This window comes from Pseudomonas sp. Sample_21, from assembly GCF_004307525.1.
GTDB classification, from domain to species: Bacteria; Pseudomonadota; Gammaproteobacteria; order Pseudomonadales; family Pseudomonadaceae; genus Aquipseudomonas; species Aquipseudomonas atacamensis.
Map to the genome: position 1 here is coordinate 156,468 of NZ_RCNZ01000059.1, position 206,205 is coordinate 362,672.

177 protein-coding genes, 2 tRNA genes and 2 pseudogenes (1 of these 181 cut by a window edge) are annotated in these 206,205 nt (G+C 60.6%); 81 read left to right on the plus strand and 100 right to left on the minus strand.

Going from position 1 to position 206,205, the window contains the following annotated elements:
• The 8 genes from aguB to D8U71_RS08850 form a co-directional block, all read left to right on the plus strand.
• On the plus strand, window positions 1-542 hold the 3' portion of the coding sequence (aguB, locus tag D8U71_RS08815; protein WP_130887618.1) for an N-carbamoylputrescine amidase. 337 nt of this gene lie to the left of the window's left edge; 542 of the gene's 879 nt are visible here — the last part of the coding sequence; its start codon lies off the left edge, out of view; it ends in the stop codon at window positions 540-542.
• Window positions 542-1,648, plus strand: a complete 1,107-nt coding sequence (gene aguA, locus D8U71_RS08820) for an agmatine deiminase (protein WP_130887619.1) — start codon at window positions 542-544, stop codon at window positions 1,646-1,648. Before aguB ends, aguA begins: the two co-directional genes overlap by 1 nt.
• A gap of 245 nt (window positions 1,649-1,893) precedes the next feature.
• Window positions 1,894-2,106: a hypothetical protein gene (locus tag D8U71_RS08825; protein ID WP_016772156.1), complete on the plus strand. Its 213-nt coding sequence runs from the start codon at window positions 1,894-1,896 to the stop codon at window positions 2,104-2,106.
• 460 nt (window positions 2,107-2,566) lie between these two features.
• Complete coding sequence (locus tag D8U71_RS08830) at window positions 2,567-3,871, plus strand: OprD family porin (protein ID WP_056787155.1); 1,305 nt, start codon at window positions 2,567-2,569, stop codon at window positions 3,869-3,871.
• A gap of 231 nt (window positions 3,872-4,102) precedes the next feature.
• Window positions 4,103-4,849 (plus strand): 2OG-Fe dioxygenase family protein, encoded by a 747-nt coding sequence (locus D8U71_RS08835; protein ID WP_016772154.1) that lies wholly within the window; start codon window positions 4,103-4,105, stop codon window positions 4,847-4,849.
• A 79-nt stretch (window positions 4,850-4,928) separates the two neighbouring features.
• Window positions 4,929-5,306, plus strand: a complete 378-nt coding sequence (locus D8U71_RS08840) for a GNAT family N-acetyltransferase (protein ID WP_130887682.1) — start codon at window positions 4,929-4,931, stop codon at window positions 5,304-5,306.
• Entirely contained in the window at window positions 5,303-6,019 is a 717-nt protein-coding gene (locus tag D8U71_RS08845; RefSeq protein ID WP_016772152.1) for an AzlC family ABC transporter permease, read from the plus strand. Before D8U71_RS08840 ends, D8U71_RS08845 begins: the two co-directional genes overlap by 4 nt.
• Complete coding sequence (locus D8U71_RS08850; RefSeq protein ID WP_024011198.1) at window positions 5,998-6,315, plus strand: AzlD domain-containing protein; 318 nt, start codon at window positions 5,998-6,000, stop codon at window positions 6,313-6,315. Before D8U71_RS08845 ends, D8U71_RS08850 begins: the two co-directional genes overlap by 22 nt.
• Here the strand turns inward: D8U71_RS08850 and D8U71_RS08855 are convergent.
• A complete protein-coding gene (locus D8U71_RS08855) occupies window positions 6,232-7,158 on the minus strand; it encodes a LysR family transcriptional regulator (RefSeq protein WP_016772151.1) in 927 nt (308 codons plus the stop codon). The genes D8U71_RS08850 and D8U71_RS08855 overlap by 84 nt on opposite strands.
• A 468-nt stretch (window positions 7,159-7,626) precedes the next feature.
• Between D8U71_RS08855 and D8U71_RS08860 the strand changes: the two genes are divergently transcribed.
• The 4 genes from D8U71_RS08860 to D8U71_RS08875 all read left to right on the plus strand — a co-directional run bounded on the left by D8U71_RS08860 (window position 7,627) and on the right by D8U71_RS08875 (window position 9,418).
• On the plus strand, window positions 7,627-7,917 hold the full coding sequence (locus D8U71_RS08860; RefSeq protein ID WP_125917396.1) for a type II toxin-antitoxin system RelB/DinJ family antitoxin: 291 nt from the start codon (window positions 7,627-7,629) through the stop codon (window positions 7,915-7,917).
• Window positions 7,883-8,197: a type II toxin-antitoxin system YafQ family toxin gene (locus D8U71_RS08865; RefSeq protein ID WP_122611117.1), complete on the plus strand. Its 315-nt coding sequence runs from the start codon at window positions 7,883-7,885 to the stop codon at window positions 8,195-8,197. The genes D8U71_RS08860 and D8U71_RS08865 overlap by 35 nt, the downstream gene beginning before the upstream one ends.
• Before the next feature lie 136 nt (window positions 8,198-8,333).
• A complete protein-coding gene (locus D8U71_RS08870; protein ID WP_125925811.1) occupies window positions 8,334-8,741 on the plus strand; it encodes an MbcA/ParS/Xre antitoxin family protein in 408 nt (135 codons plus the stop codon).
• Window positions 8,738-9,418: an RES family NAD+ phosphorylase gene (locus tag D8U71_RS08875; protein ID WP_110644796.1), complete on the plus strand. Its 681-nt coding sequence runs from the start codon at window positions 8,738-8,740 to the stop codon at window positions 9,416-9,418. Before D8U71_RS08870 ends, D8U71_RS08875 begins: the two co-directional genes overlap by 4 nt.
• On the opposite strand, the gene D8U71_RS08880 is transcribed toward D8U71_RS08875, so the two are convergent.
• Window positions 9,409-10,203 carry a lipopolysaccharide biosynthesis protein gene (locus D8U71_RS08880; RefSeq protein ID WP_125925886.1) on the minus strand — a complete coding sequence of 265 codons (795 nt, stop codon included), beginning with the start codon at window positions 10,201-10,203 and terminating at the stop codon, window positions 9,409-9,411. The two genes, D8U71_RS08875 and D8U71_RS08880, sit on opposite strands and share 10 nt — an antisense overlap.
• Window positions 10,204-10,601: 398 nt before the next feature.
• On the opposite strand from D8U71_RS08880, the pseudogene D8U71_RS28600 reads away from it, so the two are divergent.
• A pseudogene (locus D8U71_RS28600) lies at window positions 10,602-10,715 on the plus strand (transcriptional regulator); the annotation flags it as partial.
• Window positions 10,716-10,788: 73 nt separating this feature from the next.
• Here the strand turns inward: D8U71_RS28600 and D8U71_RS08895 are convergent.
• The 6 genes from D8U71_RS08895 to D8U71_RS08920 form a co-directional block, all read right to left on the minus strand.
• Window positions 10,789-10,864: transfer RNA gene (locus D8U71_RS08895), tRNA-Thr, on the minus strand.
• A 427-nt stretch (window positions 10,865-11,291) separates the two neighbouring features.
• Complete coding sequence (locus D8U71_RS08900; RefSeq protein ID WP_130887620.1) at window positions 11,292-12,527, minus strand: methyltransferase; 1,236 nt, start codon at window positions 12,525-12,527, stop codon at window positions 11,292-11,294.
• Window positions 12,508-13,197: an ABC transporter permease gene (locus tag D8U71_RS08905; protein WP_016772145.1), complete on the minus strand. Its 690-nt coding sequence runs from the start codon at window positions 13,195-13,197 to the stop codon at window positions 12,508-12,510. The genes D8U71_RS08900 and D8U71_RS08905 overlap by 20 nt, the downstream gene beginning before the upstream one ends.
• A complete protein-coding gene (locus tag D8U71_RS08910; RefSeq protein WP_041477511.1) occupies window positions 13,194-13,889 on the minus strand; it encodes an ABC transporter permease in 696 nt (231 codons plus the stop codon). The genes D8U71_RS08905 and D8U71_RS08910 overlap by 4 nt, the downstream gene beginning before the upstream one ends.
• Before the next feature lie 77 nt (window positions 13,890-13,966).
• The gene (locus D8U71_RS08915) at window positions 13,967-14,719 is read right to left on the minus strand and encodes an ABC transporter substrate-binding protein (RefSeq protein WP_130887621.1); all 753 of its coding nucleotides are present in this window, start codon (window positions 14,717-14,719) and stop codon (window positions 13,967-13,969) included.
• 13 nt (window positions 14,720-14,732) lie between these two features.
• Window positions 14,733-15,506: an ABC transporter ATP-binding protein gene (locus D8U71_RS08920; protein WP_024011209.1), complete on the minus strand. Its 774-nt coding sequence runs from the start codon at window positions 15,504-15,506 to the stop codon at window positions 14,733-14,735.
• A 543-nt stretch (window positions 15,507-16,049) separates the two neighbouring features.
• Here D8U71_RS08920 and gabP point away from each other — a divergent pair.
• Entirely contained in the window at window positions 16,050-17,441 is a 1,392-nt protein-coding gene (gene gabP, locus D8U71_RS08925) for a GABA permease (protein ID WP_130887622.1), read from the plus strand.
• A 78-nt stretch (window positions 17,442-17,519) separates the two neighbouring features.
• Here the strand turns inward: gabP and vapC are convergent, their stop codons facing one another.
• The 20 genes and pseudogenes from vapC to D8U71_RS09020 all read right to left on the minus strand — a co-directional run.
• The gene (gene vapC / locus D8U71_RS08930) at window positions 17,520-17,918 is read right to left on the minus strand and encodes a tRNA(fMet)-specific endonuclease VapC (protein WP_016772140.1); all 399 of its coding nucleotides are present in this window, start codon (window positions 17,916-17,918) and stop codon (window positions 17,520-17,522) included.
• Window positions 17,918-18,148, minus strand: a complete 231-nt coding sequence (gene vapB / locus D8U71_RS08935) for a type II toxin-antitoxin system VapB family antitoxin (protein WP_071174095.1) — start codon at window positions 18,146-18,148, stop codon at window positions 17,918-17,920. Before vapB ends, vapC begins: the two co-directional genes overlap by 1 nt.
• 165 nt (window positions 18,149-18,313) lie before the next feature.
• A complete protein-coding gene (locus tag D8U71_RS08940; RefSeq protein ID WP_016772138.1) occupies window positions 18,314-18,766 on the minus strand; it encodes a hypothetical protein in 453 nt (150 codons plus the stop codon).
• 6 nt (window positions 18,767-18,772) lie between these two features.
• A complete protein-coding gene (locus D8U71_RS08945) occupies window positions 18,773-19,186 on the minus strand; it encodes a hypothetical protein (protein WP_125925799.1) in 414 nt (137 codons plus the stop codon).
• A 29-nt stretch (window positions 19,187-19,215) separates the two neighbouring features.
• Entirely contained in the window at window positions 19,216-20,190 is a 975-nt protein-coding gene (locus D8U71_RS08950) for an alpha/beta fold hydrolase (RefSeq protein ID WP_125925798.1), read from the minus strand.
• A gap of 67 nt (window positions 20,191-20,257) precedes the next feature.
• A complete protein-coding gene (locus D8U71_RS08955; RefSeq protein ID WP_130887623.1) occupies window positions 20,258-21,316 on the minus strand; it encodes a PDDEXK nuclease domain-containing protein in 1,059 nt (352 codons plus the stop codon).
• A gap of 279 nt (window positions 21,317-21,595) precedes the next feature.
• Window positions 21,596-21,940 (minus strand): hypothetical protein, encoded by a 345-nt coding sequence (locus tag D8U71_RS08960; protein WP_125925797.1) that lies wholly within the window; start codon window positions 21,938-21,940, stop codon window positions 21,596-21,598.
• A 22-nt stretch (window positions 21,941-21,962) separates the two neighbouring features.
• Window positions 21,963-23,441, minus strand: a complete 1,479-nt coding sequence (locus D8U71_RS08965; RefSeq protein ID WP_130887624.1) for a PLP-dependent aminotransferase family protein — start codon at window positions 23,439-23,441, stop codon at window positions 21,963-21,965.
• Window positions 23,442-23,468: 27 nt separating this feature from the next.
• Complete coding sequence (locus D8U71_RS08970) at window positions 23,469-24,893, minus strand: L-lactate permease (protein ID WP_130887625.1); 1,425 nt, start codon at window positions 24,891-24,893, stop codon at window positions 23,469-23,471.
• 15 nt (window positions 24,894-24,908) lie between these two features.
• Entirely contained in the window at window positions 24,909-25,523 is a 615-nt protein-coding gene (locus D8U71_RS08975; RefSeq protein ID WP_071174102.1) for a glutathione S-transferase, read from the minus strand.
• Window positions 25,520-27,301, minus strand: a complete 1,782-nt coding sequence (locus D8U71_RS08980; protein ID WP_130887626.1) for an FAD/NAD(P)-binding domain-containing protein — start codon at window positions 27,299-27,301, stop codon at window positions 25,520-25,522. The genes D8U71_RS08975 and D8U71_RS08980 overlap by 4 nt, the downstream gene beginning before the upstream one ends.
• A complete protein-coding gene (gene sbnB, locus D8U71_RS28800; RefSeq protein ID WP_241663650.1) occupies window positions 27,295-28,326 on the minus strand; it encodes a 2,3-diaminopropionate biosynthesis protein SbnB in 1,032 nt (343 codons plus the stop codon). Before sbnB ends, D8U71_RS08980 begins: the two co-directional genes overlap by 7 nt.
• 5 nt (window positions 28,327-28,331) lie before the next feature.
• On the minus strand, window positions 28,332-29,306 hold the full coding sequence (gene sbnA / locus D8U71_RS28805; RefSeq protein ID WP_083387082.1) for a 2,3-diaminopropionate biosynthesis protein SbnA: 975 nt from the start codon (window positions 29,304-29,306) through the stop codon (window positions 28,332-28,334).
• A 514-nt stretch (window positions 29,307-29,820) separates the two neighbouring features.
• On the minus strand, window positions 29,821-30,264 hold the full coding sequence (locus D8U71_RS08990) for a DUF4411 family protein (protein ID WP_241664216.1): 444 nt from the start codon (window positions 30,262-30,264) through the stop codon (window positions 29,821-29,823).
• A 53-nt stretch (window positions 30,265-30,317) separates the two neighbouring features.
• Complete coding sequence (locus D8U71_RS08995) at window positions 30,318-31,454, minus strand: ImmA/IrrE family metallo-endopeptidase (protein ID WP_130887627.1); 1,137 nt, start codon at window positions 31,452-31,454, stop codon at window positions 30,318-30,320.
• A 1,103-nt stretch (window positions 31,455-32,557) separates the two neighbouring features.
• Window positions 32,558-32,633: transfer RNA gene (locus tag D8U71_RS09000), tRNA-Phe, on the minus strand.
• 91 nt (window positions 32,634-32,724) lie between these two features.
• The gene (locus D8U71_RS09005) at window positions 32,725-32,997 is read right to left on the minus strand and encodes an oxidative damage protection protein (RefSeq protein WP_016772129.1); all 273 of its coding nucleotides are present in this window, start codon (window positions 32,995-32,997) and stop codon (window positions 32,725-32,727) included.
• On the minus strand, window positions 32,994-34,061 hold the full coding sequence (mutY, locus tag D8U71_RS09010; protein WP_039756580.1) for an A/G-specific adenine glycosylase: 1,068 nt from the start codon (window positions 34,059-34,061) through the stop codon (window positions 32,994-32,996). Before mutY ends, D8U71_RS09005 begins: the two co-directional genes overlap by 4 nt.
• Window positions 34,058-36,274, minus strand: a complete 2,217-nt coding sequence (locus tag D8U71_RS09015) for an AsmA family protein (RefSeq protein WP_130887628.1) — start codon at window positions 36,272-36,274, stop codon at window positions 34,058-34,060. Before D8U71_RS09015 ends, mutY begins: the two co-directional genes overlap by 4 nt.
• A 78-nt stretch (window positions 36,275-36,352) precedes the next feature.
• Window positions 36,353-36,567 (minus strand): annotated as a pseudogene (locus D8U71_RS09020) (acetyl-CoA sensor PanZ family protein); the annotation flags it as partial.
• A 231-nt stretch (window positions 36,568-36,798) separates the two neighbouring features.
• On the opposite strand from D8U71_RS09020, the gene D8U71_RS09025 reads away from it, so the two are divergent.
• The 7 genes from D8U71_RS09025 to D8U71_RS09060 all read left to right on the plus strand — a co-directional run bounded on the left by D8U71_RS09025 (window position 36,799) and on the right by D8U71_RS09060 (window position 42,679).
• On the plus strand, window positions 36,799-38,463 hold the full coding sequence (locus D8U71_RS09025) for an OFA family MFS transporter (protein ID WP_024011221.1): 1,665 nt from the start codon (window positions 36,799-36,801) through the stop codon (window positions 38,461-38,463).
• Window positions 38,464-38,736: 273 nt separating this feature from the next.
• The gene (gene hisB / locus D8U71_RS09035) at window positions 38,737-39,330 is read left to right on the plus strand and encodes an imidazoleglycerol-phosphate dehydratase HisB (protein ID WP_016772125.1); all 594 of its coding nucleotides are present in this window, start codon (window positions 38,737-38,739) and stop codon (window positions 39,328-39,330) included.
• On the plus strand, window positions 39,330-39,968 hold the full coding sequence (hisH, locus tag D8U71_RS09040) for an imidazole glycerol phosphate synthase subunit HisH (RefSeq protein ID WP_016772124.1): 639 nt from the start codon (window positions 39,330-39,332) through the stop codon (window positions 39,966-39,968). The genes hisB and hisH overlap by 1 nt, the downstream gene beginning before the upstream one ends.
• Window positions 39,969-40,229, plus strand: coding sequence for a DUF2164 domain-containing protein (locus tag D8U71_RS09045; protein WP_016772123.1), 261 nt, complete (start codon window positions 39,969-39,971; stop codon window positions 40,227-40,229).
• A gap of 103 nt (window positions 40,230-40,332) precedes the next feature.
• On the plus strand, window positions 40,333-41,070 hold the full coding sequence (gene hisA / locus D8U71_RS09050) for a 1-(5-phosphoribosyl)-5-[(5-phosphoribosylamino)methylideneamino]imidazole-4-carboxamide isomerase (protein WP_130887629.1): 738 nt from the start codon (window positions 40,333-40,335) through the stop codon (window positions 41,068-41,070).
• Between the two features lie 9 nt (window positions 41,071-41,079).
• The gene (gene hisF / locus D8U71_RS09055; protein WP_016772122.1) at window positions 41,080-41,850 is read left to right on the plus strand and encodes an imidazole glycerol phosphate synthase subunit HisF; all 771 of its coding nucleotides are present in this window, start codon (window positions 41,080-41,082) and stop codon (window positions 41,848-41,850) included.
• Between the two features lie 73 nt (window positions 41,851-41,923).
• Window positions 41,924-42,679: an ABC transporter substrate-binding protein gene (locus D8U71_RS09060; protein ID WP_125925791.1), complete on the plus strand. Its 756-nt coding sequence runs from the start codon at window positions 41,924-41,926 to the stop codon at window positions 42,677-42,679.
• Here D8U71_RS09060 and D8U71_RS09065 read toward each other — a convergent pair.
• The 5 genes from D8U71_RS09065 to gpmI all read right to left on the minus strand — a co-directional run bounded on the left by D8U71_RS09065 (window position 42,660) and on the right by gpmI (window position 49,413).
• Window positions 42,660-44,036 carry a Vps62-related protein gene (locus D8U71_RS09065; RefSeq protein WP_130887630.1) on the minus strand — a complete coding sequence of 459 codons (1,377 nt, stop codon included), beginning with the start codon at window positions 44,034-44,036 and terminating at the stop codon, window positions 42,660-42,662. The two genes, D8U71_RS09060 and D8U71_RS09065, sit on opposite strands and share 20 nt — an antisense overlap.
• Window positions 44,037-44,153: 117 nt before the next feature.
• Window positions 44,154-44,930: a divergent polysaccharide deacetylase family protein gene (locus D8U71_RS09070; protein ID WP_122601405.1), complete on the minus strand. Its 777-nt coding sequence runs from the start codon at window positions 44,928-44,930 to the stop codon at window positions 44,154-44,156.
• 2 nt (window positions 44,931-44,932) lie between these two features.
• Window positions 44,933-46,252 (minus strand): S41 family peptidase, encoded by a 1,320-nt coding sequence (locus tag D8U71_RS09075; RefSeq protein WP_039756590.1) that lies wholly within the window; start codon window positions 46,250-46,252, stop codon window positions 44,933-44,935.
• Between the two features lie 31 nt (window positions 46,253-46,283).
• A complete protein-coding gene (locus D8U71_RS09080; protein ID WP_122508467.1) occupies window positions 46,284-47,570 on the minus strand; it encodes a murein hydrolase activator EnvC in 1,287 nt (428 codons plus the stop codon).
• A gap of 313 nt (window positions 47,571-47,883) precedes the next feature.
• Window positions 47,884-49,413, minus strand: coding sequence for a 2,3-bisphosphoglycerate-independent phosphoglycerate mutase (gene gpmI, locus D8U71_RS09085; protein WP_130887631.1), 1,530 nt, complete (start codon window positions 49,411-49,413; stop codon window positions 47,884-47,886).
• A gap of 153 nt (window positions 49,414-49,566) precedes the next feature.
• Between gpmI and D8U71_RS09090 the strand changes: the two genes are divergently transcribed.
• The 3 genes from D8U71_RS09090 to secB are packed head-to-tail and all read left to right on the plus strand — an operon-like array spanning window position 49,567 to window position 50,779.
• Complete coding sequence (locus D8U71_RS09090; RefSeq protein ID WP_016772116.1) at window positions 49,567-49,980, plus strand: rhodanese-like domain-containing protein; 414 nt, start codon at window positions 49,567-49,569, stop codon at window positions 49,978-49,980.
• A gap of 1 nt (window position 49,981) precedes the next feature.
• The gene (grxC, locus tag D8U71_RS09095) at window positions 49,982-50,236 is read left to right on the plus strand and encodes a glutaredoxin 3 (protein ID WP_016772115.1); all 255 of its coding nucleotides are present in this window, start codon (window positions 49,982-49,984) and stop codon (window positions 50,234-50,236) included.
• 57 nt (window positions 50,237-50,293) lie between these two features.
• Complete coding sequence (gene secB / locus D8U71_RS09100; protein WP_016772114.1) at window positions 50,294-50,779, plus strand: protein-export chaperone SecB; 486 nt, start codon at window positions 50,294-50,296, stop codon at window positions 50,777-50,779.
• A gap of 96 nt (window positions 50,780-50,875) precedes the next feature.
• Here the strand turns inward: secB and D8U71_RS09105 are convergent, their stop codons facing one another.
• Window positions 50,876-51,331: a tRNA (cytidine(34)-2'-O)-methyltransferase gene (locus D8U71_RS09105; protein ID WP_016772113.1), complete on the minus strand. Its 456-nt coding sequence runs from the start codon at window positions 51,329-51,331 to the stop codon at window positions 50,876-50,878.
• Here D8U71_RS09105 and D8U71_RS09110 point away from each other — a divergent pair.
• Together D8U71_RS09110 and D8U71_RS09115 are read left to right on the plus strand one after the other, a co-directional pair.
• Window positions 51,330-51,770 (plus strand): hypothetical protein, encoded by a 441-nt coding sequence (locus D8U71_RS09110; RefSeq protein ID WP_024011226.1) that lies wholly within the window; start codon window positions 51,330-51,332, stop codon window positions 51,768-51,770. The two genes, D8U71_RS09105 and D8U71_RS09110, sit on opposite strands and share 2 nt — an antisense overlap.
• Before the next feature lie 187 nt (window positions 51,771-51,957).
• Window positions 51,958-53,949, plus strand: a complete 1,992-nt coding sequence (locus D8U71_RS09115; RefSeq protein ID WP_241664217.1) for a leucine-rich repeat domain-containing protein — start codon at window positions 51,958-51,960, stop codon at window positions 53,947-53,949.
• 622 nt (window positions 53,950-54,571) lie between these two features.
• Here D8U71_RS09115 and ntrC read toward each other — a convergent pair.
• The 5 genes from ntrC to glnA form a co-directional block, all read right to left on the minus strand.
• The gene (gene ntrC / locus D8U71_RS09120; RefSeq protein ID WP_016772108.1) at window positions 54,572-56,008 is read right to left on the minus strand and encodes a nitrogen regulation protein NR(I); all 1,437 of its coding nucleotides are present in this window, start codon (window positions 56,006-56,008) and stop codon (window positions 54,572-54,574) included.
• Window positions 56,005-57,090, minus strand: coding sequence for a nitrogen regulation protein NR(II) (gene glnL / locus D8U71_RS09125; RefSeq protein ID WP_016772107.1), 1,086 nt, complete (start codon window positions 57,088-57,090; stop codon window positions 56,005-56,007). Before glnL ends, ntrC begins: the two co-directional genes overlap by 4 nt.
• A 230-nt stretch (window positions 57,091-57,320) precedes the next feature.
• Window positions 57,321-57,908 (minus strand): DUF4124 domain-containing protein, encoded by a 588-nt coding sequence (locus tag D8U71_RS09130; RefSeq protein WP_177434890.1) that lies wholly within the window; start codon window positions 57,906-57,908, stop codon window positions 57,321-57,323.
• A gap of 32 nt (window positions 57,909-57,940) precedes the next feature.
• Window positions 57,941-58,453: a DUF4124 domain-containing protein gene (locus D8U71_RS09135; protein WP_125925785.1), complete on the minus strand. Its 513-nt coding sequence runs from the start codon at window positions 58,451-58,453 to the stop codon at window positions 57,941-57,943.
• A gap of 258 nt (window positions 58,454-58,711) precedes the next feature.
• Entirely contained in the window at window positions 58,712-60,118 is a 1,407-nt protein-coding gene (gene glnA, locus D8U71_RS09140; RefSeq protein WP_016772104.1) for a type I glutamate--ammonia ligase, read from the minus strand.
• A gap of 327 nt (window positions 60,119-60,445) precedes the next feature.
• Between glnA and thiI the strand changes: the two genes are divergently transcribed.
• The gene (gene thiI, locus D8U71_RS09150; protein ID WP_024011233.1) at window positions 60,446-61,900 is read left to right on the plus strand and encodes a tRNA uracil 4-sulfurtransferase ThiI; all 1,455 of its coding nucleotides are present in this window, start codon (window positions 60,446-60,448) and stop codon (window positions 61,898-61,900) included.
• 139 nt (window positions 61,901-62,039) lie between these two features.
• Window positions 62,040-63,860, plus strand: coding sequence for a translational GTPase TypA (gene typA / locus D8U71_RS09155; protein ID WP_016772102.1), 1,821 nt, complete (start codon window positions 62,040-62,042; stop codon window positions 63,858-63,860).
• A 255-nt stretch (window positions 63,861-64,115) separates the two neighbouring features.
• On the opposite strand, the gene D8U71_RS09160 is transcribed toward typA, so the two are convergent.
• A complete protein-coding gene (locus D8U71_RS09160) occupies window positions 64,116-64,553 on the minus strand; it encodes a YkgJ family cysteine cluster protein (RefSeq protein WP_130887632.1) in 438 nt (145 codons plus the stop codon).
• Window positions 64,554-64,812: 259 nt separating this feature from the next.
• Between D8U71_RS09160 and D8U71_RS09165 the strand changes: the two genes are divergently transcribed.
• The 5 genes from D8U71_RS09165 (at window position 64,813) to D8U71_RS09190 (ending at window position 74,365) form a co-directional block, all read left to right on the plus strand.
• The gene (locus D8U71_RS09165; protein ID WP_016772100.1) at window positions 64,813-67,263 is read left to right on the plus strand and encodes a glycogen/starch/alpha-glucan phosphorylase; all 2,451 of its coding nucleotides are present in this window, start codon (window positions 64,813-64,815) and stop codon (window positions 67,261-67,263) included.
• Window positions 67,264-67,514: 251 nt separating this feature from the next.
• The gene (locus D8U71_RS09175) at window positions 67,515-71,096 is read left to right on the plus strand and encodes a DUF2339 domain-containing protein (protein ID WP_130887634.1); all 3,582 of its coding nucleotides are present in this window, start codon (window positions 67,515-67,517) and stop codon (window positions 71,094-71,096) included.
• Entirely contained in the window at window positions 71,093-72,457 is a 1,365-nt protein-coding gene (locus D8U71_RS09180; RefSeq protein ID WP_130887635.1) for a DUF3999 domain-containing protein, read from the plus strand. The genes D8U71_RS09175 and D8U71_RS09180 overlap by 4 nt, the downstream gene beginning before the upstream one ends.
• 291 nt (window positions 72,458-72,748) lie before the next feature.
• Window positions 72,749-73,759 (plus strand): class 1 fructose-bisphosphatase, encoded by a 1,011-nt coding sequence (locus tag D8U71_RS09185; RefSeq protein WP_016772098.1) that lies wholly within the window; start codon window positions 72,749-72,751, stop codon window positions 73,757-73,759.
• 3 nt (window positions 73,760-73,762) lie between these two features.
• Entirely contained in the window at window positions 73,763-74,365 is a 603-nt protein-coding gene (locus D8U71_RS09190; RefSeq protein WP_130887636.1) for a DUF924 family protein, read from the plus strand.
• Between the two features lie 310 nt (window positions 74,366-74,675).
• Here D8U71_RS09190 and D8U71_RS09200 read toward each other — a convergent pair whose 3' ends face one another.
• A complete protein-coding gene (locus D8U71_RS09200; RefSeq protein ID WP_197047952.1) occupies window positions 74,676-76,568 on the minus strand; it encodes a methyl-accepting chemotaxis protein in 1,893 nt (630 codons plus the stop codon).
• A gap of 282 nt (window positions 76,569-76,850) precedes the next feature.
• Here D8U71_RS09200 and D8U71_RS09205 point away from each other — a divergent pair, with 282 nt between their 5' ends.
• Both D8U71_RS09205 and D8U71_RS09210 read left to right on the plus strand, forming a co-directional pair.
• Window positions 76,851-77,105, plus strand: a complete 255-nt coding sequence (locus D8U71_RS09205) for a hypothetical protein (RefSeq protein ID WP_016772095.1) — start codon at window positions 76,851-76,853, stop codon at window positions 77,103-77,105.
• A 29-nt stretch (window positions 77,106-77,134) separates the two neighbouring features.
• Window positions 77,135-77,704 (plus strand): lipocalin family protein, encoded by a 570-nt coding sequence (locus D8U71_RS09210; RefSeq protein ID WP_016772094.1) that lies wholly within the window; start codon window positions 77,135-77,137, stop codon window positions 77,702-77,704.
• Between the two features lie 121 nt (window positions 77,705-77,825).
• Here D8U71_RS09210 and D8U71_RS09215 read toward each other — a convergent pair whose 3' ends face one another.
• On the minus strand, window positions 77,826-79,190 hold the full coding sequence (locus D8U71_RS09215) for a formimidoylglutamate deiminase (protein WP_130887637.1): 1,365 nt from the start codon (window positions 79,188-79,190) through the stop codon (window positions 77,826-77,828).
• Between the two features lie 146 nt (window positions 79,191-79,336).
• Between D8U71_RS09215 and hutC the strand changes: the two genes are divergently transcribed.
• The 15 genes from hutC to mdoH all read left to right on the plus strand — a co-directional run bounded on the left by hutC (window position 79,337) and on the right by mdoH (window position 99,109).
• Entirely contained in the window at window positions 79,337-80,047 is a 711-nt protein-coding gene (hutC, locus tag D8U71_RS09220; RefSeq protein ID WP_162999786.1) for a histidine utilization repressor, read from the plus strand.
• A complete protein-coding gene (locus tag D8U71_RS09225) occupies window positions 80,044-80,616 on the plus strand; it encodes a HutD family protein (RefSeq protein ID WP_024011240.1) in 573 nt (190 codons plus the stop codon). Before hutC ends, D8U71_RS09225 begins: the two co-directional genes overlap by 4 nt.
• Before the next feature lie 475 nt (window positions 80,617-81,091).
• A complete protein-coding gene (gene hutU, locus D8U71_RS09230; RefSeq protein ID WP_016772090.1) occupies window positions 81,092-82,780 on the plus strand; it encodes a urocanate hydratase in 1,689 nt (562 codons plus the stop codon).
• 149 nt (window positions 82,781-82,929) lie between these two features.
• Window positions 82,930-84,402 carry a cytosine permease gene (locus tag D8U71_RS09235; protein WP_130887638.1) on the plus strand — a complete coding sequence of 491 codons (1,473 nt, stop codon included), beginning with the start codon at window positions 82,930-82,932 and terminating at the stop codon, window positions 84,400-84,402.
• A gap of 71 nt (window positions 84,403-84,473) precedes the next feature.
• On the plus strand, window positions 84,474-85,442 hold the full coding sequence (locus tag D8U71_RS09240; protein ID WP_130887639.1) for an ABC transporter substrate-binding protein: 969 nt from the start codon (window positions 84,474-84,476) through the stop codon (window positions 85,440-85,442).
• Between the two features lie 68 nt (window positions 85,443-85,510).
• Window positions 85,511-86,362, plus strand: a complete 852-nt coding sequence (locus D8U71_RS09245) for a proline/glycine betaine ABC transporter permease (RefSeq protein WP_016772087.1) — start codon at window positions 85,511-85,513, stop codon at window positions 86,360-86,362.
• Window positions 86,359-87,189 (plus strand): glycine betaine/L-proline ABC transporter ATP-binding protein, encoded by an 831-nt coding sequence (locus tag D8U71_RS09250; RefSeq protein WP_016772086.1) that lies wholly within the window; start codon window positions 86,359-86,361, stop codon window positions 87,187-87,189. Before D8U71_RS09245 ends, D8U71_RS09250 begins: the two co-directional genes overlap by 4 nt.
• Before the next feature lie 184 nt (window positions 87,190-87,373).
• Complete coding sequence (hutH, locus tag D8U71_RS09255; RefSeq protein WP_130887640.1) at window positions 87,374-88,897, plus strand: histidine ammonia-lyase; 1,524 nt, start codon at window positions 87,374-87,376, stop codon at window positions 88,895-88,897.
• 116 nt (window positions 88,898-89,013) lie between these two features.
• Window positions 89,014-90,546: a histidine ammonia-lyase gene (gene hutH, locus D8U71_RS09260; RefSeq protein ID WP_130887641.1), complete on the plus strand. Its 1,533-nt coding sequence runs from the start codon at window positions 89,014-89,016 to the stop codon at window positions 90,544-90,546.
• Window positions 90,547-90,790: 244 nt separating this feature from the next.
• Window positions 90,791-91,996 carry an imidazolonepropionase gene (gene hutI, locus D8U71_RS09265; protein ID WP_130887642.1) on the plus strand — a complete coding sequence of 402 codons (1,206 nt, stop codon included), beginning with the start codon at window positions 90,791-90,793 and terminating at the stop codon, window positions 91,994-91,996.
• 10 nt (window positions 91,997-92,006) lie between these two features.
• Window positions 92,007-92,810 (plus strand): N-formylglutamate deformylase, encoded by an 804-nt coding sequence (hutG, locus tag D8U71_RS09270; protein ID WP_110602561.1) that lies wholly within the window; start codon window positions 92,007-92,009, stop codon window positions 92,808-92,810.
• A 243-nt stretch (window positions 92,811-93,053) separates the two neighbouring features.
• Window positions 93,054-94,025 carry a prolyl aminopeptidase gene (gene pip / locus D8U71_RS09275; RefSeq protein ID WP_024011249.1) on the plus strand — a complete coding sequence of 324 codons (972 nt, stop codon included), beginning with the start codon at window positions 93,054-93,056 and terminating at the stop codon, window positions 94,023-94,025.
• Window positions 94,022-94,459: a D-aminoacyl-tRNA deacylase gene (gene dtd, locus D8U71_RS09280; RefSeq protein WP_016772080.1), complete on the plus strand. Its 438-nt coding sequence runs from the start codon at window positions 94,022-94,024 to the stop codon at window positions 94,457-94,459. Before pip ends, dtd begins: the two co-directional genes overlap by 4 nt.
• Before the next feature lie 305 nt (window positions 94,460-94,764).
• A complete protein-coding gene (locus tag D8U71_RS09285) occupies window positions 94,765-96,546 on the plus strand; it encodes a glucan biosynthesis protein G (RefSeq protein ID WP_177434891.1) in 1,782 nt (593 codons plus the stop codon).
• Window positions 96,539-99,109, plus strand: coding sequence for a glucans biosynthesis glucosyltransferase MdoH (gene mdoH / locus D8U71_RS09290; RefSeq protein WP_130887644.1), 2,571 nt, complete (start codon window positions 96,539-96,541; stop codon window positions 99,107-99,109). Before D8U71_RS09285 ends, mdoH begins: the two co-directional genes overlap by 8 nt.
• Window positions 99,110-99,357: 248 nt before the next feature.
• On the opposite strand, the gene D8U71_RS09295 is transcribed toward mdoH, so the two are convergent.
• From D8U71_RS09295 to ubiE, 10 genes are all read right to left on the minus strand, one after another.
• Window positions 99,358-101,274: a methyl-accepting chemotaxis protein gene (locus tag D8U71_RS09295; protein ID WP_125925770.1), complete on the minus strand. Its 1,917-nt coding sequence runs from the start codon at window positions 101,272-101,274 to the stop codon at window positions 99,358-99,360.
• Between the two features lie 95 nt (window positions 101,275-101,369).
• Complete coding sequence (locus D8U71_RS09300) at window positions 101,370-102,077, minus strand: 16S rRNA (uracil(1498)-N(3))-methyltransferase (RefSeq protein WP_016772076.1); 708 nt, start codon at window positions 102,075-102,077, stop codon at window positions 101,370-101,372.
• A complete protein-coding gene (tatC, locus tag D8U71_RS09305; RefSeq protein WP_016772075.1) occupies window positions 102,074-102,865 on the minus strand; it encodes a twin-arginine translocase subunit TatC in 792 nt (263 codons plus the stop codon). The genes D8U71_RS09300 and tatC overlap by 4 nt, the downstream gene beginning before the upstream one ends.
• Window positions 102,862-103,305 (minus strand): Sec-independent protein translocase protein TatB, encoded by a 444-nt coding sequence (gene tatB, locus D8U71_RS09310; RefSeq protein WP_123444023.1) that lies wholly within the window; start codon window positions 103,303-103,305, stop codon window positions 102,862-102,864. The genes tatC and tatB overlap by 4 nt, the downstream gene beginning before the upstream one ends.
• Before the next feature lie 10 nt (window positions 103,306-103,315).
• Complete coding sequence (locus D8U71_RS09315) at window positions 103,316-103,597, minus strand: twin-arginine translocase TatA/TatE family subunit (RefSeq protein WP_016772073.1); 282 nt, start codon at window positions 103,595-103,597, stop codon at window positions 103,316-103,318.
• A gap of 25 nt (window positions 103,598-103,622) precedes the next feature.
• Window positions 103,623-103,955 carry a phosphoribosyl-ATP diphosphatase gene (locus tag D8U71_RS09320; RefSeq protein WP_003220849.1) on the minus strand — a complete coding sequence of 111 codons (333 nt, stop codon included), beginning with the start codon at window positions 103,953-103,955 and terminating at the stop codon, window positions 103,623-103,625.
• Entirely contained in the window at window positions 103,948-104,349 is a 402-nt protein-coding gene (gene hisI / locus D8U71_RS09325; RefSeq protein ID WP_130887645.1) for a phosphoribosyl-AMP cyclohydrolase, read from the minus strand. Before hisI ends, D8U71_RS09320 begins: the two co-directional genes overlap by 8 nt.
• 120 nt (window positions 104,350-104,469) lie before the next feature.
• Window positions 104,470-106,074 (minus strand): ubiquinone biosynthesis regulatory protein kinase UbiB, encoded by a 1,605-nt coding sequence (gene ubiB / locus D8U71_RS09330; RefSeq protein WP_024011256.1) that lies wholly within the window; start codon window positions 106,072-106,074, stop codon window positions 104,470-104,472.
• Entirely contained in the window at window positions 106,071-106,694 is a 624-nt protein-coding gene (locus tag D8U71_RS09335; protein WP_016772070.1) for an SCP2 domain-containing protein, read from the minus strand. The genes ubiB and D8U71_RS09335 overlap by 4 nt, the downstream gene beginning before the upstream one ends.
• Window positions 106,694-107,464, minus strand: coding sequence for a bifunctional demethylmenaquinone methyltransferase/2-methoxy-6-polyprenyl-1,4-benzoquinol methylase UbiE (gene ubiE / locus D8U71_RS09340; RefSeq protein WP_016772069.1), 771 nt, complete (start codon window positions 107,462-107,464; stop codon window positions 106,694-106,696). Before ubiE ends, D8U71_RS09335 begins: the two co-directional genes overlap by 1 nt.
• A 154-nt stretch (window positions 107,465-107,618) precedes the next feature.
• Here ubiE and D8U71_RS09345 point away from each other — a divergent pair, with 154 nt between their 5' ends.
• The 3 genes from D8U71_RS09345 (at window position 107,619) to D8U71_RS09360 (ending at window position 109,462) form a co-directional block, all read left to right on the plus strand.
• The gene (locus D8U71_RS09345; protein WP_130887646.1) at window positions 107,619-107,894 is read left to right on the plus strand and encodes a polyhydroxyalkanoic acid system family protein; all 276 of its coding nucleotides are present in this window, start codon (window positions 107,619-107,621) and stop codon (window positions 107,892-107,894) included.
• 229 nt (window positions 107,895-108,123) lie between these two features.
• Complete coding sequence (locus D8U71_RS09355; RefSeq protein WP_016772067.1) at window positions 108,124-108,546, plus strand: phasin family protein; 423 nt, start codon at window positions 108,124-108,126, stop codon at window positions 108,544-108,546.
• Window positions 108,547-108,556: 10 nt separating this feature from the next.
• The gene (locus D8U71_RS09360) at window positions 108,557-109,462 is read left to right on the plus strand and encodes a phasin family protein (RefSeq protein ID WP_016772066.1); all 906 of its coding nucleotides are present in this window, start codon (window positions 108,557-108,559) and stop codon (window positions 109,460-109,462) included.
• Between the two features lie 254 nt (window positions 109,463-109,716).
• Here the strand turns inward: D8U71_RS09360 and D8U71_RS09365 are convergent, their stop codons facing one another.
• From D8U71_RS09365 to argS, 9 genes are all read right to left on the minus strand, one after another.
• A complete protein-coding gene (locus D8U71_RS09365; protein ID WP_024011259.1) occupies window positions 109,717-110,337 on the minus strand; it encodes a TetR/AcrR family transcriptional regulator in 621 nt (206 codons plus the stop codon).
• 30 nt (window positions 110,338-110,367) lie between these two features.
• Window positions 110,368-112,050, minus strand: coding sequence for a class II poly(R)-hydroxyalkanoic acid synthase (gene phaC / locus D8U71_RS09370; protein WP_056787316.1), 1,683 nt, complete (start codon window positions 112,048-112,050; stop codon window positions 110,368-110,370).
• 140 nt (window positions 112,051-112,190) lie between these two features.
• Complete coding sequence (phaZ, locus tag D8U71_RS09375) at window positions 112,191-113,045, minus strand: poly(3-hydroxyalkanoate) depolymerase (protein WP_016772063.1); 855 nt, start codon at window positions 113,043-113,045, stop codon at window positions 112,191-112,193.
• Between the two features lie 215 nt (window positions 113,046-113,260).
• On the minus strand, window positions 113,261-114,940 hold the full coding sequence (gene phaC, locus D8U71_RS09380; protein ID WP_130887647.1) for a class II poly(R)-hydroxyalkanoic acid synthase: 1,680 nt from the start codon (window positions 114,938-114,940) through the stop codon (window positions 113,261-113,263).
• 257 nt (window positions 114,941-115,197) lie between these two features.
• Entirely contained in the window at window positions 115,198-115,569 is a 372-nt protein-coding gene (locus D8U71_RS09385) for a DUF971 domain-containing protein (protein WP_016772061.1), read from the minus strand.
• A 77-nt stretch (window positions 115,570-115,646) separates the two neighbouring features.
• On the minus strand, window positions 115,647-116,984 hold the full coding sequence (gene hslU / locus D8U71_RS09390; RefSeq protein ID WP_016772060.1) for an ATP-dependent protease ATPase subunit HslU: 1,338 nt from the start codon (window positions 116,982-116,984) through the stop codon (window positions 115,647-115,649).
• Window positions 116,985-117,039: 55 nt separating this feature from the next.
• The gene (gene hslV / locus D8U71_RS09395; protein ID WP_007968352.1) at window positions 117,040-117,570 is read right to left on the minus strand and encodes an ATP-dependent protease subunit HslV; all 531 of its coding nucleotides are present in this window, start codon (window positions 117,568-117,570) and stop codon (window positions 117,040-117,042) included.
• Window positions 117,571-117,860: 290 nt separating this feature from the next.
• Window positions 117,861-118,571 carry an SPOR domain-containing protein gene (locus D8U71_RS09400; RefSeq protein ID WP_016772059.1) on the minus strand — a complete coding sequence of 237 codons (711 nt, stop codon included), beginning with the start codon at window positions 118,569-118,571 and terminating at the stop codon, window positions 117,861-117,863.
• Window position 118,572: 1 nt separating this feature from the next.
• Window positions 118,573-120,309, minus strand: a complete 1,737-nt coding sequence (argS, locus tag D8U71_RS09405) for an arginine--tRNA ligase (protein WP_041477563.1) — start codon at window positions 120,307-120,309, stop codon at window positions 118,573-118,575.
• On the opposite strand from argS, the gene D8U71_RS28755 reads away from it, so the two are divergent.
• The gene (locus D8U71_RS28755; protein WP_016772057.1) at window positions 120,308-120,430 is read left to right on the plus strand and encodes a hypothetical protein; all 123 of its coding nucleotides are present in this window, start codon (window positions 120,308-120,310) and stop codon (window positions 120,428-120,430) included. The two genes, argS and D8U71_RS28755, sit on opposite strands and share 2 nt — an antisense overlap.
• A gap of 118 nt (window positions 120,431-120,548) precedes the next feature.
• Here D8U71_RS28755 and D8U71_RS09410 read toward each other — a convergent pair whose 3' ends face one another.
• Complete coding sequence (locus D8U71_RS09410) at window positions 120,549-122,768, minus strand: primosomal protein N' (RefSeq protein ID WP_130887648.1); 2,220 nt, start codon at window positions 122,766-122,768, stop codon at window positions 120,549-120,551.
• A gap of 284 nt (window positions 122,769-123,052) precedes the next feature.
• Between D8U71_RS09410 and rpmE the strand changes: the two genes are divergently transcribed.
• The 3 genes from rpmE to D8U71_RS09425 all read left to right on the plus strand — a co-directional run bounded on the left by rpmE (window position 123,053) and on the right by D8U71_RS09425 (window position 125,551).
• Window positions 123,053-123,274 (plus strand): 50S ribosomal protein L31, encoded by a 222-nt coding sequence (rpmE, locus tag D8U71_RS09415; RefSeq protein ID WP_016772055.1) that lies wholly within the window; start codon window positions 123,053-123,055, stop codon window positions 123,272-123,274.
• 41 nt (window positions 123,275-123,315) lie between these two features.
• Window positions 123,316-124,098, plus strand: a complete 783-nt coding sequence (locus D8U71_RS09420) for a thermonuclease family protein (protein ID WP_130887684.1) — start codon at window positions 123,316-123,318, stop codon at window positions 124,096-124,098.
• A gap of 184 nt (window positions 124,099-124,282) precedes the next feature.
• Window positions 124,283-125,551, plus strand: coding sequence for a malic enzyme-like NAD(P)-binding protein (locus D8U71_RS09425; protein WP_016772053.1), 1,269 nt, complete (start codon window positions 124,283-124,285; stop codon window positions 125,549-125,551).
• Window positions 125,552-125,896: 345 nt separating this feature from the next.
• Here D8U71_RS09425 and D8U71_RS09430 read toward each other — a convergent pair whose 3' ends face one another.
• Window positions 125,897-128,344, minus strand: coding sequence for a penicillin-binding protein 1A (locus tag D8U71_RS09430; protein WP_130887649.1), 2,448 nt, complete (start codon window positions 128,342-128,344; stop codon window positions 125,897-125,899).
• Between the two features lie 216 nt (window positions 128,345-128,560).
• Here D8U71_RS09430 and D8U71_RS09435 point away from each other — a divergent pair, with 216 nt between their 5' ends.
• The 11 genes from D8U71_RS09435 (at window position 128,561) to hemE (ending at window position 144,630) form a co-directional block, all read left to right on the plus strand.
• Entirely contained in the window at window positions 128,561-129,625 is a 1,065-nt protein-coding gene (locus D8U71_RS09435; RefSeq protein WP_024011266.1) for a pilus assembly protein PilM, read from the plus strand.
• Window positions 129,625-130,191: a PilN domain-containing protein gene (locus D8U71_RS09440; protein WP_016772051.1), complete on the plus strand. Its 567-nt coding sequence runs from the start codon at window positions 129,625-129,627 to the stop codon at window positions 130,189-130,191. Before D8U71_RS09435 ends, D8U71_RS09440 begins: the two co-directional genes overlap by 1 nt.
• Complete coding sequence (gene pilO / locus D8U71_RS09445; protein ID WP_130887650.1) at window positions 130,188-130,811, plus strand: type 4a pilus biogenesis protein PilO; 624 nt, start codon at window positions 130,188-130,190, stop codon at window positions 130,809-130,811. Before D8U71_RS09440 ends, pilO begins: the two co-directional genes overlap by 4 nt.
• Window positions 130,808-131,332 (plus strand): pilus assembly protein PilP, encoded by a 525-nt coding sequence (locus D8U71_RS09450; protein ID WP_110602600.1) that lies wholly within the window; start codon window positions 130,808-130,810, stop codon window positions 131,330-131,332. Before pilO ends, D8U71_RS09450 begins: the two co-directional genes overlap by 4 nt.
• A 13-nt stretch (window positions 131,333-131,345) precedes the next feature.
• Window positions 131,346-133,424, plus strand: a complete 2,079-nt coding sequence (gene pilQ, locus D8U71_RS09455; protein WP_122611068.1) for a type IV pilus secretin PilQ — start codon at window positions 131,346-131,348, stop codon at window positions 133,422-133,424.
• A gap of 4 nt (window positions 133,425-133,428) precedes the next feature.
• On the plus strand, window positions 133,429-133,947 hold the full coding sequence (gene aroK / locus D8U71_RS09460) for a shikimate kinase AroK (RefSeq protein ID WP_024011270.1): 519 nt from the start codon (window positions 133,429-133,431) through the stop codon (window positions 133,945-133,947).
• A 152-nt stretch (window positions 133,948-134,099) separates the two neighbouring features.
• On the plus strand, window positions 134,100-135,200 hold the full coding sequence (gene aroB, locus D8U71_RS09465; RefSeq protein WP_041477573.1) for a 3-dehydroquinate synthase: 1,101 nt from the start codon (window positions 134,100-134,102) through the stop codon (window positions 135,198-135,200).
• A 10-nt stretch (window positions 135,201-135,210) separates the two neighbouring features.
• Window positions 135,211-136,797 carry an AAA family ATPase gene (locus tag D8U71_RS09470; protein ID WP_039756683.1) on the plus strand — a complete coding sequence of 529 codons (1,587 nt, stop codon included), beginning with the start codon at window positions 135,211-135,213 and terminating at the stop codon, window positions 136,795-136,797.
• A 614-nt stretch (window positions 136,798-137,411) separates the two neighbouring features.
• Complete coding sequence (gene gltB / locus D8U71_RS09485; RefSeq protein ID WP_130887651.1) at window positions 137,412-141,857, plus strand: glutamate synthase large subunit; 4,446 nt, start codon at window positions 137,412-137,414, stop codon at window positions 141,855-141,857.
• A 33-nt stretch (window positions 141,858-141,890) separates the two neighbouring features.
• Window positions 141,891-143,309 carry an FAD-dependent oxidoreductase gene (locus D8U71_RS09490; RefSeq protein ID WP_007909438.1) on the plus strand — a complete coding sequence of 473 codons (1,419 nt, stop codon included), beginning with the start codon at window positions 141,891-141,893 and terminating at the stop codon, window positions 143,307-143,309.
• A 253-nt stretch (window positions 143,310-143,562) separates the two neighbouring features.
• Entirely contained in the window at window positions 143,563-144,630 is a 1,068-nt protein-coding gene (gene hemE, locus D8U71_RS09495; protein WP_016772044.1) for a uroporphyrinogen decarboxylase, read from the plus strand.
• Window positions 144,631-144,807: 177 nt separating this feature from the next.
• Here hemE and D8U71_RS09500 read toward each other — a convergent pair whose 3' ends face one another.
• The gene (locus D8U71_RS09500) at window positions 144,808-146,082 is read right to left on the minus strand and encodes an MFS transporter (protein WP_130887652.1); all 1,275 of its coding nucleotides are present in this window, start codon (window positions 146,080-146,082) and stop codon (window positions 144,808-144,810) included.
• Window positions 146,083-146,200: 118 nt separating this feature from the next.
• Here D8U71_RS09500 and D8U71_RS09505 point away from each other — a divergent pair, with 118 nt between their 5' ends.
• Entirely contained in the window at window positions 146,201-147,103 is a 903-nt protein-coding gene (locus tag D8U71_RS09505) for a LysR family transcriptional regulator (RefSeq protein WP_024011277.1), read from the plus strand.
• Between the two features lie 103 nt (window positions 147,104-147,206).
• On the opposite strand, the gene D8U71_RS09510 is transcribed toward D8U71_RS09505, so the two are convergent.
• The 22 genes from D8U71_RS09510 to D8U71_RS09615 form a co-directional block, all read right to left on the minus strand.
• Window positions 147,207-147,644, minus strand: a complete 438-nt coding sequence (locus D8U71_RS09510) for an excinuclease (RefSeq protein WP_125925753.1) — start codon at window positions 147,642-147,644, stop codon at window positions 147,207-147,209.
• A 133-nt stretch (window positions 147,645-147,777) separates the two neighbouring features.
• Window positions 147,778-148,221: a hypothetical protein gene (locus tag D8U71_RS09515; protein WP_016772042.1), complete on the minus strand. Its 444-nt coding sequence runs from the start codon at window positions 148,219-148,221 to the stop codon at window positions 147,778-147,780.
• A 29-nt stretch (window positions 148,222-148,250) separates the two neighbouring features.
• Window positions 148,251-149,477, minus strand: coding sequence for a beta-ketoacyl-ACP synthase (locus D8U71_RS09520; RefSeq protein WP_130887653.1), 1,227 nt, complete (start codon window positions 149,475-149,477; stop codon window positions 148,251-148,253).
• Window positions 149,477-150,205, minus strand: a complete 729-nt coding sequence (gene fabG / locus D8U71_RS09525) for a 3-oxoacyl-ACP reductase FabG (protein WP_130887654.1) — start codon at window positions 150,203-150,205, stop codon at window positions 149,477-149,479. The genes D8U71_RS09520 and fabG overlap by 1 nt, the downstream gene beginning before the upstream one ends.
• The gene (locus D8U71_RS09530; RefSeq protein ID WP_073471610.1) at window positions 150,198-150,662 is read right to left on the minus strand and encodes a hotdog family protein; all 465 of its coding nucleotides are present in this window, start codon (window positions 150,660-150,662) and stop codon (window positions 150,198-150,200) included. Before D8U71_RS09530 ends, fabG begins: the two co-directional genes overlap by 8 nt.
• Window positions 150,659-151,855 carry a beta-ketoacyl-[acyl-carrier-protein] synthase family protein gene (locus D8U71_RS09535; RefSeq protein ID WP_130887655.1) on the minus strand — a complete coding sequence of 399 codons (1,197 nt, stop codon included), beginning with the start codon at window positions 151,853-151,855 and terminating at the stop codon, window positions 150,659-150,661. The genes D8U71_RS09530 and D8U71_RS09535 overlap by 4 nt, the downstream gene beginning before the upstream one ends.
• Window positions 151,852-152,325 (minus strand): hypothetical protein, encoded by a 474-nt coding sequence (locus tag D8U71_RS09540; RefSeq protein WP_130887656.1) that lies wholly within the window; start codon window positions 152,323-152,325, stop codon window positions 151,852-151,854. Before D8U71_RS09540 ends, D8U71_RS09535 begins: the two co-directional genes overlap by 4 nt.
• Window positions 152,326-152,462: 137 nt before the next feature.
• Complete coding sequence (locus D8U71_RS09545) at window positions 152,463-153,188, minus strand: class I SAM-dependent methyltransferase (protein WP_130887657.1); 726 nt, start codon at window positions 153,186-153,188, stop codon at window positions 152,463-152,465.
• Entirely contained in the window at window positions 153,185-154,432 is a 1,248-nt protein-coding gene (locus D8U71_RS09550; protein WP_130887658.1) for an NAD(P)/FAD-dependent oxidoreductase, read from the minus strand. The genes D8U71_RS09545 and D8U71_RS09550 overlap by 4 nt, the downstream gene beginning before the upstream one ends.
• Window positions 154,419-155,582 carry a hypothetical protein gene (locus D8U71_RS09555; protein WP_024011287.1) on the minus strand — a complete coding sequence of 388 codons (1,164 nt, stop codon included), beginning with the start codon at window positions 155,580-155,582 and terminating at the stop codon, window positions 154,419-154,421. The genes D8U71_RS09550 and D8U71_RS09555 overlap by 14 nt, the downstream gene beginning before the upstream one ends.
• Window positions 155,579-157,909: an MMPL family transporter gene (locus D8U71_RS09560; RefSeq protein WP_130887659.1), complete on the minus strand. Its 2,331-nt coding sequence runs from the start codon at window positions 157,907-157,909 to the stop codon at window positions 155,579-155,581. Before D8U71_RS09560 ends, D8U71_RS09555 begins: the two co-directional genes overlap by 4 nt.
• Window positions 157,893-158,495, minus strand: coding sequence for an outer membrane lipoprotein carrier protein LolA (locus D8U71_RS09565; protein WP_016772032.1), 603 nt, complete (start codon window positions 158,493-158,495; stop codon window positions 157,893-157,895). Before D8U71_RS09565 ends, D8U71_RS09560 begins: the two co-directional genes overlap by 17 nt.
• Entirely contained in the window at window positions 158,492-158,917 is a 426-nt protein-coding gene (locus tag D8U71_RS09570; RefSeq protein WP_016772031.1) for an acyl-CoA thioesterase, read from the minus strand. The genes D8U71_RS09565 and D8U71_RS09570 overlap by 4 nt, the downstream gene beginning before the upstream one ends.
• On the minus strand, window positions 158,910-160,454 hold the full coding sequence (locus D8U71_RS09575; protein ID WP_130887660.1) for an aromatic amino acid ammonia-lyase: 1,545 nt from the start codon (window positions 160,452-160,454) through the stop codon (window positions 158,910-158,912). The genes D8U71_RS09570 and D8U71_RS09575 overlap by 8 nt, the downstream gene beginning before the upstream one ends.
• Window positions 160,435-161,382, minus strand: coding sequence for a glycosyl transferase (locus D8U71_RS09580; protein ID WP_130887661.1), 948 nt, complete (start codon window positions 161,380-161,382; stop codon window positions 160,435-160,437). Before D8U71_RS09580 ends, D8U71_RS09575 begins: the two co-directional genes overlap by 20 nt.
• Entirely contained in the window at window positions 161,379-162,113 is a 735-nt protein-coding gene (locus tag D8U71_RS09585; RefSeq protein WP_130887662.1) for a glycosyltransferase family 2 protein, read from the minus strand. Before D8U71_RS09585 ends, D8U71_RS09580 begins: the two co-directional genes overlap by 4 nt.
• The gene (locus D8U71_RS09590) at window positions 162,106-163,785 is read right to left on the minus strand and encodes an acyl-CoA synthetase family protein (RefSeq protein ID WP_130887663.1); all 1,680 of its coding nucleotides are present in this window, start codon (window positions 163,783-163,785) and stop codon (window positions 162,106-162,108) included. Before D8U71_RS09590 ends, D8U71_RS09585 begins: the two co-directional genes overlap by 8 nt.
• Window positions 163,782-164,327, minus strand: a complete 546-nt coding sequence (locus D8U71_RS09595; protein ID WP_016772027.1) for a membrane protein — start codon at window positions 164,325-164,327, stop codon at window positions 163,782-163,784. The genes D8U71_RS09590 and D8U71_RS09595 overlap by 4 nt, the downstream gene beginning before the upstream one ends.
• Window positions 164,324-164,578 (minus strand): acyl carrier protein, encoded by a 255-nt coding sequence (locus D8U71_RS09600; protein ID WP_016772026.1) that lies wholly within the window; start codon window positions 164,576-164,578, stop codon window positions 164,324-164,326. Before D8U71_RS09600 ends, D8U71_RS09595 begins: the two co-directional genes overlap by 4 nt.
• 9 nt (window positions 164,579-164,587) lie before the next feature.
• Window positions 164,588-164,863, minus strand: a complete 276-nt coding sequence (locus D8U71_RS09605; RefSeq protein WP_016772025.1) for a phosphopantetheine-binding protein — start codon at window positions 164,861-164,863, stop codon at window positions 164,588-164,590.
• The gene (locus tag D8U71_RS09610; RefSeq protein ID WP_110602643.1) at window positions 164,841-165,653 is read right to left on the minus strand and encodes a lysophospholipid acyltransferase family protein; all 813 of its coding nucleotides are present in this window, start codon (window positions 165,651-165,653) and stop codon (window positions 164,841-164,843) included. The genes D8U71_RS09605 and D8U71_RS09610 overlap by 23 nt, the downstream gene beginning before the upstream one ends.
• On the minus strand, window positions 165,629-166,354 hold the full coding sequence (locus tag D8U71_RS09615) for a beta-ketoacyl synthase chain length factor (protein WP_125917460.1): 726 nt from the start codon (window positions 166,352-166,354) through the stop codon (window positions 165,629-165,631). Before D8U71_RS09615 ends, D8U71_RS09610 begins: the two co-directional genes overlap by 25 nt.
• A 356-nt stretch (window positions 166,355-166,710) precedes the next feature.
• Here D8U71_RS09615 and D8U71_RS09620 point away from each other — a divergent pair, with 356 nt between their 5' ends.
• Window positions 166,711-167,481: a ParA family protein gene (locus tag D8U71_RS09620; protein ID WP_024011296.1), complete on the plus strand. Its 771-nt coding sequence runs from the start codon at window positions 166,711-166,713 to the stop codon at window positions 167,479-167,481.
• 132 nt (window positions 167,482-167,613) lie between these two features.
• Here the strand turns inward: D8U71_RS09620 and trxC are convergent, their stop codons facing one another.
• Window positions 167,614-168,048, minus strand: coding sequence for a thioredoxin TrxC (gene trxC / locus D8U71_RS09630; protein WP_130887664.1), 435 nt, complete (start codon window positions 168,046-168,048; stop codon window positions 167,614-167,616).
• 236 nt (window positions 168,049-168,284) lie between these two features.
• On the opposite strand from trxC, the gene D8U71_RS09635 reads away from it, so the two are divergent.
• Together D8U71_RS09635 and D8U71_RS09640 are read left to right on the plus strand one after the other, a co-directional pair.
• Complete coding sequence (locus D8U71_RS09635) at window positions 168,285-168,554, plus strand: hypothetical protein (protein WP_008077592.1); 270 nt, start codon at window positions 168,285-168,287, stop codon at window positions 168,552-168,554.
• Window positions 168,554-168,916, plus strand: coding sequence for a type II toxin-antitoxin system PemK/MazF family toxin (locus tag D8U71_RS09640; protein WP_130887665.1), 363 nt, complete (start codon window positions 168,554-168,556; stop codon window positions 168,914-168,916). The genes D8U71_RS09635 and D8U71_RS09640 overlap by 1 nt, the downstream gene beginning before the upstream one ends.
• A gap of 5 nt (window positions 168,917-168,921) precedes the next feature.
• Here the strand turns inward: D8U71_RS09640 and selO are convergent, their stop codons facing one another.
• From selO to D8U71_RS09660, 4 genes are all read right to left on the minus strand, one after another.
• A complete protein-coding gene (selO, locus tag D8U71_RS09645) occupies window positions 168,922-170,385 on the minus strand; it encodes a protein adenylyltransferase SelO (protein WP_130887666.1) in 1,464 nt (487 codons plus the stop codon).
• A gap of 48 nt (window positions 170,386-170,433) precedes the next feature.
• Window positions 170,434-173,787, minus strand: coding sequence for a mechanosensitive channel MscK (gene mscK / locus D8U71_RS09650; RefSeq protein ID WP_076565278.1), 3,354 nt, complete (start codon window positions 173,785-173,787; stop codon window positions 170,434-170,436).
• 34 nt (window positions 173,788-173,821) lie between these two features.
• Window positions 173,822-175,564, minus strand: coding sequence for a potassium/proton antiporter (locus tag D8U71_RS09655; protein WP_024011302.1), 1,743 nt, complete (start codon window positions 175,562-175,564; stop codon window positions 173,822-173,824).
• A gap of 294 nt (window positions 175,565-175,858) precedes the next feature.
• Entirely contained in the window at window positions 175,859-177,484 is a 1,626-nt protein-coding gene (locus tag D8U71_RS09660; protein WP_130887667.1) for a methyl-accepting chemotaxis protein, read from the minus strand.
• 277 nt (window positions 177,485-177,761) lie between these two features.
• On the opposite strand from D8U71_RS09660, the gene D8U71_RS09665 reads away from it, so the two are divergent.
• Together D8U71_RS09665 and D8U71_RS09670 are read left to right on the plus strand one after the other, a co-directional pair.
• Entirely contained in the window at window positions 177,762-177,992 is a 231-nt protein-coding gene (locus D8U71_RS09665; protein ID WP_016772015.1) for a hypothetical protein, read from the plus strand.
• Window positions 177,989-178,291 (plus strand): cell division protein ZapA, encoded by a 303-nt coding sequence (locus D8U71_RS09670; RefSeq protein WP_130887668.1) that lies wholly within the window; start codon window positions 177,989-177,991, stop codon window positions 178,289-178,291. The genes D8U71_RS09665 and D8U71_RS09670 overlap by 4 nt, the downstream gene beginning before the upstream one ends.
• Window positions 178,292-178,344: 53 nt before the next feature.
• Here the strand turns inward: D8U71_RS09670 and D8U71_RS09675 are convergent, their stop codons facing one another.
• The 3 genes from D8U71_RS09675 to putA form a co-directional block, all read right to left on the minus strand.
• Window positions 178,345-178,665, minus strand: a complete 321-nt coding sequence (locus D8U71_RS09675; protein ID WP_130887669.1) for a hypothetical protein — start codon at window positions 178,663-178,665, stop codon at window positions 178,345-178,347.
• 259 nt (window positions 178,666-178,924) lie between these two features.
• Window positions 178,925-180,727: an acyl-CoA dehydrogenase gene (locus tag D8U71_RS09680; protein WP_130887670.1), complete on the minus strand. Its 1,803-nt coding sequence runs from the start codon at window positions 180,725-180,727 to the stop codon at window positions 178,925-178,927.
• A gap of 259 nt (window positions 180,728-180,986) precedes the next feature.
• Window positions 180,987-184,940, minus strand: a complete 3,954-nt coding sequence (putA, locus tag D8U71_RS09690) for a trifunctional transcriptional regulator/proline dehydrogenase/L-glutamate gamma-semialdehyde dehydrogenase (protein WP_130887672.1) — start codon at window positions 184,938-184,940, stop codon at window positions 180,987-180,989.
• Window positions 184,941-185,398: 458 nt separating this feature from the next.
• Here putA and putP point away from each other — a divergent pair, with 458 nt between their 5' ends.
• From putP to D8U71_RS09715, 4 genes are all read left to right on the plus strand, one after another.
• Window positions 185,399-186,883 (plus strand): sodium/proline symporter PutP, encoded by a 1,485-nt coding sequence (gene putP / locus D8U71_RS09695; RefSeq protein WP_130887673.1) that lies wholly within the window; start codon window positions 185,399-185,401, stop codon window positions 186,881-186,883.
• A 350-nt stretch (window positions 186,884-187,233) separates the two neighbouring features.
• On the plus strand, window positions 187,234-189,249 hold the full coding sequence (locus D8U71_RS09705) for a type VI secretion system tip protein VgrG (RefSeq protein ID WP_130887674.1): 2,016 nt from the start codon (window positions 187,234-187,236) through the stop codon (window positions 189,247-189,249).
• A complete protein-coding gene (locus tag D8U71_RS09710) occupies window positions 189,239-189,952 on the plus strand; it encodes a DUF4123 domain-containing protein (protein WP_130887675.1) in 714 nt (237 codons plus the stop codon). The genes D8U71_RS09705 and D8U71_RS09710 overlap by 11 nt, the downstream gene beginning before the upstream one ends.
• A gap of 331 nt (window positions 189,953-190,283) precedes the next feature.
• Window positions 190,284-190,604 carry a hypothetical protein gene (locus D8U71_RS09715; RefSeq protein WP_016772008.1) on the plus strand — a complete coding sequence of 107 codons (321 nt, stop codon included), beginning with the start codon at window positions 190,284-190,286 and terminating at the stop codon, window positions 190,602-190,604.
• A gap of 240 nt (window positions 190,605-190,844) precedes the next feature.
• Here D8U71_RS09715 and D8U71_RS09720 read toward each other — a convergent pair whose 3' ends face one another.
• The gene (locus D8U71_RS09720; RefSeq protein ID WP_241663637.1) at window positions 190,845-191,111 is read right to left on the minus strand and encodes a hypothetical protein; all 267 of its coding nucleotides are present in this window, start codon (window positions 191,109-191,111) and stop codon (window positions 190,845-190,847) included.
• 331 nt (window positions 191,112-191,442) lie between these two features.
• Between D8U71_RS09720 and D8U71_RS09725 the strand changes: the two genes are divergently transcribed.
• A complete protein-coding gene (locus D8U71_RS09725; protein WP_125917470.1) occupies window positions 191,443-192,282 on the plus strand; it encodes a 23S rRNA (adenine(2030)-N(6))-methyltransferase RlmJ in 840 nt (279 codons plus the stop codon).
• 124 nt (window positions 192,283-192,406) lie between these two features.
• On the opposite strand, the gene msrA is transcribed toward D8U71_RS09725, so the two are convergent.
• From msrA to aceE, 5 genes are all read right to left on the minus strand, one after another.
• On the minus strand, window positions 192,407-193,072 hold the full coding sequence (gene msrA, locus D8U71_RS09730) for a peptide-methionine (S)-S-oxide reductase MsrA (RefSeq protein ID WP_110602670.1): 666 nt from the start codon (window positions 193,070-193,072) through the stop codon (window positions 192,407-192,409).
• Between the two features lie 195 nt (window positions 193,073-193,267).
• Window positions 193,268-195,964 carry a GGDEF and EAL domain-containing protein gene (locus tag D8U71_RS09735; protein ID WP_016772005.1) on the minus strand — a complete coding sequence of 899 codons (2,697 nt, stop codon included), beginning with the start codon at window positions 195,962-195,964 and terminating at the stop codon, window positions 193,268-193,270.
• Between the two features lie 254 nt (window positions 195,965-196,218).
• A complete protein-coding gene (locus tag D8U71_RS09740) occupies window positions 196,219-197,616 on the minus strand; it encodes an alkaline phosphatase D family protein (protein ID WP_130887676.1) in 1,398 nt (465 codons plus the stop codon).
• Between the two features lie 276 nt (window positions 197,617-197,892).
• Complete coding sequence (gene aceF, locus D8U71_RS09745) at window positions 197,893-199,857, minus strand: dihydrolipoyllysine-residue acetyltransferase (RefSeq protein WP_125926301.1); 1,965 nt, start codon at window positions 199,855-199,857, stop codon at window positions 197,893-197,895.
• 11 nt (window positions 199,858-199,868) lie between these two features.
• Window positions 199,869-202,514 carry a pyruvate dehydrogenase (acetyl-transferring), homodimeric type gene (gene aceE / locus D8U71_RS09750; RefSeq protein WP_024011316.1) on the minus strand — a complete coding sequence of 882 codons (2,646 nt, stop codon included), beginning with the start codon at window positions 202,512-202,514 and terminating at the stop codon, window positions 199,869-199,871.
• Window positions 202,515-202,776: 262 nt separating this feature from the next.
• On the opposite strand from aceE, the gene D8U71_RS28760 reads away from it, so the two are divergent.
• Together D8U71_RS28760 and glnE are read left to right on the plus strand one after the other, a co-directional pair.
• Complete coding sequence (locus D8U71_RS28760; RefSeq protein WP_258604617.1) at window positions 202,777-202,902, plus strand: hypothetical protein; 126 nt, start codon at window positions 202,777-202,779, stop codon at window positions 202,900-202,902.
• Complete coding sequence (gene glnE / locus D8U71_RS09755; RefSeq protein ID WP_130887677.1) at window positions 202,899-205,838, plus strand: bifunctional [glutamate--ammonia ligase]-adenylyl-L-tyrosine phosphorylase/[glutamate--ammonia-ligase] adenylyltransferase; 2,940 nt, start codon at window positions 202,899-202,901, stop codon at window positions 205,836-205,838. Before D8U71_RS28760 ends, glnE begins: the two co-directional genes overlap by 4 nt.
• Window positions 205,839-206,205 lie beyond the last annotated feature (367 nt).

Here is a 206,205-nt window from a genome sequence, read left to right on the forward strand (position 1 = left end):
GGATTTATCGTAAAAGCCACATCCCCGACGGCCCGGGCTATCACGAAAAGTATTACTTCAACCCGGGCGACACCGGCTTCAAGGTATGGAACACCCGATACGCAAAAATCGGCGTGGGCATCTGCTGGGACCAGTGGTTCCCGGAAGCGGCGCGCAGCATGGCCTTGCAAGGCGCGGAAATTCTCTTTTATCCAACCGCGATCGGCAGCGAGCCGCACGACAAGACCATCTCTTCACGCGATCACTGGCAGCGGGTGCAGCAGGGCCATGCCGGCGCCAACCTGATGCCGCTGATTGCCAGCAACCGCATCGGCAATGAAGAGCAGGACGGCTACGACATCACCTTCTACGGCTCGTCGTTCATCGCCAACCAGTTCGGCGAAAAAGTGCAGGAGCTGAATAAAACCGAAGAAGGTATTCTTGTGCACACGTTCAACCTCGACGAGCTGGAACATATTCGCAGCGCGTGGGGTTCATTCCGCGACCGCCGGCCGAATCTGTACGGCGCGTTGAAAACCCTCGACGGTTCCCTGGAGTCCTGATGACCACATTGAAAAGTACCCCACGCGCCGATGGCTTCTACATGCCGGCCGAGTGGGCGCCACAAACCCAGACCTGGATGATCTGGCCCGAGCGCCCGGACAACTGGCGTCTGGGTGGCAAACCGGCGCAGGCCGCGCACGCCACAGTGGCCAAAGCCATCGCCCGCTTCGAGCCGGTGACCGTTGCCGTCTCCGCCGGCCAATACGAAAACGCCCGCGCGCGCCTCGATGTGCCGAATATCCGCGTGGTGGAAATGTCCAGCGACGACGCCTGGGTTCGCGACAGCGGCCCGACCTTCGTGATCAATAACCATGGCGAAGTGCGCGGTGTGAACTGGGATTTCAACGCCTGGGGTGGTTTCGATGGCGGCCTGTATGCACCGTGGAACCGTGATTCGCAGGTCGGCGGCAAGATCCTCGAGATCGAGCGCAGCCCGCGTTACCGCACCGAAGGTTTCGTGCTCGAAGGCGGTTCGATCCATGTCGATGGCGAAGGCACGCTGATCACCACCGAAGAATGCCTGCTCAACCGCAATCGCAACCCGCACCTGAGCCGCGAAGAAATCGAAGCCGTACTCAGCGACAACCTGTCTGTGGACAAGATCATCTGGTTGCCGGATGGCTTGTTCAACGATGAAACCGACGGCCATGTGGATAACTTCTGCTGCTACGTGCGTCCGGGCGAAGTGCTGCTGGCGTGGACCGATGATCCGCAGGATCCGAACTACCCGCGCTGCCAGGCCGCAATGAAAGTGCTGCAAAGTAGCACCGACGCCAAGGGCCGCCCGTTCACGGTGCACAAAATGCCGATTCCGGGGCCGCTCTATGCGACCGAAGAAGAGTGCGCCGGCGTCGATGCGGTGGACGGTTCGCAGGAGCGCAATCCTTCCGTGCGTCTGGCCGGTTCCTACGTGAACTTTCTGATCGTCAACGGTGGCATCATCGCGCCGAGCTTCGACGACCCGAAGGACGCCCCGGCCAGGGAAATCCTGCAGACGCTGTTTCCGCAGCACGAAGTCGTGATGGTGCCGGGCCGCGAACTGTTACTGGGTGGCGGCAATATTCACTGCCTTACCCAACAGCAGCCAGCGCCGCACAAAGAGTGAGTTGAGTCGTAACAGCTTGAGTTGATTCACAAATCAGCCAGGCAATGATTAGCTCGCTCAGCATCAAAGCAAGCCCGCGGCCCGTCAGGACCGCGGGCTTGTTTGTATCCGCCGGTCGACATTCGGGTCGCCTTGGCATAGCTCTTGTATTGCTCCTGATGCACTAGGGAGGGAGGGGAACTTCAACAGTTCTGTCACAAACCTTGGATAACGTAGCCGCTCACGAACGGGGAGAGAGCGCTGAAATGAACGCCGAAGTGAACGTAATCAGCGAGCGGACTGTGCATCCCATGGCCGTCAACGGCGAATCGCTCCAGCTTGTCGCGCACTGGTTGAAGTCCAATGGAACGCGTCAGATCAGACAACCTGATCCGCGCCGGATGATGATCGAGCGCTACCCCGCTGGCCTGTTCAGCGAGGCCGAGCTGGAAGCCTTGTGGGATGTGATGGAAGGATAAGAACAATAGGGATTGGTAAAAGCGCTGCCGGGATGGCGGCGCTTTTTTTGCCTGATTTTTATCCACAGGTATTCAAAGGTGGGAGCGAGCCTGCTCGCGAAGGCGTCAGCCCTGCCAATGACTTTGTTGACTGATCCAGCGCTTCGCGAGCAGGCTCGCTCCCACAGTTCAAACTCCCTGTTTAATCCGTTTTTTCTGCAACCGCCCAGCAAAAAAATTACGTTTCTTAGACGTTTTTCGCCTATTTAAAGACGATTCTTGAAATTGACACACAGTTCAGGGCGCGGCTACGATTCGGCCCAACGCCTGTGGCTAACCGCCATGACTCAAAATAAGGAGCAGGCCCGCCATGACGTTAACGTCGGCGGGCTTTTTTGTTTCGGGGTGAATACAAGAGTGCAGAAAGCGCCGTTTCAGCCGTTCGACACAGCGCGTTTCAACCCGTAATAAGGAAAACAAAATGTTGAACAAGCGAATCAGTCTGATCGCACTGGGGATGTTGAGTGCTACACAGGCCATGGCTAACGACCAGGCCGAATCCAAGGGTTTCGTTGAAGACAGCAGCCTGAAAGTACTGTTGCGCAACGCCTACATCAATCGTGATTACAAAGACGGTAACAAGGACAAGGCCGAATGGGGCCAAGCGGCCATCGGTACGTTCTCGTCGGGCTTCACTCAAGGCACCGTCGGTGTCGGCGTGGACGCTTTCGGTCTGTACGCATTGCGCCTGGACGGCGGCAAGGGCCGTAGCGGCGCCGGCGGCATCGACTTCTTCAAACAGGAAAATGACGGTCGTGCGAACCACGACATCGCCAAGGGCGGTGCTGCGGTCAAGTTTCGCGTTTCCAACACCGTGTTGACCTACGGCGACCAGATGCCGGCCCTGCCGGTGCTGAGCTACGACAACGTGCGTCTGCTGCCGGAAAGCTATACCGGCACGTTGATCACTTCCCGTGAAATCCAAGGCCTGGAATTGAACGCCGGCCGATTCACCGCCGAGTCGCGCAAGAGCGATGAAGGCCGTGACAGCGGCGGTCTGAAGTCGATCAACGTGTTGGGCGGCAGCTATCAGTTCACCGAACACTTCAAAGGCGCGCTGTATGCGTCCGACGTGGAAGACGTCTTGAAGAAACAGTACGTGAATGCCAACTATGTGATTCCGTTCAACAAGGATCAGTCCCTGACCCTGGATTTCAACGGCTATCGCACCAAGCTGGACAGCTCGTACGTACGCGAAAACACCGTGCCGGGCGAAAGCATCGTCACCGGTCGCGACAACAAGATCTGGAGCCTTGCAGCCACCTTCGCCACCGGCCCGCACTCGTTCACCGTGGCGCATCAGCGTTCCACTGGCGACAGCAACTTGGGCTACGCCTATGGCGGCTATCAGAAAGACCAGGGTCGTGTCGGCGACGGTGGTAACTCCATCTACCTGGCCAACTCCTACTGGTCTGACTTCAACGCCGAAGACGAACGCAGCTGGCAGCTGGGTTATGGCTTGGACTTTGGTTCGTTCGGCGTTCCGGGTCTGAGCTACAACTTCGCTTACGTGCGCGGCGACAACATCACCACGTCCACCAGCGAAGGCGGCACCGAGCGCGAGATCTTCAACCAGTTCAAGTACGTCGTGCAAAGTGGCCCGGCCAAAGACCTGAGCGTGAAGTTGCGCAGTTCGATCCTGCGCGTGTCGCAGAAATCCAGCGAGTACAACGTCAGCGGTAACGAACTGCGTGTATTCGTGGACTATCCGATCAACATCTTCTGATGATTGATCCGCTGTAAGAAAAATGAGAAAACCCCGATTCGTTCGGGGTTTTTTTTCGCCGGTTTTTCAGCGAAAACCGCAAATAACCGGTGTTCTTGTCATGTAAAAGTCGTTTTTCAAGCGCTGCAGATTCCGTTTCAAGCAGTGCTTCAAATGCCTGAAATTCTTTCTCATGGACGCAAATTCTCCACCCAATAGATTAGGGCGTTCAACGCAGCGGAGAATTTGGTAATGATCGTTTTGAACAGAGAAGTGGGCGAATCGCTACGGCGCGACAAGTTTGTCAACGTCCAGGGTGGTGACTTCAATCTCTACGGTCATTTTGCCGACTTCGTCAGACTGACCAAAAGTTGGGAAAACATGGAGCCTGACAGCTACTACGGTCAGGCCGAAGCCGGCATGCGTTATCGTCGTTACAGCGACTTTGAATACAATCCGAAAACCCGTGAGCTCAAGCAACTTGAGCATCGCGCTTACGTGCAATCGAAAGAGAACAACGCTTACGTCGGCGGCGTGGTGCGGCACTTTCAGGACTTTTCCGAGGAAGTGATCTCTTCGCCGGTGATGCGCAGCCTGATCGACACCGATTTTGAAGTGTACAAAAGTGTCCTGCCGGAAGAGTTGCACGATGAAATCTGGCAGTGCCAGATCCATCAGATCCGCATCGAGATCAAACCCGGCAAACAGCTGGAAATCACCCCTGAAGGCATTCATTGCGACGGCTATCCGTTCAGCGGCGTGCACTTCTGGGGGCGCAATAATGTCGAGGGCGCTGAGAGTCGTTTGTATGACATTCATCAGCAGCAACTGGCGGCGACCACCTACGAGGAAATTCTCGATACCACCTATTTCCTTGATCGCGACATGCGCCATTACGTGACCCCGGCGCGCAACACCCACACCCATGCCATGGCGTACCGGCAGATTCTGGCGATTTCCTTCTCGCGGCCCGGGACCGCTTTCGACATTGTTCGCTAATCAGATCACCCCAATCGACGGCGTCGAGTGCTCGACGCCAGTGGTACTGCGCCGCGCAACTGCCAAGGATGCACAACGCATGGAGCGCTTCTTCCGCCAGTTCGACGAAGTGTCGTTCTGCGAATGGCAGGACGCCAAATGCCTGCGCGGCGTGTTGATCCAGAAAACCACCACGGCGTACCTGGCTTTCGATGTCGAGGGCGAGATCGTCGGCGCGGTGCTCGGCGGCATGCTCGGCAGTCGCGGCACGATCAACCATCTGGCCGTGAGCCCGCGTTACCGCAGCCAGGGCGTTGGCCAGCGTTTGGTCGAAGCAGCGTCGTCCGACATGAAACGGGTCGGGGTGCTGCGGATGTTTCTGTTCGTCGACGATGCTAACCTCGCGGGCAAGCGATTCTGGGCTGCCCAGGGTTTTTGCGAGCCTCACGGCGAACGAACATTTGAGAGGGATCTATGAATGAAAGGTCCGGCAGCGCGCCGCTGATGGCGACACATCAGCCGTCGCGCACGTTTGCCGAAGCCAGCCCGGTGGTCGCCGGGTATTTCACCGTGTCGTTTGTCTTCGGGCTGATGGCGGTCAACGCCGGCCTGCCGATGTGGCTGCCAGTGGCGATGTGCTTGTTCGTCTATGCCGGCGCATCGCAATTCGCCGCGCTGGCGCTGATCTCCAGCGGTGCGTCGCTGACCACCATTGTGCTGACCACTTTCCTGATCAATGCGCGGCACATGCTGATGTCGGTGTACATGGCCAAAGCCCTGCGTGCATTGGGCTTGAGCCGCATGGAGCGTTGGGCTTACGCCGGTGGCCTGACGGATGAATCCTTCGCCTTTCACAGCGTCAAGCTCGGTACAGGCGCACCGGTCAACGTGCGTTACCTGATCGGTTTCAATCTGTTCTGCCACACCTCGTGGGTGCTCGGCGGTTTGCTCGGTGCGGTCTGCGCGCAGTACGCGGCGCACTTGATCAAATATCAGCTCGATTACGCGCTGACGGCGATGATGCTCTACGTGCTGGTCTCGCTGTGCAACACGCGCAACAAATTGATTGCGGCCGCTGCTGCCGTGGTCTGCATGGGCGCGCTGAGCCTGATCGGCAGTTCGCCCTTCAACGTATTTATCGCCACGTTCGTGGGCTGCGGAGTGGGTGTATGCCTGACCAAACGTTCCTGATTCTGGTGGTGGTGCTGATGATGGCGGTGACCTTCCTGCCGCGCGCCTTGCCGCTGCAGATCAACACCGAACACTGGCCGCCGTTCGTGGCGCGCGCACTGGAATATCTGCCGGTGGCGATCGTCGCTGCGATCAGCCTCACGCCCCTGTTGATCAAGGACCGGCAGATCCAGCTCGATCGCCCGGAATTCTATGCCGCGATTCCGACGTTGCTATGTGCGTATTTCAGCAAAAACCTCTTTCTCAGTGTGGCGGTGGGGACGGCTGCGTACATTGCGCTCGGCTCGTTCATGTAGCGGCAGGTCAACGACGTCGTTCAGCGCCTGGTGGGACAACTCCGGATTGTTTACCGCCAGGCGCACTTCGAGGAAATCCTCGAAACCGGGAAAAATCGTCAGTCCGTTCTTCTGTGCCGCTTCACGCGAGACCATGCCGACCGCATCCATCTGCGTGATCAACGACAGCGTCAGGGTTTCGCTGCAGGAATAGACCATGCGCTGGCCGTTCTCGTGATTGCCCAGCCCGGCGTCGAGAAACCGCAAGAAGCTGTGGGAATACGGACAATCTTCCGCAGGACGCACCTGAAACTTGTTGCCCAGCAACGTCAGCGGATCGTTTTCCTGGCCGCAATGCGCACCGACCACCTGCACCTGCACATCCGGCAGGACGATGCTCGGCAGCCCCGGCCGCTGCGGGCCGATCAGCACGGCAAGGTCGAAATCTTCGTTCTTCAGCTTGCTGAGGTTTTCCATCGACTCGGCGTAGCTGAACTCCATCTGATAATCGGGAAACACCTCGATCAGGCGTCCGATCATGCGTCGGTTGAAATCAGGCGACAGGGTGTTGTTCAACGCCACCTTCAACGTCCGCTGCCCTGGCACCTTCAGCGCTTCGACCTTTTCTTCCATCTGTCGCGTGGCGATCAACACTTTGTCGATGTAGGGCGTGAGCTCCGTGCCTTGCGGCGTCAGCGTCAGGCCTTTGTTGGAACGGCGAAACAAGCGGAAACCGAACTGCTCTTCGACCTTGTTCAACTGTGCGGCCAACGCCTGCACGGTCAGGCACGAATGCTCGGCTGCAGCCGACAACGAGCCGGTCTGCACGATGCGCATGAGGTTGCGTAAGGTTCTGCTATCCATGGGTAATGCCCTCTGAAGTGGGCTGGGTATTGTTGTGTACGAAACGACCGAAACGGCGCCATATGCCGGCTATATTCCTGCACCTGAGCATAGTTGTCGCGGATTTAGTAGCGAATTGATTTCCCCGCCGATGGCTGGAGGCTGACAGAGGATCGGGGTTTTTGGTGAAGTGGGGGTGATGAAGGTCAAAAAAGTGCGTGGTTTTGGTGCGCGGGGAGATTCTTTTCGAAGAGAAACAGCTTACATCTTCCTAGCTTTTTGCCTGCGTCATACGCAGATAGGTCACGGGTAAAGTAACGATTTAGCTGATAGCGCCCAACAGTCAAAGGAGTTGAAATGGATGTCTGGCATGCGAGCCATGGTAGTAGATAACCACCTATCAACTTCGCGTTGACCGACGAAGATCACTCCGAACACAATGCAGAGGTAGCGCTGATGTAGCTACAAAACCACGATGAGGTAATTGAAATGGCTGCACTACTGAAAACTACCGATGTGCGCTGCCGCATTGATGAGGATTTGAAAGCGCGTGCCACTGAAGTCTTGAACGCTTGCGGGCTGAGCATTAGTGACGCCATGCGACTTTTTCTGCGACAGGTTGTTGCTACTCAGGGGCTTCCCTTCGAGGTGCGAGTTCCATCGGAGAAGACGGCCCGCGCAATGATGGAAGCACGAGAAATCCGTCAGCGTTTCGACTCGATAGACGACATGCTGAGGAATGCTGATGGCGAAACAGGAGAAAACACAAAAACGCGCTGATCGACCTAAACAGTGTGCACAGACTTCTGAATTCAAGAAGTCTTGGGATCGTTACAACCGTGCCGGAAGGCGAGATATGAACGACGTTCGGAAGGTGATGGCAATGTTGTTCCTGGGGCAGCAGTTACCGGCAGAATATCTGGATCATGCGCTGACTGGAGATTGGTCTGGATTCCGCGAGTGTCATATCGGTGGCGATTTTCTGATGGTTTACGAGAACACACGTCCCGACCTGATCACGTTCGTGGATTTAGGGAGTCATTCAGAACTGTTTCAATAGCGCAGAAATACATAAGCCGGCTTAACTCCGGCTTCTGCGCATTTGATTGTTACGATTCGTTCGTTTGTGTATCAAAATACTAAAAAATTACAGTTATGTACTAGTCTTCAGCTAAGACAAAAATCAGGAGGCGTCTATGCCTACCTCATCCCCAGCTCTTACCCCATGCGAACAACTCGACGCCCCCGAAGCCGGCCGGGTTGCGCTGAAGTTCTTCTTCAGCCTCATGGAGCATTGGGGCTGTAGCGCCGAGCAACAACGCACCCTGCTCGGAGGAGTCGGCAACACCACGTTCTATAAATACAAACACCTGCCAAACATACGCCTGCCCCATGACACCCTCGAGCGCATCTCTTACCTGATGGGTATTCACAAGGCGTTGAGCATCATCTTCAGCAACAGCCGCGAGCGCGCCTACGATTGGGTCAGCAGCCCGAACACCGCGGCACCGTTCAATGGCAAAACCGCGCTGGATTACATGCTGGCGGGCCGGGTGGTCGATATCGCCGATGTGCGCCGCTACCTCGACGGAGTGCGCGGTTGAAAGCGCCGGCGCCGGTGGATGTGCCATGGCCGCGGGCGTATCGCATCGTCAACAGCAGCTTCCCGCCGATTGCACTGTTCGAAGACGTCCTCGACCCCGAGGACCTCGAAGTTGCCTACGCCATCGAAGCACTGACCAATGATCGGCTGGTCGAACAGGCCGGCGTCCTTGCCCGCGTACGTCCCGAAGATCGCCTGTCCGGCCCCGGTTCCAGCCCGGTGATGGCCGCGTTCACTCACGTCGGCAAACGCAGCCGTTTCAGTGACGGCACCTTCGGCGTCTATTACGCCGCCAGCAGCCAGGCTGCGGCGATCGCCGAAACCTGTTTTCATCAGGAACGTTTTCTCGCGGCGACCCGGGAAGCCGATCTCGAATTGACCATGCGTACTTACTTCAATCAGGTGATCAGGCCGCTGCATGATATTCGCCATGGCTTTGATCATCTGCATCAGCCTGATCCTGAAGCCTATGGCCCATCACAACTGTTCGCGCGACAACTGCGCGACGCCGAGTCGTGGGGCTTGCTCTATAACAGCGTGCGGTTGCCCGGGCATGAGTGCGTTGCGGCGTTTCGGCCGCCGGCGGTATCGATTCCGAAGCAGGGCAAGCATTTGCGCTATGTCTGGAGCGCAAGTGAGGGCAGAATTTCGTTTGTATTCGAGATCAGTCAGGTCTGAATTATCGCTTTGACTTCGTCGAGCGTTGTGACGGGAATGACGCTGGATGGAATTCGCGAAGAGGGCGACAAGTTGTAAACGGCAAATTTACTGTCGATGACTTTGTCGGACATGAGTTTCAGAGATGGAAGAATTCTGGAATGAAAATGCTGGTCCAGCCCGCACGGGGAGATAGAGCTTCCATCAGTCTCGTAAAAACGCCCGGCCGACTGGTTCATATCCGCTCCCACCAAAATCACCTTTGAAAAGCCTGCGTGATAGGCAAGTTGGAGTGCGAGATACAAGACTGTGCGGGCATCAAAAAAACCATGGGCCAGGTTTTTGCTGAACCCGATACTGCGGTTTCGGCTACCCAGAACAGCGCGATTACGTACCAGATCCTGGTTGTTGCGAAGTAGCCATTCAGTCAGGGTTGGTTTGGGCGCTTTCTTCAGAAGATAGAGATCACCTGTCGGTTCAACGGCGAGTTCCTGGGCCTGGCGAGCCCAGAGAGCTACTCGCTGACTGGTGCGCATTGCATAGGCAAACAGATCAGGCTGTTGTAGCGAAAAACTGGTGTCGGTGCATGCATAGAAGAACGGCTTTATGCCTGTTCCCGTGAACATGGATATCGCGCCGTTCACCGTGATCATCGGGATGTCGGCAAACTGTTCAATGGGAAAGTCCTTCGCGGAGTTACCCGACGCGATTATGAATACAGCGCCTCGAGCAATGTTTCGACAGTCAGAAAAGTCCCTGATTTGCGAACGTGCGGAGCCGTTTGGCGTTTCTGATGTTAAGTTCATCGATGGTCTCTTGGTCCATGTCATGCATTCAGTCCGTTGTGCTGACGTGATGAAGCGAGATGACTCTTCTATAGCGCCGCGCTTTGTAAGTGAGTGTTGCGCTCGGCGTTAGTTCCCGTTTGGCTGCTGGGCAGCCGAAGCGTTGGCCAAGAACGCTCCAGTGGCTGGCGGGTTATCTGGATAGATGCAGGAGGGAAGTCGGATATGTCCGCGCACCAAGGGGCTTGAGGAAGGCCGGCATGTTTTCGGCAGGCCTGAAATGCAAAAAGCCCTCGCATCAACGAGGGCTTCAAATGGCGGTTTACATCAATGCCTTGTCTGGTGGCGCATCCATTACTTTCACCACATCATCAACCAGTGCCTTGCTTGGCTCCTGCAGATACTGCGAGGCATAAGCGCGGACTTTGCAGGATTGGGAACAGGGGCGCAGGCAGCCGACGGGTGCAGCGCAGACTCTCTTGTGGGTCGCAAGTCGGCATCCGGAGGCGTTGCGGGATTTGCATCCTGCCTGATCCACATTTTGGACGTCTTGGCTGACTCAGAAACAACAAAGCCCCTGCATTTCTGCAGGGGCTTTGTTTTGTATGGTGCCGGCACCAGGAGTCGAACCCGGGACCTACTGATTACAAGTCAGTTGCTCTACCAACTGAGCTATACCGGCGTGTGGGCGACGATTATAGCGATTGGGTTGATCCTGTAAACCCCTGAATTCAGACTATTTTTGCATTCCGGAAAAATCAGGCCCTGCGCAAATTAATGCGTAGCTTTTGTACCTCAAGCGCAGTAAGGCATTTATGCAGGGCCTACGGTTGAGTCTGGGCTTTCGGGACCCTGCAGTTATTCACTCGGCCAGCCCAATATTCGTCGGTTATGTCCTTTTGGTTGGCAGCTTATGCACAACTGAGGGGCGCTAGGACTGCTTGGGCGAGGTTTTGTGAAGCCATTCTCATCTTGTTCGCAAATCCCTGTTTTACAGGTTTTTATTTATGTGAACAAAAAATGACCAGTGTTGTTAAGGCGACGAAACATGCGCAGATATTGGATCCACGGAAAATCCATCAACAGAGTTATCCACAGGCTGTAACGTTTTAAGCGCGTTCGGCGAGCAGCAGTAAGTTTCGCGGTGTGAGTGAGGCGTCGCAAAAGGTGCCGAGGCGTACGACGTATCCCTGTTCTGCGAGGAAAAGTGCCCGATCCAGATTCAGCCAAAGCTCCAGCGGTCGTCGGAACAAACCGCGGAGCAATTCCAGGTTGCGCACTTCGGCCAACCGCTGCCAACCGGCGGCTTCGAGTGTCGACCAGTCTGGCGAGCCGACTGTGGATAACTCCTTCAGCGCTGCCAGATCGAGACAATAGTCCGCAAACGGTTTATCCAGCCAGGCGCTGGGCAGGGAGGGCGTTGGCAGGTATTCATCGACGCCGCGCACTTGCCGTTGCAGCAGGTCGAAAGCCAGGCGACGAGCCATCGAGGTGTCGCGCTGACGTCGGACGCGCGCACCGGCGGTGACGGTTTCGCTCATCGGCAACGCCAGATCTTCCAGCGCCAGCTGTAGGAGCGATGCCGATCCTGCGCAGGACAAGGCCTGATATTCGTGACGACTGGTGCGGTTGTAGCAGCAGGGCGCGATCGCCATTTGCCGGCAACCTGCGGCACTGGCCAGTTGCATCAAGCGCACATGAAGATCACCGCACGCGTGGAGGGCGATGGGGGTGTGGGCGGCGTTCAATACGGCCGGGGCGTCTGCCGCGAGTACATCCTGTTCGACATGCAGGGCGTGCAAGTGATGACGCTGACTCAAAGCCTGACCGCTGGCGACCAGCACCGGATCGTATTCAACGCAAGTCAATTGTTGGCCGGCACCCAACAGGCGCCGTCCCAGATGCCCTTTGCCGGAGCACCAGTCCAGCCAATGCGTCGGCTGCGAGGCAAAGGACAAGCGACCGGCAAACGCCTCGATCTGCTGCCACTTGCGCCCAGGCACATCGACATTCAAGCGATGCCCGGCAGCTTCAAGCGCACGCCCCGGCAACTCACCGACCGCACTCAATTCTGCCGACAACTTCGCCAATGAAGCGAACGGCTCTGGCGCATCGACAAGATCAGCAGGATGGTTATGCGCGCGCTCTGCATCTTCCAGCGACCGCCCGCGTAGCCACGCAGACAACTTCGGGTAGGATGCTTCCCATGGAAGTTGTAGGTGAGTGAACGGCCGAGGTTTCCATAGCGCCTGATGCTTAATCAAAAAAGCATCCAGCGCGGTGAAGCGGGCGAGTAGGGCCTCGCCCGTCAGCACGTTGGAAGTATCAGCGGCCTTGGCAGGCATCGACGCGCAGCCAGCGTTCCAGCAGCTTGAAGCCGCGTACCAGCACGTAAGCCATGACCAGATAGAACACACCGGCGGCGAAGAAGATCTCAACCGGCAGATAAGTGCGGGCGATGATTGTGCGGGCCATTCCGGTCAGTTCCAGCAGGGTCACGGTGCTGGCCAGAGCGCTGGCCTTAAGCATCAGGATCACTTCGTTACTGTAGGCCGGCAGGCCGATGCGCGCGGCACGGGGCAGGATGATGTAGAACATCGCTTTGGGCCGGGACATGCCCAAGGCCCGCGCGGCTTCGATTTCACCGGGTGGAATTGCCTGAATGGCTCCACGCAGGATTTCGGCGATGTACGCCGCCGTATGCAGCGTCATGGTCACCGTTGCACACCAGAACGGATCGCGCAGGTACGGCCACAAAGCGCTTTCACGCACGGCGTCGAACTGCGCCAGACCGTAATAGACCAGGAACAGCTGCACCAGCAACGGCGTGCCGCGGAAAAAGAAGATGTAGGCGTAGGGCAGCGAACGCACGTACCAACGCTTCGAAGAGCGCGCGATGCCCAGCGGAATGGCGAGCAGCAGGCCGGCGATGACCGCGATGGCGACCAGTTCCAGCGTCAGGGTCGCGCCCTGTGCCAGTTTCGGCAGCCACTTGATGATGACCTCCCAGTTCATTGCGCGCTCCTCGCAAAGCCGCGAGCGGCGCGTTTTTCCAGGAAGTGCATGCCGGTCATCGCCAGCACCGTCAGGCCGAGGTACATGATTGCCGCGACCATATAGAAGGTGAACGGTTGTTTCGACACGGTCACACCAATCTGCGCGTGACGCATGATTTCCTCGAGACCGATCACTGAAACCAGCGCGGTGTCTTTCATCAGGATCATGAACAGGTTGCCCAGGCCTGGCAGGGCGATGCGCCACATCTGCGGCATGATCAACCGGGTGAAAATCCGCCACTTCGACAGGCCCAGGGCCTGGCCGGCTTCACGGTGGCCCTTGGGAATGGCCAGCAGGGCGCCACGAAACACTTCCGTGGCGTAGGCGCCGAAGCACAGACCCAGTGCGATCACACCGGCGGCAAAGGCGTTGAGTTGCAGGTCGGGGTTGCCGAAGTACTCACCGAGGGCGCGCATAAGGTTGACCGTACCGAAGTAGATCAACAGCACCCAGAGCAATTCGGGGACGCCGCGTACCAGCGTCGAATAAGTGCCGCCAAGCCATTGCAGCGGCTTGTACGGGGAAGTCTTGGCCAAGGCGCCGAGCAGGCCGAGCACCAGGCCCAGGCACAGGGCGGTGAGGGCCAGTTGGACGGTCATCAGCGCGCCAGCGGCGAGCGCCGGGCCGAATCCGTAGAGGTCGATAATCATGGGTTTCTGTTCAAATTGCGGCAGGCAAAGTCGGGAGCCGGTGCCGCTTGATCACGGCGCCGGTCCCACAGGTCAGATCAATAGATGCTGAACGGGAAGTACTTGTCGTTGATTTTCTTGTAGGTACCGTCAGCGACGATTTCCTTCAGCGCGGCGTTCAGCTTGTTGCGCAGTTCGTTGTCACCCTTGCGCACGGCGATGCCGATCTTGTCGCTTTCCACTACCGGGTCGCCCTTGAACTCGTAGTTCTTGCCGGCGTCGGTTTTCAGCCAGTCATAGTTGGCGTACTTGTCGGCGAGGATCGCGTCGACACGGCCGGAGGTCAGGTCGAGGTAGGCGTTTTCCTGGGTGTCGTAGAGGCTGACCTTGATGTCGTCGCCGTAGGTGTCTTCCAGCCAGGTGCCGGCCAGCGTTGCGCGCTGGGTACCGATGGTCTTGCCCTTGAGTGAGTCCTTGTCGGTTTTGAAGTCGACGTCTTTCGGCGCGATGAACTGCAATTTGTTCGAGTAGTACGGGTCGGTAAAGTCCACCGCGGCTTTGCGCTCTTCGGTGATCGACAGCGAGGAAATCAGGAAGTCGAACTTCTTCGCGTTCAGCGCCGGAATGATGCCGTCCCAGTCAGAGGTGACGACGGAGCATTCGGCTTTCATCTTCGCGCACAGGGCGTCGCCGATTTCCTTGTCGAAGCCGACCACCTGGCCGCTGGCGTCTTTATTGTTGAACGGCGGGTAGGCCGCTTCGATGCCCATCTTCAGGGTTTCAGCCATGGCACCGGCGCTGAATGCGAGGGTGACGGCGGCGGCCAGGAAGACCTTTTTGAAATTCTGCATGCATGTTGCTCCGTTAGCGGTTGCTGGACATGAATTGTTTGCAGCGCGCCGAAAGCGGGTTGTCGAACACCTGCTGTGGCGATCCTTGCTCTTCTATAAGGCCCTGATGAAGGAACACCACTTCGCTGGAGACCTGGCGGGCGAAGCCCATTTCGTGGGTCACGAGCAGCATGGTGCGGCCTTCTTCGGCCAATGCGCGGATGACACTAAGTACTTCCTGAACCATTTCCGGGTCAAGCGCGGAGGTCGGTTCGTCGAACAGGATCACTTTCGGCTGCATTGCCAGCGTGCGGGCGATGGCGGCGCGTTGTTGCTGACCACCGGACAATTGCGCCGGGTAGGCGTGGCGCTTGTCAGCGATGCCGACCTTGGCGAGCAACGCTTCGGCGACTTCGATGGCCTCGGCCTTGCTCTGGCCGAGCACGCGGCGCGGGGCCTCGATAACGTTGTCGAGCACGCTCATGTGCGGCCACAGATTAAAGTTTTGAAATACAAAACCAATCTCCGAGCGCAGGCGATTGATCTGCTTGCCGTCGGCGGCGACCAGTTCGCCGTTCTTCGCGGCCTTGAGCTTGAGTTCTTCACCGGCCACCAGGATCTGGCCCTGGTGCGGGTTTTCCAGCAGGTTGATGCAACGCAGGAACGTGGACTTGCCGGAACCGGAAGAGCCGAGGATCGAGATCACGTCGCCGTCGCGGGCGGTCAGCGAGATGCCTTTGAGCACCTCCAGCTGTCCGTAGCGTTTGTGCAAGTTGCGGATTTCCAGCGCGGGCGTGGCCTCAGCCATGTGCGTTCCTCATATATGTTGCGCTCCTGCTGTTGGCGGGCCTTCCTGGCGAGGCGGCCAAGCTAGCATAGCGTTTCAATGGCAGCCAACAGCGCTACGAGCGGTAAACGGGTGGCATGTGGCGGGTTGTCGCATCGGCGCAGCAGACTGTCGCCCCATCAACAACCGAACGGGTGTCTGATCGTGCAAACCCGTGGGTGCCGCGTAAAAAAAGGCGCGATGTTGCCAGCTTTGGCGGGGTGTTGGAAGCGCTATCCGGCCGAACGTTCCTTATTCGCCCTTTTTCTGTGCGCCGCACACTTTTTCTGTGTGTTTCTGGTGCGCGGATTCGTCTTGAAAGTGAGTCGCCAGGTAACGTTCTGGCGAATAGCCATTAAACTCAAGGACTTGCATCGGATGCCGGAGCCCCCGGCCCTCAAGGACTTGAAACATTTTGGCGCAAATATTGCGTGCAGAATAAGGAACAGGCCGTTGGATTCTTTTTACGAGAAAGAATTTTCAGGCGCGCCGGATGCACTCGCTTTCCTTGCAAAGGTAGTCTCTATGAGCAGTACCCCAAGCTCCACTGGCCTCGAACAGGGGCTCAAACCGCGTCATGTGACCATGTTGTCGATCGCCGGCGTGATCGGCGCCGGCCTGTTCGTCGGCTCCGGCCACGCCATTGCTGCCGCCGGCCCGGCCGTGCTGCTGGCTTACGCCGCCGCCGGTACGTTGGTGGTGTTGGTGATGCGCATGCTCGGCGAAATGGCCGTGGCTTCGCCGGACACCGGTTCGTTCTCGACTTACGCTGACCGCGCGATCGGTCACTGGGCCGGTTTCACCATCGGCTGGTTGTACTGGTGGTTCTGGGTCCTGGTGATTCCCCTGGAAGCCAACGCCGCCGCGACCATCCTGCATGCGTGGTTCCCGGGCGTGGACATCTGGGCTTTCGCGCTGGTCATCACCATGCTGCTGACCGTGACCAACCTGTTCAGCGTGAAGAATTACGGCGAGTTCGAGTTCTGGTTCGCCCTGATCAAGGTGCTGGCGATCATCGGCTTCATCGGCCTCGGCCTTGCAGCGATTTTCGGCTTCCTGCCGACCAGCCAGGTCAATGGCGTTTCGCATCTGTTCGACAGTGGCGGCTTCTTGCCCAACGGCATGGGCGCTGTGCTGGGCGCGATCCTGACCACCATGTTCTCGTTCATGGGCACCGAGATCGTCACCATCGCGGCGGCGGAATCGAAGGACCCAGGCAAGCAGATCTCCAAGGCGACCAACTCGGTGATCTGGCGGATCGGCCTGTTCTATCTGGTTTCGATTTTCATCGTGGTGGCGCTGGTGCCGTGGAACGATCCTACCCTGGCCAACCTCGGCTCCTATCAGACCGTACTTGAGCGCATGGGCATTCCCAACGCGAAGATGATCGTCGACATCGTCGTACTGGTGGCGGTGACCAGTTGCCTGAACTCGGCGCTGTACACCTCGTCGCGCATGCTGTTCTCCCTCGGCAAGCGCGGCGATGCCCCGGCCATGTCGACCCGCACCAACAAGAGCGGCACGCCTTACTGGGCGGTGATGCTGTCCACCGGCGCTGCGTTCCTCTGCACCTTTGCCAACTATGTGGCTCCGGCAGCGGTGTTTGAGTTCCTCCTGGCCAGCTCCGGCGCCATCGCCCTGCTGGTGTACCTGGTGATCGCCTTCTCGCAACTGCGCATGCGGAAACAGCGCATGGCGCGCGGCGAAAAAATCGTCTTCAGCATGTGGCTGTTCCCGGGTCTGACCTGGGCGGTGATCATCTTCATTGTCGCCGCGCTGACCATCATGCTGTTCCAGGAAGCCCACCGCGTGGAAATCCTCGCCACCGGTCTGCTGAGCCTTATGGTGGTAGCGGCTGGTCTGCTGGTGTCGCGCCGTCGCAAGCTGGAGAAGCGTGGTGCGGTGGTGTTGAACTGAGTCGTAACGCGTGATGTAAAAACGGCCGCTGTCAGGGATGACTAGCGGCCGTTTTTGTTTCTGAGCTTTCCAGTCAGGTTAAACCCAGTCCTCGATTCGCAAACCGGAAACGCGTTGAAACTCCCGTACGTTGTTCGTCACTACAATGAGTCCAAGTGAGCGTGCGTGGCCAGCGATCATTTGGTCGTATGGCCCGATCGGCGTTCCAGCCTTCGCGAGTTCAGATCGAACCATCCCGGCCTGTGCGGCTGCGTCGTTATCGAAAGGCAAGACATCCAGTCGCGCGACAAATCCTTCAACAATTGCCAGATTTTTCTCCGGGGCCGCCGACTTTTCAGCACCGTAAATAAGCTCCATAAGCGTGATAGCGCTGATGCACAACTGCCCGGAATGTCGATTGAAGGCTTCCCGGACAATTTGTGGTTTGTTCTTGATGGTGAAGATGCAGATATTTGTATCCAGCATGTACTTGATCATCAGAACGACTCGCGCTCCTGTTCAGTGGGTTGCTCACGGTTAGCCATGAAATCAGGGCTGACGCTGTCGCCATCAAACCAGCTATCCCAGCTTTCTCCAGCAGGCGTAATGACGCGTGTTCTGCCAATCGCGATGACTTCCACTCGTTTAACGTCGCTGGGCATCGCAACTGCCTTTGGCAGTCGGACTGCCTGACTTCTGTTGCTCATGAAAATTGTGGTCTGCTCCATATTCGAGCTCCCGGGTCTGTTCCTGTGATTAGCTCAGGATAGATCGTGCTGGGGATATGTCAATGGGATATACATCGTCACCGGACAAAGAGTAGCTAGGTCATCCAAACAAAAACGGCCGCTGTCAGGGATGACTAGCGGCCGTTTTTTGTTTCTGAGAAGGGCTTATTCGCTCTTGTCTTCCTGGGGCTCTACCGACTTGCCATAAGCATCCAGCGCCACGCCGAAATCCGTAATGAACTGCGGCTCGCTCAGCCAGGCCTGGGCCTGTTCGATGGTCATGCCGTCGGCCCACATGCGGTAGTCGATCAGCATGTCGGCGGCCAGGTGGGTGGCGGCCATGCCTTCGTTGTCGGCGTTTTCCATGTCGAGCAGTTCAGGATGGTCGACGATGATGAAGGCCAGTTCGCGCAGCAGGGTCAGCAGCATTTCGTTGCGGCTGACGGCTTCGGCGTCGCGCATTTTGCTGAACATCGCCAGGGTGTATTCCGGGATCGGCTCGGCGAGGTGGCCGAGATCTTCGTCCTGATCCAGCGGTTTGCGCCCGACCATGCGGATCTGCTTGGCTTTGGCCTTGGCGCGTTTGGCGCGTTTCTGTTGCTTGTTCAGGGATGCCATGGGAGCTCAGTTCTTCTGTTGGGTTTGTGCAGCGATCGCGTCGGATGCCGCTACATAGTCAGCCTGGAATGCCGGGGATTCGATCCACGCCAGCGCGCCGGCCTCGTCGGTTTCCTGCGACCACTGGCGATACTCGATCAGCGCGGCGAGGATGAAATCCATCGCGCCTTCTTCACCTTCCTGCTCATAGACCAGTTCCAGCAGCGGATCTTCAAGGAACGCGGTGCACATGGCCTGTTGGCTGATCTTCTGGGCGTCGATCATTTTCTTGAACAGCTCGGTCAGGTCCACCGATTCGAAATCGATGCGGTCGTCGTTCGGGTCCAGCTCGACCGGCGCTTCGGCACGCTTGGTGCGGTTCTGCTTGGCCTTGGCTTTGGCCCGGGTGGCGCGTTTTTGCTGCTTGTTGGCGGAGGCCATGATGTGTTCCGTCGTGCGTTGAGAGGGGCTCAGCTGCGTGGCACTTGTCGGCCGGGTGTATCGGCGGCCAGTGCGCCGGTCTGCAGCCAGGTCAGAGCAATGGGCCATAGTGTGGCTTGGTATGCGCTGCGAAAAAAGCCGAAATGTCCGACTTGTCGTTCGCCGATGTCCTGCGGCGCAATGCGCAGATGGGTTTTTGCCGCGTTGCTGAAGTAGCCGAGCAGGCGTTCGATCGCCGGGATCGTTCCGTAAGGATCATCGCTGAGGCTGATGGCGAGGGTCTGCGCGCGGACGCCATCGAAGGGCAGGGCGCCCGCCTTTTTCATCAGTGCGCGACCGCTTGGGCGTTGCTCGTAACGTGCGGTGGGCGTGCTCCAGTCGCGGACTACGGCGGTTGGCGTGTCCTCCAGCCAACCTAGCCGTTTGCCGGGGAAATAGCCGCAGAGCAGCGCCATCAAAGGCATGACTACATGCCACTTGCCGAACATCCGCCAGCGCTGTTCAGGGGCGTAATCGCGCCAATAAGCGAACTGCGCACCGACGGTTACCAACCGTCGGATCACTTTGCCCGACTCCGCCAAGCCCGCCGCGCAACCACCGAAGCTGTGGCCAACCACATCGATTGGCTGACCGGGAAACTCCTGCTGCGCGCGTTTGAGCATCGCTTCGAAATCCAGCGCGCCCCAGTCAGTCCACGAAGCGCGCAGCCCTTTGATCGACTCGCTGCGTGATTCGCCAATGCCCCGGTAATCGTAGGTCATCACATCGCAGCCATGGCTGAACAGGTAGGCCGCGAACCGTGAATAGTGCCGACAGCGCACCGAGGTGGCGGCGTTGATGATGACCACCGGGCGCTGAGGATCGGGCGAACTGTGGCGCCAGGTGAAGCCGCCGAGTGCGTAGCCGTCGTCGGCAGTTTCCTTGAAGGACGTGCCTTCAGATGCAGTCAAAACTGGTTGGCTCAACTCTGCGTCTTCCAACTCGAATGGGGGCTTGCTGCCCATGGCGCTTGACCTCGGCGGTTAGGTGCCAACCATAGTCGCCGCGCTGATCAAGAACAATCCGGCCGGTTCATTCACTGGATTGAATGAGCATGCGTTCTTCGATCAATGCCTGTTCGCGGTTGAGTTCAGCACGTAACTCTTCTTCGCTCGGCAGTATCGTCTTGTAGCTGCTGGCGAACAGTTGCTCATTGCCTTTGAGCATGGAATAGCGCGCCACCGAGTCATTGCTTTCCGCGCTCAGAATGATACCGACGGTTGGCTTGTCACCTTCGCTGCGCTTGAGCTCGTCGTACATGCGCACATACATGTCCATCTGCCCGACATCGCGGGCGCTGAGCTTGCCGCGTTTCAGGTCGATGATCACGAAGCACTTGAGCAGGTAGTTGTAGAACACCAGATCGATATAGAGGTCGACGCCGTCAGTGCTGATGCGTTGTTGGCGGGCGACAAAGGAAAAGCCTTTGCCAAGTTCAAGCAGAAAGCTTTGCAAGTGGTCGATGAGTGCTTGTTCGAGTCCGCTTTCCCTGACTTTGCCTGCCGAGGGCAGGCCGAGGAATTCGAGCATGACCGGATCGCGAATGAATTCCCGCGGATTGCATTTCATCGCGTCGATGTTGGTCGTGGCTTCCTCGACCACCTCGGCTTTGTCCTGACTCATCAGCAGGCGCTCGTAGTAGAGCGTCAGGATCTGACGATCAAGGGCGCGGCTTGACCAGTTGAGGTCGGCGCATTCGTTCATGTACCACAGGCGCGCTTTCTCGCTTTCGACGCGTAGCAGGCGGCGGTAGTGGGTCCAGCTCAATTCGGGACGCAGTGCGTCTCGAATTGGAAATTTTTGATAAAACAGGCGCATCTTCCACAAATTGGTTTCATCAAACCCTTTCCCGAATTGCCCGGTCAGATCCTTAGCCAGTAGGCCAATCAATTTTTTCCCATATCCCGCACGTTGCGCTCCCTGTTGTTCAAACTCGACGATATGCCGGCCGATTTGCCAACAGGTCTGCACCTGGATCGTATCGACCGCGCGCAGCACTTTTTGCCGCGCCTGGCGAATCAGCTCGCCCAGTTCGTCCAGCAGTGAATCGATTTTATGGTCTTGCGTATCAGCAGGTTTGAGCTGGCTCATCGGGTCTTCCGCATTCTGGAAACAGAGACGCAAGCATGCCGGGGAAGGCGGCGCAGGTATGTCGGGCGAACCTGCGAGTTCGGAAGGAAGGGCTGGACAGGCGTTGCAGGACTTTGCCACCGGAAGGCGCGTAACAGGGTAAATGTCCGTAGTCCATTTCGTACTTTTGCCCAGTCAATCGCCGCAGAGTTGGCGGCGCTGCGGTGAGCGATCTGGTGTTGCGCTGGAATGAAAGGAACAGCAGGTAAGAGGCTGCTTCAAAAAAGCGCCCCAGTTGCATCATCGCGAGCGCTTGCCCTTCGGCCTCTGCTCACGCATCCGCCCTTTGCGATAAATCCACAGCCCGAACACACCGATGGCCAACATGAACGCGGTCCAGAAGCTCTGCCACATGAACTCGAACCAGTATCGCCGAGGTTGCAGTGCCAAGGTGTAGGTGCTGCGCGGTCCGCGATTGTTGGTGGTGATGGAACCGCTGACCCAGCTCTCGATAAGCATGTAGATCGACAGACACACGGCAAAGGCGATCAGCACTCCCACGAGCACCGTCAGCCAGAATGTCCAGCGGCTCGGGCGATACGGCGGAGGATGCGGCAAGCGAATACGGGTTCTTTTCTGATTCATAAGCGAGGCTCGCGTGAGCCGGTCAGGAAACTGCCGGCTCTTGCAATTGTTCAGTCGGCATCTGCCGCAGGCTCGTCGGGCGTGCGGCAAGATGGGCGCATTCAGCGATCACCTTGAGAATGCCGATCACCGCCGGCGTCAGCGCAGTGCCGAGGCAGATGCGCACGCCGGTGGAAGCCTGGCCGTCGGCGAAAAAGATGCCGCTGCCAGCCACGTGGCAACCACGCTCCGTGGCCAATTGCTGCAGGGTCGGCATGTCGGTGTGTGCCGGCATTTCGATCCAGTGGATGAAGCCGCCGCGCGGTGGGACGTAGAGAGTGCCGGTCGGGAAATCCGTGCGCACCAGCGCTTCGACAAAACTCGCCAGCGAAGAGAGTTGCGACCTCAATCTGGCGCAGTGCTCGTCCATGTAGCCACGGCCGATGAATTCATTGAGAACATTTTGCGCCAGGCTGGAAACGGCCAGGTTGCGCGAAAACATCTGCGCGAGGATGGCATTGCGGTATTTGCCGGCCAGACACCAGCCGACGCGATAACCCGGCGCAATGGTTTTCGAAAAGGACGAACAGTAGATCGTCTGGCCGCTGCTGTCGTAGCTCTTGAGGGCGCGCGGCCGATCAGCTTCGGGCACCAGGTCGAAGAAGATGTCGTCTTCGATGATCGGCACATCCGCTTCCCGGGCGATCCTTGAAAGTCGCGCACGCGCTTCGTCGGGCATGATGAAGCCACGCGGATTCTGCAGCGTCGGGTTGAGAAAGATCACTGCGACTTTTTTCTGTTTCAGCGCTTCCTCCAGATGATCGACATCCAGGCCCGTGCGGCCGTGGGTGCGGATCGGCAAGGCGCGCATGCCCAAGCGTTCGATGGTCTGCAGGATGCCGTAATAAGTCGGGGTTTCGATGGCGACTGTAGCGCCTTTCGACGCGACGGCTTCGAGGGCCAGTTCCAGAGCGATGGTGTCGCCCGAGGTAACCAGAATGTCGTCCGGCCCGCAGACTACGCCGCGGGTCAGCATCAGCCCGGCGATGCGCCGTCGCAGCGCTGGCAGGCCGGGTGGCGCGACCAGACCGCTCAGCGCGTTGTCGGTCCTGGCGGCCAGCACCGAGAGGCATTTGTTGAGCAACACGTTGGGCGTGAGATCGCTGTGCAGAACCGCCGAATTCAGCGATGCAGTGGTGCGCGACGCTGCTTCGGAGAGCATCGCGACCACCGCATGATTGACGTTGACGGTGACACTGGAGAAATCGAAAGCGCCGGACGGTTTTGCCCGCCCTGACGCCGAGACGAAGTAGCCGACGCGCGGCACCGTCGTCACGTAGGCGTCGGCCTCGAGATCGGCCAGCGCCCGCTGCACCGTGGTGATGCTGGTCTCGAACATCCGCGCCAGAACGCGGATTGACGGCAGTTTCGCTTCGGCCGCCAGGTCACCGCTGTCGATCTGGCGAATAATCCAGTCCTTGACTATCCGCCAGCGCTTGTCCGGCAAATCAAACCTGTCCATAAGTTCTCTGTGATGATTCGAAACAATTCACAGAAAGTAGAGCAAAACGATCCCCGTTGCAGCAACTATGACGATGTTCAGCGCCACCAGACCGAAGGCGAAGCGGATCAGGCTGTTTTCTTCCTGGCGGTTGGCACCGGCAAGTCCGGTGATCAATGACAGGATCGACAGCGAGCCAAGTGCGCCATGGCCGGCGGCGCTGTTGACCATTGCCGCCAGCCACGCCCCGTGTTCGCTGCTCAGCGCGGCAATGGACGGCATCACCAGCGTGTTGCCGCCGACGTTGGAACCGGTGACATAACCGGCAATCCCCGCCAGCAGGGCGATCGTCGGCGCCAGCGAAAGACCCGACATGGATTGCAATGCGCTTTGCGCCTCGACGAGGAATCCGGCGTTGACCATCACCTGGGAGAGCAGCAGGAACAGGAAGATTGTCGTGACCGGAAACTTCGCCCGGTTGAACAGCGCTTGCCACGGGAAGCCGCCGCCCGCGGTTTGCCTGAACGCCATCAGCACGGTCACGATCAGCAGCGCCAGCCCTGGAGACGCCAGCGGCTTCCATGAAACGTGTTCGCCCCTGACAACCCACAGGCCATCCCAGCCCGACAGCACGAACAGTCCGCGCGACGCCACAATCACTCCCAGCAAGGCCAGATAAGGCCATGCCGCGCTCGGCCAGCGCACCAGTTTTTTCCGTTGCGCCCAGGAGATGCCCAGGCCAACGCAAGCCACGGCCAGCCCGGCCAGCACACCGGAAACTTCCGGGCCGAGCCACAGGTTGACGCCAAACAGTACGGCAACGAACAGGGCAGTCACGACAAACAGCCCCAGCCACGCTGTCATCTTGCGGATGCCGGCCTGCCACAAGGCCAGCGACGCCAGGCAGAGGAACACTGGCGCGCTGATCAGCGCCGAATGGCTGCCGAGGGTTTGCGCCGGCAAATGCGCCAGCAGGGCACCGATCACCGTTGCCAGACCCAGTGTGCCCCACGGCATGATGACCATGCCGGCGAGGGCAATTTTCATCCCCGATTGGCGAGTGAAAAGCCCCATCAGCAGCGGCACCGTGGCGATCAGCGAAACGCCGAAGCCGGTCATCGCTTCCAGCAGCGGCGCCAGGCCCAGCACGATGAAAATCACCTGCGCCGGGGGTGTCCAGCCGAGTTCCTTGACCCATGCGCCGATGGCCTGCGGTGCACCGCCGCGCTCGACCAGAATGACGAAGGCCAGCCCCGGGACGATTACGCACGCGGTGCTGAGAAACAGGATCGTGGTGTCTTGAAAAATCGCCGAGGAGATCGCCGCCGACACCGGCCCGGCAGCGCCCAGCGCCCACAGCACCAGCACCAGCACGACACCGGCCAGCGCCGCCTGTACCGGCGGACGCCGGAGGATCAGAATCAGCGCGATCACCAGCGCGATCGGTGACATTTGCAGCAAGAGAGAGCTCATAGCGGTTTCCTTGGCTTAATCGTGCGTCTGTCCGCTGTACTCGGTCGCCCGCATGGACGCGCGCTGGCAGAACGTCTGATACCACTCGCTCAGGCGTGCCTGCGCCGAGAAGTCCGAGAGTTGACGGAAAGCGATCCAGTCCAGCGCTGTCGCCAAGGCGATGTGGCCGACGGTGATCGGGCCATTGAGGTCGACGTGCTCTTCGATGAAGCGATACGCCTCCTTGAGTTTGTAGGCCTGGCCGTCCGCGTACGCCGGATAGCGCAAAGCCTCGGGACGCCGCTCGACTTCCCAGCGCAGCTTGATGCCGACGTCGCACATGCCCTGCGCCAATGCCTGCAGGCGCAGCGCCTTGTAGCGCTCGGGGCCGCTGGCCGGGATGAATTTTCCACCACCGCTCAGGTCATCGAGGTATTCGCAAATCACGATTGAATCGAACAGTGCGCTGTCGTCCGGCAGCATCAGCACCGGCACTTTACCCAAAGGGTTGGCCTGGTAAATGGTCGCGTTCGGTGAAGTCGGGCTGGTCTCGTGATGTATCACCTCAAGGCTCGATGCGATGCCAAGTTCGTGAGCCAGCACCAGTACCTTGCGGGCGTACGGCGAATGCGTCTGATAGTAGAGTTTCATGCGCGAGTTCCTGTCTCAAGGATGGCGGTGGCGACTCGATGGGCGTCCATGAACAGCCGCGAAGGTGCGCCCGCCGAGGTGACGTAGTGGTTGTAATAACAGGAACCTTCAGCGAGCGGACCCAACACCCAGATGTCGCGCACCGTTTCGCCGCTGTTCGACTTGGGGTTGGACGCCGCGTCGACATCGATGCCGTCGATGCCCGGCACATCGGTGCGCGGACGCACAAGGCCCAGGCGCGCTAGGTCGCGCACAGGTGCACAGTCGCTGTGGCTGACGCCGCTGCTCTGGACGTAACCGGCGACTCGCTTGAAGTGTTCGATAGCCGGGCGTGAGCCGGGCTTGAGGAAGGTCAGCAGGCCGGCATCACACAGCGCGAGCAGATCGGCGTGGCGCTCCTTCTGCGGGCCGGCGACCAGACGATTGATCGCCTTGTGCCAGCGGCCATAGAACTGCCGATGCGAATCTTCGGTGAGCCCGTCGAAATCCACCGCTTCACGCAGCCGGTCACGCAAGTCGCGCCAGACTTCGATGGCGGCTTTGATCGGCGACGCGCCTCGCCCCAGGCGTGCTTCATGCAAGTCGGCTTCGAGGGTGTCGTAAATCCATGCGTGATAGTTGTAAGGCGTCACGCTGTCGGGCAGTGCGTGGCAGATCAGCTCCAGCGGATTGATTGCCCCGGCAATCGCTTCGAACTTGCGCAGCAAAGCTTCGCAGGCGACAACACCTGCTGGGCCGGCAACGCTGACGGTTCTGAGCTGCTCAAGCAGCTGTTGTGGCGCTGAGGGTTTATGCAGAACGGCGACCGCAGCGGCACGCATCTCCAGCAGCATCAGCGGCAGAATGTCCCGTTCGAAATCCAGCCGACGGTTATGCGCGTTGCCCCGCAACGATTCGATGCGCTCGCTCGTGAGCAGCACGGCGCTATGGCGGGGGCAGCCGATCAAGCCATTGGGACGCGTGCGAAACGGCAGCCCGTCCCGCGACTGAATGAAGATCACCGGCTCCTGACCCGACGGCTGGTAAGTGTGACTGCCATCGGCCATGGGTTTGTAGATCCCGCCTCTGCCAGCCGTCAGCGCCGCCAGGGTGTCCATGGCGCCCAGGCCCAGCCCTTCGATCAACACCGTTTCGCCGGGCTCGACGGTGATGAGGCTGCCCGGCAGCGGGTAAACGTTGTCGACCCGGTTCTGCCCCGCCAGGCGCAGGCGTCCGGTGTGGCCAACGGTCAGCACCAGACGATCCACCGTCACCGCAGCGCCGTCGGCGGTTAGCAGAAGGTATTGCTGATTCTCGTTGCGCTCGACCGCCGTGACCTGATGCCGATGCAGATTGACCGTTACCCAGGCGGGGGCGGTCGTGAGGATCCGCGTGAAGGCGTCGGCCAGATAAGCGCCGAGCAGGTGCCGTGGCAGAAAATCCTCCGGCTCGACGTCGCGACCGTCGGCGGCGAGCAGGCCGCTGTCGGGGTCAACCTTGACGCGCCGTGCTCGGCACCACGCGAGAAAGTCCGGCCCTGGCCGTTCCCGGGCGTCGGTCAGATCACCGAACGCTGCTGCGTCGGGAAATACCCCGAGCTGACCGGCGACGGTGTTGAGCAACAGGTAGTCCGGTTGATCGGGCCAGTGCGCGCCGCTGCCGAGCACGTTGGGCTCGAAGATGTCGATGAACACCGGTTGTTCCGGGCGTTCCTCGGCGCGGCTCAACAGGCGCTCGAATATCGACAATCCGCGCGAACCGCAGCCGACCAAGCCGATGTGTACAGGGGCCTTCACCATCTGCGCTCCTCGCCAAAAAATGACGGGATGACAATTGCCGTACCGGCCGCCACCGCAATGTCGTGGATCATCCGGCCAATCGCGAGATCGAGAATGCCCATGCCGAATGGCGAATAGATCAGCGGTTTGTCCTGGGCGACATGCAGGTCACCGCGAATCAGCTGCGCCACTGTGCCGGTGACAAAGTCGCGATGGCCATATTGCTGCTCGGCCAGATGCGGTGAGGTATTGGCCTTCAGGCAATGGGTGATGTCGTCGAAGTAGTTGTAACTTTCCTCGATGATTTCGGCGCCGATATCCCGCAGCGAGATGTTCAGAACAATCTGCCCCGGGCGGAACGTGCCCTGGCCTTTTACGTACGGCTCGCCCGCGCTGGTGGCGAACACCACGATGTCGGCAGTCAGTGCTTCTTCGAGCGACAGCAGGCGTACATCCGGCAGGCCCAGTTGTTCACCAAATTCCGCGAGGGCTTGCGCCGATTCCGCGTTGAGATCGTGAATGCCCACGCTGTCGAAGGACCAGTCGTCGGCGACGAAAGTCTCGAGGATATTTCTTGAGATTACCCCGCCACCAATGATCGACAGTGTCGCCGCGTGGCGATTCTGGCCATTCAGCCACCAGGCACCCAATACCGCCGACGCCGCCGTGCGCACGGCGCTGATCAGTGCACCTTCGAGCAGGGCGTAGGGATAACCGGTCTGCGGGTCGTTGAGAATCAGCACGGCAGATGCGCGCGGAATGCCTGACTTGATGTTGTCGGGATAACTGGCAATCCACTTGATTCCGGAGACGGATTGATCGCCCTCGCTGTCGACGATGGCCGCCGGCAGCGCAATGATCCGGTTCGCCGGTTGCGCAGGGAAACGCAGGAAATAACTGTCGGGGTTAACGGTTTCGCCACGCTCGTGGGTCAGGTAGGTCTGCGCCACCATGTCGATGGTTGCATGCCGCAGCCCGTTGAGGATGTCTTTGACGACAGCGCCGGGGATGACGTGGAACGGCTGGATCGGATTCTGTGTGGTCATGAGAATTACGCCGAGAGTGCCAGAGCGATTTCAGGGAAGAGGGGCTGCAGTGCGGTTGCGCCGATCCGCTGGGTGACCCAGTCGTCGGAATAGATGGTTTCGAGATAGCGCTCACCCATGTCGGGGGAGATCGCCACCACGACATCGTCGGGCCGGATATGCGGCGCCCACTGGCGGATGCCGGCGAGCACAGTGCCGGTGGAGCCGCCGAAGAGCAGGCCGTAGCGTTGCGCCAGCCAACGGCAGACCTTGATCGTCTGTTCCTCGGGAATCGACAGGAAGTCGTGAATGCCCGACGACTCGAATATCTCCGGCAGGCGGCTGGTGCCGAGCCCCGGAATATGGCGCGTACCGCCCGGCAGGCCGAACGTCACCGAGCCGACGGTATCGACGGCAATGACTTTGGTCTGCGGATGATGTTCGGCGAAGTAGTTCTTGCAGCCCATCAGCGTGCCGGTGGTACCCGCGCCGACGAACAGGTAATCCACCTGGGGAAACTTGCGCGCGATGGACCTGGCAGTCGCTTGATAGTGGGCGAGGGGGTTGGTCGGATTCTTGTACTGGTTGAGCCAGATGTAGTCGGCGTTGTCAGCGACCAGTTGCTCGATCAGACGAATCCGCGAATTCAGATATCCGCCGTTCTCGTCGCGTTGATCGACCATGAGCATTTGCGCGCCCAGGGCTTGAATCAGCTTGCGGTTCGGCGCGGAAATATTCGGGTCGATTACGCAAACGAACTGGTAACCCTTGGCGGCGCAGACCATGGCCAGCGCAACGCCCAGATTCCCCGACGAGGATTCGATAAGGCGGGTCTTGTGGTTGATCAGTCCGCGGACTTCAAGATCAGTGATCAGCGCGTGCGCGGTCTTCAGCTTGATGGAGCCGGCAGGATTCAGTCCTTCGATTTTCAGCTGGATCGTTGCGCTGCAAAGATCGCCGATCTGCACATAACTGTCTTCATTGATAAGTTGCTTGATCATACGTCGTCCGTTTCGCTCTTTTGCCGGGCGCACGGGGGCGCCAGCATTCATCCTGGAATGTTTGAAAAGCACTAACTGCAGTTCGCCTGTGGGTTGGGTTCAGATTTTTCGCTGGACAGGAAGTGACCTTGCGGGCGACGCCGATCGATTCAAAAAATCAGGTTTTGCGCTCTGAGGGCTACAGGAGTCCAGAGTGTTGCGGGGCGCAAAGTAGAGCCAGTCATTGGCTCGCCAAGGCTTGCTTGAAGTATTGGCGAAACGCCATTTGCGCGGAGAGATACAGATTTCTGGTTTTTTCCAGTACAGATGGAATCCAGATGTATCGAAGGGGGAAGTGAGGAGGGAGATCAAATCGCAGGCATAAAAAAACCCTGAATCTTGCGATTCAGGGTTTTCGGTATTTGGTGCCCAGAGACGGAATCGAACCGCCGACGCGGGGCTGGATATCTGCGCGTCCGCCTGGGTAGTGCCCTCGGGGAGAGTTGGGAGGGCGAGTGTACCAGAGGCGATAGGGCTAACCGTGCGGTAGCACGAACTTAGCGTCCAATGTATGAAGTAGCTCGAAAGTGTTCATGTAAGGAACGTCAAAGTGCTTGCAGACATTGGGGATAATAAACTTCCGCTTCGCTTCCAAATTCAAAACTTCGTGAGTCACAACTGTAGCTCCTGTGCACATTGCTTTGGCGATGAGCCAGGGGTCTGCACCGGACAGAAACTCCTCCAGCGCGCCTGCCTTCATTTTGGGTGCCAGCTCGGCCAAATGCGTAGCAACCGCAATGTACGCTGCCTGTGTGTGTTCATCGCTAATATCATGAAAAAAATTGGTATTTTCAGCCGTCCACTTCGCTAATTCGTCGTTGCCTTTAGCGATCTCCTCCTTGACGGATGTAATGCTTGCCAAAGCCATTGCTTGGTTTTGCAAAAGCAACCATTGCCAAAAGGCGGGGCAGAACGTCATACCCTAGTAGCGATTCTTCGCTTCTATTAAGGTGTTCGCGTCGAGTAGATGATTCATTCCGTGAGCTTACTGGCAAGAGTCCTTAATTTGGCCGGCTGCACGCCAAGGATGATTCCTGCGTCGCGCAAGAGCAGTCGGCCGCTCAATGCTTCGTTTAAAACAGCTCTACTTAGGCGAGCACTGTTCTTTGCAGTGGTATTTCTGTAGTAGTCGCCCATGCCACCTTCCTTGTCCCGAAACTCCTTCAGAACACGTCGATAATAAGCACTGTACTGAGGCTGAGTAAGGTACCCGAGGTCAAGTGCTCGACGGCCCACAGCCAGCTTGCTCAGGTGGAAGCGTGTAGATAGTGGTGCGAGGTTTTCTTCCCAGTTGATTTGGGTATCCCACGCTGCGCGGAACAGGTCCTCTGGGGCTAGGAATTCCCCCGCTACTGCGTTGCAGAATCGCTCTTCTTCTCGGCCTGCAGCAGTATTTCCGTCAGAAACACCACTACTTCCAATCCATATATGAGCGAGCTCGTGCATCAGGGTAAAGAGGCGCGCAGTTGGCGCGTCGGCACTGTTGATAAAGACAACAGGAGCGAAGGCGTTGCTAATAGCAAAACCGCGAAACTCATCGACCTCTAATTTACGGTGAGTGTTCCCAAGGGCGATGCCGCTGCGCATTACCAGCACACCTACATCCTCGGCGGCCAGGATGAGTGCACGGCTATATTTTTCGTAGTCAAGGCGTGCGACGTAGGGGTCAACTCCCAGCGTTGCTCGCATGTCAGCCGCAACATCTTTTACCGAGGATCGGGACGTAAATCGGCCAACAAAAGGCAACTCTTCGCGTCCTTGGTCGTGAAGATGCTCGAGATACCAATCTTGCTTGCGTATTGCATCTTTTACGGTGTCCAGGAGATTGAGGCTGGGCTGTTCGGGGGCTATGCCTCGTACCGTTCTTAGGTCTGGTAGAGGAAGCTCCTCTGCTGGCGGTTTTGGCAAAAACAGAAAGCCAAAAGGGATATGAGCAAGACTTGCCCACTTTTGAGCCTGCAAGAACGTAGGCCTCGCCTTTCCTGCTTCCCATCTTTCAACGCGTTCAGGTTTGACGGGAAGTTTTCGGGCGACCTGTTCAGTCGATAGACCAGCGCGTTCCCGGGACCACGTGAGAATGGTCGGATTTACCAAAGCTGCCTGAGTCATGGCATTACAAACGGATAGAAGAGGTCAATGACTGCATTGATTGCAGGAATGTTTGGCCGAACTCGATCACTGCTATGTGGCATTAGCCTTTCTCCTTGGCTCAGCTCAGAGCGCCCATTAGGGTGGTGAACTTTACGTTATTTTTAAAGCGGTGCGTTCGTCAATTGATGGATGGTTGCAAGCTGTTCCATGCGTTTGACTCAAAGATTTCTGAGGTCATGTTACAAACTGTAGTCCGTCTCGTATCTCCCGTTACCCGGACTGGATCAATGGCTTAGCGCTGCTGGCTCACCGTGGTTGTACCAGGCGAGGTAAGCCCAATGCATTGGCCTGCACTATCTGTTCCGGAGCGTTTAGAGCTCGTTTCGTTGCCCTTGCTCGGGTGCTCGCAGTGAGCTTTCGAGCGCCTCTAGAGTCTCGCGCTCGACACGTCCAACTGATAAGTCCTCCAGTGCTCAATGATGCGATTGATGGTCGCCTGGTATCTGCCTAAGCGCTTTCTCAATTCTCGGCTAGCGCCGTCCGGATCAAGTGTCCTGCCAGCCCAGGATTCAGAATCCTCGAATAGCTTGTTTTGGTCGGCTGTATGCCGAACATTCTCGAAGCTGAGAGGGACTCTGTCGGCATGCTTAGTGTGATGGTGTGTTCAGTGCCACAGCGCTTGTCTGCAATCTCCGAGAGCTCCAAAGTTTGTTGATAGGAGATAGGCTGTCGCGTTGCCAGCGATGCGCCAATCTCAGCGGCATTAGGAGCTGGGGAAAATCCGCCCTGATTTTGAGGGCGAGTGCGCCGAAAGAGCTTTTCGGGTTTTATCCGCTCTGAATGCGAAGCAAGTTTTGGCTTCGAGTCGGCAGGTTGTCTCAAGGCAGGCGCTTGTAGAACCTGCCCAAGTGAGGGAGTTAGGGCTTCACGTCCTTCGGGACGCAGCGGCGAGTTTGGTAGATGTCGCTTCTCGGATCTTTCCAAGGTTGTGCCATAAATGGCATCTGTCCCTGCCATGTGCACAGTTTGAATCCGATACGTCGCAGGGGGAAGTGAGGAGGGGGATCAAATCGCAGGCATAAAAAAAACCCTGAATCTTGCGATTCAGGGTTTTCGGTATTTGGTGCCCAGAGACGGAATCGAACCGCCGACACGGGGATTTTCAATCCCCTGCTCTACCGACTGAGCTATCTGGGCAACGGGGCGCATTAAAAGGGTTTTTCGGATTTACGTCAACGACTTTTTGAAAATTTCTTAAATTAATTCCGTCGCTTACGAAATCTGCGGGTTATTCGGCTGGCGGCACGTAGCCTTCGGCCTTGGCGTATTCCTCGCCGGAGAAGTACTTGTCCATTTCGCCCTGCAGGTATTTGCGATCTTCTGCGTTCATCATGTTCAGGCGCTTTTCGTTGATCAGCAGGGTCTGGTGTTTCTGCCAGTCGGCCCAGGCCTTGGCCGAGACGTGGTCGAAAATGTCCTGGCCCTTGGCACCCGGGAATGGGGCGCGTTCCAGCGCGGGCAGTTCTTCTTTGTACTTGCGGCACATTACGGTGCGGGTCATGGCGATTCTCCTGCATTCAAGACGGCGGCCGCGCGCTCAAGCAAGGTCTTGACCGGGGCAGCAAGGCCCAGGCGCGGCGGGGTGGCGAGGTTATACCAGAGCCAGTCGGCCTCGGCCACGTGATGGCTGGCTTCCTGCACCTGAACCAGCCACGGTTCGATGGACAGCTGGAAATGGCTGAAGGTGTGCACCAGGCTCGGCAGCGCCTGCTGCTGGCCCATGGTCAGCGAGTGCTGATCGGCCAGATGCTGCAGATCTTCCAGATCATCCAGTTCCGGCAGGCTCCACAAACCGCCCCACAGTCCCGTCGAAGGGCGGCGATAAAGCAGAATCGCACCTTCGCCGTTGGCCAGCATTGGCATCAGCGTGCGTTTCTGCGGGATGGCCTTGCGCGGCTTGGGAATCGGATAACGGGTTTCCAGGCCAAGCATGTGCGCTTCACAGCCACGCTTGAGCGGGCACAGCAGGCAGCTCGGCTTGCTGCGCGTGCAGAGTGTGGCGCCAAGATCCATCATCGCCTGGGTGTAGGCGTTGACCCGATCGTGCGGGGTGAAGCGCTCGGCGTTGGCCCAGAGTTGTTTGGCCACCTTCGGTTCGCCGGGGTAGCCCTCTTGCGCGGTGAAGCGCGCCAGCACGCGTTTGACGTTGCCATCGAGGATCGGCGCGCGCAGGCCCATGCTGATGCTGGCGATCGCCCCGGCGGTGGACAGGCCGATGCCCGGCAGCTCGGTGAGTTTTTCCACGTCGCGCGGGAATTCGCCAGCGTACTGGCTGACGACGATCTTCGCGGTCTTCTGCAGGTTGCGTGCGCGAGTGTAGTAACCCAGCCCGGTCCACAGGTGCAGCACCTCGTCTTCCGGCGCTGCGGCCAGCGCTTCGACTGTTGGCAGCGCCGCCATGAAACGCTCGAAATAGTTGAGCACGGTGCTGACCTGAGTCTGCTGCAACATGATCTCGGACACCCAGACCCGATATGGATTGATGTCCTGCTGCCACGGCAAATCGTGGCGGCCATGGCGGTCGAACCACTCCAGCACCGCCGTGGAAAATTGCTCTGCTGTCATCGCTTGAACAGCCCCTTCAACGCGTCTTTCAATTCCGGGCTGACTTTATCGCCCAGTTTTTCGTCGATTTTCTCGCTGAGCTTGTTGCCAGCCATCTTGCTGGCGACCTGACCGAGACGGTCATTGTCGACACGGCAGGCCTTGGCGCCCAGTTCCAGCGGGCCACGGCAGCGCAGTGGCCACTCGATGCCGACGAACTTCTCGCCGACCTGACAGGCCGGGTCGGGCATGGCGCTGGTGTCGCCCTCGACGATGATGCCGACGCGGTAATCCATGCCGAGCACGCGCAGGTCGATGTCGCCGTCACCGTTGACCGTCATGCCGGGGATGCGCACTTTCAGGTCGGGGTTGCTGGCGACGCCGTTGCGCACGGTCAGGTTGCCCTTGAGCTCTTCGAACGGCGTGTCCTTGCCCCGTGGCTCGCCGCTGAGGGATTTGCGATTGAGGGTGGCGATGCCTTTGCACAATTGCTGTTCAAGGTTGGCGTTGAGCAGCACGCCGTTGTTGATGACGAAACTGGCGTTGCCGTTCAGCGTATCGATCAACGCCTGTTGGCTGTTGCCGCTGCCGGTGAGGCTGCTGGTCAGCGTTACCAGACCTTTGACCGGCGGATTCTTGCCTTGGCTTTCGATAATTTTTTCCGCCGGGACGCGATTGAGCCGGGTCAGCAGGTTCAGTACCGGCGCGCTTGGGCGCACGTCGAGTGTGCCGTTGGCGACGAAGCCGCCGTTGTACAGATCACCGCTCAGGTTAGTCAGCGTCAGCAGGCCGCCCTGGCCGGTGGCTTTGAGCGCGGCGTTCTGGATCGGCAGTTTGTCGAGGGTCAGTTGGCCGAAAGTCAGGTCGGCATCGACGTCGAGTTTGGCCAGGCGTTCGACCGGCAGCAGACGCTCGGTGCTCCAGGCGGTTTTGCTCGGTTTGTCCGGCAGCGGCGTGGTGCCTGCGACGGCGCCGGCCTCGGTGCTGGCGACTTCGGCCTGACGCGTCTGCGTCGCGCTATTGGCCTGAGCCGATTTCGGTGGCAGGTAGCGGTCGACGTTGAACGTGTCGGCCTTGAGAATCGCGCGCAGCGACTGTTTGGCGAAGTCCTCGATGGCGATGCGGCCGCTGAAGCTGCTGTCATCGAGTTTCAGGTTGATGTTGTCGAACGACAGGCTGGTCGGAGTGGCAGCAACGCGGCTGACCAGTTCGACCTTGCTCAGGCTGCCTTCGCCCATCGCCGGCAGTGTCTGGCCGATGCTGTCGACGAATTTCGCCAGATCGAACTGGGCAATGGAAATGCCGCCGCTGATCTGTGGCGTCTTGTCGAGGTCGTTGGCTTTCAGCTCGCCCAATGCGCGCAACTGGTTGGCGGAAATCTTGATGCCGGTCCATTCGGCGACGTTCGCTGCCTTGTCCAGCAATAACTGGCCCTGAGCAGAGAAGGTCATGGTTTTGCCTTGCAGCGGATCGCCAGCGAGCTCGCCGGTCAGCTTCAGGTCTTCGAACTTGTAACGCTGCAAGGCGCGCTCGAAGCGCAGCTCGCCGTTGAGCTCGGTGCGCACGCGCAGTACCGGTTGGTTGGTGCCAAGGAACGCGGTGGCTTTCACCGGGATATTGGTCGAATCGTGTACCGGGCCGGTGCTCAACTGAATGCTTTCGGCACTGAACTGCTTGCCGGTCAGCTCATCGGTGTATTCAACGCGGGCGTTGTTGACGGTCAGGCTGTCGATGTCGAGGCGGATCGGTTGCGCCGGTTTTTCCACGGCGAGGGTCGGCTCGCTGGCGGTCGCGCCCGCTGTGGCCGGTGGAGTCGCCCCCGGCGCCACAGGCACCTTGCCGATGTCTTCCCAGTTGCCGTGGCCGTTCTTGTCACGGTTCAGGCGCAGGTTGAGGCCTTCGACGCGCACGTCACTCATCTGCACTTCGCGGCGCAACAGCGGCAGCACGCGCACGGACAGGCCGAGCATCTGCAAGTCGGCAAACGGTTCGGCAGGTTTGGCCAGGGTGGCGACGCTGGCTTCGTGCAATTCCAGGCCGAGCCACGGGAACAGGCTCCAGCCGATATCGCCATTGAGCGTCAGCTCGATGTGGGCCTTGTCGCGGGCAATCTGGCGGATCTCGTCTTTATAGTCGTTGGGATCGAAGAGGTGGGTCAGGGCAAAGCCTGCCGCCACAATGATCAGCAACAGCCCGAGAAGTACCAGACCCAGGATTTTGCCGAACGCTTTCATGGGCGAGTCCTTGTAGTTAGTCGAATTGGTCATATGGCCGGGGAGTATAGCGCTGCCGGCACCCGGTTCGGTGTGGCGTCATCTGCCGAGGGTCGGCGGCGGCACCTGCAACTTCGCCACAGGGCCTGCGCTTGAGGATGCCCGGCGGGCGCCAGAGGGTGCAATCCGGCCCACGCTTGCGACGCCATTTTTTGCGCTTGGTTCACCAGTCGTTCAGTCACGCCCAGGCGACGGGTAACTTTTCGCACGCATAAATGGGACAAGTAGCAAACGGCGTGGTGCCTTTGCAGACGCGGGGTTGGCGGCTTCCCGAGTCGTACGAGAACAGATGACTTGAAAAAAGGTGATATCAGTTTGGTTTTTCTGTCACCTGAGAATGGTAACCTTCGCCAGTTCGTCCGCCCGTCTGCGACTTAACGTCGCGCCTTCAAGGAGCTTCACCTAAAAAAACGGTCATGCCTGCGTGCATAAGGCCGAGGGTGAGCAGTGGCTGGCGAACCATACTAACAATTGGGGGATACACAATGAGCACGAGCATCACGGCGGACGGCCTCAGAGCCGACCAGCCTGCGTTCCTGTCCAAGGAACGCATCATCGCCAAGCCCGGTTTCAACCGCTGGCTGGTTCCACCGGCCGCTTTGGCCATTCACCTGTGCATCGGCATGGCCTACGGCTTCTCGGTGTTCTGGTTGCCGCTGTCCAAGGCACTCGGCGTTACCGCGCCGGTGGCTTGCGCGCCGGACATGAGCTTCATCGCACAGGTATTTTCGTCGAACTGCGACTGGCCGATCTCCATGCTCGGCTGGATCTACACGCTGTTCTTCATCTTCCTCGGCTGCTCGGCAGCGATCTGGGGTGGCTGGCTGGAACACGCCGGGCCTCGTAAAGCGGGCGTGGTCTCGGCCTTGTGCTGGTGCGGCGGTCTGCTGATTTCCGCGCTGGGTATCTATACCCACCAGATCTGGCTGATGTGGATCGGCTCCGGCGTGATCGGCGGTATCGGTCTGGGCCTGGGCTATATCTCGCCGGTGTCGACCCTGATCAAGTGGTTCCCGGACAAGCGCGGCATGGCGACCGGCATGGCGATCATGGGCTTCGGTGGCGGCGCGATGGTCGGTGCACCACTGGCGACTGCACTGATGAGCCACTTCGCATCGCCAGAAGGCGTGGGCGTATGGCAGAGCTTCGTGGCCATGGCGGCCATTTACTTCGTGTTCATGATCGGTGGCGCACTGTCCTACCGCGTGCCGCCAACCGGCTGGAAACCTGAAGGCTGGACCGCTCCGGCGAAGAAAGCGTCCAACGCCATGATCACCAACCGTCACGTTCACGTGAATGTAGCGTGGAAAACTCCGCAATTCCGTCTGGTCTGGCTGGTGCTGTGCCTGAACGTGTCGGCGGGTATCGGTATCCTCGGCATGGCTTCGCCACTGTTGCAGGAAGTGTTCGGCGGCAAACTGCTGGGCGTCGATGTTCCGTTTGGTCAGCTCGACGCTGGCCAACTGGCCTCGATCGCGGCGATCGCAGCGGGCTTCACTGGTCTGCTGAGCCTGTTCAACATCGGTGGCCGCTTCTTCTGGGCCTCGTTCTCCGACTACCTGGGCCGCAAGAACACTTACTTCGTGTTCTTCGCGCTGGGTTTTGCCCTGTACGCGCTGATTCCGAACATGGGCCATCTGGGCAACGTTGCGCTGTTCGTGGCGGCGTTCTGCATCATCCTGTCGATGTACGGCGGTGGTTTTGCCACCGTTCCGGCGTATCTGGCCGACCTGTTCGGTACACAGATGGTCGGTGCGATCCACGGTCGTCTGCTGACTGCCTGGGCTGCTGCCGGCGTGCTCGGTCCGGTGCTGGTCAACTACCTGCGTGAATATCAGTTGAGCATCGGCGTGGAACGCGCTGCCGCTTACGACATCACCCTGTACATCCTCGCCGGCCTGCTGGTGCTGGGCTTCCTGTGCAACCTGATGGTGCGCCCGGTGGCCGACAAGTACTTCATGACCGACGCCGAACTGGCCGCCGAACAGGCGCTGGGCCACGACAAGGGTGCCGATGCCAGCACCGTTCTGGAGTGGAAAGCGGCGCCGGGCACCAAGCCTCTGGCGATCGCGGCGTGGCTGGTGGTGGGTATTCCGTTGGCGTGGGGTGTGTGGGTGACCCTGCAGAAGACGGCGGTACTGTTTCACTAAGGTGTTAGCTGAATAAACACCGAACCTGTGGGAGCGAGCCTGCTCGCGAAGACGGAGCACCAGTCAACATCAATGTTGGCTGGGGTGCCGCATTCGCGAGCAGGCTCGCTCCCACATTTGTTTATGGCATGCCTGTACTGGCTTGTATGGACATGTCTACCCGCGACAGCCGGGCGTTCTATCCGTCAGGCATCTCACCTCTCGTGTTTCTGTTTGCCTCCTGCGTGCCTATAATGGCTGCCTTTTTCGCCCAATGATTTTGCGGAGCTGGTGATGGCCGAACGTAAGGCGTCTGTCGAGCGCGACACTCTGGAAACCCAGATCAAAGCCTCGATCAACCTTGATGGCACCGGAAAGGCCCGATTCGATATCGGTGTACCTTTTCTTGAGCACATGCTGGATCAGATCGCCCGTCACGGGTTGATCGACCTGGATATCGAATGCAAGGGCGATCTGCATATCGACGACCACCATACGGTGGAAGACGTCGGTATCACCCTCGGCCAGGCGTTTGCCAAAGCCATCGGCGACAAAAAAGGCATCCGTCGCTACGGCCATGCCTACGTGCCGCTCGATGAAGCGCTGTCGCGCGTGGTGATCGATTTCTCCGGTCGCCCGGGCCTGCAGATGCACGTGCCGTACACCCGCGCTACCGTCGGCGGTTTCGACGTTGACCTGTTCCAGGAGTTTTTCCAGGGCTTCGTCAACCACGCGCTGGTCAGCGTGCACATTGACAACCTGCGCGGCACCAACACCCACCACCAGATCGAAACCGTGTTCAAGGCTTTCGGCCGTGCGCTGCGCATGGCCGTCGAGCTGGACGAGCGCATGGCCGGGCAGATGCCGTCGACCAAAGGCGTTCTGTAATGCAGACGGTTGCAGTTATCGACTACGGCATGGGCAATCTGCACTCGGTGGCCAAGGCTCTTGAGCACGTCGGCGCCGGCAAGGTGCTGATCACCAGCGATGCGAACGTGATTCGCGAAGCCGACCGCGTGGTATTCCCGGGCGTTGGCGCGATTCGCGATTGCATGGCGGAGATCCGTCGCCTCGGCTTCGATTCGCTGGTCCGTGAGGTCAGCCAGGATCGGCCGTTCCTCGGAATCTGTGTCGGCATGCAAGCCCTGCTCGATACCAGCGAAGAGAACGCCGGCGTCGACTGCATCGGCCTGTTTCCGGGCGCGGTGAAATTCTTCGGCAAGGATCTGCACGAAGACGGCGAGCACCTGAAGGTCCCGCACATGGGCTGGAACGAGGTGAAGCAGAACATCAGTCACCCGTTGTGGCATGACATCCCGGATCTGGCGCGTTTCTACTTCGTGCACAGCTACTACATCGCCGCCGCCAATGCGCGGCAGGTGGTAGGCAGCGGTCATTACGGTGTCGATTTCGCCGCAGCGCTGGCCGACGGTTCGCGTTTCGCCGTGCAGTTCCACCCGGAGAAAAGCCATACCCACGGCCTGCAACTGTTGCAGAACTTCGCTGCGTGGGACGGTCGCTGGTAAATGGCTGTCAAGAAATCCAAACCGCCGATTCTGACCCTCACTCCCGAGCAGGAGAGCGAGGCCAGTCGCAAGATTCAGCGGTTCATGGAAGACCGTTTCGAACTGGATCTGGGTTCGTTCGAGGCGGCGGAAATTCTTGAGCTGTTTACCCGCGAGATTGCTCCGCACTATTACAACAGGGCGATTTTCGATGTGCAGACCCACCTCAAGGAGCGGTTTGAAAGCATCGAAAGCGACCTGTGGGCGCTCGAAAAAAATTAAGAGCAGCGGCAAGCGTCAAGCTGCAAGCTGCAAGAGATAGACGCGCGTGCGCGCTTGCAGCTTATGGCTTGCAGCTTGCCGCTCTTTTGACGAAGGAAAAAGCATGCTGATTATTCCCGCTATCGATCTCAAAGACGGTGCCTGCGTACGTCTGCGCCAGGGCCGCATGGAAGATTCCACGGTGTTCTCCGATGACCCGGTGAGCATGGCTGCCAAGTGGGTGGAGGGCGGTTGCCGTCGTCTGCATCTGGTCGACCTCAACGGCGCGTTCGAAGGCCAGCCGGTCAACGGCGAAGTTGCCACCGCGATCGCCAAGCGCTATCCGACCCTGCCGATCCAGATCGGTGGCGGCATCCGTTCGCTGGAAACCATCGAGCATTACGTCAAGGCGGGCGTGAGCTACGTGATCATCGGCACCAAAGCCGTGAAAGATCCGGCGTTCGTTGCTGAAGCCTGCCGCGCCTTCCCGGGCAAGATCATCGTGGGTCTGGACGCCAAGGACGGCTTCGTCGCCACCGACGGCTGGGCTGAGATCAGCACCGTGCAGGTCATTGACCTGGCCAAGCAGTTCGAAGCCGACGGCGTGTCCTCGATCGTTTATACCGACATCGCCAAAGACGGCATGATGCAGGGCTGCAACGTACCGTTCACCGCTGCGCTGGCCGCTGCCACCAGGATTCCGGTGATCGCTTCCGGCGGCATCCATAACCTGGGTGACATCAAGTCGCTGCTCGACGCCAAGGCACCGGGCATCATCGGCGCGATTACCGGCCGGGCGATCTACGAAGGCACTCTCGACGTCGCCGAAGCGCAAGCTTTCTGCGATTCGTACCAAGGCTGAGGACTGACCATGGCGCTGGCCAAACGCATCATCCCTTGCCTGGACGTGGACAACGGCCGGGTCGTCAAAGGTGTGAAGTTCGAGAACATCCGCGACGCCGGTGACCCGGTGGAAATCGCCCGTCGCTACGACGAGCAGGGCGCCGACGAGATTACCTTTCTCGACATCACCGCCAGCGTCGATGGTCGTGACACTACGCTGCATACCGTCGAGCGCATGGCCAGCCAGGTGTTCATTCCGCTGACCGTCGGCGGTGGCGTGCGTACCGTGCAGGACATCCGCAACCTGCTCAATGCAGGCGCGGACAAGGTGTCGATCAACACCGCCGCCGTGTTCAATCCGGAGTTCGTTGGCGAAGCCGCGCAGCATTTCGGCTCGCAGTGCATCGTCGTCGCCATCGACGCCAAGAAAGTCTCCGGCCCCGGCGAAACCCCGCGCTGGGAAATCTTCACCCACGGCGGGCGCAAGCCGACCGGCCTCGACGCGGTCGAGTGGGCGAAGAAAATGGAAGGCCTCGGTGCTGGCGAAATCCTCCTGACCAGCATGGATCAGGACGGCATGAAAAACGGCTTCGACCTCGGCGTGACCCGCGCCATCAGCGACGCGCTGGGCATTCCGGTGATCGCTTCCGGTGGCGTCGGCAATTTGCAGCATCTGGCCGACGGCATTCTCGAAGGCCATGCCAGTGCGGTGCTGGCGGCAAGTATTTTCCACTTCGGCGAATACACCGTGCAGGAAGCCAAAGCCTACATGTCGCATCGCGGCATCGTCATGCGCTAAAGCGTACAGGCCAGTGGACAGCATGGCGCGCCCAAGGCACTCTTGGGCACGCCATGGATTCCGGTAGCCCGACATGATCAAACGCCTGCTTGTTGTTCTCGCCAGCGCCTCGTTGTTGTTCATCAGCAATGCCCGGGCCGAAACCAGTCCCGACACCGATCTGGTGCTGCTCACCGAAAATTTCCCGCCGTACAACATGGCGAAGAATGGCAAGAATTTCGCCCAGGGCGACAACATCAACGGCATTGCCACGGACATCGTTCGCGAGATGTTCCAGCGCGCCGGCCTCACTTACAGCCTGACCCTGCGTTTCCCCTGGGAACGTGTCTACAAGCTCGCCCTGGAAAATCCCGGTTACGGGGCCTTCGTCATGGCGCGCCTGCCCGATCGCGAAAGACTGTTCAAATGGGTCGGCCCGATCGGCCCGGATGACTGGATTCTGCTGGCCAAGGCTGACAGCAAGATCACCCTCGACACCCTCAACGACGCGCGCAAATACAAGATCGGCGCCTACAAGGGTGATGCGATTGCCGAGACACTCACCAAGCAAGGCCTCAAACCGGTGGTGGTGCTGCGCGATCAGGACAACGCTAGAAAGCTGCTCAATGGCCAGATCGATCTGTGGGCCACGGGTGATCCTGCCGGCCGTTATCTGGCACGGCAGGATGGCGTGACCGGCCTGAAGACCGTGCTGCGCTTCAACAGCGCCGAGTTGTACCTGGCGCTGAACAAGGATGTTTCCGATGAGGTGGTCAACAAGCTTCAGACCGCGCTGGATCAACTGCGCAAAGAAGGCGTGGTCGATGAAATCATGGCGCGCTATCTGTGACCACATCCAGATCAGGCGATGGCAGCGCTTCTACGCTGGTGCTGTCGATGCCTGTCTCAGCGGGGATATCCGACGTCAGCGATGGGCACGAACTGACTGACTCGATGGATTGCGGCGGGTATTGCGTCAGCAGAACGCTGGAGTCGTCGGTATAGCCGAAATCGACCGCCACTTGAGTACCGTCTTCCCTCACCAGTTCGTAATGGCTTTGCATCTGATAGACCGCTACGGCTGATTGTTTTGGCACCATGGCAATCACGATCTGCGGTCGCAGCTCGTGCCAGCCGTTGGAAGACGCTTCAGTGTGGGTCAGGGCCTTCGGCAGGCAAGCCGAGAATCTGGTCATGCGGATGTCGCTCAGAGGCGCGGATGGCCAGGCTTTTACAATTTCCATCGCGGTGAAGCTATGGAACATCCGCATCGTCACGGCGCTCTGCGCGCGCGGCGCAGTCCATTTTCTCGCGCGGTATGTGTCTGCCTCATTGCGCTCATAACCGATGAGCACGTATTGGTCGGTCCTCTTGAGTGCGTAGTAAGGTGAGTTGCGAAACTGCTCACCGGGATGCGCATGGTCTCGCACCGCGAACCAAGGCAGGCGGGCAACATGTGTGACTGCGGCGGGTTCGCTTTCGGCTGGCTTGGCATAGCCACCGAGAACCGGAACCTGCGGTGGTTCGCTCAGTTGCACAGGGATCTGCATGCGCAACGCGTACGCCGATGAAGGTGCCGCAGGCTTGCTGTAGCCCTGAGTGCCGGCGAATGTGCCCGCTGCAAACAGGATTTCGCCTGCTGCCGCAGTCGGCGGTTCGATGGCGTAGGCACTGAAACTCATTTTGGCGCCGCTACCTTTGTCATTCCAGATCAACTCGCCGAGGTTCGCCGCGACGACGAGGTCGACCCTGACGCAACGCACTGAGTTGAGCGAAGGTTTGCAATGATCGGTGGTGCAGACTTGCCCCAAGGCGACGTAACCGACAGGTGCCAAAGGGCGCCAGATCGACAGGCGCGCAACATTGGGCGCCCCGGTTTCTTTCCAGACCAGTTCAAAATCGACCGGACGCGCCAGTGCCTTGCCTCTGGCGTTTTCGACTCCTTTCAAATCCCTCTCGCAGACCACGGCCGCGACTACTTCGCCGTTGATATTGGCATCGCCGGGGATCAGCATATCGCCCAGCGGGAAATAGCCCGGCAGTGCATCCGGAGCGGGGGCAGGGCGCCAGAAGGTGGCGGGTTTCGCTTTCGAGCCGTTGCTGCTCCAGACCCGATTGAATTCCGTGGTGAAGTTGATCAGCAGGTTGTCCTGGATGATCGGTTCCATTTGCCGTGGCAGCGCTGCGATATTGTCTTCGATAGTCATGATGATTCCTGATAGTTGAAAGCGACGCGAGGGCGTCGCGACCTGTTGCAGGTCGCACTATCGGAAACGGGGACGGTTATCGGGTGGTAACTATGTATGTGCCAGCGTCACAGGGTTTTACCTATAAACGCCGTCCTTGCCATGCCCGGCCATGGCCCGGTTGCTGCGCACGCTGATCATCTGCCGGATATCGATCCAGTCGATGCCTTGCGCTTTGAGCTTGGGTAATTCGCGCTCCAGCACCGCCAGGGTCTGCGGATACGGATGGCCGATCATCACCGCTGAACCCTGTTTGTGCGCCAGGGCGATCGCTGTCTGCAACTGAGTGGCAATGGCCGCTTCGGTGCGCTCATCATCGAGAAACACGTCTCTGGAAACGCTGGCCAGATCGATTTTCTGCGCCTGCTGCGCAGCGACCGTTTGAGCGCTGGTGCGGCTGTCGACGAAGAACTTGTGCCGACGCTGCAATTCGCCCATCAACCACGCCATCGCCGCAGGCTGCGCGGTCATGCGGCTGCCCATGTGATTGTTGATGCCGGCGGTGAACGGGACTTTTTCAAACGCGGCATTCAGGCGTTTCTGCAGCTCTTCGATGGGCAGTTCGGGGTGCCAGGCGTACGGCCCGGTGGCCGGGTCCATGGGCATGTGCAGGATGACGATCTTGCCGGCGCGATGGGCTTCGCGGGCAAATTCGGTGGCGTGGGGGGTGTCGGGCATGATCGCCGCCGTGACCGGGCCGGGCAGGGCGAGCACGCGACGATCCCGGGGCAGGTTCTGCCCCAGGTCATCGATGATCAATGTCAGGTAGGCTTTGTGCGGCGAGGAGCTGGCGGGCTCTGCTTGGGCAAAACCCGCCAGACAGCACAACAGGACGCAGAGTGCGCGGAGCAACATCCTCAGCGGCCGGAGGTGATGCTCAGGCCTTTGAGCAGGCTCAGGGCCTGGGCCAGCTGGTAATCGTCATCCTGCGGCATCGCTTTGGCCTTGCCGCCGGAACCGCTCGGTTTGTCGGCGCCGCCGTTGCCGTTGCCCAAATGACCTTGCAGATCGGCTTCCTTGAAGTATTCGCTGTCGGCTTCGTTGGTGATCTTCGCGCGGCGCACTTCGATGTCCGGCACGATGCCCTGAGCCTGGATCGAGCGGCCGTTCGGCGTGAAGTACAGCGCGGTGGTGATCTTCAGCGCGCGGTCGTTGTTCAGCGGCAGCACGGTCTGCACCGAGCCCTTGCCGAAACTGGTGGTGCCCATGACCACGGCACGTTTCTGGTCCTGCAGGGCGCCGGCGACGATTTCCGAAGCCGAGGCACTGCCGCCGTTGATCAGCACGACCATCGGCACCGCTTCGCTTTCGTCCTTGCCGGTGGCGGAGAAGCGCAATTCGGAGTTGGCGATGCGGCCCTTGGTGTAGACGATCAGGCCTTTGGTGATGAAGTGGTCGACCACTTCCACTGCCGATTGCAGTACGCCGCCCGGGTTGTTGCGCAGGTCGAGAATGATGCCGTTGAGCTTCTTGCCGTTGTCCTTGCGCAGTTTGGCCAGAGCCTTGGAGACTTCTTCGCCGGTCTTGACCTGGAACTGGGTGATGCGGATGTAGCCGTAGCCCGATTCCAGCAGTTGCGCCTTGACGCTTTTCACCTGAATCACTGCACGGGCCAGGGTCACGTCGAAGGGCGTGCCGCCATCGCGAACCAGGGTCAGGGTGATTTTCTGGCCGATCTTGCCGCGCATCTTGTCGACGGCTTCGGTCATGGTCTGGCCGCGGGTTGGCTGGCCGTTGATCTTGACGATGAAGTCGCCAGCCTGAATGCCGGCCTTCGACGCCGGGGTGTCGTCGATCGGCGAGACAACCTTGATGAAGCCGTCCTCGGCGCCGACTTCGATGCCCAGGCCGCCGAATTCACCGCTGGTGCTTTCCTGCAGCTCGGTGAAATCTTCCGGGCCAAGGTAGGCCGAATGCGGATCGAGGTTGCTGAGCATGCCCTTGATCGCGTTTTCCAGCAGAGTCTTGTCGTCCACAGGCTCGACGTACGCGGCTTTGATCCGGTCCATGACCTCGGCGAAGGTGCGCAGCTCTTCCAGCGGCAACGGCGCCTTGGCGGTCGCGGCAGTGCCTGCCGGAGCGACGGTCGGGGCCGGTTGCGCGGCGAACGCCAGAGGCGCGCCGATCACCAGGGCGATCGTCAGGGCCAGCGAGGTAAGGCGGGACAAATGCAGCATGTCGAACGAACTCCTGAATTAGATGGTGCGCTTATCCTTGCGCACGACACCATTGAGCCGGATCACTCGGGTGACCCTGCTGACGAATTGCGAAATACAGCGCTGGCGTGTCCTGACCGCCACTGTTACCGACAGTGGAAATCGACTCGCCAGCCTTGACCACATCACCCGCCGACTTGAGCAGCGTCTGGTTGTGGCCGTAAAGACTCAGAAAACCGTTGCCGTGATCGAGAATCACCAGCAAACCGGCACCGCGCAGCCAATCGGCGAACACCACGCGCCCACCGTGTACGGCGTGCACCTGGCTGCCGGCGGAAGCGCTGATCATCACGCCATCCCACTTGGTGCGGGCGTCGTCGCCACGGCTTTCACCGAAGCGCGCGAGTAATCGACCATCAACCGGCCACGGAAGTTTTCCCCGGGTTGCAGCAAAAGGCCCGCCAAAGGTTTCGCCGCTGCTCGATACCAGCGCGCCGGGGCTTGATCTGGCGGGTTTTCGTGGGGCGTCGCTGTTATCAGCCTGCGCCTCACGCAAACGCTTTTTTTCCGCTTCCTGCTGGGCGATCAGCGCTTTCTGCCGCGCTTCTTCTGCCTCACGAGCCTGGCGGGCCAGGGTTTCTTCAATGGTTTTAAGGACTTTAGACAGGTCTGCCTGATCCTGCTCGCGGGCGGCGAGTTTCTGGTCGCGGGCCTTGACGTCGTCATTGAGTCTGGCAAGAACCTGCTGGCGTTCCTTGCGGACTTTCTCGAGTGCTTCGCGCTGCGTGTCGAGGTCGCTTTTCTGCACCAGCAACTGCGCTTGCTGCAGGCCGATGTCTTTTTCGACATTGGCCAGCTGGCGCAGGGTTTCGTTGAAGTTCTTCAACTGCTCCAGGCGTGCCTGGCTCAGGTAGTCGTAATAGGTGAGGGTGCGGGCGAACTTCTCGGGGTTCTGCTGATTGAGCAGCAGCTTGAGGTATTCCTGGCGGCCGTTCTGGTACGCCGCTCGGGCCTGGATGGCGATCAGTCGCTGCTGTTCAGTGCGCGCGCTCTGGAGTTTTTTTTTCTCTGCATCGAGCCGCTGTAGCTCGGATTCGCTTTTCTGCAGTTCTTTCTGCAGCGCGTCGACCTGCTTCTGCAGCTTGCCCATCTCGGTTTCAGTGCCCTTGAGCTCTTTCTGCACGCCGGACTTTTCTTCCTGCAGCTTGCCCAAGAGTTTTTTCAGCTCGGCGATATCCTGACGCGTGGCCTCCAACTGCTGTTGGGTTTGCGCGCGCTCGTCGGCGAAGGCCGGCTGGAGCAGACAGGTCAGAGCAAGGGCGATCAGGACGCGAAGCATAGGGGCGGGCGGCACCAGGGTAAGGGACGGCCTAGTATGCCCGCCCGAGGCTGCAAAAAAAACGCCCAATTGGGGCTGTGTGATAACTGGACAGAAAAACATTCCACACCAATGCAGGAGTGACCTGTGGCGAGGGGATTTATCCCCGTTCGGCTGCGCAGCAGTCGTAAAACCAGCACATGCGGTGTACCAGAGATACCGCGGTGTTCGATTTCAGCGCGGCTGCGTCACCCGGCGGGGCGGTGCGACGGTTCGCTAAATCCCGTCGCCACAAAGACATTTGCAACAGGTTTCGCCGTTTTCTGGATTCGCGTTACACCAGGATCGAAGTCCCGGTCATCTCCGCCGGTTTTTCCAGACCCAGCAGCATCAGCATGGTCGGCGCTACGTCCGCCAGCACGCCGCCTTCGCGCACTTTCAGGTCGCGTTTGCCGACGTAGATGAACGGCACCGGCTCGGTAGTGTGCGCGGTATGCGCCTGACCGGTGGATTCGTCGGCCATCTGCTCGACGTTGCCGTGGTCAGCGGTGATCAGTGCTTCGCCGCCGACCTTTTCCAGCGCTTCAACGATGCGACCGACGCAGGTGTCGAGGCACTCGACCGCTTTCACCGCCGCGTCGAACACGCCGCTGTGGCCGACCATGTCGCCGTTGGCGTAGTTGACCACGATCACGTCGTAGCGCTGGTTTTCGATGGCGTCGACGATACGGTCAGTGACTTCCGGGGCGCTCATTTCCGGCTGCAAGTCATAAGTCGCGACTTTTGGCGACGGGATCAGGATGCGCTCTTCGCCCGGGAACGGTTCTTCACGACCGCCGGAGAAGAAGAAGGTCACGTGGGCGTATTTTTCGGTTTCAGCGATGCGCAGCTGGGTCTTGCCGTTTTTTGCCAGGTAATCACCAAGAACGTTTTCCAGGCTGCCGGCGGCGAAGGCCGACGGTGCCGGAATGCTTGCGGCGTACTGGGTCAGCATGACGAAACCGGCCAGTTTTGGCTGGCGGGCGCGCGCGAATTCGTTGAAATCGTCTTCGACAAACACGCGGGTCAGCTCGCGGGCGCGGTCGGCACGGAAGTTCATGAACACCACGGCGTCGCCGTCTTCAACTTTTACCGGCTCGCCGATGGAAGTGGCCTTGACGAATTCGTCGCTTTCGCCACGGGCGTAGGCAGCTTCAAGACCTTCCTGAGCGGTGGCGGCGTTGAATTCGCCGTTGCCGTCGACGATCAGGTTGTAGGCCTGGGCGACTCGATCCCAACGGTTGTCACGGTCCATGGCGAAATAGCGGCCGATGATGCTGGCGATCCGGCCTTTGCCCAAGGCCTGGAAAGTCGCGTCGAGCAGTTCGATCGACGAAGCGGCGCTTTTCGGCGGCGTGTCGCGGCCATCGAGGAAGGCGTGCAGGTAGATTTTTTCGGCGCCGCGCTTGAAGGCCAGTTCGGCCATGGCGATCAGGTGATCCTGGTGGCTGTGCACGCCGCCATCGGACAGCAGGCCCATGAAGTGCACGGCTTTGCCGGCGGCCACGGCTTTATCGACAGCGGCGCAGATGGTCGGGTTTTCGAAGAATTCGCCGTCGCGGATCGCTTTGGTCACGCGGGTGAAGTCCTGATACACCACGCGCCCGGCGCCGAGGTTCATGTGGCCGACTTCGGAGTTGCCCATCTGGCCGTCCGGCAGGCCGACGTCCATGCCGCTGCCCGAAATCAAGCCGTTCGGCACCGTGGCCCACAGACGATCCAGCACAGGTTTCTTCGCCGCGAACACGGCATTGGATTCGGGGCTGTCGCTGTGACCGAAGCCGTCGAGAATCATCAGGACCAAAGGTTTGGGCGTAGTCGTCATGGAATCCACTCGTGGCTGATAAAGAAGAGGGCGATGGAAAACGGAGTTGGAGTTTAAAGCGAAGTTCCGACCGCGTCACCGCCGGACGGGGTTTGGCCGACCATAGTGGCTGTGTATACTGGCCGACATTTTAACGCCCTGGAACCTCCTTCGATGGTTGCTCACCTGATTGAATTTGCCACTAACCACTACATTCTTGTCGGTATCTTCGTCGTACTTCTGGCTCTGTTGCTGGCGCACACGATGCAGGGCGGCGGCAAGAGCCTGAGCACCGGCGAGCTGACCGCACTGGTCAATAAAGACGCAGGCGTGGTGGTGGACATCCGTCCGGCCAAGGATTATGCCGCTGGCCACATCGTCGGCGCGGTGAACATCCCGCAAGACAAACTGGCTGCCCGCGTCGGCGAGCTGGAAAAGCACAAGGCCAAGACCATCATTCTGGTCGATGCCCTCGGTCAGACCGCCGGCACCCACGCCCGCGAGCTGATGAAGTCCGGCTTCACCGCCGCCAAGCTGTCCGGCGGGATTTCCAGCTGGAAAGGCGACAACCTGCCGCTGGTGAAATGACATGAGCGAAGTCATCGTCTACTCCAGCGATTACTGCCCTTACTGCTCGCGCGCCAAGCATCTGCTCGCCAGCAAAGGCGTGGCCTTCGAAGAGATCAAGGTCGATGGCAAGCCGCAGCTGCGTGCCGAAATGACCAAAAAGGCCGGGCGCACGTCCGTGCCGCAGATCTGGATCGGCGCAAAGCACATCGGCGGTTGCGATGATTTATACGCCCTGGAACGCGCCGGCAAACTCGACGCGCTGCTCAAGGGCTGAACGGCTGCACCCACGTACAGCACTCCCTAAAAGACCCAAGATCGATAAGGATCTGAGATGACTGACCAACAGAACACTGCAGCCAGCGAAGAAGAAACCGCACCGCAATTTTCCTTGCAGCGCATCTACGTACGCGACCTGTCCTTCGAAGCCCCGAAAAGCCCGGCGATCTTCCGCCAGCAGTGGGATCCGGCGGTCGGTCTGGATCTGAACACTCGCCAGAAAGCGCTGGAAGGCGATTTCTACGAAGTGGTGCTGACCCTGTCCGTTACCGTGAAAAACGGTGAAGAAGTGGCCTTCATCGCTGAAGTGCAACAGGCCGGTATCTTCCTGATCAAGAATCTGGACGCGGCTTCGATGAGCCACACCTTGGGTGCGTTCTGCCCGAACATCCTGTTCCCGTACGCTCGCGAAACCCTGGACAGCCTGGTTACCCGTGGCTCGTTCCCGGCGCTGATGCTGGCCCCGGTGAACTTCGATGCCCTGTACGCGCAAGAGCTGCAGCGCATGCAGGAAAGCGGCGAGACCCCGACCGTTCAATAACGGCGCGGATACGCATCGCGGGCAAGCCCGCTCCCACAGGTTGTGCTCATTCCTGTGGGAGCGGGCTTGCCCGCGATTGTTTTGGTCAGGCGAAAACTATTTGAAGTCGTTCTGCCGCCACGCTTCGTACACGGCGACCGCCACGGTGTTGGACAGATTCAGGCTGCGGCAGCCTTCGCGCATCGGCAGGCGCAGGCGCTGTTCGGCGGGCAGGGCGTCGAGCACGTCCGCTGGCAGGCCACGGCTTTCCGGGCCGAACAGAAACGCGTCGCCGGGCACGAACGCGGCATCATGGAACGGCCGCGAACCCTTGGTGGTGAAGGCGAACACGCGCGGGTTGCCCAGACTTTCCAGACAACTGGCCAGATCAGCGTGACGCTGCAACGTGGCATATTCGTGGTAGTCGAGACCGGCACGGCGCAGGCGCTTGTCGTCCATCTCGAAACCCAGTGGTTCGATCAAATGCAGGTGGCAGCCGCTGTTGGCGCACAGCCTGATAACGTTGCCGGTGTTCGGCGGAATTTCTGGTTGAAAAAGGATGACGTGAAACATGCACGGCTCCGAAGGTAAAGATGAGCGGCATTCTACGCCGCCTGTGGACAACCGTTCGAAACTATTCCCGCGCGTCATCGGCTCGCTGGCGATTGTCGGCTTGATGATCGGCTTGATGATCGGCCGGCTGACTACGCCGGATCCGAGCGTGCTGGAGCAGGTCGAGGTTACCGATGGCGGCCTGGTGGTGTGGTTCAACAATGAGCCGAAGCTGCACGGCGAGATCATCGACGGCACCGTCGCGCTGCTGTTTCAGGCCGAAGGTCGACCGCAGAAAGGCCAGCTCAGGCTCAACGGCAAGGACGTCAACTGGCGCACGCGCAAGAGTGATGGCGGATTGTTGCTGACGGTGCTGGCAGCGCGTCCGTTGCGGGGCGACTGGGTCGGCAGCGAGGTCGATGATCGCTGGCGACTGGAGATCCGTTTGAGCGAGCCCTAGCGGCACTTCTTCATCATTGGGGCGCGCTCCCACACTTTTTGAGGTCGTTTCCCACTGCGACCGTCTTCCTTTCCCATCTCCAGCACGTGCTCATGCACGTTATCGTTCGCCCCTTCAAACGGCAGGATGCCGAAACCCGTCGTCCCCTTGCAGGAATGCAGGGGGCGTCTTTTTCAAGGATGAAAATATGCCAGTCAAACCCCCTCGCGGTGGCGGTACCCACGTGGACGCCTCGGGCAGCCCGCATCGGGCTGCGGACGTGGACACTTCGCTTCCCGGCCACTTGGGTCGCACAGGCGTCGATGTGGATATTGCTCAGCACCATTTGCTGCCGCGCGCCGGATCATCCACCGACGCCACCCTGGATGCCGTGCCCCCCGCCGCGGCCGTTGTAGTTCGCGCAATCGCGGAGGGTATTGGCCCGACCGCCACCCAGCCTTCGCTGGACAATTACGTCACCAACGCCCGAGCGATACTTCCACAGGTCAACAGCGAAGGTTTGCGGGTGATCAGTCGGCGAACCTACGCAGACCTGGCCAACGGTGACCTGGTGCCTGTCGCCGTGGATCCTGCGACGGGTTTGTACCGAGCCCGGCGGCCAAGCGAGTTGCTCCCTTCCGGCCCGGTGATGCTGCGCGATGTGGGCAGCGGACTCTGGTATGCGCGTGAAGTCGCGGAGCCAACTACCCGGGAACAGATCCGCACCTACCTTCCCGACGCGACCGACGAGGACGCGGATGCCTTCATCGCCCGGTTTGATGACAAGGACGTGGCAGAGCTTGAGCTCAAGCATATCCAGCTTGGACTTGCGCTATTGGACTCGACGCGTTTTGACCTGCCGATCAGTCGAGGTTCCATTTCATCGGACAACGAGTTTCATGAGGCGCGAAATATGTGGGCGACGTTTCGCCAGTTGTACCGATGGCAGGGCCAGCCCGAGCAGCGCGTCTACCGTGATGGGCGGCTCGTGGGCTTCAAGCTGGAAATCGATCTGACGATTTGGCCAGTTGCAAAGCCGCTTTCCTTGAAGTTCGGCTCAGTGGTTTCTCTGACTTTAAGAGGCCGTGGCCGGCTGGATCCGGACGTGTTTTGCGCACAATTTCCCAACCTTGAAAGTCTGACGATTACCAGTCAGGAAATCGCAGTGCAAGGCCGGTTTCAAGGATGGGACGTGATTAATTGGGTGCATTCAAAATTCAGTCTGGATTCGCGCTTTGCCGAGCAATTGAAAAGATTCCCGCGTCTGCAAAGGCTGCACTTGCAGGACTGTGAATTGACGTCTGACTTTTCCGTACGAGGCCTTGCCAGGCTACATGAGCTATGGCTTTGCAATACATTCGAGGCCCCGGTGAATAGCCTCGACATGCAAATGCGGCATCAGGAGCAAGTCACCTTTTTGCAAGTGGCAGCTGACCTCAGAGGGATGACTGAACTGCGAGTGCTGGATCTGAGCCGCACCGGAATACACCTGCTGCCTTCCGGTCTTGAGGCCATCGACGTGGCGTCGAAGCTTGAAGTGTTGAGACTGGGGGGCAATCCGCTTGCGGACAGCCTTTCACTCGACAACATGACCGCACTGCAGGAGCTGGATCTTTCCAATACACGATTGCAAAGATTTCCCGAGGGCATTACCGACAGGATTCCCGCAAGAGAACTGAATCTTGCGGACAATCACATCAGGTCGATTCCCGAATCCGTGGAGCTCAGAGCGGGCTTCAATCTCATCGGCAATCCGATCACGGACCCGGCCTCGCTACGGCGGTTGATACGAGCACGTGCCGAGACAGGCACCGATATCTGGCTTGGGCAGGAAAGCAGCGATGGGTCTGCCGATCTCTGGCTACGCAACGTGCCACAGGACCAGATAGCGGAAAAACAAGCGCTGTGGGACAGGCATAACGCCGCAATGCCACTGGCAGTGACCGGCATTCTTCGTCGGCTGAGTCGAACGCCCGAGTTTCACGTCGAACGCCCGCTGCTGCAGCGGCGTGTGTGGTGGTTTCTGGAAATGTATGACAGGGCCGACGTCACCGAGCGGGCCAGGCTCGACGCCATTCTTCATACGGAAACGAGTCCCGGGAGGATGCTGGACCGGCTGGAGAATGAAATCCGCAGCTATGACGCAGGGCGACAGAATCAACCGGTGCACCCTCTGCCCAAGCGTCCCAAGTTCGAATAGGCGCAGAACGCATTGCGGTGTAAAAGCGGGAATCCCTGACCTGCCTGTATCAGGGTTCCCAAAAGCATGGGCGTCGCGTTCAGCGTCGGCCCGGTGTAAAGAGGGAACCCCCGGCCTGCCTGTACCAAGGATCCCAAAAGGGTGGACTCATCCGTTGCGGTCTGAGCCCGATGTAAAGAGGGGAATCCCCGGCCTGCCTGTACCAAGGTCCCCGAAACGGGTGGTGAAACGAATCACCTGAGATAGGTATTGCAGGGTGCGTGCCAGGTTTAAATTTGCTGAAACAAAAAACGCTTTGCGAACGCGAAAGCCCCGGGACTCGGGGCTTTCGCGTTTTTGAATAAAGGGTTTTTCAGTTTTTTCAGGAGTGATTGTGGCGATACGGCTGTGCGCGATCGCGGGTCATTGTGCATTGATGCGGTGCACGGTGGCCCTCACCCTGACCCTCTCCCAGAGGGAGAGGGGACTGACCGAGGTGCCCGGTCAAGTTACGCCGACCTGAGATACCGAGCCGAACTCAGGCCTCGAAACCACCCGAGATTGCTCCCTTCCCCCTCTCCCCCTTGGGGGAGAGGGCTGGGGTGAGGGGGATCGATCCTGAGTACACGACAACCCTTAAGCGTTAACCCTCTTCCCCCTCATCATCATCCCCACCATCAACCTTCATCCCCAGTTCCTTGATCTTGCGCGTCAGGGTATTGCGCCCCCAACCCAGCAGCACCGCCGCATCACGCCGACGTCCTGCGGTGTGCTTCAAAGCAGTCTCGATCATGATCCGCTCGAACGCCGGCACTGCGCTGTCGAGCAGGCTCGACTGGCCACGGGCCAGGGCCTGATCGGCCCACTGGCGCAGGGCCTGTTCCCAGTTGGTCACTGGCGCCGAATCCTGCGGCAGGTTGAGCAGTTCCGGTGGCAAGTCACTGATGTGTACTTCACGGCCGGAGGCCATGACGGTGATCCAGCGGCAGGTGTTCTCCAGCTGGCGCACGTTGCCCGGCCACGGCAGGTTTTTCAGGTATTCCTCGGTTTCGCTTTTCAGCAGCTTCGGCTCGACCGCCAGTTCCTGCGCGGCGCGGCTGAGGAAGTGCCGGGCCAGGGTCGGGATGTCTTCACGACGATCCGACAGGCGCGGGATGTGGATGCGGATCACGTTGAGGCGGTGGAACAAGTCCTCACGGAATTTGCCGGCGTGAACGAGCGTTTCGAGATTCTGGTGGGTCGCGGCGATGATGCGTACATCGACCTTCACCGGCACATGGCCGCCGACGCGATAGAACTCGCCATCGGCCAGCACGCGCAGCAGACGGGTCTGGGTGTCCGCCGGCATGTCGCCGATTTCATCGAGAAACAGCGTGCCGCCGTCCGCCTGTTCAAAGCGACCGCGACGCAAATTCGCCGCGCCGGTGAACGCGCCTTTCTCGTGGCCGAACAGTTCCGATTCCATCAGATCCTTGGGAATCGCCGCCATGTTCAGGGCAATGAACGGCGAAGCCGCGCGTGGGCTGTGGCGGTGCAGGGCGTGGGCGACCAGTTCTTTACCGGTACCGGATTCGCCGTTGATCAGCACGGTGATGTTGGAGTGGCTCAGGCGCCCGATGGCGCGAAAGACTTCCTGCATCGCCGGCGCTTCGCCGATGATTTCCGGGGTGCGGGTCAAGGCTGGCACAACTTCCAGGCCTTGCTGTTCCTGCGCATGTTGATTGGCGCGTTTGACCAGCGAAACGGCTTCGTCGACGTCGAAAGGCTTGGGCAGGTACTCGAAAGCACCGCCCTGATAGGAGGCGACAGCGCTGTCCAGATCGGAGTGAGCGGTCATGATGATGACCGGCAGCCGTGGGTGCTGTTCGCGAATCCGCGCCAGCAGATCCAGGCCACTGGCGCCCGGCATGCGGATATCGGAAATGATCACGTCCGGCTGCTGCCGGGCCAGACGACTCATCACTCCATCGGCGCTGTCGAAGCTCTGGGTGGTCATGCCTTCCTGCTGCAAGGCCTTTTCCAGGACCCAACGGATAGAACGGTCGTCATCGACGATCCACACGGTTTCACTACGGCTCATGTCGATGTGGCTCCTTGTTCCAGTGGCAGGAAGATCGAGAAGGTGGTGTGGCCTGGATGGCTCTCACACTCGATCAGGCCCTGGTGCTGACTGATGATGTTCTGGGTAATGGCCAGGCCCAGCCCGGTACCGTCCGGGCGGCCGCTGACCATGGGAAAGAAAATGGTTTCCTGCAGTTCCGCCGGGATGCCCGGGCCGTTGTCGATGATCTCGATCTTGGTCACCAGACGATGGCGGATGTGGCCGATGGTGAATTGGCGCATGGCGCGGGTGCGCAGGCTGATGCGGCCCAGACGCAGCTCGTTCTGGCTGCTGATCGCCTGCATCGCGTTGCGCACGATGTTCAACACCGCCTGAATCATTTGCTCGCGGTCGATCAATACGTCGGGAATGCTCGGGTCGTAATCACGCACCAGGGTGATGCAGCCCTGGCTTTCGGCCTCGACCAGATGGCAGACGCGTTCGAGCACTTCGTGGACGTTGCACATGGCCAGCGACGGCAACTTATTCGAGCCGAGCATGCGATCGACCAGATTGCGCAGGCGGTCGGCCTCTTCGATGATCACATTGGTGTAATCGCGCAGGCTGTCTTCCGGTAGCTCGCGGGCCAGCAATTGCGCGGCGCCGCGGATGCCACCGAGGGGATTCTTGATCTCGTGAGCGAGGCCGCGCACCAGCATCTTGCTGGTTTCCTGCTTGGACAGCTGGGCCTCTTCCTTGGTGATCCGCAACAGGCGATCACGCGGGTGCACTTCAAGCAAAAGCAAAGTCTCGCCGTTACTGAGAATCGGCGTCACCGCGTAATCCACCGTCAGCGTCTGGCCGGTGAGGGCGGTGAGCATCGCTTCACGCTTGGTGAAAGGGTGCGCTTGCTCCACCGCCTGACGCAGGGAATTGAGCGCCTCGGGGGATTCGGTGAACAGCTCGCTGATGAACTGGCCGTGGCTGCGCTGACCGCTGACGGCCAACAGCATCTCCGCCGCCGGGTTCATGTACTCCAGGCGCAGCTCGGCGTCGAGCAGGATGGTCGCCGTGGTCAGGTTGTCGAGCAGCAAACGGTGTATAGCGTCGCTTATGGTCATCTGGACCCCTTTTGGAGCAAGGCGTGCGCGAGAACAAAGCGCTGATGTCGGGAAAATGCAAAAACCAAACCAAGGCTCCGAAAAGAAGCGTTTAACCCCTGAAACAGGCGTTTGACGCGCGTTTGTATGGCACGAAGCCAGCTCAAACGGGAAGTTTCGAACCAAAATGGGTTGGGTTGTGGGCGAGATGCAGTTTAGTGCACCAATAGGGTGCGCATGCCCGGCAGACGTTAAAAGAAGCGCAGGAATGGATTCTTGGGTTCTTCAGGTTTGTCCTTGAGCGGGCATTCCGGGCGCATACCATAGTCGTCGGCGACACAGGGTTTGACCTGACGTTTCTGCGCCAGGGAAATGCGCAGCATGTGGAACGGCTGATTGGCGGTGCGTTCCACGGTACGCCCGGCGGCGTCGAGAATCTCGATCGAAAGGCTGTGGCTGCCTCGATCGATATTGCTCAGCGCAAATACCGGGCTGACGCCGGGCTCGCCAGTGGCCTTGCCATCCAGCAGCAAGCGATAACGATGGCCGCTTTGCAGGCCGGGCTCGCTGGTGACGCTGACGATCAGCTCGCCGACGCTGCTGCGCAGGGTGGCATCAGGCTCCGGGATCAGAATGCGCAGCATGTCGTAGTGAAAGGGCGGTGGTTCGGCGGATTTTTTCGCTGTGCTGACCGGCGCTGCGGTGCTGGCAGGGACAGCCATGCGATTGCTTGTCGCGATCGGCACTCGCTTGGCGTTGGCGCGTGGCTGGTCGGTGTAGACGCGGTTGCCCTGTGCGTCGATGTAGGTAAAGACCTCCGCCGAGGCGGACGTCGACATCAACACCAGGATGAGTGCCAGCCCCGCGCGAATCACGGCGTATGCACCCGTTGCACGGTGAAGACCGCTGGCGGGCTCTGCTGGATGACAGTCTGGCCGTCGATCACCTGCACGGCCAGGCTATGCTCGCCGCGATCGATGTTGACCAGTTGCAGAACCGGCACGTTGCTCGGCTGGCCATAGGGCTGGTCGTCGAGCAGCAGCCTTAATTGATGCGGCGGTTGCAGGCGCGGCTTGATCAGGACGTTGACCGTGAAGGTGCCGTTGTTGGCGCGCAGCGCCTCGTCAGAGGGCAGACCGGCGAGCTCGAGGATTTCATAGGCGTTGCGCGGTGGTTGCGGTTGTTCTGCGGTGGGTGCTTGCGGCGCACTCGGTGCTTGCGGCTCGACCCGATTGAGCGGTGGCAGCTCGACCGGTTGCGCCTGCACGCCGTCCGGCGGCTGATTGCTGTACGCCGTGTTGCCGTTGGCGTCGGTGTACTTGTAGATCTGCGCGGCGGCGGGCAGGGCGATCAGCAGCAGAATGTAGAGAAACGTGCGACCCATGAAATCGACCGGGATTGGAAGCGATGGGTAGCAGCATAGGACAGGTAGGGCGGTTGGCCAAAACCGTTAATAACTGGAATTGAAAAGACTGGTAGCCAAAACACGGATCGTTCCCACGCGGAGCGTGGGAACGATCAATGACACGCAGCTTTCGCGAGCAGGCTCGCTCCCACAGGGTAAATGAACTGCGCCGGGCAATAAAAAAGGCCTCCCGAAGGAGGCCTCTTGTGTCACGCCACTTTACGCAGCGCTACCGGATCAGCAGCTGTAGTACAGCTCATATTCCAGTGGGTGTACGAAGGTGCGAACCTTGATTTCTTCTTCCGATTTCAGCGCGATGTAAGCGTCGATGAAGTCGTCGGAGAACACGCCGCCCTTGGTCAGGAAGGCGCGGCCCTTGTCCAGCTCTTCCAGGGCTTCCTTCAGGCTGCCGCAAACCTGTGGAATCTCTTTCGCCTCTTCAGGCGGCAGGTCGTACAGGTTCTTGTCGGCAGCATCGCCTGGGTGGATCTTGTTCTGGATACCGTCCAGGCCGGCCATCAGCAGCGCTGCGAAGGCCAGGTACGGGTTGGCAGCCGGATCCGGGAAGCGTGCTTCGATACGGCGGGCTTTCGGGCTCGACACGTATGGAATACGGATCGAAGCGGAACGGTTGCGCGCCGAGTAGGCCAGCATTACCGGAGCTTCGAAGCCTGGCACCAGACGCTTGTAGGAGTTGGTCGCCGGGTTGGTGAAGCCGTTCAGGGCCTTACCGTGCTTGATGATGCCGCCGATGAAGTACAGAGCGGTATCGGACAGGCCGGCATAGCCTTCACCTGCGAAGGTGTTCTTGCCGTCTTTCCAGATCGACATGTGTACGTGCATGCCCGAACCGTTGTCGCCGTACAGTGGCTTCGGCATGAAGGTCGCGGTGCGGCCGTAAGCGTCGGCAACGTTGTGCACAACGTATTTCAGGGTCTGAACTTCGTCAGCTTTCTTCACCAGGGTGTTGAACTTGACGCCGATTTCGTTCTGGCCGGCAGTCGCCACTTCGTGGTGGTGAACTTCAACCGACTGACCCATTTCTTCCAGTGCGTTGCACATGGCGGTACGGATTTCGTGGTCGTGGTCGAACGGTGGAACCGGGAAGTAGCCGCCTTTCACGCCTGGACGGTGACCCTTGTTGCCGCCTTCGATGTCCTGGTCGGACATCCACGAACCTTGCTCGGAGTAGATCTTGAACATCGAGCCGGAGATGTCCGACTTGAATTTCACCGAGTCAAAAATGAAGAACTCAGGCTCCGGACCGGCGAATACGGTGTCACCGATACCGGTGGCTTTCAGGTGCTCTTCGGCGCGCTTGGCGATCGCACGTGGGTCGCGATCGTAGCCCTGCATGCTCGAAGGCTCGATGATGTCGCACACCAGAATCAGGGTTGGGTCTTCGGTGAACGGATCGAGTACGGCAGTTTCGTCGACCGGCATCAGGATCATGTCGGAGGCTTCGATGCCTTTCCAGCCGGAGATGGAGGAACCGTCGAACATCTTGCCGACTTCGAAGAAGTCGTCATCCAGCGCATCGCGAGCCGGCATGGTCACGTGGTGCTGAGTGCCTTTGGTGTCCGTGAAGCGCAGATCAATCCACTTGACGTCATGATCTTTGATGAGTTGAACCGACTTCGACATAGTGTCCTCCGGGTGAATTAGGGCGGGTAGTGGATGCCCTTAATAATGGTGATGCCGGCGCGAATACTCTGCCAAGGCAACCTGCCTCACAAGGGAGCAAATTGCATGCCAGTGCCCCAGCATGGGTTTTTTGCCCCAAATTCACGCTTATTAAGGCGTGCGAGGTACTGAATCGACAAATCCCGCCCCTTAATGTTGCGTTTAAATTCAGAAATGACCTGTTTTGGTGCAAGCAAAACCTTCTGCACATTAACTGGTTAAACCTTGAGCAATTTCCGCTATAATCCGCGCCCCCCTTTTTCGGCTGGCCGTTCGCGCGCTGTTTTCATGAAACTTATCGTAAAAGTCTTCCCCGAGATCACCATCAAAAGCCGACCTGTCCGGACGAAATTCATCCGCCAGTTGGCCAAGAACATCCGCACCGTGCTCCGTGACCTGGACCCGGCCGTGGTGGTGAACGGCGTGTGGGACAATCTCGAGCTGGAAACCCGCGTTACCGACCCCAAAGCCTTGAAGGAGATGGGCGAGCGCCTGACCTGCATGCCGGGTATCGCGCACTTTCTGCAGATCGACGAGTACCCGCTGGGCGACTTCGACGACATCACCGAGAAGTGCAAACAGCACTACGGCGATGCGCTGGCCGGGAAGATTTTCTCGGTGCGCTGCAAGCGCGCAGGCAAGCATGCGTTCAGCTCGATGGACGTGGAAAAATACGTCGGCAGCAAGCTGCGTCGTGAGTGCGGTGCGGCCGGAATCGACCTTAAAGCGCCGCAAATCGAAGTCCGTATCGAAGTTCGCGACAAACGGTTGTTCGTGATTCACAGCCAGCACAACGGCATCGGCGGCTACCCGCTGGGTGCGCTGGAGCAGACGCTGGTATTGATGTCCGGCGGCTTCGATTCGACCGTGGCGGCTTACCAGATCATGCGTCGCGGCCTGATGGCGCACTTCTGCTTCTTCAATCTCGGCGGGCGTGCCCACGAATTGGGCGTGATGGAAGTCGCGCACTTCATCTGGAAGAAGTACGGCAGCTCGCAACGCGTGCTATTTGTCAGTGTGCCGTTCGAGGAAGTGCTGGGCGAAATTCTCGGCAAAGTCGATAACAGTCATATGGGCGTGGTTTTGAAGCGTATGATGTTGCGCGCCTCGTCCGAGATCGCCGAACGCCTGCACATCGATGCACTGGTGACCGGTGAAGCGATCTCCCAGGTGTCGAGCCAGACGCTGCCGAACCTGTCGGTGATCGACTGCGTGACCGACAAACTGGTGCTGCGACCGCTGATCGTCGCGCACAAGCAGGACATCATCGACACCGCCAACGAGATCGGCACCGCCGATTTCGCCCGGCACATGCCGGAATATTGCGGCGTGATTTCGGTCAACCCCAAGACTGCCGCCAAGCGGGGCCGGGTTGAGCACGAAGAGAAAGAATTCGACATGGCGGTACTCGAGCGTGCGCTCGCCAACGCCAAACTGGTGCCGATCGATCGGGTAATCGACGAGTTGGGCCAGGATTTGCAAATTGAAGAAGTCAGCGAAGCGCTGGCCGGTCAGATCGTCATCGACATCCGCCACCCGGATGCCGCCGAGGATGACCCGCTGGAGCTCGCCGGCATAGAGGTACAGACGATGCCGTTCTATGCAGTGAACGCACGTTTCAAGGAACTGGACCCTACTCGCCAGTACCTGCTGTATTGCGACAAAGGCGTGATGAGTCGCCTGCATGCCCACCATTTGCTCAGTGAGGGGCATGCCAATGTGCGCGTTTATCGACCGAGCTAAGTGCCCGGGGCTGTTTGCCTGTGGCCTGCGTCACCGGCCCCCCGACACCGCCGTCAAGCTGTAACGGCCATGCCGGACACTACTGCTAATCGCTGCCATGACTTGTCAGCAAACCGAATCCTCTGATCGAGATACACAAGTGATCGAAAATCTACGCAACATCGCCATCATTGCCCACGTTGACCACGGTAAAACCACCCTGGTAGACAAACTCCTGCGTCAATCCGGCACCCTGGAGCGCAACGAGCTCAACGACGAGCGCGTGATGGACTCCAACGACCAGGAAAAAGAGCGCGGTATTACCATTCTGGCGAAGAACACCGCCATCAACTGGAACGGCTACCACATCAACATCGTGGACACCCCGGGCCACGCCGACTTCGGCGGCGAAGTTGAACGCGTAATGTCGATGGTCGACTCCGTTCTGCTGCTGGTTGACGCTCAAGACGGCCCTATGCCGCAAACCCGTTTCGTGACCAAGAAGGCTTTCGAAGCCGGCCTGCGTCCAATCGTGGTGATCAACAAGGTTGACCGTCCAGGCGCACGTCCGGACTGGGTTCTGGACCAGATCTTCGACCTGTTCGACAACCTCGGTGCTACCGAAGAACAACTGGACTTCCAGGTTGTTTACGCTTCGGCCCTGAACGGTATTGCCGGTCTGGACCACACCGCCATGGCGGAAGACATGACTCCGCTGTACCAGGCGGTAGTCGACCACGTTCCGCCTCCGGCCGTTGACCGTGACGGTCCGTTCCAGATGCAGATCTCCGCTCTGGACTACAACAGCTTCCTGGGTGTTATCGGTGTTGGCCGTATCGCTCGCGGTCGCGTCAAGCCGAACACCCCGGTTGTCGCTATCAGCGCCGACGGCAAGCGCCGCAACGGTCGTATCCTGAAGCTGATGGGTCACCACGGTCTGCACCGCATCGACGTTGACGAAGCAGCAGCTGGCGACATCGTCTGCATCAGCGGCTTCGACGAGCTGTTCATCTCCGACACTCTGTGCGATATCAACACCGTCGAGGCGATGAAGCCGCTGACCGTTGACGAGCCAACCGTTTCCATGACCTTCCAGGTAAACGACTCGCCATTCTGCGGTAAAGAAGGCAAGTTCGTGACCTCCCGTAACATCAAGGATCGTCTGGACAAAGAGCTGCTGTACAACGTTGCACTGCGCGTTGAAGAAGGCGACTCGGCTGACAAGTTCAAGGTTTCCGGCCGTGGTGAGCTGCACCTCTCGGTACTGATCGAAACCATGCGTCGCGAAGGCTTCGAGCTGGCCCTGGGCCGTCCTGAAGTGATCATCCGTGAAGTTGACGGCGTGAAGCAGGAACCGTTCGAAAACGTCACCATCGACATCCCTGAAGAATCCCAGGGCAAGGTCATGGAAGAGATGGGTCTGCGTAAGGGCGACCTGAGCAACATGGTGCCGGATGGCAAGGGCCGTGTTCGTCTGGAATACAACATCCCTGCTCGCGGTCTGATCGGTTTCCGTAACCAGTTCCTGACCCTGACCAACGGTGCTGGCATCCTGACCTCGATCTTCGACCGTTACGCTCCAGTGAAGTCGGGCCACATGTCCGGCCGTCAGAACGGCGTTCTGGTTTCGGTTGAAACCGGCAAGGCTCTGACCTACTCGCTGGAAACCCTGCAGGCTCGTGGCAAGCTGTTCGTAGAACACGGCCAGGAGATCTACAACGGTCAGATCGTTGGTCAGAACAGCCGCGACAACGACCTGGGTGTCAACCCAACCAAAGGCAAGAAGCTCGACAACATGCGTGCTTCGGGTAAAGACGAAACCATCGCTCTGGTCCCACCTGTTCGCTTCACCCTGGAACAGGCTCTGGAATACATCCAGGAAGACGAGCTGTGCGAAGTTACGCCTAAGTCGATCCGTCTTCGCAAGAAGATCCTCGACGAAAGCGAGCGTACCCGCGCTGCCAAGAAAGCCAAGGCGTAATCCAGCCCTGGAATAGAAAACGCCCCCGGTCGCGAGACCGGGGGCGTTTTTGTTTGTCCGGGCTCAAAAGTCCCTCACCCTAGCCCTCTCCCGGAGGGAGAGGGGACTGACCGAGTTGTTCTTTGATTTTGCATCGACCTGAGTAATCGAGTCGAACTCAGGTTTGGAAGCCGACAGAGATCGGCTCCCTCTCCCTCGGGAGAGGGCTGGGGTGAGGGGCTGGGGTTTAACGGCTACCCAAGAGCTCAGCGTCGCTCAGAAGCGCTCAATTGATCGGAAATTCTGCACCCGCTCGACTTCTTTCGGCTTATAAGCGCAATACCCCGGCCGCGGTCCGATCTTCGGGTGGTTGCGGCAGGTGTCCGGGCGCTTGTCATAAATGGTGCACAGGCGGGTTTTACGATCCAGGTAATAGCAGTCATTGTTGCTCATGCGCTGGAGGGTGAAGATTCCCGATTTCTGATTGAAGCGCTCGACCAGACCTTCCTTTTGCAGGCGCTTGGCGATGTTCTTTGGCGGATCGCCCAGTTCGAACTCGTCGACCACGCCGATGCGCACCAGATCCTTGATCTTCACTTCGACCGGCAGCGTGCAGCAGCTGGACATGCACGAGCCGCACATCGGTGCCGAATATTTGGCCCACGTATCGAGACGATCAATCTCGGCGGCGGCGATCAGGTTGGGCTTCATCATCGGGAGTTACCAGGCGTGTATGCATCAGGGCGCGCGATCATACCGGGAGCGGTGGAATTTTGAACAACCTTTCGCCGGATATTTTCACAGCGGCCGCATTTTGCCCGACAGGACGGCACGGCCCCTGCATTCATTGGCTCATCCGCCAGGGTTATGTCGCACTGGCGCACAGTCCGCGCAAATACTGCCGAACCAGAGCCGTTACCGCCGGTCAGACCGTCTAGGCTCAGAAAATTCCCGCTCGCTCGAGGTCCTGTTGATGACTCAAGAACCACTAGTTCGCGAAGCAGAGGTGGCCGCATTCCGCGACGCCGTCCTGACCAAACTCACCTACGCCGTGGGCAAAGACCCCGATCACGCCTTCGACCATGACTGGTTCGAAGCCATCGCCCTGGCTGCGCGTGATCACATGGTCGAACACTGGATGGACCACACCCGACAGATCTATCGCAAAGGCCAGAAGCGGGTTTATTACCTCTCGCTGGAATTTCTCATCGGCCGTTTGCTCTACGACAGCCTGAGCAACCTCGGCCTGCTCGACGTCGCCCGTGAAGCGCTGACCGAACTGGGCGTTGATCTGGAACGCATTCGTCTGCTGGAGCCCGACGCCGCTCTGGGCAACGGCGGCCTCGGTCGTCTCGCGGCGTGCTTCATGGAAAGCATGTCGACCCTTGGCATCGCCGGCCATGGCTATGGCATTCGTTATGAGCATGGCTTGTTCCGTCAGGCGATTGTCGATGGCTGGCAACAGGAGCAGACCGAACACTGGCTGGATTTCGGCAACCCTTGGGAATTCGAACGGCCGGAAGTGGCGTACCCGATCGGCTTCGGCGGCAGCGTCGAAACCGTCACCGATGCCTCCGGCAAGACTCGTCAGGTCTGGTCGCCGGCGGAAACCGTGCGCGCCATTGCTTATGACACGCCGGTGGTCGGCTGGCGCGGAGCGAGCGTCAACACCCTGCGCCTGTGGCGTGCCCGCGCCATGGAAGACCTGCACCTGGAGCGCTTCAACGCCGGTGACCACCTGGGCGCCGTGGCGGAAGTGGCCCGCGCCGAAAGTATCTCCCGCGTCCTTTATCCGGCCGACAGCACCGAAGCCGGGCAAGAACTGCGCCTTCGTCAGGAATACTTCTTCGTCGCCGCCTCGCTGCAGGATCTGCTGCGCCGTCATCGCAACATGCACACCTCGGTGCTGACCCTGGGTGATCACGCGGCGATCCAGCTCAACGACACTCACCCGTCAATCGCCGTGGCAGAACTGATGCGCCAACTGGTCGACGTCTACGACGTCGCGTGGGACGCAGCATGGCAAGTCACCGTCGACACGCTGTCGTACACCAACCACACGCTGCTGCCGGAAGCGCTGGAAACCTGGCCGGTCGGGCTGATGGAACGCATGCTGCCACGGCACATGCAGATCATTTATCTGATCAACGCCCAGCACATCGATTCGCTGCGGGCCAAAGGCATTCACGACTTCGACGTGTTGCGTGCGGTGTCGCTGATCGAAGAAGACAACGGCCGCCGGGTGCGCATGGGCAACCTCGCGTTCCTCGGCTCGCACAGCGTTAACGGCGTGTCCGGTCTGCATACGCAGCTGATGCGCAAAACCGTATTCGCCGAACTGCACAAGCTCTATCCGGAGCGGATCAACAACAAAACCAACGGCATCACCTTCCGCCGCTGGTTGTATCAGGCCAACCCGGAACTGACTTCGATGCTGGTCGATGCCCTCGGCCCAGACCTGCTCGATCATCCTGAAGAGCGCCTGCTCGAACTCGAGCCGTTCGCCGAGAAAACCGCGTTCCGCAAAGCCTTCGCCGAGCAGCGTTTGCACAGCAAGAAGGCGCTGGCCTATCTGATTCACGAGCGCCTCGGGATCGCGGTCAACCCGGCGGCGATGTTCGACGTGCAGGTCAAACGTATTCACGAATACAAGCGTCAGTTGCTCAACCTGATGCACACCGTGGCGTTGTACCAAGCGATTCGTGCCGAGCCGGAAGTCGACTGGGTGCCACGGGTGAAGATCTTTGCCGGTAAAGCGGCGGCGAGTTATCACCAGGCCAAGCTGATCATCAAGCTGACCAACGACATCGCTCGGGTGGTGAACAACGATCCGACCGTGCGTGGCCTGCTGAAAGTGGTGTTCCTGCCCAACTACAACGTCAGCCTGGCCGAGAGCATCATCCCGGCGGCGGACTTGTCCGAGCAGATTTCCACCGCCGGTTTCGAGGCGTCGGGCACCAGTAACATGAAGTTCGGCCTCAACGGCGCGCTGACCATCGGCACCCTCGACGGTGCCAACGTGGAAATGTGCGAGCGCATCGGTGCCGAGCACATGTTCATCTTCGGTCTCAGTGCGCAACAGGTTGAAGCGCGCAAGCAGAACCACGAGTTCAGCGCCGTACCCGACATCGCCGCCTCCCATCGTTTGAACGATGTGCTGCAAGCGATTCGCAGCGGTGTGTTCTCGCCGGACGACACTTCGCGTTATACCGGCCTGATCGACTCGTTGATCGACTATGACCGCTTCCTGGTCTGCGCCGATTTCGACTCCTATTGGGAAGCGCAGAAGCGTGTCGATGCGCACTGGCATGACTCGCAGAACTGGTGGCGTTCGGCGGTGCTCAACACCTCGCGGATGGGCTGGTTCTCTTCCGATCGGACGATTCGCGAGTACGCCACGGATATCTGGAAAGCGCTGGAGTAACTTTCCCCGACAAATCTGCGCAAGGCCCAACGTTTGTTGGGCCGGATCGATATACTGAGCGCCGGTTAAAAGGCATCAATCACCGCCGTACCCTGTGGGAGCGAGCCTGCTCGCGAAGCGATCGTCGACTTAAACAGAAATGTTGGCTGACAATCCGCCTTCGCGAGCAGGCTCGCTCCCACACGGTTTGTGCCTAGACTGAAGCCATCGCCGGACTCGCCCCGCCCCGGGGCTGCTTAGGGATATCGACCATGCAATGGATGTTCATGTTGATCGGGCTGGTGCTCGGTGGACTGCTCGACGAGTCGTTCAGTGGCGCGCTGTTGGGTGCGCTGCTGGGGCTGGTCATCGGCCAGGCGCTGCGCATTGCGCGCCTTGGCTCGCAGGCGGCGGAGCAACAGCGTCAACTCGAGCAGGTGCGCGAAGCCTTGCAAGGCGTGGCTCAGCGGCTGTTTGTGCTGGAGGGTTCGCCCTCGCATGCGCCCGTGCCGTCACCTGAAGCCGAGCCAGTCGCCGCCCCCGTCGACGTAGCTGAGCAGGCTGCCCCGACCCCTGAACTGATCTGGGAACTGCCCCCGGAACTCGAACCGATCTCCGCCGTCGCGCGCGAAACCAGCCAGCCGTTGCCGGCGGAAGTCTGGCGCGCCGAACCGGCCCCCGTTGCACCACCGCAAAAACCCGCCCAACCCCGTGGCCCGAACCTGATCGAACGCGGCATCAGCGCTGCGCGCAACTGGCTGTTTGGCGGCAATACAGTGCTGCGCGTCGGTGTGGTGCTGCTGTTTTTCGGTCTGGCGTTTTTACTGCGTTACGCCACCGAAGGCATGGTGGTGCCGATCGAGTTGCGGTACGCCGGCGTCGCGGCAGCGGCGTTGGCTCTGCTTGCGCTGGGCTGGTGGTTGCGCCGACGCAACAGCAACTATGCATTGATGCTGCAAGGCACCGGGATCGCGGTGTTGTACCTGACGGTGTTTGCGGCGATGCGTTTGCATCCGTTGCTTGATCCGTCCGCTGCACTCGGTTTGCTGGTCGCGGTGACGGTATTCTCGGCCATTCTGGCGATTACCCAGGACGCGCTGGGGTTGGCCGCAGCGGCAGCGTTGGGCGGTTTCGCCGCGCCGATTCTCACCTCTACAGGCGAAGGCAATCACGTCGCACTGTTCAGTTATTTCGCCTTGCTCAACGCAGGCATTCTCGCCATCGCCTGGTTCAAGGCCTGGCGCCTGCTCAACCTGATCGGTTTCGTCGGCACCTTCGGTATCGGTTTCGCCTGGGGCCTGCGTTCCTACACGCCGGAACTGCTGTGGAGCACCGAGCCGTTCCTGATTGTGTTTTTCCTCATGTACCTCGCCATCGGCCTGCTCTTCGCCCGGCGCAAATTGCGCGACTTGCCGAATGCTCCGGCGGAGGCTGATCGCGAGGCGCTGCTGCAATGGTCTGCACGCAAGGGTGATTACGTCGACGGCACCATGCTGTTCGGCCCGCCGATCATTGGCTTCGGTTTGCAGTTCGCCTTGGTCCAGCACCTCGAATTTGCGGCGGCGCTCAGTGCGTTGGCGCTGGGCATGATCTATATGGCGCTGGCCAAAGTTTTGATGGGCGGGCGCGCGATGCTGCTGGGTGAAACCTGCCTGGCGCTGGGAGTGATTTTTGCCAGTCTCGCGATTCCGCTGGGGCTCGATGCGCGCTGGACTTCTGCGGCGTGGGCCGTGGAAGGCGCGGGAATTTTCTGGCTCGGGTTGCGTCAGCATCGACCGTTTGCCCGGGTCTTTGCCTTACTGCTGCAACTGGGTTCGGCACTGGCGTTTCTCAGCCAGCTGCAACTCGGCGAGAGCAGCCTGCTCGACGGCGCACCGCTGGGCGCGCTGATGCTTGGCGCCGCGCTGCTGTTCAGTTTCTTCCAACTGCGCAAGGCTACGCCCGAGCAGACATCGCCGTGGGAAAGGCAAGGCCTGCCAGTGCTGGCGTGTCTGGGCCTGACGTTCCTGTATTTGCTGGCGCCGTTGTTCCTGTTCATCCAGGGCACGGCAATCAGTTGGGCCTTGGCCGGGTTGGCGACGTTGTTTGTCGGCTTGCGAATTCAATCACGCACATTCCTGTTCACCGCATTCGCCGTGCAGTTGCTGGGCGGCGCGTTGTTCCTGCTGCGCCTGCAAACGGCCGGCGAAAATTCGACGGCGGTGTTCAGCGCTGGCTGGAGCGGTTTGCTCAGTGCATCGCTGATCGGTCTGGCCTTGATTGGCGGCATGCTGCTGGCGGCGCGGGCCGAGATGGTGCGCGGCGATGTGCGCCTGCTGCGCGGCTTGTCGGTGGTGCTGCTGGCCGGCTTGGTGCTGATCAATCTGGCGGTGCTGTTCGTGCTGCCGTGGCAAACCGCGAGTGCAGTGTGGGCGGCCAGCGGTTTGCTGATCATCTGGCTGAGCCTGTATCTGCAACAGCGTCTGAGTTTCGTTTTCGGGCTGCTGTTGCAGGTGGTCGGCGGCGCGGCGTTTCTGCTCGCCGGGCCTGAATGGCTCGGGCCGTTGTCTAGCGAAGGATTGCAACCATTGGCCCATGGCGGCTTCTGGACACCGCTGGTGCTGGGGCTGGCCGCGCTGATCGGTGCGTGGCGCTTGCAATTGGGCAACCATGCGACGGCTTTTGATGCCTTGAGCTTGCAGCGCTTGTCGCAAGTGCTGCTGGTCTGGGGCGCCGGTTGGTGGACGCTGGCGTGGGTCAGCGAAATCCTGCGTTTCGCCTCGCCGAACCTGCAAGGCACATTGTTGCTGCTGGTCGCTGCGATCAGTGTGGCGCTGTGGACGCTGTTGTCACTGCGCTTGAAATGGCCGGCGCTGGGGTTGCTCTGCACCTTACTGATTCCTGCGGCGGCGCTGGTTTTGCTCGGCGCTTGGCATTCGCGCTACCACCCGGCCGCCGACTTCGGCTGGCTGGCGTGGCCGGCGCTGTTCGCGGTGCACTTCTTCAGCCTGCGCCGCTTGGGGTCCATGTTGCCGGCGCGCGCATTAAGCGTGGCCCATGTGCTCGGTTGCTGGCTGCTGATTGGCGTGCTGGCGCTGGAGTTGCGTTACGGCCTGCTGCTGTTGTCCGAGCAGTACAACGCGTGGCGCTGGCTGGGCTGGGCGATTCTGCCGAGCCTCTATCTGTTGCTGATGGCTGCACCCCGAACGTGGCCGTGGCCGGTGGCCGCATTTTCTCGGGAGTACCGCTTGTATGCGGCGGCACCGCTGGCGGTGCTGATGCTGGCGTGGTTCTGGCTGGCCAATGGCGTCAGCGATGGCAATGCCGAACCGTTGCCTTACGTGCCGCTGCTCAACCCATTGGAGCTGGGGCTGCTGTTTGCGCTGTTCGGCGTTTATGTCTGGTCGCGCAGCGCCGTTGCGCAGTTGTCGATCCGTCAGGATCATGCCGACCACGCCACGCAACTGATCGCCGGGGTTTCGCTGTTCGCCTTCTGCACCGCGCTGGTCACCCGTGCGGCACATCACTGGGCCGGCATCCCGTTCGAGCTTGATCAACTGCTCGCGTCGATGCTGGTGCAGGCCGGCCTGTCGATCGTCTGGACGTTGATGGCGCTGGGACTGATGATCGGCGGCCATCTGCGCCATCGCCGCGAAGTGTGGCTGATCGGCGCGGCGCTGATTGCGCTGGTGGTGGCGAAACTGATTTTTGTCGAACTGAGCAACCGTGGCGGTCTCGCCCGGATCGTCTCGTTTATCGGTGTCGGCGTATTGCTGCTGGTGGTCGGCTACTTCGCGCCGCTGCCACCCAAACGCGTCGAGGCTGAACCGGCGGCGGACAAACCCGCGCCGGATACCGAAGGAGTTGCATCTTGAGTCGCATGCTGAATCTGGGGTGGTTGGCGCTGGGCGTGGTGATGGTCGCTGGTGCTCAGGAAAAAACGGCGGACTTCGCCACGCAAGTGCCGTTGACGGTGAGCGGCAATGGCCCGTGGTATCGCCTCGACCTGCCGCTGAGCGCGCAATTGCAGGCGCGCCAGACCGATCTCAGCGACCTGCGTGTGTTCAACGCCGCCGGCGAAGCGCAGGCCTACGCCTTGGCTCGCGAATCGGCGCAGACCCGCGACGACGGCAAGCTGCACGAGGTCAAATGGTTCCCGCTGTACAACGCTGCCGACGCCAGCGAGCGTGCGCCGAATGTGCGCGTGCAGTCGACCACCAACGGCACCCTGGTCGAAGTGCAACCGTCCTCGCAACTGGAGGCGGGCGAAGAAGTGCTGCGCGGCTGGCTGCTCGATGCCAGTGCGATCAAGGCACCGTTGCAGCAGTTGATCCTCGACTGGACCAGCGAGCGCGACGGTTTTCAGCGTTTCAGCATCGAGGCCAGCGACGATCTGCAGCACTGGCAGTCATGGGGCGAGGGCCAGGTGGCACGGCTGACCTTTTCCGATGAGCGCATCGAACAGCACGAAGTGACCCTGCCGGGGCAGACCGCGCGCTATGTGCGCCTGTTGTGGGAGTCGCCGGGCTCGGCGCCCGTCCTGACGTCGGCGCAATTGAAAAGCAGCGACCCGCGCAACCTGCCGCTGCCCCTGGTGTGGTCGCCCAGCGTAGCCGGCAGCAGCACCAAACCTGGGGAATACACCTGGCAGTTGCCGATGGGGCTGAATGTCGAGCGGGTGCAGATTGAGCTGAAACAGCCGAACAGTCTGGCGCCAGTCACGTTGGCCGGCCGGCGCGAGAGCAACTTGCCGTGGCAGACGCTGAGCAGCGGTTTGCTGTATCGCCTGAGCCAGAACAATCAGGACGTGGTGCAGAACGAAATCCCGCTGTCCGGGCAGACCGTGCAGCAACTCAAGCTGACCGTGGATGAGCGCGGCGGCGGTTTGGGTGAGCAGGCGCCGGACCTGAAATATGCGGTGCGCGCCACGCAGGTGATCTTCCTCGCCCGGGGCGAAGGGCCGTACAGTCTGGCCTTGGGCAATGCCACGGTGAAAACGGCGAACCTGCCACTGGCAACGTTGATTCCGGACTTCAAGCCAGAAAAGCTGGCGAGCCTGGGCAAGGCGACGGTGCAGGACGAAGCAGTGGCCACGCAAACCTCAACGGCGACGACGGCTGCGGTGGCCGGGACCAATTGGAAGAAGTTCGGCTTGTGGGCGGTGTTGCTGCTCAGTGTGGTGTTTCTCGGGGCGATGGCGTTCAGCCTGTTGCGCAAACCGCCTGCCAATACCTGAGCATGGCGGCGCTTTGCGCCGTTCGCGAGCAGGCTCGCTCCCACAGGGCAATGCATTCCATGGTGGGAGCGAGCCTGCTCGCGAAAGCGCCCGGGCAGACACTGAAAATCTTCAATCGCTCATGCCGAACCGAACTACGCTCAATCCGACACCTGAACTCTCCACCAACAATCACGTCTCATACAGGCAAATACACCCAGGCGCACGTTAGCCGGCGTCTTCGCTCGCTAGGTTTTCAGACTCCCTGTAAACTGCGCGGGTTTTCCGCCCCCCATTCCACCGGAGCCGTCCATGTCCCGCGTTACCTTGAGTCGCTATTTGATTGAGCAGACCCGCAGCAACAACACTCCTGCCGATCTGCGCTTTTTGATCGAAGTGGTAGCGCGTGCCTGCAAGGAGATCAGCCACGCCGTGTCCAAAGGCGCCCTGGGTGGTGTTCTGGGCAGCATGGGCACCGAGAACGTGCAAGGCGAAGTGCAGAAGAAGCTCGACGTGATCTCTAACGAGATCCTCCTCGAAGCCAACGAATGGGGCGGTCACCTGGCCGGCATGGCGTCCGAAGAAATGGACAACGCCTACCAGATCCCGGGCAAATACCCGAAAGGCGCATACCTGCTGGTCTTCGACCCACTGGACGGCTCGTCGAACATCGACATCAATGCCCCGGTCGGCACGATCTTCTCGGTACTGCGTTGCCCGAACGAGTACCTGAGCCAGAACGAGCCGCTGAACGAAAAAGCCTTCCTGCAGCCAGGCACTCAGCAAGTGGCCGCCGGTTACGCCATCTACGGCCCGCAGACCATGCTGGTGCTGACCCTGGGCGACGGCGTCAAAGGCTTCACCCTCGATCGCGAAATGGGCAGCTTCGTCCTGACTCACGAAGACATCACCATCCCGGAAACCACCCAGGAATTCGCCATCAACATGTCCAACCAGCGTCACTGGGAAGCCCCGGTGCAGCGCTATGTCGGCGAGCTGCTGGCTGGTGAAGAAGGCCCGTTGAAGAAGAACTACAACATGCGTTGGGTCGCGGCGATGGTTGCCGACGTCCACCGCATCCTGACCCGTGGCGGTCTGTTCATGTACCCGCGCGACAGCCGCGAGCCGTCGAAACCGGGCAAGCTGCGCCTGATGTACGAAGCCAACCCGATGTCGTTCCTCGTCGAACAAGCCGGCGGCGCGTCCACTGACGGTCACCAGCGTATTCTCGACATCCAGCCGGAAGGCCTGCACCAGCGCGTTGCAGTGTTCCTCGGTTCGAAAGAAGAAGTCGCCCGCGCCACGGCTTACCACAAGGAATAAACCATGCACGCGCCCTGGCAGCCGTTGCTCGACTGGTGGTTCGGACACGCCGAATCAGCCAGCGAAGTGGCGGCCGAAAAGGGCAAGTTGTGGTTCGGCAAGCGAAACAGCCAAGACCTCGAAGCGCAGACGCGTTTCGGGGTCTTTGTCGATCAGGCCCTGGCCGGCGAATTGACCGAGTGGACGCAATGTCCCGAAGGCTGGCTGGCGGTGGTGCTGTTGCTCGATCAACTGCCACGCATGATCTATCGCGACACCCCCAAAGCGTTTTCCGGTGATCTGCGCGCACAGAAGCTCGTCGCCCAAGGCATTGCAGCGGATTTCGATCGGCAGTTGAAACCGATTCAGCGTGTGTTCATTTATCTGGTGTTCGAACACTGCGAAAATCTCGCAGTGCAGAACGAAGCCGTTTCCAGATTTATTGAATTGGTGGCTGAACAGCCAGAGTCGGAGCGGGCGGTGTTTGCCGATAACCTGGACTATGCCGAGCGGCATCAGAAAGTGATTGCCCGATTTGGCCGGTTTCCGCATCGCAATGCGGTGTTGGGGCGGGAGTCTACGGCTGAAGAGTTGGTATTTCTTTCCAAACCTGGATCACGGTTCTAGTTTGCTGGGCTGGATCCAGTTCATCTAGCTCAAGAAATACGTCTTCAGCGTTTGTATAGTTTCCTCGATCGATTTCCTCGCTACCCAGCGCAAGGATTGCCAATAATGTGATTTGATCTGGATGAACCCCGTTGTGTTTCTTGTTCATCTGGCAAATTCCCGATGTTTATATTGAAGACATTCTGCGTGATGCAGGCCGCTTTCGCGAGCAGGCTCGCTCCCACAGGATCTGGTGGCGCACTCAAATTGTGTAACCACCGGAGATACCTGGGGGAGCGAGCCTGCTCGCGACGAGGCCTGAGGCTGCAGCTTAGATCCTGAAGCTGCCGACCAGATGCTTCAACCGCGCCGCCTGCTGCTCAAGGTCCGAACAGGCTCGCAATGTCGCCTGCAAGTTCTCCACGCCTTCCTGATTCAGCGTGTTGATCTCGTTGATATCAACGTTGATCGACTCGACCACGGCTGTCTGTTCTTCGGTCGCGGTGGCCACCGACTGGTTCATGCCGTCGATTTCGCCGATGCGCTGGGTCACGCTGCCCAGACGCTCGCCGGCCTGGTTGGCGATGCCGACGCTGCTTTCGCTCTCGCGCTGGCTCTCGGTCATGATGGTTACTGCCTGACGTGCGCCGACCTGCAACTCTTCGATCATCTTCTGTACTTGCTGCGCCGAATCCTGGGTGCGGTGCGCGAGGTTGCGCACCTCGTCCGCGACCACGGCGAAACCGCGTCCGGCTTCACCGGCGCGCGCGGCTTCGATGGCGGCGTTGAGTGCGAGCAGGTTGGTCTGCTGGGAGATGCTGGTGATCACTTCGAGAATCTGACCGATGTTCACCGTGTTGCTGTTAAGGGTTTCGATGTTGCCGCAGGAATCGCTGATCTTTGCCGACAGCTGTTGCATGGCGTGGATGGTTTTATCCACCACCTGCTGGCCGTCGACCGCGAGGCTGCGCGCATCGCTGGAATGCTGCGAGGCGAGGGCGGCGTTCTGGGCGATTTCCTGAGCGGCGGCGCCGAGCTGATTGATCGCTGCCGCAACGCTGTTGGTGCGGCTGGCCTGCTGGTCTGAGTTGTACATCGACGAGTTCGAGGCAGCGACCACACGCAGGGCGACTTCGTTGACCTGGCCGGTGGCCGAGGACACTTCGCGGATCGACGTATGAATGCGTTCGACGAAGCGGTTGAACGAAGTGCCCAGCGCGCCGAATTCATCGTTGCCGTGAATCACCAGACGCTTGGTCAGGTCGCCTTCGCCTTCAGCGATGTCATGCATCGCGCGGCCCATGGTCAGCAGTGGCTGCATCAGCACGCGAATCAGCATGCCGAGCAGGCCGATAATGATCAGCACCGCGATGACCATGGCGATCAGTGCCGAGGTGCGGAATTCGCTGAGCATCGAGAACGCGGTGTCTTTGTCGAGCACCAGTGCCACGTACCAGTCAGCCGAAGGCACGCCGTTGACGCGAGTGAAGGAAATCAACTGGGTCTTGCCGTCGAACTCGACTTCTTTCAAGCCCGGACTGACTTGAGGCGCGCCGTTCGGATAGGCCTCGGCGAGGGTCTTGAGCACCAGCTTGCTGTCCGGGTGAATCAGGATCTTGCCTTCGGCGCTGACGATGAATGCGTGACCGTGGCCGCCGAAGTTCAGCGAGTTGATGATCGCGCTGACGCTGGTCAGATCGATGTCGGCCCCGGCCACGCCGAGCATCTGGCCCTGACGCTGCACCGGCGTGGCGACGGTGATCACCAGCTTGCCCGACGAAGCGGCAATGTACGGTTCGGTGACGATGGTCTGCTGCGCGCTGTTGGCGGCTTTGTACCAGCCGCGCGCCCGTGGATCGTAGTCCGGCGCGCGGTTGCCGGCCGGCACCGAGAACATCACGCCGTCGGCACCGCCAAAATAGCTGAGCTGGAAATTGCCGGTGTAGGCGGGCAGGTCAATGATGCGTTTGAGGCTGGCGGGCGCGTTGCCGTCAACGGCGACTTGCTGCGACAGCGATTGCAGCAGCTGAATGCGGCTTTCCAGCCAGGTCTGGATGTTGCTGGTGGTCAGGCTGCCCAGCTCCTGCATGGTCGCTTCGGTACTGCTGCTCAAGGCCTGACGCTGGCGATAGTCGTTGAAGAAGATGAAACAGGCGAACGCAACGGCCACCACAAGGGCAGCAGCCAGCAGAATCTTGTGGCTGAATTTCATGTTTCTGGTCATCGAATGAACTACCGCGAGGGGGCTGGTCAGGAAAGGGCGGCAATTTGCCATATTCGGCAGCGTTGCGCTGCTCTTATTTTCGACCGCGCCGCGCCAAAGATTAGGCGTTTGCAAGGAAAGTCGACGAAATGCTCGACGGCTTCACAAAGTTTTTGATTTACCGGCAAAAGCCGGACGGGCGGGCTGATAAATAGGCGTTCGGTCACGGAACCAGATGACACTTTTCTCTTCTAAGCTTCTGGTTGGCACCATGCCATCCCCCCTCGTTCCAGGAGTTTCACCATGTCGCTGCGATCTATCGCCCTGCTGTCGTTTTGCGTGCTGTTGGCCGCATGCAGCAAGGTCAATCAGGAAAACTACTCCAAGCTCTCGGCCGGCATGGCCAAGTCCGAAGTGGAAACCCTTCTCGGCAAGCCCACTGATTGCTCGGGCGCGCTCGGTATGTCCAGCTGTACCTGGGGCGACAAGAACAGCTTTATCAGCGTGCAATACGCCGGTGACAAAGTGCTGATGTTTTCCGGCCAAGGCCTGAAGTAAACCGGGGCTTCGCGCCCACGGAGAAAAAAATGAAGCGGTTATTGCTGATCCTTTTTGCTGGCCTGGTACTGGCTGGCTGCGCCACTTCCGGCGTCGACCCGTTGGCGCCCAAGACCGTCAACAGCGTCAATCTCAAGCGTTATCAGGGCACCTGGTATGAACTGGCACGCTTGCCGATGTACTTTCAGCGCCACTGCGCGCAATCCGAAGCCCATTACACCCTCAAGCCTGACGGTAATGTCGGCGTGCTCAATCGTTGCCTGACCCCGGAGTGGCAGTGGGAAGAAGCCAAGGGCACGGCTTATCCACAAGTGCCGGGCAAGACCGACAAGCTCTGGGTCGAATTCGATAACTGGTTCTCGCGCCTGGTGCCGGGTGTGGCAAAGGGCGAGTACTGGGTGTTGTACGTCAGCGACGATTACAAGACCGCCATCGTCGGCGATCCGAGTCGCAAGTACCTGTGGCTGCTGTCACGCACACCGACCGTCAACGGTGTAGTGCGCGAAGAATTGCTGAGCAAGGCGCGTCAGCAGGGTTACGACACCACACGCCTGATCTGGCGCGCGTCGGATCGGCAGATGGCCAAGACATCCAATTAAGCCTCGATACAAATCAACTGTGGGAGCGAGCCTGCTCGCGAAGAGGGTGTATCAGTCGACATGAATATGGACTGATACACCGCTTTCGCGAGCAGGCTCGCTCCCACAGTTTGGTTTTGGGTCAGCCCAAGAGATCGCGCAGGACCCGGGTGAAGGCTCGGGCGCTGTGCTCTTCGCCGGCATGCCGGCCATCGCGCACCACCCACTGACCATTGACCAGCACATCGCGCACCTGGCGATCGCCGCCGGCGAACAGCCAGCGATTGAGAATCCCGTCCCCCGAAGCCGTCGCCAGATACGGATCGTTGCCATCCAGGACAATCCAGTCCGCGCGCTTGCCCACTTCCAACGCGCCAATCGGCTGCCCCAGTGCCTGTGCACCGCCGTCCAGCGCCGCGTCATACAGGGTGCGACCGACCATCGGCTGCTGCGCGCCATACAAGCGATTGCGCCGCTGATCGCGCAGGCGCTGGCCATATTCCAGCCAGCGCAACTCTTCCACTACGCTCAGCGACACATGGCTGTCGGAACCGATACCCATGCGCCCGCCCTGGGCAAGAAAATCCACCGCCGGGAAAATCCCGTCACCCAGATTCGCTTCAGTGGTCAGGCACAGCCCGGCGATCGCGCGACTGTTGGCCATCAGCGTGACTTCTTCCGGGTTGGCGTGGGTGGCGTGGACCAGACACCAGCGCTGATCGACTTCAGCGTTCTCGTAGAGCCATTGCAACGGACGGCGACCGCTCCAGCTCAGGCAATCGTCGACTTCTTTCTGCTGCTCGGCGATGTGGATGTGCACCGGGCATTGTTTGTCACTGGCCGCCAACACTTCGCTGATCTGCTGCGGCGTCACCGCACGCAACGAGTGGAAACACAGACCCAGCGACTGCGCCTTTTGCTGCGCCAGTAATGGCTGCAAACGCGCTTGCAGATTCAGATAGTTTTCAGTGCTGTTGATAAAGCGACGCTGGCCATCGTTGGGCGTCTGGCCGCCGAAACCGGAATGACTGTAGAGGACCGGTAGCAGGGTCAGACCGATGCCGCTTTCGCTGGCGGCCTGGCTGATGCGCAACGCCAGTTCCGCCGGATCGGCGTACGGCTGGCCGTTGCTGTCGTGGTGCACGTAGTGAAATTCGGCAACCGAGGTGTAACCGGCCTTGAGCATTTCGATGTACAGCTGACGGGCGATGATGCCGAGCTGATCGGGGCTGATTTTTCCGACGAGGCGGTACATCAGATCGCGCCAGGTCCAGAAACTGTCGTTGGGGTTGCCGGCCACTTCGGCCAATCCAGCCATGGCGCGCTGGAAGGCGTGAGAGTGCAGGTTGGGCATTCCCGGCAGCAACGGCCCGCGCAGGCGTTCGGCGCCGTCTGCGCTGGAATCGGCCTGGATTCGGGTCAACAAGCCATCGGCGCTGACCTCGAGACGTACATTGTTGGCCCATCCCTCAGGCAGCAGTGCGCGTTCGGCAAAGAAGGCGGACATCGTTCGGCACCCCATCGTGTGTTATTTGTATATACATATACAGACGTTTGCCTGCCCGGTAAACTCCGGCAAGCTAGTCACTTTCATCCAATGAACAGGGATCAACCGTGCCGACTCCGCCTCCAGTTTCTCCGTTGGCCGCGAACATGGGCGACAGTCCGGCGCCTTTGTACGCCCGCGTCAAACAGATGATCACCCAGCAGATCGACAGCGGTAACTGGCCGCCGCACTACCGCGTGCCGTCGGAAAGCGAACTGGTCAGCCAGCTCGGCTTCAGCCGCATGACCATCAACCGCGCCCTGCGCGAGATGACCGCCGACGGCCTGCTGGTGCGCATGCAAGGCGTGGGTACGTTTGTCGCCGAACCGAAGAGCCAGTCTGCGCTGTTCGAGGTGCACAACATCGCCGATGAAATCGCCTCGCGCGGCCATCGCCACACCTGCCAGGTCATCACCCTCGAAGAAGAGGCCGCCGGCTCCGAGCGCGCGCTGGCACTGGACATGCGCGAAGGCCAGAAAGTCTTCCACTCGCTGATCGTGCATTACGAAAACGGCATTCCGGTGCAGATCGAAGACCGTTTCGTCAACGCCCTGGTCGCGCCGGAATACCTCAAGCAGGATTTCACCCTGCAAACGCCCTATGCCTATCTCAATCAGGTCGCGCCGCTGACCGAGGGCGAGCACGTCGTTGAAGCGATTCTTGCCGAGCCGTCGGAGTGCAAGCTGCTGCAGATCGAAAAGGGCGAGCCGTGCCTGCTGATCCGCCGGCGAACCTGGTCGGGGCGTCAACCGGTGACGGCGGCGCGTTTGATCCACCCCGGTTCCCGCCATCGTCTGGAAGGGCGCTTTCATAAATGAATTATCAAGTGAAGGTTCTACGCGCCGAAGGCTACCCGCGCATGCCGTGGAAAAACGGCGGCGGCAGCACCGAGGAAATCACCCGTGATGCCGGCACTGGCCTGGACGGTTTCGGCTGGCGCCTGTCGATTGCCGACATCACCGAATCGGGCGGTTTCTCGACATTCGCCGGTTACCAGCGAGTCATCACCGTGTTGCAGGGCGACGGCATGACCTTGTGCGTCGACGGTGACGATACCCGTCCACTGTTACCCTTGGACCCGTTTGCTTTCAGCGGCGAAAGCCAAGTGTCCTGCACCTTGCTCGGCGGTGCGATTCGCGACTTCAATCTGATCTACGCGCCGCAACGTTACAGCGCGCGATTGCAGTGGCTGGACGGTGAGCAGCGGTTTTTCAGCTCGGCATCGACGCTGCTGGTGTTCAGTGTCAGTGAGCTGATGGACGTGCGTGTTGGCGACGGCGTTTCGCAGCTCGGTCGGCATGATTGCCTGCAACTGGACGGCAACAGTGGGCTGGTCGAAGTCTCCACCAACGCGGCATGCTGCGTGATCGAACTCCCCCAGAACTGAACACACCCTGTGGCGAGGGGATTTATCCCCGCTGGGTCGCGAAGCGGCCCCATTCCTGATTTAAAAAAGCGGTCTGCTGCGCAGCCCAGCGGGGATAAATCCCCTCGCCACAAAAGCCAACCCCACTCTTGTTTCCCTCCACGCACCAACTTGTTACCGAACGCCCCAGCGTGGCGCAAAACCACGCTCACTTGGCCTAGCCGCATCTCCTCAGAATCTCCTCCCGGAAAATTTCATCCACGCCAGAACCCTCGATTCAGGCGCTCTCCAGCCATGCCCGTGATTTTTCCAGAACACTCCTCCAACAAGTTGGCCGCTTGATTGCATATGCTTGTATGTACAAGTAAAGACGTATGCGTATGAGTCGGTCGAGACTCTCCGCAGCGTCCACTGATTCGCTTGTCGCGCAGCACAGCGCGCAGGCTGCTGCCCACTGCCAGGGTGGGTTTGAATTGATCGCTGAGGAGTCTTTTTCGTGACTGACAATACCCAGAACAGCAACAAGTTTCGTGACGTGCAGATCCGCGCCGCCCGCGGTAACACGCTGACCGCCAAGAGCTGGCTGACCGAAGCGCCGCTGCGCATGCTGATGAACAACCTCGACCCGGAAGTCGCCGAGAACCCGAAAGAATTGGTGGTCTACGGTGGCATCGGTCGCGCCGCGCGCAACTGGGAGTGCTACGACAAGATCGTCGAAAGCCTGACCAACCTGAACGACGACGAAACCCTGCTGGTGCAATCGGGCAAGCCGGTCGGCGTATTCAAGACTCATAGCAACGCGCCGCGCGTGCTGATCGCCAACTCCAACCTGGTGCCGCACTGGGCGAGCTGGGAACACTTCAACGAACTCGACGCCAAAGGCCTGGCCATGTACGGCCAGATGACCGCCGGCAGCTGGATCTACATCGGCAGCCAGGGCATCGTTCAGGGCACCTACGAAACCTTCGTTGAAGCCGGGCGCCAGCATTACAACGCTGACCTGAAGGGTCGCTGGGTGTTGACCGCAGGCCTCGGTGGCATGGGCGGCGCGCAACCGCTGGCCGCCACCCTGGCCGGCGCCTGCTCGCTGAACATCGAATGCCAGCAGGTCAGCATCGATTTCCGCCTGAAAAGCCGTTACGTCGATGAGCAAGCCAAAGACCTCGACGACGCTCTGGCGCGCATCGACAAATACACCAAAGAAGGCAAAGCGATTTCCATCGCCCTGCTCGGCAACGCGGCGGAAATCCTGCCGGAACTGGTCAAGCGCGGCGTGCGCCCGGACATGGTCACCGACCAGACCAGCGCCCACGATCCGCTCAACGGCTACCTGCCGGCTGGCTGGAGCTGGGACGAATACCGCGCCCGCGCCAAGACCGAACCAGCCGCTGTGATCAAAGCCGCCAAGCAGTCGATGGCGGTGCACGTCAAAGCCATGCTGGAGTTCCAGAAGCAAGGCATTCCGACCTTCGACTACGGCAACAACATCCGTCAGATGGCTCAGGAAGAAGGCGTCGAAAACGCTTTCGATTTCCCGGGCTTCGTGCCGGCCTACATCCGTCCGCTGTTCTGCCGTGGCATCGGCCCGTTCCGTTGGGCGGCGCTGTCGGGTGATCCACAGGACATCTACAAAACCGACGCCAAAGTCAAAGAGCTGATCCCCGACGACGCGCATTTGCACAACTGGCTGGACATGGCCCGCGAGCGCATCAGCTTCCAGGGTCTGCCGGCACGTATCTGCTGGGTCGGTCTTGGCCAGCGCGCCAAGCTCGGTCTGGCCTTCAACGAAATGGTCCGTAGCGGTGAGCTGTCGGCACCCGTGGTGATCGGTCGCGACCACCTCGACTCCGGCTCGGTGGCCAGCCCGAACCGCGAAACCGAATCGATGCAGGACGGTTCCGACGCCGTCTCCGATTGGCCGCTGCTCAACGCACTGCTGAACACCGCCAGCGGCGCGACCTGGGTCTCCTTGCACCACGGCGGCGGTGTCGGCATGGGCTTCTCGCAGCATTCGGGGATGGTGATCGTCTGCGATGGTACTGACGAAGCGGCCGAGCGCATCGCGCGCGTGCTGCACAACGACCCGGCCACCGGCGTCATGCGCCACGCCGATGCCGGTTACCAGATCGCCATCGACTGCGCGAAAGAGCAGGGGCTGAATCTGCCGATGATCACTGGCGGGTAACACGCTCTGGTTTTAAGTGGGAGCGAGCCTGCTCGCGAAGGCGTCGTGTCAGTCGCTACTGCTGTGACTGAAACACCCGATTCGCGAGCAGGCTCGCTCCCACAGAGGAATTTCAGTGAACCCGAACAGCAATCCACAGAGGTTGAATCATGGTGGTTAACAACGAACGTGCAGGCAGTACTCCGTTGATCGAAAGGCGTTCGATCGACTACATCCCGGAAGCGGAAAGACACGGTCGTCTGTTCAGTCAGTTCACCCTGTGGATGGGCGCCAACCTGCAGATCACCGCGATCGTCACCGGGGCCTTGGCGGTGGTACTTGGCGGTGATGTGTTCTGGTCGTTGATCGGTCTTTTGATCGGCCAACTGCTCGGCGGTGGTGTGATGGCGCTGCATGCCGCGCAGGGACCGAAACTGGGCTTGCCGCAGATGATCTCCAGCCGTGTGCAATTCGGCGTTTATGGCGCAGCGATTCCGATCGTGCTGGTGTGTCTGATGTACCTGGGTTTCACCGCCACCGGGACAGTGCTCTCCGGGCAGGCGCTGGGGCAGCTGTTCAACGTCAGCGACAGCTTTGGCATCCTTATTTTCGCCAGTGTCATCGTGCTGGTCACAGTGCTCGGCTATCGGGTGATCCACTGGATCGGCCGCGTCGCCAGCGTGATTGGCGTGATCGCTTTTGTGTTCCTGTTCTGGCGGCTGATGAGCCAGACCGACGTCGGTGCGCTCCTGCAGATTCGTCATTTCAGCTGGAGCAGTTTCCTGTTGGCGGTGTCGCTGGCGGCGTCCTGGCAGATCGCCTTCGGCCCGTACGTGGCGGACTACTCGCGCTACCTGCCGAGCGCCACTTCATCGGTGAAAACCTTTTTCGCCGCTGGCGCAGGTTCGGTGATCGGCGCCCAGGTGGCGATGATCCTCGGCGTGTTTGCCGCCGCTTCAGCCAACGGTCAATTCGCTGGCCATGAAGTCGCCTACATCGTCGGGCTCGGCGGTACCGGCGCCACTGCCGCGCTGCTGTATTTCAGTATCGCGTTCGGCAAGGTGACCATCTCGACGCTGAACTCTTACGGCAGCTTCATGTGCATCGCCACCATCATCAGTGGCTTCAAAGGGCACCTGACGGTTACCCGCATGCAACGGCTGGTGTTCGTGCTGTTCATCGTCGGCGCGGCAACCCTGATTGCCTTGCTCGGACAGCACTCGTTCCTCGGTGCGTTCAAGTCGTTCATCCTGTTTCTGCTCGCCTTCTTCACCCCGTGGAGCGCGATCAATCTGGTCGACTACTACTGCATCACCCGCGAGCGTTACGACGTGCCGGCGCTGGCCGATCCGGACGGTCGCTACGGCCGCTGGAACCTGCTCGGTATCAGCGTCTATGTGTTCGGCGTGCTGGTGCAGTTGCCATTCATCTCGACCAAGTTCTACACCGGCCCACTGGTAGCCGCCCTCGGTGATGTCGACATTTCCTGGATCATCGGCCTGGTTCTCCCGGCCGCCGTCTATTACTTCTGCGCGAATAAATGGCACAGCGCAGTGCCCGATCGCCTGATTCTGCCGGTCGAGCAGAACAGCACCCAACAAGCAAAAACGAGCGGGGCCGGTCGCGCTGCGGCGCAGGCCTGATCTGGACGTGGACCAGGCTGGATGCCTCTTGAACTGCCGTAAGCCCATTCATGATTAGGAGCGTCACGACAATGAAATCGAACAAGACCCTGCTGACCACATTGCTGTCCATGGGCCTGTTGGCCAGTGCCGGTGCGACGCAAGCCGCCGGCTGGTGCGAATCGGGCAAACCGGTGAAATTTGCCGGGCTGAACTGGGAAAGCGGCATGCTCCTGACCGACGTGCTGCAAGTGGTGCTGGAGAAAGGTTACGGCTGCAAGACCGACAGCCTGCCGGGCAATTCCATCACCATGGAAAACGCCCTGAGCAGCAACGATATTCAAGTGTTCGCCGAAGAGTGGGTCGGCCGCAGCGAGGTCTGGAACAAGGCCGAGAAGGCCGGCAAGGTCATCGGTGTCGGCGCGCCAGTGGTGGGTGCTGTCGAAGGCTGGTACGTGCCGCGTTACGTGATCGAAGGCGACGCCAAGCGCAAGCTCGAGGCGAAAGCCCCGGACCTGAAAAACATCGCTGATCTGGGCAAGTATTCCGCCGTGTTCAAGGACGCTGAAGAGCCGTCCAAGGGCCGCTTCTATAACTGCCCGGCCGGCTGGACCTGCGAGCTCGACAACAGCGAAATGCTCAAGAGCTACGGTCTGGAAAACAGCTACACCAACTTCCGTCCGGGCACCGGACCTGCGCTGGATGCAGCGGTGCTGTCGAGCTACAAGCGTGGCGAGCCGATCCTCTTCTACTACTGGTCGCCGACCCCGCTGATGGGCCAGATCGATGCAGTCAAACTGGAAGAGAAACCCGGCGTCGACAAGACCGTCAGCATCAAGGTCGGCCTGTCGAAAACCTTCCACGACGAAGCCCCGGAACTGGTCGCCGTGCTGGAGAAAGTCAACCTGCCTATCGACCTGCTCAATCAGAACCTCGGGCGCATGGCCAAGGAACGCATCGAGTCGGCAAAACTGGCGAAAATCTTCCTCAAGGAACATCCTGAAGTCTGGCACGCATGGGTGAGCGACGACGCAGCCAAGAAAATCGACGCGGCCTTGTAGGTCAGGTTTCCCGGCTGCCAGCACGGCAGCCGGACGCTTGATCGCAACCCCTTGATTGAGAGTCCCTTATGTTTCCCGAAAGCTTTACCTTTTCCATCGCCGACTGGGTCAACGGTTGGGTCGATTCGCTGGTGACCAACTACGGCGACGTGTTCCGGCATATCTCCGACACGCTGCTGTGGGCCATCGTCAGTCTCGAAGGTCTGCTGCGTGCGGCGCCGTGGTGGTTGATGCTGGCAATCGTCGGTGTCATCGCCTGGCACGCCACGCGCAAAGTGGTGACCACCGCCGTGATTGTCGGCTTGCTGTTTCTGGTGGGTGCGGTTGGCCTGTGGGACAAGCTCATGCAAACCCTCGCACTGATGATGGTCGCGACGATCATTTCGGTGCTGATCGGCATCCCGCTGGGGATTCTCTCGGCGCGCAGCAATCGCTTGCGTTCGGTGCTGATGCCGCTGCTCGACATCATGCAGACCATGCCGAGTTTCGTTTACCTGATTCCGGTGTTGATGCTGTTCGGCCTGGGCAAGGTGCCGGCGATTTTCGCCACGGTGATCTACGCCGCGCCACCGCTGATTCGCCTGACCGATCTGGGTATTCGCCAGGTCGACGGTGAAGTGATGGAGGCGATCAACGCCTTCGGCGCCAATCGCTGGCAGCAACTGTTCGGCGTGCAACTGCCGCTGGCGCTGCCGAGCATCATGGCCGGGATCAACCAGACCACGATGATGGCCCTGTCGATGGTGGTGATCGCCTCGATGATCGGCGCCCGTGGCCTCGGTGAAGACGTACTGGTGGGGATTCAGACCCTCAACGTCGGCCGTGGGCTCGAAGCCGGGCTGGCGATCGTGATTCTCGCGGTGGTCATCGACCGCATCACTCAAGCGTACGGCCGGCCACGCCACGAGGTGAGCAAATGAGCAACGCAAGCGTGAGCAAGATCGAAGTGCGCAACGTCTTCAAAATTTTCGGCAACCGCGCCAAGGATGCGCTGGCCATGGTCGGCCAGGGCAAGAGCAAGGATCAGGTGCTCAACGAAACCGGTTGCGTGGTCGGCGTGAACGACTTGTCGCTGAGCATCGGCACCGGCGAAATCTTTGTGATCATGGGCCTGTCCGGCTCGGGCAAATCCACCCTGGTACGGCACTTCAATCGCCTGATCGACCCCACCAGCGGGGCGATTCTGGTCGATGGCGAGGACATCCTGCAGTACGACATGGACGCCCTGCGCGAATTTCGTCGGCACAAGATCAGCATGGTGTTCCAGAGCTTCGGCCTGCTGCCGCACAAGACCGTGCTCGATAACGTCGCCTACGGCCTGAAAGTACGTGGCGAAAGCAAGCAGGTCTGCGCCGAACGCGCGTTGCACTGGATCAACACCGTCGGCCTCAAAGGCTACGAAAACAAATACCCGCACCAGCTCTCCGGTGGCATGCGTCAGCGCGTCGGCCTCGCCCGTGCGTTGGCGGCGGACACCGACATCATCCTCATGGACGAAGCATTCAGTGCGCTGGATCCGCTGATCCGCGCCGAGATGCAGGACCAGTTGCTGGAACTGCAAAAGACCCTGCACAAAACCATCGTCTTCATCACCCACGACCTCGACGAAGCCGTGCGCATCGGCAATCGCATCGCGATTCTCAAGGATGGCCGGTTGATCCAGGTGGGTACGCCAAGAGAGATCCTGCACTCGCCGGCCGATGAGTATGTCGACCGGTTCGTGCAGCGGCGCGCGGCGGTGGTCTGACACTGAGTGGCCGTTGTGGTGAGGGGATTTATCCCCGTTCGGCTGCGAAGCAGTCGTAAAACCGGCCACTGCGGTCTGTCTGACGGATTTGCGGGCATGGTTTGGGGCGGCTTCGCCACCCAACGGGGATAAATCCCCTCACCACAGGGTTACCGGCATCAACAGAATTGGTATGAGGTTAGAGATGTCCCAGGCTGAAAAAATCGTTATCACAGGCAGCCCTCTGCGTTGGCAGGACGTGATCGCCGTCGCCCGGCACGGTGCGCCACTGGAACTGTCCAGCGAAACCTGGGCGCGCATCGATAACGCTCAGGCCATCGTCCAGCGCATCGTCGCCAGCGGCGAGCGCGCCTATGGCGTCAACACCGGTCTGGGCGGTCTGTCCAACGTCTCGCTGCAGGACGAACAGCTCAGCCAACTCTCGCGCAACACCTTGCTCAGCCATGCCTGCGGTGTCGGCCCGGTGCTCAGCGACGAGCAGACCCGCGCAATCATCTGCGCTGCGATCCACAACTACAGCCACGGCAAGTCCGGCCTGCATCGGCGTGTGGTCGAAGGGCTGCTGGCGCTGCTCAATCGCGGCATCACCCCGCAGGTGCCGTCGCAGGGTTCGGTGGGTTACCTGACGCACATGGCGCACATCGGCATCGCGTTGCTCGGCGTTGGCAATGTCAGCTATCGCGGGCAGATCATTTCGGCGCAACAGGCGCTGGCCGAAGAAGGCCTGCAACCTGTGCAGCTCGGCGCGAAGGATGGCTTGTGTCTGGTCAACGGCACGCCGTGCATGACCGGCCTCAGTTGTCTGGCGATTGCCGACGCAACGCGTCTGGTGCAATGGGCCGACGTCATCGGCGCGATGAGTTTCGAAGCCCAGCGCGGCCAGATCGATGCGTTCGATGCCGAGATCATTGCGCTCAAGCCGCATCCGGGCATGCAGCAGGTCGGCAACAACCTGCGCGCCTTGCTCGATGGCAGCGAAGTGATCGCTGCGAGCAAAGGCATTCGCACTCAGGATGCGCTGAGCATTCGTTCGATCCCGCAGGTTCACGGCGCCGCCCGTGATCAACTGGAGCATGCGATCAAACAGGTCGAAGCCGAACTCAACGGCTGCACCGACAACCCGTTACTGCTGGGCACGCCGGACAATTTCCGGGTGATGTCGCAGGCCAACCCGCACGGTCAATCCGTGGCGATGGCGGCGGATCTGCTGGCGATTGCCATGGCCGAAATCGGCTCGATTGCCGAGCGCCGTCTGGACCGTTTGGTCAATCCGCACGTCAGCGGTCTGCCGGCGTTTCTGGTGGCCAATCCCGGGGTCAACTCAGGGATGATGATCGTGCAATACGTCGCCGCCTCGCTGTGTGCGGAAAACCGCCAATTGGCGCAACCGGCGGTGCTCGATAACTACATCACCTCGGGCCTGCAAGAAGATCACCTGAGCATGGGCACCAACGCCGCGCTGAAGCTGCATCGTGCGCTGGAAAACTGCACGCAGATCCTCGCGATTGAATACCTGCTGGCGGCGCAGGCGTTTGAATTCCTCAAGGAACAGCGCTTCGGCGTGGGCACTGACCGCGCGTGGAAACTGCTGCGCGAAACGGTCCCGGCCTACGATCAGGACCGCTGGCTGGCGCCGGATATCGCTGCCGCTGCGACCGTGTTGAAAAACCCGAATCTGCCGCACAACGTCCTACCGAATTTGCACTGACAACTACCCATACCAGCGTGCCAAGGCGTGGATCGTTCACAAGACGAGAAGCGACGGATAACGGAATGCTCCGGAGCGACTGGTAGTTAATAACAATGCCTAACAGGAGCATTTTAATGACTGCGCTGAACCTGATCCCCGGCCAACTGAGCCTGGCCCAACTGCGTGACGTCTACCAGCATCCGGTCACCTTGACTCTCGACAATAGCGCCAGCGCGCAGATCGAGGCCAGCGTCGCCTGCGTCGAGCAGATCCTCGCGGAGAACCGCACCGCCTACGGCATCAACACCGGTTTCGGCCTGCTGGCCTCGACGCGCATCGCCAGTGAAGACCTGGAAAACCTGCAGCGTTCGCTGGTGCTCTCACACGCGGCCGGGGTCGGCCAGCCGATCAGCGATGAGCTGGTGCGACTGATCATGGTGCTCAAGGTCAACAGCCTCAGCCGCGGTTTTTCCGGCATCCGTCGGCAGGTGATCGATGCGCTGATTGCGCTGATCAATGCCGAGGTCTATCCGCACATTCCGCTGAAAGGTTCGGTCGGTGCGTCGGGGGATCTGGCGCCGTTGGCGCACATGTCGCTGGTGCTGCTGGGCGAGGGCAAGGCGCGCTACAAGGGCGAATGGCTTGAAGCCACCGAAGCGCTGAAAGTCGCCGGCCTGGCGCCGCTGACGTTAGCGGCTAAAGAAGGTCTGGCGCTGCTCAACGGTACTCAGGTTTCCACAGCGTTTGCCCTGCGCGGTTTGTTCGAAGGCGAGGATCTGTTTGCCGGTGCAGTGGCGCTGGGCAGTCTTACTGTTGAAGCCGTGCTCGGTTCGCGCTCGCCGTTCGACGCGCGCATTCATGCCGCACGCGGGCAGAAAGGTCAGATCGACGCCGCTGCCGCGTACCGCGATCTGCTCGGTGAGCGCAGCGAAGTCTCCGCCTCGCACCAGAATTGCGACAAGGTCCAGGACCCGTACTCGCTGCGCTGCCAGCCGCAAGTCATGGGCGCCTGCCTGACCCAGTTCCGTCAGGCCGCTGAAGTGCTGGCGGTCGAAGCCAACGCGGTTTCCGACAACCCGCTGGTATTCGCCGCTGAAGGCGACGTGATTTCCGGCGGCAACTTCCACGCCGAACCAGTGGCCATGGCCGCTGACAACATGGCCCTGGCCATCGCTGAAATCGGCTCGCTGAGCGAGCGGCGCATCTCGCTGATGATGGACAAGCATATGTCGCAGCTGCCGCCGTTCCTCGTCGCCAATGGCGGGGTGAACTCCGGTTTCATGATCGCCCAGGTCACCGCTGCGGCGTTGGCCAGCGAAAACAAGGCGCTGTCCCATCCGCATTCGGTGGACAGCCTGCCGACCTCGGCCAACCAGGAAGACCATGTATCGATGGCCCCGGCGGCGGGTAAGCGTCTGTGGGAAATGGCCGAGAACACTCGCGGCATTCTCGCCGTGGAATGGCTGGCGGCGGTGCAGGGCCTGGATCTGCGCAACGGCCTGAAGACTTCGCCGAAGCTGGAACAGGCACGGGCGATTTTGCGCAAGGAAGTGCCGTTCTATGAAAAGGACCGCTTCTTTGCCCCGGACATCAATGCGGCGACGCAATTGCTGGCGTCGCGGTGTTTGACCGAGCTTGTTGCTGGGCAGTTGTTGCCTAGTTTGTAAGCGCTTTACGGGGAGATTTGTATTGTTAGTGAAATCGATCCCCCTCACCCCAGCCCTCTCCCCCAAGGGGGAGAGGGGGAAGGGAGCCGAACTTCATTGTTTTCGCAACGTGAGTTCGGCTGAGAAATTTCAGGTCGGCATATCTCGACAGAACAACCCGGTCAGTCCCCTCTCCCTTTGGGAGAGGGCTAGGGTGAGGGGCTTTTGAGGCTGCTCACCATACAAACCCAAACGGAGGCCAACAGTGAAAACCCTCTGGCAACACTGCCACGTCGCAACCATGGCCAACGGCGCCTATTCGATCATCGAGGATGCCGCGATCGTGACGTCCGGCACGCTGATCGAGTGGATCGGCCCACGCACTCAATTGCCGTCCGGTGAATACCCTGCGCTCAATGATTTGCAGGGTGCGTGGGTCACCCCCGGTCTGATCGACTGCCACACCCACACCGTGTTCGGCGGCAACCGCAGCGGCGAGTTCGAGCAGCGTCTGCAAGGCGTCAGCTATGCCGAGATCGCCGCGCAGGGCGGCGGCATCGCCAGCACCGTGCGCGCCACTCGCGAAGCCAATGAGGACGAGCTGTTCGCCAGCGCCGCCAAACGCCTGAAAAGCCTGATGCGCGACGGCGTGACCACGGTGGAAATGAAATCCGGCTACGGTCTCGATCTGGCCAACGAGCGCAAGCTGCTGCGGGTCATCCGGCGCCTGGCCGAAGAGCTGCCGATCAGCGTGCGCAGCACTTGCCTGGCGGCGCACGCGTTGCCGCCGGAGTACAAGGATCGCGCCGACGATTACATCGATCTGGTCTGCGAGCAGATGCTCCCGGCCCTTGCCGCCGAAGGTCTGGTCGATGCCGTGGATGCGTTCTGCGAATACCTGGCGTTTTCGCCGGAGCAGGTCGAGCGCGTGTTCGTCGCCGCGCAACAACTCGGACTGCCGGTAAAGCTGCACGCCGAGCAGTTGTCCTCGCTGCACGGCTCCAGCCTCGCCGCGCGCTACAAAGCCTTGTCCGCCGATCACCTGGAGTTCATGGACGAGGACGATGCCATCGCGATGGCAGCCGCCGACACCGTCGCCGTACTGCTGCCAGGCGCGTTCTACTTTCTGCGCGAAACCCAATTGCCGCCAATGGACGCGCTGCGCAAGCACAAGGTGAAGATTGCCATCGCCAGCGACCTCAACCCCGGCACCTCGCCAGCGCTGTCGTTGCGTCTGATGCTGAACATGGCCTGCACCTGTTTCCGCATGACCCCGGAAGAAGCTCTGGCCGGAGCGACCATCCATGCCGCGCAGGCGTTGGGCATGGCGCAGACCCATGGCTCGCTGGAGGTTGGCAAGGTCGCCGACTTTGTCGTGTGGGACATCGAGCGTCCGGCGGATCTGGCCTATTGGCTCGGTGGCGATCTGGACAAGCGCGTCGTGCGTCACGGCGTCGAATCGAATCTGTAGGAGAACGGTTGTGGACAAGGTTCTGAGTTTCAAACAAGGCCGCGTGCCGCTGCTGATCAGCATGCCCCATGCGGGTGTGCGTCTGACCCCAACGGTCGAGGCCGGGCTGATCCCCGCTGCGAGAAGCCTGCCGGACACCGACTGGCATATTCCGCTGCTCTACGATTTTGCCGAAGAACTGGGCGCCAGCACCCTGGCGGCTGAGTATTCGCGTTTCGTCATCGACCTCAACCGGCCGTCCGACGACAAGCCGTTGTATGCCGGGGCAACCACCGGGTTGTATCCGGCGACGTTGTTCGACGGTATCCCGTTGTTTCAGCAAGGTCTGGAACCGTCGAAAGAGGAGCGCGCGACTTACCTGGAGCAGATCTGGACGCCGTATCACCGCACCTTGCAGCAAGAACTGACGCGGCTGAAGGCTGAATTCGGCTACGCGCTGTTGTTCGATGCGCACTCGATCCGCTCGATCATCCCGCACCTGTTCGACGGCAAACTGCCGGACTTCAACCTCGGCACCTTCAATGGCGCCAGTTGTGATCCGCAATTGGCCAGTCAACTGGAAGCGATCTGCGCGCAGCACGAGCAGTTCACCCATGTGCTCAACGGTCGCTTCAAGGGCGGACACATCACCCGCCAGTACGGCGACCCGGCGCAGAACATCCATGCCGTGCAACTGGAACTGTGCCAGTCCACCTACATGGAAGAGTTCGAACCGTTCCGCTACCGCGCCGACCTCGCCGAACCGACGCGGGTGGTGCTCAGGGAATTGCTGCAGGGACTGCTCGCTTGGGGTGAAAAACACCACAACGCCTGATGCACCCCTGTCGGAGCTGCCGAAGGCTGCGATCTTTGATCGTTCCCACGCTCTGCGTGGGAATGCAGCCCGTGACGCTCCGCGTCACTGGACGCGGAGCGTCCCAAGAGGCGTTCCCACGCAGAGCGTGGGAACGATCAGGCCCCGGAGCATGCTCATTGACGCAAATCGGGTTTATGATGCCCAACGGCAGAATAATACGAGTCCCCCCAGGGATGACCTCGACCCCTTACGGAGCGCGCAATGCAGACTTTGTTTCCGCAGATCAAACCCCACGCCCGGCACGATCTGGCTGTCGATGACACCCATACGCTGTACGTCGATGAAAGCGGCTCGCCGGAGGGTTTACCGGTGGTGTTCATCCACGGTGGCCCCGGCGCCGGCTGTGACGCCCAGAGCCGACGCTATTTCGATCCGAATCTGTATCGCATTGTCACCTTCGACCAGCGCGGCTGCGGTCGCTCGACGCCGCACGCGAGCCTGGAAAACAACACCACCTGGGATCTGGTCGAAGACCTTGAGCGCATCCGCAAACACCTGGGCATTGAAAAATGGGTGCTGTTCGGCGGCTCGTGGGGTTCGACCCTGGCGCTGGCCTACGCGCAAACCCACCCGGAGCGGGTCCATGGTCTGATTCTGCGCGGGATCTTTCTCTGCCGTCCGCAGGAAATCGAATGGTTCTATCAAGCCGGCGCCAGCCGTCTGTTCCCCGATTACTGGCAGGACTACATCGCGCCGATCCCGCTGGACGAGCGCGACGACCTGCTCAACGCTTTCCACAAACGCCTGATCGGCAACGATCAGATCGCCCAGATGCATGCGGCCAAGGCGTGGTCGACCTGGGAAGGGCGCACCGCGACCCTGCGCCCGAACCCGCTGGTGGTCGATCGTTTCTCCGAGCCGCAACGCGCGCTATCGATTGCGCGGATCGAATGCCACTACTTCACCAACAACGCCTTCCTTGAGCCGAACCAGCTGATTCGCGACATGGGCAAGATCGCTCATCTGCCCGGCGTGATCATTCACGGTCGCTACGACGTGATCTGCCCGCTCGACAACGCCTGGGAATTGCACCAGGCCTGGCCGAACAGCGAATTGCAGGTGATCCGCGACGCCGGCCACGCCGCGTCCGAGCCGGGCATCACCGATGCGCTGGTGCGCGCCGCGAGCAAAATGGCCCAGCGCCTGCTCGACCTGCCGCTCGAAGAAGCATGAAGGCGCTGTTACAACGCGTACGCGGTGCGCGGGTAGAGGTCGCCGGCGAGGTTGTCGGCGCGGTCGATCAAGGTTTGCTGGTGCTGGTGGCGGTAGAACCCGACGACACGCGTACCAGCGCCGACAAACTTCTGCATAAGCTGCTTAACTATCGGGTATTCAGTGACGCCGAGGGCAAGATGAATCTGTCCCTGGCGGATGTGCGTGGCGGGTTGCTGCTGGTCTCTCAGTTCACCCTCGCCGCCGACACCAAAAGCGGTCTGCGTCCGAGCTTTTCCACGGCTGCACCGCCGGCGCTGGGTGAAGAATTGTTCGACTATTTATTGAGTCAGGCGAAACAGGTGCATGGCACTGTGGCATCAGGTAGATTCGGCGCCGATATGCAGGTGCACCTGGTCAACGATGGCCCGGTAACCTTCCTGTTACAGACCTGACAGTGCCTGAAACATGTTTTTCGGCAATTTCGACTGTTTTTAGGCTGTTTTCGCGATAAATACTTTGTTACCCCTGATGCGTTGTCATCCGGGCTACTAGATAATCGCGCGCTGCGGGGATCGACATTCGTTGATCCGTTTTGACTTAGGTAGAGACTTGTCTGGATCCGATTGGGGAATCATTTTGCCCCGGCGGAGTCGGAACAATGCTCGCCAACCTGGCATAAAGATAGCTGGCCGTTGGTTTATTGATCTGTTTTCGGCGAGGGTTGCTCGTGATTGTTAGTCCCTGTAATGCAGCAAAAATGTCTGCCAAACGCATGCGAAGTGCTCTGGTAGCGGGTTCGGCGCTCCTGTGCCTGCTCAGCGCCGGTCAGCTTTGGGCGTTCAATCTTGACGACGTATCGGCCAAGGCCAAAGAGCTGGCCGGGCAGAAGTTCGAAGCCCCGCGCAGCAACCTGCCGAACGAATTCCGCGAAATGAAGTTCGCGGACTACCAGAAGATCCGCTTCCTCACCGAAAAGGCTGAGTGGGCCGATCAGAAGACGCCGTTCAAGCTCTCCTTCTATCACCAGGGTATGCACTTCGATACACCGGTGAAAATCAACGAAATCACCACCAATACCGTCTCGGAGATCAAATACGATCCGAGCCGCTTCGATTTCGGCGACCTGAAATTCGATCCGAAAGCCACCGAACAACTGGGCTATGCCGGTTTCCGTGTGCTGTACCCGATCAACAAGGCCGACAAGCAAGACGAGATCATGACCATGCTCGGCGCGAGTTACTTCCGCGTCGTCGGCAAGGGCCACACCTATGGTCTGTCGGCCCGTGGTCTGGCGATCGATACCGCGCTGCCGTCGGGTGAAGAATTCCCGCGTTTCCGCGAGTTCTGGATTCAGCAGCCCAAGCCGGGCGACAAGCACCTGGTGATCTTCGCTCTGCTCGACTCGCCGCGTGCCACTGGTGCCTACCGCCTGATCCTGCGTCCGGGCAGCGACACCATCGTCGACGTCAAGGCGCAGATGTTCCTGCGTGACAAGGTTGGCAAACTGGGTATCGCGCCGCTGACCAGCATGTTCCTGTTCGGCGCCAACCAGCCGTCGAAAGTGCTCAACTACCGTCGTGAACTGCACGACTCCAGCGGTCTGTCGATCCATGCCGGCAACGGTGAGTGGATCTGGCGCCCACTGAACAACCCGAAACATCTGGCCGTGAGCAACTTCAGCGTCGAGAATCCGCGTGGTTTCGGTCTGCTGCAGCGTGGCCGTGACTTCAGCCACTACGAAGACCTCGACGACCGCTACGACAAGCGCCCGAGTGCCTGGATCGAGCCGAAGGGCGAGTGGGGCAAGGGCACTGTCGATCTGGTAGAGATTCCGACCGCTGACGAAACCAACGACAACATCGTTGCGTTCTGGAGCCCGGAAAAAATGCCGGAGCCAGGCCAGCCGCTGGACTTCGCCTACCGTATGCACTGGACCATGGACGAAGCAGCACTCCACGCGCCGGACAGCGCCTGGGTGGCACAGACCCTGCGTTCGACCGGTGACGTCAAACAATCGAACCTGATCCGTCAGCCCGATGGCAGCGTGGCCTATCTGGTCGACTTCGAAGGTCCATCGCTGGCGGCCCTGACGCCGGATGCCGACGTGCGCAGTCAGGTCAGCGTCGGTGACAACGCCGAACTGGTCGAGAACAGCGTGCGCTACAACCCGGAAACCAAGGGCTGGCGCCTGACCCTGCGGATGAAGATCAAGGATCCGAGCAAAGCGACCGAAATGCGTGCCGCCCTGGTTCAGCCAGTGGTCACCGCAGATCTGGGCAAATCGGTGCCGGCGTCCAATTCGTCGGTCGCCAAGGCTGACAAGGTTGCCGCCAAGCAACAGGAAAAACTCGACAAGGAAGCCAAGGCCGCCGAAGCCAAACAGGCTGAAGCCAAGCCTGCAGCCGACGCCAAGGACAAGGCCAACAAAGACGCCAAGCAGCCAGTCGCTGCCGACGCGGTCCCAGCCACACCGGAATCGGCGCCGACTGAAGAAGTCCTGACCGAGACCTGGAGCTATCAGTTGCCTGCCGATGAGTAATTCACCAGTACAGCCAGAGACTCTGTCCGAGTATCTGGCGCATCTGCCGATGACCGACGAGCAACGCGCGGAACTCGCGGGTTGCCAGTCGTTCAGCGAGCTGCATGAACGCCTGTCGTCCTCGACATTCGACGCCCCTGCCGAAGCCGCCCAGGCTTCGGTGGGCAAGCGTCTGACCCTGAGCACTGCCGAAGAACTGGCTGAAGCGGAAATGCTGATGCTCGACGCCAGTGGTCGGGTCAGCCTCAAGGCGACCCCGCCGATCCGCCGCACCAAGGTCGTGCCGGAGCCATGGCGCACCAATATCCTGGTGCGTGGCTGGCGCCGTCTGACCGGGCGCACCAACCCGCCGCAGCCGCCGAAGGACGCCAATGTCCTGCCGGCCGCGCGCTGGCGCACCGTCGGTTCGATCCGCCGCTACATTCTGTTGCTGCTGATGCTCGGCCAGACCATCGTTGCCGGCTGGTACATGAAAGGCATCATGCCGTACCAGGGCTGGTCGTTCGTCGATCTGGAAGAAGTCCTGCATCAGCCGCTGCTGCAAACCGCCACGCAAGTGCTGCCGTACGCGCTGCAAACCAGCATCCTGATTCTGTTCGGGATTCTGTTCTGCTGGGTCTCGGCCGGCTTCTGGACCGCGCTGATGGGCTTCCTCGAGTTGCTCACCGGCCACGATAAATACCGTATCTCCGGGAAAAGCGCTGGTAACGAGCCGATTCCAAAAGATGCGCGTACTGCGCTGGTGATGCCGATCTGCAACGAAGACGTGCCGCGTGTATTCGCCGGTCTGCGTGCGACGTTCGAATCGGTCGCGGCCACCGGTGATCTGGATCGCTTCGACTTTTTCGTCCTCAGCGACAGTAACGACACCGATATCTGCGTCGCCGAGCAACAGGCCTGGCTGGATGTCTGCCGCGAGGCCAAGGGCTTCGGCAAGATCTTCTATCGCCGTCGTCGCCGTCGTGTGAAACGCAAGAGCGGCAACCTCGACGACTTCTGCCGTCGTTGGGGCGGTGACTACAAGTACATGGTCGTGCTCGACGCCGACTCGGTGATGAGCGGCGAGTGCCTGACCAGTCTGGTGCGCCTGATGGAAGCCACGCCGGACGCCGGGATCATCCAGACCGCGCCACGTGCGTCGGGCATGGACACCCTGTATGCGCGGATGCAGCAGTTTGCGACCCGCGTGTACGGCCCGCTGTTTACCGCCGGTCTGCACTTCTGGCAGTTGGGTGAATCCCACTACTGGGGTCACAACGCGATCATCCGCATGAAGCCGTTTATCGACCACTGCGCCTTGGCGCCGTTGCCGGGCAAGGGCGCGTTCTCCGGTGCGATCCTGTCCCACGACTTCGTCGAAGCTGCGCTGATGCGTCGGGCCGGCTGGGGCGTGTGGATTGCCTACGACCTGCCGGGCAGTTACGAAGAGCTGCCGCCGAACCTGCTCGATGAGCTCAAGCGTGACCGCCGCTGGTGCCACGGCAACCTGATGAACTTCCGCCTGTTCCTGGTCAAGGGCATGCACCCGGTGCACCGCGCGGTGTTCCTCACCGGCGTGATGTCTTACCTGTCGGCTCCGTTGTGGTTCTTCTTCCTGGTGTTGTCGACCGCGCTGCTGGCGGTGAACACGCTGATGGAGCCGCAGTACTTCCTCGAGCCGCGTCAGCTCTATCCGCTGTGGCCACAATGGCATCCGGACAAGGCCATCGCGCTGTTCTCGACGACCATCGTGCTGCTGTTCCTGCCGAAGCTGTTGAGCATCATCCTGATCTGGGCCAAGGGCGCGAAAGAGTTCGGCGGCAAGTTCAAGGTGACCCTGTCGATGCTGCTGGAGATGCTGTTCTCCATGCTGCTGGCGCCGGTGCGGATGATTTTCCACACCCGCTTCGTCCTCGCCGCGTTCCTCGGCTGGGCCGCGACCTGGAACTCGCCGCAGCGTGACGACGACTCGACGCCGTGGAGCGAGGCGGTCAAGCGCCACGGTCCGCAGACGTTGCTGGGCTTCTTGTGGGCGCTGCTGGTGATCTGGCTGAACCCGAGCTTCCTCTGGTGGCTGGTGCCGATCGTCGGTTCGCTGATGCTGTCGATCCCGGTATCGGTGATCTCCAGCCGTGTCGGCCTGGGCCTGAAGACCCGTGACGAGAGCCTGTTCCTCATCCCTGAGGAATACAATCCGCCACAGGCCTTGCTGGCAACCGATCAGTACACCCACGAGAACCGCTATCACGCCCTCAACGACGGCTTCGTCCGCGCCGTGGTCGATCCTCAGCAGAACGCCCTGGCGTGCTCGCTGGCGACCTCGCGTCACGGCCAGGCCGAGCCGATCGAGTGGCTGCGTCAGGAACGTGTGCGTCACGCGATCAAGGTCGGCCCGGCCGGGCTGAACAACCATGATCGCCTGCAACTGCTCAGCGACCCTGTCGCACTGGCACGCCTGCACGAGCAGATCTGGGCCGAAGGTCACGCTGAGTGGCTGGACGCCTGGCGCGCTTCGGTGAAAGCCGATCCGCATGCGCCGTTGCTGCCGCTGCGACCGGTGAGCCTGCAGGCTCAGCCGGCCTGATAAAAAACCCCGCTGATTCAGCGGGGTTTTTTTATGTCCGCTGATTTGCGAACAAATCCGGATAAAGCCTAAAACCAGTGCATAGCATCCCTCGCCAAATTGGCGCGCCCGTTATCTACGACGCGCAGACCGCGCCGCTGCCTTCGCGAGCAGGCTCGCCCCACCTTGGAATGCGTTTCCCTGTGGGAGCGAGCCTGCTCGCGAATGGCATCACCTCGGTTACAGGCGAACCGAGGTTGTGCATCAACTCAGACTTTGAAACGGCCCACCAGCATCTGCAGGTGAGTACCCAACCGCGCCAGTTCGACGCTGGACGCGGCGGTCTCTTCACTCGCCGCCGAGGTCTGATCAGACACATCGCGCACGTTCAGCACGCTGCGGTTGATCTCTTCGGCCACGGCGCTCTGCTGCTCGGCGGCTGCGGCGATCTGCTGGTTCATTGCCTGGATCGCCGAGACGGTGCGGGTGATGCTTTCGAGCGAGCCGCCGGCACGCCGGGTCAGTTCGACGCTGCTGTCGGTCAGGCTGCGGCTGTTGTCCATGATCGTCGCCACTTGCTGAGTGCCGTTTTGCAGACCGACGATCAGCTCTTCGATCTCTTCGGTGGACTTCTGTGTGCGCTGGGCGAGGCTGCGCACTTCGTCGGCAACCACGGCGAAACCACGTCCGGCTTCACCGGCGCGGGCCGCTTCGATGGCGGCGTTGAGGGCCAGCAGGTTGGTTTGCTGGGCCACCGACTTGATCACATCGAGGACGCTGCCGATCTTGTCGCTTTCACGCTTGAGCTCGCCCATGGCTTCGGTGGAGTGGCCGACCTCGACCGCCAGACGTTCGATCTGGGCGATGGCTTCGCCGACGACCTTGTCACCTTCGCGGGCCTGTTGATCAGCGGCGACAGCGGCCTCAGAAGCTTCTTCAGCGTTGCGCGCGACTTCCTGCACGGTAGCCGCCATTTCGTTCATAGCGGTGGCGACCTGATCGGTCTCGATCTTCTGATTATTGACCCCGGCGCTGGTCTGCTCGGTCACCGCGGATAGCTCTTCAGCGGCGCTGGCGATCTGCGTGACGCCGTCGCTGATACCGCCGATCAACTCGCGCAGGCCCTGGGTCATGCTTTGCATCGAGCGCTGCAATTGACCGAGTTCATCGCGACGCAGGGAAACCAGGTTGTGGGTCAGGTCGCCGGCGGCCACGTGTTCGGCGACTTTCAGGGTCTGGGTCAGCGGAATGATGATTTGCCGAGTGATCGCCCAAGCCGCAATCAGACCGAAGGCCAGTGCCAGCGCAGTGGCGACCAGCAGCATGTTCTTGGCATGGGCAGCATCGGTGTCGCGCACCACGGTTTGCGATTCGGTGAGCTTCTTGCTGGCCGCGATCAGGATGTCGCCCTGAGCTGACATATTGGCCAGTGCGGCGGTGTTCTTGACCTGTGAATCACGGAACTGAGCGACGGCGGCGCGATAGGCCTTGAGCGAGTCGGTGGCTTGCTGCAGGTTGGCGATGTGCTGCTCTGGCACGCGGGTCGGCAGGCTTTCGAGGTTTTTCAGGGCGTTGTCGATGGCGGTCAGCGCCGGTTGCTCGGCATCGGCCTTGCCGCTGTAGGTGTAGCCGCGCACCTGATAGCGCGCCTGCTGCAACAGTTTGCTCAGCTCGATCACCGCGTTGTACTGCGCAACGCTGTCACCTTGCAGCAGTGCACTTTCGACTTCGCCGACCTTGGCCACGGCATTATCGGCATTGGCGCCAAGCTTGCTGCGCGCGTCTTCACGCTGGACGGTGGCCTGGGTCATTTCGCCGAAAGCGCGTTTGTATTCGGCGACCGCAGCGAGCTGTTGATCGACCATCGCCACATCGGACGGCTGCTCGATCATGCCGCGTGCCGATTGCAGACCGCTTTCGAGTTTGCTGAGCAATTCATTGACCGCCCCCGGACCCTGTTCACCACGACGCATGTCGTAGTCCATGCGCGCCAGGCGTAGGTCTTTGGTCAGCTCATTGAGGCTGGAAATGAAGCCGAGCTTGTCGCCACGGCTGATGATGCCGCTCATGCCGGTCCAGCCGGTGAAAGTGATCAACAGCGTCAGCAACAGCACCAGGCCGAAACCGATGCCCAGCTTGCGTTTGACGCTGACGTTTCCAAGACTCTCGGCTAACCAACGGTACATGCGACCACTCCCTTCGGACCACTTAATTGGACTTATAGGGGCTGTATCGGCTGGGTGATGGCAATCTGTAACGCCTTTTGTCCGACGCGGTAGCGTCAGAACAGGCGTGCAAGCAGGGCGGTGACGGCGGTTTCGACGCGCAGGATGCGCTCGCCCAGTTGCACCGGTTGCAGGCCGGATTTGGCCAGCAGATCGATTTCGTAGGGAATCCAGCCACCCTCGGGGCCGATGGCCAGGGTCACCGGTTCGCTCAGAGCGCGCGGGCAGGGCGGGAAGTTGCCGGGGTGGCCTACCAGGCCGAGGGTGCCCTCGGCGATCGCCGGCAAGCGATCTTCAACAAAAGGCTTGAAGCGCTTTTCGATGACGATCTCCGGCAACACCGTATCGCGAGCCTGTTCGAGCCCGAGGATCAACTGCTCACGAATCGCTTCCGGCTCCAGAAATGGCGTCTGCCAGAAGCTTTTTTCGACGCGATAGCTGTTGACCAGAATCACCTTGGCCACGCCCATGGTCGCGACGGTCTGGAACACGCGGCGGAGCATTTTCGGCCGGGGCAGGGCCAGCACCAGGGTCAGCGGCAGTTTGGCCGGCGGTGGCTGATCGAGGTTGACGCGCAGCTCCGCTTCGCCGGCTTCCAGACGCAGCAACTCGGCCGAACCCATCAACCCGTTGATGCGCCCGACGCGCAGGCTGTCGCCGACTTCCGAACGATGCACTTCCTGCATGTGGATCAGGCGGCGATCACGCAGAATCACGCGGTCGGCCGCAATGAAGTCGGCCTCTTCGAGCAGCAGCAGGTTCATGCCTGGGTCGCTGGCGGCTGGTCGTTGTGGTCGTCGGCCGGCGTTTCGTCCGGGCGTTCGCGCTTGCTGACCAGCGCGCCGAAGAGGATGCCGATCTCGAACAGCATCCACATCGGCACAGCCAGCAGGGTCTGCGAGAAGATGTCCGGCGGGGTCAGGATCATGCCGACCACGAAGCAGCCGATGATCACGTACGGGCGGATCTTCTTCAGGTATTTGACGTCGACCACGCCGATCCACACCAGCAGGACTACGGCCACCGGTATCTCGAACGCCACGCCGAAGGCGAAGAACAGCGTCATGACGAAATCGAGGTAGCTGGCGATGTCGGTCATCATTTCCACGCCGGCCGGGGTGGCAGCGGCGAAAAACTTGAAGATCAGCGGAAAGACGAAGTAATAGGCGAACGCCATGCCGATGTAGAAGAGCAGGATGCTGGAGATCAGCAGCGGTACCGCGACGCGTTTTTCATGCTTGTACAGGCCCGGCGCGATAAAGCCCCAGATCTGATGCAGAATCACTGGAATCGCAAGAAACAGCGAAACCATCATCGTCAGTTTCAGCGGCGTCAGGAACGGCGACGACACGTCGGTGGCGATCATCGTCGCGCCGACCGGCAGATACTGGCGCAGCGGCGTCGAGACGAAGGTGTAGATCTGCTGGGTAAACGCGAACAGCCCGGCAAAGATAATGAAGATCGCCGCCACGCAACGCAGCAGGCGGGTGCGCAACTCGGTGAGGTGCGAAACCAGCGGCATGTGCTGGTCGTTTTCCGGAAGATCGCTCATGGGGCTCGCGGCGGCAGTGTAGGGTCTTGAGGCGCTGGTGTAGTCGGCGCGGCGGAGGGCGCTACGTGTTCAACCGATGTGTCTGTGGTAATCGGCGCGGTTCCTGGCGGTGTTACAACAGGTGCAGGAGTCGGAGCGGCAGCGCTGTGAATCGTCTGCTCGCCCACAGGCTCGACCGGCGTCGGCTCCTGTTGGCTCGGATTGAAAATCTTCCGCGCCTCTTGCTCCAGCGACAGAATATGTTCGTTGTGCAGTTGCCGACGGATCTCGTCGGCACCGATTTCACGTTCAACTTCCTGTTTGATCGCGTTGAAGCTGCGCTTCAGGCGGCCGACCCACAGACCGGCGGTGCGCGCCGCGCCCGGCAGACGCTCGGGGCCGAGCACCAGCAGGGCGACGAGGCCGACGAGCAGCAGTTCAGAGAAGCTGATACCAAACATTAGTCAGTGCTCACACGTCTTTGCGGATCGGCTCTTCGACTTTTTGCGCCTGCACGTCGATGGTGTGCGGCGGGTTGGCCTGAGCGGTGGTTTGCGGCTGCACCGGTGGCACAGGCTGGGCCGGCGGGGTCACGCTAGGCTCGGCCGGTTTTTCGTCGTCGTTCATGGCTTTGCGAAAGCCCTTGATCGATTCGCCAACGTCGGTGCCGAGGTTTTTCAGTTTCTTGGTACCGAATACCAGCACCACGACAATCAGAATGACGACCCAGTGTTTCCAGTCAAAAATGCCCATGTGGCGATTCCTCTCTAAAAGTTGTTCAGGCGGACGGACGCGAGGCTTTCTCGACGTGTCCGGACAGGCCGAAGCGACGGTCCAGTTCATCCAGCACGGCCTGCGGATGCTGCCCCAGTTGGGCGAGCATGACCATGCTGTGGAACCACAGGTCGGCGGTCTCGTAGATCACATCACTGCAATCGCCGCTGATGGCGGCATCCTTGGCGGCAATAATGGTTTCGACCGACTCTTCGCCGACTTTCTCCAGAATCTTGTTCAGCCCCTTGTGATACAGGCTGGCGACATACGAGCTGTCGGCGGCTGCGCCTTTGCGCTCTTCAAGTACCTGAGCGAGGCGGGTCAGGGTGTCACTCATGTGTGTGTCCTGCGGAATAGATAGCGTGCGGATCTTTCAGTACCGGGTCGACCGTTTTCCAGTCGCCGTTTTCGAAGACCCGGTAAAAGCAGCTTTGACGGCCGGTGTGGCAGGCGATGTCGCCGATCTGTTCAACCATCAGAATGATCACGTCGGCATCACAGTCCAGGCGCATCTCATGCAGGGTCTGCACATGGCCGGACTCTTCGCCCTTGCGCCACAGCTTGCCACGGGAACGTGACCAGTAGATTGCACGATTCTCCGCAGCGGTCAGTTCGAGCGCTTCGCGGTTCATCCAGGCCATCATCAATACGCGCCCGGTTCTGTGATCCTGGGCAATCGCCGGCACCAGGCCGTCAGCATCCCACTTGATCTCGTCCAGCCAGTTTTTCATCTTCAATTCCTGAAAAGCAGCTTCGAGTTTCAAGCTTCAAGCTGCAAGTAAAAGCAGGTTGCGGTGTTCCGGTGTCGTCAAGCTTGAAGCTGGCAGCTTATAACTTGCAGCTGATTCGTGCTATCGGCGAACGACCAGATACAAACCGACTGCGATCATGATTCCGGCGGGCCAATGCGCCCACTCGGTCAGCGGACCACCCGCAGCGAGGATCGCGCCGCCGGCCAGATGCGCGCAGCCGAGCAGGCGCAGGAACCAGTCGTCCTTGCGTTTGCGCCACGGCGGCGGTGGGTCTTTGGCGTGGGGTTGCGACATGCGTTCGAGCAGATCGCGGGCCATGTTCGACAGGTGCGGAATCTGCTCCAGCTGGCTCTGCACGTTGCCCAGCAAGGCTTTCGGGCTGACGCGTTCGCGCATCCAGCGCTCGAGAAACGGCTGCGCGGTGTTCCACAGATCCAGATCCGGGTACAGCTGACGCCCGAGGCCTTCGATGTTCAGCAAGGTCTTCTGCAACAGCACCAGTTGCGGCTGCACTTCCATGTTGAAACGGCGAGCGGTCTGGAACAGGCGCATCAGCACCTGGCCAAATGAAATATCTTTTAACGGTTTTTCGAAGATCGGTTCGCACACCGTACGGATCGCCGCTTCGAATTCGTTGAGTTTGGTTTCCGCCGGCACCCAGCCCGAATCGATGTGCAACTGCGCCACACGGCGGTAGTCACGCTTGAAGAAGGCGAACAGGTTGCGCGCCAGATAATCCTGGTCTTCCGGGGTCAGGCTGCCGACGATGCCGCAGTCGATCGCGATGTATTGCGGGCTCCACGGATTGACCGTGCTGACAAAGATGTTGCCCGGGTGCATGTCGGCGTGGAAGAAACTGTCGCGGAACACCTGAGTGAAGAAAATCTCCACGCCGCGCTCGGCGAGCATCTTCATGTCGGTGCGCTGGTCGGCAAGGGTCGCCAGATCGGTGACCTGGATGCCGTAGATGCGCTCCATGACCAGCACTTTCGGCCGGCACCAGTCCCAATAGACTTGCGGTACATAAAGCAGCTGCGAGCCTTCGAAGTTGCGGCGCAACTGGCTGGCGTTGGCCGCCTCGCGCAACAGATCGAGTTCGTCGTAAATGGTCTTTTCGTAATCCTGCACCACGTCGACCGGGTGCAGCAGGCGCGCGTCAGCGGAGAATTTTTCCGCTGCGCGGGCGAGGATGAACAGCCATGCCAGATCCTGCGCGATGATCGGTTTCAGGCCTGGGCGAATGACCTTGACCACGACTTCTTCGCCACTTTTCAGCTGCGCCGCATGCACCTGCGCCACCGAGGCCGAGGCCAGAGGGGCGACGTCGAAACGGCTGAACACTTCGCTGATTTTCTTGCCCAGCTGTTCTTCGATCAGCTTGATCGACACTTGCGAATCGAACGGCGGCACGCGGTCCTGCAGCAGCATCAGCTCATCGGCGATGTCTTCCGGCAACAGGTCGCGGCGGGTCGAAAGAATCTGCCCGAACTTGATGAAGATCGGCCCCAGATCCTGCAACGCCAGACGCAAGCGCGCGCCACGGTTGAGCTCCAGCGGCTTGCGCGGCAGCCAGCGCCACGGCAGCAAAAAGCGCACGGCCAGAAGGAACCAGGGCAGTGGCAGATCGAACAGCAGGTCATCGAGGCGGTAGCGGATCACGACGCGCTGGATGCGCAACAGACGGCGGACGGCAAGCAGCTTCATGCGTTATCGCTTGGGTCGAGGGATCGGGAAAGGCGCTCGAAACGCGCCTCGAGTCGTTCCAGATCAAGTTTGATCCGGTCCAGTTCGCTGAATCGCGCTTCGGCTTCGCGCTGCCCGACAAGGGTGCGCGATTCTTCGGCGAGGTATTCGGCAAGATTCTGGTTGAGGCTGGCAAATCCTTGTTGATACCAGCGTGCGCGGCTGCGCAGATGGCCACCGAGCAGTTGCGTGGCGACCGGACCGAGCCAGCGCGAGAGTTCGTACTCCCAGTCCAGCTCAAGATCCTGCAGTACGCCGGCCAGCTCCAGCAACACACCGCTGTCGCCATCGAGCTCGACTTCCGGTGCGTGCAGCACCGCGGTCTTGTCTTTGCTCAGGGCCAGTTTCACCAGGCTTGAGGCCGGTGCGCGCAACGTGCAATCGACATCCGCTGCCCACTGCGAGGCGAGCATCAAGCCTTCGTCGCTGGGCAGGATGAACAGTTGCAGCGCCGGGCTGCGGCAGTCGACGGCAATCACCTTGCCGGTCAAATGCGCCAGGCGCGGCAGCGCCGTGCTGTCGAGACGCAGCACCCGGTTGAGGCCGAGTTCGACGCTGGCGAGCAGCCCGGTGAGCAACATCAGGGTTTGATGCCGCGGTGCAGGGCGACGATGCCTGCGGTCATGTTGTGATAGGTCACGCGGTCGAAACCGGCCTCGACCATCATCGACTTCAGGGTTTCCTGATTCGGGTGCATGCGGATCGATTCGGCCAGGTAGCGATAGCTTTCCGAATCGTTGGTGATCAGCTTGCCCATCAGCGGCATGAAGGCGAACGAGTAGGCGTCGTAGGCTTTCGACATCAGCGCGTTGGTCGGCTTGGAGAATTCCAGTACCAGCAGGCGTCCGCCGGGCTTGAGCACGCGCAGCATCGAACGCAACGCGTCCTCTTTGTGCGTCACGTTGCGCAGGCCGAAGGCGATGGTCACGCAGTCGAAATGGTTGTCCGGGAACGGCAGTTTTTCCGCATCGGCCTGAACGAATTCGACGTTGCCGGCAACGCCCAGATCGAGCAGACGATCACGGCCGACCTTGAGCATCGACTCGTTGATGTCGGCCAGCACGACCTGGCCGGTCGGGCCGACGAGGTTCGAGAACTTGCGGGTCAGGTCGCCGGTGCCACCGGCGATGTCGAGCACGCGGTTGCCGCTGCGCACGCCGGAAAGCTCGATCGCGAAACGCTTCCACAGACGATGCATGCCGCCCGACAGAAGGTCGTTCATCAGGTCGTATTTAGCGGCTACGGAATGGAAAACCTCAGCGACTTTTTCCGCTTTCTGGCTTTCCGGAACGTTTTTGAAGCCGAAGTGAGTGGTGGGTTCGGCATCGCTGCCTTTGCGCTGATCAGTCATATCGCTGTCACCAAAAGAGAATGCGCGACATTCTAATCCCCAAGCCATGCTTTGTCTTGGAATGGCTAAAGGTAAGATGGGCAACCTTCGGGACGATTTGCCGCAGATGCGGTCAAGATTCAACGTCAGCCATTCAATCATCAGGAGTCATTCCATGGCCAAAATCAGTGTTGAGCGCGCCCATACCCTGGGCAAGGACGCCGCCCGGGACAAGGCCGACAAACTGGCCAAAAAGCTCAACGAACAATACGGCCTTGAGCCGCAGTGGTCGGGCGACACCCTGAACCTCAAGCGCTCCGGCGTGAAAGGTGAAGTGCACGTGGCGGACGATTCGATCAGGGTCGACGTCGAACTGGGCCTGATGATGTCGGCCATGAGCGGCATGATCAAAGCCGAGATCGAGAAGGCGTTGGATAAAGCCCTGGCCTGATTCAGGTTGAAATCCAATCCCCTGTGGGAGCGAGCCTGCTCGCGAAAGCGGTGTATCAGTTGACTGAAATGTTGGCTGATATGACGCATTCGCGAGCAGGCTCGCTCCCACATTTGTTTAGAGTTGCTCCCGCTGGTTAGGGTGCCCTTTCTAATTTTTCTCCCTACTTTGTGCCTGAGCCCGACACTCGTCCGGCAGTTCCTCAAACCTTCTGCGCGTGAGGTGCACCATGGCCAAAGTCATTTTGAAGAAAAAAATCGACGCTCCGACTTCCACTCTGAGCGACGTCAAATCCTATGCCCGCAAGATCTGGCTGGCAGGCCTGGGCGCCTACACCAAGGTTGGCCAGGAGGGCAGCGAGTACTTTCAAGAACTCGTCGCCGCCGGTCAAACCGTTGAAAAGAAAGGCAAAAAAGCCGTCAGTGAAAAACTCCTCGCGGCCAACGCCGAGATCGATGACGCGGCCACTCAGGTCAGCTCGTTCAAGGGTCGCGTTGAAGTTCAGCTCGACAAGGTTGAGAAGGCCTTCGACAACCGTGTGGCCAGCGCCTTGAATCGGATCGGCATTCCGTCTAAACATGACGTTGAGGCACTCTCTGCTAAGCTCGATGAGCTGACGGCATTGCTCGAACGCGTCGCGCGAAAATCTTAAGGAGAACGGGATGGCTGGCAAAAAGAACACCGATAAAGAAAGCAGCTCGTGGGTCGGGAAGGTCGAGTCCTACTCCCGCAAAATCTGGCTGGCTGGTTTAGGCGTGTACTCGAAGATCGACACTGACGGCAGCAAACTCTTCGATGCATTGGTCAAAGACGGCGAGAAAGCCGAGAAGCTCACCAAGACTGCCGTCGGCAAGAAAGTCGAGGACTCGACCTCTTCGGCCAAGTCGCGCATCAGCGGCGTGAAAGACCGCGCCATGGGCAAGTGGGACGAGCTGGAAGGCGCGTTCGACAAGCGCCTGAACAGCGCGATTTCGCGCCTGGGAGTGCCGAGCCGCAATGAGGTCAAGGCGCTCAACGCCAAGGTCGATACGCTGACCAAGCAGATCGAAAAACTCACCGGTCTGAAAGCTCAGCCTGTGGCGGCAAAAACCGCTGCGGCGAAACCTGCCACTAAAACTGCAGCGGCCAAACCTGCGGCGAAAACCGCAGCCAAGCCACTGACCAAAGCAGCGGCGAAACCTGCTGCAAAAGCTGCGGCCAAAACGGCAGCAGCCAAGCCTGCGGCCAAAGCGGCAGCCAAACCGGTTGCCGCCAAGGCCGCTGCCAAACCGGCAACCAAAGCGGCAGCAAAACCTGCGGCTAAAGCTGCAGCGAAACCAGCGGCCAAGCCAGCAGCGAAAACTGCTGCGGCCAAACCCGCTGCGAAGCCTGCGGCCAAACCGGCTGCGGCGAAAAAGCCTGCAGTGAAAAAACCGGCTGCGCCGAAAGCCGCTGCGCCGAAACCGGCCGCCGCACCATCGACTGCTCCGACAGCTCCGGCCAACGCGGCAAACTCCGCTGCGGCGCCTACGGCAGCCGCTACTCCGACTGCAGCATCGACACCGTCGACGCCATCCAGTCAGTCCTGATTTCAGGGCAAATCAAAAACGCCCGGCCTGTGAAGGTCGGGCGTTTTTGTTTGTGCATTCCAAGCGGCCCCTCACCCCAGCCCTCTCCCCAAGGAGAGGGAGCCGACCGAGGTCTCCTGCGTCATACGTCGACCTGAACAAATCGAGTCGATTATCGATTCAAAGAAGCTCGCTCAGGTCGGCGTAGCTAGCGAACATCCCCCAATCAGTCCCCTCTCCCTCCGGGAGAGGGTTAGGGTGAGGGGCTTTTCGGGTCAGTCGTGATCCTCAAGGTATTGCAGCGCCATCCGCTCTGTCGCCACCTTCACTGGCGGCAGCAAATGCGGCGCCACCAGCATCATGATCTGATAAACCACCAACCGGACCTCTCCCTCACGATCAAGAATCCGCTGGTAATCCAGCGAGAACAGCAGCGTCATGGTCACCTGCTCGACCAATTGCCCCAGCGCCTGAGTATCGCTGACCAGTTGCCCCGAAGCCTTCAATCGCGCCAGCAACGACGCCAGCGTGCGCTTCAGCGCATTGAGCAGATTGCGAATTCCCTTGGCCAGTTTCGGCAAGCGGCCGGCGAGGTTCGACAGGTCCTGGAACAGGAACCGGTATTGCGCCAGGCGCTCGACGATCAAATGCAGAAACAGCCAGTAATCCTCCGGTGCAAGCTCCACGTCCGGCGGCGGGTCGAGTAGGGGTGCGAGTTCGTGCTGGAAGCGTTCGAACAGACCGAGAATCAGCGGTTCCTTGCCGTGGAAGTGGTAGTAGAGATTGCCCGGGCTGATCCCCATTTCGTTGGCCACCTCCATGGTGGAAACGTTCGGCTCACCCTTTTCGTTGAACAGTTGCAGTGCACATTCGAGAATCCGGTCGCGGGTTTTCATCCAGTCTTCTTAGAAAATTTCGGTTGAGCGTCAGCGCACATGCACATAGGTGCCGGGTGCCGCTTCCATCGGTGGATAGTTCGGGTTACCCAGTGTTGTGCGGGTCTCGTTAAGGGCGCCGGAGCGCTGCGCGACCCATTCCAGCCACTGCGGCCACCAGCTGCCGTCGACGTGTTTGGCATCGTAGTACCAGGCACGCGGGTCACTGCTCAGTTTGGCGTTTTCGACGTAGGCAGCTTTCGGGTTGCTCGGCGGGTTGAGGATGCTCTGCACGTGGCCGCTGTTGGACAGCACGAAACGTCGCTCGCCACCGAGCAGCAGGGTCGAGCGATACACCGCGTCCCATGGCGTGATGTGGTCGTTCATGCCGGCGACGCTGAAGCTGTCGACATTGACCTTCTGCAGATCGATCGGCGTACCGCACACCTCGAGACCGCCAGCGTGGATCAGCGGGTTGTGCTTGAAGAAGTCCAGCAGATCGCCGTGCAGCGCCGCCGGCAGGCGGGTGTTGTCGTTGTTCCAGTAGAGAATGTCGAAAGCGGGCGGCTCCTTGCCCAGCAAGTAGTTGTTGACGAAATAGCTCCAGATCAAATCGTTGGGGCGCATCCAGGCGAAGACTTTGGCCATGTCGCGACCATCGAGCACGCCTCGCTGGTACGAGCGACGCTTGGCCGCTTCCAGTGTTTGCTCATCGGCGAACAGCGTGGCCGGGGTTTCGATCTGGCTGTCGAGGAGACTGACCAGGTACGTCGCGCTGGCGACCCGGCGCAGTTGCCGTTTGGCCTGCAAATGCCCTTGCAGGGCGGCGATGGTCAGGCCGCCGGCGCAGGCGCCCATCAGGTTCACTTCACGCGCGCCGGTAATCGCCCGGCAGATGTTCATCGCTTCTTCGACCGCTTCGACGTAACTCGACAGGCCCCATTCGCGATGGCGCACATCAGGATTGCGCCAACTGATCATGAAGGTCTGCAGGCTGTTTTTCAGGGCGTACTGGACGAAGCTGTTCTGCGGGCTCAGATCGAAAATGTAGTACTTGTTGATTTGCGGTGGCACCACCAGCAGCGGTTTGGCGTACTGCTTTTCGCTCATCGATTTGTACTGGATCAGCTCGAACATTTCATTGCGAAACACCACAGCCCCAGTGGTGGTCGCCACGGTCTTGCCAACCTCGAACGCTTGCTTGGTCACTTGCCGTGGCAGGCCGTCGTTGTGCAAAAGATCATCGAACAGATGGCTCAGGCCACGCACCAGGCTCTGCCCGCCGGAATTGAACAGCTCCTTGACCGCCAGCGGATTGAGCAGAGTGTTGGACGGCGCTACGGCGTCATTGAGCAGGGTGAAAGCGAAGTGCGCACGGGCACGATCTTCAGGGCTCATGTCGCCTTCATCGATCCAGCTCTTGACCTGTTTCTGCCAGGCCAGATACGCCTGCAGGCTGCGCCGGTAGAACGGGTTGAGGCTCCACGCCGGATCGGCGAAGCGGCTGTCTTGCGGATTGGTCGGGTGCAGGGTTTCGCCGAGCAGTACGCGCCCCAACTGTCCGCCAAGCTTCAGCGCATGCTTTGCGCTGTGCAACGGATTGCGCAAGCCGTGGGCGGCGACGCTGCGCAGTGTCGACAGCAGATCCCTGCCACGCAGACCGGCGATCGCACTTTGGGCGTTGATAAACACGGCGGGGCTGGGCACCACGCCCGTCGCTGGTTTTTCGCGCATGACTCAACACTCCTTCGTCTTCAGGGCAAAAACACACTCACCGAACCAGAACACCATAGACGCTGTTACCGGTTGCTGCCTGCGCGGCGTCCTGCCGCGCGCTTGATTTGAAAAGTGCTGCATAAAGCAGGCCGCCGCGATCAGCCGCCGAGCGGGGTCGGATGCGGGTGCATGACTGCGCGCAGACGCTCCTCTTCGAGAAACTTCATGATGATCGGCGCCACCGCTTCGGCGCGGGTAATCAGGAACAGATGGCCGTCATCGATGATGTGCAACTGCGCATTGGGAATGCGCCAGGCGAGCATGCGCATGTTGATCAGCGGAATCAGCGGATCGTCATCGCCGGCCAGCACCAGCGTCGGCTGATGGATCTTGTGCAGCCAGTGGATGCTGGTCCAGCCGAGGCCGGCGAACAGCTGCCAGTAGTAACCGAGCTTGCCCGCCGAGCGCACTTTCGCCGCATGGCTGGCCGCCAGCGTCGGGTCGCGGCGGAACGAGCCGCCGTAGATCATCGGCGCGATGCGAATCACATGGGATGGCTGAATGTAGCGGCGCGGGCTGGCCATCATCCACAGCACTTTCGGTTTGCCGGGGACCATCACCGCACCGGCCGCGGTCGCCGCCAGTACCAGTTTCTTGCAGCGCTCGGGGTAGTCGTAGGCAAACTGCTGCGCCAGGGCGCCGCCCCACGACACGCCGATCACATTGACCTGACCGTAGTCGAGATAGTCGAGCATCCGCGCCGTCAGTTTGGCCAGGCCGGGGAAGCGATACGGTCGGTTCGGCGTCGACGAGCCGCCGACTCCGGGGACGTCGAAGGCGATCACTTCCAGATCCGGGTCGAGCGCTGCGACAAACGGAAACACCAGCTCCAGGTTGGCGCCGATGCCGTTGAAAATCAGCAGAGGCGTCAAATGAGGCTTGCCGGGACGCACCGCCGTGCGGAGGGTCTGGCCATCCAGATCGACGGTGCGGAATATGAACGGTTGCGGCATGCGTGAGGCCCTGTAGATTTCAAGTCCACCCGTATTCCTGTAGGAGCGGGCCTTGTGGTGAGGGGATTTATCCCCGTTGGGTTACGAAGCGACCCCGAATCCTGAAACCGCGATTTGTCAGACTGATCGCGGCTAGTCGATTCACGACTGCTTCGCAGCCGAACGGGGATAAATCCCCTCGCCACGAGGCCCTCTCCCACAATGGGTGGTGTCAGTTAACGCTCGTGAACGTAAGTGCCTGGCGAAGCCTCGCCTGCCGGGTACGCTTTGTTGCCCAGTTTCGTCGGGGCCTTTTTCAGGTTGCCCGAGCGCTCGGCCAGCCATGACTGCCAGTACAGCCACCAGGAATCGGTGTGCTTGGTCGAGTTTTCCTGCCAGTCATCGGCAGTCGCCGCCATCTCTTCGCTGGTCATGTAGCGCGACTTCGGATTTCCCGGCGGGTTGAGGATGCTCTGGATATGGCCGCTGCTCGACAGCACGAATTCAACTTTGCCGCCGAACAGCTGCGCCGACTTGTAGCAGGACTTCCACGGCGTGATGTGATCGTTGGTGCCGGCCAGCGAGAAGATGTCGGCAGTCACCTGTTTGAGGTCGATCGGCGTGCCGCACACTTCCAGTGCATTGGGGCGGATCAGTGGATTGTTTTTGAACATCTCGATCAGGTCGCCGTGGAACGCAGCGGGCAGGCGAGTGGTGTCGTTGTTCCAGAACAGGATGTCGAACACCGGCGGCTCGTTGCCGAGCAGGTAGTTGTTGACCCAGTAGTTCCAGATCAGATCGTTGGGGCGCATCCAGGCGAAGACCTTGGCCATGTCTTTGCCTTCGAGCACGCCGGCCTGGTAGGAGTGGCGCTTGGCGGTCTCCAGGGTCTGCTCGTCGACGAACAGGGCGACGTCGCTGTCCAGGGTGGTGTCGAGCACGCTGACCAGCAGGGTGAGGGCGTTGACCTTGTTCTCGCCGAGCGCGGCGTAGTGGCCGAGCAGGGCGGTGCAGGTAATGCCGCCGGAGCAGGCGCCGAGCATGTTGACGTCTTTGCTGCCGGTAATCGCCGTGACTACGTCGACGGCTTCTTTCAGCGCTTCGATGTAGGTCGACAGGCCCCACTCGCGCTGGGCCTTGGTCGGGTTGCGCCAGCTGATGATGAAGGTCGGCACGTTGTTGCGCAGGCAGAAGCGCGCCAGGCTCTTGTCGGGGCTCAAGTCGAAAACGTAGAACTTGTTGATCTGCGGCGGCACTACCAGCAGCGGGCGCTCGTGGACCTGCTCGGTGATCGGCCGGTATTGAATCAGCTCCAGCACATCATTGCGGAACACCACAGCACCTTCGGTGACGCCGAGGCTCTTGCCGACTTCGAACGCGCCCATGTTGACCTGGCTTGGCATGCCGCCGTTGTGCACCAGATCCTTGGCCAGATGCGAGAGGCCATCGAGCAGGCTCTTGCCGCCGGTTTCGAAAAAGCGTTTGACCGCCGCCGGGTTGGCCGCCGTGTTGGTCGGCGCCATGGCTTCGGTCATCAGGTTGATGACGAAATGGCCGCGAGCGATGTCTTTGGGGGACAGGCTGCTGTCATCAATCCAGGCATGCAGTTCCTTGCGCCAGGCCAGGTAGGTTTGCAGATAACGTTTGTATAGCGGGTTCTGGCTCCACGCCGGGTCGGCAAAGCGGCGGTCATCACCGGCCGGTTGCAGCGCGGATTTACCCAGCAGCACGTTTTTCAGTTCGAGCCCGAAATGGGTCACGTGCCTGACGCTGTGAATCGGTTGTCTGATGGCCTGTTTCAGCACCATTCGAGCAGAGGCCAGCAGATCCTTTCCGCGCAGCCCGACGACGGGGTTAAGCCCCAGAGTGTTTTCCGAGGCTTGGTACTTCAGGTCATCGTTATTCTTGTCACTCATCTACGACGCTCCATTGTCCTGAGACGAGTACCCGGTTTCACGCTGTCGCTTCCACAGCCAATGCCGGGTACTACTGCTCGGGTGACCGTTGATTCTGCACAGCTGCTTTACAGTCGTAGAGCACTGCAGGGAACTTGCCAGCTCCATTGGTTACCCGAGTTTAATTTTTTTCGCAAGCGGCCGATCCGGGGCCGTATGCGCGGAGCATTCAAACAGATGAAGTTAGAAAATGCCCTCTAAAGAGCAAGAGCCACGGCCTAGAGCATCAGCTTGACGAACGACTCGTTCGGATCGCGGGATTTTCCGGCAGCGCGCAGCTCGGCAAGATAATCGTCCCAGAGTTCGTTCTGGCGCTTGCCGAGTTCGTAGAGGTATTCCCAAGTGAACAGGCCGCTGTCGTGACCGTCGTCGAAGGTCAGTTTCAGTGCATAGTTGCCAGCCGGTTCCAGCTTGCTCAGACCCACGTTGAGCTTGCCGAATTGCAGGATCGGTTTGCCGTGGCCCTGGACCTCGGCGGAGGGAGAGTGCACGCGCAGAAACTCGGCGGGCAGAGTGTATTCCTCGCCGGACGCGTAAGTGAGCGTCAGGGTTTTCGAGGCTTTGTGCAGTTTGATGTCGGTGGGAATCATGAAAAACAGCCTTCAGCTGCAAGCTACAAGTTGCAAGCTTAACTCAGCTTGCCGCTTGTAGCTTGTAGCTTGCCGCTCTACAGAATGTAGCGGGACAGATCTTCGTTCTGCGCCAATTCGCCGAGGTGGCTGTTGACGTAGTCGGCGTCGATCAGAATCGCCTTGTCATCGTGGGCGCTGGCCAGGTCGCCGGCGCTGAACGACACCTCTTCGAGCAGGCGCTCAAGCAGGGTGTGCAGGCGACGGGCACCGATGTTCTCGGTCTTCTCGTTGACCTGCCAGGCGATCTCCGCCAGACGCTTGATGCCCTCGGGCTGGAACTGGATGTTCAGGCCTTCGGTTTTCAGCAGCGCGCAGTATTGCTCGGTGAGCGAGGCGTGCGGTTCGCTGAGGATGCGCTCGAAGTCTTCCGGGCTCAGCGCCTTGAGCTCGACGCGGATCGGCAGACGGCCTTGCAGCTCCGGCACCAGATCGCTTGGCTTGCTCAGGTGGAACGCACCGGAAGCGATGAACAGGATGTGGTCAGTCTTGACCATGCCCAGCTTGGTGTTGACGGTGCAGCCCTCGATCAGCGGCAGCAGGTCGCGCTGTACGCCTTCGCGGGAAACATCGGCGCCGCCGACATTGCCGCGCTTGGCGACCTTGTCGATTTCGTCGATGAAGACGATACCGTGCTGTTCGACCGCTTCCAGCGCCTTGGCCTTCAGTTCTTCTTCGTTGACCAGACGCCCGGCTTCTTCATCGCGTACCAGCTTCAGCGCTTCCTTGACCTTCAGCTTGCGCGACTTCTTCTTGCCCTTGCCCATGTTGGCAAACAGCGATTGCAGCTGGTTGGTCATCTCTTCCATGCCTGGCGGCGTGGCGATTTCGATGCCGGAGACTTCGGCGACTTCGATCTCGATTTCCTTGTCGTCCAACTGACCTTCGCGCAGACGCTTGCGGAACAGCTGACGCGTGTTGGAATCGGAGCTCGGCGCTTCTTCGTTGCTGAAGCCCATGCGTGCCGGCGGCAGCAGCGCGTCGAGGATGCGATCCTCGGCGGCGTCTTCGGCGCGGTGGCGTACGCGGGTCATTTCCTGCTCGCGGAGCATCTTGATCGCGGCATCGGCCAGGTCACGGATGATCGACTCGACGTCACGGCCGACATAACCGACTTCGGTGAATTTGGTCGCTTCGACCTTGATGAACGGCGCATTGGCCAGTTTCGCCAGGCGACGGGCGATCTCGGTTTTACCGACACCGGTCGGGCCGATCATCAGGATGTTCTTCGGGGTCACCTCAACGCGCAGCTCTTCAGGCAGCTGCATGCGGCGCCAGCGGTTGCGCAGGGCAATCGCGACGGCGCGCTTGGCATCGTCCTGGCCGATGATATGGCGGTTGAGTTCGTGGACGATTTCGCGGGGAGTCATGGACATAGTAATTGACGGTCCTCAAGCAGAAACAAGCCGTGGCACATGGGCCGCAACAGGCTTATTCAGCGAGATCCTGCTCCTCAATGGTCTGGGTGTGGTTGGTGAATACGCAGATGTCGCCAGCGATGCCGAGAGCGGTTTCGACGATCTCGCGCGCTGACAAGTCGGTCTTTTTCAGCAGGGCGCTGGCGGCGGCTTGCGCGTAGGCGCCGCCGGAACCCATGGCGATCAGGCCATCTTCGGGTTCGACCACGTCACCGTTGCCGGTGATGATCAGCGAGGCGTCCTTGTTGGCGACCGCGAGCATCGCTTCGAGGCGGCTCAGGGAGCGGTCGGTGCGCCATTCTTTGGCGAGTTCGACGGCGGCGCGGATCAGGTGACCCTGATGTTTTTCGAGCTGGCCTTCGAAACGTTCGAACAGAGTGAAGGCGTCGGCGGTGGCACCGGCGAAACCGGCGATGACCTGGCCGTGGTACAGGCGACGGACCTTTTTGGCGTTGCCTTTCATCACGGTGTTGCCGAGAGAAACCTGGCCGTCGCCGCCCATGACGACTTTGCCGTGGCGGCGGACTGAAACGATGGTGGTCAAGGGAAGAGTCTCCACGCAGCGGGGCGAAAATGCCTTATGCCCATTCATATGGGGGTGCTGGAGGGGATTTCAACCGGTAGGGGCGATGGGAGACGAATGGTGTGTGTGATGACTGTGGCGAGGGGATTTATCCCCGTTCGGCTGCGGAGCAGTCGCGAAACCATCATTTGCGGTATGCCTGCTGCACCGCAATGGCTGGTTTCAGGGCTGCTCCGCAGCCAAACGGGGATAAATCCCCTCGCCACAAAGTTTGAAGGTCACCTGCAAGTTGCAGCTGACCTCTGAGAGCCTTAGCGGCTCTGGCGTTGTTGTAACAACAGGTTGCTGAAGCCGGCGCCAGCCAGTTGTTTCTGCGCCGTGGTCAGTTGCTCGCGGTTGCTGAACGGGCCGACCAAGACGCGATACCAGGTTTCATCCTTGACCGTGCCGGACTCCACCGCGACGGCTTGGCCGAGCAGAATGATCTGCGCACGCACCTTGTCAGCATCGGTTTCCTTGCGGAACGAACCGGCCTGGAGGAAGAACTTGGTCACTGGCGCGGCCTTGCTCACTGGCGGCGCTGGCGGCGGCGTGATCCCGGCCAAAGCCGCTTGAGCCCGTGCGGTGTCGATCTTCGCCGCTTCGGCCGGGGTTACCGGCGTGGTCGGGATGGCCGGCACTTGCGGCGTCGGCAGGGTCTTCTCCGGCACCGCGTCCGGCGGCACGATCACTTCCGATTCCGGCAGCAGGGTGTAGAAGTCGTACTTCGGTTTCACCGGTTGCGTCGGGCTCGGCGGGGTCTTGTTGGCCTCGGCGATCTTTGACGCTTTCTGCTGCTGTTCGACTTTCTCGCGCTTGACCGTGTCGCTGCCCTTGCCCGGTTCCAGTTTCATCAGAAACACGATGAACGCGCCGACGGTCAGGCCGATGGCCATCCACAGCCAGCCCGGAATCGGTTGTTTCGCCGGGGCCTGATAGCGGCTGGCGCCGCGTTTGGGTGCAGGTTTTTTCTTGGCAGCCAACTTACATACGCTCCAGAGTTTCCAGACCCAACAGCTCCAGGCCTTGCTTGAGGGTGCGACCGGTCAGTGCGGCCAGACGCAGACGGCTCTGCATCTGCGCCGGGGTGTCGGCGGCGAGGATCGGGCAGTTCTCGTAGAAGCTGGAGAACAGGCCGGCGACGTCGTACAGGTAGGTGCAGAGAATGTGCGGGGTGCCTTTTTCAGCGACGTTGTTCAACACTTCGCCGAACTGCGCCAGCTTCGCCGCCAGCTCCTGCTCGTGCGCCGCTTCGAGGACGATCTGGCCGTCGACTTCGCTGAAGTCCTTGCCCAGTTTGCGGAACACACCGGCCACGCGGGTGTAGGCGTAAAGCAGGTATGGCGCGGTGTTGCCTTCGAAGTTGAGCATCAGGTCGAAGTTGAAGCTGTAGTCGCTGGTGCGATGCTTGGACAGGTCGGCGTATTTCACCGCGCCGATGCCGACGACCTTGGCGATGTTGCGCAACTCGTCTTCGGCCAGGGTCGGGTTCTTCTCTTTCACCAGGTTGTAGGCACGTTCCTGGGCTTCGGTCAGCAGGTCGATCAGCTTCACGGTGCCGCCATCACGGGTCTTGAACGGACGGCCATCGGCGCCGTTCATGGTACCGAAACCCATGTGTTCCATTTCCATCGGATGGGTGACGAAACCGGCCTTGCGCGCCACCGCGAAGACCTGCTGAAAGTGCAGGGCCTGGCGCTGGTCGACGAAATACAACGCGCGATCAGCCTTGAGCTTGCCGCTGCGGTAGCGCACGGCGGCGAGGTCAGTGGTGGCGTACAGGTAACCGCCATCGGCCTTGACGATGATCACCGGCAGCGGATCGCCATCGGCGTTCTTGAACTCGTCGAGGAACACGCACTGGGCGCCGTTGCTCTCGACCAGCATGCCGGCAGCCTTGAGGTCGTTGACCACATTGATCAGGTCATCGTTATAGGCGCTTTCGCCCATGACGTCGGCCATGGTCAGTTTGACGTTGAGCAGTTCGTAGATCTTCTGGCAGTGCGACAGCGAGATGTCCTTGAACTTGGTCCACAGCGCCAGGCATTCGGCATCGCCAGCCTGCAACTTGACCACCAGGCCACGGGCGCGGTCGGCGAATTCTTCGGACTCGTCGAAACGCTGCTTGGCCGCACGGTAGAAGTTTTCCAGGTCGGACAGCTCGTCGCTGGTGATCGGGTTTTCCTGCAGATAAGCCATCAGCATGCCGAACTGAGTGCCCCAGTCGCCGACGTGATTCTGGCGGATCACCTCGTCGCCGAGGAACTCAAGCACCCGGGCCACGCCGTCGCCGATGATGGTCGAGCGCAAGTGGCCGACGTGCATCTCTTTGGCCAGGTTCGGCGCCGACAGATCGACCACGGTGCGCTGCGCCGGGCCGGCCTTGCGCACGCCGACATGGGCGTCGGCCAGCGCGGCGTCGAGGCGCGAGGCCAGGGCCTGGGTGTTCTGGAAGAAATTGATGAAGCCCGGGCCGGCGATTTCGGCCTTGGTGACGTTCTCGTCAGCGGGCAGGGCGGCGATGATTTTCTCCGCCAGATCGCGCGGCTTCATGCCGGCAGGCTTGGCCAGCATCATGGCGATATTGCTGGCGAAGTCGCCGTGGGTCTTGTCGCGGGCGTTCTCCACCTGGATCGCCGGCGTCAGGCCTTCAGGCAACACACCTTCGTTGACGAGTTGGGTGAGGGCTTGCTGGATCAGCTGGCGAATGGTGTCTTTCATGGTCTTCTCTTTCGACCGCAAGCGCGGCGGGCGCATCGATGCGCGGGTGGAAAAACTGGGCATTATCCGTTGCGAAGACGGGCTTGCCAACCTTAGCAGGCAGGATGTGGATATGTGGTGACAAAAAGTCCGCTTTCGCGAGCAGGCTCGCTCCCACAAGGTTTTGCGCAGGACCCACAAGGTATGTACGGCGCTGATCCACTGTGGGAGCGAGCCTGCTCGCGAAAGCGATCTTCAGCTCAATACAGATCCACCGGATCAACATCCAGCGACCAGCGCACCGCCCGCCCGCTCGGCATCTGCTCCAGCATCAGCATCCAGCTGGCCAATAAGCGATGCAACGGTGCCCGCGCGGTCGCCTGCAACAACAGCTGCGCGCGATAACGCCCGGCACGGCGCTCCATCGGTGCCGGCACCGGCCCGAGCAGCTCGATGCCGCTCAGATTCAATTCGGCCAGCAGGCGTTCGGCCTCGCTGCACGCTTCATCGAGAAAACCTTCCGCCTGCCCCGGCTTGTGCGCTTCGGCACGCAACAGTGCCAGATGGGCGAACGGCGGTAATCCGGCCGCGCGGCGTTCGCTCAGGGCTTGTTCGGCGAAGGCGAAATAACCCTGCTCGGTCAGTTGCACCAATAAAGGATGGTCGGCCAAATGCGTCTGGATGATCACCTTGCCCGGCTCTTCAGCCCGCCCGGCACGCCCGGCGACCTGGACGATCAACTGCGCCATGCGCTCGCTGGCGCGGAAGTCGCCGGAAAACAGACCACCGTCGGCATCCAGGATTGATACCAGCGTCACCCTTGGGAAATGGTGCCCTTTGGCCAACATCTGCGTGCCGACCAGAATGCACGGCTGACCCTTTTGAATCGTCGCAAACAGCTGATTCATCGCGTCCTTGCGCGATGTACTGTCGCGATCGACGCGCAGTACCGGGTAATCCGGGAACAGAATCGCCAGACGCTCTTCGGCGCGTTCGGTGCCGGCGCCGACCGGGCGCAGATCGACCTTGCTGCACTTCGGGCACTGGCGTGGCGTGCGCTCAACGTTGCCGCAATGATGGCAGCGCAACTCGCCGTAACGCTGGTGCACGGTCATGCGCGCATCGCAGCGCGAGCATTCGGACATCCAGCCGCAATCGTGGCAGAGCAAGGTAGGGGCAAAGCCGCGCCGGTTGAGGAACACCAGCACCTGCTGGCCGTTGGCGAGGGTCTGGCCGATGGCTTGCTGCATCGGCCCGGAAATACCGCTGTCGAGCGGACGGCTTTTCACGTCCAGACGCAGGAAGCGCGGTTGCTTGGCGCCGCCAGCGCGTTCGTTCAGGCGTAACAGGCCGTAGCGCCCCGTGTAAGCGTTGTGCAGGCTCTCCAGCGACGGCGTGGCGGAGCCGAGCACGATCGGGATGTTTTCCTGCCGTGCGCGTACCAGCGCCAGATCGCGAGCGTGGTAGCGCAGACCTTCCTGCTGTTTATAGGAGCCGTCGTGTTCTTCATCGATGATGATCAGCCCGGGATTTTTCATCGGCGTGAACAGGGCCGAACGGGTGCCGATAATAATGTCGGCCTCGCCATCACGGGCGGCGAGCCAGGCTTCCAGGCGTTCGCGATCATTTACCGCCGAGTGCAGCAGGGCGATCCGCGCGTTGAAGCGCTGTTCGAAACGCGCCAGGGTCTGCGGGCCGAGGTTGATCTCCGGAATCAGTACCAGGGCCTGTTTGCCGGCTTCGAGGGTCTCGCGAATCAGTTGCAGATAGACTTCGGTCTTGCCGCTGCCAGTGACACCAGCCAGCAGAAAAGCGTGGTAACTGTCGAAGCCGGCGCGAATCGCTTCATACGCCGCGCGCTGTTCGCTATTGAGCGGCAGCTCCGGTTGCGCCAGCCAGTGTTCATGGCGAACGCCGGGGGCGTGGCGGCGGATTTCGACCTGCACCAGCCCCTTGGCCAGCAGCAGATCGAGGCTGTCCTTGCTCAGCATCAGTTTGCTCAACAACTGATGGGCGACGCCGTGGGGGTGCTGGGCCAGCGTGGTCAGCGCCTCGCGCTGGCGTGGCGCGCGGGCCACTCGCGGGTCGTCAACGCTGGCGCCCGGAGCAATCGACCAGAAGCGTTCCTGCCGGGCCTCGGCCAGCTCGCCCTGACGCAGCAGCACCGGCAAGGCCCAGTTCAAGGTGTCGCCGAGGCTGTGCTGGTAATACTGCGCGGTCCACAGGCACAGCTTGAACAGCGCTGGCGGCAGTGGCGAAGTCGTATCGAGGAGGGCCAGCGCCGGCTTGAGTTTTTCTGCCGGCACTTCGCTGGTGTCGGTGACCTCGACCAGAATCCCGATCATCTCGCGCCGACCGAACGGCACCCGCAGGCGCATGCCCGGCTGCAATTGCTCGCGCCGCACCCCGGCCGGCGCCCGGTAATCGAACAGGCGGCGCAGAGGCGAAGGCAGAGCAAGGCGCAGAATGGCGTCGGGCACGCGGGGGGATCTCGATACGCAAAATGATCGGATATGCATGACCTGTGGCAGCGAACCTGCTCGCGAAGGCGGTGGGTCAGGCAACACATGTGTCGACTGACCTGGCGTCTTCGCGAGCAGGCTCGCTCCCACAGGGAAGTGCGTTCAAGGCCGGGAGCCTAGCAGACGGTCGGTCTCGGTGACAGCTTGCGCGATTGAAAAGGTCTGGTAGAATCCGCGGCCTAATTACGTGCGGTATTCAACAATAGTGTTGGGTGGCGGCACGCTAGCCTGAGGAAGACACCATGAAAGCCGAAATCCATCCGAACTACCCGGAAATCGCTGTTACCTGCAGCTGCGGTAACAAGTTCGAAACTCGTTCGACCTACGGCAAAGCCCTGGCGATCGACGTTTGCAACGAATGCCACCCGTTCTACACCGGTAAGCAGAAGACTCTGGACACCGGCGGCCGTGTGCAGAAGTTCGCAGACCGTTTCGCTACTTTCGGCGTCGGCAAAAAAGCCTGAGGCTGATCATTTTGGAAGGTCGTTTCGACTTCTCCAGACTGATGAAAAAGGCGTCCCTTGCGGGCGCCTTTTTTGTGTCTGCGATTTGGCTGTCCGCCGCCCAGGCCTTTTGTCCGGCACCCGCAGGTCTGGCCAGCGTTTCCGTGCAGCGGGTGGTCGATGGCGACACCCTGCGCCTGAGCGACGGGCGCAATGTGCGCATGATCGGCCTCAATACGCCGGAGCTGGGCAAGCAGGGCCGCAGCGACGAACCCTTCGCCGTGGCAGCGCGCAAACGCCTGCAAGCGCTGGTCGGTGACAGCGGCGGCCGGGTCGGTCTGCGACCCGGCAAGCAGGCGAAAGACCATTACGGCCGTACGCTGGCGCATGTTTACAGCGTCAGCGGAGTCAATCTCGAAGCGCAGATGCTTGCTGATGGTCTTGGTTTTCACGTTGCGGTGGCGCCGAACGTCGATCTGATCGCCTGCCAACAGGCCGCCGAACGCAGCGCGCGACAGGCTGGACTTGGTCTCTGGCGGCAATCGCCGGTGCAGAAAGCGCAGCAGATCCAGCGTTCGGGCTTTGCCGTAGTCAGCGGTCGGGTGAGCAATGTGCTGCGCAATCGCGGCGGAATCTGGATCGAGTTGCAAGACACGCTTGTATTGCGGGTTGCACCCAATCTGCTCGGACAATTTGACAGTGCTGGTTTGCAAGCATTGAAAGGCAGGCAGATCGAGGCGCGTGGCTGGGTGGTTGACCGATCCCGGCGCGGTGGTCTGCAAAAAGGTCAGGCGCGCTGGTTGCTGCCGTTGACCGATCCTTCGATGCTGCACGTACCGCGCTGAAGAAAAATTGTAGACATTTTTCTGATTGATTGTGAACAGTCCAGCCCTTGTACGCCGTGGCTCTTGGCCCAAAGTCGTAGGGCAGGGCGCTTGACAGCGGTGACTGCCCAGTCTTGTGGGGACTTTGCGAGGCGCGTATCCTCGCTGACCAGTCTGTCCAACAGTAAAAAAGCGGAATGCCAAAATGTCTGATCTGAAAACTGCCGCTCTCGAATACCACGCCAATCCTCGTCCGGGGAAGCTGAGTGTCGAGCTCACCAAGGCCACTGCTACCGCCCGCGACCTGTCGCTGGCCTACAGCCCCGGCGTAGCTGAACCAGTACGCGAGATCGCTCGCGATCCTGAACTGGCCTACAAATACACCGGCAAGGGCAACCTGGTGGCAGTCATTTCCGACGGCACCGCGATTCTCGGCCTGGGCAACCTCGGCCCACTGGCTTCCAAGCCTGTAATGGAAGGCAAGGGCGTACTGTTCAAGCGTTTCGCCGGCATCGACGTATTCGACATCGAAGTCGACTCGGAAAGCCCGCAAGCCTTCATCGACACCGTCAAGCGCATCTCCATCACCTTCGGTGGCATCAACCTGGAAGACATCAAGGCGCCTGAGTGCTTTGAGATCGAACGCGCTCTGATCGAGCAGTGCGATATTCCGGTGTTCCACGATGACCAGCACGGCACCGCGATCGTGACCGCTGCCGGTATGATCAACGCCCTGGAAATCGCTGGCAAAACCCTGCCGGAAGCGAAGATTGTCTGCCTCGGCGCCGGTGCTGCCGCCATCTCCTGCATGAAACTGCTGGTGAGCATGGGCGCTCGCATCGAAAACATCTTCATGGTTGACCGTACCGGCGTGATCCACTCCGGCCGTGACGACCTGAACCAGTACAAAGCCGTGTTCGCCCACGCTACCGAGAAGCGCACCCTGGCAGACGCACTGGCAGGCGCTGACGTATTCGTCGGTCTGTCCGGTCCGAACCTGCTGAGCGCCGAAGGCCTGCTGTCGATGGCGGCCAACCCGATCGTCTTCGCCTGCTCCAACCCGGATCCGGAAATCTCCCCGGAACTGGCGCACGCCACCCGTAGCGACGTGATCATGGCCACCGGCCGTTCGGACTACCCGAACCAGGTCAACAACGTGCTGGGCTTCCCGTTCATCTTCCGTGGTGCCCTGGACGTTCGCGCCAAGCGCATCAACGAAGAAATGAAAGTCGCCGCCGCCAACGCCCTGCGCGAACTGGCCAAACTGCCTGTTCCACAGGACGTGTGCGATGCCTACGGCGGTGCTCCGCTGGAATTCGGCCGTGAGTACATCATTCCGAAACCAATGGACAAGCGCCTGATCACCCTGATCTCCGACGCCGTGGCCAAGGCTGCGATCGAGACCGGCGTGGCCACCCTGCCGTATCCGAAGAACTACCCGCTGAAAAGCGTGGATGACGTGTTCAACGGCTAAGCCGTTGTAGCGCTTCAAACAAAAGCCCCGGCTCGCGAGAGTCGGGTTTTTTTTTGTTTTCGGGAGTTCTCAGGATCGCATTTCATATCGACAAGGACCCTCACCCTAGCCCTCTCCCAGAGGGAGAGGGGATTGACCGAGGTGTTCGACGCCCTTCATCGACCTGAGAGAGTGGTGTCGATTATGGATTCGGCACAACACTTTCAGGTCGATGTAGCTCCCCAAGCATCCCCCGATCAGTCCCCTCTCCCTCCGGGAGAGGGTTAGGGTGAGGGGCTCTTGATCTTCGGGCAATAAAAAGCCCCGCACTTCTCACGAAGGCGGGGCTTTTCAATGGCTGCCGGATCAGAACAAATCGATCGGCGCCTGTTCATCCGCCGGCAGCGGGCTGCCTGGTACGGCGCCGTTGCCCAGCTCGTTCACCGATGGCGGCGTGTCTTCGGCCTTGAACAGTTCGAAGTACGCACCCGGTGTGCTCGGTGTTGCTGCACGGCCGCTGACCGGATCCACCCGCAGGCTGAGCAGACCTTCCGGCTCAGGCTGCACATGCGGCGGCTTGTCTTTCAGCGCGGCCGACATGTAATTCATCCAGATCGGCAGCGCCACGGTGCCACCGAACTCACGGCGTCCGAGGCTTTCCGGCTGGTCGAAACCGGTCCACACGGTGGTTACGTAATCAGCGTTGTAACCGGAGAACCAAGCATCTTTCGATTCGTTGGTGGTACCGGTCTTGCCGGCGATGTCGCTGCGGCCCATGGCCAGTGCACGCCGGCCGGTGCCGAGTTTGATTACGTCCTGCAGCATGCTGTTGAGGATGTAGGTGGTACGTCCATCGACAATCCGCTCGGCCACGGCCGGCGCTTGCGGCATTGCCGGATTGCCGGGCGCTTCACCGGCAACTGGTGTGGCGTTGACCGTGAACGACTCGGTAGCCGGCGCAGCGATACCGTCGGTCGCCGCACCACCCTGTGGCACGGTCGGCGGGTTGGCGACGAACAGCGTGTCGCCGTTACGGCTTTCGATCTTGTCGATGATGTACGGGGTGATCTTGTAGCCGCCGTTGGCAAAGGTGCTCCAGCCAGTGGCGATTTCCATCGGCGTCAGCGTTGCGGTGCCGAGTGCCAGCGACAGGTTCGGCGGCAGGTCCTGCTTGTTGAAGCCGAAGCGGGTGATGTAGTCGATGGTCTTGCCCACGCCCATGGCCTGCAACAGGCGGATCGACACCAGGTTGCGCGACTTGTACAGCGCTTCACGCAGGCGGATCGGGCCGAGGAAAGTGTTGGTGTCGTTCTTCGGTCGCCAGACCTTGTCCAGGTACTCGTCGACGAACACGATCGGCGCATCGTTGACCAGGCTGGCAGCGGTGTAGCCGTTATCCAGCGCGGCGCTGTAAACGAATGGCTTGAAGCTCGAACCCGGCTGACGCTTGGCCTGCATGGCGCGGTTGTAGTTGCTCTGCTCGAAAGCGAAGCCACCCACCAGCGAACGGATCGCGCCGTTCTGCGGATCCAGCGACACCAGTGCGCCCTGAGCCTGCGGAATCTGACGGAATTTCAGTGAATTGTCGGTCTGGCGCTGCACGCGGATCAGATCACCGACCTGCGCGACATCCGACGGCTGGCGCGGGTTGGCGCCCATGCTGTTGGTATTCAGGAACGGTCGCGCCCATTTCATCGTGTCCCAGGCAACGTGCTCTTCACCGGTGCGGGTCAACACTTGCAGGCCGGTTTTATCGACTTGGGTAACGATCGCAGGTTCGAGACTGCTGATGGTGCGCTGCTTGGTCAGTTCGCTGGCCCACGCTTCGCGGGTCTTGCCCGGCAGGCGCGACTCGGGGCCACGGTAGCCGTGGCGCTGGTCGTAGGTCATCAAGCCTTCGTGCAGCGCGGTGTTGGCCATTTCCTGCAGGTTGCTTGGCACCGTGGTGGTGACACGGAAGCCTTCGGTGTAGGCCTCGCTGCCATAACGACCGACCATTTCGGCACGGGCCATTTCGGCGATGTACGGTGCGTTCACTTCCGGGGTCGGCACGTGGTAGCTGGCGTTCAGCGGCTCGTTGATCGCCGCGGTGTAGTCGGCTTCGCTGATCTTGCCCAACTTGTACATGCGCCCGAGGATCCAGTCGCGGCGTTCTTTGCTGCGTGCCGGGTTGGCCAGCGGGTTGAAGCGCGACGGAGCCTTTGGCAGACCGGCGATCATCGCCATCTGCGCGAGGCTGATGTCACGGATCGATTTGCCGTAATACACCTGCGCCGCCGCCTCGATGCCGTAGGCGCGGTTACCCAGGTAGATCTTGTTGACGTACAGCTCAAGGATCTCGTCCTTGGTCAGCTGTCGTTCGATCTGCAGGGCCAGGAGAATTTCTGTGGTTTTGCGCGAAAAGCTGCGCTCGCTGGTGAGGAAGAAGTTCTTCGCCACCTGCATGGTGATGGTGCTGCCGCCGGACTGAATGTGCCCACTCTTGACCAATTGCGTTGCCGCACGCATCAGGCTGCTCGGGTCGACGCCATAGTGATTGGCAAAATTGTCGTCTTCAGCACTTAGTAACGCATTGATGAAATTGGGCGGAATGTCGGCGAAACGGATCGGCGTACGGCGCATTTCGCCAAATTCTGCGATCAACTTGTTATCGCTGCTGTAGACGCGCAGAGGAATCTGCAACTGAATGCTTCTCAGCGCCTCCACAGACGGCAAACCCGGACTAAGGTAAAGAAAGGCGCCGCTGAGACCTAAGAGCAGTCCGCAGAAAACGGCGACGATGGACCAACCGAAAAATTTCAGCAGACGAATCAAGGCTTTTGGACATCCAGGGCAAAGAATGAATTTGGCACGGGGCTGCGGTTACACACAGAGCCATCCGCGCGGGCAGTAAAAAGCGGAAAAAATCGCTGGGCATTATAAGCACTTTTCCGTCGGAGGCGTCATTGGCGCTTCTGTCAAGACGGGGGTGAAGGAACGCAATGCGTATTACAGAGTCCGTAACTCACGGAAAGTCATAGGGAATTGGTAGTGCTGGGACTCTTCAATAAAAAGACCAATGCGTTACTGGGGATCGACATCAGCTCCACGTCGGTGAAGCTGCTGGAACTGAGCCGTCAGGGCGAGCGCTACCGGGTCGAGGCCTATGCGGTGGAGCCGTTGCCGGCGAACGCTGTGGTCGAAAAGAACATCGCCGAACTCGAGGGCGTTGGCCAGGCACTGAGCCGCCTGCTGGTCAAGGCGCGTACCGGGGTCAAGAGCGTGGCGGTGGCAGTGGCGGGTTCGGCGGTGATCACCAAGGTCATCGAGATGGACGCCGGGCTGTCCGACGACGAACTGGAAAACCAGCTCAAGATCGAGGCCGACCAATACATTCCCTATCCGCTGGACGAAGTCGCCATCGACTTTGAAGTCCAGGGCGTCTCGCCGCGCAACCCGGAACGGGTCAACGTGCTGCTTGCCGCCTGTCGCAAGGAAAACGTCGAGGTGCGTGAAGCGGCGCTGGCGCTCGCCGGCCTGACCGCGCGGGTGGTGGATGTCGAGGCCTACGCGCTGGAGCGCTCGTTCGGCCTGCTGGCAACGCATCTGGCGGCCTCCCAGGAGCGCCTGACCGTGGCGGTGGTCGACATCGGCGCCACCATGACCACCCTCAGCGTCCTGCACAACGGCAAGATCATCTATACCCGCGAGCAATTGTTTGGCGGGCGCCAACTCACCGAGGAGATCCAGCGCCGCTACGGCCTCACGGTCGAACAGGCGGGCCTGGCGAAAAAGCAGGGCGGGCTGCCTGACGATTACGTCAGCGAGGTCCTGCAGCCATTTCGCGAGGCGCTGGTGCAGCAAGTCTCGCGCTCGCTGCAGTTCTTCTTCGCCTCCGGCCAGTACAACGCGGTCGACCATATCCTGCTGGCGGGCGGCACCGCCTCGGTGCCCGGCCTGGACCGTCTGATCGAACAGCGTCTGGACACGCCGACGCAGGTCGCCAACCCGTTCGCCGACATGGCTTTAGGCAGCAAGGTCAATGCTGGGGCGCTGGCCAGTGATGCGCCAGCCTTGATGATTGCCTGCGGGCTCGCGCTCAGGAGTTTCGACTGATGGCGCGGATCAACCTTCTCCCCTGGCGCGAGGAGCGCCGCGAAGAACGGCGCAAGCGCTTTCTGCTGGTCCTGATCGGCGTGCTGGCCGGCTCGATCGGCGCGGTGCTGATTGCTGACCAGATCATCACTGCGGCCATCGAGCGGCAAATGGCGCGCAACGATTACATCGGCAAACAGATTGCCGTGGTCGACGAACGCATCAAGCAGATCAGCGAGCTCAAGGCGCGCCGCCAGCAATTGGTCGAGCGCATGCGCATCATCCAGGACCTGCAGGGCAACCGGCAGATCAGCGGGCGAATCTTCGACCAGTTGGCTCGCACGTTGCCGGACGGCGTGTATTTCACCGATGTGAAAATGGCCGGCAAGACCCTGTCCATCAGTGGCGCGGCGGAGTCGAACAACCGGGTCTCCGAGCTGATGCGCAATCTCGACGCGTCCGACTGGTTCGACGCGCCGAGCCTGAATGAGGTCAAGGCCACCAGCGCCGATCAGGTCGAACAGGCCAACGTCTTCCAGCTGACCGTTCGTCAGACCCAGCCCAAGGTTGTGGAGGACGAGCAATGAACGCCTCCGAGTGGCTGCATAGCCTGCGCAACATCGATTTCAACGACCTCGACACCAGCAACATCGGCTCCTGGCCGCCGGCCGTGAAAACCCTGTGCGGTGCGCTGGTGATGGTGTTGATTCTCGCGCTTGGCTATTACTTCTTCATCAGCGACATGGAAAATCAGCTCGACCTCAAGCGCGAAGAAGAAATCACCCTCAAGGAACAATTCGCCAGCAAGGCGCGGCTGTCGGCGAACCTTGAGCTCTATACCCAGCAAATGAAGGAAATGGAAAACACCTTCGGCGTGCTGCTGCGGCAATTGCCCAGCGATACCGAAGTGCCGGGCCTGCTCGAAGACATCACCCGCACCGGTCTGGGCAGCGGCCTGGAATTCGAGGAAATCAAGCTGCTGCCGGAAGTGACTCAGCCGTTCTACATCGAACTGCCGATCCAGATCACCGTGACCGGCGCCTATCACGACCTCGCCACCTTCGTCAGCGGCGTCGCCGGCCTGCCACGGATTGTGACTCTGCACGATTTCGAACTGGCGCCGGCCAATCCCGAGGGCGGGACGAAGCTGCGCATGAGTATTCTTGCCAAGACGTACCGCTATAACGACAAGGGGCTGGAGAAATGACCCCGATTCGTTACTTCGTCCTGCCCATGGTGCTGGCGTTGAGCGGCTGCGGTGGCGGCGATGACTTCAGCGACCTCGACGCGTACCTCAACGAAGTGCGCCTGCGCCCGGCGGGCAAGATTGAACCAACGCCGACATTCCGGTCTTACCCCACATTCACTTACAGCGCCGCCAACCTGCGCAGCCCGTTTTCGCGGCAGGCGCGGGTCGATCTGGCCGGGCAGAAGCACGGCTCGCGCAACGTCAAACCCGACCCCAACCGGGTCAAGCAATATCTTGAAGGATTCAATATCGAGCAGTTCGAAATGGTCGGCACGATCGCCAATGCCTCGGGCTCGTTTGCGCTGTTGCGCGGCGCAGGCGGGGTGCATCGCCTGAAGGTCGGCGACTACCTGGGCCGCAACGACGGCCGCATTGTCGCCATCAGCCCTACCCAGGTCGATGTCGTGGAGATCGTGCCCGACGGCGCCGGCGCCTGGCTGGAGCGGCCGCGCACCATTCCTTTGAAAGAGCACTCATAGTGGAAGTCGAACAATGAACAGGATTTTCTCCACCCTCGGTTTTTCGCTATGGATAGCGCTGGTGTCACCGATGGTAATGGCGGCCAGTCTGAAAGCGCTGGATGTTGCCGCGCTGCCGGGTGACCGCGTCGAACTGAAGCTGTCGTTCGACGGCCCGCCCCCACAGCCCAAGGGCTACACAACCGAGTCACCGGCACGCATTGCACTGGATCTGCCGGGCGTGACCAGCCAGTTGGCCAACAGGAATCTTGATCTGGGCAGCGGCAACGCGCGCACGGCCACGGTGGCCGAAGCCAAGGATCGCACGCGGCTGATTGTCAGCCTGACGCAATTGGCGCCGTACAGCACGCGGGTCGAGGGCAATAATCTGTTTGTGGTGGTCGGTCAGGGCGCTTCCGCGACTGCGCCGCGCCCGGCTGCCGTGGCACCGCGTGCTGCCACGGCCGCTGCGGCACCTGCCAGACCAGCCGCGCAACGAAGCAGGGCGATTCGCGGCGTCGATTTCCAGCGCGGCACCGAGGGCGAGGGCAACGTAGTCATCGACCTCTCTGATCCGACCATCGCCCCGGATATCCAGGAGCACGATGGCAAGATCATCCTCAGCTTCGCCCGCACGCAATTGCCGGAAAAGCTGCGCGTGCGTCTGGACGTCAAGGACTTCGCCACGCCGGTGCAGTTCGTCAACGCAGCGCTCACCGGCGATCGCACGGTGATTAGCGTCGAGCCCAGCGGCACCTTCGACTATTCCACGTTCCAGACCGACAACAAGCTCACCGTCAGCGTTCGGCCGATGAGCATCGACGACCTGCAAAAGCGCAACGCCGACCGTCAGGCCTATGTCGGCGACAAGCTCTCGCTGAATTTTCAGGACATCGACGTGCGCTCGGTGCTGCAGCTGATCGCGGACTTCACCAACCTCAACCTCGTAGCAAGCGATACGGTGCAGGGCGGTATCACCTTGCGCCTGCAGAACGTGCCGTGGGATCAGGCGCTGGATCTGGTGCTGAAAACCAAGGGGCTGGACAAGCGCAAGATCGGCAATGTGCTGCTGGTCGCGCCGGCCGATGAAATTGCCGCTCGCGAGCGTCAGGAACTGGAATCGCAGAAGCAGATCGCCGAGCTGGCGCCCCTGCGTCGTGAGCTGCTGCAAGTCAATTACGCCAAGGCGGCGGACATCGCCAAGCTGTTCCAGTCGGTGACCAGTGCCGAGGCCAAGGTCGACGAGCGCGGTTCGATTACCGTCGATGAGCGAACCAACAACATCATTGCCTACCAGACCCAGGATCGCCTCGACGAACTCCGGCGGATCGTCGCGCAGCTGGATATTCCGGTACGCCAGGTGATGATCGAGGCGCGCATCGTTGAGGCCAACGTCGATTACGACAAGAGCCTGGGCGTGCGCTGGGGCGGTTCGGTGCAGAACAAGGGCAACTGGAACGCCTCCGGGGTCAACGGTTCGTCGAGCACTATCGGTACGCCGGGCAGCACCGGCACCAACTCGCCGTTCGTCGACATGGGCACGGTAAATAACACTTCGGGGATCGGCATCGCATTCATCACCGATAACGTGCTGCTGGATCTCGAACTGACGGCGATGGAAAAGACCGGCAACGGTGAAATCGTCTCGCAGCCGAAAGTGGTCACCTCGGACAAGGAAACCGCGAAGATCCTCAAAGGCACCGAGATCCCCTATCAGGAGGCCAGCTCCAGCGGCGCGACCTCAGTGTCGTTCAAGGAGGCTTCGCTTTCACTGGAAGTTACTCCGCAGATCACCCCGGACAACCGCATCATCATGGAGGTCAAGGTCACCAAGGATGAGCCGGACTACCTGAACAAAGTGCAGGATGTGCCGCCGATCAAGAAAAACGAGGTCAATGCCAAAGTGCTGGTAAATGACGGCGAGACCATCGTAATCGGCGGTGTTTTTTCAAATACTCAAAGCAAGGTCGTAGATAAGGTGCCATTTCTTGGCGATGTGCCGTATCTTGGCCGCCTTTTCCGGCGTGATGTGGTTTCGGAGAAAAAATCCGAGCTGCTGGTATTTCTCACTCCGCGTATCATGAATAACCAGGCGATTGCTGTGAGTCGTTGATTCTGTGCGAAATTTGATACTTGTAGGACCGATGGGTGCTGGCAAAAGCACCATCGGCCGATTGCTGGCCAAAGAGCTGCGCCTGCCGTTCAAGGATTCCGACAAGGAAATTGAGCTGCGCACGGGTGCCAATATCCCATGGATCTTCGACAAGGAAGGCGAGCCCGGCTTTCGTGACCGCGAGCAGGCGATGATCGCCGAGCTGTGCGCGTTCGATGGCGTGGTGCTGGCGACCGGCGGCGGCGCAGTGATGCGTGATGCCAATCGCAAGGCCCTGCATGAAGGCGGGCGCGTGGTGTATCTGCACGCCTCCGTCGAGCAGCAGGTCGGCCGCACCTCCCGCGATCGCAATCGGCCGCTGCTGCGTACCGCCGATCCGGCGAAAACCCTGCGCGACCTGCTCGAGATCCGTGACCCGCTGTATCGGGAAATTGCCGATCTGGTGGTGGAAACCGACGAGCGGCCGCCACGCATGGTGGTGCTCGACATTCTCGACCGCCTCGCGCAGTTGCCGCCCCGTTAAAGCATCGTCCGAAATGCGCTATCCTCGGCGTCCTGTCAGCGTCCGCCGAGGGTGTGGCGGATGCCGGGCGAGCGGCGTCATACCGCTACAGGCCGCAGAACACCAATAATTTCAGGGCAGGACGCCTGCTTCCATCTTCACTGTGGGGACACATGCAGACACTCAAGGTCGATCTAGGCGAGCGCAGCTACCCGATTCATATTGGCGAAGGTCTGTTGGATCAGCCGGAACTGCTGGCGCCGCATATCCACGGGCGGCAGGTGGCAATCATCTCCAACGAAACCGTCGCGCCGCTCTATCTCGAACGTCTGACCCGCAGCCTTGCGCAGTTCTCGGTGATCTCGGTGGTGTTGCCTGATGGCGAAGCCTTCAAGAACTGGGAAACCCTGCAACTGATTTTCGATGGTCTGCTGACCGCCCGTCATGACCGCCGCACCACCGTGATCGCCTTGGGCGGCGGGGTGATCGGCGACATGGCCGGTTTCGCTGCCGCCTGTTATCAGCGCGGTGTCGATTTCATCCAGATTCCTACCACGCTGCTGTCGCAGGTCGATTCCTCGGTCGGCGGCAAGACCGGCATCAACCATCCGCTGGGCAAGAACATGGTCGGCGCGTTCTATCAGCCGAACGTGGTGCTGATCGATACCGCATCGCTGAAAACCCTGCCGCAGCGCGAGCTGTCGGCGGGCCTGGCGGAAGTCATCAAGTACGGCCTGATCTGCGACGAACCATTCCTGACCTGGCTGGAAGAAAACGTTGACGCTCTGCGCGCGCTGGACCAGACCGCGCTGACCTATGCGATCGAGCGTTCTTGCGCGGCCAAGGCTGCGGTGGTCGGTGCCGATGAAAAGGAAACCGGCGTACGCGCCACGCTCAACCTCGGCCACACCTTTGGCCACGCCATCGAAACCCACATGGGCTATGGTGTCTGGCTGCATGGCGAGGCGGTGGCGGCTGGTACCGTGATGGCGCTGGAAATGTCCGCGCGCCTGGGCTGGATCAGCGAGCAGGAGCGTGATCGCGGCATTCGTCTGTTCCAGCGTGCCGGCTTGCCGGTCATTCCGCCTGAAGAGATGAGCGAAGCCGATTTTCTCCAACACATGGCAATTGATAAAAAAGTGATCGACGGTCGTCTGCGCCTGGTGCTGCTGCGCCGGATGGGCGAAGCGGTAGTGACCGACGATTATCCGAAAGAGGTTCTACAGGCCACGCTGGGAGCGGATTACCGCGCCCTGGCTCAGCTTAAAGGTTAAAAAGATTCCGATGACTAGTTTGCATGCCGACGAGGCGTTTCTCGGCCATTTCCAGTTAAGTCACGACCCGTTCGCGCCACGGGTGCCGGGCTTCAAATTCTTCCCGGCCCAGCGCAAACCGGTGCTGGGTCAACTGCATCATCTGGCGCGTTACAGCCAGTTGCTGCTGGTGGTCACCGGCCCACAGGGCAGCGGCAAGACCCTGCTGCGGCAAGCGCTCGTTGCCAGTACCAACAAGCAATCGGTGCAGAGCGTGGTGGTTTCCGCCCGTGGCGCCGGTGATGCGGCCGGCGTGCTGCGCCAGGTGGCGCAGGCGCTGGATGTCGCTCAGGCCGAAGTCGGTGCGATTCTTGAGCAGGTGGTGCAGCTGGGTCTGACCGGGCAGGAAGTCTATCTGCTCGTGGACGATGCCGAGCAGCTCGACGAGTCCGCGCTGGAAGCGTTGATGGCGCTCGGCGCCGGCACGCCGGAAGGTCGTCCGCATGTGTTCCTGTTCGGCGAGTCGTCGCTGATCGCTCAGCTCGAGGCGTTGCAGCTCGAAGAAGAGCGTTTCCACGTCATCGAATTGCAGCCGTACACCGAAGAAGAGACCCGCGAATATCTCGACCAGCGGCTGGAAGGCGCGGGCCGGGGTGTCGAACTTTTCACCGCAGATCAGATCTCTGATATTCACGAAAGCTCCGAGGGCTGGCCGGGCAACATCAACCAGGTCGCTCGCGATGCACTGATCGAAGTCATGATTGCCAGCCGCTCCGCGGTCAAGCGTCCAAGTATGGGGTTCAACATGCCGAAGAAACACGTATTGGCGATTTCCGCCGTCGTTGTGGTCGCGGTTGCCGCCGCCTGGCTGATGCCGGGTCGCAGCAAGGCACCGACCACCGGTGCTCCGGCCAATGAACAGGCGCAATTGCCATTGGGTCAGGGCGCAGCGAACGGCGCCAACCCGTCCGTCGAATTCGCCGGCAACACCCAGCCGATGCCGCTGCCATTGGTCGGCAACTCGCAGCCGGTCATGCGTGGCCCGCTGGCAGAAGCCGCCGGTGGCATTACCGAAGGCGACGACGGCGTGCCGCTGGAAGGCTCCAGCGATACGCCGCCGACCGTAACCACCTCCGCGCCGCCTGCTGGCGTTCCGGCCGGTCCTGCGCCGACACCGGTTCCGACTCCTGCCGCCAAACCGGCGCCAACCCCGGCACCGACGCAGATCGCCACGGCCAAGCCTGCTCCGGCCACCCCGGCGCCAGCTGCGAAACCGGCTCCTGCTCCGGCCAAGCCTGCCGACAAGCCGGTCACCGTGGCCAAGGCTGCCGGTGGCAGCTGGTACGCCGGTCAGCCGACCAGCAACTATGTCGTGCAGATCCTCGGCACCAGCTCGGAAACCGCTGCGCAGAACTTCGTCAAGGAGCAGGGCGGCGAGTACCGTTATTTCAAGAAAGTCCTCAATGGCAAGCCGCTTTACGTGATCACCTACGGCAACTTTGCCAATCGTGATGCGGCCGTTTCTGCCATCAAGGCCTTGCCAGCGAAGGTTCAGGCTGGTAAACCTTGGCCTCGCACTGTCGCCAGCGTCCAACAGGAACTGGCAACAACTCGCTGAAGATTCGGCGGCCTTACCCAGGCCGCCTCTCCAAGCACCTCAAAATTTCTACGAGTGCGCGCCGCCTCCAGGGACGGTTGGCGCTTGCTGACGACCGCGACGCCGCCCCATTTTTTGCTGGGCAAGGCGCGAGGAACGTAGTTTGGTTTTTCCAAATAAGTTCCGAGCAACGCTGCCCAGCGAAAAATGGGGCGCGTCCCTTCGGGTTGCGCGCCAACGTGTGCGAGGCTGCGTTGCGGGATTTGCCAAGGGAACAACCATTGGCAGCATCCCGCGCCTTGCCTCGCACACGTTGGCGTGCAACGCGGTTCGCCAGCAAGCGCCAACCGTCCCTGCGGCCGCGTGCCTTGTGGTGTCTGCGTCACAGTAGTCTTTGAGTCGTTGCGGTCAAAATTAAAAAAGTTTTGACTAGCACAGCAGATCGCTTTAAACCTTTCACAAATGCGACATGAATTTGCGACAGTTCGTCGTCAAATTTGTGAGCCTCTGTGTCGCTGTGTACAATGACCACCCTTTTGCCCCCGCTAAGCCGGCGTACGTTCGGCGCGGAACGCAAGTGGTTGAATTGAAAAGAAATTTGCCTCGAATAGAGGCAGCCTGGTGAGAAAGTGTCTATGAAAGCAGGTCTGTACCAACCAGATGAATTCAAGGATAACTGCGGTTTCGGCCTGATAGCTCATATGCAGGGCGAGCCCAGTCATACCCTTTTGCAAACGGCCATCGAGGCCCTGACCTGCATGACCCACCGCGGTGGGATTAATGCCGACGGCAAGACCGGTGACGGTTGCGGTCTGCTGATTCAAAAACCCGACGCCTTCCTGCGAGCCATTGCCCGGGAAAGCTTCGGCGTCGATATGCCCAAGCAATATGCCGTGGGCATGGTGTTCTTCAATCAGGATCCGGCCAAGGCCGAAGCCGCTCGCGAGAACATGAACCGCGAGATCCTCGCCGAAGGCCTGCAACTGATCGGCTGGCGCAAAGTGCCGATCGACACCAGCGTCCTCGGCCGCCTCGCCCTTGAACGCCTGCCGCAGATCGAGCAGGTCTACATCGGCGGCGAAGGCCTGAGCGATCAGGACATGGCGGTGAAGCTGTTCAGCGCCCGTCGCCGTTCGTCGGTGGCCAACGCCGCTGACACCGACCACTACATCTGCAGCTTTTCGCACAAGACCATCATCTATAAAGGCCTGATGATGCCGGCCGACCTGGCCGCGTTCTATCCAGACCTGAGTGACGAGCGCCTGCAAACCGCAATCTGCGTGTTCCACCAGCGCTTCTCTACCAACACCCTGCCGAAATGGCCGCTGGCGCAGCCGTTCCGCTTCCTCGCCCACAACGGCGAGATCAACACCATCACCGGTAACCGCAACTGGGCGCAGGCCCGGCGGACCAAGTTCACCAATGATCTGATGGATCTGGAAGAGCTCGGCCCGCTGGTCAACCGCGTCGGTTCCGACTCCTCGAGCATGGACAACATGCTCGAACTGATGGTCACCGGCGGCATCGACCTGTTCCGTGGCGTGCGCATGATCATTCCGCCAGCGTGGCAGAACGTCGAAACCATGGACCCGGATCTGCGTGCGTTCTACGAGTACAACTCGATGCACATGGAGCCGTGGGACGGCCCGGCCGGCGTGGTAATGACCGACGGTCGCTACGCGGTGTGCCTGCTCGACCGTAACGGTCTGCGTCCGGCGCGCTGGGTCACCACCAAGAACGGTTTCATCACCCTCGCCTCGGAAATCGGCGTGTGGAACTACCAGCCCGAAGACGTGCTCGCCAAGGGTCGCGTCGGCCCTGGCCAGATCTTCGCCGTGGACACCGAAACCGGGCAGATCCTCGATACCGATGCGATCGACAACCGTCTGAAATCCCGTCATCCGTACAAGCAATGGCTGCGCAAGAATGCCCTGCGCATTCAGGCGACCATGGAAGACAACGACCACGGTTCGGCTTTCTACGACGTCGATCAGCTCAAGCAGTACATGAAGATGTATCAGGTCACGTTCGAGGAGCGTGATCAGGTGCTGCGTCCGCTCGGCGAGCAAGGTTACGAAGCCGTGGGTTCGATGGGCGACGACACGCCGATGGCTGTGCTGTCCCAGCGTGTACGCACGCCGTACGACTATTTCCGCCAGCAGTTCGCGCAGGTCACCAACCCGCCGATCGACCCGCTGCGTGAAGCGATCGTGATGTCGCTGGAAATCTGCCTCGGTGCCGAGCGCAACATTTTCCAGGAGTCGCCGGAACACGCCTCGCGCGTGATCCTCAGCTCGCCAGTGATCTCGCCGGCCAAGTGGCGCTCGCTGATGAATCTGGACCGTCCGGGTTTCGCACGGGCGATCATCGACCTCAACTACGACGAAAGCCTCGGCCTCGAAGCGGCGATCCGCAACGTTGCCGATCAGGCTGAAGAAGCCGTGCGCGCCGGGCGTACCCAGATCGTCCTCAGCGACCGCCATATCGCCCCGGGCAAGCTGCCGATCCACGCTTCGCTGGCGACCGGTGCCGTGCACCACCGCCTGACCGAGAAGGGCCTGCGTTGCGATTCCAACATCCTCGTGGAAACCGCCACTGCACGCGATCCGCACCACTTCGCCGTGCTGATCGGTTTCGGCGCCTCGGCGGTGTATCCGTTCCTGGCCTACGAAGTATTGGGCGATCTGATCCGAACCGGTGAAGTCCTGGGCGACCTCTACGAGGTGTTCAAGAACTACCGCAAGGGCATCACCAAAGGCCTGCTCAAGATCCTGTCGAAGATGGGTATCTCGACCATCGCTTCGTACCGTGGTGCGCAGCTGTTCGAGGCCATTGGTCTGTCTGAAGAAGTCTGCGAGCTGAGCTTCCGTGGCGTGCCGAGCCGGATCAAGGGCGCGCGTTTCGTCGACATCGAAGCCGAGCAGAAAGCGCTCGCCGTCGAAGCCTGGAGTCCGCGCAAGCCGATCCAGCAGGGCGGTCTGCTGAAGTTCGTCCACGGTGGCGAATATCACGCCTACAACCCGGACGTGGTCAACACCCTGCAAGCCGCTGTGCAGCAGGGCGACTACGCCAAGTTCAAGGAATACACCTCGCTGGTGGACAACCGTCCGGTGTCGATGATTCGCGACCTGTTCAAGGTCAAGACCCTCGACACCCCGCTGGACATCAGTGAAGTCGAGCCGCTGGAATCGGTGCTCAAGCGCTTCGACTCCGCCGGTATCTCGCTGGGCGCACTGTCGCCGGAAGCTCACGAAGCCCTGGCCGAAGCCATGAACCGCCTCGGTGCGCGTTCCAACTCCGGCGAAGGTGGTGAAGATCCGGCGCGTTACGGCACCATCAAGAGTTCGAAAATCAAGCAGGTCGCGACTGGCCGTTTCGGTGTAACCCCGGAATACCTGGTCAACGCCGAAGTGCTGCAGATCAAGGTCGCCCAAGGCGCCAAGCCGGGCGAGGGCGGGCAACTGCCGGGCGGCAAGGTCAACGGGCTGATCGCCAAGCTGCGTTACGCAGTGCCGGGCGTGACCCTGATTTCGCCACCGCCGCACCACGACATCTATTCGATCGAAGATTTGTCGCAGTTGATCTTTGACTTGAAGCAGGTCAACCCGCAGGCGCTGGTTTCGGTGAAGCTGGTAGCAGAAGCGGGCGTCGGCACCATCGCCGCCGGTGTGGCCAAGGCCTATGCCGACCTGATCACCATTTCCGGCTACGACGGTGGCACCGGTGCTTCGCCGCTGACCTCGATCAAATACGCAGGCGCACCGTGGGAACTCGGCCTGGCTGAAACCCACCAGACCCTGCGCGGCAACGACCTGCGCGGCAAAGTCCGGGTGCAGACCGACGGTGGCCTGAAAACCGGTCTCGACGTGATCAAGGCCGCGATCCTTGGCGCCGAGAGCTTCGGCTTCGGTACCGCGCCGATGATCGCACTGGGCTGCAAATACCTGCGCATCTGCCATCTGAACAACTGCGCCACTGGCGTCGCGACGCAGAACGAGAAACTGCGCAAGGATCACTACATCGGCACCGTCGACATGGTGGTGAATTTCTTCACCTACGTCGCCGAAGAAACCCGTGAGTGGCTGGCCAAACTGGGTGTGCGCTCCCTCGAAGAGCTGATCGGTCGCACTGATCTGCTGGAAATCCTCGAAGGCCAGACCGCCAAGCAACATCACCTGGACCTGACGCCGCTGTTGGGCAGCGATCACATCCCGGCGGACAAACCGCAGTTCTGCGGCGTTGAGCGCAACCCGCCGTTCGACAAAGGTCTGCTCGCGGAGAAGATGGTCGAGCTGGCCTCGTCGGCGATCAACGACCTCAGCGGTGCTGAGTTTGAGCTGGATATCTGCAACTGCGACCGTTCGATCGGCGCCCGAATCTCCGGCGAAATCGCGCGCAAGCACGGCAACCAGGGCATGGCCAAGGCGCCGATCACCTTCCGTTTCAAAGGCACGGCCGGGCAGAGCTTCGGTGTGTGGAACGCTGGCGGTCTGAACATGTACCTGGAAGGCGACGCCAACGACTACGTCGGCAAAGGCATGACCGGTGGCAAGCTGGTCATCGTGCCGCCGAAGGGCAGCGTTTATAAGACTCAGGAAAGCGCCATCATCGGCAACACCTGCCTGTACGGCGCCACTGGCGGCAAGTTGTTCGCCGCCGGCACCGCAGGCGAGCGTTTCGCCGTGCGTAACTCCGGTGCCCACACCGTCGTGGAAGGCACTGGCGATCACTGCTGCGAGTACATGACCGGTGGTTTCGTCTGCGTGCTGGGCAAGACCGGTTACAACTTCGGCTCTGGCATGACCGGTGGTTTCGCCTACGTGCTTGATCAGAACAACACCTTCGTTGACCGGGTCAATCACGAACTGGTGGAAATCCAGCGGATCAGCGGCGAGGCGATGGAAGCCTATCGCAGCCACCTGCAGAACGTGCTGAACGAGTACGTCGCCGAAACCGACAGCGAGTGGGGTCGTGAACTCGCCGAGAACCTCGACGATTACTTGCGGCGTTTCTGGTTGGTCAAGCCCAAGGCTGCCAGCTTGAAAACCCTGCTTTCCAGCACTCGTGCCAACCCGCAGTGATATGCGCCTGAAGAGTTTGATGAGGTTTTAACAATGGCTGAACGTCTGAATAACGACTTCCAGTTCATCGATGTCGGGCGCAAGGATCCGAAGAAGAAACTGTTGCGTCAACGCAAGAAAGAGTTCGTTGAAATCTACGAGCCGTTCAAACCCCAGCAGTCGGCCGATCAGGCCCACCGCTGCCTGGGTTGCGGCAACCCGTATTGCGAATGGAAGTGCCCGGTGCACAACTTCATTCCCAACTGGCTCAAATTGGTGGCCGAGGGCAACATCCTTCAGGCCGCCGAGCTGTCGCACCAGACCAACACCCTGCCGGAAGTCTGCGGCCGGGTGTGCCCGCAGGATCGTCTGTGCGAGGGTGCCTGCACCCTCAACGACGGCTTCGGCGCGGTGACCATCGGTTCGGTCGAGAAGTACATCACCGACACCGCGTTCGCCATGGGCTGGCGCCCTGACATGTCTAAGGTCAAGCCGACCGGCAAACGCGTGGCGATCATCGGCGCAGGCCCGGCGGGTCTTGGTTGTGCCGACGTGCTGGTGCGTGGCGGCGTGACCCCGGTGGTATTCGACAAGAACCCGGAAATCGGTGGCCTGCTGACCTTCGGCATCCCCGAGTTCAAGCTGGAAAAGACCGTGCTGAGCAATCGTCGCGAAGTCTTCACCGGCATGGGCATCGAGTTCCGTCTCAACACCGAAGTCGGCAAAGACGTGACCATGGAACAACTGCTCGCCGAGTACGATGCGGTGTTCATGGGCATGGGCACCTACACCTACATGAAGGGCGGCTTTGCCGGTGAGGACCTGCCGGGCGTTTATGACGCGCTGGACTTCCTCATCGCCAACGTCAATCGCAACCTGGGCTTTGAAAAGTCGCCGGAAGATTTCGTCGACATGAAAGGCAAGAAGGTTGTGGTGCTCGGCGGCGGCGACACGGCGATGGACTGCAATCGCACCTCGATCCGTCAGGGCGCCAAGTCGGTGACCTGCGCTTATCGTCGTGACGAAGCGAACATGCCCGGCTCGCGCAAAGAGGTGAAGAACGCCAAGGAAGAAGGCGTGAAATTCCTCTACAACCGCCAGCCGATCGCCATCGTCGGTGAAGACAAGGTCGAAGGCGTGAAGGTGGTCGAGACCCGTCTCGGCGAGCCGGACGCCCGTGGCCGTCGTAGCCCCGAGCCGATCCCGGGTTCCGAAGAGATCATCCCGGCCGACGCCGTGGTCATCGCCTTCGGCTTCCGTCCGAGCCCGGCGCCGTGGTTCGAACAGTTCGAGATCCAGACCGACAGCCAGGGCCGCGTTGTTGCGCCCGAGCAAGGTCAGTACAAGCACCAGACCAGCAACCCGAAAATCTTCGCCGGTGGCGACATGGTGCGCGGTTCCGACCTGGTGGTGACGGCGATCTTTGAAGGGCGCAATGCGGCTGAAGGGATCCTCGATTACCTGGGTGTCTAACCCCGGCGCCTGAGCCAAACGCAATACTCCTGTGGGAGCGAGCCTGCTCGCGAAAGCGGTCTGTCAGCCAACTTCAATGTTGGATGTGCCGGCCTCTTCGCGAGCAGGCTCGCTCCCACAGTTGTTTTAGGGTGTTGCGGAAAATCGTGTCCCAGCGCGACAAATTGACCCGATAGACAAAAGGCTGACCCACATCCGTGCCTTTTGCCTCGCGCTCTGAGAAAATGCCCGCACTTTTTTTCCGGATGCCGACATGACTGCCCTGAAGAACGACCGTTTCCTCCGCGCCCTGCTCAAGCAACCCGTTGACGTCACCCCTGTGTGGATGATGCGCCAGGCCGGTCGCTACCTGCCGGAGTACCGCGCCAGCCGCGCCCATGCCGGCGACTTCATGAGCCTGTGCATGAATCCGGAGTTCGCCTGCGAAGTCACCCTGCAACCGCTCGACCGCTACCCGCAACTGGACGCGGCGATCCTGTTTTCCGACATCCTTACCATTCCCGATGCCATGGGCCAGGGCCTGTACTTCGAGACCGGTGAAGGCCCGCGCTTCAAAAAAGTTGTCAGCACCCTGGCCGACATCGAAGCCCTGCCGATCCCGGATCCGCACAAAGACCTCGGCTACGTGATGGACGCGGTCAGCACCATCCGTCGCGAGCTGAACGGACGTGTGCCGCTGATCGGTTTCTCCGGCAGCCCGTGGACCCTCGCCACTTACATGGTTGAAGGCGGCTCGTCGAAAGACTTCCGCAAGACCAAGGCGATGCTTTACGACAACCCGCAAGCCATGCACCTGTTGCTCGACAAATTGGCGCAATCGGTGACTTCGTACCTCAATGGCCAGATCATGGCCGGTGCGCAAGCGGTGCAGATCTTCGATACCTGGGGCGGCAACCTGTCGGCGGCGGCGTATCAGGAATTCTCCCTGGCCTACATGAAGAAAATCGTCAGCGGCCTTATCCGCGAGAACGACGGACGCAAAGTGCCAGTGATTCTGTTCACCAAGAACGGCGGCCTGTGGCTGGAAAGCATCGCCGAAGCCGGCGCCGACGCCCTCGGCCTTGACTGGACCTGCGACATCGGCAACGCCCGCGCCCGTGTCGGCGACAAGGTCGCGCTGCAAGGCAACATGGACCCGACCGTGCTCTACGCCAAACCGGAAGCGATCCGCACTGAAGTCGGGCGCATCCTCGCCAGCTACGGCAAGGGCAGCGGCCACGTGTTCAACCTTGGCCACGGCATCACGCCGGAAGTCGATCCGGAACATGCCGGCGCGTTCCTGCGTGCGGTGCATGAGCTGTCGGCGCAGTATCACGAGTGATCAGCGCCCAATAAAAAACGCCCGGCCAAATGCCGGGCGTTTTCTTTTGCACGGTCTAATGTCGTACCCAAATCAACTGTGGGAGCGAGCCTGCTCGCGAAAGCGGTGTGTCATTCAACACTGATGTTGCCTCACACAGTGCATTCGCGAGCAGGCTCGCTCCCACAGGGATTTATCTCAGGCTTTGACACCCTGCAACGGCGGCAACTTCGCCAACTTCAACGCCACCAGCAGGGCAATCAGCAACAACGCACCAATGAACAGGCCGATGCCATTCCACCCACCCAGATGCCAGAACACCCCGCCCGCCGTCCCGGCAATGCTCGAACCGGCGTAATAACTGAACAGATACAGCGACGACGCCTGACCCTTGGCGGTCAACGCGCGCCGGCCGATCCAGCTGCTCGCCACCGAGTGCGCGGCGAAGAAGCCGAAGGTGAACACCAGCATGCCGACGATCACCAGCAACAACGAGGTGAACATGGTCAGTGCCAGTCCGGCGAACATCAGTGCAATGGTCGCCCAGAGCACTTTGCGTCGCCCCAGCTTGTCCGCCAAAGAACCGATTTTCGCCGAGCTGTAGATCCCCGACAGATACACCACCGAGAGCAATCCGACAAATACCTGATCGAGGTTGTACGGCGCCGCCAGCAAGCGGTAGCCGATGTAGTTGAACAGCGTGACAAACGCGCCCATCAGCACAAACGCTTCAAGAAACAGTAGCGGCAGGCCGGCGTCGCGAAAGTGCATGGTGAAGCCGTCGAGCAGGCTGCGCGGGTGCAGCGAGCGAGCGCGGAAGTTGCGCGACTTCGGGAGGATCTTCCAGAACACCGCCGCTGCGATCAGCGCCAGACCGCCGATCACCAGCATCGCCGTGTGCCAGCTGACGAAGTCGATCAGCACGCCGGTGATCAAGCGTCCGCTCATCCCGCCGATCGCGTTGCCGCCGATGTACAAACCCATTGCCAGGCCGATGTGCTGTGGATGGATTTCTTCGCTCAGATAGGTCATCGCCACCGCTGCCAGGCCGCTCAATGACAGGCCGATCAATGCGCGCATGATCAGCACGCCTTGCCAGCTCGGCATCATCGAACTGGCGATGGTGCACAACGCGGCAGCGAACAGTGCGGCGACCATCACCGGTTTACGGCCGATGCGGTCGGAAATCGGCCCGGTGATCAGCAGACCGAAGGCCAACATGCCGGTCGCCACCGAGAGGATCAGGCTGCTCTGCGCCGCGTTGATCCCGTATTCGTGGGACAGCAGCGGCATCATCGGTTGCACGCAATAGAGCAGCGCGAACGTCGCAAAGCCGCCACAGAATAGTGCCAGCACCGTGCGCATGAAGGCCGGCGTGCCTTTTTCGATGTAGATCTCCTGCAGCTCGGCGAGGGCATCGTCGTCGGCTGCGGGCGGGATTTCGTGGGCAAGGGGCGCGACAGCAGTTTTCACTTCAGACCTCGGAAAGCACAGCCGGGCAGGCAATGAAAAAATCATATAGCTGGCTAATGTTTCTATCCAATATATTGTTCGACCTGTTTGATAGCTTCAGCGACCTAATGGTAATCCTATGGAACTGCGTCATCTGCGTTACTTCATCGCCGTCGCCGAAGAACTGCATTTTGGCCGGGCCGCACAGGTGCTGGGCATCTCCCAGCCACCGCTGAGCCAGCAGATTCAGGCGCTGGAGCAACAGCTCGGCGCGCGCTTGTTCGAACGGACCAATCGTCGGGTGGAATTGAGCGAGGCGGGCAGGTTGTTTCTGCAGGAGGCGCGGCTGGTGCTGGCACAAGTCGACAAGGCAGCGGATGTCGCCCGCCGTGCGCAACTTGGCGAGCTGGGTGAGTTGAAGATTGGCTTCACCTCGTCTGCACCGTTCAACTCGACCATTCCGCAGGCGATTTTTTCCTTTCGTCAGCGCTTTCCGGCGGTGCATCTGAATCTGCGCGAAATGAGCAGCACCATGGTCGCCGATGCCTTGGTGGACGAGTCGATCGAGGTGGGCATCATGCGCCCGCTCGGATTGCCGGATTCACTGAGTGTTGTGGAGTTGATGCGCGAGCCATTGGTGGCGGTGCTCAGTTCCAAGCATCCGTTGGCCCAAGGCAGCGACGAAGGCCTGTTTCTCTCGGCGCTGGCGCTGGAACCGTTCGTGTTTTTTCCGCGCAGTTATGGCAGCGGGCTCTATGCACAACTGCTCAGTCTGGCCCGTGATGCCGGCTTCAGCCCGCACTTTGCCCAAGAGGCTGGCGAGGCGATGACCATCATCGGTCTGGTCGCAGCGGGCCTCGGTGTGTCAGTGCTGCCAGCGTCCTACCAACGCATGCGCATCGACGGCGTGGTCTACCGCCCGTTGCTCGATCCCGAAGCGATTTCGGCGGTGTGGCTGGTGCAGCGCAAAGATCAGAAATCACCGATGGCCAAGGCGTTTGTCGAACTGCTGACGCGCAAGGTTGAGCCTCTGACGGTGTGAAGGCCGCTGGCGCTTTCGCGAGCAGGCTCGCTCCCACAGGGAAACGCATTCCAAGGTGGGAGCGAGCCTGCTCGCGAAGGCGTCGGCCCAAACATCACAGATTTCAGGGCAACCGCACCAAATCCCCCTTCAACGCCACCCGCGTGACAAATATCCCCGCCCGGCACTCGTACGTATTCAAATCCTTGCGCACATGCTGGTCGTAGTAACTGACGATATTGACCACTGCATTCGCCCCGACCCGCTTGGCATCAGCCTGCAATTTGATCAGATTCGACTGCAACACCCATTCACACGAAGCCTGATCGCTCTTGTTGAAGCCGTTGGTTTTCAAATCACTGACCACCCCTCGGCGCAGCAACTGCTGAGTGCCCTGCGGCCCGTTGCCGATCAGGTAGAACTTCACACTGCCATCCAGCCGACCGGCGCGAATCGCGTCCGACAGCACGGTTTCGAAAGGCATGTACATGAGGTTGGTGGCATGGCTGGCACTGGGCAGTAGCGCGAAAAGCGCTGCGGCGATCAGGGCTTTCACTTGCATGGTCATCTCCTTTGACGGTGAAAGAGACTGCGAGGGCAGGTTACGGTGCTGCGACCTGCATCAGCGAGTGTAGATGCTGTTCAATCAGCGCAAAAAAAGGGCGCCAAACGGCGCCCTTTGTCATTTCTGGCGTTTACTGAACCTTCGCCAGATCACCCTTCAGCGCAACGCCCGCCATGATCGCGCCGGCGTGGCATTCGTAGGTTTGCGCGTCCTTGCGCTCGTTGCGCTTGTAGAAGCTGACGATGTTGGTCACGGCGTTGGCGCCGGCGTTCTTCGCGGCCTGGTGCAGGCTGATGATTGCCGATTGGGCGACCCATTCGCAGGCGACTTCGTCGGACTTGTTGAAGGCGTTGGTTTTCTTGTTGGTCACGGCGTCGGGGCTGACCACGGTGACTTTGCCGGCCGGGGTGTTGCCGGCCAGATAGAATTTCACACTGCCATCGATCTTGCCGGAGCGGGTGGCTTCGGCGACGGCTTTGTCGAATGGCAGGTAGACCGCCGTGTCGCGGGCCTGGCTGATCGCTGGCAGGGCGCAGAGCAGCAGGGTGACGGCGGCGAGTTTGTTGAAGTGCATGTAGGTCTCCTTGACCTGGATTGATTCGGTTATGCCCAGCGGCGGAAGATCAACGAAGTGTTGACGCCACCGAAAGCGAAATTGTTGTTCATCACGTAGTCGTGATGCATCTGACGAAACTCGCCGCGCAGGTAATCGAGCTTGCCGCAGTGCGGGTCGACCTCGTCGAGGTTGAAGGTGTGCACATAGCGGTCGCTGTTGAGCATCTCGATGCTGAACCATGATTCCAGTGCACCGCAGGCGCCGAGGGTGTGGCCGAGGAAACTCTTCTGCGAACTGATCGGCATGTGTTCGCCGAACAGGCTGCTGGTGGCCAGGGTTTCGGCGATGTCGCCCTGTTCAGTCGCGGTGCCGTGGCCGTTCACATAGCCGATGGCGTCCGGGGTGAGGCCGGCATCTTCCAGGGCCAGCTCCATGGCGCGGCGCATCGTGAGCTGTTCCGGGCGGGTGGTGTGCTGGCCGTCGGCGTTGCTGCCGAAACCGACGATTTCCGCGTGAATGTGCGCGCCACGGGCGAGGGCGTGTTCCAGCTCCTCAAGCACCAGCATGCCGCCACCTTCACCAATCACCAGACCGTCGCGGCCCTTATCGTACGGGCGAGGGCTGGTCTGGGGTGCATCGTTTTTCAGGCTGGTGGCGTAGAGCGCGTCGAACACCATGGCTTCGGTCGGGCAGAGTTCTTCGGCGCCGCCGGCGAGCATCAACGGCAGGCGGCCGAACTTGATTGCTTCGTAGGCGTAGCCGATGCCCTGGCTGCCGCTGGTGCAGGCGCTGGAGGTGGGGATCAGGCGCCCGGTGAGGCCGAAGAAAATGCTGATATTGGCGGCGGTGGTGTGCGGCATCATCCGCACATAGGAGTTGGCGTTGAGGCCCTCGGCCACCGAGTTGAGCAGCATGTTGCCGAACGCTTTGATTTCGTCAGTGCTGCCCGTGGACGAACCACAAGCGACGCCCATGCGCCCGTCCTTGATCGATTCGTCACCGAGCAGGCCAGCATCGGCCAGAGCCCTTTCTGCTGCGCCGACCGCCAGTCGCGAAACCCGGCCCATGCTGCGCAATTGCTTGCGGGTCCAGTGCGACGGTACGAGAAAGTCATCGATAGGCCCGGCCAGACGCGTGTTCAGCTCAGTGAAGCGATCCCACTCGTCCATGCGACGAATGCCGCTGCGATTGGCCGCGAAATTGCCGGCAATGGTCGGCCAGTCGCTGCCCAGCGAGGTGATGCCGGCCATGCCGGTGACGACGACGCGCTTCATCAGCACAGGCCTCCGTTGACCGCCAGCACCTGGCGGGTGATGTACGAGGCTTCCGCCGACATCAGGAAATTCACCGCAGCGGCCACTTCCTCAGGGGTGCCCATGCGTTGCGCGGGGATCATTTTCATCAGTTCCTCCACCGGCACGTTTTCGTCGAGCATGGCCGTGTCGATCAGGCCAGGGGCGACGCAGTTAACCGTAATTTTGCGCTTGCCCAGCTCGATCGCCAACGCCTTTGCGGCACCGATTACGCCGGCCTTCGAGGCGCTGTAATTGACCTGGCCACGGTTGCCGATCAGGCCCGATACCGAGGTGATGCAGACGATGCGCCCGGCGGCGCGACGACGGATCATCGGCATCATCACCGGGTGCAGAACGTTGTAGAAACCGTCGAGGTTGGTGCGCAGGACCACGTCCCAATCGTCATCGCTCAGCGCCGGAAACGCGCCGTCGCGGGTCAGCCCGGCGTTGAGCACCACGCCGTAATAGGCACCGTGATTTTCGACATCGGCTTCGAGAATGCTTTTGCAGGCTTCGCGGTCGGCGACGTCGAATTGCAGGATGCGTGCGCGGCGGCCCAGCGCTTCGATTTCGGCCTGCACCGCTTGGGCTTCGGTCATGCCGCTGCGGCAATGCAGGACGACGTCATGCCCGGCTTGCGCCAGACGCAAGGCAATGGCGCGGCCGATGCCACGGCTGGAGCCGGTGACCAGTACGGATTCAGTCATCGTGCGACTCCTTTGTCTGTTGCAGATATTGGTTGGCTTGTGGCGGACGGAACACGTTCAGCCGGGCGCTGGCATGAATGCCGTCGCCGTGGATGTGACATTCGAATACGCCCATGCCGTTGTCGTCTTCCAGTGAGCGCAGGCCATGGATGGTCAGCTCGCTGCCGGGCGCAAAGGCTTCGACGTTGCACTCGAATTTGCGCGTGCCGAGGAGAAAGCCCAGCTCCGGCGGATTGCCTTTTTGCCGGGCGTGGCAACCGGCGAAAGCGGCGACGCTCTGCGCCATCAGCTCGACGCCGACCCACGCCGGCAGGCTGCCGTCGGGCAGGTTGAACAGGCCATCGGGCTTGACCGTCAGGCGGGTGAAAATCTGCTCGTCATCGAAGCGCTCGATGGCGTCGATCAGGATCATGTCGCCGGCATGCGGCAGCAGTTCGGCGAGCGGCCAGTGGCTCATGGTGCGTCTCCGATAATCAGACTGACGTTGTTGCCGCCGAAGGCAAACGAGTTGCTCATCAGGTAGCGCGGTGCAATGGACGTCAGGCGCTCGCTCGCGGTCACCCACTTGAGCGGCGGCAGCGCGGGATCGGCCTGGCCGTCCCAGATGTGTGGCGGCAACGCCTGTTCAGGGTTTTCGGCACTCAGGCTCAGCCAGCAGAACGCCGCTTCCAGCGCGCCGGCCGCGCCGAGGGTGTGACCGGTCAGCGGTTTGGTCGACGAGCAGGCGACGCCTTGAGGAAACAGCGCCGCGACCGCCAGACTTTCCATCGCGTCGTTGTGCTGGGTCGCGGTGCCGTGCAGGTTCAGGTAGTTGATTTGCCCGGCTTGCAGATGCGCGCGGCCAAGGGCTTTCTGCATCGCTTGCAGAGCGCCGCGACCGCTCGGCTCCGGTGCGGAAATATGGTGCGCATCGGAGCTCGCGCCCGTCCCCAGCAGGGCGATTCCCGGGCCTTCGCCGCGCTGTTTGCTCATCACGAACAGCACCGCTGCTTCGCCGATATTGATGCCGTTGCGGTTGGCGGAAAACGGATTGCAGCGTTCATCTGAAACGGCTTCCAGCGAAGAGAAACCGTTCAGCGTGAGCTTGCACAGACTGTCGACGCCGCCGCACAGTACCGCGTCGCACAGGCCCAGATCGAGCAGGCGCTGGGCGCTCATCAGCGCGCGGGCGCTGGAGGTACAGGCGGTGGAAATCACGTAGACCGGGCCGCTCAGTTGCAGCCATTCGGCGAGAAAATTCGCCGGGGCGCCGAGTTCCTGCTGGCGATAGTCGTACTCGCGAGGAAATTGCTGTTCGCGGATGTAATGCGCCAGACCCCGGCTGGCCTCGTCGATACCCGAGGTGCTGGTGCCTAGCACCACGCCTATGCGCTCGCGGCCGAAGGTCTGGATCGCACGATCGATGTCGGCTCGAATCTGCAGCGCGGCTTCCAGCAGCAGCTGATTGTTGCGACTGCTGTGCTCGATCAGTTCGGCCGGGATCGGCGCCAACTCACCGTGCACGCCGGCGACAGGCAGCTCACGTTCGGCGACCCAACCGGACTCGCGGCGCATGCCCGAACAGTCGCCGGCAAACAGATTGCGCGCGACTTCAGACTTGTCGCGGCCCAGGGCGCAGATCACGCCGAGGGCATTCAGGTAAGCGGTCATGGCGTCGATTCACCTAACTGGGAAACGCGATAGTGCGGGCCTTGGGGCAGATTCAATTGGAAGCTCAACGGTTGTGAATAGCGGATGTTCCAGCGCGCCGGCAGTGAACGCTGATCGGCCTGTTGCCGGGCGTCGGGATAATTGCGCAGCAGTTCGGCGGAAGGCGTCAAAGCGAACAGCAATGCGGCGAACAGCTCCCGCGCTTCCGGGTTCGGTGGCAGCAGACCGTCGGCCTGCCAATGCCCGTCGATCAGTTGCTGGCGGGCCTGGGGAATGCCCAGCGGATCCATCATCGACCAACGCGTGCCGGCGCCTTCGCGCTGGATCACCAGCAGCCAGTCCTGACGCTGCCCGGCTTGCTCGCGTTCGATGTGCAGTTGCAGCGGCAGAGGCAGCGTCGGGTTGGCCGCTGGTAGCGGTGGCTGGCTGGTGCAGGCGCTGAGCAGCAGGGCTGACAAAACGATCACCATCCATGCAGCAAACCCTGTGGGAGCGAGCCTGCTCGCGAATGCAATCTGACATTCGCCACCTTTGCTGACTGATACACCGCTTTCGCGAGCAGGCTCGCTCCCACAGGGTTTCAGGTGTTCAGATCGATAGCCGTACATCAGACAGATTCCTGCAATGGCTTTCGCGCGACGACATTCACCAGCGTCTCTTCACGCTCACCGAATGGCTTGGGTTTGCTCAACCCCAACCGCTCCAGCAAACCAAAATCCTTCGACCGGCTCCACCACAGATACGGGTAGGAAACATTGCGCTCGGCAAACTCGAAACCCTGCTCGCGGATCATCTGCAGATAGCCGGCCGCGCTCTTCTGTACGTGCATCGGATGGCGGAACAGCCAGCGAATCACCCAGGTATCAATGTAAGCCTCGGTGGATTCGGCGAACAGCAGATAGCCGCCCGGCTTGAGCACGCGATAGAACTCGGCCAAAGCCTTTTCCTGCTCGACCAGATGATGGAAGGTCTGGTGGCAGAACAGCAGGTCGACGCTGGCATCGGCGACGTTGAGCGTGGCGCAATCGCTGCCGATCAACTCGATTGGCATGCCCAGGCGGGTGGCCTCTTCGGCGCTGAGTTGCAGGCTGTGCGGGTCGGCGTCGACACCGATCAGGCGCTGCGGGGCGAAGGTCTGACGCAGGTGGCCGAAGGACTTGCCCTGACCGCAACCGGCGTCCAGCAGCACCGGGTGTTCCGGCAGCGGCTCACTGAACAAGCCACGCAGATCGTTGATCGCCACGCGCAGCACATGGTGCTGCCAGGTGTGGCTGCGCAGGAACCAGAGACCGAAGCGGGTTTCCTCGACGTAGCTGTCGCTCAGGTAATTCATGGGGTGTCCTGCGCGCAGAGTTGGGAAATCATCTTCAGCCGGCGCCGCGCTTCGCTGACAAACGGGTTGCGCTCGTCCCAGGCGTAACCGGCGAGGATCGAGCAGATCATCCGGCGAATTTCCGCCTGGCTGTCCTCGTAGAAAATCACGTCCTGGAAGGTGCCGGCGTACCAGCCTTCGACGTAGCAGCGGAAGGTATCGACGCCGCGTTTCAACGGCTCGGCAAATTCGCTTTGCCAGTCCACCGTTTCACCCTGCAACTGACGGTGCAGCACACCAGCGGCCATGCTCGCCGAACGCATGGCGATGGTCACGCCGGAGGAGAACACCGGATCGAGGAATTCTGCGGCGTTGCCCAGCAGCGCGAAGCCCGGGCCATGCAGGGTTTTCACATTGGCTGCGTAGCCGCCGAGGGTGCGCGCCGGGGTGTCCCAGACCGCGTTGTTCAGAACCCCGGCGAGGCTTGGCGTCTCGGCGATAAAACTGCGCAGGCAGGCATCCAGGTCGCTGTCGCGGCCCTGAAAATGGTCCTCAGCAGCCACCACTCCCACCGAGCAGCGGCCGTTGCTGAACGGGATGGTCCAGAACCACACATCGCGATGCTCGGGATGGGTGGTGACGAGAATTTTTTCGCGGTCGAACGCCGGGCTGTCGATGTGATCTTCGACATGGGTGAACACCGCCTGACGCACCGGGAAATTCGAAGGTGCTTCGAGGTCGAGCAAGCGCGACAGCACGCGGCCGTAGCCGCTGGCGTCCAGGACGAAATCGGCTTCGACACGGTACTCGTTGCCGTCTTCGCGACGCACATCAAGGAGTGGTTTCGCCTGATCGAAATCGACGCTGACGATCGCATCGCCATAACGGATTTCCGCACCTTGCAATGCTGCTTGATCGGCCAGCAACTTGTCGAAATCGGCGCGCTGCACCTGGAACGTGGTCGGCTTGCCGGCGGTGAAGGTGTCGCCAAAATCGAAGGCGCTGTAGCGCTCGCCCCAGGCAAACGCCGCGCCGGTCTTGCGCTGGAACCCGGCGGCGTTGACGGCGTCGAGCATGCCGGCTTCTTCGACGAAATCCAGGCAATGGCTGAGCAGGCTTTCGCCGATGGAGAAGCGCGGGAAGTGCTGGCGCTCGAGCACCAGCACATCGTGGCCCTTGCGCTTGAGCAGGGCGGCGGCGATAGCGCCGGACGGGCCGGCACCGATGATCACGACCTGACGGGATTCCATTTCAACGATTGGCACGTGAGCTCCGGGGCAGAGGACTGTTCAGATTCAGGGGCGCGCGATGCAGGCCGATCAGGGCCGGCAGCAGCGTCGCGATCAGGCCCATCAGCATCAGCGCGAAATACAGCGCCGGAGTGATGAGCTGTTGTTGCAATAGCAGATTGAGAAAGACGATTTCGCTCAGGCCGCGAATGTTCAGCAGCACGCTTTCGCGCCAGCGGCTGGCACCCGCGAACGAGGCGCCAGCCCAACCGAGGCCGAGCCAGTTGCCCAGCAGTTTACTGGCAATCGGCAACAGCAGCAGCGCCGCCCACTGCCCGGCGCCAAGGCTGGCGAGGGCGCTGTGCACGTCGATCTGGACGATACCGAACGTGAGGATCAGCGGGATCGCGATCCACGTCTGCAAGCGGCTCATCCAGCGTGCCGGCAACGGCAGCACCAACGGCACTTTCAGCAGCGCCATGCACAGCAGATAGCCGATGCCGAAAATCAGCGCGTTGAGTTTGTAATGCTCGGCCATGACCAGCAGGGCGAAGAAGCCGAGGCTGTAGGTCAGCGGGCGACGCACGCGCAGCAGGTGCAAAAGCAGTGGCACGCCGGCCATGGCCACAGGCAGCAACAGGCTGCTCAAGTGCAGACTGCCCTGGGCGAGGCCGAACAGCGTCCAGCAAGTCAGATCGATAAGGATCGCGGTTTGCACCAGACGCCGTGTGGCAGCGGGCGGGTAATCGATATGACGCAGATACAGGTACAACACCGGGATCGCCGTTATGGCGAAGACCAGTCCGATCGCCAGTGCGTTGAGCCACGGCTGCGCCGGCAGCAACCAATACGCGACCGCCAGCCCGCAAGCGAACGGCACGGCGAAACTCGGCACAGCGATTTTTACGCTTTGGCGATCCAGACGCAGATCGATGACATCGCTGAGAATGTGCCCGAGCAGCAAGGCGAAGCTCAGGCTGTAGAGATCTTTCAGCCAGTGCGGCGCGATCAGTTGTGCGCCGCTGAGCTGCCAGCCCGGCTCGATCCAGAAATACATCAGCAGCGGCAAGCCGAAGCTCGCCAGCAGTAACTGGCTGACGATCGGTATCAGACCGAAATGGCGGCCGACCCGGGTCGCCAGGGCAAACAGCGCCAAGGCCAGCAACCAGAAGCCGAAGACCATCATGCCGCTGGCTCCGCAACCGGTTCATGGCGCCCGGCCCACGGTGCGAGCATGAAGCTGAACGCCAGGCCGAGGCTCACCGACAGGCCGAAATTGCTCACCGCCGGCGTACTGGAGACCGCCAGCAGGCCGAACGACAGCCACGTCGTCACGGCTGCGAGCAAGGTGCCGAGCAGACTTACCGCCGCGCCGCCCACCTGTTCGCGCATGAGGATTGCGTAATCGACGCTGATTGCCGTCACCAGCAACAGGCCGAACAGGCTGAACAGGGTCAGCGGCTGACCGAGCCAGCCAAGGCTGGCCAGACTGCATAGCGCCGCCAGCAGTGGCAGGGCGACGATGCGCAGTGCGCCAGTCAGGCCGAACGGCAGCATCAGCACCAGCACGATCAACACGCAGGAGGCCAGTTTCAGTTCGGCGGCGCTGATCTGCGTGGCGGCAAACACCTTGTTCAGGTCACCGAGGCGATCGACCAGCACCACTCCCGGCAAGTCCAGTGCCTGCACCCGCAGCAATGACGGATTGTTCAAGCCCTGCAGGCTGGTGATTGCTGCGACGCCGTCTTCAGTCGGTCCAAGCCACAGTGTCCGATACGGCTCGCCGAGTGGGCCGGCCAGCGCGGCGTCAATGTCTTCGGCGGGCAGGGTCTGCAATTGCTGCAATTCATTTTGCAACGCCGTCACCGGCACGCCGAGATCGAGCAGCGGTTGCCAGAACGACGGCAGCCTGTTCAGTGATTCGCGCACTTGCTGTTGCTGGCTCGGCGCGCTGACCAGTTGATCGAGGGCCAGATAGCCTTGCAGTTTGTCGAGGTTGACCAGTTGCTGCAGGCGCTCGCTCAGCGCTGCCTGGCGCTCGAGCAATTGCTCCTGATTGGCCGCGCGGATCAGGAAGAACTGGCTGGTCGGTTGATACCCGGTGATGCGCGCGATGGTCTGCGCTTCGTCGGTCAGATGCTGCGGCGCGCCGACCCATTGGCGGATGTCGTTCTTGCTCTGCAACTGCATCAGGCCGCCGACGCAGAAGGCGATCAGCAGGGCCAGCAGCGCGGGCGTGCGCATGCAACCGAGCAGCGCCTCACGCAGATGAATCAGGCGTTCGGCCAGGCGCAGCGGCCATTGCGCCGGGCGCAGTTGGACATTTTTCAGCAGCGCCGGCAGCAGGCAGACCGCCGACAGATAGGCACCGAGCAAGCCGGCAGCGGAGAACACGGCGATCTGCGTCAGCGCCGGGAACGGTGTCCAGGCCAGCGCCAGGTAGCCGATAACGCTGGTGATCAGGCTCAGGGTCAGCCCCGGCAAGGTCAGGCGCAGGGCCGGCCAGCTGCGCCACGGCTTGAGGCTCCAGCTCTTGGACAGATAGTGCAGCGGGTAATCGACGGCGACGCCGATCAGACTCGAACCGAGCACCAGCGTCATCACATGCATGTGGCCGAACAGCGCCACGCAGGCCACCGCGCCGAACAGCATGCCGACCAGCACCGGCACAAACGCCAGCAGCACGCCCCAGCGGCGAAACGCCAACAGCAGCAACAGCAGAATGCCGACCGTCGCGCCACCGCCGACCCAGGTCATTTCGCGGGTGGCTTGTTGCTGGCCGTTGGCGGCGTAGAGCAGGCCACTGGCGGCGAGCAACTGCACGCCGCTTTGCGCCGCTTGCTCGCGGCTGTGCTGGAGCAGCTCTGCCACCTGCAACGGCAGGTTCATGTCGAAGGCGTTGCCGGTGGTGCGCGCACGCAGCATCACCCAGCTCTTGCCGTCGGCCTCGGCGACCAGTGCGCCGCTGCCAATGTCCAGTTGCACTGCGCCATGTTTCGGCTGGCTGTTCTGGATGCGCCCGGTCAGGCCCAGCCAGTCGTCCTGGCTCGGCACCAGGGTGAAGCCGTTGAACGGATCGAACAGCGCCTGCACCCGCTGCTGGATGAACGCGTCGGGGTGCTCGCTGAGTAGCTGCCGATCATCCGCCGAGAGCATCGCCAAACGCCCTTGCAGCAATTGCTTGCGCAGCGCCGGCAAGTCGGCTTGCAGGTTCCATTGCACGGTTTCGAACAGACCGCTGGCCTGCCATTGTTCGCCCAGTTGCTGGGCCATGGTCAGCGCTTGCTGGCGATCGGCGTGGCCGACCAGCACCAGCATTTCGCGATTGAGCGGTTCTTGCATGCGCTGTTCGGCGCGCACTTCCAGCGCGTCTGGACTGGTCCCGGGTACCAGCTCCATGAGATTGGCCGACAGCGGCGCACCGTCGCGCCACTGCCAGGCAGCCAGCGCGACGACGGCCAGCAGCAGGCTCAGAAACAGCCAAGGCAGCCTGCGTTCACTCGGCAAAGTCATGTTGCTCCGCTTCACTCAGGGGTTGCTCGGCCGTGCTGTCCTGCATGCGCAGCAGGGTGCTGTCGCCCTGGGTTTCCAGCAGCTCGATGGTTTGCACAAGGGCGCCGCCATCGATATTGATCTGCTTGAACACTTGCTTGAGCAGCATCGAACGCGGCGTCAGAGTCAGTTGCCACTGCTGCGCCGTGCCGCTCAGGGCCAGTTCGAAATCCCGCTGCAAACCGCTGCTGTCACCTTGCAGTACGGCGAGGAACAAACGGTTCTGCTCGGCGCCGGCGCTCTTGTTCGGCAGCAGTTGCCAGCCGTTGGTGTCACGGCGGGCGATGCCATTGGCGGTGATGCGGTAATCCTGTTGCAGCGGAGTTTTCAACAGCCACAGCAAGCCATGATTTTTAGCGAGGACGAAGCTGCCCTTGCTGATCAGCGGCTGCGGCAGGGCGCGCAGGTGTTTTTCCTGAATGAACTGGCCGTGGATAACATCCGGTTTCGCCAGTTGTTCACTGAGTTGTTGCAGGTCGAAGGCATTGGCCCATGACGACACGGCCAGCAGCGTCAGTGCGCCAAGGCTTCTGAAAAACACATTCATCGCAGCATCCTTTCCACGGCATCGGTGAAGACTTTGGGTGAAGCCAGTTGCATCTCGCGGCTGCTGACTTCGACGGCGACCTGCACGGAGCTGGCGCGGGTCAGGCGTTCGCCGGTCTGCAGGTCGGTTATCAGGTAATTGATCTTCAGACGGTTTTCCCACTCGACCAGACTGGCGCGCACGTTAAGCCGCTGGCCGAACACCGCGCTGCGCACGTAGCGCAGTTGCAGGTCGATGATCGGCCAGGCGTAACCCGACTCGACCATGTGCGTGTAGTTATGGCCGATCTTGTCCAGCAGCGCACAGCGCGCGACTTCGAGGTACTTGACGTAATGGCCGTGCCAGACCACGTGCATGGTGTCGACGTCGAAAAACGGCACCAGAATCTCGGTATCGGCATGAAGCACTCCGGCACTACGCATGCAGCCTCCAGTGTTGCGCGGCGATGCGTTGCAGGCACAGGCGCAGTTCGCCTTCCAGCGCACGGTCTTCGATGACCGGCGGGAAGTCTTTGCCGAGTTCGTCGTGCATCGCCGCCAGTGCCGGCGGCAGCGGGCGCGCATCGGCGGCTTGAGCGCGCAGCCACACGCCCTGATTGGCGGCGAGCAGGGTGGCGGCGGCGACCTGTTCGGTCAGCTCCAGCACGCGAATCGCATCACGGGCGGCGATGGTGCCCATGCTCACCTTGTCCTGGTTGTGGCATTCGGTGGAGCGCGAGAACACGCTGGCCGGCATGGTGTTCTTCAACGCTTCGGCGGTCCAGGCGCTGGTGCCGATCTGCACGGCTTTGAAGCCATGGTTGATCATGGCCCGCTCGGCCGGGGCGCCGGAGAGGTTGCTCGGCAAGCCGTGGTTGTAGCGCTCGTCGACCAGCAACGCCAATTGCCGATCGAGCAGATCGGCGACGTTGGCCACGAGGTTTTTCAGGCTGTCCATGGCGAACGCAATGTGCCCGCCGTAGAAGTGTCCGCCATGCAGAACGCGCTCGGCTTCGGCGTCGATGATCGGGTTGTCGTTGGCGCTGTTCAGCTCGGTTTCGATGAAGCCGCGCAGCCAGTTCAGGCTGTCGGCCAACACGCCGAGCACATGCGGCGCGCAACGCAGCGAGTAACGATCCTGCAGACGATGCAATGGCGCGGTTGGCGCGTCGATCGCCAGATCCTTGCGCAACCACGCGGCGACCTGCATCTGCCCCGGGTGCGGTTTGGCGGCGAACAGACGTTCGTCGAAGTGCTCCGGATTGCCTTGCAGCGCGACGACGTTGAGCGCGGTAATGCGCGTGGCCAGTTGCAGCAGATAATCGGCGCGAGCGAAGGCGAGACAGGCGAGGCCGGTCATCACCGCCGTGCCGTTCATCAGCGCCAGCGCCTCTTTCGGGCGCAGCACCAGCGGCGTCCAGTCGAGCTCGCGATGCACGTCGGCAGCCTGACGACGTTCGCCACGGAACATCACTTCGCGCTCGCCGGACAGGGTTGCGGCGACATAGGACAGCGGCGTCAGATCGCCGCTGGCACCCACCGAACCCTCTTCGGGAATCAACGGCAGGATGTCGTATTCGAGAAACGCATGCAGACGCTCGAGCAGTTCGACGCGCACCCCGGAGACGCCGTGACACAACGACTGCAAACGCGCCGCCAGCACCGCGCGGGTTGCCTGCGCGTCGAGCAGTTTGCCCAGGCCGCAACCATGAAAAGTGTAGAGATGACGCGGCAGCGCCTCGACGTGATGCAGCGGCACCGCGATCACGCAGGAATCGCCGTAACCGGTGGTGACGCCGTAGATCACACCTTCCTTGTCCAGCAGCGAATCGAGAAACCGCGCGCCCTTGGCGATGCGCTCGCGATAGTCGGCGTCAGCCTGCAACTGCACGGGCGCCTGACGGTTGGCCAGGGCCAGCACGTCTTCGATGCGCAAAGGGCGTTCGCCGAAGGTTACCGGCTCATGGGTTGGCGTCGTCATCGGTCTTCCAGAAAGGGTAAAAGTTGAACCATTGCTGCGGGGCTTCGAGGCAATAGTGACTCAGGCGCTGCGCGTAGCGGGTGGCCCACTGATGAATGACCTGCTCGCGCTCGCGGCGTGTCCACACCACCGCGTCGGCGAACGGTTCGAGGGTCAGGCGATAGTGGCCGTCGGGTTGCTTGAGACACATCAGCAGGTTGACCGGGCACTTGAGCAGGCCGGCCAGTAACCACGGGCCTTGCGGAAATGGCGCCGGATGGCCGAGAAAATCCACCGTCACGCTGCGCCCACCGTGCAGTGGCACGCGGTCACCGGCAATCGCCAGCCACTCGCCGCGTTCCAGTCGTTCATGCAGTTGCAGCATGATCACCGGGTCGAGTTCGCTGACCTGGATCAGGCGCAGATTGGTCGCCCCGGCCTCGCCAAGCAAGCGGTTGAATTGCTCGGCATGCTTGGTGTGCACCAACACATTCATGGTCACCTTTTCGCCGATCTCCGCCAGCGCCCGGCACACTTCGAGATTGCCCAGATGCGCGCCGACCAGCAGTTGCCCGCGACTGCCGCGCAACTGCTTGCGCAGCAGCGCCGGGTCGATGATTTCGATCTGCTCGATGCTCAGCTTGCCGTTCCATACGTCGAGCTTGTCGAGCAGCGAATCGGCAAAGGTCATGAACTGGCCGAACACCCGCCAGTGACTCGGGCGCAGATCGTCGCGCCGGCTCCACTCGGCCAGCCGCTGCTGGTACTGCCAGGCACTGCGTCGGGCGATGCGGCCGAACAGGAAGAAATACAGCACGATGCCATAAAGCAACGGACTGAGCAGGCGGCGGCCGAGGACTTTGGCGGCGAACGCGGTGAATTTCATCAGCAGGAAACTGCCGCGCTCTTCGCGGTCGGCCCAGTGCTTCTTCTCGACTTCTTCACTCATGGTTTCCACCGCCGCCAGAGAATCAGCGGCCAACGCAGCAACATGCCGAAGAACAGCCGCGTGTGCATGCTGGAAATCAGCGCGTTGTCATGGAACAGGCGAAAGTGCGATACACCGTCCAACGGGTAATGCACGCTGGTCTGCAGCCAGCGCATCGGCTGATTGCGCCAGGCCAGACGCACGAGAATGTCCGAGTCGAAATCCATGCGTTTGCCGACTTTCGCCGAGTCAATCACCGCCAGAGTCGGCGCCAACGGATAGACACGGAAGCCGCACATCGAATCGCGAATCTGCAACGACAGGGTGTTGATCCACACCATCACGTGGGTCAGGTAGCGTGCGTACAAACGCCCTTTCGGCACGCTCTCGTCGAACAGCGGATAGCCACAGATCATCGCCTCGGGATGGGCGCGGGATTCGCCGACGAAGCGCGCGACGTCGTGCAAATCGTGCTGACCGTCGGCATCGACCTGCAAGGCATGGCTGTAGCCCAGACGCGAGGCTTCGCGCAGACCGGTCATCACCGCGCCGCCCTTGCCCTGATTGGCCGTCAGGCGCACCAGAAAAACCCTGTCGCCCTCGGCCAGTGCGTCGAGCACCCGCGCGCAGGACGGCTCGCTGGCATCGTCCACCAGAATGCACGGCAGACCTTGTGCGAGCAGGGCATCGACCACGGTGGTGATCGCGGTTTCGTGGTTGTACACCGGGATTACGGCGCAGGGGTTATGCATGGGCAGGCCCCAGGAGAATGCGTCCGCTGGAACACGTCGCCGTGTCATTGCGATAAGCGAAATACAACTTGCCGCGCTCGGCATCGAAACGCAGATGCAGCTGGATTTCATCACCCGGGCGCACCAGTTGCTGGAATTTCAGCACTTCCATTCCGGCAAACGCGCCGTCCAGATTCAGCAACTGCCGACCCAGATTCAGCGCCCATTCCACCTGCACCACACCGGGCAACACCGGTGCCTTGGGAAAGTGTCCGCTGAAGTAGGCCAGATCCAGCGGCACGCTGAGTTGCAGGCTCCACTCGCCGTCGCTTGCACTTTGCTCCAGCACTTCGGGAATTTTCGGCCGTGCGGCCAGCAGCAGCGCTTCGACGTCGGCTTGCGCCAGTTTGCCCTGGCTGTTCAACGGCATTTGCCGCAGCAGGCGCCAGCGTCGGGGCAGGGCGAGGGCTTCGCAATGTTGGCTCAGATGTTTGCGCAGGGTTTCGGTCAGTTCACGGCGGCCGTGCTCGCGCAGGGCGAACAGACCCGATTCGCTGAGCACCAGCAGCGCACCAAGCGAAGCGCGGTTTTCCTGCACGACACCGAGGCGCGCCTCGGCGACCCAGTCATGGGTTGCCAAGGCATGCTCAAGCATCGGCAGCGAGATGCGTTTTTCTTCCAGTTTGACGATGCGGTCCAGACGCCCCAGCAGCTCGAAGCGACCATCGGCGGCAATGCGCGCGGCATCGGCGCTGTGTTCGACATGGCCGGCAGGCAAATAAGGCGAGGTGATCAGCAGGGCGCCGTCGCTGTCCTGGCTCAGTTCGACGCCAGCAAACGGTTGCCACAACGACTCGCCCTGACGCCAGGCAATGCCGCCGGTTTCCGAGCTGCCGAGGATTTCCGTCGGCCATTGCTGCAAGCGCTGTTGCAGGCTTTGCGCCGCTTCCGACGGCAACGCGCCCCCGGAGGAAAACACCCGGCGCACCGCACTCAGGGCCGGCCAGTCGAGGTTGTCGCCCATGCGCTTGAGCAGCGCCGGGCTGGCGACCCAGGCGAAGGCCGGGTATTCGCGGCTGGCGCGCTGCAAGTCTTCGGAAAAGGCCAGTTGCCGGCGCACAAACGGGCGCCCGGCGCACAATGGCCACAACACGCGAAACAGCAGGCCATAGATGTGTTGCGTGGCGACGCTGCCGATGATGCAGGCTTCACCGAGGTCTGCGCCCCACAACTGCTCCAGCGCTTCGACCTCGTTGGCCAACTGGCGCAAGGTCTTGTCGATGCGCTTGGGTTCGCCGCTGGAGCCGGAAGTGCACAGGCTCAGGCGGCATTGATCGAGATCCAGTTCTGCACCGGGCAGGCCGAGCTGAGTGAAGTCGTGCAACTGGGCGTCGCCGGGTTGATCGGTCAGCCATAGATCGACTTCCTGCGACCAGCGCTGACGCGTCTGCGCTTGCAGATCCGCCGGCAGCAACACGCTGACGCCGGCACGCCACGCGCCGAACAGGGCGATGGCGAGGTCGGCGGCATCCTCCAGATGCACGGCCAGCCTTTTCACGCCTCGGCTTTGCAGACCCGCGGCGACGCTCAAGGCCTGCGCTCGCAGTTGCGTGTGATCGAGTGCCGGCGCCTGGCAGATCGCGCGTGCCGGCAGTGCCTTGAGCAACAGCTGCTCAAGTTTTATCCAATTCATGTACGGCCTCTTACCCGTTGTCGTATCAGCCATTCAATGGCAAACATCAGGCCGATCAATCCATAGGAGATCAGGCCGGTGTACAACATCCACCAATCCAGCGGCGCCCACAGGGTGAGGAGGGCAGCGCACAAACCGTTGCAGAAGAAAAACACGCTCCAGGCCAGCGTGACCTTGCGCGTATAGCGAATGGCAACCTCCGGCAGTTCCGGCTCGCGTAAGCGCGCCAGACGCTCGACCATTGGCGGGCCGTATTTCAGGCTGGCGCCGAACAGCACCAGCATGAATGCGCTGATCAGCACCGGGTACCAGCGCAGCAGCTGCGGGCTGTCGAACACCGCCAGCAGCAGGCAGAACACCATCGCCACGCACGCCATCCACAGGCTGCCGGGCTTGCGTTCGCCGGTCAGAGCGCGCGCCAGCCACAGGCTGCCCAGCAGCAGTGCAAATTGCCACGGGGCGAAATGCTCCATGCCGAAATACACCGCAAAGGGGTACAGCAGACCGGCCAGCAGCAGGCCCAGGCCGATCAGTCGGCTCATGCGGCCGGTTGAACCAGACGGAACACCGCCTCGACCACGTCACCGACGGTGCGCACCGATTTGAATTCTTCGGCGGCGATTTTCTTGCCGGTCTGGCGTTTGATGTGATCGATCAGGTCAACCGCATCGATGCTGTCGATTTCCAGATCCTGATACAGATTGGCGTCCATGCTTACGCGGGCCGGATCCAGCTCGAACAGCTCGACCAGGGCATCGCGCAGGGTGTTGAAGATATCGTCACGAGTTTGCATGGTCCGGTCTCAAGCTGCCTGTTTTGCCGTGACGAATGCCGCAAGGCTGGCCACGTTGGTGAAATGGTTGCGGGTGTCTTTGGCATCGGCGTCGATCTTGATGCCGTATTTTTTCTGGATCGCCAGGCCCAGTTCCAGCGCGTCCACGGAGTCCAGGCCGAGGCCTTCGCCGAACAATGTCTGCTCGTCGCCGATGTCCTCGGGGCTGATGTCTTCGAGGCCCAAGGCGTCGATGATCAGCAGTTTGATGTCACGCACCAGGCTAGCGGTGTTCTGATCGCTCATCTGCGGCGAGCTCCTTAATAAAATAGTCATGCAAATAATCGTTGAGCTTGCGCGAGGCCTGCGGTGCGGGGCCTTGCGCGGCGAAGGTCTGTGGGTCTATATCGGCCCCCACGCGAAAACTGAAGTGCACGCGGCGATGGGGGATGCGATACCACGGCTCGGCTTTGGTCAGGGTGGTCGGGCTGACCTTGATGATCACCGGGGTAACGATTTTCGCACCGCGCAGGGCAATTGCCGCCGCGCCCCGATGAAAGGCCGGCGCCTGCCCCGGCTGAGTGCGGGTGCCTTCGGGGAAGATGATCAGAGTCTGGCCGTCCTGCAACGACTGCGCGGCTGCGTCGAGCATGTCCATGCTGCCGTCGTTGCTGATGTACTCGGTGCGGCGCAGCGGCCCACGAGTGAACGGGTTTTCCCAAAGGGTTTTCTTCACTACGCAATTGGCGTGGCGCACCAGACCGATGAGAAACACCACATCGATCAGCGACGGGTGGTTGGCGATGATCATCTGCCCCGGTCGGCCGAGGCGCTCGGCACCCTCGATGTTGTAAGTGAGCACGCCGGTGCGGGCCATGAAACGCACGAAAAACCAGAACAAGCGACTGACCGTACGCCGCGCGCGCAGGCGATGGACCAGCGCGTCACCGGGCAGGCAGCCGAGCAGCGGAAATACCAGCAGGCGCAGACACAGCCCGCCGAGCCCGAACAAGGCGAAGCTCGCAGCAGTGGCCAGCAGCCGCCAGTAGTAGGCGTCGCGGTGTTTGGCCGTCACGGGTTGCGATGCCAGGTCCATACACGATTTTTCCACGCATGTTGGCAGTCAGGTTGCTGGCCGAGCAGGGTTCGCAGCAGGTTGAGCGCGTGCGGCCAGTGCGCCTTGGACCGGGTTTCGGTGCTGCTGTTCAGGGTCAGCCGCCAGTCGGTACCGGGCGTGAGCAATAAACCCAGCGCGTAAGGGAATGGCACGTCATCGACCCACTGCGAATACGCCTCGGGCGGTTGCTCTTCGGTGATCACCAGCAGCACGGCCGGGGCGCCTTCTTCGAGCAGTGCGGCTGCTTCAAGCATGCCGTGTTCAAGGCCATCGCCAGCCGCCGCGAGGGCGGTCATTTCGCTGGTTTCACCGCGCATGATCGACCACAAACCGATGATCGCGTTATGCACTGAAAGGCTGAATTGGGTCGGCGACAAGGGCTGTTCGGTGGCCAGATCGCGGAGGATTTCAAACGTGCGTGGGGTTTCGCCGTGCCGCGAGACGAACACCAGCGGCAGATGGTCCCGGCCTTCGGCCAGCGGCCAGCCAACGCTGAAGGCCATCCGCGCCAGGCGGCTGAGGCGACGGCGTTGCATGGCCGGCAGAAACGACACATCGGGCGCGGCATCACTGCTCTGCAGCACGACCGGTTGTCGGCTCCAGGCCTGCCAGGCGTCCACGCTGTCGAGCCCCGGGGCCCACGCGCGCCATTGGGCGATGTTGAAGTTGATCACGGACATTCATCCCGCCCCTGCGGGCTTTCGTTGACGCGTTGAGTCGCCAGCGCCGCAGCAGGCTTGGCTTGGCGCAGGGCGCCGGGTGGCGCGCATTATCCCGGTGCGACGGGTGTGTAGCAAATGTTGGTTACATTTTGCCCAACAAAATGTACCGAGCGGTTCGCTGCATGGCTATCACTTGGCCATTATCCAGATTTGACGCGGCGTGTCTGTCAGGTGTCTCTGCGATGGCTGGCGGTTTTTTCCATGCCTGGGCGTCGGTTTTTACACCTGACGACGTAGTCCATGTCCGTGAAGGTAGCGAAGCGCGGTCACCGCCAACTACACTCGGTCATTCTTTGATACACGGAGGTTTGGTCATGCGGCGCGTGGTGTTCAATCAGAAAGGTGGCGTGGGCAAATCCAGCATCGCCTGCAATCTGGCGGCGGTCAGCGCCAGCGAGGGTTATCGCACGTTGTTGGTAGACCTCGATGCCCAGGCCAATTCCACTCAGTATCTGACCGGTCTCACCGGCGACGATATCCCGATGGGTATCGCTGACTTCTTCAAACAGACGCTGTCCTCCGGGCCGTTCTCGAAAAAGAATCAGGCGGACATCTATGAAACGCCGTTCGACAACCTGCACATCATTACCGCCACCGCCGAACTGGCCGACCTGCAGCCCAAGCTCGAGGCGAAACACAAGATCAACAAGCTGCGCAAGTTGCTGGACGAATTGTCCGAGGACTACGACCGAATCTATCTCGACACCCCGCCAGCACTGAATTTCTACGCGGTATCGGCGCTGATTGCCGCGGATCGAGTATTGATCCCCTTCGACTGCGACAGCTTTTCACGTCAGGCCCTGTACGGACTGATCGCCGAGATCGAAGAGTTGAAGGATGACCACAACGAAGGGTTGGAAGTCGAAGGCATCGTGGTCAATCAGTTCCAGGCGCGGGCCAGCCTGCCGCAGCAGATGCTCGATGAGTTGATCGCCGAAGGCTTGCCGGTATTACCGGTGTATCTGAGCAGTTCGGTGCGCATGCGCGAGTCGCACCAAGCGAGCATGCCGCTGATCCACCTCGATCCACGGCACAAGCTGACCCAGCAGTTTGTGGAACTGCACAATCTGCTGGAAGACCACTGATTCCCCGACTCACACGCAAATCTCCTGTGGGAGCGAGCCTGCTCGCGAAGAGGCCGGCACATTCAACATCGGCGCTGAATGATCGACCGCCTTCGCGAGCAGGCTCGCTCCCACAGGGTGGTCTGTGTTGGGTCAGATGCCTTGGCTACGCAGCCACGCCATCAACTGCGGCAATGGAAACGCACCGCTCTGCCGCGCCACTTCCTTGCCGTTTTTAAACAGAATCAGACTCGGAATCGAGCGAATCCCCAACTGCGCCGACAACTGCTGATTCGCTTCGCTGTCGAGCTTGGCCAGCCGACACTTGCCCGCCAGCTGCGCCGCAGCCTGTTCGAACACCGGCGCAAACGACTTGCACGGCCCGCACCAGTCCGCCCAGACATCCACCAGTAACGGCAGATCGCCCTTGATCTGACTGGCGTAATCGCCTTGCTTGAGTTCGAAAGGCTTGCTCAACAGCACCGCAGATTTGCAGCGTCCGCACTTGGGTTGATCGGCGAGACGCTCGGCTGGAATGCGGTTGACGCCGTTGCAGGAGGGGCAGGGGATGAGGAGTGGGGTGGTCATGATTGGTTCTCTGATAGGCAGTCTATAGAACTGATTTGGAGTCGATCTGCCAACTTATCAATGTCGCAACTGCTCACATTTTTCTCAAAACCGTTCCGGGATCGATGGCTGGTCTGAAGACCAATTCGGCGTTTTACGCTTGTCGTGAGGAGATCGCTTTGTCTTTATCTGCGTGCTACTTTTGTTGCACTAATCCAGGAATCGATGATTCCTATGCATCAAATCGGAGCGACATAATGTCCGTAACTTCCAAGATACGCCGCCAAGGCGGCGCTGCCGTCATTACGATTCCGCCCACGCTTTTAAAGTTGTTGCATCTGGAGGTTGGCGCACAGCTAGAGCTGAATGTGGTCGATGGCGAACTGATTGCTCGTCCAGCCGTAGCCGCTACGCGTAAGCGTTATAGTTTGTCAGAGCTACTCGAAGGCGCAGAAGAATTGCAGAAACTTAACGCCCAGACTAGCGAGACCCTTGAAGGTGATTCTGTCGGCCGGGAGCTGGGTTGATGGTGCGCCGCCAGCCCCCTCAGCGGGGTGACGTTTACTGGATTGATCCAAACCCAGTGGCGGGGCGGGAGATGATGAACAGACATCGCTTTGTGGTCATCACGCCCAGAGAGATCAACGCATTGGGCGTGAGCATGACGGTGCCTGTTACTAGCGGTGGGAATTTCAGCCGGAGTATGGGTTTGGCGGTCGCCATTACTGGCCACGAAACCAATGGTGTAGCGGTGTGTAATCAGGTTCGCAGTTTTGACATAGAACAACGGGTACGAGACGGCACGGCCAAATTCATCGAGCGACTGGATGACGTGACAATGTCTGACATCGTCGACCGTGTAATCAGTGCAATCGACCCGCTAAGCTGAAGCGCCTACGAAGAACAACTGATCTCCAAATGCTTTCCCCACTCCGGTGGCCGCTCGGCGTAACCCTCCATCCCCGGCTGCTCCTCAAACGGTTTGCTCAGCACCGCATGCAGTCGGCGTACCTCGGCATAATCCCCTTGTTCCGCCCCATCAATAGCCTTTTGCGCCAGATAATTGCGCAGGATGTACAGCGGATTGACGGCATGCATCCGTGCGCGGCGTTGTGCCTGATCGGCATTGCCGTCGCGGCCGACCCGGGCGACGTAGCGTTCGCCCCAGGCATCGAAACCTTTGATATCGACAAAATCGTCGCGCAGGCGGGCGATGGCCTGTTCGGCTGACTCTTCACCGAGGCGGCGGAAGAACAGCGTGTAGTCGACGCCGCTGTTCTGCATCAGTTGCAGCAGGTTTTCCAGCAGTTGCTGATCGTCGTCCTCGGCGGTGGTGAAGCCGAAGCGGCGGCGCATCAGGTCGAGGTAGTGCGCCTGGAACAGCGGCAGGTACAAGCCGAGGGTTTCGCGCAGGGCCTCGACGCTGATGAACGGCGTCAGTGCCTGGGCGAGGGCGCTGAGGTTCCACTGGCCCACCGGCACCTGATTGCTGAACGAGTAGCGGCCCTGATCATCGGAGTGATTGCAGATGAAATTTGCGTCGAAATCGTCGAGGAAGGCGAACGGGCCGAAGTCGAAGGTGATGCCGAGGATCGACATGTTGTCGGTATTCATTACGCCGTGGCAGAAGCCATAAGCCTGCCACTTGGCGATCAGCTCGGCGTTGCGTTCGACGATTTCGCGAAACATCGCCAGATACGGTTCCGGTTGCTCCAGGCATTCGGGGAAGTGCATCGCCAGCACATGCTCGCCAAGCTGTTTCTGCTGCTCGGGGCGCTTGGTGTAGTAGAAGTATTCGAAATGGCCGAAGCGGATATGGCTCGGCGCCAGACGCAGCACCATCGCCGCGCGTTCCTGCTTTTCCCGCCAGACCGGCGTGTCGGAGCCAATCACGCAGGCGGCCCGCGAAGATGGAATGTTCAGCGCGTACAGCGCTTCGGAAGCGAGAAACTCGCGAATCGATGAGCGCAGCACCGCGCGACCATCGCCCATGCGCGAAAACGGCGTTTGCCCGGCGCCCTTGAGGTGCAGGTCCCAGTGTTCACCGGCGTTGTTGTACACCTCGCCCAGCAGCAGACCGCGCCCGTCACCCAGTTGCGGGGTATAACCGCCGAACTGATGGCCGGAATACACCATCGCCCGTGGCTCGGCGTCGGCCCACAGCTTGTGGCCGCCGAACAGCTGCGCGAATTCTTCGGTTTCGGCGCTGGCCGCATCGAGATCAAGCAAGGCCAGAGCGGCCGGGCTGGCGACCACCAGACGCGGATTGTCGATCGGTTCGGGCAGCACGTGCGCGGAGAACGCGTCGCCCAGGCGGGCAAAGCGGTTGTCGAAAGTCAGTTCGTCGAGGGCTTTCACGGGCCGGCTCCAGCAGAATGTCCAAGCATTCTGCTGGGACCATGTCGGTTAGTCGAGTTTGCTCGGTGGCGGTTCCGGCAACGGTTTCTGCCCGTCGACGATCGGCACGATGGTTTTGTTCTCGGGTTCCACAGGCACCATCTTGTATTCCTGGCCGTGCAGGTTCTTCAGATAAACCTCCATCTGCCGGAACGAGATGTTGATGTGCTGCTTCTTGAACTCGCGATTGATGAAGCGGTTGACCTCATCCAGCACCGGGTTGCGGTCACCGAGATCGCGCACATGCATGCGCAGTTCGTGGTCGAGGGTGCTTTCGCCGAAGTTGAGGAAGTACACGTGTGGCTCAGGTTCTTTGAGCACACGCGGGTTCTCCCGGGCCGCTTTGAGCAGCAGTTCCTTGACCAGGTCCAGATCCGAACCGTAATCGACGCCCAGTTTCAGCGTGACGCGGGTGATGGTGTCGGTCAGCGACCAGTTGATCAGTTGCCCGGTGATGAACGTCTTGTTCGGGACAATGATGTCCTTGCGGTCAAAATCCGTGATGGTCGTGGCGCGGATGCGGATCTTGCTCACCGTGCCCGAGAGGTTGCCGATGGTGATGGTGTCGCCGATTCGCACCGGGCGTTCGAAGAGGATCATGATGCCGGAGATGAAGTTGGCGAAGATCTCCTGCATACCGAAACCGAGGCCTACTGACAGCGCCGCCACCAGCCATTGCAACTTGTCCCAACTGACGCCGAGGGTCGACAGGGTGGTGACAAAACCAACGCCGGCAATCACGTAGGACAGCAGCGTCGTTGTCGCATAAGCGCTACCCTGGGCCAGGTTGAGCTTGGACAGCACGAACACTTCGAGCAGACCGGGCAAGTTGCGCGCCAGCGCGAAGGTGATGCCGATGATGATCAGCGCGCCGAGCATGTCGCCGATGCTGATCGGCACCATGCTCATGTTGGCGCCAGTGCCGCTGGTGTATTCGTAAAGGGTGATGTTGTCCAGATACGAGAACACCGAAATCAGGTCCGACCAGACCCAGTACAGCGCCGCGATGAAACCGCCGAGCAGGGCCAGACGGATCAGGCGCAGGGACTGCTCGTTGACCTTTTCAATGTCCAGCGTCGGCTCTTCGATCACCGCTTCGCCGTCGCCGGCCTCTTTTGCCGCCTGCCGTTTGGCCAGTGCGCGCTGATAAGCCAAACGCCGCGCGGCAACGCTCAAGCCACGCACGAAGGTCGCCTCGATCACCAGCCAGAACATCAGCAGGTACAGGGTGTTGATCAAGCGGTCGCTGAGTTTCAGCGCGGTGTAGTAGTAGCCGAAGCACACCGCGACAAACAGGGCGATCGGCAGCAGGGTGAACATCACTCCGACGGCTTTGCGGAACAGCGAAGCGTTCTGGTGCGTCGGGCTGCTGATCAGCAGGCGACTGAGCAGCCATGCCATCAAGGCGTAGCAGGTCAGCACCACCGGCATGCCGAGCACGTCATCGGCCAGCGCCGCTGGTTGCAATTCGGCGACGGCCACCACGGCCACCAGCGCCATGACCACAAGGCCCAATCGACGCACCCAGCCCTGAAGGAACTCGACCTGCGGTTTTTCCCAGCGGAAGTGCAATTCCGCCACGCCACCCGGCGCAAGAATCCGGTACGCGGTGTAGAACACCAGCCAGGCCTGGCCCATCTGCAACAGCGCCGCGCCCATGTTGGCGTTCTGCCCGCGCGCGTCGATCTGCAGGGCCAGGCCGCACAGCGCCAGACCCAGCGCCACCGGCATCGCCAGCAGGATGTTGATCAGAATCGCCTGCGGCGTGTGCCACTGGCTGTCGCGCTTGAAGTGGCCGATGTCCTGGTGAACCTTGTTGAGTCTTCCGTATAGGGCCTTGCGGCGCCACAACAGGGCGCCGATCAGCAGCGCCAGAGGCAAGAACAGCAATGGCCGCTGGGTCAGGCCGTCAGCCAGTTCGCTCAGGCTCGACGCCCACGGCAGGGTGTTGACCTGTCGCTCGAGACGTTCGGGCACACCGCGCATCCATTCCACGTCCAGCGGCTTGTTGCTGGGGATCCAGAACATCTGTTCGTCGAGGGTCGCGCGCAGGCTTTGCGCGGTGCTCAGCAATTGTTTCTGGTTGAGCTGCAGGGTGATCGATTCGTTGAGCATCGCGCTCAACTCGCGGTTCAGCCGCTCGAGCAGATCAGCGCGGGTGTTGGCCAGATCGAGCAGGCTCTTGCGCAACTGCGGGGTGACCTGCTCCGGCGGCTGCGTGGCGAGCAAATTGTCGACGTAGGTCGCCGGATTGCTCAGCAGCTCCCGCTGCTGGCTGACATCGAACTGATACAGGCGAATATCGGCAATCTGGTCGGCGAGGTCGCGGTCGACCTTCAAGTGCGGCAGCGCCTGCTTCTGTTTGTAGAGGATTTTCGACAGCAGCAGGCTGCCCTTGAGCACGTTGATTTGCTCGTCCAGTGCCGAATCGCTCTGGGTCAGGGTGTCGAGTTGCTGTTTGGTCTGCAGGTTCTGCTGCGTGACTTCGTTGAGACGGTCGGTGCTCTTGAGCAAATAGTCGGAAAGCTTGAGATTGGTCGCGCTCTCACTCGCCAGCAGGCTGCTGCCGCCGGCCTTCTGCGCTTCGATCGATTGCTGGGTAACGGTTTCCTGCGACTGCGCCAGACGTTTCTGGTTGATCAGGGTTTGCAGTTCCTGGATCTCGCGGTCGAGACGATCGGATTTTTCCGAGAGCAAGTCATGCTGAGCGTTGCCCAGATCCTGCAACTGGGTGTTGCCGGCCAGTTCCTGGCGGCGCAGTGGAATCAGTGCATTGAGTGCGGCGAGTTCGGCGTTCAACTGGTCGCGCTGTTCGGCGGTGACCGTTTTGCCGGTGTCCTTGCCGGATTTGAGGATGGTGTTGATCTGCTGGATGCGCGTCTGGCTGGCGGAAATCTCCGCCTGAGCGCGCTCGGGGCGAGTCTGCGCGGTGATGATCAGGCTGTTGGCTTCGGCCAGGGCTTTTTGCAGGTCGCTCTGCTGGGTCGAGCGATCGGTAAGGATCTGCTCCAGTTGCTGAATCGACTCCTTCGGAAAACGCTGCGCGACCGGCACCGGTGCGGTGGCCTTGAGGCGGCTGAGTTCGCGGGTATTTTCAATCGTCTGCTTCGGCGCGTTGGCCAGCTGACGCTTGAGATCGATCAGTTTCTGCTCGTAATCACGCTGGTTGTTCAGCTGATTGAGGGTGTTCTGCAGCACGGTCTGCAGGGTCTTCTTGTCGGCGTCCGGCAGTTTACTGTCGGCCAGCTTGTCGAGGCTGGCCTGCACGGCATCGCTGGACGGTGGTTCGGCAGCATGCAGCGGGCCGACGACGAGACTGAGGCCCAGCAGGGCCGCGGCGAAAAAGGAGCGCAGGGTAGGCATAGAGACCGGTCAAGCAAGTGAGAGTGGGAGCAGTTTAGAGGAAGAGTCCGGGGCCCGGGCGACTTCCTTCGGGGAATCTGACGCCCACTTTGCCGATCTTGTTCCCGTCCATGACCGCCACCGTCCAGTGGGTGTTGTTCCACTCCACCTGGTCGCCGACGATGGGAGCACCCCCGACTTTTTGCGCAATGAACGCGCCCAGGGTCATGTCCGGATCGATGCCTTCGGCCGGCAAGCCATACAGCGCTGCAACCGCTTTAAGCTGGGCGTCTCCTTCGAGCACGAAGTCGCCGAAGAAACGCAGATCGAGGCCGCGTTGCGGTGCCTGGCTGAACAGTTTGCCGAGGGCCGGCAAGTTGTGTTCATGGCCAATAACACACAGCAAATCATCGACTTCCAGCACCGTACTACCCGACGGATGGAGCAGTTGCTGGCCACGAAACAGCGCCGCGATGCGTGTGCCTTCGGGCATTTTCAGCTCACGCAGGGGCGAGCCGATGCACCATTTCTCCGCGCCGAGCTTGTAAACGAACAGTTCCCACTCGCTGGTGACGTGCACTTCCAGTGCCGCCCGGGAAATCGGCGCGGGTTCCGGCGGCACCGTCACCTTGAGCAGCTTGGCCACCCACGGCAGGCTCGTGCCCTGCACCAGCAGCGACACCAACACGATGAAGAACGCCAGATTGAAATACAACTGCGCTTGCGGCAGCCCGGCCATCAGCGGGAATACCGCGAGAATGATCGGCACCGCGCCGCGCAGGCCGACCCAGGAAATAAAGGCTTTTTCGCGACCGTGGAAGGCCTTGAACGGCAGCAGGCCGACCATCACCGACAGCGGCCGCGCGAAGAGAATCATCCACAGCGCCAGACCGAGGGCGGGCAGAGCGATCGGCAGCAGATCGTGGGGCGTGACCAGCAGGCCCAGCACCAGGAACATGCCGATCTGCGCCAGCCAGGCCATGCCGTCGAGCATATGCAGAATGCCGTGGCGGCTGCGCACCGGGCGGTTGCCGATCACCAGACCGCACAGGTAGACGGCGAGGAAGCCGCTACCATGCAAGGCGTTGGTCAGCGCGAACACCACCAGACCGCCAGCAATGATGAGGATCGGATAGAGCCCGGCGGCGAGATTGATGCGATTGACCAGTTGCAGCATCACCCAGCCGCCGCCCAGACCGATCACGCCACCGATGCCGAATTCGCGGATCAGGTGGGTCAGCAGGCTCCAGTGCAGGCCGGTTTCGCCGCTGGCGAGCATGTCGATCAGGGTCACGGTGAGAAACACCGCCATCGGGTCGTTGCTGCCGGATTCGATTTCCAGACTGGCGCTGACTCGTTCGTTGAGGCCTTTACCGCCGAGCAGCGAGAACACCGCAGCGGCGTCGGTCGAGCCGACGATGGCGCCGATCAGCAGGCCCTGAATCAGATTGAGGTCGAACAGCCACGCAGCGGCCATGCCGGTCAGCCCGGTGGTGATCAACACCCCGACCGTGGCCAGCGACAGCGCCGGCCACAAGGCCACGCGGAAACTCGACACCCGCGTACGCAAGCCGCCGTCGAGCAGGATCACTGCCAGGGCGAGGTTGCCGACCAGATAGGCCGTCGGGTAGTTATCGAAAATGATCCCGCCACCATCGACCCCGGCAGCCATGCCGACCGCGAGAATGATGACCAGAATCGGAATGCCGAGACGTGAAGAAAGAGAACTGACAAGAATGCTTGCGCCTACCAGCAACGCGCCGATCAAGAACAGGCTGTTGATGGTCGTCGCATTCAAAGGCAGTACTCCAGAAGCGTAAAGACGAGGCACAAACTGACCATGCAGTCTGCGTGCCAGCGATTCTAACCTGTTGAAATGTGATGCTGTCAAAAAGCTTTTTTGCAAAATCACCCTGGAAATGCGGCGAATGATGACTGTGGCGAGGGGATTCATCCCCGTTCGGCGGCGCAGCCGTCGTAAAACCGCTGTACGCGGATCCTTAAAGGGAACCGCATACGCTGCTTTTGGGGCGGCTTCGCCACCCAACGGGGATAAATCCCCTCACCACAGGGGAAGCTCCAGTGAGGTGTGTTACAGGCTGAACCGCCCAACCATGTTGTTCAAATCCAGCGCCAAGCGCGACAGCTCATTGCTCGCCGCGCTGGTCTGATTGGCGCCGGTCGCCGACTGCACCGACAGATCGCGGATGTTGACCAGATTGCGATCGACTTCCCGCGCCACCTGCGCCTGCTCTTCGGCGGCGCTGGCGATGACCAGGTTGCGCTCGTTGATTTCGACGATAGCGCTGTTGATGGTGTCGAGTGACATCCCGGCGCCACGGGCGATGTTCAGCGTGGATTCGGCGCGCTCGGTGCTGTTGCGCATCGAATCCACGGCGTGTTCGGTGCCGCTCTGGATGCTGCCGATCATGCGTTCGATTTCGCTGGTCGACTGCTGGGTGCGATGGGCCAGTGCGCGCACTTCGTCGGCCACCACGGCGAAACCACGCCCGGCCTCACCGGCACGGGCCGCTTCGATTGCTGCGTTCAATGCCAGCAGGTTGGTCTGATCGGCGAGGCCACGAATCACGTCGAGCACCTTGCCGATGTCGCGGGATTCATTGGCCAGGTCGCCGATCAGCGACGCGGTGCTCTGCACATCGGCGCTCATGCGTTCGATGGCGCTGACGGTTTCCTGCACCAGATCACGACCGTCGCCCGCCGAAGTGGTGGCGTTTTTCGAGGCTTCCGAAGTGCTGACCGCGTTGCGCGCGACTTCTTCGACGGCGCTGGTCATCTCATTCACCGCAGTGGCGGCCTGCTCGATTTCGTTGTTCTGCTGGGTCAGGCCGCGAGCACTTTCATCGGTGACGCTGTTCAGCTCTTCCGCAGCAGACGCAAGCTGTGTGGCCGAACCGGAGATGCGCTGCAGGGTGTCGCGCAGCTTCGATTGCATCTTCGCCATCGCCGCCAGCAGGCGCCCGGCTTCATCTTCGCCATCGACATGGATCGGCTGGGTCAGGTTGCCTTCGGCGATGGTTTCCGCCGCCTCGAGTGCCTTGGAAATCGGCTTGGTAATGCTCACGGTCAGCAGCCAGGCGAACAGCAGGGTCAGGCCGCTGGCGATCACCAGCAGAGTGACGACCAGATCGAACGACATCGAGTACTGATCCTTGGCGCCCTGATCAGTCTCGGCAATTTGCTGAGTATTGATCTCCAGCAGACGCGCAAGTGCGGTGTTGACGGCCTCTGAGTTGCTCAGCAAATCATTGTTGAGCATCTGCTGCAACTCGGCGATCTGGTTGTTGCGCGACAGGGTTTTCATGCGTTCTTCAAGCTGACGGTACTGCGCCAGCAACTGCACGTACTGATCGTACGCCGAGCGCTCCTCCGGGCTGGAGATCAGCGGCTCATAGGCGCGTTGCGCATCGGCGATCTGGCGGTTGCGCATGTCGAACAGTTCGATGGTTTTCTGCTGCACGTCGGGTTCGCGATTGATCAGCAAACGATAGGACAGCACGCGCAGGCGCAGGGTCAGTTGGGTGAATTCGTCCAGAGCCTTGATCGACGGCACGCTGGCGGTGGCGATGTCTTCGCCGGCCGCGCGGATCTTGCTCATCTGGTTCAGCGCAAACACGCCGAGGATCAACATCAGGCCGCCGATCAGGGCGAAGCCGGTGAACGCCCGTGGGGCGATATTCATATTGCGAAGGGACATGGGCGGATACCGAAAAGGGCCGCATCCATGCGGGCTGAGACTGCTGTATGGGTGACTTATCGGTCATACGACTAAAGTCTTGAGGTGGTGTGCGTATTTGTCGCAGACAGGCTTGAGCGACGAAGTGCAGGAACCAGATCGACCAATCACAGTCTTTTAAACTCGCGAGAACGCTTGCCCGCCAGGAAAATCAAGGCCTTGCGCCGGTTTAACCCTAGCATCCGTGGTGACTTTTCTTTATCGTACGCGCCCTTTGAAAAACGCTTGGAAGATCAAAATGTTGGAAGCATCCCTCAGCCAATTGGAACAGCTCGTCAGCGACCTGGTGCAACAGAACCAGACCCTGCTGCAGACCAACCAGACCCTGTCCACGGAACTGGCCCAGGCCAAGGATGAAAACGAAAACCTGCAACTGAACCTGATGGAGCAGGAAGAAAAACACGGCGCCACCGCCGCGCGCATCCAGGCGCTGGTTGATCGCGTCAATGCCGGTCCTGTCAGCGCATGAACCACGGCACAGCAGGGGTAAAAGTCATCTCCATTCTCGGCGAGGACTATTCGATCAAGGCACCGGCCGGGGAAGAACAGACCCTGCTGGACGCGGCGATGATGCTCAAGGCAGCGCTGGAAGACACCAAGCGCAAATACCCGACGCTGATCGGCGACCGTTTGCTGGTGCTGGCGGCGATGAATCTGTGCTCGCAGCAGATCGAAATGAAAAAGCAGCACAAAGAAGAACTCGAGCGTTATCAAGAGCAAGTCAGCGCCACGGTCGAGACGATTGCCAAGACCATCAATCAGGTTTGACGGGTCGCCAGAATCTCGTCGCCCCTCAACGGAGCGCTCTGTTCAGGGGCGCTTCAGGCGATGACCAGTTCGCAGCGATATCGACCGCCAGACTCGAAAATGTTTTTTGCAGTTATGGTGCGTTTGCGTCCGTTGAAATCAAACGTTTCGTCCTTGCTGGCAGCCCAAAGCATAACGTCATGGGAGATAGGTTGCTCAGACACCAGCGTTTCATCTTTCAAAGACACTTCAATTTTGTAGTCGGGATCGCTGGCGGCGAAGTGTTTTGCGGTCACTACCGCGTCGTTTTGACCTCGTCGTAGCGTATCGCCGATTTTTATGTGCAACAGCATGAGGTCAAGAGATTCGCTTTCTGTCGACTTTAGCTCGTCCATATCCGTATCCGTTGTGTGTTTTACCATATGAAGGTTCAAGGATACGCGGCCATTGCTTCGGCGGAACCTGTCAGGTTTTACAGGTGACAGGACAAGCGTTTTGTGGGTGTGCAGCAAAGCAACTGGATATGATCAGGCTGAGCTGATGCGTGATCAGGTCCCTGCGCAGGCAAGCCACTCGCACCGGGATCACGCCCAGAGACCCTGTGGGAACGGACTTGCCTGCGAAGAGGGAATAAGCCGCTACGCACGATCGAGATCAGAACCACTCCTCCCGCATCCCCAGACACGTATCATCCCGCGCCTCCAGCAAATCCAGCTCATGCTGGCAACCCGGCACTTCCCATGTCAGGAAATACCGCGCCGCCTGCAACTTGCCCTTATAGAAGTCGACATCCGCCGCATTCCCTTTGGCCAGGCCTTCCTCGGCGCGAATCGCCTGCTCCAGCCAGCGCCAGCCGATCACTGCGTGACCGAACACTTTCAAGTACAGCGCCGAGTTCGCCAGGCTGCTGTTGACCTTGCCTTGGGCCAGATCCGTGAGCAGGCCGATGGTCACGGTTTGCAAGCGGGCCACGACTTCCTCCAGCGGTTCGCGCAGTGCATCCAGCGAGTCGTATGCAGTGGCACGTTCGGCCGTATTGGCGATCAATCGAATCAGCTGCTTGAGACCGGCGCCACCGTTCTGCGCCAGCTTGCGCCCGAGCAAATCCAGCGACTGGATGCCGTGAGTGCCTTCGTGGATCGGATTCAAGCGGTTGTCACGGTAGTACTGCTCCACCGGGTACTCACGGGTGTAGCCGTGGCCGCCAAGAATCTGGATCGCCAGTTCGTTGGCTTTGAGGCAGAACTCCGATGGCCAGGATTTTACGATCGGCGTCAGCAGGTCCAACAGCTCATGAGCCTGTTTGCGTTCGGCTTCGGTTTCCAGCGTGGTGGTGTCATCGAACAACCGCGCGGCGTACAGGCCGAGGTCAAAAGCCCCTTCGACGTAGGACTTCTGCGTCAGCAACATGCGTCTGACATCGGCGTGCTGAATGATCGCCACCGGCGCTGTGCTCGGATCCTTGCTGTCCGGCACCCGACCTTGCGGACGTTCGCGCGCATATTCCAGTGAATACAGGTAACCGGCATAGCCGAGCATGACCGCGCCCATACCGACGCCGATCCGCGCTTCGTTCATCATCTGGAACATGTAGCTCAAGCCATGGTGTGGTTTGCCCACCAGATAGCCGACGCACTTGCCGTTATCGCCGAAGTTCAGCGCCGTTGATGTGGTGCCGCGCCAGCCCATCTTGTGGAACAAACCGGCGAGCAGCACGTCGTTGCGCTGGCCGAGGCTGCCGTCGTCGTTGACCAGAAACTTCGGCACGATAAACAGCGAAATACCTTTCACCCCCGGTGGGGCGTCCGGCAGTTTGGCCAGAACCATGTGCACGATGTTTTCCGACAGCGGATGATCGCCGCCGGAAATGAAGATCTTGTTGCCTTTGAGGCGATAGGTGCCGTCGGATGCGGGCTCGGCGCGGGTGCGGATATCCGACAGCGACGAACCGGCATGGGGCTCGGTCAGGGCCATGGTGCCGAAGAAACGTCCGTCGATCATCGGTTGCAGGAAGCGCTGTTTCTGCTCTTCGCTGCCGAAGCTCTCGATCAGATTGGCCGCGCCCATGGTCAGGAACGGGTATGAGGTCGACGCTGCGTTGGCGGACTGAAAGTGCGCGAAGCAGGCTTGCGACAGCAGGGTCGGCAATTGCATGCCGCCGGCCTCGAAGCTGCGTGCGGCGTTGAGGAAGCCAGCCTCGAGAAAGGCATCCACCGCCGGTTTCACTTCGGGAATCAGAATGGCCTGGCCATCTTCATAGCGCGGCTCGTTTTCATCGCCCTTGCGGTTGTGCGGGGCGAAATACTTTTCGGCGATGTTGCGCGCGGTGCCGATGGCGGCGTCGAAAGTCTCGCGATTGTGCTCGGCAAAGCGCTCGCGCCGGGTCAGGCCCTCGGCATCGAGGACTTCGTACAGCTCGAAAGCCAGATTGCGGGAACTGAGCAGCGTCTCGGACATGGCGGCCTACCTGGAAATTGGGGTTGGGCCGAGTCTAAGCGTGCTGATAAAGACTGAACAGGATGATTGATAAGCGTGATGTTGGAGCCGCGCGCGGACTTAACAGGCGCCGAAAACAACTGTGGGAGCGAGCCTGCTCGCGAAAGCGGAGGGTCAGGCAACATTGATGTCGACTGAAACGCCGTTTTCGCGAGCAGGCTCGCTCCCACAGAGTATTGCGTACCAGGCGACCATTGCGGTCGCCTGGATTTACAGCGGTTTAACCGATCGTCATCAAGCTGGCATTACCCCCCGCCGCAGCGGTGTTGACGCTCAATGCCCGCTCGATCACCAGACGCTCCAGGGCAATGTTGGTCTCGCCCTGGGACAGGCCCTGAACGCCAACGATTGCACCGCCACGCTGGGCGATCTGCTGGCAGACGCCGCGCAACTGGTCGGAGTGACCGTGATGCAGCACGGCATCGAACACCACTTCGTCCTTGTTCCAGTCGGCAACGCGTTTGATCCGCGCCTGGACTTCCTTCGGCAGACGGGCGAACAAGGCCTTGCTCAGCTCGGTTTCCGGCCACACTGCCGAACCGCCCACCGCCAGCACCGCCGCCAGTTGCGTCAGCAGATCACCTTCAACTTCCGCCAGGCACAGCACGTGTTCGCGCGGCAGGATCGCGTAGCTGTTTTTCTCGCCGGTCGGGCCAGCCAGCACGCGGGTGATGCCGCTCTGCGATTGCGCAGCGTACTGAACGCACAGGGTGCTCAGGTCAGCGAACTTGTTGTTGTCGGCCCAGGCTTTCAGGGCGTTCAACGATTGGCTCATGGCATCGCGCAAACGCACGTCCGGGGCGCTGATGGCGTCACCGCGAGCGAAGGATTGCTCGATTGCGTCGCTAGGGCGCGTCGACAGCAGGCGGTACAGATACAGCGGGCCGCCGGCTTTCGGGCCAGTACCCGAGAGGCCTTCGCCGCCGAATGGCTGCACGCCGACCACGGCACCGACGATGTTGCGGTTGACGTAGACGTTACCGGCGTTGACGTTGTCGATCACCTTGGCGATGGTCTCGTCGATGCGCGTGTGCACGCCCAGCGTCAGGCCGTAACCGGAGGCGTTGATCTGGCCGATCAGTTGGTCCAGCTCCTTGCGCTTGTAGCGCACCACGTGCAGTACCGGGCCGAAGATTTCGCGTTGCAGTTCGTCGAAGCTTTCCAATTCGATCAGGGTCGGCATGACGAAGGTGCCGCGCTTGACCTCTTCGCTGTCGGCAATCGCCACCTGGTAAACATTGCGACCTTTGTCGCGCATGCCCTGGATGTGCTTGTCGATGCCGGCCTTGGCTTCGGCGTCGATCACCGGGCCGATGTCCACGGACAGACGCTCGGGGTTGCCGAGACGGCTTTCGGCCATGGCACCCTTGAGCATTTCGATGACGCGATCGGCGGAATCTTCCTGCAGGCACAGCACGCGCAGTGCCGAGCAACGCTGACCGGCGCTGTCGAAGGCCGACGACACCACGTCGATTACCACTTGTTCAGTCAAAGCCGAGGAATCGACGATCATCGCGTTCTGGCCACCGGTTTCGGCGATCAGCGGAATCGGACGGCCCTGGCTGTCGAGACGGCCAGCGATGTTGCGTTGCAGCAAGCGCGCGACTTCGGTGGAACCGGTGAACATCACGCCTTTGACGCGCTCATCGCCAACCAGACCGGCGCCGACGGTTTCACCACGGCCCGGCAGCAGTTGCAGCACGCCTTCCGGGATGCCGGCTTCGAGCATCAGGCGCACAGCCTGAGCCGCTACCAGCGGAGTCTGCTCAGCCGGTTTGGCCAGTACCGGGTTACCGGCGGCCAATGCCGCAGCGACCTGGCCGCTGAAGATCGCCAGCGGGAAGTTCCACGGGCTGATGCACACCACCGGACCGAGTGGGCGGTGGGCATCATTGCTGAAATCGTTGCGCGCCTGCACTGCGTAATAACGCAGAAAATCGACGGCTTCGCGGACTTCGGCGATGGCGTTGGCGTAGGTCTTGCCGGCTTCGCGAGCCAACAGGCCCATCAGCGGCTGGATCTCGCCTTCCATCAAGTCAGCGGCACGTTCCAGAATTGCCGCACGTTCGGCCGGCGGGGTGGCCTGCCAGATCGGCGCGGCGTTCAGCGCGCATTGAATGGCGTTGTCGACGTCTTCGACGGTAGCTTCTTGAACGTGACCGACCACATCGCGGTGATCGGACGGGTTCAGCACCGCGACCGGCGTTTCGTTGCTGGAGGCGCAACCGAGCATCGGCGCGGCTTTCCAGTCGTTGTGCGCGGTGGCGAGCAGGGCGCAGGACAGCGAGGCCAGACGATGTTCGTTAGCCATGTCGATGCCGCTGGAGTTGGCGCGCTCGGCACCGTACAGGTCACGCGGCAGCGGAATGCGCGGGTGCGGCAGGCCAAAACCGCCTTCCACGGTGGCCATCTGCTCGATCTGTGCCACCGGATCGGCCACCAGTTCCTGAATCGAAATCGACTGGTCGGCGATACGGTTGACGAACGAGGTGTTGGCACCGTTTTCCAGCAAACGACGCACGAGGTACGCCAGCAGGGTTTCGTGGGTGCCGACCGGTGCGTACACACGGCACGGACGGTTCAGCTTGCCCTCGGAAACCTTGCCTACAACCTGTTCGTAGAGCGGTTCGCCCATGCCGTGCAGGCACTGGAACTCGTACTGGCCCGGGTAATAGTTCTGACCGGCGATGTGGTAGATCGCCGACAGGGTGTGGGCGTTGTGCGTGGCGAATTGCGGGTAGATGGCTTCCGGCACCGACAGCAGTTTGCGTGCGCAAGCAATGTAGGAAACGTCGGTGTACACCTTGCGGGTGTAGACCGGATAGCCTTCCAGACCTTCGACCTGAGCGCGTTTGATTTCGCTGTCCCAGTACGCGCCTTTCACCAGGCGGATCATCAGGCGATGGCGGCTGCGGCGAGCCAGATCAATCACGTAGTCGATCACGTACGGGCAACGCTTCTGGTAAGCCTGGATAACGAAACCGATGCCGTTCCAGCCAGTCAGTTGCGGCTCGAAGCACAGGCGCTCGAGCAGATCCAGCGACAACTCGAGGCGGTCGGCTTCTTCGGCGTCGATGTTCAGGCCGATGTCGTATTGCTTGGCCAGCAGGGTCAGCGACAGCAGGCGCGGGTACAGCTCGTCCATCACCCGCTCGTACTGCGCACGGCTGTAACGCGGGTGCAGCGCCGAGAGCTTGATGGAAATGCCCGGGCCTTCATAAATCCCACGGCCGTGGGACGCTTTGCCGATCGAATGGATCGCCTGTTCGTACGACGCCAGGTATTTCTGCGCGTCGACTTCGGTGAGTGCCGCTTCACCGAGCATGTCGTAGGAATAGCGGAAGCCCTTGGCTTCGAACTTGCTCGCATTGGCCAGTGCTTCGGCGATGGTTTCGCCGGTCACGAACTGCTCGCCCATCAGGCGCATGGCCATGTCGACGCCCTTGCGGATCATCGGCTCGCCGCTCTTGCCGATGATGCGGCTCAGCGACGAGGTCAGGCCGGCTTCGTTGTGGGTGGAGACCAGTTTGCCAGTCAGCAGCAGGCCCCAGGTCGCAGCGTTGACGAACAGCGAAGGGCTGTTGCCCAGGTGCGGATGCCAGTTGCCGGTGCTGATCTTGTCGCGGATCAGCGCATCGCGGGTGCCTTTGTCCGGGATGCGCAGCAGCGCTTCGGCCAGGCACATCAGCGCCACGCCTTCCTGGGACGAGAGGGAGAATTCCTGCAACAGACCTTGAACAATACCGGCACGACCGCCGGCACTTTTCTGGTTACGCAGTTTTTCGGCGATGGTCGCGGCGAGTTTGTTGGTGGCTTCGGCCATCGGTGCCGGCAGGCGCGCCTGCTCGATCAGCATCGGCACCACTTCCGGCTCAGGGCGGCGGTAGGCTGCGGTGATCGAAGCACGCAGAACCGATTGCGGCAGGATGCTTTCAGCGAATTCGAGGAAGCATTGGTGAGCGTGATCGGTCTGCACTTCGCCTGCGTCATCGGCGTCTTTGGCGGTCAAACCGTTCAACTCGGTCAGGGTTGCACCACCCTCGAGTTTTTCCAGGTAATTGAAAATTGCCTGCTTGATCAGCCAGTGCGGCGTGCGATCAATCGAGGTTGCGGCAGCCTTCAGGCGCTCGCGGGTCGGGTCATCGAGTTTGACCCCAAGGGTGGTGGTAGCCATATTTTTATCCTCATGGTTGCCACAGTTGCGTGGCATCAGCTGGCCGCAAGATTAGCCGTGCGTTGAATGAGGTGCAACCGGGTGCAACCCTTTTTTTGCCGGAATAATACGCAGCTCGTCAGGAAATAATTTCTGGTACGAAAGTGCTGCTCCTGCTTGGTGCTTTTGCTTCTAGCAAAGAGCCATGACTGCCACAAAAGGGAGCAAAAACGGGGCGATCGTCGATTAATCCGACTGGGTGCAACTAATTCTCGCGAAACTGGTTGCACCTTATTTGCTTTGTTGCATAGCATTCGCCGCCAAGGTGCAACCGGGAATAACCCGGTGCATCGGCTGATGGCTTTCCTGGGGAAACATCAGTCTTAAATGCGCGGGATCCCGGATCGTCTGCCAAACGTCGTCGTTTGCGAGCGGTTCACCACCGCCGCTACATAAAAACAAAGCCAGGGCGTAACTCAATGAGCGTAAGCAATCCAACCCTGATCACGTTCGTGATCTACATCGCAGCAATGGTGCTGATCGGCTTCATGGCCTATCGCTCCACCAATAACCTTTCTGACTACATTCTGGGCGGCCGTAGCCTGGGCAGCGTCGTGACGGCACTGTCCGCCGGTGCTTCCGACATGAGCGGCTGGTTGCTGATGGGCCTGCCGGGCGCCATCTACATGTCCGGTCTGTCCGAAAGCTGGATCGCCATCGGCCTGATCGTCGGTGCCTACCTGAACTGGCTGTTTGTCGCCGGCCGTCTGCGTGTGCAGACCGAGCACAACGGCGATGCCCTGACTCTGCCGGATTACTTTTCCAGCCGTTTCGAAGATAAAAGCGGCTTGCTGCGGATTATCTCGGCGATCGTGATTCTGGTGTTCTTTACCATCTACTGCGCTTCCGGCATCGTCGCCGGTGCCCGCCTGTTCGAAAGCACGTTCGGCATGACCTACGAAACGGCGCTGTGGGCCGGTGCTGCGGCGACGATTGCCTACACCTTCATCGGCGGTTTCCTCGCGGTGAGCTGGACCGACACCGTCCAAGCCACGCTGATGATCTTCGCGCTGATCCTTACGCCGATCATCGTCCTGCTGGCCACTGGCGGCGTTGACACCACGTTCCTCGCCATCGAAGCGCAAGATCCTAGCAACTTCGACATGCTCAAAGGCACCACCTTCATCGGCATCATCTCGCTGATGGGCTGGGGTCTGGGCTACTTCGGCCAGCCGCACATCCTCGCGCGTTTCATGGCGGCGGATTCGGTGAAGTCGATCGCCAAGGCGCGTCGCATTTCCATGGCCTGGATGATCCTGTGCCTGGGCGGCACCGTTGCGGTGGGCTTCTTCGGTATCGCTTACTTCTCGGCGCACCCGGAAGTCGCCGGTCCTGTGACCGAGAACCCGGAGCGCGTGTTCATTGAACTGGCGAAAATCCTCTTCAACCCATGGGTTGCCGGTGTACTGCTGTCGGCCATTCTGGCGGCGGTGATGAGCACCCTGAGCTGCCAGTTGCTGGTGTGCTCCAGCGCCCTGACCGAAGACTTCTATAAAGCCTTCCTGCGCAAGTCCGCTTCGCAACTGGAGCTGGTCTGGGTCGGTCGTGCCATGGTGCTGCTGGTAGCCCTGATTGCTATCGCGCTGGCTGCCAACCCGGAAAACCGCGTACTGGGCCTGGTGTCCTACGCCTGGGCCGGTTTCGGTGCTGCATTCGGTCCGGTGGTGCTGATTTCGGTGGTCTGGAAAGACATGACCCGCAACGGCGCACTGGCCGGTATTCTGGTCGGCGCGATCACCGTGGTGGTCTGGAAGCATTTCGAACTGCTGGGTCTGTACGAAATCATTCCGGGCTTCATCTTCGCCAGCCTGGCCATCTACTTTGTCAGCAAGGCGGGTGAGCCGACTCGCGGCATGGTTGAGCGTTTCGAGGCAGCGGAAAAAGACTTCCATCTGAACAAGTGATGGACTGAGCTTCGGCTCACTTGAAAACGGCCCGTTTCCTACAGGAAGCGGGCCGTTTTTTTGTGCCTGTGATTTCTCGAATCCTGTGGAAATCCATTGTGGGAGCGAGCCTGCTCGCGAATGCGATTGATCATTCAATGAATGTGTCGACTGACATGCCGCTTTCGCGAGCAGGCTCGCTCCCACAGGGTGGGTGGCAGGTTTGATTGAATTGTCTGTAGTCGAACGGCCGAATTAACAAGGTCCTTTCAGCAACCCACGTAGGGCAAATCTGAATTTCCCGTCACCTGCTCGGCACCCCTTGCCCCTCATGCAGAATCGCCCGCCCTCACACTGCAGAGAGACATCGGATGTTCGCGCCTGCCAATCAACCGCGTTTCACGTTGACCCTCGAAGGCGCCCGGCATGACCTCAAAGTCCTTGAGTTCACGGGCAGGGAAGCCATCAGCCAACCCTATCGCTTCGAGCTGGAACTGGTCAGCGAGCGGCCGGACCTGGATCTGGAAAGCCTGCTGCATGGTCAGGCGTTTCTGAGTTTCGATGCTCAGGGTTGCGGTATTCATGGTCAGATTTATCAGGTCGGGCAGGGCGATTCCGGGAAACGTCTGACACGCTATCACCTCAGCCTTGTCCCGCGTCTGACGTATCTGGGGCATCGCGTCAACCAGCGTGTTTTTCAGCATCAGAGCGTGCCGCAAATTGTCACGCAGATCCTCAAAGACCATTCGATCCTGCGCGATGCCTTTGAATTTCGCCTGGGCAGCGAATATCCGGAGCGCGAATACTGCGTGCAATACGCCGAAAGCGATCTGGCCTTTATCCAGCGCCTGTGTGCCGAAGTCGGCATTCATTACCATTTTCAACACAGCCCCGAAGGCCATTTGCTGGTATTCGGCGACGACCAGACCGTGTTCCCCAAGCTGCCCGCGCCAACGCTGTATCTGCCGGGCAGCGGCATGTCGGCGGGCGCGCCGGCGATTCAGCGTTTCAATGTGCGCGTGGAAACCCGCACCAGCGTCGTCACCCGGCGCGACTACAACTTCGAAAAACCACGCCTGTCTCTGGAAAGTCGCAGTGACGGCGAGCAACGTCCGGTGCTGGAGGACTATCACTTCCCCGGCCAATTCAGTGATCGTGAAACCGGCAAACAGCTGACTCGGCGAGCGCTGGAACGGCACGTCGCCGATTACCATCAGGCCGACGGCAGCAGCGACGAGTCTTCATTGGTCTGCGGGCATTTTCTGCAACTCACCGAGCATCCGCGCAGCGACTGGAATGATCTGTGGTTGCTCACCTGTGTCGAGCATCGCGGCCGTCAGCCGCAGGTGCTGGAGGAATCGGTGACCAGCGATGGCGAATCCTTTCAGGGCTACCGCAATACTTTCGTCGCCACGCCGTGGGACGTGGTCTTTCGTCCGGCGCTTTGCCCGGAAAAACCGCGCATGTCGGGTTACCAGCCTGCCGTGGTCACCGGCCCGAAAGACCTGGAAATCCATTGCGATGAATATGGCCGGGTCAAGGTGCAACTGGCCTGGGACCGCGATGGCGAATTGAACGAGCACTCCAGTTGCTGGCTGCGCGTCGCGACCGGTTGGGCTCACGATCACTACGGTAGCGTGTTGATTCCGCGCGTCGGCATGGAAGTGCTGGTCGGCTTCATTGATGGCGATGCCGATAAGCCGCTGGTCATGGGTTGCCTGCCGAATGCGGCAACCCCGGTGCCGCTGGATCTGCCGGCAGACAAGACCCGAAGCGTGTTCCGCAGCCAGAGCAGCCCCGGAGGTGGCGGTTATAACGAACTGCGCATCGAGGATAAAAAAGGCGCCGAGGAAATCTACCTGCGTGCCCAGCGCAACTGGACCCAGCATGTGCTCAACGACCAGCAGTTGCAGGTCGATAATCAGCGCAGTGTGGTCGTCACCGGTACCGCCCGCCATGAACTCAAGGCCGACGAGCAACGCATCACCCACGGCCAGCGCCAGACCGAAGTCAGGCTGGATGATCATTTGTCCGTGCTCGGCGACCGACAGGTTCGGGTAAACAGCCAGGCCACCAGCGCCTCAGCGCAGATCCATATCAGCGCAGGCCAGCAAGTGGTCATTGATGGCGGCGCGAGCGCGACGATTCAGGCCGGCGGACAGTGGATCAACATCGGCCCCGGCGGAATTTTCAGCAGCGTGCCGATTGTTGTGGGTGGCGCGCCAATGGCGGCAACGAGTGCGGCACCGGTGGTGCCGGGCTTGCCAGAGAAACTGGCCGCTGCGCCGGCGGCGGTTCTCACCGCCGCACAGATCATGAGTCTCAAAGGTGATGCGCCTTTCTGCGAAGAGTGTGAGCGGTGCAAGGACGGTGTCTGTGCAGCCTGAACAATTGACGCCCGAACAATGGCTGGCGCGGCAGCCGCTGCACGCGTCGGAACAACTGTTCGCCATTTTCAGTCGCGCCAGCGACGCCAATGCGTTCAAAGCCTGGCAGGGCACAGCGAATCCAGTCTGGGCCGAGACGATTTATGCCGAGTGGGACGCGGTGATGCCCTATGTGGGAATTGTCGCTGCGGACAGTGAGTTTTTACGTTGGGTGGCGGAAACAGAATCCCGGGATTGGGGATGGTTGGCGGTGTCTTCGGCGGATCTGGATGTGCTGGTCGAACATTTCCGCAGCCTGACTCAAGTGCTGATGCCGGACGGTAAAGCGGTGTTTTTTCGCTTTTGGGATGGTCGGTTTCTGCTGCCTCTTTTGCACTCTGACGAGCTCAATTCCGCGCAATTACTGCCAGTCGTTTCGCGAGCCTTGATCAATGGCCAAGCCATTGAAATCGGGGGCCGTGCGCTGGTTTCGGGGCGGGTCTTTCCGTGGTGGAGCGTGCCGCAATCGCTGTTGGCGCAGACTGATGCAAGCGTACGCATCGCCAATGCTTTGCAATGGCTGAGCGAGGAGCAACCGGCCGTGTTCGAGGCGTTTCCCGAGGCTGTTTTGCGCTGCAAGGTCGGGCAGTTTTTCAAATTATCGATGTCGGAAGATTCGTCACGATCGGCGCTTCTGGAGTTTTTGCTGGCAGAGGCAGAGTGAAATTTCGGGGCAAACGCTTCGGATGTTTCCTTCGAATCGCGGCGGCTTTCATGAACTGGTGCGTGGTGGGTTGCAGGGATAGTCTTTTCGTTGTCACTGCGAGAGTGGTGGCAGGGTGAAGGATTCCCGCATTCATGACGTTACAGTTCGTTGGCTTTTTGCGGCACTTGGTTCAAGTCCGTAAGATCGTTCGCGGCGGCTGTGCGTGGGGCACGCTTCGGCGTGGCCGAGGTCCATGATTGCTCGGTTCCTACTCCCGCGCACAGCTGCCACCCTAACCCGTAGGAAGGTGTGATGGCGGCTCACGTTTATCAATCATGGGACCCGGAAAATGACCAATATGCATACTGATTCACCCTACGAAAAAATCACCCCTCACCCCGACAACCGCTTCATGGCCCTTACCGGCAATTGCAGCGACATGCCCAGCCTGTTCGTCGACACCCATGTGCCCCTCGACATCCTCATGGACGCCGCCAACTATCGCATCCGCGCCGTGGTCCAGGTCCTGGAAAACATGTGCATGCGCGGCTCGATCGAATGCGACTCCGTGATCCTCAGCGATTTCGCCTTGCTGTGCGCCATCCCATTGCGCGATGGCTGTGATGTGCTCGATGTCATCGGCAAGCGCCTGCGCAGCTTGCCCGCCTGAAGATCAGAAGATCGCAGCCTCCGGCAGAGTGAGCGCCTATCCCATGTAGGAGCCGCCGAAGGCTGCGATCTTTTGATTGATTGAAATCGGGGGGGCAGTCAGAGATGTAGGCATCTTGGGTTTTGATAAAGCGGTTGAACGCTTCGGAGTTGTAGATCTTCAGGCACGCAAGGAACACCACTTTTTCATTTGAGTGTTTGCTGCGTGAAGGTGTCTGCTGGTAAGCCGCCGATATGTAGCTCAGTGTTTCTTTATAGGGATCGTGCAGCACTTGCAGCGTTCTTCATCTTGCAGGATGGAATGTAGGCCGTTGCCCATGACTGAATAGGCATTGGCGGACAGCGCAATGTCTTTTTCCAGCGCTGAGCGTTCGTTGAATGGCTTCAGAATGCAGTGGCTCAGCCCGTAGTTCTTTAGTGTCTGGCGTGCCTGTTCAATGTGAGTTTCGTCGGCAAGGGCGAGGTATGGACTTAGAAGGCTGAGTGAACAGATGATGAGATACCGCATGAGTTTTTGACTTACTGTCGTTCATGGTTAGCCAGTTTAACGCCATAAAAGCAAAGCCCCTCACCCTAGCCCTCTCCCAGAGGGAGAGGGGACTGACCGAGTTGTCTGGGTGATGTACGCCGACCTGCGACTTCAGTGGTGAACTTCGCTTGGCCAAGCCTGAGATCACGTGGATCATTCAGGTCGATGTAACTCGCAAGATCGCCACCGTCAGTCCCCTCTCCCTCCGGGAGAGGGCTAGGGTGAGGGCAGGCTTTTTGTCCGCTCGGCCGCCAACCCCTGACTTGCCGACCGGTAAAAGGTAAACTTTGCGGCCCTCGCAGGAGCAGCCATGAATTATCGTCACGCCTTCCATGCCGGCAATCACGCCGATGTGTTCAAACACCTGACCTTGACCCGCCTCATAGCCCTGATGTCGCGCAAGGAGCAGCCGTTTGCCTATCTCGACACGCACGCCGGCATCGGTCTGTATGACTTGCAGGGCGATCAGGCCAATCGCACCGGCGAGTACCTGGAAGGCATTGCGCGGTTGTGGGATCAGCCGGACCTGCCGGCGCTGACCGCTGATTACATGAAGGTGCTGCACGAGATGAACCCGGATGGCCAGTTGCGCTACTACCCGGGTTCGCCGGAGCTGGCACGGCGTCTGACGCGGCCGCAGGATCGGGTGATGCTCAACGAAAAGCACCCCGAAGACGGCGTGTTGCTCAAGGACAACATGGCCGGCGATCGTCGGGTAAAAGTGCATCTGGGCGAGGGCTGGCACGTGGCGCGGGCGATGTTGCCGGTGCAGGAAAAGCGCGCGGTGATGCTGATCGATCCGCCGTTCGAGCAACTCGACGAGATGCAGCGTTGCGCGGCGTCGATGAAAGAAGCCATCGGCCGCATGCGCCAGACCGTGGCTGCGATCTGGTATCCGGTGAAGGATCAGCGTGCACTGCGGCGTTTCTATCAGGACCTGGCAGGCACGGGTGCACCGAAGTTGCTGCGTGTGGAGCTGCTGGTGCATCCGCTGGACACGCCGAACAGCCTGAACGGTTCCGGGCTGGCGATCGCCAATCCGCCGTGGGGGCTGGAAGATGAATTGCGTGAGTTGCTGCCGTGGTTGTCGAAGAAGCTGGGGCAGACTCAGGGTGGCTGGCAGATGGATTGGCTGATTGCCGAGAGCTGATCGCCGAGCGATCGTTCCCACGCTCCGCGTGGGAATGCCTCAATGGACGCTCTGCGTCCGCTGTCAGGACGCGGAGCGTCCCGGGCTGCATTCCCACGCAGGGCGTGGGAACGATCAGGCGGGGTTAGTTGCCCGCAAGGCTTGCTGGCATGCAAACGCCGGTGCCGCCAATCCCGCAGTAACCTTCAGGGTTCTTCGCCAGATACTGCTGGTGATAGGCCTCGGCAAAGTACACGGTCGGGGCCTGGTCGATCTCGGTGCTGATTTCACCCAGGCCGGCCTTGGCCAGTTCCGCCTGATACACGTCTTTGCTTTTCAGTGCCGCATCCAGTTGCTCCGGGGTGGTCGCATAGATCACTGAGCGGTACTGAGTGCCGATGTCGTTGCCCTGACGCATGCCCTGAGTCGGGTTGTGCAGTTCCCAGAACATCGCCAGCAGCTCTTCATAGCTGACTTGGGCCTTGTCATACACCACCAATACCACTTCGGCGTGGCCGGTCAGGCCCGAGCAGACTTCTTCGTACGTCGGGTTTGGCGTGAAGCCGCCGGCGTAACCGACCACGGTGCTGACTACGCCTTCGCGCTGCCAGAAGCGTCGTTCCGCGCCCCAGAAGCAACCCAGACCGAAAATCGCGAAGTCGACGTCCTGAAAGAATGGACCGAGCAGCGGGGTGTCTTCGAAGACGAAGTGTTTTTCCGGCAGGGTCATCGGGGTTTCGCGGCCGGGCAGGGCTTGTTCTTTGGTTGGAAGCACGTTTTTGTTCACCAGAATTTCCGAGCGCAGAACCATGAGCGTTCCTCTCAGTCAGGTTGGAGGTAAAAAGTCAGACCGCCAGTGTGCCGAATGATGCCGGAATTCGCACTATCAAAACTGTGGGAGCGAGCCTGCTCGCGAAAGCGGGGTGTCAGGCGACGAAGATGTCGACGGTTTTATCGCCTTCGCGAGCAGGCTCGCTCCCACAAGGGATCTTCATAGAAGCCGGCGTTAGAGACAGAGCGGCCCACGCGGATAGCGCTTGAGCGCTTTGATCAGCTCATCGCCCGGAATCGGTCGGTCGAACAGATAACCCTGGCCGACGTCGCAACGATGGCGGCGCAGGAACGCCAGTTGCTCGGCGGTTTCGATGCCTTCGGCGACAACTTTGAGTTTCAGGTTGTGGGCCATGGCGATCACGGCGGAGGTGATTTCCATGTCGTCCTGGTTGTCGGGGATTTCATGGATGAAGCTGCGATCGATCTTGATGATGTCGATCGGGAATTTCTTCAGATAGCTCAGCGACGAGTACCCGGTGCCGAAGTCATCCATGGCCAGGGTCAGGCCCAGGCGTTTGAGCTGGTCGAGCTGCAAATGCGTGTCTTCGGTGGCTTCCAGCAGCAGGCCTTCGGTCAGCTCCAGTTCGAGCAGATTGGCCGGCAGCGCTTCTTCCCTGAGGATGTTGGCGATCGAGGCGACCAGATCCGGATCGGAGAACTGTTTCGGTGACAGATTGATTGCCACCTGCAGATTGCCCAGGCCGGCAGCGGTCAGGGATTTGCTCATGCGGCACGCCTGACGGGCGATCCATTTGCCGATCGGAATGATCAGGCCGGTTTCCTCGGCGACGCTGATGAACTGGTCCGGGCGAATCATGCCGCGTTCCGGATGGTTCCAGCGCAACAGCGCTTCCATGCCCAGCAGACGACCGCTGCGCAGGCACAGCTTGGGCTGGTAGAACACGTCCAGCTCGTTCTGCGTGAGGGCGCGGCGCAGGTTGTTCTCGACGAACAGTTTGTAACTGGCCTCGGCGTTCAGCGCTTCAGTGAACACCTGCAATTGGTGTTTACCGTTGGCCTTGGCCTTGTGCAGCGCCAGGCCGGCGTTGCGCATCAGGGTCTGCGGGTCGCGCCCGTGCAGCGGCGCGCAGGCCAGGCCGACGGAGCCGGTGACGCTGATCAGCTGATTGTCGACGAACATCGGCTTGTCGAGGGTCATCAGCAACTGACTGGCGATCTGCTGCCCGGCTTCAAGGTCGGTGTCGTCGAGCAACACGGCGAATTCGTTACTGGCAAAACGCGCCAGGCTGCCACTCGGGCTGAGGCTGTTGCGCAGGCGCCGTGCGAGGCTGATCAACAGTTTGTCGCCGGTCTGGTGACCGAGGCTGTCGTTGATCCGCTTGAAGTTATCGATGTCCACCAGCAACAGGCTGATCGGCGTATCGCTGTCGCGGGCGAAGCGCTCATCGAGATTGCGGATGAATGCCGGACGGTTGCCGAGGTTGGTCAGGTTGTCGGTGTAGGCCAGGCGCTCGATACGTTGCTGCGCGAGTTTGGTCTGGGTGATGTCTTCGTAGATGCCGATGTAATGCGTCAGCTCACGGTTATCGCCGTAGACCTTGGAAATCGACAACTGGCCCCAGTACGGTTCGAGGTTCTTGCGGCGGCTTTTGAATTCGCCCTGCCAGCTATTGCTCTGGGCCAGCGCCGAGGGCGCGTCGAACAGCAGTTCGCTGAGGTTTTCCAGCGCCGGCAATTCCGACAGGCGCTGACCGTGGACTTCTTCGGTGGTGTACTGGGTGATCGCGGTGAAGCTCGGGTTGACGTACTCGACCACGCCGTCGCAGTTGACCAGCAAAAAGGCGTTGGCGCTTTGCTCGACCGCGCGCTGAAACAGGTGCAGGGCGCTAGTGGCGGTACGCCGGTTGTGGTTGTTGATCACCTGCGCGAACTGGTCGGCCAGTTCGCCGGCAAAGGCGATTTCGTCGGACTGCCAGGCGCGGGTGACGCCGGTTTGTTCCAGGCACAACACGCCGACTACCTGGCCGTCGACGCGAATGCTGGCATCGAGCATGGCGTTGACGTCACGCGGACGCATCGCCTCGGCCATCTCGCGGGTGCGCGGGTCGTGCATGGCGTTGTGGGCATCGATGGCGCGGCTGCTGTGCAGCGCTTCCATGTAATCGGGGAAGCCGCTGATATCGATCGGCTCCGGCAGGATGTATTCCTGAGTTGCGCGGTGGTAGGCGGAGATCGGCAGCAAGCGCTGGCCTTCGAGGTTCCACAGGCTGGCGCAGTCGATTTCGTAGATATCGCAGGCGCAGCGGGTGATCAGCTCGGCGGCTTCCTGCAGCGAGTTGTGCGTGCTGTAGCGCTGGCGTGCGAGCAGCAGAATCAGATCCTGCTGGGCACGCACGCGCTCCAGATGCTGCAGTTGTTCCTGCTGGGCACGCTGGTTCAGCTCAAGGGCGATTTGCAGGCGCGAGTTCTGGGTTTCCAGATCCACCGAAGGCAGCACCTGGGTTTCGTCGAACACTTCGTCGACGGCCAACAGGTAGCCGCGCAGCAAATGCCGGTTGTGCTGTTTGTAGGCTTCACCCAGTTCGAGCATGTTCAACGCGCCGGCGGCGGTGTGCAGGGTGTAGCGCACCACGTAATGCGCGCTTTTGCTTAGTTGCTGCTGGATCGCGTCATGCAGTTGGTAGCGCGCTTCGGGCTCCATCAGGCTGGCGTAGGGCGAGCCGACCAGTGCGCAGAGCTCGACGGCCGGCTGGCCAAACTGGCGTTCGCAGTTGGGATCAAGGAACAGCATCGCCCAACTGGCTTCATTCAAGCGCTCGAAACGCAGCATGCCGAGCCGCGAGGGCACAGGCAACTGCGTCACTACCTCGGCCGCCATACGGCTGGCGGCATCGGGCTGGCTCTTCATGAAGGAAACTCGCTTGGAAATATGCTGAATGCGCCGGGCTCTCGCCCTCTTGTCTGTTGGCTGCGGCAAGGTTGCATCATTGCGGCACCGACTGACAAGAGAGATGAAGGCCAAGTGCTATAAGAATATGTCGGCTGCAGTGAACATTTCTCCAGTGCACAACTGAAATGAGCAGAAGATCGCAGCCTTGAACAACTCTTGCAGGCGCCACGTAGCCATATAGGAGCTGCCGAAGGCTGCGATCTTTTGGTGTTTCAACGCAATTTCATACTGATCGACTGCAACTTCTTGCCATCGCGGTCATGGTAATTGACCAATATCTGATCAGCCTCAACGACCACATGCGCAAAATTGTCCTGACTCACCACGGCACTGGTCAGCTCGTGCCGATAATCCCCGGCTGCCGTGCGCACCAGCGGTTGATCGAGGATAAACGTCGAAGCCTTGGCATACGGCAGCAATTTGCTGTTGTGCAACGGCGAGGACACGATGGTGTGTACCTCGAAATCGGTGTCCTCGCTGTGACTCAAGCGACTGGTCAGCGAGCCATGGACGTCGCCGGAGACGAACACCACGTTCTTGATCCGGTGAGTGCGGATGGTTTCCAGCAGGCGCAAACGCTGCTCGGGAAAAGCTTTCCAGGCATCGTCACCGTTGAACTTGCGATCGGGATAGAACATCACGCTGGTCACCACGAATTTCACTCGTGCCGGGCTATGGATCAGCCATTGCAGCAGGGCCTGTTCCTGCTCGATGTCGAGAATGCGCCGGTCATCCTTCGACAAGTTGCGTCGGGTGCGACTGTCGGTGACGAACCAGGCGATATCGCTGTCGCCGAACTGATACCAATAATGCTTCAAGGTATTCCGGTCTATCTGGCCCTCGCTGTTATATGCGTAAACCGGGCTGTGGCTGGCTTGATAAAGTTCATAAGCGGCCATGGCGTTGCGATACAAGTCATTGTCTGCATCTTTTGCATTGGCGGGCCAGTTATCTTCTATTTCATGATCGTCGAGCATCATGTAAGTCGATGTATTAGACATCAATTGTTGAATATTCGGTTGCGAGAATGCCGTTCGATACTTCTTCAGAATGTCTTTGGCTTCGCGATCCGGTGCAATGATATTCAAATCATCTACATACACTTGATCGCCGGTCATGATCACCGCGCTGACGGGTAGATGACTGTTCTCGACAAGTCGATTGATCGAGCCAAAGATGCGGTCGCCCAGTTGCGGCAACGAAGCGACGCCAGCGGTGATCCGCAGATAACGGCAAGATCCGACGATAAAGCCCCGGGGCTGGCTGGCTTGCGAGGTGCGGGTACGAAAGCGGTAGAGCTGTCGCGGCCATTGCAATGGAAACTCCACCACTGTGTCGATGGTGTGTACCGGATTCATCGGGCTTAACCAGCCGGCTTGATATTCGTATTCACAATCGGCGTCCAGATCCTGTAAGACCAGTACGCCCGACATGTCGTTGGCTGGATGTAAAAGTGCAAATACGCTGTTCGACCATTTTTCCGTTCCGGCCTTGCGGGCGCGAACTCCTGCAAATACGCGTTTTTTGTCCTGTTGTTCGCCGCGCATGAAAATGCGAACTTCGTTAGTTGTGGCGTGGCCCACGATGGGGCCGATAGTCGGTTTGAACATGATCGATTCCGTTCGAGATTTTAATAAGATGAATTAAATAAGCGGAGCGCATTGAAGCAACTTTCCTGAGCAGAGGTTAGTTGGCCGGCGGCAGAAAATATTGGCGTTAAGTGGACCAGACCTGTGGCCGATGTCAGCGCAGGTTGTAGGAAAGAGACGCGATCCGGTTTATTTCAGGCAAAAAAAAGCCCCGTCAATTGACGGGGTTGAGGTACGAGCGTGTGGCGCTCGAAAGGGTGCAGCAAGCGGCCCTCCGTCGCCGGAGGGCCGTTTGGGTTACAGCAGGATGGTGCGGATGTCGCCCAACAGGCTGCCCAGACGCTGAGTGAAGCGTGCAGCAGCAGCGCCGTTGATCACGCGGTGATCGTAGGACAGCGACAGTGGCAGCATCAGCTTCGGCTGGAAGGCTTTGCCGTCCCAGACTGGCTGGATGGTTGCCTTGGAAACACCGAGGATCGCCACTTCCGGCGCGTTGACGATCGGCGTGAAGCCGGTGCCGCCAATGTGGCCGAGGCTGGAAATGGTGAAGCAGGCGCCCTGCATCTCGTCCGAGGACAGCTTCTTGGTGCGGGCTTTTTCAGCCAGCGAAGCCGCTTCGGCTGCCAGTTGCAGCAGGCTCTTCTGGTCGACGTTCTTGATCACCGGCACCAGCAGGCCATCCGGAGTGTCGACGGCGAAGCCGATGTTCACGTATTTCTTGCGGATGATCGCCTTGCCACTTGGTGCCAGCGAACTGTTGAAGTCCGGCAGCTCCTTGAGCAGGTGCGCGCAGGTCTTGAGCAGCAGCGGCAGGATGGTCAGCTTGACGCCAGCCTTCTCGGCCACGGCTTTCTGCGCAACACGGAAGGCTTCCAGCTCGGTGATGTCCGCCGAGTCGAATTGCGTCACGTGTGGCACGTTCAGCCAGCTGCGGTGCAGGTTGGCAGCGCCGACCTGCATCAGGCGGGTCATCGGCACTTCTTCGATTTCGCCGAAACGGCTGAAATCGACCACCGGGATCGGCGGGATGCCCGCGCCACCGGTAGCGCCGCCAGCAGCGGCCGGTGCTTCCTTGGCCTTCTGCATCATCGCCTTGACGTAAACCTGCACGTCTTCCTTGAGGATGCGACCGTGCGGACCGCTGGCGCCAACGGCGCTCAGCTCGACGCCGAACTCACGAGCCAGTTGACGCACGGCAGGGCCGGCGTGAACTTTGGCGCCCGGTTTCGCTGGTGTAGCAGCCGGCGCTGCGGCTGGAGCGGTGGCAGCAGGTGCAGCGGCAGCCGGAGCAGCAGGTGCCGGAGCGCTCGGTGCAGCAGCCGCAGCCGGGGCAGCAGCCGGGGCCGCGCCTTTGACTTTGAGCTTGAGGATCAGGTCGCCGGTGCCGACTTCGTCATCGAGCTTGATCGAAACGCTTTCGACCACGCCAGCGGCAGGCGATGGAATTTCCATGCTCGCCTTGTCGGATTCCAGGGTGATCAGCGACTGGTCGGCTTCGACAGTGTCGCCGGCCTTGACCAGCACTTCGATGATCTTCGCCTTGCCGGCCGAACCGATGTCCGGGACGTGGATGTCCTGAACGCTGTCGGCAACCGGTGCAGCCGGAGCAGCAGCCGGGGCTGGCGCAGCGGCAGCAGCAGGCGCAGCAGCCTGAGCCGGAGCGGCCGCAGCCGGGGCCGCAGCACCCGCCACTTCCAGATCCAGAATCAGATCGCCAGTGCCGACTTCGTCGTTGAGCTTGACGCTGATGGCTTTGACCACGCCAGCGGCAGGCGACGGGATTTCCATGCTGGCCTTGTCGGATTCCAGAGTGATCAGCGATTGATCAGCTTCGACGCTGTCGCCGACCTTGACCTGAATCTCGATGATCTGCGCCTTGCCCGACGAACCGATGTCCGGCACGTGCACTTGCTGTACCGAAGCGGCAGCAGGGGCAGCGGCAGGCGCGGCAGCAGCAGGTGCCGCAGCCGGTTTCTCTTCGGCTTTCGCAGCAGGTGCGGCGGCAGGTGCAGGGGCCGCTTCAGCGGCGCCCTCGACTTCCAGCTCGAGCAGTTCGTCGCCTTCTTTCAGACGGTCGCCCAGCTTCACTTTCAGGCTCTTGATGACGCCGGCTTTCGGGGCCGGCACTTCCATGCTGGCCTTGTCCGATTCCAGGGTCAGGATGCTCTGGTCGGCTTCGATGCGGTCGCCGACCTTCACAAACAGTTCAATTACTTCACCTTCACCGCTGCCGATGTCAGGTACGCGAATGAGTTCGCTCACAAAATGTCTCCTCAGCAGTCCAGTGGGTTGCGTTTTTCCGGGTCGATGCCGAACTTGGCGATGGCTTCAGCCACCACCTTAGGTTCGATATCACCACGGTCAGCCAGTGCTTCCAGGGCTGCCAACACCACGAAATGACGGTCGACTTCGAAGAAATGACGCAGTTTCTTGCGGCTGTCGCTGCGGCCGAAACCGTCGGTGCCCAGGACTTTGAATTCCTTGGACGGTACCCACTGACGGATCTGCTCGGCGAACAGCTTCATGTAGTCGGTAGAAGCAATGACCGGACCTTTACGGCCGTTCAGGCACTCTTCGACGTAGCTCAGCTTAGGCTTCTGGCCAGGCTTGAGACGGTTGCTGCGCTCTACAGCGAGGCCGTCGCGACGCAGTTCGTTGAAGCTGGTAACGCTCCACACGTCAGCGCCGATGTTGAACTCTTCACGCAGGATCTTCGCCGCTTCACGCACTTCACGCAGGATGGTGCCGGAGCCCATCAGCTGAACGTGGTGCGCCGCATCGCGAGTGTCTTCCTCGAGCAGGTACATGCCTTTCTTGATGCCTTCTTCGGCACCGGCCGGCATGGCTGGCTGCTGGTACGACTCGTTCATCACGGTGATGTAGTAGAAGATGTCCTGTTGCTCTTCGGTCATCTTCTTCATGCCGTCCTGAATGATCACCGCCAGCTCGTAGCCGTAGGTCGGATCGTAGGTGCGGCAGTTCGGGATGGTCGCGGCCAGCAGGTGGCTGTGACCGTCTTCGTGCTGCAGACCTTCACCGTTCAGGGTGGTGCGGCCGGCGGTGCCGCCGATCAGGAAGCCACGGGTACGGCTGTCGCCAGCGGCCCAGGCCAGGTCGCCGATACGCTGGAAGCCGAACATCGAGTAGAAGATGTAGAACGGCAGCATCGGCTGGTTGTGGCTGGAGTACGAAGTACCGGCAGCGATGAACGAGCTCATGGCGCCTGCTTCGTTGATGCCTTCTTCAAGGATCTGACCTTTCTGGTCTTCCTTGTAGAACATCACCTGGTCTTTATCGACTGGCTCGTAGAGCTGGCCGACGGAGGAGTAGATACCCAGCTGACGGAACATGCCTTCCATACCGAAGGTACGGGCTTCGTCCGGGATGATCGGGACGATGCGCGGGCCGATTTCCTTGTCCTTGACCAGTTGCGCGAGGATCCGCACGAAAGCCATGGTGGTGGAAATTTCACGGTCGCCCGAGCCATCGAGGATGGCTTTCAGGGTGTCCAGGTCCGGAGTCGGTACGCTGAAGCTCTGCGCACGGCGCTGCGGCACGAAACCGCCCAGTGCGGCACGGCGCTCGGCGAGGTAACGGGCTTCGGCGCTGTTTGGCTCTGGCTTGAAGAACGGCAGGTTCTCCAGCTCTTCGTCCTTGACCGGGATGTCGAAGCGGTCGCGGAACAGCTTCAGGCTGTCGACGTCGACTTTCTTGGTGTTGTGCGCAGTGTTTTTCGCTTCGCCGGCACCGGTGCCATAACCCTTGATGGTCTTGGCGAGGATGACGGTCGGTTGTTCCTTGTGGTTGACCGCTTCGTGGTACGCCGCATAGACCTTGTACGGGTCGTGGCCGCCACGGTTGAGTTTCCAGATCTCGTCGTCGGACAGATCGGCAACCATTGCCTTGAGTTCAGGCGTGTTGAAGAAATGCTCGCGAACGAACGCGCCGTCTTTGGCTTTGTAGTTCTGGTACTCGCCGTCGATGACTTCGTCCATGCGACGTTGCAGGATACCGTCGACGTCCTTGGCCAGCAGCGGGTCCCAGAAACGGCCCCAGATGACCTTGGTCACGTTCCACTGCGCACCACGGAACACGCCTTCGAGTTCCTGGATGATCTTGCCGTTGCCGCGAACCGGGCCGTCGAGGCGCTGCAGGTTGCAGTTGATGACGAAGATCAGGTTGTCCAGCTTCTCGCGGCCGGCCAGGGAGATCGCGCCCAGGGATTCCGGCTCGTCGCACTCGCCGTCGCCCAGGAAGCACCAGACTTTCTGTTTGCCCGGCTGGATGAAACCGCGGTGCTCCAGGTACTTCATGAAGCGCGCCTGGTAGATCGCCTGGATCGGACCCAGACCCATCGATACGGTCGGGAACTGCCAGAAGTCAGGCATCAGCCAAGGGTGCGGATAGGACGACAGGCCTTGACCATCGACTTCCTGACGGAAGTTGTTCATCTGGTCTTCGGTGATGCGGCCTTCCATGAATGCGCGGGCGTAAACGCCTGGCGAGGTGTGGCCCTGGAAGTAGATCAGGTCGCCGCCGTGTTCGTCGGTCGGGGCCTGGAAGAAATAGTTGAAGCCGATGTCATACAGGGTCGCACTGGAAGCGAAGCTGGAGATGTGACCACCCAGGTCCGAATCTCGCAGGTTCGTGCGCATTACCATGGCCATCGCGTTCCAGCGTACCAGCGAGCGAATGCGGCGTTCCATGAACAGGTCGCCAGGCATGCGTGCTTCGTGGGTAACGGGGATCGTGTTGCGGTAAGGCGTGGTGATCGCGTAAGGGAGCTGCGAGCCGCTGCGGGTCGCGAGTTCGCCCATACGGGTCATCAGATAGTGAGCACGGTCTTCGCCTTCTTTGTCGAGAACCGATTCCAGGGCGTCCAGCCATTCCTGGGTTTCGACGGGATCGAGGTCTTGCATGGCTTGCTCCAGGGCGGAAAGGCTTCCAGAATCGGTTGCCTGAGTTTGCGACTGGCCTTGTGGGCAGACGATTTAAAATTCTTGGATTGCCGACAGGTTGTTCCGGCGGCGTGTAGTTTTACTACAAATCTTCCGGCATTTCAGCCTTTCGAATGTATAGACGAGTAGTAAAACTACAGATGAAAGGCTTGTGGCCTCCGACTGCGTTGTGAGAATAATCGTTAAGGCGGGTCGATTTCCATCCGAATAAGGTGAAAGTTTGATGCTGGATGCCAAAGAAGAAGAAATTTCAGCTATTTCTAACTTTTGTTCGACAGTCCTTCGCGTAGCGGGTTTTCATCATTCACTACAAGCGGCCCTCAATACGCCGATCAAGGATAGACCATGACCCTGCCCGTGCTTGCCGAACTGCCCGCCATTCTCCTGCCGTTGGTCAGCCGATCCGAGCAGTCGTTCCGTACGTCCGTCGCCGCCCTTGAAGACGATCACGGCCTGTCGAACTGGACGTCGGAGCGCTGGGCGCAATTCGCCCGCGTCAGCGCCGCCAGCGAATTTGTCATTGAACAGAGCATTCGTGACCCTTTGATGTTGTTGTCGCTGGTCGCGTCCGGCGAACTTGATCGAGCGTTTGCGCCCGGCGAGCTGTGCGCACAGATTGCCGCCGCTGTGAACAGCGCGCAGAGCGAAGACGAACTCGGCCGCGCCTTGCGTCGCCAGCGCGCACGCCATCAGGTGCGGATCATCTGGCGCGACCTGACCCGCCAGGCCGATCTGGTGCAGACCTGCCGCGACCTCTCGGACATGGCCGACGCCACCATCGATCAGGCTTATCAATGGCTGTACAGCCGCCATTGCGAGCAATTCGGCACGCCGACCGGGCGGCGCAGCGGTGAGCCGCAGCAGATGGTCATCCTCGGCATGGGCAAGCTCGGCGCGGTCGAGCTGAATCTGTCTTCCGACATCGACCTGATCTTCGCCTACCCCGAAGGCGGCGAAACCGTCGGCGTGAAACGCTCGCTGGATAATCAGGAATTCTTCATCCGCCTCGGCCAGCGTCTGATCAAGGCGCTGGATCCCATGACGGTCGACGGCTTCGTCTTCCGCGTCGACATGCGCCTGCGTCCATACGGATCGTCTGGTGCGCTGGTGCTCAGCTTCAACGCGCTGGAGCAGTATTACCAGGATCAGGGCCGCGACTGGGAACGCTACGCGATGATCAAGGCGCGGGTGGTGGCTGGCGATCAGGTTGCCGGCGCGCAGTTGCTCGACATGCTGCGGCCGTTCGTTTATCGGCGCTATCTGGACTTCTCGGCAATCGAAGCGCTGCGCACCATGAAGCAGTTGATCCAGCAGGAAGTGCGGCGCAAGGGTATGGCCGACAACATCAAGCTCGGCTCCGGCGGCATTCGTGAAGTCGAGTTTATCGCGCAGGCCTTTCAACTGATCCACGGTGGCCGCGACCTGAGCCTGCAACAGCGTCCTTTATTAAAGGTGCTGAGCACGCTGGAAGGGCAAGGCTATCTGCCGCCGGCGGTGGTCAGTGAGTTACGCGAGGGTTACGAGTTTCTGCGTTACACCGAACATGCCATTCAAGCGATTGCCGACCGTCAGACGCAGATGCTGCCGGACAGCGCTCAGGATCAGGCGCGGATCGCCTTCATGCTGGGCTTCGCCGATTGGTCGGCGTTCCACGAACAACTGATGTACTGGCGCGGGCGCGTGGCCTGGCATTTCGCCCAAGTGATCGCTGATCCCGACGAAGAAGAGGGCGGCGAAAGCGAAGTGGTGGTCGGTGGTGAATGGCTGCCGCTGTGGGAGGAAGAACAGGACGAAGAGGCCGCGTGCCGGCAGTTGCAGGAGGGCGGTTTCGTCGATGCCGGCAAAGCCCTGAAGGCGCTGGCCGGTTTGCGCGGCAGTCCGCAATTGCGCGCGATGCAGCGGCTGGGGCGCGAGCGTCTCGATGCTTTTATTCCGCGACTGCTTGCGCAAGCGGTGGAGCACGACAATCCCGATCTGGTGCTCGAGCGCGTGCTGCCACTGGTGGAAGCGGTGGCGCGGCGTTCGGCGTATCTGGTTTTGCTCACGGAAAACCCCGGTGCGCTGCGTCGCCTGCTGACCTTGTGTGCGGCGAGCCCGTGGATTGCCGAGCAGATCACGCGCTTCCCGTTGCTGCTCGACGAATTGCTCAACGAAGGTCGGCTGTTCAAGCCGCCGCTGGCGCCGGAACTGGCGGCCGAGTTGCGCGAACGCCTGACGCGAATTCCCGAAGACGACCTCGAGCAGCAAATGGAAGCCCTGCGCCATTTCAAACTGGCGCACCGCTTGCGCGTCGCCGCCTCGGAAATCGCCGGCAGCCTGCCGTTGATGAAAGTCAGCGATTACCTGACCTGGCTGGCCGAGGCGATTCTCGAACAAGTGCTGGCCTTGGCCTGGCGGCAGACCGTGGCCAAGTACGGCACGCCGCTGCGCACCGACGGTACGCTGTGCGATCCCGGCTTCATCATTGTCGGTTATGGCAAAGTCGGCGGTATCGAATTGGGGCATGGTTCCGATCTGGATCTGGTGTTCATCCATGACGGTGATCCGCAGGCGGAAACCGACGGGCCGAAATCCATCGACGGTGCGCAGTTCTTCACGCGTTTGGGGCAGCGGATCATTCATTTGCTCACGGCGCAGACCAACTCCGGCCAGCTGTATGAAGTGGATATGCGCCTGCGTCCTTCCGGCGCTTCCGGGTTGCTGGTGAGTTCCCTCGGCGCGTTCGCCCGCTATCAGGAAAACGAAGCCTGGACCTGGGAGCATCAGGCCTTGGTGCGCGCGCGGGTGCTGGTGGGCAGTCAGGATGTTGGCCAGGCCTTCGAGAAAGTACGCGCGCAGGTATTGGGCAAACCACGGGATCTGGCCAAACTGCAACAGGAAGTCAGCGAGATGCGCGCGAAGATGCGCGACAACCTCGGTACCCGCAGCACCGCGGCCGGCACGGCGGCGAATGCGTTCGACGCGGGCGTGCCGTTTGACCTCAAGCAGGACGCCGGAGGTATCGTCGATATTGAATTTATGGTGCAATACGCGGCCCTGGCGTGGTCGCACAGCCATCTACCGCTGCTGCGCTGGACCGATAACATCCGCATTCTGGAAGAGCTGGAACACGAAGGGCTGATGCCCGCCGAAGATGCCAGTCTGTTGCGTGAGGCCTACAAGGCCTACCGCTCCGCCGCCCACCGGCAGGCCTTGCAGAAGGACGCCGGGGTGATACCGGGCGACCAGTTTGCCGACGAACGCCGGCAGGTTTTGCGGATATGGCAAGAGATGGGGCTAAGCTGAAAGCGGTTTATGCAGCACCCAATACCCTGTGGGAGCGAGCTTGCTCGCGAAGGCGGAGTGTCAGACGACACCGATGTCGGATGTGATGGCCCCTTCGCGAGCAAGCTCGCTCCCACATTGATCTGCGCTGAGCGCAGTGATGTGAACAGATGCAAAACAATGTAGGAGTGAGCCTGCTCGCGATAGTGGAGTGACAGTCGACAGTCATGTTGAAGGAAATGACCCATCGCCAGCAGCGCCGCTTCCACAATGATTATCGAGGCGGGGAGGCGTAAATGCCTCCCCGGTTCGTTTTTGGAAACCACATGAATATTCTGATCGTTGGGCCCAGTTGGGTCGGTGACATGGTGATGGCGCAGACACTGTT

Excerpts from the sequence above, each read along its gene's own strand:
- aguA (WP_130887619.1), top strand. The coding sequence starts at position 542 with ATGACCACATTGAAAAGTACCCCACGCGCCGATGGCTTCTACATGCCG.
- D8U71_RS08825 (WP_016772156.1), top strand. The coding sequence starts at position 1,894 with ATGAACGCCGAAGTGAACGTAATCAGCGAGCGGACTGTGCATCCCATG.
- D8U71_RS08830 (WP_056787155.1), top strand. The coding sequence starts at position 2,567 with ATGTTGAACAAGCGAATCAGTCTGATCGCACTGGGGATGTTGAGTGCT.
- D8U71_RS08835 (WP_016772154.1), top strand. The coding sequence starts at position 4,103 with ATGATCGTTTTGAACAGAGAAGTGGGCGAATCGCTACGGCGCGACAAG.
- D8U71_RS08840 (WP_130887682.1), top strand. The coding sequence starts at position 4,929 with ATGGAGCGCTTCTTCCGCCAGTTCGACGAAGTGTCGTTCTGCGAATGG.
- D8U71_RS08845 (WP_016772152.1), top strand. The coding sequence starts at position 5,303 with ATGAATGAAAGGTCCGGCAGCGCGCCGCTGATGGCGACACATCAGCCG.
- D8U71_RS08850 (WP_024011198.1), top strand. The coding sequence starts at position 5,998 with ATGCCTGACCAAACGTTCCTGATTCTGGTGGTGGTGCTGATGATGGCG.
- D8U71_RS08855 (WP_016772151.1), bottom strand. The coding sequence starts at position 7,158 with ATGGATAGCAGAACCTTACGCAACCTCATGCGCATCGTGCAGACCGGC.
- D8U71_RS08860 (WP_125917396.1), top strand. The coding sequence starts at position 7,627 with ATGGCTGCACTACTGAAAACTACCGATGTGCGCTGCCGCATTGATGAG.
- D8U71_RS08865 (WP_122611117.1), top strand. The coding sequence starts at position 7,883 with ATGGCGAAACAGGAGAAAACACAAAAACGCGCTGATCGACCTAAACAG.
- D8U71_RS08870 (WP_125925811.1), top strand. The coding sequence starts at position 8,334 with ATGCCTACCTCATCCCCAGCTCTTACCCCATGCGAACAACTCGACGCC.
- D8U71_RS08880 (WP_125925886.1), bottom strand. The coding sequence starts at position 10,203 with ATGAACTTAACATCAGAAACGCCAAACGGCTCCGCACGTTCGCAAATC.
- D8U71_RS08900 (WP_130887620.1), bottom strand. The coding sequence starts at position 12,527 with ATGCCTGCCAAGGCCGCTGATACTTCCAACGTGCTGACGGGCGAGGCC.
- D8U71_RS08905 (WP_016772145.1), bottom strand. The coding sequence starts at position 13,197 with ATGAACTGGGAGGTCATCATCAAGTGGCTGCCGAAACTGGCACAGGGC.
- D8U71_RS08910 (WP_041477511.1), bottom strand. The coding sequence starts at position 13,889 with ATGATTATCGACCTCTACGGATTCGGCCCGGCGCTCGCCGCTGGCGCG.
- D8U71_RS08915 (WP_130887621.1), bottom strand. The coding sequence starts at position 14,719 with ATGCAGAATTTCAAAAAGGTCTTCCTGGCCGCCGCCGTCACCCTCGCA.
- D8U71_RS08920 (WP_024011209.1), bottom strand. The coding sequence starts at position 15,506 with ATGGCTGAGGCCACGCCCGCGCTGGAAATCCGCAACTTGCACAAACGC.
- gabP (WP_130887622.1), top strand. The coding sequence starts at position 16,050 with ATGAGCAGTACCCCAAGCTCCACTGGCCTCGAACAGGGGCTCAAACCG.
- vapC (WP_016772140.1), bottom strand. The coding sequence starts at position 17,918 with ATGATCAAGTACATGCTGGATACAAATATCTGCATCTTCACCATCAAG.
- vapB (WP_071174095.1), bottom strand. The coding sequence starts at position 18,148 with ATGGAGCAGACCACAATTTTCATGAGCAACAGAAGTCAGGCAGTCCGA.
- D8U71_RS08940 (WP_016772138.1), bottom strand. The coding sequence starts at position 18,766 with ATGGCATCCCTGAACAAGCAACAGAAACGCGCCAAACGCGCCAAGGCC.
- D8U71_RS08945 (WP_125925799.1), bottom strand. The coding sequence starts at position 19,186 with ATGGCCTCCGCCAACAAGCAGCAAAAACGCGCCACCCGGGCCAAAGCC.
- D8U71_RS08950 (WP_125925798.1), bottom strand. The coding sequence starts at position 20,190 with ATGGGCAGCAAGCCCCCATTCGAGTTGGAAGACGCAGAGTTGAGCCAA.
- D8U71_RS08955 (WP_130887623.1), bottom strand. The coding sequence starts at position 21,316 with ATGAGCCAGCTCAAACCTGCTGATACGCAAGACCATAAAATCGATTCA.
- D8U71_RS08960 (WP_125925797.1), bottom strand. The coding sequence starts at position 21,940 with ATGAATCAGAAAAGAACCCGTATTCGCTTGCCGCATCCTCCGCCGTAT.
- D8U71_RS08965 (WP_130887624.1), bottom strand. The coding sequence starts at position 23,441 with ATGGACAGGTTTGATTTGCCGGACAAGCGCTGGCGGATAGTCAAGGAC.
- D8U71_RS08970 (WP_130887625.1), bottom strand. The coding sequence starts at position 24,893 with ATGAGCTCTCTCTTGCTGCAAATGTCACCGATCGCGCTGGTGATCGCG.
- D8U71_RS08975 (WP_071174102.1), bottom strand. The coding sequence starts at position 25,523 with ATGAAACTCTACTATCAGACGCATTCGCCGTACGCCCGCAAGGTACTG.
- D8U71_RS08980 (WP_130887626.1), bottom strand. The coding sequence starts at position 27,301 with ATGGTGAAGGCCCCTGTACACATCGGCTTGGTCGGCTGCGGTTCGCGC.
- sbnB (WP_241663650.1), bottom strand. The coding sequence starts at position 28,326 with ATGACCACACAGAATCCGATCCAGCCGTTCCACGTCATCCCCGGCGCT.
- sbnA (WP_083387082.1), bottom strand. The coding sequence starts at position 29,306 with ATGATCAAGCAACTTATCAATGAAGACAGTTATGTGCAGATCGGCGAT.
- D8U71_RS08990 (WP_241664216.1), bottom strand. The coding sequence starts at position 30,264 with ATGACGTTCTGCCCCGCCTTTTGGCAATGGTTGCTTTTGCAAAACCAA.
- D8U71_RS08995 (WP_130887627.1), bottom strand. The coding sequence starts at position 31,454 with ATGACTCAGGCAGCTTTGGTAAATCCGACCATTCTCACGTGGTCCCGG.
- D8U71_RS09005 (WP_016772129.1), bottom strand. The coding sequence starts at position 32,997 with ATGACCCGCACCGTAATGTGCCGCAAGTACAAAGAAGAACTGCCCGCG.
- mutY (WP_039756580.1), bottom strand. The coding sequence starts at position 34,061 with ATGACAGCAGAGCAATTTTCCACGGCGGTGCTGGAGTGGTTCGACCGC.
- D8U71_RS09015 (WP_130887628.1), bottom strand. The coding sequence starts at position 36,274 with ATGAAAGCGTTCGGCAAAATCCTGGGTCTGGTACTTCTCGGGCTGTTG.
- D8U71_RS09025 (WP_024011221.1), top strand. The coding sequence starts at position 36,799 with ATGAGCACGAGCATCACGGCGGACGGCCTCAGAGCCGACCAGCCTGCG.
- hisB (WP_016772125.1), top strand. The coding sequence starts at position 38,737 with ATGGCCGAACGTAAGGCGTCTGTCGAGCGCGACACTCTGGAAACCCAG.
- hisH (WP_016772124.1), top strand. The coding sequence starts at position 39,330 with ATGCAGACGGTTGCAGTTATCGACTACGGCATGGGCAATCTGCACTCG.
- D8U71_RS09045 (WP_016772123.1), top strand. The coding sequence starts at position 39,969 with ATGGCTGTCAAGAAATCCAAACCGCCGATTCTGACCCTCACTCCCGAG.
- hisA (WP_130887629.1), top strand. The coding sequence starts at position 40,333 with ATGCTGATTATTCCCGCTATCGATCTCAAAGACGGTGCCTGCGTACGT.
- hisF (WP_016772122.1), top strand. The coding sequence starts at position 41,080 with ATGGCGCTGGCCAAACGCATCATCCCTTGCCTGGACGTGGACAACGGC.
- D8U71_RS09060 (WP_125925791.1), top strand. The coding sequence starts at position 41,924 with ATGATCAAACGCCTGCTTGTTGTTCTCGCCAGCGCCTCGTTGTTGTTC.
- D8U71_RS09065 (WP_130887630.1), bottom strand. The coding sequence starts at position 44,036 with ATGACTATCGAAGACAATATCGCAGCGCTGCCACGGCAAATGGAACCG.
- D8U71_RS09070 (WP_122601405.1), bottom strand. The coding sequence starts at position 44,930 with ATGTTGCTCCGCGCACTCTGCGTCCTGTTGTGCTGTCTGGCGGGTTTT.
- D8U71_RS09075 (WP_039756590.1), bottom strand. The coding sequence starts at position 46,252 with ATGCTGCATTTGTCCCGCCTTACCTCGCTGGCCCTGACGATCGCCCTG.
- D8U71_RS09080 (WP_122508467.1), bottom strand. The coding sequence starts at position 47,570 with ATGCTTCGCGTCCTGATCGCCCTTGCTCTGACCTGTCTGCTCCAGCCG.
- gpmI (WP_130887631.1), bottom strand. The coding sequence starts at position 49,413 with ATGACGACTACGCCCAAACCTTTGGTCCTGATGATTCTCGACGGCTTC.
- D8U71_RS09090 (WP_016772116.1), top strand. The coding sequence starts at position 49,567 with ATGGTTGCTCACCTGATTGAATTTGCCACTAACCACTACATTCTTGTC.
- grxC (WP_016772115.1), top strand. The coding sequence starts at position 49,982 with ATGAGCGAAGTCATCGTCTACTCCAGCGATTACTGCCCTTACTGCTCG.
- secB (WP_016772114.1), top strand. The coding sequence starts at position 50,294 with ATGACTGACCAACAGAACACTGCAGCCAGCGAAGAAGAAACCGCACCG.
- D8U71_RS09110 (WP_024011226.1), top strand. The coding sequence starts at position 51,330 with ATGCACGGCTCCGAAGGTAAAGATGAGCGGCATTCTACGCCGCCTGTG.
- D8U71_RS09105 (WP_016772113.1), bottom strand. The coding sequence starts at position 51,331 with ATGTTTCACGTCATCCTTTTTCAACCAGAAATTCCGCCGAACACCGGC.
- D8U71_RS09115 (WP_241664217.1), top strand. The coding sequence starts at position 51,958 with ATGCCAGTCAAACCCCCTCGCGGTGGCGGTACCCACGTGGACGCCTCG.
- ntrC (WP_016772108.1), bottom strand. The coding sequence starts at position 56,008 with ATGAGCCGTAGTGAAACCGTGTGGATCGTCGATGACGACCGTTCTATC.
- glnL (WP_016772107.1), bottom strand. The coding sequence starts at position 57,090 with ATGACCATAAGCGACGCTATACACCGTTTGCTGCTCGACAACCTGACC.
- D8U71_RS09130 (WP_177434890.1), bottom strand. The coding sequence starts at position 57,908 with ATGTCGACGTCCGCCTCGGCGGAGGTCTTTACCTACATCGACGCACAG.
- D8U71_RS09135 (WP_125925785.1), bottom strand. The coding sequence starts at position 58,453 with ATGGGTCGCACGTTTCTCTACATTCTGCTGCTGATCGCCCTGCCCGCC.
- glnA (WP_016772104.1), bottom strand. The coding sequence starts at position 60,118 with ATGTCGAAGTCGGTTCAACTCATCAAAGATCATGACGTCAAGTGGATT.
- thiI (WP_024011233.1), top strand. The coding sequence starts at position 60,446 with ATGAAACTTATCGTAAAAGTCTTCCCCGAGATCACCATCAAAAGCCGA.
- D8U71_RS09160 (WP_130887632.1), bottom strand. The coding sequence starts at position 64,553 with ATGATGAAGCCCAACCTGATCGCCGCCGCCGAGATTGATCGTCTCGAT.
- D8U71_RS09165 (WP_016772100.1), top strand. The coding sequence starts at position 64,813 with ATGACTCAAGAACCACTAGTTCGCGAAGCAGAGGTGGCCGCATTCCGC.
- D8U71_RS09175 (WP_130887634.1), top strand. The coding sequence starts at position 67,515 with ATGCAATGGATGTTCATGTTGATCGGGCTGGTGCTCGGTGGACTGCTC.
- D8U71_RS09185 (WP_016772098.1), top strand. The coding sequence starts at position 72,749 with ATGTCCCGCGTTACCTTGAGTCGCTATTTGATTGAGCAGACCCGCAGC.
- D8U71_RS09190 (WP_130887636.1), top strand. The coding sequence starts at position 73,763 with ATGCACGCGCCCTGGCAGCCGTTGCTCGACTGGTGGTTCGGACACGCC.
- D8U71_RS09200 (WP_197047952.1), bottom strand. The coding sequence starts at position 76,568 with ATGACCAGAAACATGAAATTCAGCCACAAGATTCTGCTGGCTGCTGCC.
- D8U71_RS09205 (WP_016772095.1), top strand. The coding sequence starts at position 76,851 with ATGTCGCTGCGATCTATCGCCCTGCTGTCGTTTTGCGTGCTGTTGGCC.
- D8U71_RS09210 (WP_016772094.1), top strand. The coding sequence starts at position 77,135 with ATGAAGCGGTTATTGCTGATCCTTTTTGCTGGCCTGGTACTGGCTGGC.
- D8U71_RS09215 (WP_130887637.1), bottom strand. The coding sequence starts at position 79,190 with ATGTCCGCCTTCTTTGCCGAACGCGCACTGCTGCCTGAGGGATGGGCC.
- hutC (WP_162999786.1), top strand. The coding sequence starts at position 79,337 with ATGGGCGACAGTCCGGCGCCTTTGTACGCCCGCGTCAAACAGATGATC.
- D8U71_RS09225 (WP_024011240.1), top strand. The coding sequence starts at position 80,044 with ATGAATTATCAAGTGAAGGTTCTACGCGCCGAAGGCTACCCGCGCATG.
- D8U71_RS09235 (WP_130887638.1), top strand. The coding sequence starts at position 82,930 with ATGGTGGTTAACAACGAACGTGCAGGCAGTACTCCGTTGATCGAAAGG.
- D8U71_RS09240 (WP_130887639.1), top strand. The coding sequence starts at position 84,474 with ATGAAATCGAACAAGACCCTGCTGACCACATTGCTGTCCATGGGCCTG.
- D8U71_RS09245 (WP_016772087.1), top strand. The coding sequence starts at position 85,511 with ATGTTTCCCGAAAGCTTTACCTTTTCCATCGCCGACTGGGTCAACGGT.
- D8U71_RS09250 (WP_016772086.1), top strand. The coding sequence starts at position 86,359 with ATGAGCAACGCAAGCGTGAGCAAGATCGAAGTGCGCAACGTCTTCAAA.
- hutH (WP_130887640.1), top strand. The coding sequence starts at position 87,374 with ATGTCCCAGGCTGAAAAAATCGTTATCACAGGCAGCCCTCTGCGTTGG.
- hutH (WP_130887641.1), top strand. The coding sequence starts at position 89,014 with ATGACTGCGCTGAACCTGATCCCCGGCCAACTGAGCCTGGCCCAACTG.
- pip (WP_024011249.1), top strand. The coding sequence starts at position 93,054 with ATGCAGACTTTGTTTCCGCAGATCAAACCCCACGCCCGGCACGATCTG.
- dtd (WP_016772080.1), top strand. The coding sequence starts at position 94,022 with ATGAAGGCGCTGTTACAACGCGTACGCGGTGCGCGGGTAGAGGTCGCC.
- D8U71_RS09285 (WP_177434891.1), top strand. The coding sequence starts at position 94,765 with ATGTCTGCCAAACGCATGCGAAGTGCTCTGGTAGCGGGTTCGGCGCTC.
- mdoH (WP_130887644.1), top strand. The coding sequence starts at position 96,539 with ATGAGTAATTCACCAGTACAGCCAGAGACTCTGTCCGAGTATCTGGCG.
- D8U71_RS09295 (WP_125925770.1), bottom strand. The coding sequence starts at position 101,274 with ATGTACCGTTGGTTAGCCGAGAGTCTTGGAAACGTCAGCGTCAAACGC.
- D8U71_RS09300 (WP_016772076.1), bottom strand. The coding sequence starts at position 102,077 with ATGAACCTGCTGCTGCTCGAAGAGGCCGACTTCATTGCGGCCGACCGC.
- tatC (WP_016772075.1), bottom strand. The coding sequence starts at position 102,865 with ATGAGCGATCTTCCGGAAAACGACCAGCACATGCCGCTGGTTTCGCAC.
- tatB (WP_123444023.1), bottom strand. The coding sequence starts at position 103,305 with ATGTTTGGTATCAGCTTCTCTGAACTGCTGCTCGTCGGCCTCGTCGCC.
- D8U71_RS09315 (WP_016772073.1), bottom strand. The coding sequence starts at position 103,597 with ATGGGCATTTTTGACTGGAAACACTGGGTCGTCATTCTGATTGTCGTG.
- D8U71_RS09320 (WP_003220849.1), bottom strand. The coding sequence starts at position 103,955 with ATGAGTGACACCCTGACCCGCCTCGCTCAGGTACTTGAAGAGCGCAAA.
- hisI (WP_130887645.1), bottom strand. The coding sequence starts at position 104,349 with ATGAAAAACTGGCTGGACGAGATCAAGTGGGATGCTGACGGCCTGGTG.
- ubiB (WP_024011256.1), bottom strand. The coding sequence starts at position 106,074 with ATGAAGCTGCTTGCCGTCCGCCGTCTGTTGCGCATCCAGCGCGTCGTG.
- D8U71_RS09335 (WP_016772070.1), bottom strand. The coding sequence starts at position 106,694 with ATGTTGCTCACCGGGCTGCTCGCCAGCGTCGAACTCGGCCTCAACCGG.
- ubiE (WP_016772069.1), bottom strand. The coding sequence starts at position 107,464 with ATGACTGATCAGCGCAAAGGCAGCGATGCCGAACCCACCACTCACTTC.
- D8U71_RS09345 (WP_130887646.1), top strand. The coding sequence starts at position 107,619 with ATGGCCAAAATCAGTGTTGAGCGCGCCCATACCCTGGGCAAGGACGCC.
- D8U71_RS09355 (WP_016772067.1), top strand. The coding sequence starts at position 108,124 with ATGGCCAAAGTCATTTTGAAGAAAAAAATCGACGCTCCGACTTCCACT.
- D8U71_RS09360 (WP_016772066.1), top strand. The coding sequence starts at position 108,557 with ATGGCTGGCAAAAAGAACACCGATAAAGAAAGCAGCTCGTGGGTCGGG.
- D8U71_RS09365 (WP_024011259.1), bottom strand. The coding sequence starts at position 110,337 with ATGAAAACCCGCGACCGGATTCTCGAATGTGCACTGCAACTGTTCAAC.
- phaC (WP_056787316.1), bottom strand. The coding sequence starts at position 112,050 with ATGCGCGAAAAACCAGCGACGGGCGTGGTGCCCAGCCCCGCCGTGTTT.
- phaZ (WP_016772063.1), bottom strand. The coding sequence starts at position 113,045 with ATGCCGCAACCGTTCATATTCCGCACCGTCGATCTGGATGGCCAGACC.
- phaC (WP_130887647.1), bottom strand. The coding sequence starts at position 114,940 with ATGAGTGACAAGAATAACGATGACCTGAAGTACCAAGCCTCGGAAAAC.
- D8U71_RS09385 (WP_016772061.1), bottom strand. The coding sequence starts at position 115,569 with ATGATTCCCACCGACATCAAACTGCACAAAGCCTCGAAAACCCTGACG.
- hslU (WP_016772060.1), bottom strand. The coding sequence starts at position 116,984 with ATGTCCATGACTCCCCGCGAAATCGTCCACGAACTCAACCGCCATATC.
- D8U71_RS28755 (WP_016772057.1), top strand. The coding sequence starts at position 120,308 with ATGGTCTTCTCTTTCGACCGCAAGCGCGGCGGGCGCATCGATGCGCGG.
- argS (WP_041477563.1), bottom strand. The coding sequence starts at position 120,309 with ATGAAAGACACCATTCGCCAGCTGATCCAGCAAGCCCTCACCCAACTC.
- rpmE (WP_016772055.1), top strand. The coding sequence starts at position 123,053 with ATGAAAGCCGAAATCCATCCGAACTACCCGGAAATCGCTGTTACCTGC.
- D8U71_RS09420 (WP_130887684.1), top strand. The coding sequence starts at position 123,316 with ATGAAAAAGGCGTCCCTTGCGGGCGCCTTTTTTGTGTCTGCGATTTGG.
- D8U71_RS09425 (WP_016772053.1), top strand. The coding sequence starts at position 124,283 with ATGTCTGATCTGAAAACTGCCGCTCTCGAATACCACGCCAATCCTCGT.
- D8U71_RS09440 (WP_016772051.1), top strand. The coding sequence starts at position 129,625 with ATGGCGCGGATCAACCTTCTCCCCTGGCGCGAGGAGCGCCGCGAAGAA.
- pilO (WP_130887650.1), top strand. The coding sequence starts at position 130,188 with ATGAACGCCTCCGAGTGGCTGCATAGCCTGCGCAACATCGATTTCAAC.
- D8U71_RS09450 (WP_110602600.1), top strand. The coding sequence starts at position 130,808 with ATGACCCCGATTCGTTACTTCGTCCTGCCCATGGTGCTGGCGTTGAGC.
- pilQ (WP_122611068.1), top strand. The coding sequence starts at position 131,346 with ATGAACAGGATTTTCTCCACCCTCGGTTTTTCGCTATGGATAGCGCTG.
- aroB (WP_041477573.1), top strand. The coding sequence starts at position 134,100 with ATGCAGACACTCAAGGTCGATCTAGGCGAGCGCAGCTACCCGATTCAT.
- D8U71_RS09470 (WP_039756683.1), top strand. The coding sequence starts at position 135,211 with ATGACTAGTTTGCATGCCGACGAGGCGTTTCTCGGCCATTTCCAGTTA.
- gltB (WP_130887651.1), top strand. The coding sequence starts at position 137,412 with ATGAAAGCAGGTCTGTACCAACCAGATGAATTCAAGGATAACTGCGGT.
- D8U71_RS09490 (WP_007909438.1), top strand. The coding sequence starts at position 141,891 with ATGGCTGAACGTCTGAATAACGACTTCCAGTTCATCGATGTCGGGCGC.
- hemE (WP_016772044.1), top strand. The coding sequence starts at position 143,563 with ATGACTGCCCTGAAGAACGACCGTTTCCTCCGCGCCCTGCTCAAGCAA.
- D8U71_RS09505 (WP_024011277.1), top strand. The coding sequence starts at position 146,201 with ATGGAACTGCGTCATCTGCGTTACTTCATCGCCGTCGCCGAAGAACTG.
- D8U71_RS09510 (WP_125925753.1), bottom strand. The coding sequence starts at position 147,644 with ATGCAAGTGAAAGCCCTGATCGCCGCAGCGCTTTTCGCGCTACTGCCC.
- D8U71_RS09515 (WP_016772042.1), bottom strand. The coding sequence starts at position 148,221 with ATGCACTTCAACAAACTCGCCGCCGTCACCCTGCTGCTCTGCGCCCTG.
- D8U71_RS09520 (WP_130887653.1), bottom strand. The coding sequence starts at position 149,477 with ATGAAGCGCGTCGTCGTCACCGGCATGGCCGGCATCACCTCGCTGGGC.
- fabG (WP_130887654.1), bottom strand. The coding sequence starts at position 150,205 with ATGACTGAATCCGTACTGGTCACCGGCTCCAGCCGTGGCATCGGCCGC.
- D8U71_RS09530 (WP_073471610.1), bottom strand. The coding sequence starts at position 150,662 with ATGAGCCACTGGCCGCTCGCCGAACTGCTGCCGCATGCCGGCGACATG.
- D8U71_RS09535 (WP_130887655.1), bottom strand. The coding sequence starts at position 151,855 with ATGACCGCTTACCTGAATGCCCTCGGCGTGATCTGCGCCCTGGGCCGC.
- D8U71_RS09540 (WP_130887656.1), bottom strand. The coding sequence starts at position 152,325 with ATGGTGATCGTTTTGTCAGCCCTGCTGCTCAGCGCCTGCACCAGCCAG.
- D8U71_RS09545 (WP_130887657.1), bottom strand. The coding sequence starts at position 153,188 with ATGAATTACCTGAGCGACAGCTACGTCGAGGAAACCCGCTTCGGTCTC.
- D8U71_RS09555 (WP_024011287.1), bottom strand. The coding sequence starts at position 155,582 with ATGATGGTCTTCGGCTTCTGGTTGCTGGCCTTGGCGCTGTTTGCCCTG.
- D8U71_RS09560 (WP_130887659.1), bottom strand. The coding sequence starts at position 157,909 with ATGACTTTGCCGAGTGAACGCAGGCTGCCTTGGCTGTTTCTGAGCCTG.
- D8U71_RS09565 (WP_016772032.1), bottom strand. The coding sequence starts at position 158,495 with ATGAATGTGTTTTTCAGAAGCCTTGGCGCACTGACGCTGCTGGCCGTG.
- D8U71_RS09570 (WP_016772031.1), bottom strand. The coding sequence starts at position 158,917 with ATGCGTAGTGCCGGAGTGCTTCATGCCGATACCGAGATTCTGGTGCCG.
- D8U71_RS09575 (WP_130887660.1), bottom strand. The coding sequence starts at position 160,454 with ATGACGACGCCAACCCATGAGCCGGTAACCTTCGGCGAACGCCCTTTG.
- D8U71_RS09580 (WP_130887661.1), bottom strand. The coding sequence starts at position 161,382 with ATGAGTGAAGAAGTCGAGAAGAAGCACTGGGCCGACCGCGAAGAGCGC.
- D8U71_RS09585 (WP_130887662.1), bottom strand. The coding sequence starts at position 162,113 with ATGCATAACCCCTGCGCCGTAATCCCGGTGTACAACCACGAAACCGCG.
- D8U71_RS09590 (WP_130887663.1), bottom strand. The coding sequence starts at position 163,785 with ATGAATTGGATAAAACTTGAGCAGCTGTTGCTCAAGGCACTGCCGGCA.
- D8U71_RS09595 (WP_016772027.1), bottom strand. The coding sequence starts at position 164,327 with ATGAGCCGACTGATCGGCCTGGGCCTGCTGCTGGCCGGTCTGCTGTAC.
- D8U71_RS09600 (WP_016772026.1), bottom strand. The coding sequence starts at position 164,578 with ATGCAAACTCGTGACGATATCTTCAACACCCTGCGCGATGCCCTGGTC.
- D8U71_RS09605 (WP_016772025.1), bottom strand. The coding sequence starts at position 164,863 with ATGAGCGATCAGAACACCGCTAGCCTGGTGCGTGACATCAAACTGCTG.
- D8U71_RS09610 (WP_110602643.1), bottom strand. The coding sequence starts at position 165,653 with ATGGACCTGGCATCGCAACCCGTGACGGCCAAACACCGCGACGCCTAC.
- D8U71_RS09615 (WP_125917460.1), bottom strand. The coding sequence starts at position 166,354 with ATGTCCGTGATCAACTTCAACATCGCCCAATGGCGCGCGTGGGCCCCG.
- D8U71_RS09620 (WP_024011296.1), top strand. The coding sequence starts at position 166,711 with ATGCGGCGCGTGGTGTTCAATCAGAAAGGTGGCGTGGGCAAATCCAGC.
- trxC (WP_130887664.1), bottom strand. The coding sequence starts at position 168,048 with ATGACCACCCCACTCCTCATCCCCTGCCCCTCCTGCAACGGCGTCAAC.
- D8U71_RS09635 (WP_008077592.1), top strand. The coding sequence starts at position 168,285 with ATGTCCGTAACTTCCAAGATACGCCGCCAAGGCGGCGCTGCCGTCATT.
- D8U71_RS09640 (WP_130887665.1), top strand. The coding sequence starts at position 168,554 with ATGGTGCGCCGCCAGCCCCCTCAGCGGGGTGACGTTTACTGGATTGAT.
- mscK (WP_076565278.1), bottom strand. The coding sequence starts at position 173,787 with ATGCCTACCCTGCGCTCCTTTTTCGCCGCGGCCCTGCTGGGCCTCAGT.
- D8U71_RS09660 (WP_130887667.1), bottom strand. The coding sequence starts at position 177,484 with ATGTCCCTTCGCAATATGAATATCGCCCCACGGGCGTTCACCGGCTTC.
- D8U71_RS09665 (WP_016772015.1), top strand. The coding sequence starts at position 177,762 with ATGTTGGAAGCATCCCTCAGCCAATTGGAACAGCTCGTCAGCGACCTG.
- D8U71_RS09670 (WP_130887668.1), top strand. The coding sequence starts at position 177,989 with ATGAACCACGGCACAGCAGGGGTAAAAGTCATCTCCATTCTCGGCGAG.
- D8U71_RS09675 (WP_130887669.1), bottom strand. The coding sequence starts at position 178,665 with ATGGACGAGCTAAAGTCGACAGAAAGCGAATCTCTTGACCTCATGCTG.
- D8U71_RS09680 (WP_130887670.1), bottom strand. The coding sequence starts at position 180,727 with ATGTCCGAGACGCTGCTCAGTTCCCGCAATCTGGCTTTCGAGCTGTAC.
- putA (WP_130887672.1), bottom strand. The coding sequence starts at position 184,940 with ATGGCTACCACCACCCTTGGGGTCAAACTCGATGACCCGACCCGCGAG.
- putP (WP_130887673.1), top strand. The coding sequence starts at position 185,399 with ATGAGCGTAAGCAATCCAACCCTGATCACGTTCGTGATCTACATCGCA.
- D8U71_RS09705 (WP_130887674.1), top strand. The coding sequence starts at position 187,234 with ATGTTCGCGCCTGCCAATCAACCGCGTTTCACGTTGACCCTCGAAGGC.
- D8U71_RS09715 (WP_016772008.1), top strand. The coding sequence starts at position 190,284 with ATGACCAATATGCATACTGATTCACCCTACGAAAAAATCACCCCTCAC.
- D8U71_RS09720 (WP_241663637.1), bottom strand. The coding sequence starts at position 191,111 with ATGCGGTATCTCATCATCTGTTCACTCAGCCTTCTAAGTCCATACCTC.
- D8U71_RS09725 (WP_125917470.1), top strand. The coding sequence starts at position 191,443 with ATGAATTATCGTCACGCCTTCCATGCCGGCAATCACGCCGATGTGTTC.
- msrA (WP_110602670.1), bottom strand. The coding sequence starts at position 193,072 with ATGGTTCTGCGCTCGGAAATTCTGGTGAACAAAAACGTGCTTCCAACC.
- D8U71_RS09735 (WP_016772005.1), bottom strand. The coding sequence starts at position 195,964 with ATGAAGAGCCAGCCCGATGCCGCCAGCCGTATGGCGGCCGAGGTAGTG.
- D8U71_RS09740 (WP_130887676.1), bottom strand. The coding sequence starts at position 197,616 with ATGTTCAAACCGACTATCGGCCCCATCGTGGGCCACGCCACAACTAAC.
- aceE (WP_024011316.1), bottom strand. The coding sequence starts at position 202,514 with ATGCAAGACCTCGATCCCGTCGAAACCCAGGAATGGCTGGACGCCCTG.
- D8U71_RS28760 (WP_258604617.1), top strand. The coding sequence starts at position 202,777 with ATGCTGGATGCCAAAGAAGAAGAAATTTCAGCTATTTCTAACTTTTGT.
- glnE (WP_130887677.1), top strand. The coding sequence starts at position 202,899 with ATGACCCTGCCCGTGCTTGCCGAACTGCCCGCCATTCTCCTGCCGTTG.